General features: G+C 70.1%; 154 protein-coding genes, 5 tRNA genes and 4 pseudogenes (1 of these 163 only partly in view). 41 read left to right on the top strand and 122 right to left on the bottom strand.

Translation table 11 applies throughout. The annotated features are described in order from the left end of the window. Positions 1 to 763: 763 nt before the first annotated feature. A pseudogene (locus IE325_RS29350) lies at positions 764 to 1,614 on the bottom strand (helix-turn-helix domain-containing protein). Positions 1,615 to 1,775: 161 nt separating this feature from the next. Between IE325_RS29350 and IE325_RS29345 the strand changes: the two are divergent. Beyond that, positions 1,776 to 2,182, top strand: a pseudogene (locus tag IE325_RS29345) (ATP-binding protein). Between the two features lie 524 nt (positions 2,183 to 2,706). Here the strand turns inward: IE325_RS29345 and IE325_RS29340 are convergent. The 11 genes from IE325_RS29340 to eccB all read right to left on the bottom strand — a co-directional run bounded on the left by IE325_RS29340 (position 2,707) and on the right by eccB (position 14,691). Further along, positions 2,707 to 3,336 carry a hypothetical protein gene (locus IE325_RS29340; protein WP_190073100.1) on the bottom strand — a complete coding sequence of 210 codons (630 nt, stop codon included), beginning with the start codon at positions 3,334 to 3,336 and terminating at the stop codon, positions 2,707 to 2,709. A gap of 377 nt (positions 3,337 to 3,713) precedes the next feature. Further along, positions 3,714 to 4,931 (bottom strand): hypothetical protein, encoded by a 1,218-nt coding sequence (locus IE325_RS29335; protein WP_190073099.1) that lies wholly within the window; start codon positions 4,929 to 4,931, stop codon positions 3,714 to 3,716. 125 nt (positions 4,932 to 5,056) lie between these two features. Beyond that, positions 5,057 to 6,220 (bottom strand): WXG100 family type VII secretion target, encoded by a 1,164-nt coding sequence (locus IE325_RS29330; protein WP_190073098.1) that lies wholly within the window; start codon positions 6,218 to 6,220, stop codon positions 5,057 to 5,059. Continuing rightward, positions 6,217 to 6,552 (bottom strand): hypothetical protein, encoded by a 336-nt coding sequence (locus tag IE325_RS29325; protein WP_190073097.1) that lies wholly within the window; start codon positions 6,550 to 6,552, stop codon positions 6,217 to 6,219. Before IE325_RS29325 ends, IE325_RS29330 begins: the two co-directional genes overlap by 4 nt. Before the next feature lie 781 nt (positions 6,553 to 7,333). Next, complete coding sequence (mycP, locus tag IE325_RS29320; protein WP_190073096.1) at positions 7,334 to 8,674, bottom strand: type VII secretion-associated serine protease mycosin; 1,341 nt, start codon at positions 8,672 to 8,674, stop codon at positions 7,334 to 7,336. Between the two features lie 88 nt (positions 8,675 to 8,762). Beyond that, positions 8,763 to 10,211: a hypothetical protein gene (locus IE325_RS29315; protein WP_190073095.1), complete on the bottom strand. Its 1,449-nt coding sequence runs from the start codon at positions 10,209 to 10,211 to the stop codon at positions 8,763 to 8,765. Between the two features lie 40 nt (positions 10,212 to 10,251). Further along, positions 10,252 to 10,584, bottom strand: a complete 333-nt coding sequence (locus IE325_RS29310) for a DUF2563 family protein (RefSeq protein WP_190073094.1) — start codon at positions 10,582 to 10,584, stop codon at positions 10,252 to 10,254. Between the two features lie 70 nt (positions 10,585 to 10,654). Then, positions 10,655 to 11,881, bottom strand: coding sequence for a type VII secretion-associated serine protease mycosin (gene mycP / locus IE325_RS29305; RefSeq protein WP_373315237.1), 1,227 nt, complete (start codon positions 11,879 to 11,881; stop codon positions 10,655 to 10,657). A gap of 318 nt (positions 11,882 to 12,199) precedes the next feature. Next, a complete protein-coding gene (locus IE325_RS29300) occupies positions 12,200 to 12,484 on the bottom strand; it encodes a WXG100 family type VII secretion target (RefSeq protein ID WP_190073093.1) in 285 nt (94 codons plus the stop codon). Between the two features lie 116 nt (positions 12,485 to 12,600). Continuing rightward, entirely contained in the window at positions 12,601 to 12,912 is a 312-nt protein-coding gene (locus IE325_RS29295; RefSeq protein WP_128435259.1) for a WXG100 family type VII secretion target, read from the bottom strand. 216 nt (positions 12,913 to 13,128) lie between these two features. Beyond that, the gene (gene eccB, locus IE325_RS29290; RefSeq protein WP_190073092.1) at positions 13,129 to 14,691 is read right to left on the bottom strand and encodes a type VII secretion protein EccB; all 1,563 of its coding nucleotides are present in this window, start codon (positions 14,689 to 14,691) and stop codon (positions 13,129 to 13,131) included. Between the two features lie 397 nt (positions 14,692 to 15,088). Between eccB and eccE the strand changes: the two genes are divergently transcribed. The 3 genes from eccE (at position 15,089) to IE325_RS29275 (ending at position 20,661) form a co-directional block, all read left to right on the top strand. Next, positions 15,089 to 16,408: a type VII secretion protein EccE gene (eccE, locus tag IE325_RS29285; RefSeq protein ID WP_190073091.1), complete on the top strand. Its 1,320-nt coding sequence runs from the start codon at positions 15,089 to 15,091 to the stop codon at positions 16,406 to 16,408. Beyond that, the gene (locus tag IE325_RS29280; RefSeq protein WP_190073090.1) at positions 16,408 to 17,250 is read left to right on the top strand and encodes a hypothetical protein; all 843 of its coding nucleotides are present in this window, start codon (positions 16,408 to 16,410) and stop codon (positions 17,248 to 17,250) included. Before eccE ends, IE325_RS29280 begins: the two co-directional genes overlap by 1 nt. 255 nt (positions 17,251 to 17,505) lie before the next feature. Beyond that, positions 17,506 to 20,661: an SCO5717 family growth-regulating ATPase gene (locus IE325_RS29275; protein ID WP_229912097.1), complete on the top strand. Its 3,156-nt coding sequence runs from the start codon at positions 17,506 to 17,508 to the stop codon at positions 20,659 to 20,661. 88 nt (positions 20,662 to 20,749) lie between these two features. Here IE325_RS29275 and IE325_RS29270 read toward each other — a convergent pair whose 3' ends face one another. The 9 genes from IE325_RS29270 to rimP form a co-directional block, all read right to left on the bottom strand. Next, on the bottom strand, positions 20,750 to 21,697 hold the full coding sequence (locus tag IE325_RS29270) for a bifunctional riboflavin kinase/FAD synthetase (protein ID WP_190073089.1): 948 nt from the start codon (positions 21,695 to 21,697) through the stop codon (positions 20,750 to 20,752). A gap of 126 nt (positions 21,698 to 21,823) precedes the next feature. Continuing rightward, a complete protein-coding gene (locus IE325_RS29265; protein ID WP_190073088.1) occupies positions 21,824 to 25,351 on the bottom strand; it encodes a trypsin-like peptidase domain-containing protein in 3,528 nt (1,175 codons plus the stop codon). 272 nt (positions 25,352 to 25,623) lie between these two features. Then, a complete protein-coding gene (truB, locus tag IE325_RS29260; protein ID WP_190073087.1) occupies positions 25,624 to 26,529 on the bottom strand; it encodes a tRNA pseudouridine(55) synthase TruB in 906 nt (301 codons plus the stop codon). After that, positions 26,526 to 26,972: a 30S ribosome-binding factor RbfA gene (gene rbfA / locus IE325_RS29255; protein ID WP_190073086.1), complete on the bottom strand. Its 447-nt coding sequence runs from the start codon at positions 26,970 to 26,972 to the stop codon at positions 26,526 to 26,528. The genes truB and rbfA overlap by 4 nt, the downstream gene beginning before the upstream one ends. A gap of 37 nt (positions 26,973 to 27,009) precedes the next feature. Beyond that, on the bottom strand, positions 27,010 to 27,303 hold the full coding sequence (locus IE325_RS29250; RefSeq protein WP_190073085.1) for a DUF503 domain-containing protein: 294 nt from the start codon (positions 27,301 to 27,303) through the stop codon (positions 27,010 to 27,012). A 137-nt stretch (positions 27,304 to 27,440) separates the two neighbouring features. Next, positions 27,441 to 30,551 (bottom strand): translation initiation factor IF-2, encoded by a 3,111-nt coding sequence (infB, locus tag IE325_RS29245; protein WP_190073084.1) that lies wholly within the window; start codon positions 30,549 to 30,551, stop codon positions 27,441 to 27,443. Between the two features lie 147 nt (positions 30,552 to 30,698). Next, complete coding sequence (locus tag IE325_RS29240; RefSeq protein ID WP_190073083.1) at positions 30,699 to 30,995, bottom strand: YlxR family protein; 297 nt, start codon at positions 30,993 to 30,995, stop codon at positions 30,699 to 30,701. A 102-nt stretch (positions 30,996 to 31,097) separates the two neighbouring features. Beyond that, complete coding sequence (nusA, locus tag IE325_RS29235; protein WP_030958814.1) at positions 31,098 to 32,084, bottom strand: transcription termination factor NusA; 987 nt, start codon at positions 32,082 to 32,084, stop codon at positions 31,098 to 31,100. 2 nt (positions 32,085 to 32,086) lie between these two features. Further along, positions 32,087 to 32,593: a ribosome maturation factor RimP gene (rimP, locus tag IE325_RS29230; protein WP_190073082.1), complete on the bottom strand. Its 507-nt coding sequence runs from the start codon at positions 32,591 to 32,593 to the stop codon at positions 32,087 to 32,089. Between the two features lie 268 nt (positions 32,594 to 32,861). Here rimP and IE325_RS29225 point away from each other — a divergent pair, with 268 nt between their 5' ends. Genes IE325_RS29225 through IE325_RS29215 form a run of 3 tightly spaced genes read left to right on the top strand, consistent with a single transcriptional unit; the run spans position 32,862 to position 34,771 of the window. Then, positions 32,862 to 33,386, top strand: a complete 525-nt coding sequence (locus IE325_RS29225) for a hypothetical protein (RefSeq protein WP_190073081.1) — start codon at positions 32,862 to 32,864, stop codon at positions 33,384 to 33,386. Then, entirely contained in the window at positions 33,383 to 33,850 is a 468-nt protein-coding gene (locus IE325_RS29220; protein ID WP_190073080.1) for a ferritin-like domain-containing protein, read from the top strand. Before IE325_RS29225 ends, IE325_RS29220 begins: the two co-directional genes overlap by 4 nt. 27 nt (positions 33,851 to 33,877) lie before the next feature. Then, positions 33,878 to 34,771: an aminoglycoside phosphotransferase family protein gene (locus tag IE325_RS29215; protein WP_190073079.1), complete on the top strand. Its 894-nt coding sequence runs from the start codon at positions 33,878 to 33,880 to the stop codon at positions 34,769 to 34,771. Between the two features lie 182 nt (positions 34,772 to 34,953). On the opposite strand, the gene IE325_RS29210 is transcribed toward IE325_RS29215, so the two are convergent. The 8 genes from IE325_RS29210 to IE325_RS29175 form a co-directional block, all read right to left on the bottom strand. After that, positions 34,954 to 36,657, bottom strand: a complete 1,704-nt coding sequence (locus IE325_RS29210) for a proline--tRNA ligase (protein WP_190073078.1) — start codon at positions 36,655 to 36,657, stop codon at positions 34,954 to 34,956. A gap of 72 nt (positions 36,658 to 36,729) precedes the next feature. Then, positions 36,730 to 37,296 (bottom strand): GNAT family N-acetyltransferase, encoded by a 567-nt coding sequence (locus tag IE325_RS29205; RefSeq protein ID WP_190073077.1) that lies wholly within the window; start codon positions 37,294 to 37,296, stop codon positions 36,730 to 36,732. A 94-nt stretch (positions 37,297 to 37,390) separates the two neighbouring features. Then, positions 37,391 to 38,239: a GNAT family N-acetyltransferase gene (locus IE325_RS29200; protein WP_190073076.1), complete on the bottom strand. Its 849-nt coding sequence runs from the start codon at positions 38,237 to 38,239 to the stop codon at positions 37,391 to 37,393. A gap of 226 nt (positions 38,240 to 38,465) precedes the next feature. Next, a complete protein-coding gene (gene ispG / locus IE325_RS29195) occupies positions 38,466 to 39,623 on the bottom strand; it encodes a flavodoxin-dependent (E)-4-hydroxy-3-methylbut-2-enyl-diphosphate synthase (RefSeq protein WP_190073075.1) in 1,158 nt (385 codons plus the stop codon). Positions 39,624 to 39,825: 202 nt separating this feature from the next. Next, positions 39,826 to 41,130, bottom strand: a complete 1,305-nt coding sequence (locus IE325_RS29190; protein ID WP_506005359.1) for a M50 family metallopeptidase — start codon at positions 41,128 to 41,130, stop codon at positions 39,826 to 39,828. Continuing rightward, positions 41,127 to 42,383 (bottom strand): 1-deoxy-D-xylulose-5-phosphate reductoisomerase, encoded by a 1,257-nt coding sequence (gene dxr, locus IE325_RS29185; RefSeq protein ID WP_190073074.1) that lies wholly within the window; start codon positions 42,381 to 42,383, stop codon positions 41,127 to 41,129. Before dxr ends, IE325_RS29190 begins: the two co-directional genes overlap by 4 nt. 110 nt (positions 42,384 to 42,493) lie before the next feature. Next, positions 42,494 to 44,428, bottom strand: coding sequence for an acyl-CoA dehydrogenase family protein (locus IE325_RS29180; protein ID WP_190073073.1), 1,935 nt, complete (start codon positions 44,426 to 44,428; stop codon positions 42,494 to 42,496). Between the two features lie 129 nt (positions 44,429 to 44,557). Then, a complete protein-coding gene (locus IE325_RS29175; protein WP_190073072.1) occupies positions 44,558 to 45,367 on the bottom strand; it encodes a GH12 family glycosyl hydrolase domain-containing protein in 810 nt (269 codons plus the stop codon). A gap of 216 nt (positions 45,368 to 45,583) precedes the next feature. Between IE325_RS29175 and IE325_RS29170 the strand changes: the two genes are divergently transcribed. The 3 genes from IE325_RS29170 to IE325_RS29160 all read left to right on the top strand — a co-directional run bounded on the left by IE325_RS29170 (position 45,584) and on the right by IE325_RS29160 (position 49,979). Further along, positions 45,584 to 46,591 carry a LacI family DNA-binding transcriptional regulator gene (locus tag IE325_RS29170; RefSeq protein ID WP_190073071.1) on the top strand — a complete coding sequence of 336 codons (1,008 nt, stop codon included), beginning with the start codon at positions 45,584 to 45,586 and terminating at the stop codon, positions 46,589 to 46,591. Positions 46,592 to 46,660: 69 nt separating this feature from the next. After that, positions 46,661 to 48,703 (top strand): glycoside hydrolase family 31 protein, encoded by a 2,043-nt coding sequence (locus tag IE325_RS29165; protein WP_190073070.1) that lies wholly within the window; start codon positions 46,661 to 46,663, stop codon positions 48,701 to 48,703. A gap of 88 nt (positions 48,704 to 48,791) precedes the next feature. Next, positions 48,792 to 49,979: a sulfotransferase family protein gene (locus IE325_RS29160; protein ID WP_190073069.1), complete on the top strand. Its 1,188-nt coding sequence runs from the start codon at positions 48,792 to 48,794 to the stop codon at positions 49,977 to 49,979. Between the two features lie 26 nt (positions 49,980 to 50,005). Here the strand turns inward: IE325_RS29160 and IE325_RS29155 are convergent, their stop codons facing one another. The 7 genes from IE325_RS29155 to IE325_RS29125 are packed head-to-tail and all read right to left on the bottom strand — an operon-like array spanning position 50,006 to position 60,886. Continuing rightward, positions 50,006 to 50,719, bottom strand: coding sequence for a glycoside hydrolase family 12 protein (locus IE325_RS29155; RefSeq protein WP_190073068.1), 714 nt, complete (start codon positions 50,717 to 50,719; stop codon positions 50,006 to 50,008). Between the two features lie 49 nt (positions 50,720 to 50,768). Continuing rightward, positions 50,769 to 52,976, bottom strand: coding sequence for a glycosyl hydrolase family 95 catalytic domain-containing protein (locus tag IE325_RS29150; RefSeq protein WP_190073067.1), 2,208 nt, complete (start codon positions 52,974 to 52,976; stop codon positions 50,769 to 50,771). Beyond that, positions 52,973 to 54,967: a beta-galactosidase gene (locus IE325_RS29145; protein WP_190073066.1), complete on the bottom strand. Its 1,995-nt coding sequence runs from the start codon at positions 54,965 to 54,967 to the stop codon at positions 52,973 to 52,975. The genes IE325_RS29150 and IE325_RS29145 overlap by 4 nt, the downstream gene beginning before the upstream one ends. After that, entirely contained in the window at positions 54,967 to 57,147 is a 2,181-nt protein-coding gene (locus IE325_RS29140; RefSeq protein WP_190073065.1) for a sialidase family protein, read from the bottom strand. The genes IE325_RS29145 and IE325_RS29140 overlap by 1 nt, the downstream gene beginning before the upstream one ends. Positions 57,148 to 57,206: 59 nt before the next feature. After that, positions 57,207 to 58,136, bottom strand: coding sequence for a carbohydrate ABC transporter permease (locus IE325_RS29135; RefSeq protein WP_190073064.1), 930 nt, complete (start codon positions 58,134 to 58,136; stop codon positions 57,207 to 57,209). Beyond that, positions 58,133 to 59,167 (bottom strand): ABC transporter permease, encoded by a 1,035-nt coding sequence (locus IE325_RS29130; RefSeq protein ID WP_190073063.1) that lies wholly within the window; start codon positions 59,165 to 59,167, stop codon positions 58,133 to 58,135. Before IE325_RS29130 ends, IE325_RS29135 begins: the two co-directional genes overlap by 4 nt. A 27-nt stretch (positions 59,168 to 59,194) precedes the next feature. Next, a complete protein-coding gene (locus IE325_RS29125; protein WP_190073062.1) occupies positions 59,195 to 60,886 on the bottom strand; it encodes an extracellular solute-binding protein in 1,692 nt (563 codons plus the stop codon). A gap of 268 nt (positions 60,887 to 61,154) precedes the next feature. Between IE325_RS29125 and IE325_RS29120 the strand changes: the two genes are divergently transcribed. Continuing rightward, complete coding sequence (locus tag IE325_RS29120; RefSeq protein ID WP_190073061.1) at positions 61,155 to 63,992, top strand: glycoside hydrolase family 3 C-terminal domain-containing protein; 2,838 nt, start codon at positions 61,155 to 61,157, stop codon at positions 63,990 to 63,992. Positions 63,993 to 64,089: 97 nt separating this feature from the next. On the opposite strand, the gene IE325_RS29115 is transcribed toward IE325_RS29120, so the two are convergent. From IE325_RS29115 to gabT, 3 genes are all read right to left on the bottom strand, one after another. Then, entirely contained in the window at positions 64,090 to 65,535 is a 1,446-nt protein-coding gene (locus tag IE325_RS29115) for an aldehyde dehydrogenase family protein (RefSeq protein WP_190073060.1), read from the bottom strand. 146 nt (positions 65,536 to 65,681) lie between these two features. Beyond that, the gene (locus tag IE325_RS29110; protein WP_229912101.1) at positions 65,682 to 66,488 is read right to left on the bottom strand and encodes a phosphatase PAP2 family protein; all 807 of its coding nucleotides are present in this window, start codon (positions 66,486 to 66,488) and stop codon (positions 65,682 to 65,684) included. 282 nt (positions 66,489 to 66,770) lie between these two features. Beyond that, positions 66,771 to 68,105, bottom strand: a complete 1,335-nt coding sequence (gabT, locus tag IE325_RS29105) for a 4-aminobutyrate--2-oxoglutarate transaminase (RefSeq protein ID WP_190073058.1) — start codon at positions 68,103 to 68,105, stop codon at positions 66,771 to 66,773. A 230-nt stretch (positions 68,106 to 68,335) separates the two neighbouring features. Between gabT and IE325_RS29100 the strand changes: the two genes are divergently transcribed. Further along, positions 68,336 to 70,435, top strand: coding sequence for an ATP-binding protein (locus tag IE325_RS29100; protein WP_190073057.1), 2,100 nt, complete (start codon positions 68,336 to 68,338; stop codon positions 70,433 to 70,435). Positions 70,436 to 70,531: 96 nt separating this feature from the next. Next, entirely contained in the window at positions 70,532 to 72,199 is a 1,668-nt protein-coding gene (locus IE325_RS29095) for a PucR family transcriptional regulator (RefSeq protein ID WP_190073056.1), read from the top strand. 4 nt (positions 72,200 to 72,203) lie between these two features. Here IE325_RS29095 and IE325_RS29090 read toward each other — a convergent pair whose 3' ends face one another. The 8 genes from IE325_RS29090 to IE325_RS29055 form a co-directional block, all read right to left on the bottom strand. Next, positions 72,204 to 73,994 (bottom strand): chitinase, encoded by a 1,791-nt coding sequence (locus IE325_RS29090; RefSeq protein ID WP_190073055.1) that lies wholly within the window; start codon positions 73,992 to 73,994, stop codon positions 72,204 to 72,206. A gap of 86 nt (positions 73,995 to 74,080) precedes the next feature. After that, a complete protein-coding gene (locus tag IE325_RS29085) occupies positions 74,081 to 74,533 on the bottom strand; it encodes a hypothetical protein (RefSeq protein WP_190073054.1) in 453 nt (150 codons plus the stop codon). Positions 74,534 to 74,648: 115 nt separating this feature from the next. Next, positions 74,649 to 76,076, bottom strand: coding sequence for an NAD(P)/FAD-dependent oxidoreductase (locus tag IE325_RS29080; RefSeq protein WP_190073053.1), 1,428 nt, complete (start codon positions 76,074 to 76,076; stop codon positions 74,649 to 74,651). A gap of 22 nt (positions 76,077 to 76,098) precedes the next feature. Continuing rightward, positions 76,099 to 76,899 (bottom strand): ABC transporter permease, encoded by an 801-nt coding sequence (locus tag IE325_RS29075; RefSeq protein ID WP_190073052.1) that lies wholly within the window; start codon positions 76,897 to 76,899, stop codon positions 76,099 to 76,101. Continuing rightward, positions 76,900 to 77,820 (bottom strand): ABC transporter permease, encoded by a 921-nt coding sequence (locus IE325_RS29070; RefSeq protein ID WP_190073051.1) that lies wholly within the window; start codon positions 77,818 to 77,820, stop codon positions 76,900 to 76,902. Next, a complete protein-coding gene (locus tag IE325_RS29065; protein WP_190073050.1) occupies positions 77,820 to 78,965 on the bottom strand; it encodes an ABC transporter ATP-binding protein in 1,146 nt (381 codons plus the stop codon). The genes IE325_RS29070 and IE325_RS29065 overlap by 1 nt, the downstream gene beginning before the upstream one ends. 7 nt (positions 78,966 to 78,972) lie before the next feature. Further along, positions 78,973 to 80,220: an ABC transporter substrate-binding protein gene (locus tag IE325_RS29060; protein ID WP_190073049.1), complete on the bottom strand. Its 1,248-nt coding sequence runs from the start codon at positions 80,218 to 80,220 to the stop codon at positions 78,973 to 78,975. Positions 80,221 to 80,292: 72 nt separating this feature from the next. After that, on the bottom strand, positions 80,293 to 81,828 hold the full coding sequence (locus IE325_RS29055; RefSeq protein WP_190073048.1) for a gamma-aminobutyraldehyde dehydrogenase: 1,536 nt from the start codon (positions 81,826 to 81,828) through the stop codon (positions 80,293 to 80,295). Positions 81,829 to 82,025: 197 nt separating this feature from the next. On the opposite strand from IE325_RS29055, the gene ybiA reads away from it, so the two are divergent. Continuing rightward, entirely contained in the window at positions 82,026 to 82,580 is a 555-nt protein-coding gene (ybiA, locus tag IE325_RS29050; RefSeq protein ID WP_190073047.1) for a riboflavin biosynthesis intermediates N-glycosidase, read from the top strand. Between the two features lie 52 nt (positions 82,581 to 82,632). Here the strand turns inward: ybiA and IE325_RS29045 are convergent, their stop codons facing one another. Then, entirely contained in the window at positions 82,633 to 83,079 is a 447-nt protein-coding gene (locus IE325_RS29045; RefSeq protein ID WP_190073046.1) for a DUF4190 domain-containing protein, read from the bottom strand. Between the two features lie 60 nt (positions 83,080 to 83,139). Further along, positions 83,140 to 83,805, bottom strand: coding sequence for a DUF4190 domain-containing protein (locus IE325_RS29040; protein ID WP_190073045.1), 666 nt, complete (start codon positions 83,803 to 83,805; stop codon positions 83,140 to 83,142). A 193-nt stretch (positions 83,806 to 83,998) separates the two neighbouring features. On the opposite strand from IE325_RS29040, the gene IE325_RS29035 reads away from it, so the two are divergent. Together IE325_RS29035 and IE325_RS29030 are read left to right on the top strand one after the other, a co-directional pair. Next, positions 83,999 to 85,060 carry an adenosine deaminase gene (locus tag IE325_RS29035; protein ID WP_190073044.1) on the top strand — a complete coding sequence of 354 codons (1,062 nt, stop codon included), beginning with the start codon at positions 83,999 to 84,001 and terminating at the stop codon, positions 85,058 to 85,060. 17 nt (positions 85,061 to 85,077) lie between these two features. Then, the gene (locus IE325_RS29030) at positions 85,078 to 85,800 is read left to right on the top strand and encodes a glycerophosphodiester phosphodiesterase (protein WP_190073043.1); all 723 of its coding nucleotides are present in this window, start codon (positions 85,078 to 85,080) and stop codon (positions 85,798 to 85,800) included. Here IE325_RS29030 and IE325_RS29025 read toward each other — a convergent pair. Next, entirely contained in the window at positions 85,745 to 87,415 is a 1,671-nt protein-coding gene (locus IE325_RS29025) for an RNA polymerase sigma factor (protein ID WP_190073042.1), read from the bottom strand. The genes IE325_RS29030 and IE325_RS29025 overlap by 56 nt on opposite strands. Positions 87,416 to 87,746: 331 nt before the next feature. Here IE325_RS29025 and IE325_RS29020 point away from each other — a divergent pair, with 331 nt between their 5' ends. After that, positions 87,747 to 88,898 (top strand): serine hydrolase domain-containing protein, encoded by a 1,152-nt coding sequence (locus tag IE325_RS29020; protein WP_190073041.1) that lies wholly within the window; start codon positions 87,747 to 87,749, stop codon positions 88,896 to 88,898. Here IE325_RS29020 and IE325_RS29015 read toward each other — a convergent pair. Next, entirely contained in the window at positions 88,888 to 89,415 is a 528-nt protein-coding gene (locus tag IE325_RS29015; protein ID WP_190073040.1) for a hypothetical protein, read from the bottom strand. The two genes, IE325_RS29020 and IE325_RS29015, sit on opposite strands and share 11 nt — an antisense overlap. A gap of 104 nt (positions 89,416 to 89,519) precedes the next feature. Here IE325_RS29015 and IE325_RS29010 point away from each other — a divergent pair, with 104 nt between their 5' ends. After that, on the top strand, positions 89,520 to 90,872 hold the full coding sequence (locus IE325_RS29010) for a diacylglycerol/lipid kinase family protein (RefSeq protein WP_190073039.1): 1,353 nt from the start codon (positions 89,520 to 89,522) through the stop codon (positions 90,870 to 90,872). 179 nt (positions 90,873 to 91,051) lie between these two features. Here the strand turns inward: IE325_RS29010 and IE325_RS29005 are convergent, their stop codons facing one another. Beyond that, a complete protein-coding gene (locus tag IE325_RS29005) occupies positions 91,052 to 92,242 on the bottom strand; it encodes a polyamine ABC transporter substrate-binding protein (protein WP_190073038.1) in 1,191 nt (396 codons plus the stop codon). A gap of 147 nt (positions 92,243 to 92,389) precedes the next feature. Next, on the bottom strand, positions 92,390 to 93,829 hold the full coding sequence (locus IE325_RS29000) for a gamma-aminobutyraldehyde dehydrogenase (RefSeq protein WP_190073037.1): 1,440 nt from the start codon (positions 93,827 to 93,829) through the stop codon (positions 92,390 to 92,392). Positions 93,830 to 94,009: 180 nt separating this feature from the next. Here IE325_RS29000 and IE325_RS28995 point away from each other — a divergent pair, with 180 nt between their 5' ends. From IE325_RS28995 to IE325_RS28965, 7 genes are all read left to right on the top strand, one after another. Beyond that, on the top strand, positions 94,010 to 94,528 hold the full coding sequence (locus tag IE325_RS28995) for an Lrp/AsnC family transcriptional regulator (protein ID WP_190073036.1): 519 nt from the start codon (positions 94,010 to 94,012) through the stop codon (positions 94,526 to 94,528). Positions 94,529 to 94,547: 19 nt separating this feature from the next. Beyond that, positions 94,548 to 95,921, top strand: a complete 1,374-nt coding sequence (locus IE325_RS28990) for an aspartate aminotransferase family protein (RefSeq protein ID WP_190073035.1) — start codon at positions 94,548 to 94,550, stop codon at positions 95,919 to 95,921. A gap of 189 nt (positions 95,922 to 96,110) precedes the next feature. Next, positions 96,111 to 96,851, top strand: coding sequence for an ABC transporter ATP-binding protein (locus IE325_RS28985; protein WP_190073034.1), 741 nt, complete (start codon positions 96,111 to 96,113; stop codon positions 96,849 to 96,851). Further along, positions 96,833 to 98,170, top strand: coding sequence for a hypothetical protein (locus tag IE325_RS28980; protein ID WP_190073033.1), 1,338 nt, complete (start codon positions 96,833 to 96,835; stop codon positions 98,168 to 98,170). Before IE325_RS28985 ends, IE325_RS28980 begins: the two co-directional genes overlap by 19 nt. 126 nt (positions 98,171 to 98,296) lie before the next feature. Next, positions 98,297 to 98,716, top strand: a complete 420-nt coding sequence (locus IE325_RS28975) for a VOC family protein (RefSeq protein ID WP_190073032.1) — start codon at positions 98,297 to 98,299, stop codon at positions 98,714 to 98,716. A 37-nt stretch (positions 98,717 to 98,753) separates the two neighbouring features. After that, complete coding sequence (locus IE325_RS28970) at positions 98,754 to 99,875, top strand: LOG family protein (protein ID WP_190073031.1); 1,122 nt, start codon at positions 98,754 to 98,756, stop codon at positions 99,873 to 99,875. Between the two features lie 188 nt (positions 99,876 to 100,063). Beyond that, positions 100,064 to 100,717, top strand: a complete 654-nt coding sequence (locus IE325_RS28965) for an LAETG motif-containing sortase-dependent surface protein (RefSeq protein WP_229912096.1) — start codon at positions 100,064 to 100,066, stop codon at positions 100,715 to 100,717. 139 nt (positions 100,718 to 100,856) lie between these two features. Here IE325_RS28965 and IE325_RS28960 read toward each other — a convergent pair whose 3' ends face one another. The 13 genes and pseudogenes from IE325_RS28960 to rpsB all read right to left on the bottom strand — a co-directional run bounded on the left by IE325_RS28960 (position 100,857) and on the right by rpsB (position 114,442). After that, positions 100,857 to 102,617, bottom strand: coding sequence for a DEAD/DEAH box helicase (locus tag IE325_RS28960; RefSeq protein ID WP_190073029.1), 1,761 nt, complete (start codon positions 102,615 to 102,617; stop codon positions 100,857 to 100,859). Positions 102,618 to 102,704: 87 nt separating this feature from the next. After that, positions 102,705 to 102,908 (bottom strand): cold-shock protein, encoded by a 204-nt coding sequence (locus IE325_RS28955; protein WP_007502648.1) that lies wholly within the window; start codon positions 102,906 to 102,908, stop codon positions 102,705 to 102,707. 153 nt (positions 102,909 to 103,061) lie between these two features. Then, positions 103,062 to 103,892, bottom strand: a pseudogene (locus IE325_RS28950) (maleylpyruvate isomerase family mycothiol-dependent enzyme). A 25-nt stretch (positions 103,893 to 103,917) separates the two neighbouring features. After that, complete coding sequence (locus IE325_RS28945; protein ID WP_190073028.1) at positions 103,918 to 104,955, bottom strand: ABC transporter ATP-binding protein; 1,038 nt, start codon at positions 104,953 to 104,955, stop codon at positions 103,918 to 103,920. Continuing rightward, positions 104,956 to 106,629, bottom strand: a complete 1,674-nt coding sequence (locus IE325_RS28940) for an ABC transporter permease (RefSeq protein WP_190073027.1) — start codon at positions 106,627 to 106,629, stop codon at positions 104,956 to 104,958. Then, positions 106,605 to 107,684 (bottom strand): thiamine ABC transporter substrate-binding protein, encoded by a 1,080-nt coding sequence (locus IE325_RS28935; protein ID WP_190073026.1) that lies wholly within the window; start codon positions 107,682 to 107,684, stop codon positions 106,605 to 106,607. Before IE325_RS28935 ends, IE325_RS28940 begins: the two co-directional genes overlap by 25 nt. Before the next feature lie 214 nt (positions 107,685 to 107,898). After that, positions 107,899 to 109,005, bottom strand: a complete 1,107-nt coding sequence (rlmN, locus tag IE325_RS28930; protein ID WP_190073025.1) for a dual-specificity RNA methyltransferase RlmN — start codon at positions 109,003 to 109,005, stop codon at positions 107,899 to 107,901. 137 nt (positions 109,006 to 109,142) lie between these two features. Then, entirely contained in the window at positions 109,143 to 109,592 is a 450-nt protein-coding gene (locus IE325_RS28925) for an SRPBCC family protein (RefSeq protein WP_190073024.1), read from the bottom strand. Positions 109,593 to 109,697: 105 nt separating this feature from the next. After that, on the bottom strand, positions 109,698 to 110,855 hold the full coding sequence (locus IE325_RS28920) for a phosphatidate cytidylyltransferase (RefSeq protein WP_190073023.1): 1,158 nt from the start codon (positions 110,853 to 110,855) through the stop codon (positions 109,698 to 109,700). Then, positions 110,855 to 111,412 (bottom strand): ribosome recycling factor, encoded by a 558-nt coding sequence (frr, locus tag IE325_RS28915; protein ID WP_062666818.1) that lies wholly within the window; start codon positions 111,410 to 111,412, stop codon positions 110,855 to 110,857. Before frr ends, IE325_RS28920 begins: the two co-directional genes overlap by 1 nt. A gap of 177 nt (positions 111,413 to 111,589) precedes the next feature. Next, positions 111,590 to 112,348: a UMP kinase gene (pyrH, locus tag IE325_RS28910; RefSeq protein WP_190073022.1), complete on the bottom strand. Its 759-nt coding sequence runs from the start codon at positions 112,346 to 112,348 to the stop codon at positions 111,590 to 111,592. Between the two features lie 165 nt (positions 112,349 to 112,513). Beyond that, entirely contained in the window at positions 112,514 to 113,350 is an 837-nt protein-coding gene (gene tsf, locus IE325_RS28905; protein ID WP_190073021.1) for a translation elongation factor Ts, read from the bottom strand. A 159-nt stretch (positions 113,351 to 113,509) separates the two neighbouring features. Further along, entirely contained in the window at positions 113,510 to 114,442 is a 933-nt protein-coding gene (rpsB, locus tag IE325_RS28900; protein WP_190073020.1) for a 30S ribosomal protein S2, read from the bottom strand. Positions 114,443 to 114,771: 329 nt separating this feature from the next. On the opposite strand from rpsB, the gene IE325_RS28895 reads away from it, so the two are divergent. After that, positions 114,772 to 115,386: a murein hydrolase activator EnvC family protein gene (locus IE325_RS28895; protein ID WP_373315235.1), complete on the top strand. Its 615-nt coding sequence runs from the start codon at positions 114,772 to 114,774 to the stop codon at positions 115,384 to 115,386. Between the two features lie 187 nt (positions 115,387 to 115,573). On the opposite strand, the gene IE325_RS28890 is transcribed toward IE325_RS28895, so the two are convergent. The 18 genes and pseudogenes from IE325_RS28890 to IE325_RS28805 form a co-directional block, all read right to left on the bottom strand. Further along, positions 115,574 to 116,131 (bottom strand): TetR/AcrR family transcriptional regulator, encoded by a 558-nt coding sequence (locus IE325_RS28890; RefSeq protein ID WP_190073105.1) that lies wholly within the window; start codon positions 116,129 to 116,131, stop codon positions 115,574 to 115,576. Between the two features lie 94 nt (positions 116,132 to 116,225). After that, positions 116,226 to 117,068, bottom strand: coding sequence for an RNA polymerase sigma factor WhiG (gene whiG, locus IE325_RS28885; protein ID WP_190073019.1), 843 nt, complete (start codon positions 117,066 to 117,068; stop codon positions 116,226 to 116,228). A gap of 307 nt (positions 117,069 to 117,375) precedes the next feature. Next, a complete protein-coding gene (gene dprA / locus IE325_RS28880; RefSeq protein ID WP_190073018.1) occupies positions 117,376 to 118,539 on the bottom strand; it encodes a DNA-processing protein DprA in 1,164 nt (387 codons plus the stop codon). After that, positions 118,536 to 120,161 (bottom strand): YifB family Mg chelatase-like AAA ATPase, encoded by a 1,626-nt coding sequence (locus IE325_RS28875; protein WP_190073017.1) that lies wholly within the window; start codon positions 120,159 to 120,161, stop codon positions 118,536 to 118,538. The genes dprA and IE325_RS28875 overlap by 4 nt, the downstream gene beginning before the upstream one ends. Further along, complete coding sequence (locus IE325_RS28870) at positions 120,162 to 120,524, bottom strand: YraN family protein (RefSeq protein WP_190073016.1); 363 nt, start codon at positions 120,522 to 120,524, stop codon at positions 120,162 to 120,164. Between the two features lie 123 nt (positions 120,525 to 120,647). Then, positions 120,648 to 120,956: a DUF2469 domain-containing protein gene (locus IE325_RS28865; RefSeq protein WP_003993268.1), complete on the bottom strand. Its 309-nt coding sequence runs from the start codon at positions 120,954 to 120,956 to the stop codon at positions 120,648 to 120,650. 56 nt (positions 120,957 to 121,012) lie between these two features. After that, a complete protein-coding gene (locus IE325_RS28860; protein ID WP_190073015.1) occupies positions 121,013 to 121,525 on the bottom strand; it encodes an NUDIX hydrolase in 513 nt (170 codons plus the stop codon). Then, the gene (gene lepB, locus IE325_RS28855; protein WP_190073014.1) at positions 121,515 to 122,288 is read right to left on the bottom strand and encodes a signal peptidase I; all 774 of its coding nucleotides are present in this window, start codon (positions 122,286 to 122,288) and stop codon (positions 121,515 to 121,517) included. Before lepB (IE325_RS28855) ends, IE325_RS28860 begins: the two co-directional genes overlap by 11 nt. A 96-nt stretch (positions 122,289 to 122,384) precedes the next feature. Beyond that, on the bottom strand, positions 122,385 to 123,347 hold the full coding sequence (gene lepB / locus IE325_RS28850; RefSeq protein WP_190073013.1) for a signal peptidase I: 963 nt from the start codon (positions 123,345 to 123,347) through the stop codon (positions 122,385 to 122,387). After that, positions 123,235 to 124,326, bottom strand: coding sequence for a signal peptidase I (gene lepB, locus IE325_RS28845; protein WP_190073012.1), 1,092 nt, complete (start codon positions 124,324 to 124,326; stop codon positions 123,235 to 123,237). The genes lepB (IE325_RS28850) and lepB (IE325_RS28845) overlap by 113 nt, the downstream gene beginning before the upstream one ends. Next, positions 124,319 to 125,020, bottom strand: coding sequence for a signal peptidase I (gene lepB, locus IE325_RS28840; RefSeq protein ID WP_190073011.1), 702 nt, complete (start codon positions 125,018 to 125,020; stop codon positions 124,319 to 124,321). Before lepB (IE325_RS28840) ends, lepB (IE325_RS28845) begins: the two co-directional genes overlap by 8 nt. A 62-nt stretch (positions 125,021 to 125,082) precedes the next feature. After that, positions 125,083 to 125,433, bottom strand: coding sequence for a 50S ribosomal protein L19 (rplS, locus tag IE325_RS28835; RefSeq protein WP_190073010.1), 351 nt, complete (start codon positions 125,431 to 125,433; stop codon positions 125,083 to 125,085). 134 nt (positions 125,434 to 125,567) lie between these two features. Continuing rightward, on the bottom strand, positions 125,568 to 126,401 hold the full coding sequence (gene trmD, locus IE325_RS28830) for a tRNA (guanosine(37)-N1)-methyltransferase TrmD (protein ID WP_190073009.1): 834 nt from the start codon (positions 126,399 to 126,401) through the stop codon (positions 125,568 to 125,570). Continuing rightward, on the bottom strand, positions 126,401 to 126,943 hold the full coding sequence (gene rimM / locus IE325_RS28825) for a ribosome maturation factor RimM (RefSeq protein WP_190073008.1): 543 nt from the start codon (positions 126,941 to 126,943) through the stop codon (positions 126,401 to 126,403). Before rimM ends, trmD begins: the two co-directional genes overlap by 1 nt. Positions 126,944 to 127,028: 85 nt before the next feature. Continuing rightward, positions 127,029 to 127,268 (bottom strand): RNA-binding protein, encoded by a 240-nt coding sequence (locus IE325_RS28820; RefSeq protein WP_014176063.1) that lies wholly within the window; start codon positions 127,266 to 127,268, stop codon positions 127,029 to 127,031. 2 nt (positions 127,269 to 127,270) lie between these two features. Next, complete coding sequence (gene rpsP, locus IE325_RS28815) at positions 127,271 to 127,690, bottom strand: 30S ribosomal protein S16 (protein WP_190073007.1); 420 nt, start codon at positions 127,688 to 127,690, stop codon at positions 127,271 to 127,273. A gap of 305 nt (positions 127,691 to 127,995) precedes the next feature. Then, complete coding sequence (locus IE325_RS28810; protein ID WP_190073006.1) at positions 127,996 to 128,595, bottom strand: hypothetical protein; 600 nt, start codon at positions 128,593 to 128,595, stop codon at positions 127,996 to 127,998. Positions 128,596 to 128,856: 261 nt separating this feature from the next. Then, positions 128,857 to 129,605, bottom strand: a pseudogene (locus tag IE325_RS28805) (His/Gly/Thr/Pro-type tRNA ligase C-terminal domain-containing protein). Between the two features lie 202 nt (positions 129,606 to 129,807). On the opposite strand from IE325_RS28805, the gene IE325_RS28800 reads away from it, so the two are divergent. After that, positions 129,808 to 130,653: a class I SAM-dependent methyltransferase gene (locus tag IE325_RS28800; RefSeq protein ID WP_190073005.1), complete on the top strand. Its 846-nt coding sequence runs from the start codon at positions 129,808 to 129,810 to the stop codon at positions 130,651 to 130,653. 9 nt (positions 130,654 to 130,662) lie between these two features. Here the strand turns inward: IE325_RS28800 and ftsH are convergent, their stop codons facing one another. From ftsH to nsdA, 6 genes are all read right to left on the bottom strand, one after another. Next, entirely contained in the window at positions 130,663 to 132,600 is a 1,938-nt protein-coding gene (gene ftsH / locus IE325_RS28795) for an ATP-dependent zinc metalloprotease FtsH (RefSeq protein WP_190073004.1), read from the bottom strand. A 90-nt stretch (positions 132,601 to 132,690) separates the two neighbouring features. After that, entirely contained in the window at positions 132,691 to 134,244 is a 1,554-nt protein-coding gene (gene ffh, locus IE325_RS28790) for a signal recognition particle protein (RefSeq protein ID WP_190073003.1), read from the bottom strand. A 106-nt stretch (positions 134,245 to 134,350) separates the two neighbouring features. Next, a complete protein-coding gene (locus IE325_RS28785; RefSeq protein ID WP_190073002.1) occupies positions 134,351 to 136,801 on the bottom strand; it encodes a [protein-PII] uridylyltransferase in 2,451 nt (816 codons plus the stop codon). 24 nt (positions 136,802 to 136,825) lie between these two features. Beyond that, positions 136,826 to 137,164 (bottom strand): P-II family nitrogen regulator, encoded by a 339-nt coding sequence (locus IE325_RS28780; protein ID WP_003997576.1) that lies wholly within the window; start codon positions 137,162 to 137,164, stop codon positions 136,826 to 136,828. Next, positions 137,161 to 138,504 carry an ammonium transporter gene (locus tag IE325_RS28775; protein ID WP_190073001.1) on the bottom strand — a complete coding sequence of 448 codons (1,344 nt, stop codon included), beginning with the start codon at positions 138,502 to 138,504 and terminating at the stop codon, positions 137,161 to 137,163. Before IE325_RS28775 ends, IE325_RS28780 begins: the two co-directional genes overlap by 4 nt. A 334-nt stretch (positions 138,505 to 138,838) precedes the next feature. Beyond that, positions 138,839 to 140,332 carry a transcriptional repressor NsdA gene (nsdA, locus tag IE325_RS28770; protein ID WP_190073000.1) on the bottom strand — a complete coding sequence of 498 codons (1,494 nt, stop codon included), beginning with the start codon at positions 140,330 to 140,332 and terminating at the stop codon, positions 138,839 to 138,841. 458 nt (positions 140,333 to 140,790) lie between these two features. Between nsdA and IE325_RS28765 the strand changes: the two genes are divergently transcribed. Further along, positions 140,791 to 141,447, top strand: coding sequence for a bifunctional DNA primase/polymerase (locus IE325_RS28765; protein ID WP_190072999.1), 657 nt, complete (start codon positions 140,791 to 140,793; stop codon positions 141,445 to 141,447). An 84-nt stretch (positions 141,448 to 141,531) separates the two neighbouring features. Here the strand turns inward: IE325_RS28765 and ftsY are convergent, their stop codons facing one another. Further along, positions 141,532 to 142,743 carry a signal recognition particle-docking protein FtsY gene (gene ftsY, locus IE325_RS28760; protein WP_190072998.1) on the bottom strand — a complete coding sequence of 404 codons (1,212 nt, stop codon included), beginning with the start codon at positions 142,741 to 142,743 and terminating at the stop codon, positions 141,532 to 141,534. Between the two features lie 105 nt (positions 142,744 to 142,848). Between ftsY and IE325_RS28755 the strand changes: the two genes are divergently transcribed. Together IE325_RS28755 and IE325_RS28750 are read left to right on the top strand one after the other, a co-directional pair. Further along, the gene (locus IE325_RS28755) at positions 142,849 to 143,820 is read left to right on the top strand and encodes an LLM class flavin-dependent oxidoreductase (protein ID WP_190072997.1); all 972 of its coding nucleotides are present in this window, start codon (positions 142,849 to 142,851) and stop codon (positions 143,818 to 143,820) included. Between the two features lie 53 nt (positions 143,821 to 143,873). Further along, a complete protein-coding gene (locus IE325_RS28750; protein WP_190072996.1) occupies positions 143,874 to 144,251 on the top strand; it encodes a hypothetical protein in 378 nt (125 codons plus the stop codon). Between the two features lie 117 nt (positions 144,252 to 144,368). Here IE325_RS28750 and IE325_RS28745 read toward each other — a convergent pair whose 3' ends face one another. The 4 genes from IE325_RS28745 to IE325_RS28730 all read right to left on the bottom strand — a co-directional run bounded on the left by IE325_RS28745 (position 144,369) and on the right by IE325_RS28730 (position 150,740). Then, positions 144,369 to 145,784 carry a sugar porter family MFS transporter gene (locus IE325_RS28745; protein ID WP_190072995.1) on the bottom strand — a complete coding sequence of 472 codons (1,416 nt, stop codon included), beginning with the start codon at positions 145,782 to 145,784 and terminating at the stop codon, positions 144,369 to 144,371. 183 nt (positions 145,785 to 145,967) lie between these two features. After that, positions 145,968 to 149,606: a chromosome segregation protein SMC gene (smc, locus tag IE325_RS28740; RefSeq protein ID WP_190072994.1), complete on the bottom strand. Its 3,639-nt coding sequence runs from the start codon at positions 149,604 to 149,606 to the stop codon at positions 145,968 to 145,970. A 266-nt stretch (positions 149,607 to 149,872) separates the two neighbouring features. Further along, positions 149,873 to 150,076 (bottom strand): hypothetical protein, encoded by a 204-nt coding sequence (locus tag IE325_RS28735; RefSeq protein WP_030048901.1) that lies wholly within the window; start codon positions 150,074 to 150,076, stop codon positions 149,873 to 149,875. 382 nt (positions 150,077 to 150,458) lie between these two features. Beyond that, a complete protein-coding gene (locus IE325_RS28730; RefSeq protein ID WP_190072993.1) occupies positions 150,459 to 150,740 on the bottom strand; it encodes an acylphosphatase in 282 nt (93 codons plus the stop codon). Positions 150,741 to 150,968: 228 nt separating this feature from the next. Here IE325_RS28730 and IE325_RS28725 point away from each other — a divergent pair, with 228 nt between their 5' ends. Continuing rightward, positions 150,969 to 152,111 carry a CAP domain-containing protein gene (locus IE325_RS28725; protein ID WP_190072992.1) on the top strand — a complete coding sequence of 381 codons (1,143 nt, stop codon included), beginning with the start codon at positions 150,969 to 150,971 and terminating at the stop codon, positions 152,109 to 152,111. Between the two features lie 64 nt (positions 152,112 to 152,175). Here the strand turns inward: IE325_RS28725 and IE325_RS28720 are convergent, their stop codons facing one another. After that, complete coding sequence (locus IE325_RS28720; RefSeq protein ID WP_190072991.1) at positions 152,176 to 152,766, bottom strand: flavodoxin family protein; 591 nt, start codon at positions 152,764 to 152,766, stop codon at positions 152,176 to 152,178. A 108-nt stretch (positions 152,767 to 152,874) separates the two neighbouring features. On the opposite strand from IE325_RS28720, the gene IE325_RS28715 reads away from it, so the two are divergent. Continuing rightward, entirely contained in the window at positions 152,875 to 153,276 is a 402-nt protein-coding gene (locus IE325_RS28715; protein ID WP_190072990.1) for a winged helix-turn-helix transcriptional regulator, read from the top strand. Here IE325_RS28715 and mutM read toward each other — a convergent pair. The 8 genes from mutM to IE325_RS28675 form a co-directional block, all read right to left on the bottom strand. Beyond that, positions 153,249 to 154,109, bottom strand: a complete 861-nt coding sequence (gene mutM, locus IE325_RS28710) for a bifunctional DNA-formamidopyrimidine glycosylase/DNA-(apurinic or apyrimidinic site) lyase (protein WP_190072989.1) — start codon at positions 154,107 to 154,109, stop codon at positions 153,249 to 153,251. The two genes, IE325_RS28715 and mutM, sit on opposite strands and share 28 nt — an antisense overlap. A 79-nt stretch (positions 154,110 to 154,188) precedes the next feature. Then, on the bottom strand, positions 154,189 to 154,977 hold the full coding sequence (gene rnc, locus IE325_RS28705) for a ribonuclease III (protein ID WP_190073104.1): 789 nt from the start codon (positions 154,975 to 154,977) through the stop codon (positions 154,189 to 154,191). A 19-nt stretch (positions 154,978 to 154,996) separates the two neighbouring features. Next, the gene (gene rpmF / locus IE325_RS28700) at positions 154,997 to 155,170 is read right to left on the bottom strand and encodes a 50S ribosomal protein L32 (protein ID WP_007493396.1); all 174 of its coding nucleotides are present in this window, start codon (positions 155,168 to 155,170) and stop codon (positions 154,997 to 154,999) included. A gap of 2 nt (positions 155,171 to 155,172) precedes the next feature. After that, the gene (locus IE325_RS28695; RefSeq protein ID WP_190072988.1) at positions 155,173 to 155,811 is read right to left on the bottom strand and encodes a YceD family protein; all 639 of its coding nucleotides are present in this window, start codon (positions 155,809 to 155,811) and stop codon (positions 155,173 to 155,175) included. Positions 155,812 to 155,948: 137 nt separating this feature from the next. Continuing rightward, positions 155,949 to 157,019, bottom strand: coding sequence for a F0F1 ATP synthase subunit B (locus tag IE325_RS28690; RefSeq protein WP_190072987.1), 1,071 nt, complete (start codon positions 157,017 to 157,019; stop codon positions 155,949 to 155,951). Positions 157,020 to 157,080: 61 nt separating this feature from the next. Then, the gene (gene coaD, locus IE325_RS28685; RefSeq protein WP_190072986.1) at positions 157,081 to 157,560 is read right to left on the bottom strand and encodes a pantetheine-phosphate adenylyltransferase; all 480 of its coding nucleotides are present in this window, start codon (positions 157,558 to 157,560) and stop codon (positions 157,081 to 157,083) included. A 26-nt stretch (positions 157,561 to 157,586) separates the two neighbouring features. Then, positions 157,587 to 158,192, bottom strand: a complete 606-nt coding sequence (gene rsmD, locus IE325_RS28680; RefSeq protein ID WP_190072985.1) for a 16S rRNA (guanine(966)-N(2))-methyltransferase RsmD — start codon at positions 158,190 to 158,192, stop codon at positions 157,587 to 157,589. A 108-nt stretch (positions 158,193 to 158,300) separates the two neighbouring features. Next, the gene (locus IE325_RS28675; protein WP_190072984.1) at positions 158,301 to 161,522 is read right to left on the bottom strand and encodes a helicase-related protein; all 3,222 of its coding nucleotides are present in this window, start codon (positions 161,520 to 161,522) and stop codon (positions 158,301 to 158,303) included. Positions 161,523 to 161,712: 190 nt separating this feature from the next. On the opposite strand from IE325_RS28675, the gene IE325_RS28670 reads away from it, so the two are divergent. After that, positions 161,713 to 163,551, top strand: coding sequence for an HSP90 family protein (locus IE325_RS28670; RefSeq protein ID WP_190072983.1), 1,839 nt, complete (start codon positions 161,713 to 161,715; stop codon positions 163,549 to 163,551). Then, positions 163,548 to 166,475 carry a methyl-accepting chemotaxis protein gene (locus tag IE325_RS28665; RefSeq protein WP_190072982.1) on the top strand — a complete coding sequence of 976 codons (2,928 nt, stop codon included), beginning with the start codon at positions 163,548 to 163,550 and terminating at the stop codon, positions 166,473 to 166,475. The genes IE325_RS28670 and IE325_RS28665 overlap by 4 nt, the downstream gene beginning before the upstream one ends. A gap of 8 nt (positions 166,476 to 166,483) precedes the next feature. On the opposite strand, the gene fakA is transcribed toward IE325_RS28665, so the two are convergent. Further along, complete coding sequence (gene fakA / locus IE325_RS28660; protein ID WP_190072981.1) at positions 166,484 to 168,130, bottom strand: DAK2 domain-containing protein; 1,647 nt, start codon at positions 168,128 to 168,130, stop codon at positions 166,484 to 166,486. Positions 168,131 to 168,385: 255 nt separating this feature from the next. On the opposite strand from fakA, the gene rpmB reads away from it, so the two are divergent. After that, positions 168,386 to 168,571 carry a 50S ribosomal protein L28 gene (gene rpmB, locus IE325_RS28655; protein WP_003993230.1) on the top strand — a complete coding sequence of 62 codons (186 nt, stop codon included), beginning with the start codon at positions 168,386 to 168,388 and terminating at the stop codon, positions 168,569 to 168,571. Between the two features lie 94 nt (positions 168,572 to 168,665). Here rpmB and thiD read toward each other — a convergent pair whose 3' ends face one another. Further along, positions 168,666 to 169,454, bottom strand: coding sequence for a bifunctional hydroxymethylpyrimidine kinase/phosphomethylpyrimidine kinase (thiD, locus tag IE325_RS28650; RefSeq protein WP_190072980.1), 789 nt, complete (start codon positions 169,452 to 169,454; stop codon positions 168,666 to 168,668). After that, positions 169,451 to 170,419, bottom strand: a complete 969-nt coding sequence (locus IE325_RS28645; RefSeq protein ID WP_093910064.1) for a thiamine-phosphate kinase — start codon at positions 170,417 to 170,419, stop codon at positions 169,451 to 169,453. Before IE325_RS28645 ends, thiD begins: the two co-directional genes overlap by 4 nt. A gap of 206 nt (positions 170,420 to 170,625) precedes the next feature. Between IE325_RS28645 and IE325_RS28640 the strand changes: the two genes are divergently transcribed. Continuing rightward, positions 170,626 to 170,859: an Lrp/AsnC family transcriptional regulator gene (locus tag IE325_RS28640; protein ID WP_190072979.1), complete on the top strand. Its 234-nt coding sequence runs from the start codon at positions 170,626 to 170,628 to the stop codon at positions 170,857 to 170,859. 20 nt (positions 170,860 to 170,879) lie between these two features. Next, complete coding sequence (locus IE325_RS28635) at positions 170,880 to 171,389, top strand: DUF3515 domain-containing protein (RefSeq protein WP_190072978.1); 510 nt, start codon at positions 170,880 to 170,882, stop codon at positions 171,387 to 171,389. A 7-nt stretch (positions 171,390 to 171,396) separates the two neighbouring features. Here IE325_RS28635 and IE325_RS28630 read toward each other — a convergent pair whose 3' ends face one another. The 3 genes from IE325_RS28630 to IE325_RS28620 all read right to left on the bottom strand — a co-directional run bounded on the left by IE325_RS28630 (position 171,397) and on the right by IE325_RS28620 (position 174,413). After that, complete coding sequence (locus IE325_RS28630; RefSeq protein ID WP_190072977.1) at positions 171,397 to 172,554, bottom strand: D-alanine--D-alanine ligase family protein; 1,158 nt, start codon at positions 172,552 to 172,554, stop codon at positions 171,397 to 171,399. A gap of 69 nt (positions 172,555 to 172,623) precedes the next feature. Then, positions 172,624 to 173,634 (bottom strand): NAD(P)H-dependent glycerol-3-phosphate dehydrogenase, encoded by a 1,011-nt coding sequence (locus tag IE325_RS28625; RefSeq protein WP_190072976.1) that lies wholly within the window; start codon positions 173,632 to 173,634, stop codon positions 172,624 to 172,626. Further along, positions 173,631 to 174,413: a lysophospholipid acyltransferase family protein gene (locus tag IE325_RS28620; protein WP_190072975.1), complete on the bottom strand. Its 783-nt coding sequence runs from the start codon at positions 174,411 to 174,413 to the stop codon at positions 173,631 to 173,633. Before IE325_RS28620 ends, IE325_RS28625 begins: the two co-directional genes overlap by 4 nt. A gap of 213 nt (positions 174,414 to 174,626) precedes the next feature. Here IE325_RS28620 and cofC point away from each other — a divergent pair, with 213 nt between their 5' ends. Both cofC and IE325_RS28610 read left to right on the top strand, forming a co-directional pair. After that, positions 174,627 to 175,265 (top strand): 2-phospho-L-lactate guanylyltransferase, encoded by a 639-nt coding sequence (gene cofC / locus IE325_RS28615; protein ID WP_190072974.1) that lies wholly within the window; start codon positions 174,627 to 174,629, stop codon positions 175,263 to 175,265. Between the two features lie 112 nt (positions 175,266 to 175,377). After that, complete coding sequence (locus IE325_RS28610) at positions 175,378 to 175,581, top strand: hypothetical protein (protein WP_190072973.1); 204 nt, start codon at positions 175,378 to 175,380, stop codon at positions 175,579 to 175,581. A gap of 67 nt (positions 175,582 to 175,648) precedes the next feature. Here the strand turns inward: IE325_RS28610 and IE325_RS28605 are convergent, their stop codons facing one another. The 4 genes from IE325_RS28605 to leuC all read right to left on the bottom strand — a co-directional run bounded on the left by IE325_RS28605 (position 175,649) and on the right by leuC (position 178,949). Further along, complete coding sequence (locus IE325_RS28605; RefSeq protein WP_190072972.1) at positions 175,649 to 176,290, bottom strand: HU family DNA-binding protein; 642 nt, start codon at positions 176,288 to 176,290, stop codon at positions 175,649 to 175,651. 139 nt (positions 176,291 to 176,429) lie between these two features. Then, positions 176,430 to 176,660, bottom strand: a complete 231-nt coding sequence (locus IE325_RS28600) for an SCO5555 family protein (RefSeq protein WP_093910159.1) — start codon at positions 176,658 to 176,660, stop codon at positions 176,430 to 176,432. A gap of 265 nt (positions 176,661 to 176,925) precedes the next feature. Continuing rightward, entirely contained in the window at positions 176,926 to 177,519 is a 594-nt protein-coding gene (leuD, locus tag IE325_RS28595) for a 3-isopropylmalate dehydratase small subunit (protein ID WP_190072971.1), read from the bottom strand. A gap of 5 nt (positions 177,520 to 177,524) precedes the next feature. Next, positions 177,525 to 178,949 carry a 3-isopropylmalate dehydratase large subunit gene (gene leuC, locus IE325_RS28590; RefSeq protein WP_190072970.1) on the bottom strand — a complete coding sequence of 475 codons (1,425 nt, stop codon included), beginning with the start codon at positions 178,947 to 178,949 and terminating at the stop codon, positions 177,525 to 177,527. A 201-nt stretch (positions 178,950 to 179,150) separates the two neighbouring features. Here leuC and ndgR point away from each other — a divergent pair, with 201 nt between their 5' ends. Next, positions 179,151 to 179,867 (top strand): IclR family transcriptional regulator NdgR, encoded by a 717-nt coding sequence (gene ndgR / locus IE325_RS28585; protein WP_031485194.1) that lies wholly within the window; start codon positions 179,151 to 179,153, stop codon positions 179,865 to 179,867. 55 nt (positions 179,868 to 179,922) lie between these two features. Here the strand turns inward: ndgR and IE325_RS28580 are convergent, their stop codons facing one another. Further along, on the bottom strand, positions 179,923 to 180,435 hold the full coding sequence (locus IE325_RS28580; protein WP_190072969.1) for a DUF4188 domain-containing protein: 513 nt from the start codon (positions 180,433 to 180,435) through the stop codon (positions 179,923 to 179,925). Between the two features lie 87 nt (positions 180,436 to 180,522). Between IE325_RS28580 and IE325_RS28575 the strand changes: the two genes are divergently transcribed. Continuing rightward, a complete protein-coding gene (locus IE325_RS28575) occupies positions 180,523 to 181,167 on the top strand; it encodes a MerR family transcriptional regulator (RefSeq protein ID WP_190072968.1) in 645 nt (214 codons plus the stop codon). Positions 181,168 to 181,217: 50 nt separating this feature from the next. Here IE325_RS28575 and IE325_RS28570 read toward each other — a convergent pair. From IE325_RS28570 to gltX, 7 genes are all read right to left on the bottom strand, one after another. Next, a tRNA-Glu gene (locus tag IE325_RS28570) sits at positions 181,218 to 181,290 on the bottom strand. Between the two features lie 28 nt (positions 181,291 to 181,318). Continuing rightward, positions 181,319 to 181,390, bottom strand: a tRNA-Gln gene (locus IE325_RS28565). 21 nt (positions 181,391 to 181,411) lie between these two features. Beyond that, positions 181,412 to 181,484 (bottom strand) — tRNA-Glu (locus tag IE325_RS28560). Positions 181,485 to 181,513: 29 nt separating this feature from the next. Further along, positions 181,514 to 181,586 (bottom strand) — tRNA-Glu (locus IE325_RS28555). Between the two features lie 21 nt (positions 181,587 to 181,607). After that, positions 181,608 to 181,679: transfer RNA gene (locus tag IE325_RS28550), tRNA-Gln, on the bottom strand. 91 nt (positions 181,680 to 181,770) lie between these two features. Further along, the gene (locus IE325_RS28545; RefSeq protein WP_190072967.1) at positions 181,771 to 182,502 is read right to left on the bottom strand and encodes an HAD family hydrolase; all 732 of its coding nucleotides are present in this window, start codon (positions 182,500 to 182,502) and stop codon (positions 181,771 to 181,773) included. A 38-nt stretch (positions 182,503 to 182,540) separates the two neighbouring features. Further along, on the bottom strand, positions 182,541 to 183,735 hold the 3' portion of the coding sequence (gene gltX, locus IE325_RS28540) for a glutamate--tRNA ligase (RefSeq protein ID WP_190072966.1). It continues 290 nt past the right edge of the window; only the last 1,195 of its 1,485 coding nucleotides appear in the window; the start codon falls outside the window, past its right edge — the gene reads right to left on this strand; its stop codon occupies positions 182,541 to 182,543.

Here is a 183,735-nt window from a genome sequence, read left to right as displayed (position 1 = left end):
GCTCTGACTCATGGCCACCGAGCCTATCGTTCCCCAACACTCATTTTGTTAGGAGTTTTTACAGCCACTCGCGTACCTTTCGGCGCCCCCGCGAATCTCACGACAGCTTATGGCCTTCGCAGACGCAAGGCGTATCCCGCCCCATGTAGCCCGCATAACGATCTCGTTGAAGACTCATGCCCCGGTGGAGCGGCACCTCCTCGGCACGAACTCCGGCATCCACCCGGCAAGAAGTCGTGAAAGTTCCGCGAAGGAGAAATCCCGGACAGGGCGTCTTGAGCCTGTTGAACCCCGTGTGGCGAGGGCAGACGGCGTGTGCTTACGGGAGACAGGGGGATACCGGCGCTGAACTCGCCCTGGCTACTCTCCTCAGACCGTCGACCGTTGCGACCGCCCATGCCACCAGCCATTCTGCGGGCCACGACACCACGCTGCGTTCCACTCTGCTGCTGGTCCGGTCGGGCGCACCGACGACGCGTGGGACTTCCGCGCCGACTGCGGGGGCCGACTGCCTCGGCGACGCCAGTGAGCATGGCCATCGACAACTACGAGCCTGCGACGTCGCAACCGGTGTCTGCTTTGAGATTGCCGATGAAGGCCGTGAACGGGCCGGTCGGGAGACAAATCAGGCCCTGAGCCGGGGCTTTCGAGTCGCGTATCGCGATTCGAGTGTCGAGGTTCGCTACCTCTACACAGTTGTTGCCGTCGCCGCTGCCTGAGTAGGACAACTTCCGCCAGTTGTCGGGGGCGGTCACGGCGTGCCTCACAGTTCCTTCGCCAGTCCGTGAATGAAGTCACGCGATCGCTCAGGATCGAGAGACACAGCCTCCACTTACGGAAGAGCGTTCGAAACGCACCGAGTTGGGCTTCGGAGTCGATGAAGCCGGCGCCCTGAGGCGCGTCACGTACCGCTGCATCCAGCTTCGGCACGACACCGCCCACGTACATCATCGCGTTTGTGGCTCCTGCGAAGCCGTCCAGGTCGAAGGGGATGACACGAACCGTGATGTGGTCCGCTTCGGACAATTCGAGGATGCGGACGAGTTGAGCCCGCGTGGCGGCACGGTCCCCGACCCGGATGCGTAGTGCCGCTTCGTGGATAACCGCTTCGTACGGGACCGGGGCTGGGCGCTCGATGATCACCTTGCGTGCCATCCGGTGGCGGACCCTCCACTCGAGGTCGTCATCGGGCAGTTCGGGCACTCGATACGTAAAGACGGCGCGGGCGTGATCCTCTGTCTGGAAAAGGCCGGGGACATGCAAGAACTCCACATCCAGCCGGTACGTGCAGTGATGCTCCAACTCGGCTAGGTCCAAAAAAGAGTTGGGGAGCTTGCCTCGGTACTCCTCCCACCAGCCTCGACTCCGATCGGTTGCCATGGCCACCAGGGCGCCAATCAACTCGACGTCGGTGCAGGAGTAGTTGGCCGCAAGCCGACGCACCGTGTCTTCACTCACGCCCCCGACACCGGACTCGATCTGACTCAGCCGGGCGGCGCCAGTGCAGAGCAAGGCAGCGGCCTCACGCCCATTGAGTCCCGCCGCCTCGCGCACTTTCAGGAGCTCGGCGCCCAGTCGCGCCTGCCGCGCGGTGGGTTGCCGTCTCTGCGGCATGAGTGCCTCCTTGGCGCCGACGACCCTGGTTCGGTGACCCGTTCGGAAGTCAGATGCCCGGAAGTGCACCGCTCCGTCCTGCCATGACGGCTGCGGCACCGCCACCGCCCACGCTTCCGGCGAATTCGCCAACTCCCCTGCTCTCGACGAGGAGTTCCGTCATGCCTCAAAACGAGCCTTGGGGGTACTCCCTCTACATCCCGAACGACCCACGCGCCGTCACGTCTGTCGCCGTACTGTCCGCCTGATCCTCACCATGCACGGCTTGATCGGCCTTGTGGACACGACAGAACTCCTCGCGGCAGAGCTGGCCTCCAACGCCGTGCGCCACACCAAGGGACCCGCCACCCTGCGCCTACGGTGGCGCGGTGACGCGCTGCGTATCGACGCCTGGGACACCGACCCCGAACCGCCGGAACCACCATCGCAGCTGACCAACTTGGTCGAGGTGGAGGATGGTCGCGGTCTTGCACTGGTCCGCGCCTGTGCCGACGTATGGGGCTGGCAGCCGGTGACCCGGAACGGCAGCCGAGGCAAATGCGTATGGTGTGAGCTCGTCGTCGCGTAGGTAGGACGGTCAGGTCAGCGGGCGTCAACTACCGACCCGTAGGCACTCGCAGAGGCAGACCGCGCGATGTCAGCTCGCCCCGACGGAAGTCATACCGCATCACTGACGGTTGTCCGTGGGCGTACCCATACACAAGTCCTGCGTCGCTGGGGGCTGCCAAACCAGCCCCCAGGTAAATGGGCCGTGGGCAGAACGCGGAGGCAGTCCGCATCTGGCAGGAAGACGTGATCATTAAGCCGCTCGAGCGGCGGAGGACGAGAGCGCTGCCTCTTCTCCGACCTGGTAGATACCCGCTCCGGCCATTTCGCCGCCCGTACTTGGGCGCCAAAGCCCACACCGCGATCGTGCACCGTGTACCGACAACGGGCTTGCACTGAAGACGATGTCACGGAGCAAGTCGGTCTCGGGCGGATTCACTGCGCCAGCTCACGGCCGGCTGCAACTTGTTCAGCGTGATAGCCGTGCGCCAGGCCACGAAAATCGTCATAAACAACACGAAGTGATACGAACAGCGGTACGAGACACTAGTAGAAGTACGTAATATTCGGTTCCTTCTCCACCAACTCGATGAGCCCGGCCTGCTGTGCCAACGCACTCCGTGAGGCATCAGCTTGCTCGCGTTCGTCGGCGAATTTCGCCCAGTCCGCCGGCTGCATGAACAACATGTCATTGGTACCGGGAACGATCATGACGCCGCCGAAGGGAAGATCACCGGCGACCCAGGCACCGCCGTCCTCTGCGCCCTTGGGCCAGCGACGGACCGTTGAAGCGTCGAGCGCGCGCATCAGCGGTGCGCCGTGTTGACCGCGCGTGGAGACCTTGACAGTGAACACTGTGCCTTGCAACAGCCACTGTTGGCCCTTCTTGGCCACTCGCGTGCGGTACTCGAGGGGATAGGTGCGCAGCACTCTCTCGCAGGCAGCAAGCCGTCGACCGCGGCTGGCCCGAAGGAGCAGGAACAGCAGGACAAAGAACGCGGCAAGGATGGGGAGGGGCGTGAAGAAGGCGTCCGGGACGCCCACTGCATGCAGCACGACAGGCACCGCGATCAGTCCCAGACTGACAGCGATGCGCTCCCTGACATGCCTTTTCCATTTGCTCCTGTTGTGCTTCAGCACCTGCTCGATATCGGGCGTCGCAGTTGGGCTCGTCATGTGACCTCTCCATCAGCCGGACCCGGTACAGCTTCACGATCAGGTTCCCCACTCCAGCGCGCGTCCACAGCTGCCCAGCCAGACCCAGGTCACAGGGACGGTGATCCAGCACGGCCTGCCGGATCGCCTGTTGCTCGACCGCATCGAGAACTTGATGCTCGCCGACCCGAACACCCGCGCGGCTGGGCCACAAGCGCTGCGCCCCCGCCGACTAGCCACTTCGCCCACCAGTTGTCCACCGCCTTGAGCGAACACCGCCGCGACATCCTCGCGAGTCCGGCCCGACACCAACGCCGCCACCACCTGCACCCAAAGGCGTGCTTGCCGTTGTCGAGACCGTCGCTGTTTTCGTCAGCTTGCTGCTGGGCGGGAAGGACTCAAGCACCGCGGATCGTGCCCGTGCCCAAGTCTCTGCCAGACGCGAGGCTCTCCAGGTGCCGCTTCATCTGAAGTCCCGCACGTCTCCGCCCCATCAGAACTGCCAATACGGACGCGCCAGCGAGTGCAACCGTAGCGACTTCACCCACTCCAAAGGTGATCACGACCAGGGCGCCGATAGCGAGTAGGAGCGCCTTCAGGACGGTGGAATTGGCGCTCGCCTCCACGGGAGAAACGGGGTGAAGGGCACGGGGTTCGCCCACTGCTGGGAGTTCTCGGTCCGTTGGGACAAGTGCGCTCACCGGCAGGTCTACTGAAGCGTCCGAAGATTCAAGCCATCCGGCGACGTAACGCTGTCCGTCCAGAATCAGTACGGCATAGCCGACCGAGTCTGCATATGGGAGCTGCCGAGTGGGCCGCCGCCAGTACACGTGGCCACTAACACCCATGAGCGGCAGTGCCAACGGCAGGGGGTCGATGATGTCATCCAGATACAGATACAACTCACCGAACTCCACGCTCGTCAGACAAATGCGGGATTTATGCAGCTTGGTCGCCGATGGAGACACTGGTCGCTCATCGAGGGCAACTCCCACTCCTGTGATGGAGACAGGCAATGCGTAGAGTCTGCCTTGTTGTCGAGAGCGGTGGAGGCCGGCCACGGGATCCGAGCGCCAGCGGCCGAACAGATTCATGAACCAGCAGAAGGCAAAGCACCCCAAGGTCAAGAAGACGGTCCAGTAGTCTGCCCGCCCACCGATCTTCTCCTCAAGCGACTGCCGATCCCCGACAAATACCTCTAGGTCAGGTGACAACGGCGCAAAGAGGACCCAGACCTCTTCTCCTGCCTTCGGCTTATCGCTCGAGGTCATTTCCACTTCAGCGGTTTGGGATCCTTGGTCGAAAGGCACTGATACCAGCACGGTGGAGGTGTAATGCCCGGCGCGCTGACTGCTTACGTACTTCGAGGAGACGACCTTCTCGATCTCGGTCGTACGCATCGCGGAACCTGCGTCAACGATCTCCCACGCTGCAGGGGTTGGAGTCAGCGCCGCATAGGCCACCAGAAACGTGGGCACCGCCCAGGACCAGGCTGCGAATCCGACCCAACCGTTACGTTGCTCCACCCACCAGTGTTTGCCTCCCGCGCCCAAATCATCGGCGGCTCGACGGCGGAGGAAGAGGACTCCGCCGGCCACAGCTGCTGCTGCCACCACGAGGCAAGCGAAAAGGTCCCACCTGGGTGGCCTAGTGGAGGGTTGGATCAGAACAGCGGCGACAGTAGCCGCAATGCTGAGGCCCAGCAGAGCCAAGCAGCGGGCCAGGGTGCTGGACCTTGTCATCATCCGAAATCTTCCTCAAGACTGCGCTGCTTGCGGCCGAACGACGTCTTCGGCTCGTCCGCGCCCTTCTGCTTACCGTCCTCGTCGTCGCTCGCGGCTAGCTCTCCGCCTGCGCCTGCCGCTCCGGCACCTACACCGCCAGCGGGCACTTCAATGGCGAAGTCAGGGTTCTGGCCGCGCTGCCCGTATCGTGACGCATCCCAGCCTTCCGCAACGGGGATGTTATCCCTGTAGTGTCCGGCGCCGCCGACTGTTGCTCCGCCGAGTGCCCCACCGGCCGCGTTGATTAGGGCGTTCTTACCCCACTCTGGGTCTTCGTCTGTCGTGAGAGCGGTATGGCCATCCACGGCAAGCCCACCGGCCACATTGCCGACAACCCCACCGGTGATGTTCTCCGTGAGACTCTTGGCAAGATCACTTGGCGCGCTGGCCATGTCATCCATGATCTTGCCGGCCTTGCCTGCTGCTGCCGCACCCGCTGGGGTGCCGACAGCGGCAGCAAGTCCTCCCTGCCAGGTCGCTTCCCAGACCTTGGCACCGTCGACGTCCTGGCCGGAGAGTCCTGCACCGAGCAACGTTCCACCAGTATTGCCAGCCCAGTTGACGAAGAAGCTGGCAGCCAGCTTGGTCATCTTCCCGGCTTGTTGGTATGCACGGATTGCCGCCGCGATGCGACGGAGCAACGTACCAAGGCGGGCTGAAATGCGGACCGCCTGAGCGGCGAGCCGAGTAACATTCGCCGCGGCGGCACCACCCGCGACGCCGAAGCTCACAAAAGACAAAGCCACGCCAACGCCGATCGAGACACCGATTTCGGCGTAGATTGCGTGAATCTCATCGTTGACTGTCTCGATCTCATCGGCCACTTCATCGAGTTGCTTGGCGATGTCGTCGTACTCTTCGACGCCTTGCTCAACTGCAGCCTTGACCTTACGCCAGTGCTCCCTGAAGGCTTCCGCAGCTTCACCGCGCCAAGCGTGGCCGACTGTTTCTTCGACGTCCCTGTCGAGCGCTTTGAGTAGTCCCTCCGGGCCCGCCACATCGGCCTTGAGTTGTCGCCAGGCCTTGGCCGCCTGCCTCAACTCATCTGGCCGACCACCGGGGTTAACGATCTCGAGTCCGAGTTCGACGAGCTCCTCTGCGCCTGACTCCTTGCCGCTCACTTGCCACCCCCGGAGCCCTTACCGAAGAGGACAGCAGTCTCGTCATCATTCACTTCGGTGTTTTTGTTGACCTTCCTCAGGGCGTCAGCGATGGCATCCAGATGTTCGTGAACTGCCTTCATCGCAGAAGCTGCGGTCGTTGAGTATTCGACGTAGGCGTTTCTGACCTCATCTGATTCCGTGAGAAGCCCAAAACCGTCAGAGATTGCCTCTTCGCCGGTCTCGTTCTCGAACTTCTTCAGATAGGCGCGCAGATCGTATGCCTGGAGCTCAAACTTCTTGGCGAGACCTCTGCCTGCCCCGTCCGCGTAGTACGCCTCATCGTCAGTCATTTATTTCCCCCTTCATTAACGACTCCTCAAAATCGGTGGCGTGAGATGCCTATTACTACGGTGACCATCTCGAGGAACTCGGAACCATTCACCCGCTCATCTACTCTCGCCTCTCATCCACGTGCCCGCCTCACGGATGTGGCGAACTCTTACTGCCCTTGGTATGGAGGCGGCTGTTGCGCGTAGGGGTTGGGGTGCTGTGGAGGGTTTCCTGGAAGCGTGGTGTAGCCCTGATTCGGAGTTTCCAGATACGGCTGCTGAGGCAGGTAACCCATGTTCTGGGGATGAGCTCCGACGCCAGAGCTAATCGGGCCGGTGCCGAAGTTGCGGCGGCTGCGTACTACAGCGAATACAACAACAGCGCCGATTACCGCACCAAGGCCGACAATGCCCACCACAGCGACAACAAAGCCCACTTAGCAGGCTCCCTTCTCATTTTTCGGTTTCTATGTCACTGCAGAATCGCGGGTACGACGAGACAGCGCAGCAGAGTCGTGGCATGAGTCCCCGCCTCCCACCTTTTCAGAGCTCGATTGCCATCGCGGTACCCACGGAGCATGGCCAAGAGACCCGCATATGTGCCGATCAAATTGAGCACTGTCAGCCACAAAGCGTGCCTGACATGACCGACCCAACGAGGAGTAACCAAGGGGCAACGACTGCAAATCCCGAGCAGGGTGCTAGTGAAGTGGCTCCGTGCGCGACGTCATCTCATCAGCAGCGGTTGGGAACTCAGGTCCGGCAGTTCCGGGTTCACAGCCTCTCCGAGAGGGAGTTGTCCCTACTGGCCCTGGTGCGGGGGCTGTTGGGCGTAGGGGTTCTGGTGCTGCGGGGACTGTCCGGGAGGCGCGGGGTACCCCTGGTTCGGAGCCGTGTTGGGGTACTGCTGGTAGCCCGTGCCGTGAGGAGGGGTTCCACCGCCGGAGCCGGGGCCGCCGTTGCTGCGGTTACCTCGGCTGCGCATCACGGCGAAGATGATGCCGCCGATCACGAGTACCGCTGCAATGCCGCCGATGATGAGGGCGATTGGCAGGCGGCTTGAAGAGTCCTGCTCTTTGGCCTGAGTTGAGCCGTCTTCGTTGCCATCGGTGGCACTGCCGGCCTTCGACTCCGTGCTGGACGGGAGTTGCCCCAAGGGGCCTTCCTTGGAGCCCTTGGGGATGTCCATCGTGAGGGCCTTGTTGGGGCGGATGACGCCGTATCCGTATTCGCGATCAGGGGCCTTCAATCCCTTGTGATGAAGGAATGAAGCTGACTTGATGAGGCGGTTGATTACCTGGCCTGCAGTGAGGTCAGGGTACTTGGCCCGGACAAGGGCTGCCGCGGCGGAAACATAAGCCGTGGCGTCCGAAGTTCCGCTGTCCAAGCTATATCCGTCGGACCGATTGGTGTTCGCAGAGACGATCTCAACGCCTGGAGCAACGAGGGTCAGTCCATCCCCAACATTGGATTTGTCCCAGAGGTTTCCCTTGTCATCTACGGCGCCGACAGAGACCACACCCCGCAGAGCTGCCGGCTCATTAACGGTGAACCCTCCATCGTTACCCGCAGCCGCAACGACTACGACGTCGTGTGCTTGGGCATACGCGATTGCCTCGCGGCCACTAGTGGCAGTCCTACTGCCTGTTCCTCCGCTGAGAGAAAGATTGATGACCTTCGCACCGTTGTCCACGGCATATCGCACAGCCTCGGCCCACGTGTCGTCCTCGAAATCATCATCCTCTTTCTGAAGAACGCGCAGCGGAAGAATCTTTGCTTTTGGCGCGAGCCCCACCATGCCCGCGTTGTTTCCCGCGCCATGGCCATGGCCGGCAATCAAGCTCGCCATGCCCGTGCCGTGTCCGGCCACATCCTCCTGAGCATCTCCCCCTCCGGTGAAGTCTTTCCCTTGGAGGACTTGACCAGTCAGATCGGGGTGACTGCCGTCGACACCTGAATCGACGACGGCAACAGTGACTCCCTCACCCTGAGTCAACGCCCAAGTTGCGTCCATCTTGTAGGCATCCAGGACCCACTGCTGGTCCCGAACGTAATCGGCTGAGGCAGTCGGTGCTGAAGTGAGGAGCAAGGCTCCTGTCAACGCCACAACACCTGTCGTGGACCAGACTCGCTTGGCACCCATGTTCCTTGCTCCTCACTCAGCAACGGCTGGTTCCGCCAGCCTTCATACGGGCGAGCCGCACGCTCTCCGTGCGGCTCGCTTCGTCTATCTACTCGATGGTCCGCGGTACGTTGCGGTTGCGGTCTTCTTCCGAGATCCAGGTTTCTTCGTCCTCGACCAGGTAGTCGGGACGGTCGCCGCGACTGTTCTCGTCTTCAGACCGTCGGCCGTTGCGACCGGCCATACCGCCGGCCCCTCCGGCCATAGCACCGCGCTGGGTTCCTCCACGGCTGCCGTGGAGCCCTGCGCCGCCACCGGCGCCCTTGCCAGTAACTCCCTTTGCTGCGCCAACCACGCCGCCACGGGCCTTCGCAAGGGCTCCCCGGCCGCCGGCACCAGCACCGCCTCGGCCAGCCGCACCAGCTCCGGCGCCGCCCATACCGCCCATACCGGATCGACCTCCGGCACCGCGGCCCGCAGCCGCGCCGCCGCCAGCCATGCCTCCGCGACCGCCGGCAATTCCGATACCACCGCGTCCAGCAGTGCCGCCCCTGACTCCGGACGCCCCACCGGGCGCCACGATGCCCGGGCCCTGAGCTCCGCCGGTGCCGATACCGCCGCCACCACCGCTGGATCCACCGATTCCGGTGCTGGGACCGCTTCCGGTCAGGCCGGGGGAGATACCGTCCACCTTGGTCCCAGCCGTCGGAAGCTGTGCACCTCCCGTGATACCCGGGTCCCGGGGCACTGAGGGGGCCGGCTTGATGCTGGTGGTTTGGCCTGCACTCCACGGCTTATTACCCGATACCGAACCGCTTGGACGGGACGCACCTACACCGGGTGAGACGACAGGTGGCGGGTACTCCACTTCACGGTTCGGGTCTTTGATGTGGCCATCTTCGCCTTTTTCGACCTTATTGTTCCTCAGGTTCCGAGTGACCCGCATATAGTTGGCCCCGAGGGTCTCCATTGCCCCGACGGCCTTGAGTTGCACATACCTGCTGGATCCGATATCGCTCTCATATTCGTCGGCGATTTGCTCGGCGCTCTTGTCGCGTCTCGCAAGCGCCGCGTTGGCGTTGGATCCGTCGGTTGTAATCTCGCTCAGGTTATCAAGGCCCTTTTCCAAAGCGCCGGGTTCCTGAAGGTCATCCACGAGATTCTTGGCGATCCGCAACTGCACACTCGCGTCAGCCATCTGGGATCTGTTGAGGTCGGCATACCAAGCCGCATTCCGGATGCTGGTCGAGATCTTGGCGGCCTCCTTCGAAAAGGCCGTTGCTGCATCCCCTCCCCAGTGCTCCAGGACCTCCTTGACCGCCTTGTCGAGCGCACCGGCGATCCCAAGGCTGTCGGTCTTACCGCCGACGAGGATGTCGTGGACCGTTCCCCAGTGCTTACCCGTGGTCTCGACCGTGTCCGGATCGGCGTCAGCGAGCATCGCCTTGAGCTGCACCAGCGAACACTCAATGAAATCCGACTTCGTCTCAGGGCGCCCTGAATAGCACATTCCCTGATCAAGCACCGGCGGCTTCTGCGTCTTGTTGCCATCAGCCATGGCGAACCCTCCCTCAGTCAATGATTCTCGTTCGGGCTACTTACTCGAATGATTCAGTTCCCGAGCCGCCGCCCATCTGCTGCTTGTTCGCGTATTCCTGCTCGGTGTACTTGTCCTTGACCTTGGAGGTGCTCGTGCCGAACCTAGTGATCAGTCCGTGCAGCGCCGCAATGGTGCCTTCGAGGTCGTCTTTCGTTTGCTTGTAAGCAACGAAAAGTTCAGACGCCTCCTGGAAGGGACCAAACGCCTTCATCGGGATATCCGTGCGATACCTCGATGTCTTCCCCGCCTCATCCATGTCGTCCAGCAGCGTCCAAAGGCGCCTGATGACCTCATCAAGCGCGCTCAGATCCACCCGCATGCCGTCACTCATACCCCGTTGTCCTCTCCCCTGTTTCTCAAGTTGTCAGCACCCACTCGGTGCCCGCGCCACGTCATCGCCGTCATCGCCCAGCCCCGCTGACCGGCCGTCGAGCCCGACCGAGCTCACCGGATCGCCGACTACGCCAGTCCCGCACAGCCACCCCACTCCCCGCAACCACAAGAGCGAGCGCAAGTCCCGTACCCAGAACATAGATCGCTACCCGGCGTTCCCGCTCCGCCTCGCTCTCCCCCATCGTCACTGCCATGGGGATGACCCCACCCGCGCCGGCCGCAACCGGCGGATCGGGCTCGGGGGACTCACCCGGCGTGGACTCCTCCGACAATGCGGCGACCGGGTCCACAACACCCCACCCGATGAAGGGGTTGGGCTCGCGTCCCGGGCGCTGGGCGGTCTCTTCAATGCGGGTGGCGATCTGGTTGGCGTCCCAGTCCGGGTATTTGTCCATCAAGAGTGCCGCGACACCGGCGATGTACGGCGCCGCGAAGCTCGTGCCGTCTGCCGTGCACTGGCCGTCGATAGGGACCGTGGACACCATGCTGACGCCCGGTGCCGCGACGTCCACGAACTTGCCCGACTGCGAGAAGGGGGCGCGTTCGTCGTTGCGATCCGATGCAGCCACCGCCAGGACGCCGTCGTAGGACGCGGGGTAGGTGTTGGCCTGCTTGCCGTCCGCCCCCTCGTTGCCGGCCGCCGCGATGATGAGGGCGCCCGAGTTCACGGCCGCCTTGATCGCGTCCCGCAGCTCGTCGTTGTCTTCCCTGTTCGTGGTGTCCGACGAGATGTTGATGATGTCCGCGTTGTCGGCGACGGCCGCGGCGATCGCCTGGGACATCGTCCGGGAGTTGCCCTGCTTCTCGTCGCCGCCCGTGTAGCGGTACGAGAGGATTTCGGCTTCCGGCGCTATGCCCACGAAGCCCGTGCCCTTCAACGGGCGGGCCGCGATGATGCCTGCTACGCGGGTGCCGTGGCCCTCTATGTCCTTGGTCGCGGGGCCGTCGACGAATGTCTTGCCCCCCACGACAGCGCCACTCAACTGCTTGTTCGACTTGTCCACGCCCGTGTCGATCACCGCGACCTTGACGTCCTTGCCCTTCGCCTGGGCCCACAGCTGATCCAGGAGGATCCGCTGGAGCGACCAGGGCGTGGACTTGATCACGTCGCCGCCGAAGACGCATTCCGTGGAGGCCGACAGGCCGAAGTCCACCGCGGGAGGCTTGTGAGATGTGGTGTCCGCCGCCGATGCGGGTGGCGTCAGTGCGAGGCAGACCCCGGTTACCGCGAGCACGCCGAAAGCCCGCTGCAGTGCGCGGGTTCCACGGCCTCGGCCGGTGCGGCTGCGCGAACGGGCTGTCCGGTCCTTCACGTTCAGGCCCTTCACGTCCAGGCCTCTCATGCTCAGGCCCCCAGGGTTTCCTTGCTTCCTTCGAAGCTGGGTCATGTAGATGTCACGCGTGTAGCTGTGAGTGTGAATGTTTGCGGGATTTGCTGTGCGCCATCCCACGCAAGTTGTGTACGGCCCCGAAGCAGAGGTCGGCCCAGCGGTCGCCTTGGCGTCCGCTGGGCCGAATCCCTTCATCTCATGTCCCTCGGGTCGCCGACGGGCTTAGCCCCAGGTCGTGGAGTTGCTCTTCTCAGTGGCCTGGTAGTTCTCGGCCGCGTTCTGCAGCGCGGTGGAGATCTTCAGCAGGGTCGCGTGCAGGTCGGCCGCGGTCTTGTCCCACTCGGCCTGCTTGCGCTGGTAACCCTCCTGCGCCTCACCCTCCCAGGACTGGGCGACGCGCTTGACGGCGGCCTCGAGGTCGTCCAGCTGCTGCTTGATGCGGCCGGCGGTCGACTTCACGTCCGTGGACGCGTTCGTGATCGTTGCGTAATTGACGAGGATCGACATCGTCGTTCCCTTTCAGGAAGTTTTGTAGGAAGTCAGTGGAGATCAGCTGGTGAGCGGCTGGAGCTCGACCAGCCATGGCGAAGCAGCCCGAATCGGCCCGCTCCCACCCGGCTCGATCAGCCGAAGTCCGACATGATCTTGCTGATCTCGGAGTTCTGCTGCTCTTCCGACGCGGAGTAGTTGCTCCGCGTGGAGTCCACGGCTTCCTTGATGTCGTTGAGGATGTCGCTCATCCGCTTCGCGTCCGCGTTCCAGCGGTCCTGGAGCTGACGGTAGGACTGGGCCGCCTGGCCCTTCCAGCCGCCGGCGATCTGGTCGATCACTCCATTGAGGCGGCGGATCTCGCCCTGGAGCTGACCGTTCGCGGTATTGATGTCACCGGAGAGCTTGGTGAGTTCGTCCTCTGTTACCCGGAACTGGCCGGCCATGTTGAACCTTCCCCCATGTCGTCGTTGTCCGGGAAACCTGTTCCGGTGCCCGGAGGTGCTTCGCACGTTTGAGCGCTGCAAACACTCTATCGTCAGCCTGCCACTCAGCCACAGGCAAGGCCAATCAGTTACACGCCTCACACACTTGGGCGATCATCCTGTGACTCTCACGCCGTCTTACTCTCAAGTGCGCCTGCACGTACGCCGGTTACCCGGTCACTGACTCTGTTCCTGCGACGCGCTGCCCGTGTCCAGAGTGGGTCCCTTCGGGATGAACGCCGCCCATGTCTGGGGCACGATCGCGGGGCTGGACACGTCCTCGTACCCCAGCCGCGTGCGCGCTTTGTCGGTCTCGCTCGCCCCGCCGTTGGAGGCGTCGCTGCCGCTGCCCTTCGCCGCGCTGTCGTCGCTCTTCGGCAGCGAGTACCGCAGGCCGGTGTCCGTCAGCAGGTACTGCGCGCCGCCGCCTTCCGCCGTACCGGTGACCTCCGTGAAGAGCAGGCCCGAACCGGAGGAGACGTAGGCGCTCAGCGAGTCGGCGACGATCCGCTTCGGGTACGCCGTCCCGGCCCAGGCTCCGAGCTGCGGCTTGTTGCCCTCGCCGATGGTGCCGTCGTAGACGCTGCAGGACGTGTTGCGGGCCTCGGCGGTCGCGGAGGCCGGCGAGTTGGCCTGCTTCGGGACGGTCTCGAACCAGCCCTTGTCCTCGTAGAAGGGGCGCGCCTGCCCCCCGTTCACATCGATGATCTGCGACGTCGAAAGCTTGATGTCGGCGTCCTCGTCCATGCCCCACGCCGCCCTGAGCAAGCTGGCGACGAAGGGCGTGATGGCGGCGACCCGGTCCTGGAGGACGACGTAGTACTGGGCGATCTGCGCGTCCTGTGCCTTGATCACTCGGGCCACCTTGGTGTCGGCGGGGAGCCCCTCGAGCTGGGTCGGCGAGCCGGCTCCGTCGATCTGCGGGAAGGTGATCACCCCGCCGTCGTTGAGGGTGCTCAGCCACTCCGAACTCACCAACTGCGGTTCGGACCCCGCGGCCGTGGTGCCGATGGCGGCGGCGCGCAGCTTCTCCATCGTGGTGGGCTCGAGCGACGGGGTGCCCAGCTGGAACTTGTTGCCCTTACTGTCCACCAGGTAGTCCACCTTGGTGGTGGTGTTGCGGACGTACAGGGCTTCGCGGGGGTCCACCTTCCCCGCCTTGTCGAGTGTCTCGGCGTCCTTGGCGTTCAGCACGAACACCGCCCGGTCGATCGCGCGCGTCGACCCCTCGACCGGCCGCTCGCACACCGCCCAGGTCTTCGCCTTCTCCGCGTCGTCCTTGGCGGGCAGCCGGTCGGGGGCGTACGGGATGCCGAGGGTCGCGCCGTGCGGGATACCGCTCTTGTCGATCTCCTTGCCGGGGACCTCGAGGACGGTGCCCTTGCCCTTGTCGAGGAGGAGCTTGGCGGAGGCGTAGTTCAGGACCGGGTGCAGCGTCTTGTTCTTCTTGCCGCTCGACGTCTTGTCGTTGAGTACGACGTACCGCGTCGTGGAATCGCTGTCCACGATGATGTACTCGCCCGGCGTGTCCCAGCCCTTGGGGGCCGTGGGCTTGATCACGCCCCACGCGATGAAGCCGATCACCAGCACGATGCCCACCGCCAGGCTGGGCATCACCGTACGGACCGGACGCGGCGCGCCTTCCTCCGAGCCCCCGGGCGACGGCGCGAGGAACGCCGCGACGGTGCGCTTGCGAGCGAAGGTGTAGGCGGCGAGCTCATCCCGACGCTGCTTTGCCATGGTCCCCGTTTCTCCCGTTTGTGATGCTCAATCGCGTTTGCTGCGTTACGGCCGAGGTCGATACGAATCCATTCGCTACGACTGCAGTCGATACGGCCGCATGCGATACGACCGTGCTCCAAGGGCCACTTCGGCCGCGCAGGCACCTACTATGCCCTGCGCCACGCGAGGACGATTCATCAGGTGCGCGGCCGCCCCCGCATCTTCACAGAGCTTCACGACAGCGCTCCACCATGCGGGCCCCGCACGTGATTGGCTGGCCACCTGGGGTTTCGGTGTCCCCTGTGTCGCCTCGCGTTCCGCAGCGGGTACCGTGAGCCACTCGCATTGACGATGGATGATTCACGATGTGGGCCCGGCGAACGGCCACTACTTCGCGAAAGGGATGTCCCGGGGGATGACCAGCGCTACGAGCACCCGGCGCGGACGCCGCGCACCGCAGCAACAGGGAGGGCCGGGCGGCAGACGTACGTCGGCCACTCCCACCGCCCCCGCCGCCGCATCGCCCCGCACGCTGCCCCGTCCGGGCGGTCTGGGTCCGGTACGGCTGCAGCAGCTCATCCTGGTGGAGCTCGCGGCCGCCGTGATGCTGGTCGCCTGGGCCGCCGACGCCTCCTGGCTGCTGGCCCCGGCCGGCGCCGTGGCGGCGCTGCTGCTCCTCATGGCCGTGCTGCGCCGTGGTCGGCGGCCGCTGCCCGAGTGGTACGAGACGACGCGGGCGCTGCGGCAGCGCAAGCGTGACGCCAAGACACCCGTGCCGCCCGGCACCGACGCGATGCTGGCGCCGGTCGTGGAGTGCGACCCCGCGCTGCGGACGTACTCCTTCGTCTCCCGTGACGACCGCTCCATCGGCATGATCGGTGACGGCACCTTCCTCACGGCCGTCCTGTTCGTCCAGCCCGGTGACCAGCCGCTGCGTCCCGGGACCGCCGGACGGCAGCTGCCGTTGCGGCTGATCCAGGACGCGCTCGAGGTCGACGGGATCCGGCTGGCCTCCGCGCAGGTCGTGCAGCACACCCAGCCGGCGCCCGCGCCGCACCTGCCCCAGCAGTCACTGGCCGCGCGGTCGTACGGCCCTCTGCAGGCGCAGGCCGGCTCCCCCGCGCTGCGGCTCACCTGGGTCGCCCTCAAGCTCGACCCGGAGCTGTGCTCGGAAGCCGTGCAGGCGCGCGGCGACGGCGTTCCCGGTGCGCAGCGCGCACTGCTGCGGGTGGCCGACCAGTTGGCGAGCCGACTGGCCGGCGCCGGGTTCAACGCGACGATCCTGGACGAGACCGAGCTGGTGCAGGCCCTGGCGACGTCCAGTTGCCTGAACCCGCGCGCCAACGCGCAGCACGGGCAGGACGGGCGCACCCAGCGTCGTACGGTCGAGGCGGTGCGTACTTGGCGGGTCGACGACCGGTGGCACACCACGTACTGGGTCTCCCGCTGGCCGCAGTTGGGCAGTGGCGGGGCGGCGCTGCCGGAGCTGGTGACGCGGTTCACCTCGCTGCCGGTGCTGGCCACGACGTTCAGCATGACCCTGAGCAAGGCCGGGAACCGGGGTGTCTCGCTCACCGGGCACATCCGGGTCACCGCCCGCGGTGACAGTGAACTCGGCCAGGTGGGGCGCGAGTTGGAGCGGGCCGCGAGTGCCTCGAAGGTCGGCCTGGTCCGCCTCGACCGGGAGCAGGTCCCCGGTGCTCTCGCCACTCTGCCGCTCGGAGGTACGTACTGATGTCCCACCCCGCCCAGACGATGCCCCCGGGACAGCCGGGCCGTAACCCCGCGCGTACGCCCGCGCACGTGGCCTCGCCCACCGACACCGGCATGATCCCGATCATCCGGCAGCCGGAGCCGCAGCAGCAGCAACGCCGCATCTTCAGCCCCGGGTTCGGGCTGCGCGGCCCGCGCCGCAACCGTCATGTCGTCACCGCCGACGAACTCGCCGCGATCAATATGCCGCTCGGTGACGACGGCGTGATCATCGGCACCGACCCGGAGTCACATCCGGCGGTGCTCGGGCTGTCCCGTCCGACCCCTTTCGATGTCGTGCTCGTGGGCGGCCTGTGGCTGGCCCAGGTGCTGGCGCTGCGTGCCGCCGCCACGGGAGCGCGCGTGGGTGTCGAGACCGGACGTCCGCAGGCCTGGCAGCAGTTGGCCCAGGCGGCGGGCGGCGGCCAGCAGTGTGTGACCGTGTATCCCGTGGGTCGCGTGCCCGCGCAGGGTCCGTCCGTGTCGAGTCCGGTCGTGCTGTTCCGTGACTGCGGCATCCGCCCGCCTCGCGGCCGTGTGACGTCCGTGCCGTGGCAGTCCGTGGTGACGGTGCTGCCCTTCGTCAGTGAGCACGCGCCGCGCTTGCTGGCGCAGGCCCATCTGGTGGGAATCCAGCGCATTTCGCCCTACGAGACCGAGGCCGTACGGGACACGCTGGGCGTCCCCGAGGATCAGCTCCAGCACCTGCCGACCCTGCACGACGGGGTCGCCCTGTGGTGCACCCGCAAGCACCAGAAGTTCGTGATGACCGAGCCGACCGATGCGGAGACGGGCCTGCTCGGCGTGGCCCGCCGCATGGACTGACGCGTCGTCGTCGCCGGGCGCGGACCTGAACGGGCCCGCGCCCAGGGGGCTTTCCACCGCAGGCCCACGAAGCTCTTCCGTCACCGCATCCCGCGCTATAGCGTCCGCGCCCATGGGGGCTTTTACGGCCCGCCATGCGAGTGATTAGGCTTCTGGTGGTGCGGTGACGATCGCAGTCGCGTGGGACTAGCCACTCGGTCCGCCCGGCCGCGACGACGACCAGCTCAGCAGCAGTGGCTGACCAGGAGGCAAGCAGTGAACAGGGATCGGTCCGAGTACAACGGCGGGAGCCCTTCCTCGGACGGGGACGATCACGAGGTGGATCTCACCGGCGAGTTCGAAATCGTCTACACACCTCCCGCCTGGTACGCCCAAAGCACACAGGGTGGCTCCTCCGGGGACGGACAGCAGGACGCCGCCGGCCAGAACTCGCCACCACCGCCGAGCGGACCACCGATCGGGTCGCCCATGGGGCCGCCCGGCGTTCCCGCGTCCCAGGCGCCCGCGCAGCAGCCGCCCGCACCGGCGCAGCCGCAGGTTCCCGGCGTACCGCAGCAGCAGGCCCCTGGTGTGCCTGCGCAGCAGCCGGGGCAGCCGCCCCAGCACACCCCGGCCCAGGGCACGCCCGCCAACCAGCAGGGCCCGGCCGCGGGTGGCTACGGCTTCCCGCAGCAGCAGCCCGCGCAGCCGCAGGGCGGCACCCCCGTGGCCGGCGGGTACGGCTATCCGCAGCAGGCACCGACCGGCGCACCTCAGCCCGGCCAGGACACCTCGGGTGGCTTCGGCGTGCCTCAGCCGGGCCACGACACGTCCGGCGGCTTCGGCGCTCCCCAGCCGAACCAGGACACTTCGGGTGGTTACGGCTATCCGCAGCAGGGCCAGGACACCTCGGGCGGCTTCGGCGCGCCCCAGCCAGGTCATGACACGTCCGGCGGCTACGGCTATCCCCAGCAGCAGACGCCCGCCCAGCCGCCGACCGCCCCCACACCGCCGCCCGCCGCCCCTGTCGCACCCGTCCAGCAGTCGTCGGCCGCCCCCGCTGCGCCCGGCTTTCCCGTACTGCGCCCGGTCGACGACGACGCCCAGGCCGCGTCCGCCCCTCCTGCCCCGACCGCCACCCCGGCGGCCGGTGTCCCGGTGGCGCCCGCCCCGGCGCAGCCCGAGATCGAGCTCAACCACGCCGCCGCCGACGCGGAAGCGGCACTGCTCTTCGGGGGCGGCGCCGACGACGAGCCGGAGGAGCAGCCGGGCGACGAGCCGGAGCCGGGTGATTCCACCGGGTCCGTATCCGTCCCGGAGAGCAACGAGCCGACCCCGGCCGACGCGGACTCCCCCGCGCAGCCCGGCGCCGAGGCCGCACCCGCGACGCCGGAAGCGGAGCCGGGGGCACCGGCAGCCCCGGTGCCCGCGACCCCGCCGACGGCCCAGGTCCAGGAGCCGCAGCAGCAGCCACAGGCCCAGCCCACCGGCCAGGCTCCCGAGCAGCCCCAGCCGCAGCAGCCTCAGGCACAGCCGCAGGCCCAGCAGCCCGCAGCCCAGGCCCCCCCACCGCCCCAGCAGGGCCAGCCCCTCCCCCCGCTCCCCCAGGGCTTCGCCCCCGCGCAGCAGGCAGGCCACCCGGACCCGCAGGCCGCTGCGGCAGCTGCCGCAGCAGGCCAGGCCCCCGGCTACGGCTACCCCCAGGGACAGCCCCCGGCCCAGCCGCACCCCGACCAGACCGGTCAGCCGGCTCACCAGCCCCCGCCGCAGGGCGCGTTCGGTCCGGCCCAGCCCCAGACCCAGCCCGGGTACCCCTCGCAGACCGCACAGCCCGCGCCGGTCGACCCGCGCCAGGCGGCTCAGCCGCAGCCGCCCGCCCAGCCTCAGGCCGCCGGCTACGGCTATCCCCAGCAGCCGGCCCAGCAGCACCCCGGCCAGCCGCAGCCCCAGCAGGTTCAGCCGCCGCACCAGGCCCAGCAGCCCCATCCCGACGGCTACGGCTACCCCCAACAGCAGCCTCAGCAGCCGCAACCGCAGCCCGGCTACGGCTACCCACCCCAGCAGCAGGGCGGTTACGGCTACCCCCAGCAGCCCGAGCAGCAGGCACCACAGCAACAGCCCCCGGCCCAGCAGCAACCGCAACAGCCCCACCCCCAGCAGCAGGCACCGCAGCAGCCCCCCGCCCAGCAGAACCCCGCTGCCTACGGCAACCAGGGCTGGAGCGCACCGCCCGGCCCGCAGGCGGGACCCGGTGCGCCCCAGCAGCAGCAAGCGGCGCCGGGCACCCCGCTCGGCTACAACGCCGCGGTGGAGCTGTCCTCGGACCGGCTGCTTCGCAACCAGCCCAAGGCACGCAAGAACAACCAGGGCCCGTCACGCTTCAAGCTCGGCGCCAAGAAGGAGCAGGCGGAGCGCGAGCGGAAGCTGGGGCTGATCCGTACGCCGGTGATGTCCTGCTACCGGATCGCGGTCATCAGCCTCAAGGGCGGCGTCGGCAAGACCACGACGACCATGTCACTGGGCGCGACTCTCGCCACTGAGCGGCAGGACAAGATCCTGGCTATCGACGCCAACCCGGACGCCGGCACCCTCGGCCGACGTGTGCGGCGTGAGACGGGCGCGACGATCCGTGACCTGGTGCAGGCGATCCCGCAGCTCAACAGCTACATGGACATCCGCCGCTTCACCTCGCAGGCGCCCTCCGGCCTGGAGATCATCGCCAACGATGTGGACCCCGCGGTGTCCACCACCTTCAACGACCAGGACTACCGCAGTGCGCTGGACGTGCTGGGCCGCCAGTACCCGATCATCCTCACGGACTCCGGTACCGGTCTGCTCTACAGCGCGATGCGCGGTGTGCTGGACCTCGCGGACCAGCTGATCATCATCTCCACCCCGTCGGTGGACGGTGCGAGCAGCGCCTCGACGACGCTCGACTGGCTGTCCGCGAACGGTTTCGCGGATCTCGTCCAGCGGTCGATCACCGTGATCTCCGGGGTTCGTGAGACCGGCAAGATGATCAAGGTCGAGGACATCGTCGCGCACTTCGAGACCCGGTGCCGCGGTGTCGTCGTGATCCCCTTCGACGAGCACCTCTCGGCGGGCGCCGAGGTCGACCTCGACATGATGCGTCCCAAGACGCGCGAGGCCTACTTCGACCTCGCCGCCGTCATCGCCGAGGACATCGCCCGTACTCAGCAGGGCTTCGGCAACCCGAACATGCAGTACCCGCAGCAGGGCTACCCGGCCCAACAGCCGCCGCAGCAGCCCTACGCCCAGCCGCAGCCGGGCGAAGGCTGGGGTCAGCAGGCCCCGCAGCAGCCAGCGCCCGGCCAGGGCTGGCAGCAGCAGGCGCCGCAACAGGATCCCCAGCAGGGCCAGCAGCCCGGTCAGCCACCGGGCTCGGTGCCGCCCGGCTGGACCCAGCAATAGGGGGCGTACGGGCAGACGAAAGGGCCGGCACCCTCAAGGTGCCGGCCCTTCGCCGTCGTAAGTCTCAGTAAGTCCCAGCCCGCAAGCCTCAGCCCGCGTCCCCGATCAGCTCCCGACACCGCTGCACATCCCGCCCCATCGCCTCCAACAGCGCGTCCAGCGACTCGAACTTCTGCTGCCCGCGGACGTAGGCGAGGAAGTCCACCGCCACATGCAGGCCGTAGAGGTCGAGTCCGACGCGGTCGATGGCGTACGCCTCCACCGTGCGCTCCGTGCCGTCGAACTGGGGGTTGGTGCCGACGGAGATCGCGGCCGGCATGGCCTCGCCCTGGGCGTGGAGCCAGCCGGCGTAGACGCCGTCGGCGGGGATGGCGGTGTGGGGCAGGGTCTCGACGTTGGCGGTCGGGAAGCCGAGTTCGCGGCCCCGCTGGGCGCCTCGCACCACGACGCCCTCGACGCGGTGCGGGCGGCCCAGGATCTCGGCGGCGCCCTCGACATCGCCCTCGGCGACCAGGCGCCGGGTGAGGGTGGAGGAGAACGGTTCGCCGCCGCCCGCCTCGCCGGTCACGTACAGGTCGACGACCTCGACCTCGAAGTCGTAGACCTTGCCCTGCTCGGCGAGGAATTCGACGTTGCCCGCCGCGCGGTGTCCGAAGCGGAAGTTCGGGCCCTCGACGACCGCCTTGGCGTGCAGCTTGTCGACCAGGACCTTGACCACGAACTCGGCCGGCGACAGCTTCGAGAACTCGGTGGTGAAGGGGAGGATCAGCACCGCGTCCACGCCGAGCCCGGCCATCAGGTCGGCGCGGCTGTGGTGCGGGGCGAGCAGGGGCGGATGGCTGCCGGGGCGCACGACCTCGCTGGGGTGGGGGTCGAAGGTCACGACGACCGCCGGGACGCCCAGCTCGCGCGCGCGGTCCACGGCGTGCCGGATGATCAGCTGGTGCCCGCGGTGGACTCCGTCATAGGAACCGATGGTGACGACGCTGCGCCCCCAGTCCTGGGGGATGTCCTCCAAGCCACGCCAGCGCTGCACTGTGCCTGCTCCCTGTCGCCCGTCCGCTTGTCACGCTTCTTACGCAGGTCTAAGGGTGCCATGCCGTACGCCCCCGGCCCGCATCGGTGTCTGCCCTGTGACCGGGTGCACGTGACGAGGCCCTGGTCAGGCGGGAACTCGTACGCCGGCCAGGTTCTCGATCATCCGGCGGGTGCTGGGGCCCACCACGGCCGACCACTCCTGCGGGGTGTCGGTCAGCCAGCCGGCGACGCGGGTGGCGAAGCCGGGTACATGGCGGCCCAGGTCGACCAGGCCGCGGTCGAACCGGGCCGCGCCGTCCGGGGTGCGGACGAGCAGCAGTCCGGTGTGGTGGACGAGGCCGCGCAGATCGTCGTCCGCACGGTCACCGGCCCGCTGGACGGTGGCGTGCAGGAAGGCGTCCAGAACGGCGGGGGCGTGTTCATGGCCGAGGAAGAACGCGCGCAGTTCGCGGCGCAGGGGCCGGGAGGCGGCGGTGCCGGAGGTCGCGAGCACGGCGGCCAGGGCGGCCCGCACCGGTTCCGTGCCGCTGTGGAGGAGGTCGGTGACCAGGGGGAGGAGTACGGCGCGGGCGCTCGGGCCGTGGTCGAGGCGCCGGTCGATGTACGCGGCCAGGTCGGCGGCCGTCTCCGGTTGCCGCTCCGCCGCGTCCCGTACGAGGGCGGCGACCCTCCCCGCGAGGGCGGGCGTGGTGACGTCGGCGAGGGTGCGCAGCGCCTCCGCGGCGCCCGGTCGGCTCAGGCGGGTGCGGAAGGCGTCGAGAACCGGTTCGGTGTGGGTGGCCAGGGCGGGGACCAGGGCGTCGGCGGGGAGCTGCGGGTCGGCGGCCGCGAAGTGCGCCAGGGCCTGGGCGAGATGACGGGTACGCGTGCGTGGATCGCGGACGAGGAGGGCGAGCGCGCCGCCGTGCAGGGTGCAGTCGTCGGGGCGGGCGAGCAGGGCGAGGGCGGCGTGGCGCAGCGGTTCGCGATCGGCCTCGGTGCGGGCGTGGGGTGCGACGCGCAGCCCGTACGCCACCGCGGCGACCCGGCGCGCGGGTCGTTCGTCGTGCGCCCAGCGGTCGACGGCCCGGCACAGGACGGACGTCTCCTCCTCGGCCAGCACGGCGAGGAGTTCGTCGGCCTTGCGGTGCGCGCTGTCGACGAGTGTCTCGGTGAGGCTGTCGAGGGCGCGTTGGCGATGGGTGTGCAGCAGGGCCTGTGCGGCGTGGGCGACGGTCGCGTGCGGGGTGGCGGGCAGGGGGCGGTCGTCGTCGAACCAGCGGGTGAGGTGGCGCTGTACGGCCGTGGGGTCGTCGGCGAGCAGCCGGGCGACCGCGTCCAGGTACCGGGTGGGGCTCGGCTCGTCGGTGTCGGCCGGCGGGCCGTCGGCGAGGACGAGGCGGCGCAGCAGGTCGAGGCGCTCGGCGTCCGGGAGCGGCAGCGCGGTCCAGAAGCCGGGGCCGAACTCCCGGGGCACGGACCGCTGGTGCCGGCGCCAGGCCACGATCCGGTCGGTGAGGAGGTGCAGCACGTCCTGGTACGGCATCGCGTCGGGGACTCTCAGCAGGGTCTCGGCGAGCAGCCGGCCGGCCCACCAGGAGTGCCGGTCGGTGTCCAGGGCGTGGATCAACTCCTGTAGGCGTGCTGCCAGTTGACAACCGGACGGGAGCTGCAGGAGGGCCTCGACGACGGGGCCGATGCGGTGGTGCGGCACGGGCAGGGGGTGCGCGGCGTCGGGGTCGGTGCGTCGGCGGTGGACCAGGGCGTGCAGGGCCTCGTCGAGGTCGAGGTGCATGCCCTGGATCCAGTCGGCGAGCTCTTCGTGGGCGAAGCGGTAGCCGTTGCCCGCCGGGACCAGGAGGCCTTCGGTGAGGACGGCGGACGCCCAGCCGGTGCCGCCGCCGAGGGTGGCCGGGGCGGGGCCCCAGGGGAACACGGCCTCGAAGGAGGCGCGGTCCAGCTCGCCCTGGCCCGGTCCGAGACTGCGCCGGGCGGCCTCGTGGACCTGTCCGGAGACCTTCGCGGCGAGGCGGCGTACGGCGGTGCCGCGCAGACCGTTCTCGGCGGCGAGGCGGACGGCGATGCGCAGGCACATCAGGTCGAGGTGGGCGGAGAGGACGTCATCGCGGTCGACGCGGCCCGGGGTGGGCGAGCCGGGCAGGGCGGCGCGCACCTCGGCGAGGAGGCGCAGGGTGAGCGGGTGCCGGGCGTCGGGTTCGGCGAGGGCGCCGTCCGGGATGCCGTAGCGGGCGCGGGCCTGGTGGGCCTCGTCGGGGGCGAGGTCGTGGAGCCGTACGCAGGGCGGGAGGCTCGCAGCGGCCGTCTCCGGTTCAGCGGCGCCGTACAGCACCCCCTCCGGGAACTCCGCCCCCGCGCCCTCCCAGTACTCGGCCCGGCACGCCACCACCAATCGCGCCCCCGTCTCCCGCAGCCACTGCGCGGTGCCGTCGGTCCATTCCGTGAGGCGGTGAGACAGCAACGGAGGCATTTCCTCCGGGCCGTCCAGGAGGAGCAGGAGGGGGCGGCCGGTGCGGTGGGCGAGGTGGGCCAGTCGCTCCGGGGTCGTGTCCCCGAGGGTGGTGAGGCCGGACGAGGCCGCCACGATCCGGGCGGCCCGGGCCAGCGCCCTGCGCGCCGCGTCCGCCACCGAGGCGTCGCCGTCCTTCAGATCGGCCCCGCGCAGCCACAGCGTGGGCGCCTTGCGCCGGGCGGCGAGGGCCGCGAGTTCCGTCGTACGGCCGCTGCCCGGCGCCCCGACCAGGGCGAGCACCGCGGCCCCGCTCGCGGCGAAGGCGTCGAACTCCCTTGCCGTGGCGGCCCGTTCGACCGGGGTGACCGCGCCCGCTCCCCCGGCGTCCGGGCCGTCCTGCCCGATCGAGGTGGCCGTAAGCTCCAGTACGCCCGCGAGGTTCAGGTCGGTGCCGTACGCGGGCACCGTGGCCGCGTTCTCGGCGAGCAGCTCGGCCAGCGGGCCGTGCGGCGGCGGGCGCAGCGGCACCGCGAACCCGGCGTCGCCCCTGCCGCTGCGCAGGGCGGTACCGAGCACGCCTACGACGGTGCCGGTCCCGGCATCGAGCACGGGCCCTCCGGCGGCCCCTCCGCCGAGCCGCAGCGCGTCCCGGCCCGCCGTGCCGATGGCGAGTTCCAGGGCGTCATCGAGGCGATGGACGCGGTCGGTCGCCGTGTACGTCACGGACGCCTCGCCCAGCACCCGCGCCTCACGCCAGCCACCGGCGGGGATCCGCACATAGGCACCGGTCTCGATCCGCTCCCGCGCGCTCACCGGCAGGGGCGCCACCCCCAGTCCCTCGGTGCGCACGAGGGCCAGGTCCAGCGCGGGCAGGGGGGTCACCGCGCTCGCGGGCACCACACAGCTGCGGTCGTCCGCGGCGGCGAGCAACACCAGCCAGGGCAGGCCGTCGACGACCTCATGGCTGGTGACGAGGGTGCCGCGGTGATCGGCGAGGAAGCCGAGGCCACGGGGGCGTCCGGCCAGGTCGTGAATGCGCACCAGGGCCGCGTCTGCGGGCTCGGAGCGGCGCGCGTCCTGCGGGCCGCCCACGCTCCATTCAGCCCCGGCTCCATCGACGAACGCCTCGGACCGGTCCCCGTCGTACCGCGTCCCCTCCGGCGTCCTGCGGGCGCCGCCCGCCCGCGGGCCCCGTCCCGCCATCGTCGAACCTCCCCGCCCCGCGCCCGAACGCTCATCCGCCCGTGTCCTTTTTCCGACGTTAGGCGTGATGTGATCAGCGGGACAGATCGCTTGGCGAACGCGCCCCCTTCCGCTCCCTCGGTTCACTCCGAGCGCCTGCCCGGACGGGTGAACAGGCGAGGGTCGTTGGATACACCCTAGAGGTGGGGGAACCGAGGGGGGACCGTGGAGCGGCGGGCAGAGGACGACCCCGTGACCGCCGCTCCACGGGCAGGCACCCGGATCGGGCCCTGTCAGCCGAAGACGGCGAGGCTCTTGGCCTTGCCCTTGTGCTGCTCCACGAGCGCCAGGAAGCGGCCCTCGGCGTCGAAGACGGCGACGGGACCCGAGCCCGCGTACTCGTCGGGCATGTCGAGGCGGACCCCGTTGCCGAGCAGCCGGGCCCGCCTGGCGTCGATGTCCCAGCGCGGGAAGGCGGCCGCGGCGGCCTCCGCGATCGGCATGACGGTCAGCTCCTGCTGGAGCTGGTCCAGCGTCTTCGCCGAGTCCAGCTTGTACGGCCCGACGCGGGTGCGGCGCAGCGCGGTGAGGTGGCCGCCGACGCCGAGGTCGGCGCCGAGGTCCCGGGCGAGGGCCCTGATGTACGTACCGGAGGAGCAGACCACCGACACGACCAGGTCGAGGACGGCGGTGCCGTCGTCGGCGACGGCGTCCCGGACGTCGTACACGGTGAAGGAGGAGACGGTGACGGGCCGGGCCGGGATCTCGAACTCCTCGCCCTCCCTCGCCCGCTTGTAGGACCGCACCCCGTCGATCTTGATGGCGCTGACCTTGGACGGCACCTGCATGATGTCGCCGCTCAGCTTGGCGATCCCGGCGTCGACGGCGTCCCGGGTGACCTTCGAGGCGTCGGTGGACGCCGTGATCTCGCCCTCGGCATCGTCGGTGAGGGTGGTCTGGCCCAGGCGGATCGTGCCCAGGTACTCCTTCTCGGTCAGGGCCAGATGACCGAGCAGCTTGGTCGCCTTCTCGACGCCGAGGACGAGGACGCCCGTCGCCATCGGGTCGAGCGTGCCGGCATGGCCGACGCGGCGGGTGCGCGCGATGCCGCGCATCTTGGCGACGACGTCGTGCGAGGTGAAGCCCGACGGCTTGTCGACGATGACAAGCCCGTCGGGCGTCTGGTTCTTCTGGGTCATTCGGCGGCGTCGTCCTCGTCCTCGCCCGGCTTCTTGTACGGGTCCGCCTCACCGGCGTAGGCCGCACCTGCCGAGACCTCACGCACCTTCGCGTCGGACTGGCGGGCCTTGTCGAGGAGGTCCTCGATGGTCCGCGCGTTGTCCGGCAGGGCGTCGGCCACGAAGGCCAGCGTCGGCGTGAACTTCACACCGGCCGCGGCACCGACGGCCGAGCGGAGCACGCCCTTGGCGCTCTCCAGGCCGGCCGCCGCGGCGGCCCGCTCCTCTTCGTCCCCGTACACCGTGTAGAAGACGGTCGCCTCCCGCAGGTCACCCGTGACCCGGGTGTCCGTGATGGTGACGTGCGAGCCGAGCCGCGGGTCCTTGATCCCGCGCTGCAGCTTCTGGGCCACCACCTCCCGGATGAGGTCCGCCAGCCTTTTCGCCCGCGCGTTGTCGGCCACTGGTCCGTCTCCTTCATACGTCTCTTGCTGCTTGCTTCTACTCTTCGTCGCTGTGGAGTCTGCGTCGAACCGAGAGCAGTTCCACCTCCGGCCGCCCGGCGACCAGCCGCTCACAGCGGTCCAGTACGTCGGTGAGGTGGCCCGTGTCCCCGGAGACCACCGCGAGCCCTATCTCGGCCCTGCGGTGGAGGTTCTGATTGCCCGTCTCCGCCGCACTCACCGCATACTTGCGCTGGAGTTCGGCCACGATCGGACGGACGATGGAGCGCTTCTCCTTCAGCGAGTGGACGTCGCCGAGGAGCAGGTCGAAGGACAGAGTCCCCACATACATGTGTGTATCCGGATGTCCCGCCGGTTCGGGGTATGGGCGCCACGCGACGCCGATACGGGAACCGTACACGCAACGGCCGGGGCCGATCGACGGAAATTCTGCTCCCGCCGATCGGCCCCGATCGCGTGCTGCACAGGTCAGACGCGCGGCTTCTCGCGCATCTCGTACGTCGCGATGACGTCGTCGACCTTGATGTCGTTGAAGTTGCCGAGGTTGATACCGCCCTCGAACCCTTCGCGGATCTCGGTGACGTCGTCCTTGAAGCGACGCAGACCCTCGATGTTGAGGTTCTCCGCGATGACCTTGCCGTCGCGGACGAGGCGCGCCTTGGTGTTGCGCTTGACCTCGCCGGAGCGGATGAGGACACCCGCGATGTTACCCAGCTTGGACGACTTGAAGACCTCGCGGATCTCCGCCGTACCGAGCTCGACCTCTTCGTACTCCGGCTTGAGCATGCCCTTGAGGGCCGCCTCGATCTCCTCGATCGCCTGGTAGATGACCGAGTAGTACCGGACGTCCACGCCCTCGCGCTCGGCCATCTGCTGCGCACGCCCGGCGGCGCGCACATTGAAGCCGATCACGATGGCGTCGGAGCCCATCGCCAGGTCGATGTCGGACTCCGTGACCGCACCGACGCCGCGGTGCAGGACGCGGATGTCGACCTCTTCGCCGACGTCCAGCTGGAGCAGGGAGGACTCGAGAGCCTCGACGGAACCAGAAGCGTCACCCTTGATGATGAGGTTGAGCTGCTGGACCTCGCCGGCCTTGAGCACCTTGTCCAGGTCCTCGAGCGAGACGCGGCGCGTGCGCTTGGCGAACGCGGCGTTGCGCTCACGGGCGGCGCGCTTCTCGGCGATCTGACGGGCCGTACGGTCCTCGTCGACCACCAGGAAGTTGTCGCCCGCACCCGGGACGTTGGTCAGACCCAGGACCTGAACCGGCGTGGAGGGGCCGGCCTCGGCGACGTTGTTGCCGTTGTCGTCGAGCATGGCGCGGACGCGACCGTAGGCGTCGCCCACGACCATCGTGTCGCCGACCCGCAGGGTGCCTCGCTGAACGAGGACCGTCGCCACGGCACCACGGCCGCGGTCGAGACGGGACTCGATCGAGATGCCCTGCGCGTCCTGGTTCGGGTTGGCCCGCAGGTCGAGCGAGGCGTCCGCGGTGAGGACCACGGCCTCCAGCAGGGAGTCGATGTGCAGACCCTGCTTGGCGGAGATGTCGACGAACATGGTCTCGCCGCCGTACTCCTCGGCCACCAGCCCGTACTCGGTGAGCTGACCGCGCACCTTGGTCGGGTCGGCGCCCTCGACGTCGATCTTGTTGACCGCGACGACGATCGGGACGTCGGCCGCCTTGGCGTGGTTGAGCGCCTCGACCGTCTGCGGCATGACGCCGTCGTTGGCCGCGACGACCAGGATCGCGATGTCCGTCGACCGGGCACCACGGGCACGCATGGCGGTGAACGCCTCGTGACCCGGGGTGTCGATGAAGGTGATCGCGCGGTCCTCGTCGTTGACCTGGGTCGAGACCTGGTAGGCACCGATGTGCTGGGTGATGCCGCCGGCCTCGCCCGCGATGACGTTCGTCTTGCGGATGGCGTCGAGGAGTCGGGTCTTACCGTGGTCGACGTGACCCATGACGGTGACGACCGGCGGGCGGACCACCAGGTCCTCCTCGTCGCCCTCGTCCTCGCCGAACTCGATGTCGAAGGACTCGAGAAGCTCGCGGTCCTCCTCCTCGGGGCTGACGATCTGAACCGTGTAGTTCATCTCGCCGGCCAGGAGCTCCAGCGTCTCGTCGGAGACGGACTGGGTCGCGGTGACCATCTCGCCGAGGTTCATCATGACCGCGACGAGCGACGCCGGGTTGGCGTTGATCTTCTCCGCGAAGTCGGTGAGCGACGCACCGCGCGACAGGCGAATGGACTCGCCGTTGCCGCGAGGCAGCATCACACCGCCGACCGACGGGGCCTGCATGGCCTCGTACTCCTGGCGCCTCTGCCGCTTCGACTTGCGGCCACGACGCGCGGGACCACCGGGACGACCGAAGGCGCCCTGCGTGCCACCACGGCCACCGGGACCACCGGGACGGCCGCCGAAGCCGGGACGGCCACCGCCGCCACCGCCGGGACCACCCGGACGGCCGGCGAAACCGCCGCCACCGCCACCGGGACCACCGGGACGACCGGCGAAGCCGCCACCGCCACCGCCGCCGGGACGACCGGCGAAGCCGCCGCCGCCACCCGGACGACCGCCGCCGCCACCGGGACCGCGACCGCCGCCACCGGGACCACGACCGCCGGGACCGCCGCCACCGGGGCGGGGACCGGCAGCGGGACGCTGCGGCATCATGCCGGGGTTCGGACGGGGGCCGCCGCCGGGACGGGGACCGCCGCCCTGCGGGCGGGGCATGCCGCCCGGGGTGGGACGGGCGCCGCCCGGAGCCTGCGGACGGGGACCGCCCGAGGCGCCCTGGGGACGGGGACCGCCCTGGCCCTGCGGACGCGGGGCGCCGCCGGGACGCTCACCGGGGCCACCAGGGCCGCCGGGGCGCGGGGCACCGCCGGGACGGGGCGCCTGCGGGCGCGCCATGCCGGTGGAGCCACCGGAGGTGAAGGGGTTGTTGCCCGGACGGGGACCGGCCGGACGGGCACCGGGACGCGCGGCGCCGCCACCCGGACGCTGAGCGCCGGGACGGTCACCGCGCTCACCACGGCCCTGGCCACCCTGGCCACCGGGACGCGGAGCGCCGGGACGCGGGGCCTGGCCGGCCGGACGCGGGGCGCCCGGACGCGGGCCGGAGCCCTGGCCCTGAGAGGCGGCCGGGGCGGCGGGAGCCGCCGGCGGTGCCGTGAACTCGGGCGCGGTCGGAGCCGGGGACGCCGGGGCGGGCCGCGGCGCGGGCTTCGGGCCCGGGGTGGGACGGGGGCCGGGAGCGGCCGGCGCGGCCGGCGCCGCGGGCTTCTCGGCGGCCGGCTTGGGGGCCGCGGGGCGCGGCGGAGCCGGACGGGCTCCCTGCGCCGGGGAGGGGGCTGCCGGCCTGGACGGGGCAGCCTTGCGGGCGGGGGCGGACTTGCCGCCTCCGCTGCCCTGCTGGAGGGCGTCCGTGAGTTTACGGACGACGGGCGCTTCGATGGTCGAAGACGCCGAACGGACGAATTCACCGAGTTCTTGGAGCTTGGCCATGACGACCTTGCTCTCAACCCCGAACTCCTTGGCGAGTTCGTATACCCGGACCTTAGCCACTTCGCTCCTTTTAGGTCCGGGTTGCGTCCGGACCGTCGCTACTTCATGGGCGTACTCATCGCGTGCTCATCGAGTGCTCATCGCAATCTCGACCTACTTCCAACTCGCGGGGTACCAGGGCCGCGCGGGGGTTCCGCGCGACGCTTCTTACGGTGTTGCCTGCTCAGCAACTGTTCTCTGCTCGACGTACCGGCGCAACGCCTTTGTGTCGAGCGCTCCCGGGGCGCGCAACGCCCGCGTGAACGCCCGTCGGCGCACCGCCTGGTCGAGACAGACCAGGGCGGGGTGTACATACGCACCCCGGCCGGGCAGCGTACCGCTTGGATCAGGGACGCACTCGTCCTTGATCGCCACGATCCGCAGCAGATCAGCCTTGGCCGCTCGCTCCCGGCACCCCACACAGGTACGTTCAGGGCAGGCGCGGGCGCGTGTCCGGCCAGACACCTTTAAGTCTACCTCCCCGTACCGACCTCACCCCTTTGGGGGAGGATTCGAACAGTTGCCGCTCGGTAACCTGACGTGATCTGAGCGCCCGGCGGTCTGGATCTATTCCCCGGCCTGCTCGGTGTCGGGGCGGATGTCGATCCGCCAGCCGGTGAGCCGGGCGGCAAGCCGGGCATTCTGCCCTTCCTTGCCGATCGCCAGTGACAGCTGGTAATCGGGCACGGTCACGCGCGCGGAGCGGGCCGCCATGTCCACGACCTCCACCTTGGAGACCCGGGCCGGCGAGAGCGCGTTCGCCACCATCTCGGCCGGGTCGTCCGACCAGTCGACGATGTCGATCTTCTCGCCGTTCAGCTCGCCCATGACATTGCGCACCCGGCCGCCCATGGGGCCGATGCAGGCGCCCTTGGCGTTGAGACCGGAGCGGGTGGACCGTACGGCGATCTTCGTGCGGTGCCCGGCCTCGCGGGCGATGGCGGCGATCTCCACCGAACCGTCAGCGATCTCCGGCACCTCCAGGGCGAAGAGCTTCTTCACCAGATTGGGGTGCGTACGGGAGAGGGTCACGGACGGGCCGCGCACGCCCTTCGCCACTCGTACGACGTACGACCGCAGCCGCATCCCGTGCGGATACGTCTCGCCCGGGACCTGCTCCTGCACCGGCAGGATGGCCTCCAGCTTGCCGATGTCCACGAGCACGTTCTTCGGGTCGCGGCCCTGCTGCACGACACCGGTGACGATGTCGCCCTCGCGGCCCGCGTACTCGCCGAGCGTCGCGTCGTCCTCGGCGTCACGCAGGCGCTGCAGGATGACCTGCTTGGCGGTGGTGGCGGCGATCCGGCCGAAGCCGGACGGGGTGTCGTCGAACTCGCGGGCCTCCTGGCCCTCCTCCAGATCCTCGGGATCCTCCTTCGCCCACACGGTCACATGGCCGGTCTCCCGGTTCAGCTCCACGCGCGCGTGGCGGCGGCTTCCCTCGGTGCGGTGGTAGGCGATGAGGAGGGCCGACTCGATCGCCTCGACCAGCAGATCGAAGGAGATCTCCTTCTCCCGAACCAAGCCCCGCAGGGCACTCATGTCGATGTCCACGGCTACGCCTCCTCTTCCTTCTCGTCCTTGCTGTCCTTACGGCTGAACTCGACCTGCACGCGCGCCTTGACGATGTCGGGGAAGGCGAGTCTGCGACTGGTGGGCTTTCTGCCCTTGACGCCGGGCACTTCGAGGTCGAGGCCCTCGTCGTCGGCGTTCAGGATCCGGGCCGTCAGTTCCCCGCCCTCGGCCAGCTGGAACTTGACCAGCCGGTCGACGGCGCGCACATAGTGCCGGTGCTCCGTGAGGGCGCGCTCCGCGCCCGGGGTGCCGACTTCGAGGGTGTACTCCCCCGCGCCCATCGCGTCGGTCTCGTCGAGCTTCGCCGAGAGCGCTCGGCTCACATCGGCGATCCGGTCCAGGTCCGCCCCGGTGTCGGAGTCGACGACGACGCGCAGCACACGCTTGCGTCCGACGGAGTCCACTGCGATCTCTTCGAGATCGAGGCCCTGTGAGCTGACGAGCGGTTCCAGAAGTTCTCGCAGCCTCTCGCTCTGGGTGGTGCTCATCCGGGTGACTCCTCGGCCGCGTGTGCTGTTGTGGGATGGGTCGCGTGTCTGGTCAAAGGGTATCGGGTCGCGGGGAGTGTTGCCGTCCACCTGCGCGTGAGCGGTGCCGGTGAGTGGTACGGGCCGGGTGCGCGGGTACGGTGATCACGGGTCTGCGATCCGTCGATCCCACACCCGCCTTCCGCAAGTGTTTTCGTACCTCCCTCCGCACCACGTTCCGCAACTCCTTCCGCAACTGCTTTCGTACGAGCCCCCGAGGACGTCTGCCGTGCCGTTCCCCTCGCCGCCGCGCACCCCCTCGGGGCCGCGCAGAAGAACCCTGCTCGCCTCGGCCGCCGGGGCCGCCCTGCTGGTGGGCTGCACCGCCAGCTCAGAAGACTCCGACGGCGGCACGAGCGGCAGCCCGTCGCTCGCCGAGCGGGCACGCGCGCGTGCGGCCCGGGACAGCGAGGGGCTGGTGGAGCGGTACGACGCCGTACTCGCCGCCCATCCGGTGCTGGCGGATCTGGTCGGGCCGTTGCGGTCGGAGGCGGCACGGCACGCGGAGGCGTTCGGTGGCGGGGCTGCCTCTCGTACGGCGTCTGCGGCACCGAGCGCCGGCCAGGCGTCGCCCACACCTGCCCCGGGGAGCGAGGGGGATGCCCTCGCCGAGCTCGCCGCCGCCGAGCGGGCGCTCGCGGACCGGCGGGCCAAGGCGCTGCTCGACCTGCCCGGTGAACTGGCACGGCTGCTGGCCTCCGTGGCGGCGGCCGGGGCCGTACACGCGTATCTGCTGACGGAGGGGGCCAAATGAGCGGCGAGTCGAAGAAGGCGACGGTGGCGGCGCTTCAGGCGGCGCTGTCCGCCGAGCACGCGGCGGTGTACGGATACGGCGTGGTCGGGGGCCGGATCGAGGAGGCACGGCGTTCGGAGGCCCGCGCGGGGTACGAAGCACACCGGGCGCGGCGGGACGCGCTGGCGCGTGAGGTGCGCGACCTGGGCGCGAAGCCGGTCGCCGCGAGCGCCGGGTACGCGCTGCCGTTCCCGGTGCCGGACTCCGCCGCGGCCGTGCTGCTCGCCGCCGAGTTGGAGGACCGGGTGGCCGGGGTGTACTCCGACCTGGTGCGGGCAGCCGAGGGTGAGCTGCGGGCCACGGCCGCCGAGGCGCTGCGGGAGGCCGCGGTGCGGGCGGTGCGCTGGCGGGGCGGGAGCGTAGCCTTCCCTGGGCTCGCCGAGCGTGCGGGCACGACGTCCGCCTCGCCGATGCCCTCGGCCTGATCCGCGTCTGAAGGGAATTACTCGCGCATGGCTTTCGAACCGCCGCAGCGTCTGGTCAGGGCGCTCGGTGAGACGGCACCGGACGGTGACGACTGGTTGGAGAAGCTGCCGGAGGCGGCCCACCAGGCCGTCGCGCTACGCGAGTTGACCGTGGAGCGGGTGCAGGTGCCGGGCGGGCGCAGCAGCCTGGTCATGCTGGTGCGGCGCGCCGACGGGACCCCCGCCGTGCTGAAGCTGGCGCCGCCCCGGGCCCGCCCCGAGAGCGAACGGGCGGCGCTGGCGCACTGGGCCGGAACGGGCGCCGTACAGCTCCTCTCCGAGCCGCCCGTCGAGGGTGTGCTCCTTCTCGAACGGCTTCACCCGGATGTGTCGGTGCGGTCGTTGCCGGAGGCGAAGGCGCTGTTGGAGGCGGCGGGGACGCTGCGGCGGCTGTGGGTGGAGCCGCCGGACGAGCATCCCTTCGAGACGGTCGCCGCGCGGACGGAGCGGCAAGCCACGGCAATGCGGGCATCCGGCTTCACCGAGGTGGCCGCGCTGGTCGAGGCCGCGCTCGCCGCCCGTGAGGAGCTGCTGGCCGCGCCACCTGAGCGGCGGTTGCTGCATGGCACGTTCCGGCAGAGCAAGGTGCTGGCCGGGGAGCGGATGCCGTGGCTTGCGGTGGGGCCGGATCCGGTCGTGGGTGAGTGCGCCTTCGATCTGGCGCGGCTGGTGCGGGACCGGGTGGAGGATCTCATCGCCTCGCCGTCGGGGGCGGCGACGACTCGGCGCCGGGTGAAGCGGCTGGCGGAGTCGTTGGATGTGGATCAGGAGCGGTTGCGGGGGTGGACGTTGTTCCGGGCCGTCGAATCCGGGGTGCGGGCGCTTCGGGTGGGGCGGCCGAAGGATGCGGAGCTGTTGTTGGAATTCGCCGGGTGGCTTTAGGGGCGCCTGGTCGATGGGGTGCCTAGGGCTGTTGGGCGACTGCGGGATCGTTGTGGCTGGTCGCGCCCACGCGGCGGAGCCGCACATCGATACAGCCCCGCGCCCCTAAAGGGGCGCTTCACACCGCGTTGGCTTGAAAGTGCGCGCCGGGCAGGCTCACGCCGCCCGGCGCACCTCGCCTTCTACGCCGTCAGGCGGGCGATCGCCTCGTCCACCGTCAGTTCCTCGCGCTCGCCGGTCCTGCGGTCCTTGAGCTCTACGACGCCCTCGGCCGCGCGGCGCCCGGCCACCAGGATCTGCGGTACGCCGATCAGCTCCGAGTCGGTGAACTTGACGCCCGGCGAGACGCCGGCGCGGTCGTCGCACAGGACGCGCAGGCCGGCGGCGGACAGCTTCTCGGAGACGTCGAGGGCGAGTTCGGTCTGCAGGGCCTTGCCCGCGGCGACCACGTGGACGTCGGCCGGGGCGATCTCGGCCGGCCAGCACAGGCCCTTGTCGTCGGCGGTCTGCTCGGCGAGGGCGGCGACGGCGCGGGAGACGCCGATGCCGTAGGAGCCCATGGTGACGCGGACCGGCTTGCCGTTCTGGCCGAGGACGTCCAGCTTCAGCGCGTCCGCGTACTTGCGGCCGAGCTGGAAGATGTGGCCGATCTCGATGGCGCGGTCGAGCTTGAGGCCGGTGCCGCACTTCGGGCAGGGGTCGCCCTCCTGGACGACGACGACGTCGACGTACGCGTCGGCCTCGAAGTCACGGCCCGCGACGACGTTCTTGGCGTGCGTGCCCTCCTTGTTGGCGCCGGTGATCCAGGCCGTGCCGGGGGCCACGCGCGGGTCGGCGATGTACTTGACCTTCTCGCCCAGCCCCTGCGGGCCGACGTAACCGCGGACCAGGTCCGGGCGGCCCGCGAAGTCCGCCTCGGTGACCATCTCCACGACCGCCGGGGCGAAGTGCGCCTCGACCTTGTCCATGTCGACCTCGCGGTCACCGGGGACACCGACGGCGACGATCTCGCCGTCGACCTTCACGAGGAGGTTCTTCAGGGTGTCGGAGGCCTGGACGCCGAGGTGGGCGGCGAGGGTCTCGATGGTGGGGGTGTCCGGGGTCGGGATCTCTTCGAGGGCGGGCACCTCGGTGGCGTCCACCGGCTTCAACTCGTACGTGATCGCTTCGGTGTTGGCCGCGAAGTCGCAGTTGGGACAGTCCGCGAAGGTGTCCTCGCCCGCCTCCGCCGGTGCCAGGAACTCCTCCGACTTCGAGCCGCCCATCGCGCCGGCCGTGGCGGCGCAGATGCGGTAGTCGAGGCCGAGGCGCGCGAAGATCCGCTGGTAGGCCTGGCGGTGCAGGGCGTAGGACTGGGCGAGGCCCTCGTCCTCGGTGTCGAAGGAGTAGGAGTCCTTCATCAGGAACTCACGGCCGCGCAGGATGCCGGCCCGCGGGCGGGCCTCGTCACGGTACTTGTGCTGGATCTGGTAGAGGATGACCGGCAGGTCCTTGTAGGAGGACGCCTGGTCCTTCACCAGCTGGGTGAAGATCTCCTCGTGGGTCGGGCCGAGCAGGTAGTCGCCGCCCCTGCGGTCCTTGAGGCGGAACAGCTCCTGGCCGTACTCGTCCCAGCGGCCCGTCGCGTCGTACGGCTCACGCGGCAGCAGCGCGGGGAGCAGCACCTCCTGGGCGCCGATCGCGTCCATCTCCTCACGGACGACGCGCTCCACATTGGCGAGGACCCGCTTGCCGAGGGGCAGCCAGGACCAGATACCGGCCGCCGTGCGGCGGACGTACCCGGCGCGGACGAGCAGCTTGTGGCTGAGGACCTCGGCGTCAGCCGGGTCGTCGCGCAGCGTCTTCGCCATCAACTGGGACATGCGCTGGACCGGTGCTTTCGCCATGGTTCTTCTGCTCCTGCTGGATGTCGGTTATGGCAGGAGGTTAGCCGGGGGGTGCGGGGCGGTGGAAATCGGTTAACGGCGGCGCAGCGGCAAGGGGGCGCCCATCACGGCGTACGGCTTCGGGGCGCTGGGGAAGAGGACCTGGCGGGCGAGGTCCTGGTAGCCGAGGGAGCGGTACAGGCCGCGGGCCGGGCTTTCGACGTCGATCGCCGAGAGGATCGAGCGGGGTTCGAGGGCGCTGTCGGTGATCGTGGTGATCAGGGAGCGGCCCACGCCGCGGTTCTGGTAGCCGGGGTGGACGTGGAGCTCGGTGATGACGAAGGAGCCGTCGAGCCAGTCGTCGTGGCCCTGGGCCCGGAGGTAGGGCTCCACGACGGTGGACCACCAGTGGCCGCGGTCGTTGGGCATGCCGTAGATGAATCCGACGAGGAGGCCCGCGGCGGTGGCGCCGAGGGCGCGGGCGCCGGGGTAGGTCATGTGGCGCAGGACGATCTGCCGGCGTACGGCGACCTCGTCGGGGCCCAGTCCGAAGGCCACCGCCTGGACGGCCAGCGCCTCGTCGACGTGGGCCGAGAGGTCCAGGGGGCCGATCACGATGTCGTCGGGGTGGCGGCGGTGTGCGTGACCGGGAAGGCGCATGTGGGGAGCGTACAGGGACTGCCGGTAGTCGTTCGGGTGCGGGTTGTTCGTGGCTGATCGCGCAGATCCGCAGGTCCCTCGGAGGGCGAGGTGATCAGAACAGGACGCTCATGAAGGCGCCGACCTCCTGGAAGCCCACCCTCGTGTACGCCCGCCTCGCCGCCGTGTTGAAGTCGTTGACGTAGAGGCTGACGACCGGGGCGATGTCCGCCAGGGCGTAGCGCAGTACTGCCGCCATTCCGGGGGCCGCGAAGCCCCGGCCGCGGTATTCGGGGGCCACCCAGACGCCCTGGATCTGGCAGGCGCGGTCCGTCGCCGCGCCGATCTCCGCCTTGAAGACGACCTTGCCGTCGTGGTCGAGGCGGGCGAAGGAGCGGCCGGAGCCGACGAGTTCGGCGACCCGGGCCTGGTAGAGCAGGCCGCCGTCGCCCGCGAGGGGCGATACGCCGACCTCCTCGGTGAACATCGCCACGCACGCCGGCATGATCGTCTCCATCTCGTCCTTGCGGATGCGGCGGACGTACGGATCCGGGGCGATGTCGGCGGGCATGTGGTCGGTGACCATGAGCGGCTGATGGGAGCGGACCTCGCGGGCCGGGCCCCAGTTGGGCTCCAGCAGCCGCCACAGCTGGGCGGTGGCGTCGGCGGGGCCGACGATGGAGGAGCAGCGACGGCCCGCGCGCCGGGCGCGGTCGGCGAAGGCGCGGATCGCTCGGGGGGTGGCGCAGATCGGGACGAGGTTGGCGCCCGCGTAGCACAGGGACGTCAGCATGCCGTCCTCGTACCAGCCCCACATCTCGCCGCCGAGGCGCCAGGGGTCGAGGCCGGCGATCTGGACGCGGGACGTCACGAAGGCGTTCGCGACCGGCTCGCGGTCGAGGACGGCGAGCGCGGCGTCCAGGTCACTCGGTTCGAGGACCCGTGAGGTGGTCTGGGTCAACACGGTGCGGGGGCCTCACGCTGGGGTTCTGCTGGTCCCCGCACTGTACCTGCGGTTGCTGAGCGGTGCCGCCCCGGTGAAGTTGCCGCCAGTTTTAAGGTGACCGTCGGCTGCCGTACCGTCCCTGGGGGCTGCCACCCCCAGACCCCCGCATCGGCCTGAACGGCCTCGTCCTCAAACGCCGGACGGGCTGAAAAACACGGACCGGCGTCCAAACCGCACCGCGCCGTCAGCCCGCCACCGAGACCGAAGGCTCCCCGCCCTCGACCCCGTCCGCCTCCATCTGCTCGGCGATCTTCATCGCCTCTTCGATCAGCGTCTCCACGATCTTGGACTCGGGGACCGTCTTGATGACCTCGCCCTTGACGAAGATCTGGCCCTTGCCGTTGCCGGAGGCGACGCCGAGGTCGGCCTCGCGGGCCTCGCCGGGGCCGTTGACGACGCAGCCCATGACGGCGACGCGCAGCGGGACCTCCATGCCGGTCAGGCCCGCCGTGACCTCCTCGGCCAGCTTGTAGACGTCGACCTGGGCGCGGCCGCAGGACGGGCAGGAGACGATCTCCAGGCCGCGCTGCCTGAGGTTCAGGGACTCCAGGATCTGGTTGCCGACCTTGACCTCCTCGACCGGCGGGGCCGAGAGGGAGACGCGGATCGTGTCGCCGATGCCCTGGCTCAGCAGCGCTCCGAAGGCCACCGCCGACTTGATCGTGCCCTGGAAGGCGGGACCGGCCTCCGTCACGCCCAGGTGGAGCGGGTAGTCGCAGCTCTCGGCCAGCAGCTGATACGCCCTGACCATCACGACCGGGTCGTTGTGCTTCACCGAGATCTTGATGTCCCGGAAGTCGTGCTCCTCGAAGAGGGAGGCTTCCCAGAGCGCGCTCTCGACCAGCGCCTCGGGCGTCGCCTTGCCGTACTTCTGGAGCAGGCGCCGGTCCAGCGAACCGGCGTTGACACCGATGCGGATCGGGGTGCCGTGGTCCTTGGCGGCCCGCGCGATCTCCTTGACCTTGTCGTCGAACTGCTTGATGTTGCCGGGGTTGACCCGCACCGCGGCGCAGCCGGCCTCGATGGCCGCGAAGACGTACTTGGGCTGGAAGTGGATGTCCGCGATCACCGGGATCTGGGACTTGCGGGCGATCGTGGCCAGGGCGTCCGCGTCGTCCTGTGTGGGGCACGCCACGCGCACGATCTGGCAGCCGGACGCCGTGAGCTCGGCGATCTGCTGGAGGGTCGCGCCGATGTCGGACGTACGCGTCGTCGTCATCGACTGCACCGAGACCGGGGCGTCACCGCCCACTGCCACCGAGCCGACGTGGATCTGCCGCGACACCCGGCGCTCGGCGAGCTTGGTCGGTACGGACGGCATGCCGAGAGAAATCGCAGTCATCTGCTGTGCAACCCCAAGTCGTGGATCAAGGTCCGGTCCCGTCAGCAGCGGGCTCCAGGCTTCGAGATTACGGCACCGTTCCTCACCCCAGCACTCCCCCACCTCGAACCCACTCGGCGGGGGGACCCCCATGGCCCGTAAACCCACTCAATGGAAGGCGGCCCGGGACAGATGATCCCGGGCCGCCTCGAACTCCATGTGACTAGGAGATTCTGACCGGGTTAACGACGTCCGCGACCAGCACCAGCAGCGTGAAGCAGATGAAGATCCCGGCGACCACGTACGCCACCGGCATCAGCTTCGCCACATCGAACGGGCCAGGGTCCGGCCGGCGCAGCACCTTCGCCACGTTGCGGCGCAGCGCCTCCCACAGGGCGCCCGCGATATGGCCGCCGTCGAGCGGCAGCAGCGGGAGCATGTTGAAGAGGAACAGGGAGAGGTTGAAGCCGGCCAGGAGGAACACGAACGTCGCCAGTTGCTGTGACGCCGGGATGTCCAGGGTCGCGATCTCGCCGCTCACCCTCGCCGCGCCGACGATGCCCATCGGGGAGTCCTGCTCGCGCGGGCCGTCGCCGAAGGCCGCGTCCCACAGGGCGGGGATCTTGGCGGGCAGGGCGATGAGGGAGTCGACGGCGTCGCCGACCCGGTCGGTCATCCAGACCATCGAGTCGCCGAAGTCCTGTTTGACCACGCCGGTGGCCGAGCTGAAGCCGAGGAAGCCGGCCCGGACGTAGTCGTCCTGGACATACCCCCCGCTGGCGTCCTTCTTCAGGACCCAGTTGGTGGCGATCTTCGCCTCCAGGGTCACCTGCTCGCCCTTGCGGTCGACGACGATCGGCACTTCCTTGCCGGCGCTGTCGCGGATCAGGTCGGAGAGGGTGTTCCAGTCGTCGGTCCTGACCCCGGCGAAGGAGACGATCTTGTCGCCGGCCTTCATGCCCGCGGCCTCGGCCGGGGACTTGGGGTCGGACGCCTTGCACTCGTCACGCTTCTCGGTCTGGGCGATGACGCACTGGGAGACCGAGCTCACGGTGGTGGTCTGCTGCTGGATGCCGAAGCCCATCAGCACGGTGAGAAACAGGCCGAAGGCGAGGACCAGGTTCATGAACGGGCCCGCGAACATCACGATGACCCGCTTCCACGGCTTGCGCGTGTAGAAGAGGCGGGACTCGTCGCCGGGCTTGAGCTCCTCGAAGGCGGCCGAGCGGGCGTCCTCGATCATGCCGCGCCACGGCGACGTCGAGCGGGCCTCCAGGCGGCCGTCGGCGCCCGGCGGGAACATGCCGATCATGCGGATGTAGCCGCCGAACGGGATCGCCTTGACGCCGTACTCGGTGTCGCCCTTCTTCCGCGACCAGATGGTCGGCCCGAAGCCGACCATGTACTGCGGCACACGGATGCCGAACAGCTTGGCCGTGGACAGATGGCCCAGCTCGTGCCAGGCGATCGAGGCGAGCAGCCCGACCGCGAACAGCACTATGCCGAGGATGAACATCAGGGTCGTCATGCACGGGCCTCCGCCGTGTGTGCCGCCAGTTCCCGGGCCCGGCTGCGGGCCCAGCTCTCCGCTTCGAGGACGTCCGCGACGGTGAGCGAAGTTCCCGTGTCCGGGGTGCCGTGCTCCTCCACCACCCGGGTCACGGTCTCGATGATCCCGTTGAACGGCAGCGCGCCGGCCCGGAAGGCCTCGACGCACTCCTCGTTCGCCGCATTGAACACCGCGGGCGCCGTGCCCGCGAGCTGCCCGACGTGCCGCGCCAGGCCGACCGAGGGGAACGCCTCGTTGTCCAGGGGGAAGAACTCCCAGGTCGAGGCCTTGCTCCAGTCGAAGGTGGGCGCTGCGTCGGGGATGCGCTCGGGCCAGCCGAGGCCGATGGCGATCGGCCCGCGCATATCGGGGGGCGTCGCCTGGGCGATCGTGGATCCGTCGGTGAACTCAACCATCGAGTGAACATACGACTGGGGATGCACGACGACCTCAATGCGGTCGAAGGAAATGTCGTAGAGCAGGTGCGCCTCGATGACCTCCAGGCCCTTGTTGACGAGGGTCGCGGAGTTGATCGTGATCACCGGGCCCATGGCCCAGGTGGGGTGCGCGAGGGCGTCCTCGACGGTCACCCGGGCCAGGTCGGCCTTCGTACGGCCGCGGAAGGGGCCGCCGGAGGCGGTGACGACGAGCTTCCGTACGTCCGCCCTGGTCCCGGACGCGAGCGCCTGGAACAGGGCGGCGTGCTCGGAGTCGACCGGGATGATCTGCCCGGGTTTGGCGAGCGCCTTGACCAGCGGGCCGCCGACGATCAGGGACTCCTTGTTGGCGAGCGCCAGGGTGCGGCCCGCCTCCAGGGCGGCGAGGGTCGGCGCGAGGCCGATGGAGCCGGTGATGCCGTTGAGGACGGTGTGGCAGTCGGAGGCGGCGACCTGGGTGGCCGCGTCCGGTCCGGCGAGGATCTCGGGGAGCGGCTCCCCCGTGCCGTACTGGGCCTGGAGTGCTTCGCGCAGCGCCGGTACGACGTCCTCGCGGGCGACCGCGACGGTCCGCGCCTTCAGCCGGTACGCCTGCTCGGCGAGAAGGGCGACCCGGCCGCCGTTGGCGGACAGCGCGGTGGCCCGGAACCGGTCGGGGTTGCGCAGCACGAGGTCGATGGCCTGGGTGCCGATGGAGCCGGTCGAGCCGAGGATCACCACGTCCTTGGGGCCGTCGCCCGCTACGGGGTCGTAGACGAGGTGGGGGTCGGCGAGGGGGGCTGGGCTGTCGCTCATCCCCCCATTGTGGCCGTAAGGACTGACGGGGAGGACAGGGCGTCCCCATCCGGTGGGTAACAGGATGGTGAGGGGTCGCCGCAGGCGGGCAGTGGCCCCTCACGCATCGCTCACCTGATCGGACGGTGCACGTTCTCCCGCTCGCTCGGGCCCGGTGTCGCGTCCGCGATCCACACCCCGCCGTCGTCGGACGGGTCGACGATGCCCGACTCCAGCCACTCGTAGGTGCCCGACATCACGCCCTTGGCCACCTTGCGGTCGAGGTCGTCGGTGTTGGACCAGAGGCGGCCGAAGAGTTCCTCGACGCGCAGTCGGGACTGGCGGCAGAAGGCGTCGGCGAGCTGGTAGGCCTCGCGGCCGTGGTCGCCGTGTGCGCGCAGGTGCTCGGCGCGTACGCAGGCCGCGCTCATGGCGAAGAGCTCGGCGCCGATGTCGACGACCCGGCCGAGGAAGCCCTGCTTGGTCTCCATGCGGCCCTGCCAGCGGGACATGCCGTAGAAGGTGGAGCGGGCGAGCTTGCGGGAGGTGCGTTCGACGTAGCGGAGATGCGGGGAGAGGTCGATGCCGTGCTTGAACTCGCCGTACGAGTACGGCAGTTGCCCTTGCCCCGCGACCAGTTTGGGCAGCCACTTGGCGTAGAAGGCGCCGGCGTTCGCGCCCGCCTTCGCCTTGTCCTGGAGGGACTTGTCGGGGTCGATGAGGTCGCCGGCGACCGAGAGGTGGGCGTCGACGGCCTCGCGGGCGATCAGCAGGTGCATGATCTCCGTCGAGCCCTCGAAGATGCGGTTGATGCGCAGGTCGCGCAGGACCTGTTCGGCGGGGACGCCGCGCTCGCCGCGGGCCCGGAGCGAGTCGGCCGTCTCGAAACCGCGGCCGCCGCGGATCTGGACGAGTTCGTCGGCGATCGTCCAGGCCATCTCGGAGGCGTACAGCTTGGCGAGGGCGCCTTCGATGCGGATGTCGTTGCGGTCCTCGTCGGCCATCTGGGAGGCGAGGTCGGTGACGGCCTCCAGGGCGAAGGTGGTGGCCGCGATGAAGGAGATCTTGGAGCCGACGGCCTCGTGCTGGGCGAGCGGCTTGCCCCACTGCTCACGCGCCGCCGACCATTCGCGGGCGATCTTCAGGCACCACTTGCCGGCCGCGACACAGGAGGCGGGGAGGGACAGACGTCCGGTGTTGAGCGTGGTCAGGGCGATCTTCAGGCCCGCGCCCTCCGGGCCGATGCGGTTCGCCGCCGGGACCCTGACCTGGTGGAAGCGGGTGACGCCGTTCTCGATGCCGCGCAGACCCATGAAGGAGTTGCGGTTCTCGACGGTGATGCCGGGCGAGTTCGTCTCCACGACGAAGGCGGTGATGCCGCCCTTGTGGCCCTCTGACTTCGGCACCCGTGCCATGACGACGAGGAGGTCGGCGACCACGCCGTTGGTCGTCCAGAGCTTGACCCCGTCGAGGACGTAGTCGTCGCCGTCGGGCACGGCGGAGGTGGCGAGGCGGGCCGGGTCGGAGCCGACGTCGGGTTCGGTGAGGAGGAAGGCGCTGATGTCGGTGCGGGCGCAGCGCGGCAGGAAGGCGTCCTTCTGCTCCTGGGTGCCGAACAACTTCAGCGGCTGCGGTACGCCGATCGACTGATGGGCGGAGAGCAGGACGCCGATCGCCGGGCTGGCCGAGCCGGCCAGGGTGAGGGCCTTGTTGTAGTAGACCTGGGTGAGGCCGAGGCCGCCGTACTTGGTGTCGATCTTCATGCCGAAGGCGCCGAGTTCCTTGAGGCCGTCGATCACGGCGTCGGGGATGCGGGCCTCGCGCTCGATGAGGGCGCCGTCGACCTTCGTCTCGATGAAGTCGCGCAGCTTGGCGAGGAACTCCTCGCCGCGCTGGGTGGCCTCGTCGGTGGGCATCGGGTGGGGGTGGATGAGGTCGAGGCGGAAGCGGCCGAGGAACAGTTCCTTGGCGAAGCTGGGCTTGCGCCAGTCCTGCTGCCGGGCCTCCTCCGCCACTTGGCGGGCCTCACGCTCAGTGACAGTGGGCTTCGTGGGTGCTGCGGACATGAGGCTCACCTCGCCGCGAATCGGGATCATGGACCGTTTCGGCTACCGGCGACCGTTTGGTTACCGACGGGTGCTACCCGATCGTATGTACCCGATTACGGGCGACCCCACCACCCCGCACGCAGCCGTTCAGCCGATCTCGACCGAGTACGCCTTGGTGTCCAGTCGGCCCGTGCCCTTGAAGACCTCGGTGCCGGACTCGATGCCGGAGACGTATTTGTCGTTGCTCAGCAGGCCCCGCCGAACGAGTGCCTGGGTGAAGTCGTCGAGGTCGAGCGTGGCCTTGGTGGTGTTGGCACGGCGGACGAAGGAGTGGACCTTCCAGCCGATGTCGCCCTCGTAGATGTCCCACATCGCGCCGCCGAGGCTGACGCTGCCGTACTTGGTGCCCAGCGGTCCTGCGCCGCCCTGCCGGTTGAGCCAGATCATGATCTCGTCGGTGGGCTGGTCCTGCCAGTCCGCGGTGTTCTTGGTGTGCAGCCAGAGGTCGTAGGCGACGTTCATGGTGCCCGGGTCGGAGCTGACCGAGAAGTCCCAGGTGGTCCGGACCGGCCTGCGGTCGCCTACGCGGATCGGCAGCCCTGTTGTCGCCTTGTCGACCTTCCAGCCCCAGTGCCAGCCGAGGACGGTCGAGGCGTACGACTTCACGTCCTCGCCCTTGCCCGTGGCGCTGTTGGCCAGGCTGTAGCCGGTGCCCCAGGAGATCGTCGAGCCCGAGCGGGAGTTGTCCCAGACGCACTGGGTGCCGGTGTACTTGCCCTCGTTCCACAGGTTGTTGTTGACGTAGTACTTGCCGAGCGTGATCGTGTCGAACGCCGCGCACTTCTTGCTCGACTCGTCCGCCTGGGCGACGGTGACACCGGCGGCGGCCGCGAGGGCGACCGCGGCGGAGGTGAGGGTCTTCGCCTTCTTGGAGAGGCGGGGGCGGCGGTGCCGCATGGGGGACGGTCCTTCCGGGGGCGGATCGTTCACGGCCTTCAGTCGCCGCCGGCCCGGCGGAGGTTGCCGCTCCCACCGTCGCGTGAGAAAAACTGTCGAAGCGCTTCGATAACCTATGGACACCCACGCGCGCCAGAGTTAGTGTCGAACCACCCTCACACCCGCCCATGTTCGCACCGCGCATTGTCGAAGCGCTTCACATAGCTTGGAGAGCGGATGGTCACCCTTGCCGAGGTCGCCCAGCACGCCGGAGTCTCGGCGAGCACGGTGAGCTATGTCCTCAGCGGCAAGCGGTCGATCTCCACCACCACCCGGCAGCGGGTCGAGCAGAGCATCCGCGAGCTCGGCTACCACCCGAACGCGGGCGCGCGCGCCCTGGCCAGCAGCAGGTCGAACATCATCGCGCTGATGATCCCGCTTCGCACCGACATGTATGTGCCGGTGATGATGGAGATAGCCATCGCGGTGGCCACCACGGCCCGGACCCACGGATACGACGTGCTGCTGCTGACGGGTGAGGAGGGGCCGGACGCCGTCCGGCGCGTCACCGGCAGCGGGCTGGCCGACGCGATGATCCTGATGGACGTCGAGCTGGACGACGAGCGGCTGCCGCTGCTGCGCGACTCCCAGCAGCCGTCCGTGCTGATCGGGCTGCCCGCCGAGACCGCCGGGCTGACCTGTGTCGACCTCGACTTCAAGGCGACCGGGGCGCTGTGTGTGGAGCATCTGGCGACGCTGGGGCACCGCGACATCGCTGTCATAGGAGAGGCCCCCGCCGTCTATGAGCGGCACACCGGGTTCGCGGAGCGCACGCTCGACGGACTCCGGCTGCGTTCCCAGGAGTTGGGGATCCGGCTGCTGCACCGGCCGTGCGAGGGCGGGTACGACGCGATGGCCGTCACTCTCGCCCGCATCCTCGACGAACGCCCGGGCACCACGGGGTTCGTCGTGCAGAACGAGTCGGCGGTGGAGCCCCTGCTCGCCCTGCTGCGCCAGCAGGGCCGTGCCGTGCCCGAGGACGTGTCGGTGCTCGCCATCTGCCCCGACCAGGTCGCCACCCAGGCCTCGGTGCGGCTGACGTCGGTCTCCATCCCCGCGCAGGAGATGGGCCGGCATGCCGTGGAGCAGCTCGTCGCCAAGCTGGACGGCCGTGGCAGCGACGAAGTCGTCCTGATCGCCCCTGAGTTGACGGTCCGGGCGAGCACGGGCCCGGCCTCGTCCTGACGCGTCCCTCCCCCACGTGTCGCCCCGCCGGGGCACCCCCTTGCCCGAACTCCTCCAGGAGCACGCCACGTGAATCAGCCTGCTGAAGCCCAGCCCCAGGTGAGCCTGGAGCAGTCCTCCCCCACTGTCGGCACGTTCCGTGAGCGGGACGGCGCCCTGGAGTGGAGCGGCCGCCAGGAGACCGTCCGCGTCGAGCCCTGGGGTCCGGACGCGGTCCGGGTGCGCGCCCGGCTCGGCGGACCGGTCCTCGAAGGGCTGCCGGGTGCCCTTCTCGACGAACCTCCGGCCACGGAGAGCACGGTCAAGATCGGCGACGGTGAAGCGCAGCTGACCGTGGGCGCCCTGACCGTCCATGTCAGCGCCGAGGGCCTGATCCGCTTCCTGCGCACCGAGGACTCCGCCGAGCTCCTCGCCGAGGCCCGCGCCCACTTCTGGTGGCCGGGCCCGCGCCTCTACACCGCCGTCGGCAACGGCCACCACCGCCTGGAGCAGCGCTTCGCCGCCTACGACGACGAGAAGCTGTACGGCCTCGGCCAGCACCAGCACGGCCGGTTCGACCAGAAGGGCCTGGTCCTGGACCTGGTCCAGCGCAATGCCGAGGTCGGCATCCCGGTCCTCGCCTCCAGCCGCGGCTACACCCTGCTGTGGAACAATCCGGCGATCGGCCGCGTGGAGCTGGCGCACAACGGCACGCGCTGGGTCGCCGACTCGGCCCGCCAGCTCGACTACTGGATCACCGCGGGCACCCCGGCCGACGGCCAGCGCCGCTACAGCGCGGTGACGGGCCGTACGCCGATGCTGCCCGAGTGGGCGGCGGGCTTCTGGCAGTGCAAGCTGCGCTATCGCACCCAGGACGAACTCCTCGCCGTGGCCCGGGAGTACAAGCGCCGGGGCCTGCCCGTCTCCGCCATCGTCTGCGACTTCTTCCACTGGACGCACCTCGGCGACTGGAAGTTCGACCCGGCCGAGTGGCCGGACCCGGCGGCGATGGTGCGCGAGCTGGAGGAGCTGGGCATCAAGCTGGTGGTGAGCGTATGGCCGTCGGTGTCCCCGCTGAGCGAGAACCACTCCCTGATGGAGCAGCGCGGCCATTTCATCGGCACCCAGTACGGCCCGATGGCGCATGCCGACTGGCCGGACAAGGAGGTGGCGTCGACGGTCCAGGTGGCCTTCTACGACGCCACCAACCCGGACGCCCGTGACTTCCTCTGGTCGAGGATCAAGCAGAACTACCTCGACCCGTACGGCATCACCGCCTTCTGGCTGGACGCCTGCGAGCCGGAGCTGAAGCCGGGCTTCCAGGAGAACCTGCGCTACTGGACGGGCCCCGGCCTGGAGGTCGGCAACAGCTACCCGGCCGAGAACTCCCGCACCTTCTACGAGGGCCTGCACGCCTCCGGCGAGACCGAGATCGTGACACTCAACCGCTCGGCCTGGGCGGGCAGCCAGCGCTACGGCGCCGCCCTGTGGTCCGGCGACATCGGCACCGACTTCCCGACCCTGCGCCGCCAGATCGCGGCCGGCCTCAACACCGCGCTCTCCGGCATCCCCTGGTGGAACACCGACATCGGCGGCTTCCACGGCGGCGACCCGGACGACCCGGCCTATCGCGAGGTCATGGTCCGCTGGTTCCAGTTCGGCGCGCTGTCCCCGCTGATGCGCCTGCACGGCTTCCGCGACCCGGGCATGCCGCTCGGCCCGGACATGACCGGCGGCCCCAACGAGGTGTGGTCGTACGGCGAGGAGGCCGGCGCGATCCTGGAGAAGTATCTGCGGCTGCGTGAGCGCCTGAAGCCGTATGTGCTCCAGGTCATGCGCGAGGCGCACGAGGACGGGCTCCCGGTGATGCGGCCGCTGTTCCTGGAGTTCCCCGACGACCAGACGGCCTGGTCGGTCGACGACGCCTATCTCTTCGGCCGCGATCTGCTGGTCGTGCCGGTGCTGACGGCGGGCGCGACGGCCCGGACGACGTACCTTCCGGCGGGCGCGGGCTGGACGGACGCGTGGACGGGTGAGACGTACGAGGGCGGTACGACCGTGACGGTCGACGCCCCGCTGGACCGCATCCCGCTGTTTCTGCGGGACGGGGCGCGGCTGCCTGTAGCGGAGTAGCCGTGTCGGGGAGGGGCGGCCGGGGGGTGGAGGTCTTCCGGTCGCCCCAACTCCCCTGTGTCTGAAGCGATTTCGATAGGGTTCTGTCGTGTCCACATCTCCTCTCGCCCTCACCCTCGCCAACCAGCTGCTGCGGCCGGCCTTCGGATCGCGGCGCAACCCCGGGCGGGTCTTCGACCGGATCGTCGGGGAGACGGGAGTGGCGGACGGGGACCGGCAGTTCGTGGACGACTTCCGCGCGCTGCTGGGGTGGTGGGCCGAGGCCGGGAACCTCACGCCGGTCGGCTGGCAGTCCGCGCAGGTCTTCGTGCGGCGGCATCTCGCCAACCGGGCCCGGGTGCGGGGGCTGATCGCCGAGCACCCGGAGATCGAGCGGGAGCCCATCGAGCGGCCCGTGTTCGTGGTGGGCCTGCCGCGCACCGCGACGACGGTGACGCACGCCGTGCTGTCGCTGGCGGAGCAACACCGCGGCCCGCTGCTGTGGGAGCTGCTCACGCCCGGCCTGGAGCCCACGCCCCGCGACCGCCGCAAGGCCGTCACCGCAGGCCGCCGTATGGTCCAGGGCACCAACCTCTTCACGCCCCGCTTCCGCGACATCCACGCGATGGCCGCCGAGGGCCCGGAGGAGTGCACCTTCGCCCTGCCGCACGCGCTGATGCCGCTGTCGCAGGCCAGGATCCCCGAGTACGAGACGTGGTACCGCGAGCGGGACTTCGTCGATGACTACCGGTATCTGAAGCAGGTCTTCCAGGTGCTCCAGTACGGCCGTCCGCGGCGCCGCTGGATTCTCAAGTCACCGCTGCACCTGGGCAATCTGGACGCCCTGCACACCGTGTTCCCGGACGCCACGCTCGTGTGGTGCCACCGCGACCCGATCACGGCAGTGGCGTCGTTCTGCAGCCTGATCGAGCACGGCATGTCCGTCAGTACTCGGCCCCTCGACCTGCACGGCATCGGGGCGACCTGGTTCGGTCTGCTGAGCCGGGCCATGCGGCGCGGACTCGCCGCCCGTGCGGCCATCCCCGGTGAGGCGGTGGTCGACGCCCCGTACTCCTTGCTCGCCGACGATCCCGCCAAGGGCGCGCCCCGGCTCTACGACGCCGTCGGCGCCCGCTGGACCGACGCCGAGGCCGCCCGGCTCGCCGGTGCCGTCGCCCGCCCGAAGGGCACCCGACCGCACCGCTACGACCTGGCCCGCTACGGCCTGACCCACGCCGAGGTCGAGTCGGCGTTCGCGGACTACAACGCGCTGCGGGCCGAGGTCGACCCCGGCTGAGGGGACGGCCTCGGCCCAAAGCGACGTCAGCTGCTGCTGACCGTCAGGTTGTTGGTGTTGAAGTCAAGGCCGCCGGACGACGAGGTGATCTCGTAGCCGAACTGGACGTCACCGATGGTCTCGCTGGTCGACATCCAGCCCTTGGACGCGATCCAGTTGAGGATCGGCTTCATGTCCACGCTGCCGGAGCTGGAATCGGAGGTCCGCAGGAACGAGTACACGTTGTTGGCGCCGTTGCTGCCCCGGTAGACGTTCCAGGTGTGGCCGCCGAGGCTGACGGTGCCCTGCGAGGTGCCGATCGGGCCGACGGCTCCGTTGTAGTTGACCCAGAGCATGATCTCGTGGTCGTAGTCGGTGTCCCAGATGTCGTACGACGTGTTGTACGCGCCGGACGACGGGACGGTGACGTTGTAGTTGCTGGTCAGCGAGCCGAGAGAGGCGATCGTCTTGTTGATCACCTTCTTGGAGTTGGGGTAGGACTTGATGCCGCCGGTGTTGGGGTGGTTGGCCCAGACTCCCCAGTTGGTGCCGGAGTTGGCCCATATGCACTGGCTGCCGGCGCCGGAGCCCCAGATGTTGTTGTAGAGCGTGTAGCCGTTCAGGCCGGTGTTGCCCCACTGGTCGCAGGAGTTCCAGACCGCGGCCGAGGCGGGGGCGGAGGCGAGGCCGACGGTGGCGCCGAGGGCCATCGCCGGGGCCAGCACGGCCATGGTGATCTTGCGTATTGCGGTCTTTGCCATGGTGTCCCTTTCCATGGGTGGGGGGGGGAGGTGGGGGGACTTGCGGGGGTTACCACGCCCCGAGGGTGAGGACATGGTCTTCTCCGGCGACGAGGTCGAGCGGTTGCGCGTCGGCGGCGCCGGGGGAAGTCCGGAGTTCGATGCGGACGGTGCGGGAGGGCTTGAGGACGGCCGTCGCTCCGTCGCGCGTCCAGGTCAGGTCGAGCTCCGCGCCGAACCGGGTGCGGATCCCGCGCAGGCGGCCCTGCGGGAGGCCGGGCGGCAGCGCGGGGAGCAGGACCAGGCGGTCCGGGGTCGACTGCACGAGCATCTCGATCAGTACGGCGGGCAGGGTGTGCGCGGCGTCCGCGTTGTAGACGTCGCGCTTCGGGTAGTGGGCGCTCATCAGGGAGGCGTGGAAGAAGTCACCGCCGAGGACCTGGTCGAGGGCGTGGGCGACGCGCTCGGCGTCCCTGAGACGGGCCGCGATCAGGGCGTGGTGGAGATGGCCGTGCGCGGAGTCGTTCTCGGCGCCGCGCAGTTCGAGGGCGCGGTGGGCGGCCGCCGCGAGGTCGGGAGTGTCGTACGGGGTGATCTCGTCGAGCGGCCAGACGCCGTAGAGGTGGCTGAGGTGGCGGTGGTCGTAGGTGTCGGCCAGGCCGGGCCGGGCCCATTCGGCGAGGGCGCCGTCGCCGTTGACGCGGTGTGGGGGGAGGCGGTCGGCGAGAGCGCGCCAGCGGTCGGCGCTCTCCGGGTGGTACTCGGCGGCCGTGAGCAGCGCGTGCCGGGCGGCCGAGAGGTCCATGGCCGCGTTGACGGTCCCCCAGCTCGCGTTGGCGGGACGGTTCTCGGGCGAGTAGGAGGGGACGATGACGAGATGGCCGTCGTCGTCGGTGCGGGTGAGGAAGTCCTCGTAGAAGGTGGCCACTTCGGCGAGTGCGGCGGCGGTGCGCGGATCGTGTGCGCCCCGGGTCTCGTCGTGGTCGACGAGGGGCTTGAGCAGCCAGTCGGCGCCGGCCGTCCACAGGTGCAGGGGGTACTCGCGGCTGAAGTGGTAGATGTGCCCGGACTCGCCGTCGGTGTGGGCGGGGGCCACGACGCCGCGGGTGCCGAAGATCGCCCGGGCGTTGTCCCGCCAGTGGCCCAACTGGCCCTGGACGAGGGCGGCGTGGGCCTCGGTCACCTCCGGAAGCGCCGCCGCCGCGGCGGAGGCGGTCTGGAGGTTGAGGTTGGCGTCGGTGGTGAAGGCACCGGACCAGGCGGTGTTCCAGTCGCCGGTCCACAGGCCGGTCAGACGGGGCGGCAGCATGCCGGAGGCGGAGAGCAGGTGGTAGCGGCCGGCGGCGAAGAGGCGCTCCAGGAGGGCGGGACTCTTGGGGCGACGGATCAACTCCGAGCCGGGCAGGGCTCGTTCGTCGGGGGCGGCGGCGAGGTCGAGGGTGGCGCGGAGGTAGGCGGGGCGGTGGAGGGTGGTGTGGCGGGTGAGGAGGTGGTCGTACGGGTCCTCGGGGCTCTCGGGGAGCAGGGCGCGCAGGGCTTCCGCCTCCGCCAGGACGTCCAGTTCCCCCGTGTGGCGGCGGACGCGGGTGAGGAGCAGCAGGGTGTGGGCGCCCTCGATGCGGATGCCGGGGAGGGAGGTGTGGGTGCGGCCGCCGGCGACGAGGGCGAGGGTGACGCCCGTGTAGGCGCGGTCACTGCCCGGGTAGCGGACGCGGAGGGTGAGGAGGGCGCCCTCGGGGGTGCGGAGGGCTCCTTCGCCGACCGCCAAGTCGTAAGGCGCGCCTGGCAGTTGGTGGTCCAGGGTCACCTCGGTGGTGAGGCCGGGCCCGGTGACGCGGTGGACGATGACGTCGTCGGCGCGGGAGACGAAGGACTCGCTGAGCCGGTCGCCGCGTCGGGCGGTGATGACGCCGGTGGTGAAGTCGACTTGGCGACGGTAGTCGTCTTCGCCCGTGCCGGGACCTCGTAGCCGAATCTCGAAGGCGGGATGGAACGGCTGCACCCACTGAAGCCCGCGCCCGTCGGTGAAGCTCTCGGCGGCGGTGACATCCCCGGCCAGCAACCGGTCTTGGAGTGAGGCGAGTTCGGTCGCGAGGGCGGGCGGCCGGGCGTGCTCGGCGCCATTCGGACGGACCAGGGTGTGATGGTTGACGATGATCCGGTCGGTGTTCGGATCGCCGAACATCATGATGCCGTGCCGGCCGTTGCCGCTCAGGAAGGCGTCCTCCCAGCGGGCGGCCGGGGCGGCCTCCCAGGTGCCGTGCACGGGTCCGCTCATGCGGCGACCTCCAGGACGGCGACCCCGTACCGGCCGAGCTCGACCGTGTCGATGACCTCGGCGCCGGTCAGCAGGTCACGGTGGCGGCCGGGCACCGGCACGGTGACCCGGTCGCGCCCGTGGTGGAGCAGGAACAGCAGCCCGCCGCGCCGTACGGCCTCCACGCCCGCCGGAAGCCCGGCGAGGGTCGGTCGTACGCCCGCCCCGGCGGCGATGTCGGCGAGCAGCGTGCGCAGGGCGTGCGGCTCGGGGAGCGTGGAGACGTACCAGGCGCGGCCCTTGCGCAGCACGGCCGGCAGCCCGTCCAGCTCGCCGCCCTTGTACGGGGTGACGGCGTCGACGTCGTCGGCGGCCTCGATCTCCTCGGACCACAGGGTGCCGTGGAATCCCTCGGCGTCGACCGTCTCGCCGGCGTCCAGCGGCCACCACTCGTGCAGCGTGCGGATGCCGAACAGTTCGCGCAGCCGCCGGTCCATGCCGCCTTCCCGCACCCGGTCGTCCTCGTCGGCGATGCCGGTCTGGAAGCCGGCGACGAGGGTGCCGCCCTGGTGGACGTAGGCGAGGAGGTTGTCGATCGCCGCGTCCGTCATGAGGTAGAGGTGCGGGACGACGACCAGTTTGTAGGCGGACAGGTCGTGCTCGGGATGCGCGAAGTCGGCGACGGTGTGCGCCTCCCACAGGGCGCGGTGCCAGGCGCGGACGATCTCGGGGCAGTCGGCCTCGGAGGACAGCCGTCCGTCCTGCGCGCTCGCCCACCAGGCGTTCCAGTCGAGGAGTACGGCGATCTCGGGGGCCTCGACCCGGGTGTCCGCCACCTTGTCGCCGAGCAGGGCGAGTTCGGCGCCGAGGCGCTTGGCCTCCTGGAAGGTGCGGCCGTGCTCCCCCGCGTGGCCGACCATCCCGGAGTGGAACTTCTCCGAGCCCTGCCTCGACTGCCGCCACTGGAAGTAGCAGACGGCGTCGGCGCCCCGGGCCACGGCCTGCAAGGACCACAACCGGTTGAGCCCGGCGGGCTTGGGGTGGTTCACACCCCGCCAGTTGACCGGCCCTGCGGCCTGCTCCATGACCATCCAGGGGCCGCCGTGCGCCTGCGAACGGGTCATGTCATGGACCAGCGCCCCGTACTGCGCGCCGAACGGATCCCGTGGATCCGGATAGACGTCGATCGAGACGACGTCCTCCTGCGCGGCCCACTGCCAGGCGTCCAGCCCCTGCCACACCGCCATGAAGTTGGTGGTCACCGGGATGTGCGGGCTGTGCCGGGCGACGATGTCCCGCTCGGCGAGATAGCACTCCAGCAGCGCGTCGGAGGTGAACCGCTTGAAGTCGAGAACCTGGGCCGGGTTCTTCATGTAGTGCGCCCGGCGCGGCGGCAGGACCTCGTACCAGTCGCCGTAGCCCTGGCTCCAGAAGGCGGTGCCCCAGGCCTCGTTGAGGGCGTCGAGCGTGCCGTACTTCGCCTGGAGCCAGCCGCGGAAGGCGTCCTCGGCCTCGTCGCCCCAGTCGTAGGTGCAGTACTCGTTGTTGATGTGCCACATCCGCAGGGCGGGGTGGCCCGAGTAGCGGACGGCGAGGTCCTCGGTGATGGCGGCGGCGTAGCGGCGGTAGACCGCGCTGGAGTGGGAGAAGTGCTGGCGGGAGCCCCACCATTCGGTACGGCCGTCCTCGTCGCGGGGCAGCGTCTCGGGGTGCAGGCGGCCCATCCAGGGCGGCGGTGAGGAGGTGGGCGTGGCGAGGACGACCCCGATGCCGTTGCCGTGCATGAGGTCCATGAGCCGGTCCAGCCAGCCGAACTCCCGCACCCCCGGCTGCGGTTCGAGCCGGGCCCAGGAGAAGACGCCGAGGGTGACGGAGTTGACCCCGGCGTCCCTCATCAGCCGGACGTCGTCGTGCCAGGTCTCCTCGGGCCACTGCTCGGGGTTGTAGTCGCCGCCGAAGAGGATGCGGCCGCGGGTGGCGTCGCCCAGGGAGGGGCTGTGCGGCTCCGGCATCAGACGGGCTCCCCGTACTGCACGCCCCGCCCGTTGGTGGCGAGGTAGACACGGCCGTGGATGCGGGGGTCACCGGTGACCGCGGCGCCGATCCAGCCCCACTGGTGCTGGTCGTCGTTGATCCGCACCCAGGTCTCCGCCTCGTCGTCGGAGCGGTACACGGCGGTGCCGCTGTCGGTGGAGCCGACCAGGTAGACAGCCGGGTAGGAGGCGCCCGGGGCGGCCTTGCCGAAGCCGAGCGTGTACGAGGCCCGGCAGCTGGGGACCTTGGTGAAGGTCGCGCCGCCGTCCGTGGACCGGTACAGCCCGTTCCCCTTGAGGCTCAGCCACAGGTCGCCGGAGCGTCCCGGAGCCACGGCCAGCTGGAACTCCTTGTCCCCCGAGTTCAGCCCGCCGGCCCGCGCGTCGAAGGTCAGACCGCCGTCGGTGCTGGCGTGGAGGGTGCCGGTGGCGGTGTCGAAGGCGTAGAAGGTGGCCGGCTCGACGGGGTCCGCGACCGGGGTGGCCCCCTTCGGGAAGGAGGTGACCTCGGACCAGGTGGCGCCGTTGTCGGCGGAGCGCTGGGCCGGATAGGGGGTGCCGTCCCAGTGCACGAAGGACCAAAGCAGCACGCTGCCGTCCGCGTTGACGGCGATCGGCCCCGGCGCGTCCTTGGCGATGGCGGGCTGCGCGGGGAACGGCGCCCAGGTCTGCCCGCCGTCGTTCGAGTAGGCGCCGTTGCCGTGATCACCCCACCCCGCGCGGACGACGTAGGACGACCTGGCCGCTGCCTGGGCGAGCCCCGTGGCCGTCCCGAACACGGGGTTGGCGGCCATGCCTCGCACCGGGGACGCGGTGAGCGAGTCGTGGTACATCACGCCGATGTCCCCGTTGCCGCTGATCAGATGCGCCTTCCCGGCCGGCGGCGAGATCAGCTGCCGCACGGACGTCTCCTCCAGGCCACGGATCTGCGGGGCCCAGTGCCTGAGGTCGCGGGTGCCGTAGAGGGTGGCCCCGGTGCCGTAGACCAGGTGCCGGGAGTCGTACGGGTCGACGGCGACCGCCTGGATCCACCAGCCGAACTTGGGCTCGTCCTCACCCCACTTGAGGTAGGGCGTCTCGGAGACGTCGAGGACGGCCGTGTCCTTGAGGGACGTCCAGGTGCGGCCGCCGTCGGTGGTCCGGTACAGGGTGTCTATCGCGCTCCACCGGTTGTTGGTCGAGACGACGGCGGTGCCGGGGCGGCGGGCGTCGACGGCGACGCCGCCGTACCCGAAGGTGTCGGTGCCGCCGGGCCGCACCGGCGTGACGTCCGTCCAGGCGCCGGTCGTGGTGCGCAGCTTGTGCACGCTCCCGTCCGACTGGCCGTTGGGCCCCGGCGCGTTCGCGTACGTCACATACAGCTCACGGGTGAGGCAGTCGTACGCGGCGCGGATCGGCACCTTGGCGGCGGTGCCGGTCGGCCGGCCCGGGACGGGCTCCCACGTCGTACCGTCGGCGGTGCGGTAGAGGTTGGGCCGTTCGGCGGTGCCGTCCGAGTCGCCCCAGCCGGCGTAGACGCTGCGGCCTGCGGCGACCAGAAAAGTGATGCCCTGGCCGGTGGCCACGGGGTCGGCCGGGAAATCCGCGGTCCGCCAAGTGGCGCCCCGGTCGGTCGACTTGAGCAGCCCGTCGTGCCGGGTGCCGAGCCACAGGGTGTCACTGTCGCGCGGATCGACGAGCAGCCGCTCACCACATCCACGCCCGTCCTCGTTGGCCCCGAGCTTCACGGTGAGATCGGCCCGCCGCCAGGTGGCACCCCGGTCGTCGGAGCGCAGCACGGCTCCGTTGCCGGCCCAGGACTGGGCGTAGGTGCCGAGGGCGAGATAGACCCGGTTCGGGTGGGCGGGGTCGACGGCGACGGCTTCGACCCCGAGCAGATTCCAGTCGTCCCAGCCGAGGTGGTCGGTGAGCGGGGTCCAGCGGCCGGTCCGGTCGTCCCAGCGGTAGGCGCCGCCGATGTCGGTTCGGGCGTAGGCGAGGCCGCGGACGGAGGGGTGGAAGAGGACGCCGGTGACGAATCCGGTACCGCCCATGACGGCGGTGCGCCAGCGGTACGTCCGGCCGGTGGCGGCGGCCGCGAGGGGCGGGAGGGCGGTGAGCGCGGCGACGGCCGCGGTCCCGGCGAGAACGGCACGTCTGCTGGGTCCGGACGTACGCATGGAGATACCTCGTTCTTGCAAAAGGGGTGCGAACACCTATCTGCGGACAGAAACCGCCGTCAGCCCTTGACGGCGCCCGTGAGCATGCCCTTCTTGAAATGCTTCTGGACGAAGGGGGAAAGCACCGCGACGGGCAGCAGAGCCATCACCATCACGGCCATCTGAACGGCCAGCCCGGAAAGCTGCCCCGTCTTGATGGCCTGCCCGAGGCCGACCGGCGCCTCCTGCTTCTGCACCAGCTGGATCATGACGTTCTGCAGCGGCATCATGTCCTGGTCGTTCAGGTACAGGGAGGCGTTGAACCAGGCACTCCAGTACCCGACCGCGTAGAACAGCGTGATCACCGCGAGCACGGCCCGGGACAACGGCATGACGATCTGCCAGAGAATCCGGAATTCCCCGGCACCGTCGATACGGGCGCTGTCGATGAGTTCCTGCGATATTCCCTGGAAGAACCCGCGCAGGACAAGGATGTTGAACACACTCACCGCACTCGGCAGGATCAGCGCGAGATAGGAATCCGTCAGCCCCAGGGTCTGCACCAGCAGATACGTCGGGATGAGACCGGCGCTGAAGAACATGGTCGCCAGCAGCAGCATCAGGATCCAGCGATGGCCCAGCGAGCCGGTGCGGGACAGCCCGTAGGCGCACAGCACGGACACGGCCATCGAGAACAACGTGCCGACGAGGGTGACGAGGAGGCTGATGATCGTGGCGCGGGTGACCTGGCCGCCGCTGAGGAGTTCCTTGTAGGCGATGAAGGTGATGCCCTTGGGCACCATCACCAGTCCGCCGGCCTCGTCGATGGTCTTGCGCGACGACAGGCTGGTCACTACGACGATCCAGAGGGGGAAGAGGATCGCGAAGCAGGCAAGACCGAGTACGAGCCCCTTGCCCGCCAGCCCCACCTTCGTGGGCTGCTCGTCCCACACCGGCCGAGGCGGCGCGGCCCACCGCTTGCGTACAGGCTTGTCGATCACGGCGGTCACTTCTTGTACACCCCCTGCTCGCCCATCAGGTGGGCCACCTTGTTCGCCGCAAGGACGAGACCGATGCTGATGACGCCCTTGACGAGTCCGGCGGCTGCCGCGTAGCCAAAGTCCTGATTGCGGACGCCGTTCCACCACACGAAGGTGTCGAGCACTTCCGCCGCGCCCGGTCCGACGGCATCGCGTTGAAGCAGGATCTGCTCGAAGCCGACCGTCAGTGCGTCGCCCACCCGCAGGACCAGCAGCAGCGCGATCACCGGCCGCAGCGCGGGCAGGGTGACGTGCCACATGCGGCGCCAGCGGCTCGCGCCGTCCATCGCGGCGGCCTCGTACAGGTCGGGGCTGACCGAGGACAGCGCGGCGAGGAAGACGATGATCCCCCAGCCGGCGTCCTTCCACACGGTCTCGGCGGTGACCAGGAACTTGAAGGTGTTCGGGTCGGTCATGAGGTCGAGCCCGTCGTACCCGTGGCTGCGCAGGAGCTGCGAGAGCAGCCCGGCGCCGCCGAGGATCTGCTGGAACACCGAGATGACCAGCACCCACGAGAAGAAGTGCGGCAGGTAGAGAACAGCCTGCGCGATCGCCCGCACGCGCGGCCTGACCACACTGTTGATGAGCAGTGCGAGCAGGATCGGGATCGGGAAGAACAGCACGAGCTGGAGGAAGAACAGCACCAGCGTGTTCTGCACGGCCTGCCAGAAAGCGGAGTCCTCGAAGATGCGCTGGAAGTTCTCCAACCCCACCCAGGGGCTGTTCAGCATGGACACGACGCCGTTGTCGCTGATGTAGGGGTCGTAGTCCTGGAAGGCCACCACATTGCCGAGGATCGGCACGTAGTTGAAGAGCAGGACCAGGACGATCGCCGGCAGTGTCATCAGGAGCAGGACGCGGTCGCGCCTGAATCTGAGCCACAGGCTCAGCTTCCACGACCGCCGCTTCTCACCGGATCCGGTGGCGCCGCCGGACGCCACCGGGGTCTTCGCCGTCGTGTCGGCCTCGGTTCTGCTCCGAGGCACCGTGCTGTGGGACACGGCCGTTCTCCTTGCCTCGATGCCCGGTCAGTTGGCCGCGGAGCCGTTCTCGTCGAGGATCTGCTTGTACCAGTCGCGCAGCTTGTCGCCGCCCTTGCTCTTCCAGTCGGAGACGGCCTGCTGCATGTCGCTGATCTTCTTGCGGCCGCGGACGATGTCGTCCTCCAGCTGCTCGAAGTCGTTGGACAGGTTGGTGTAGCGGTTCGGCTCGGTGATCTGCATGCCCCAGAAGGAGGACTTCTTGGCGAAGGCGCCCATCCTCTGCTCCCACTCGACCTGGCCCTTGGCGACCTCGGGGAAGTCGGGGTGCGCGATGGTCGCGGCGGGGCTCGCGACCATGGGGTAGGCGTTCATCACGTCGATGTTGCCCTGGTCGGTCTTGGTGGGGACGCCGTCCTTGACGGTGTAGTGGGTTCCTTCGACGCCGTAGTTGGTCATCATGTACTCCTTGGTGCCGTACGGCGCCGCGGTGACGTTGGCGACGGCGAGCACGTCGCGGATGACCGACTCGGAGGCCTTCTTGCTGACGAAGGCGAAGATGCCGGCGGGCTGATCGGCCCACAGGATGGGCTCGCCGCCGTCGTGGCCCCAGATGTCCATGCCCCAGATCTTGAAGTCCGGGTTCTGGACGGCCTGTTCAGTGGTGCGGCTCCACCACTGGGAGATGTTGTTGGGGTAGATCAGGAACTCGCCCGCCGCGAACTTGGGGCCCGGGTCGGGCGCGTTCTTGCCCAGCCCGGAGTCGGGGTGGACGACACCGGCGGCGAAGAGCTTGCGGGACCATTCCAGCGCCTCAAGGAATTCCTCGGTCTCGATGCGGTAGATGAGCTTGCCGTCGACCATGTTCCAGCCGAGCGGCTTCTCGCTGCCGGAGAGCACACCGAAGGCTTGGAAGGCGGTCCACTTCATGTCCAGGCAGGCCCACCGCCTGGCCTTGGCGTTGGTGATCTCCTTGGCCAGGGCCATGAACTCGTCGCAGGACTTCGGGACTTCGTAGCCCTCCTTCTCGAAGATGTCCTGCCGGTACAGGGGCACCATGGAGGGGGCGGACGGCGCCGGCATCGGCAGGCCGCGCAGCTTGCCGCCGAAGATGGAGCGCCGCCAGGCGTCGGTCGGGACCGCCGCGAGGTTCGGGTACTCCTTGACCTTGTCTCCGGACAGGTAGGGACCGAGGTCGGCGAACTTGCTGAGGATGGCGCTGGGTATCTTGCCGCCCATGTTCCACCCGGGGATGACCACCACGTCCGGCACGTCGCTGGAGGCGAGGACCGCGCCGAGCTTCTGGTCGTAGGTGTTGCCGTCCTGGTTCTGCCAGACGACGTCGACGCCGATCAGCTCGTTCATCGCCGTGTAGTAGGCGTTGTTCCCCTTCGGCGGCGAGCCCCAGAACGGCGACATGATGGAGACCTTGCCGCCCTTGCCGAGCTTCTCGGGCACCGAGGTCTTCAGGTCCGCCAGGTCCAGCTTGCCGGTGAAGCCGATCGCCGAGCCGTTCTTGGCCGGGATGTCCGGCGTCACCACATTGCTGGCCACATACGCCGGCAGGATCTTCTTCGCGTCCTTGTCCGAGGTCGTACCGTCACGCGACCCGCTGTCCGAACCGCCGCACGCGGCGAGCAGCGGCATCCCTCCGGCCACCGCTGCGGTGGCGACCGCCGTGGAGGCGAGGAAGCTTCTCCGGCTGGGTCCGGAGGAGGCGGAGGCGGCGTTCGGCGTCATTGCGTCAACCCTTCGCTGAGCTGAAGCGGTCCTCCGACCACTGCAACGGGATCTACAGTCGAAGCGCTTCGATGTTGCAGTGAGGTTAAGTGAACACCCATGGGCGCACAAGGGTCGCTTCCAAGATTCCTCCGAGGTGTAGTAAGGGACCCTTCCTTATGCACTGCTTGAAGTAACGGCGTTGGTCTCTTGACACCCACCCCCGCGTCGAATGAGCATCGAAGCGCTTCGAAAGCGCCGAGCCGCTCCACCGCAAGGGGATCCCCACGTGACCGAACAAACGCCGCCTACGCCGCCTTTCCGCGATCAGCGACTGCCGTTCGCGAAGCGCATCGACGACCTGCTGTCGCGGCTCACCCTCGACGAGAAGATCGGGTTCCTGCACCAGTTCACGCCGGCGGTCGAACGTCTCGGCGTCGACGCGTTCCGCACCGGTCAGGAGGCACTGCACGGGGTGGCGTGGATGGGCCCGGCGACCGTCTTCCCGCAGGCGGTCGGTCTCGGCGCCACCTGGAACACGGATCTCGTCCGCCGGGTCGGGGAGGCCGTGTCCAAGGAGACCCGCGCGATGCGCGCCCGCGACGACCGCGTCGGCCTGAACGTCTGGTCGCCGACGGTGAACCTCCTGCGCCACCCCCTGTGGGGCCGTAACGAAGAGGGCTACTCCGAGGACCCCAAGCTCACCTCGGCCATCGCCACCGCCTACACCCGGGGCCTGCGCGGCGACCACCCCACGTACTGGCGCACCGCGCCCGTGCTGAAGCACTGGCTGGCGCACAACAACGAGACGGGCCGCGACGTCACTTCCTCGTCCGTCCGCCCGCGGGTCCTGCACGAGTACGATCTGCGCGCCTTCCGCGAGACCGTCGAGGCGGGCGCCACGGCCGGGGTGATGCCGGCGTACAACCTGGTCAACGGCCGCCCGAATCATGTCTCGCCGTATCTGCGCGAGCATCTGCGCACCTGGACCGACGACGATCTGCTGGTCTGCTCGGACGCGGGGGCGCCGTCCAACCTGGTCGACTCCGAGCACTACTTCGACACCCACGAGGAGGCGACGGCCGCCGCGCTGCTGGCCGGCGTCGACAGCTTCACCGACCACGGCACGGACAGCTCGAAGATCACCGCGAGGGTACGGGGCGCCCTCGACAAGGGCCTGTTGTCGGAGTCGGACATCGACACGGCCGTACGCCGCCAGCTCTCGGTCCGCTTCCGGCTCGGAGAGTTCGACCCGGAGTACGACCCGCACGCGCCCACCAGGGACTTCGACACCCCGGCCCATCGCGCCCTCGCCCAGGAGGCCGCCGAGCAGGCGGTGGTCCTGCTGAAGAACAGCGCGGGTCTGCTGCCGCTCGCGCCGGACACCCGGATCGCCGTGGTCGGTCTGCTCGCCGACGAGTGCAAGCTCGACTGGTACAGCGGCTCGCTGATCCACCGCTCGACCCCGCTGGAGGGCCTGTACGAGCGGTTCGGCGCGGAGCGCGTGGAGTTCGCGGAGGGCGTGGACCGAGTCCTGCTGAGGACGGGAACCGGCGCCTTCCTGTACGTCCCCGAGGCGGACGCCGCCGACGAGGTGCGCGGCGCCGAGGGCGCCCTGGACCCGGCGCTGCTGGCCGGCCGTACGGACCTTCCCCCGCTCACGACCGACGCCACCGGGACCGAGTTCGCGTTGGTCGACTGGGGCGCGGGCGTTCTCACGCTCCGCGCCCCCGACGGCCGCTACCTCTCCGTGGCCGAGGACGGTCGTGTCCGCGCCTCCGCAGACCAGCCCGGAGGCTGGATCGTCCAGGAGACATTCCACCTGGAACCACATGAGAACGGACACCTCCTTCGGCACATCGGTACGGGTCGCCACGTCTCAGTCGCCGCCGACGACGTCAGGGTTGCCGAAGAGAACCCGGAGATCTTCGAAATCGTCCTCGTGGAGCGCGGCGAGGACGCGGTGGCCCGGGTCGCCGCACAGGCGGACGTGGTCCTGGTCGTCGCGGGCAACGACCCGCACATCAACGGCCGGGAGACCGAGGACCGTACGACACTCGCCCTCCCCGCCCACCAGGAGCGCCTGCTGCGTGCCGCGTCCGCCGCGAACCCGCACACCGTGCTGGCCCTGATCTCGGCGTACCCGTACGCCGTCGATCACGCGTCCCTCCCGGCGATGCTCTGGACGTCCCACGGCGGCCAGTCGGCCGGCACCGCCCTGGCCCGCGTCCTGGCCGGCGACGTCTCCCCCGCGGGCCGCCTCCCGCAGACCTGGTACGCCGACGACGCCGACCTGCCCGACCTCCTCGACTACGACGTGATCGGCAGCCGTCAGACGTACCTGTACTTCGAGGGCACCCCGCTGTTCCCGTTCGGCCACGGCCTGTCCTACGCGTCCTTCTCCTACGCCGGCCTCAAAACCCGTACGGCGGAAGGCGCACTGCACGTCTCCTTCACGGTCACCAACACCGGCGACATGGCGGCCGACGAGGTCGCCCAGCTCTACGCCCGCGCCGTGGACCCGGCGGTGCCGCGCCCGCGCCGCGAGCTGCTGGCGCACCGCCGGGTGCGACTGGCCCCCGGCGAGCGCGCCGAGCTGTCCTTCGAAGTCCCCTTGTCCGCCTTCGGCTTCTGGGACGTGGCACGCTCCGGCTGGCGCCGCGAACCCGGCCCGTACGAGCTGCTGGCCGGCGCCTCCAGCCAGGACGTCCGCCTGCGTACGACGGTGCTCCTGGACGGCGAGGGGTCGGCGCCGCGTCCCGTTCTGCAACGCGGCCTGAGCGCCCCCGACTTCGATGAGCAGAGCGGCATCGCGATCGTCGACCGCACGAGGACGTCGGGTGACGCGGTGACGCCCGCACAGGGCCGGTCGGGCGAACTGGTCTACCGGGACTGCGACTTGGGGGCGGGAGTGACGCGCGTGACGGCGACCGTCTCCGGCGACGGCGCGGTCGAAGTGTCCCTGGACGGGGGCCCGCCGCTGGCCGTGCTCACCGCCGAGGCCCCGGACGGAGACCCGTACGACTACTCGACGCGGTCCGCCGGGATCATCGCCGAGGGCGTCCGCGACGTCCACCTCAGACTGCGCGGCCCGCTGCGGCTCGCGCATGTCGGCTTCTCCGGTTGAGGGTCCGGAACAGGCCGACGCGAAGAAGGGGCCCGGCACCGGAAGGCATCGGTGCCGGACCCCTTCGGGGACTCTATATGAAAACGGTTCCCATGAGCTAGAGCGCGAGCCCGGTGAGGACCATCACCCGCTCGTAGGTGTAGTCGTCCATCGCGAACTTCACGCCCTCCCGGCCGACACCGGACTGCTTGGCGCCGCCGTACGGCATCTGGTCGGCACGGTAGGAAGGAACGTCGCCGATGACGACACCGCCGACCTCCAGGGCCCGGTGGGCGCGGAAGGCGGTCTGCAGGTCATGGGTGAACACACCCGCCTGGAGGCCGTACTTGGACTCGTTGACGGCGGCGAAGGCGGCGGCCTCCCCGTCGACCTTCTGCACGGTGAGGACGGGTCCGAAGACCTCCTCGCAGGCGATCGTGACATCGGCGGGCACATCGGTGAGGACGGTCGGCGCGTAGGAGGCGCCGTCGCGCTTGCCACCGGCGAGGAGGCTGGCACCGGCGGCCACGGCCTCGTCGACCCAGGTCTCGACGCGCTTGGCGGCGTCCTCGCTGACGAGCGGACCGACGTCGGTGGCGTCATCGCTCGGGTCGCCGGTGACCTGGGCCTCGACGGCGGCGACGATGCGCGGCAGGAGGCGGTCGTACACGGAGGCGTCCGCGATCACCCGCTGCACGGAGATGCAGGACTGGCCGCCCTGGTAGTTGGAGAAGGTCGCGATGCGGGACGCGGCCCGGTCGAGGTCCTCGTCGGAGGCGAAGTCGGCGAGCACGACCGCCGCGCCGTTGCCGCCAAGCTCCAGCGTGCAGTGCTTGCGCGGCACCGAGTCCATGATCGCGTAGCCGACCTTCTCGGAGCCGGTGAAGGAGATGACCGGCAGACGCTCGTCCTGGACCAGCGCGGACATCTTGTCGTTCGGCACCGGCAGGATGCTCCACGACCCGGCGGGCAGCTCGGTCTCGGCGAGCAGGTCGCCGATGATCAGCCCGGAGAGCGGGGTGGCCGGGGCGGGCTTCAGGACGATCGGGACGCCGGCCGCGATGGCCGGGGCGATCTTGTGGGCGCACAGGTTGAGCGGGAAGTTGAAGGGCGCGATGCCGAGGACGACACCCTTGGGGAAGCGCCGGGTGAAGGCGAGCCGCCCCTGGCCGCCGAGGTCGGTGTCGAGCCGCTGGGCCTCGCCGCCGTTGAACCGCCGGGCCTCCTCGGCCGCGAACCGGAACACGGACACGGCACGGCCGACCTCGCCGCGGGCCCACTTCATGGGCTTGCCGTTCTCGGCGGAGATCAGCCGGGCGATCTCCTCGGTGCGCTCGGCGAGGCGCCGGCTGACATGGTCCAGAGCGGCGGCACGCACATGGGACGGCGTCGCGGCGAACTCGTCGCGGACGGCGTACGCGGCGGCCACGGCCTCCTCGGTCTGCCCGTCGGTCGGCACGCTGACCTTGCCGACGACCCGCCCGTCCCACGGGGAGGTCACATCAAAGCTGTCCTCGCCGCTGACCTGGCGGCCGGCGAGCCAGAAGGCGTGGGTGGAAGTCATAGTGATCCCGGCCCTTCCGCGTTGGGGGTGTCCTGTGTGTCGTGGTCCACGGTAGGGGCGCGGGGGCGGAGGCGTGTTTGTCCGAGGTGTAGTGATGAAGGCAGGGGGCGCGCCGGATTGGCGGATTCCAGCGCGGGCCGCCCGGACTACGGCGAACGGCGCTGTCGCGTGTCCCGCCCCAGGAACAGCCACAGCCCGACGAGCAGCACCGCGCACAGACACCAGCTGGCGGCGACGTCCAGCGGCCAGTGATAGCCGCGCCGGACGAGTCCGAAACCGACGCCGAGGTTGAGGACGCCGCAGACCGCGAGGAGTGCGCGGCGGGCGGGCGCGGAGCGCAGCCAGGGCAGCAGGAGCAGGGTCGCGGCACCGTAGGCGATGGCCGCCGTGGCGGTGTGGCCGGACGGGTAGTAGCCGGTGGCGGGCGGTACGGCCGGGGTGCCCGGGCGGTCGGTGAGTTCCTTGAGGGGCACGATCAGGGCCGGGACCAGCGCCATGAGGACGGCGGCCGCGGTGGCCGGCAACCACCAGTGGTGTGTACCAATACGGCGATGCCGCCAGGTGACGTATGCCAGGGCGACGGCGAGCACGGGGAGCGCGACCGGCACATTGCCCAGGTGGGCGAGGAGCTCGGAGAGGCGGTCGGGATGGATGAGGGCCCGGCTGGCCGCCTCGTCGAGGTCGACCAGCGGGCCATCGGCCACGACTTGCCAGGTGATGAGGGTGAAGAGAAGGGCCGGAAGCCCGAGAAAGAGGAAGAAGGAGGTCGGCCGCCCCGGAACAGGGGGGGTGGTTCCGGGGCGGCCGTCCGGATCGGATGGTCGCGCGCCCCGGGGGGTTTGGGGCGAGCGACTGTCCGATCGGTGAGGAGATCCGGAGCCGGAAGCTCCGGGTGTGTGCGCGAGGGCACGACCAGGTCGAAGCTGGGGAGGCCTCGGCCTGAAATCGCCCAGAGTCCCCTCTGGGCGGGGTGTATCTCTCATCTGGTTAGAACCTACGACAGGGCGATGGCGTTCGACAGACGGATTCGCGTCCTGCCATCCACCTCGCACACCTTCTTCACACGCTCTGACGGTAGCCGCCCCAGCCCCGGAATCACGGATGACACCAGGGCTGGGGCGGAAGTGGTTCCCGGGACCGGGATCCGGTCGCTCACCAGTGGTTTTGCTGTGGTCCCAGGTGGCCTCAAGTTGCCTCAGGGAGCCTCAAGGGACCTCAAGGGGCCCCAGACGGCCTCAGATACGCGCGAACGCCTGCTCGATGATGTCGAGGCCCTCGTTCAGCAGGTCCTCGCCGATGACCAGCGGCGGCAGGAAGCGGAGCACATTGCCGTAAGTGCCACAGGTCAGGACCAGCAGGCCCTCGGCGTGGCAGGCCTTGGCGAGCGCGGCGGTCGCCTCCGGGTTCGGCTCCTTGGTGGCGCGGTCCTTGACCAGCTCGATGGCGATCATGGCGCCACGGCCGCGGACGTCGCCGACGATGTCGAACTTCTCGGCCATGGCGTTGAGGCGCGCCTTCATGACCGCCTCGATGTTCTTCGCCTTGGCGTTGAGGTCGAGCTCCTTCATGGTCTCGATGGACCCGAGCGCACCGGCACACGCCACCGGGTTGCCGCCGTACGTCCCGCCCAGGCCGCCCGCGTGCGCGGCGTCCATGATCTCGGCGCGGCCGGTCACTGCGGCGAGCGGGAGGCCACCGGCGATGCCCTTGGCGGTGGTGATCAGATCCGGGACGATGCCCTCGTCCTCACACGCGAACCACTGCCCCGTACGGCAGAAGCCGGACTGGATCTCGTCGGCGACGAAGACGATGCCGTTGTCGGAGGCGAACTTGCTGATGGCCGGCAGGAAGCCCTTGGCGGGCTCGATGAAGCCGCCCTCGCCGAGCACCGGCTCGATGATGATCGCGGCGACGTTCTCCGCGCCGACCTGCTTGCTGATCTGGTCGATGGCCTGCGCGGCGGCCTCGGGCCCGGCGTTCTCCGCACCGGTCGGCCACCGGTAGCCGTAGGCGACGGGGACGCGGTACACCTCGGGCGCGAAGGGCCCGAAGCCGTGCTTGTACGGCATGTTCTTCGCCGTCAGCGCCATCGTGAGGTTGGTCCGGCCGTGGTAGCCGTGGTCGAAGACGACGACGGCCTGGCGCTTGGTGTACGACCGCGCGATCTTGACGGCGTTCTCGACGGCCTCGGCACCGGAGTTGAACAGCGCCGACTTCTTGGCGTGGTCACCGGGGGTGAGCTCGGCGAGGGCCTCGGCGACGGCGACGTACCCCTCGTACGGCGTCACCATGAAACAGGTGTGGGTGAAGTCGGCGAGCTGAGCGGCCGCCCGGCGTACGACGGCCTCGGCGGAGGCGCCGACGGAGGTCACGGCGATGCCGGAACCGAAGTCGATGAGCCGGTTGCCGTCGACGTCCTCGATGATGCCGCCGCCCGCACGCGCGGTGAAGACGGGCAGTACGGAGCCCACGCCCTGCGCGACCGCGGCGGTACGGCGGGCCTGCAGCTCCTGCGACTTCGGACCGGGGATGGCGGTGACGACGCGGCGCTCCTGAGGAAGGTCGCTCATGAGGGGCTCCTGGGGGTTTTGCGGATGCTTGTCTTCTCTTTTCTCGCAGGCTAGGGGCGGGAGCGGGGGGTGGGCATGCTCCATGTGGGCGTTGTCGGCGGCGCCGGTTGTCCGTGGTGGACATGGCGTTCACGAAGACACCCGGCCGTGTGAGCGGTGAACTCCCTGTCGGAGGGCACTAGATTGGCTCGCTGACGGTGAACGGAACGGCTGGTCAGGGGGCAAGGACGATGGACAGCGACGGGACGCAGGACGCGCGGGCGACGCACGCGACGCCTGTGCCGCGAACACGCTCCGCCGTGCCGCCGATGCCTTCTTCGCCGCCCGGCGTCGACGGGTCGGCGTTTCTGGCCTGGCTGAGGGCGCCTCGGCCCCAGGCACAGCCCGGGGTGTGGCGGTTCGGGCATGTGCCCAGGCCGGACGAGGAGCCGGAGCGGATTCCGGCGCGGCAGTTGCTGAGCGGGGCGCTGATCGCGTTCCTGGTCGGGTGGCTGATCTGGTCGCTGCTGTGGAACGGCTATCTGGGCGGCTGGTGGGTGCTCCCGCTGGAGCTGTTCACCCCGGACTCCTGGCGCGAGAACAACGACCGCGTCGGCAACGCCGTCCTCTGGTACACCTACTACACCCTCATCGCCCTCGTGATCATGCTCGCCGTGGGCCGGCTGGGCCGCTGGGGCGAGGTCTGGCGCCGCTTCGGCCCGCCCGCCTGGAACCGCGCCACCCCCACCAGCGAGCGTCCGCCCACCCCCGAGCAGGACCCCGCGACCTGGCCGGGCATGCGCGCCGCCGGGGCCGCCGACGCCGCCGAGCGGCTCGCGCGTGACGCCCGGTCCGGGCAGATGCGGGACGTCGACTACGCCCGTATCACCCGTGCCTGGCAGGGCGTGCACAGTGGCCGGCACGACCTGGCCACCTTCAGCGGAGCCGTGCTCAAGGACGGCGCCGCGGCCTGTCTGCACCCCTCGGGCGAGCGCGATCTGCCCTCCCGCTCCGCCCGGCACGACCTCGTCAGCGGTCAGGTGCGGCTGGGCACAACCGCCGACGACCCGCGCAATCCGTACGCCTATCGCGGCACCGGCCTGGGCCTCGGACCCGATCTGCTCGCCACCTCCCTGCTCGCGGTCGGCCCGGCCGGGTCGGGCAAGACCGGCACCGTGGTGCGGCCGCTCGCCGAGTCGCTGTGTCTGCACGCGCTGGCCGGGCGGGCGGCCGTGGTCGTGGTCGGCGCGGCGGGCGCGGGGCTCGGACCGGCGGACGGGTACGACGTCGTCGTACGGATCGGGAACCCCGACTCGGTCTACGACCTGGACCTGTACGGCGGCACCGGCGACCCCGACGAGGCGGCCGCCGTGCTCGCGGAGGCGCTGGTGGGAGACCTCGCCGATCCGCATCCGGGCAGCGACAGCCGCCGCTCCACGACCGTGCTGGCCCAGCTCCTCGGGCCGTTCCGGGCGGTCCACGACCGCTTCCCGTCCGTGCCGGAGCTACGGCAGCTGCTGGACGGTTCGCCCGGCGCGCTCGATGCGCTGCGCACGGGACTCGAAGGCACGGGGCAGGAGTCGCTCATCCGTGAACTGGACGCCCGGGAACGGCAGTCGGGGCATCCGGGTGATGTGGCGGCGGTGCTCGCGGACCGGGTTGCGCTGCTCGACCGTCCCGCCTTCGCCGGGTTCTTCGACACCTCGGGGCAGTCACGGCCGTTCTCGCTGAAGGCCCTCGACCACCCCGTCCGGGTCCGTATCGATCTGCCCGCGCGCGGGCACGCCGAGGCCTCGCGGATGCTGGCGCGGCTCGTGCTGGCGCAGTTCACGGCGAGTGTGGCGGTACGGGAGGACCGGTCGCTGTTCGCCTGTCTGGTGCTGGACGACGCGACGGGGGTCGTGACGCCGGAGGCCGTACGCGGCATCCAGCGGCTGCGGTCGGGCAACGCGGGCGCGGTGCTGACGCTGCGCACCCTGGACGACGTGCCGAGGCCGCTGCGCGGGCCGCTGCTGGGGTCCGCCGGGTGCCGGATGGCGCTGGCCGGGGTCACGCCCTGGGACGGGCAGGACTTCGCCGAGGTGTGGGGCAAGGAGTGGACCGAGGCGCGGGACGTCACCGACCGGCAGATCATCGCCGAGACCCCGGCCGGGAAGGCGCTGCACGCGGTGCGGCGGGTGATCACCGGCAAGGCGCCGACCGCGCGGGCGGTGACCGTGCGCCAGGTCGAGCGGGAGCGCTGGTCGGCGTCCGAGCTGGCGCACGGGGTGCCGGCCGGGCACGCGGTGCTGTCGCTGACCAGTGTGCAGGGGGAGCACGCGCCGCCGCTGCTGGTGGATCTGCGCGGATGAAGTGACCGGATGACCGTACGGTGAGGCAGAATCGACACAGGTCGTTCATACGCGGCGGCCAAAAGATCACGAAGATCACCTCCCTGTGAAGGCCTCATGCCACCGACGCTCGCCTCGCTCGTCCATCACTCCGCGCTCAAGCTGACCGTGCGGGCCGGCGAGGACCGTCTGGATGTGCCGGTGCGCTGGGCGCATGCCAGCGAGCTGACCGATCCCGTCCCCTATATGGAGGGCGGCGAGCTGCTGCTGATCACGGCGCTGAAGCTGGACGCGGAGAACCCCGAGGCGATGCGGCGTTATGTGCGGCGGCTGGTGGGCGCGGGCGTGGTGGGGCTCGGTTTCGCGGTCGGCGTCCATTACGAGGACATCCCCGAGGCCCTGGTCGACGCGGCGGCCGAGGAGGACCTGCCGCTGCTGGAGGTCCCGCGCCGCACCCCCTTCCTCGCCATCAGCAAGGCCGTGTCGGCGGCCATCGCGGCGGATCAGTACCGGGCGGTGACGGCCGGGTTCGCGGCCCAGCGCGAGCTGACCAAGCAGGCGCTGACCGACGGGCCCGAGGGGCTGCTGACGGCGCTGGCCTCGCAGGTGAACGGCTGGGCGGCGCTGTACGACGCGTCCGGTGCCGTCGTCGCGACCGCGCCGGAGTGGGCGGGGCGGCGGGCGGCGCGGCTCACGGCGGACGTGGAGCGGCTGCGCGAGCGGCCCGCGCCGGCGTCGTCCGTGGTGGGCGGGCCGGAGAACGAGGACCGGGTCGAACTGCACACCCTGGGCACGGGCCGCCGGCCCCGGGCGGCCCTGGCGGTCGGCACGGCGGCCACGCTGGGCACGGCCGAGCGGTACGCCGTCCACTCGGCGATCGCCCTGCTGACGCTGACGACGGAGCGCTCCCGCTCCCTGCAGGCGGCCGAGCAGCGGGTCGGGGCGGCGGTGCTGCGCATGCTGCTGGCCGGACAGCCGGACCATGCGCGGGCCGTGGCCGGGGATCTGTACGGCGGGCTGCTGGACGCGCCCTTCCGGGTGATCGTCGCCGACTCGGCGTCGGTGACGGCGGCGCGGGTCGTGGATTCGGGGACGCACGTGGCGCCCGGCAAGTCGTCCGCCGCGGTCCTGGTCGCCTCCGAGACGAACGGCGACCCCTTGGGCGCCCTCACCGAGATCGTCGAGTCCGCCGCGGCCCGCGCCGGTGAGGCGGTGCTGGTGGTGCCGCAGGGCGAGGGCGGGACGGCACGATTGGTCGTGCTCGCGGCGGACGAGGGCGCGGCGGTGTCGGCGTGCACGGAGTACGCGGCGGCGGTGGAGGCGACGCGGGCGGGCACCGTGGCGGACCGGCCCGCCGAGGACGAACTGGTCGTCGGCCTCTCGGCACCGGCCGGCCCGATCGCCGCGGCGGCGGCCTACAAGCAGGCCGAGCAGGCACTGTCCGTGGCCCGGCGCCGGGGACGGGTGTTCGTGGAGCACGAACAGCTCGCGGCGGGCTCCGTGCTGCCCCTCCTCGCCGACGACGCGGTGAAGGCCTTCGCCGACGGCCTGCTGCGCGCCCTCCACGAACACGACGCGACCGGCCGCGGCGACCTCGTGGCCTCCCTGCGGGCCTGGCTGTCCCGCCACGGCCAGTGGGACGCGGCGGCCGCGGACCTCGGCGTACACCGGCACACCCTCCGGTACCGGATGCGCCGCGTCGAGGAGATCCTTGGCCGCTCGCTGGACGACGCGGATGTGCGGATGGAGCTCTGGCTGGCGTTGAAGGCGACGTCGACGGAGTAGGCCGTCAGCCGAAGTAGCCGTCGAACGTCCGCTGGAACTCCCAGTTCGAGTAGCGGTCCCAGTTGATCGACCACGTCATCAGGCCGCGCAGGGCCGGCCAGGTGCCGTGGGTCGCGTACGAGCCGCAATTGGTCTTCTTCGTCAGGCAGTCGAGGGTCTTGGTGACCTCGGCCGGGGGGACGTGGCCGTTGCCCGCGTTGGTCGACGCCGGCATGCCGATGGCGATCTGGTCGGGGCGCAGGGGTGGGAAGACGTTGCTCGCGTTGCCGGCGACCGGGAAGCCGGTGAGGAGCATGTCGGTCATGGCGATGTGGAAGTCGGCGCCGCCCATGGAGTGGTACTGGTTGTCGAGGCCCATGATCGGGCCCGAGTTGTAGTCCTGGACGTGCAGGAGGGTGAGGTCGTCGCGCAGGGCGTGGATGACCGGGAGGTACGCCCCTGCCCTCGGGTCCTGGCCGCCCCATTGGCCGGTGCCGTAGTACTGGTAGCCGAGCTGGACGAAGAAGGTCTCCGGGGCCATCGTCAGGACGAAGTCGTCGCCGTACTTGGCCTTCAGGGTCTTCAGGGCCGAGATCAGGTTGACGATCACCGGGGTCTTCGGGTTCTTGAAGTCGGTGTCGTCGGCGTTCAGGGAGAGGGAGTGGCCCTCGAAGTCGATGTCCAGGCCGTCGAGGCCGTACTCGTCGATGATCTTCGATACGGAGGACACGAAGGTGTCCCGGGCGGCCGTCGTCGTCAGCTGGACCTGGCCGTTCTGGCCGCCGATGGAGATCAGCACCTTCTTGCCCGCCGCCTGCTTGGCCTTGATCGCCGCCTTGAAGTCGGCGTCGCTCTCGACGTTCGGGCACTCCGTCACCGGGCAGCGGTCGAAGCGGATGTCGCCCGAGGTGACCGAGGTGGGTTCACCGAAGGCCAGGTCGATGACGTCCCAGCTGTCGGGGACGTCGGCCATACGGGTGTAGCCGGAGCCGTTGGCGAAGCTGGCGTGGAGGTAGCCGACCAGGGCGTGGGCAGGGAGGTCCACGGGACCGGTGGGGCTCGCGGTCGTCGTGGCGGTCACCGTGGCCGACCTCGCCGACTCCCCGGCCTCGTTCAGCGCGGTGACCTGGAAGCCGTACGCCGTCGAGGGTGACAGGCCGCCGACGGTGGCTGAAGTGCCGCTCGCCGTCTGGACCTTGGCGCCGTCGCGGTAGACCGCGTAGCCCGTCGCGCCCGCCACCGGCGACCAGGACAGGGCGACGGAGGAGGAAGTGACGGATCCGGTCCTCACACCTGTCGGTGCCGCGGGGGGCTGGCCGGCGTCCACTCCCGGGCCGGTCAGGGAGATGTCGTCGGCGTTGTAGGCGCCCGTGCCGTACCAGCCGTGGGTGTAGACGGTGACGCTGGTCGTGGTCGGGCCCGTGCGGAAGGTCGTCGTGAGCTGTTGCCAGGTGGGGGCCGACTGGGTCCAGGTGGAGACGTCGGTGGTGCCGGTGCCGCTCGCGCCGAGGTAGACGTAGGAGCCCCGGACGTAGCCGGTGAGCGTGTACTGGGAGTCGGGCTTGACGGTCACCGTCTGCGCGCAGCGGGCGTTGTCGGCTCCGGCCGGGGTCGCCTGGAGAGCGGAACTTCCGCTGCGCACGGGCGAGTTGACCGTGGTGCCCGCCGTGCAGCTCCAGCCGTCCAGGCCGGACTCGAAGCCGCCGTTGCGGGCGAGGTCCGCGTCGGCCGCACGGGCGGCCGACGAGAGCGCGGTGAGGCCGGGCAGGGTCAGTGCGGCGGCGAACAGGAAGGCGAGCGGTCTGGTGCGATCCACAAGGGCCTCCGGGCACGGGGGAATTGGAGGGTGGGGCCGCCCATAACTTGGTCCAGACCAATTCTCCTGTCAAGGGTTCCCGCAGGCTACGGCTCCCCCTCCGACGCCAGGCCCGCCGCCGCCTCGTGCATGGCCAGTTCGAGCAGAGCCGGGTCCGTGAGCGTGCCCGTGCCGTCCGGTGGGACCAGCCAGCGGATGCCGCCGGTGGCACGGCCCGGGTACGGCACGACGATCCAGGTGCCGGCCCCGGCCGTGCGGATGCCGGTGCCGAGCCAGCGGGCCGCCGTGCCGGGCGGCACGAGGAAGCCCATGCGTGAGTCGCCGAAGTCGACCAGGACCGGGCCGGGTTGGTCGATGATGCGGGTGAGGACATCAAGGGTCGGATAGCCGAGTTCGGCCGGCAGGATGAGCACGTCCCAGGCCTTGCCGGCGGGCAGCAGCGCGACCCCGAGGGGGTTGCGCTCCCACTCCCAGCGACAGGCCTCGGGATTCGGCGCAACGGATGCCAGCCACTCGACCGCCGTCTTCGCCCCTGTCATGACGGTGACCTCCCTTTTCTGTCGTGAACGCCGATCGCGTCACGAGGGAGAGGGAGGTCACCCGGCGGGCATTACGCGGGTTACCCCGACCAATATCGAGTGACCTGAGTCACATTCAGCTGTCGAAGCCGAGGCCCAGCCGGTCCATCGCCCTGAGCCACAGATTGCGCCGCCCGCCGTGCGCGTCCGCGCGGGCCAGCGACCACTTGGTGAGCGCGATACCGGTCCAGGCGAACGGCTCGGGAGGGAAGGGCAGCGGCTTCTTGCGGACCATTTCGAGCCGGGTGCGCTCGGTCTCCTCCCCCGCCAGCAGGTCCAGCATCACATCCGCGCCGAAGCGGGTCGCGCCGACCCCCAGTCCCGTGAAGCCCGCCGCGTACGCGACCTTGCCCTGATGGGCCGTGCCGAAGAACGCCGAGAAACGCGAGCAGGTGTCGATGGCGCCGCCCCACGCATGTGTGAAGCGCATGCCCTCCAGCTGCGGGAAGCAGGTGAAGAAGTGCCCGGCGAGCTTGGCGTACGTCTCCGGCCGGTCGTCGTACTCGGCCCGTACCCGGCCGCCGTACGGATAGATCGCGTCGTAGCCGCCCCACAGGATGCGGTTGTCGGCGGAGAGCCGGAAGTAGTGGAACTGGTTCGCCGAGTCGCCGAGGCCCTGTCTGTTCTTCCAGCCGATGGAGGACAGTTGCCCGTCGCTCAGCGGCTCGGTCATCAGGGCGTAGTCGTAGACCGGGACGGTGTACGACCGTACGCGCTTGACCAGGTTCGGGAAGATGTTGGTGCCCAGCGCGACCTTGCGGGCGCGGACCGAGCCGTACGGGGTGCGTACGGCCATGCCGGCGCCGTACGGCTTCAGGGTGAGGGCGGGGGTGTGCTCGTAGACGCGGACGCCCAGGTCCAGGCAGGCCCGCTTGAGGCCCCACACCAGCTTGGCGGGGTTGAGCATGGCGACGCCCCGGCGGTCGTAGAGACCGGCCTGGAATGTCGGTGAGTCGACTTGTGACCGCACGGCTTCCCCGTCGAGGAACTCCATGCCGTCGGCGAGGCCCTTGTCCCGCAACTCCTCGTACCATGCGCGCAGTTCCGCGGCCTGGTACGGCTCGGTGGCGACGTCGATCTCGCCGGTGCGCTCGAAGTCGCAGTCCAGGGAGTAGCGGGCGACGGCCTTCTCGATCTCGTCGAGATTGCGGGTGCCCAGCTCTTCCAGTCGCTGGATCTCGTCGGGCCAGCGGGCGAGGCCGTTGGGCAGGCCATGGGTGAGGGAGGCGGCGCAGAAGCCGCCGTTGCGGCCGGAGGCGGCCCAGCCCACCTCACGGCCTTCGACCAGTACGACGTCCCGCTGCGGGTCGCGCTCCTTGGCGATGAGCGCGGTCCACAGTCCGCTGTATCCACCGCCGACGACCAGCAGATCGCAGGTCTCGGCGGTGGTGAGGGCGGGCTCGGGGCGGGGGCGGCCGGGGTCGTCCAGCCAGTACGGGACCGGCTGGGCGTCGGAGAGTGATTTCGTCGCGTGATTGCCAGAACTCATGGCGCTTGGGGCCATGATTTCAACTCCCTACAGGGGCTTATGCCTTTTGCTTGTTTCGGCGGTTGCTGATGACCATGGAGGCCAGGACGAACAGTACGGCGATGACGAACATGGCCGTGCCGATGACATTGATCTGAACGGGCGTTCCGCGCTGGGCCGAGCCCCAGACGAACATCGGGAAGGTGACGGTGGAGCCCGCGTTGAAATTGGTGATGATGAAATCGTCGAAGGAGAGCGCGAAGGCGAGCAGCGCGCCCGCCGCGATTCCGGGGGCGGCGATCGGCAGGGTGACCCGGATGAACGTCTGGACCGGTCCGGCGTACAGATCCTGGGCTGCCTGCTCCAGCCTCGGGTCCATCGACATCACGCGCGCCTTGACGGCGGTGACGACGAAGCTGAGGCAGAACATGATGTGGGCGATGAGGATCGTCCAGAAGCCGAGCTGGGCACCCAGGTTGAGGAAGAGAGTGAGCAGCGAGGCGGCCATGACGACCTCGGGCATCGCCATCGGCAGGAAGATCAGCGAGTTCACGGCGCCGCGTGCGCGGAAGCGGTAGCGGACCAGCGCGAAGGCGATCATCGTGCCGAGGAGCGTGGCGCCGATGGTGGCCCAGAAGGCGAGCTGGAGGCTGACCGACAGCGAGCCGCACATGTCGGAGACTCCGCACGGGTCCTTCCAGGCGGCCGTGGAGAACTCCTGCCATTCGTAGTTGAAACGCCCCTTCGGATTGTTGAAGGAGAAGATCGTCACGATGACATTGGGCAGGAGGAGATACGAAAGCGTCAGCAGTCCCGCGATGACGACGAGATTGCGCTTGAGCCAGTTCACGACGGTCATTTAAACCAGATCCTCCGTGCCGGACCTGCGAATGTAGACCGTCACCATGACGAGGATGGCGGCCATGAGAATGAAGGACAGCGCCGCGGCCGTCGGATAGTCCAGGATGCGCAGGAACTGGGTCTGGATCACGTTTCCGACCATGCGGGTGTCGGTGGAGCCGAGCAGATCCGCGTTGACGTAGTCACCGGCCGCCGGGATGAAGGTCAGCAGCGTGCCGGAGACGACGCCGGGCATCGACAGCGGGAAGGTGACCCGGCGGAAGACGGTGGTCGGCTTGGCGTAGAGGTCGTTCGCCGCCTCGTGCAGCCGTGGGTCGATGCGCTCCAGCGAGGTGTACAGCGGCAGCACCATGAACGGCAGGAAGTTGTACGTCAGACCGCAGACCACCGCGAGCGGCGTGGCCAGCACCCGGTCGCCCTCGGTCATCCCGAGCCAGGTGGTGACGTCCAGGACATGCAGCGTGTTCAGGGCGCCCACGACCGGGCCGCCGTCCGCGAGGATCGTCTTCCAGGCGAGGGTGCGGATCAGGAAGCTGGTGAAGAACGGCGCGATCACCAGGATCATGATCAGGTTCCGCCAGCGTCCCGCGCGGAAGGCGATCAGATACGCCAGCGGATAGCCGAGCAGCAGACACAGGATGGTCGCCGAGCCGGCGTAGAGCACCGAGCGCAGGAACTGCGGGTAGTACTCGGACAGGGCGTCCCAGTAGGTCGCGAAGTGCCAGGTGACCTTGTAGCCCTCCTCCAGGGAGCCCGTCTGCACGGACGTGGAGGCCTGGTAGATCATCGGCATCGCGAAGAAGATCAGCAGCCAGAGGATGCCGGGGAGCAGCAGCCAGTACGGCGTCCAGCGGCCCCTTTTGCGCGGCGGTTTCGGCTGCTCGGGCGCCAGGGGTGGCGCCTCGGTGACCGTCGCCATCAGACCACCGCCTCTTCCTCGGTGCCCGCGTCGATGTCCTGGCTGGCGTCGAGCCCGAAGGTGTGCGCCGGGTTCCAGTGCAGGACGACCTCGGCGCCGGGCACGAGCCGGGTGTCGCGGTCGATGTTCTGGGCGTAGACCTCGAAGTCGGGGCAGACGGGACTGTCGACGACGTACTGCGTGGAGACGCCGATGAACGAGGAGTCGGCGATCCTGCCGGTGATGCGGTTGCGGCCCTCGGGTATCTCCCCGGCTTCCTCGGCGGGGACCAGGGAGATCTTCTCCGGGCGTACGCCGACCAGGACCTTGCCGCCGGTCGTGGTCGGTGCGCTGCAACGCGCCCCGGGCAGCAGCAGCTTGCCGCCGCCCGCCTTCAGTACGACGTCGTCGCCGCTCTTGGAGTCGACCTCGGCCTCGATGAAGTTGGAGGTGCCGAGGAAGTTGGCGACGAACGTGGTGCGCGGGTTCTCGTAGAGGTCGGTCGGGGAGCCGAGCTGCTCGACCCGGCCCGCGTTCATGACGGCGACCGTGTCGGCCATCGTCATGGCCTCCTCCTGGTCGTGCGTGACATGGACGAAGGTGATGCCGACCTCGGTCTGGATGCGCTTGAGTTCGAGCTGCATCTGGCGGCGCAGCTTGAGGTCGAGGGCGCCGAGGGGCTCGTCGAGGAGGAGCACCTTGGGGTGGTTGATGAGCGCGCGTGCCACGGCGACGCGCTGCTGCTGGCCGCCGGAGAGCTGGTGCGGCTTCTTGCGCGCCTGCTCGCCGAGCTGGACGAGGTCCAGCATGTCCCCGACCTGCTTCTTCACACTCTTGATGCCGCGCCGGCGCAGCCCGAAGGCGACGTTCTCGAAGATGTCGAGGTGCGGGAAGAGGGCGTAGGACTGGAAGACGGTATTGACCGGCCGCTTGTAGGGCGGGAGCGCGGTCACGTCCTGGTCGCCGAGGTGGACGGTGCCGGCGGAAGGTTCCTCCAGGCCCGCGATCATGCGCAGGGTGGTGGTCTTGCCGCAGCCGGAGGCGCCGAGCAGGGCGAAGAAGGAGCCCTGCGGGACGGTCAGGTCGAGCGGGTGCACGGCGGTGAAGGAGCCGTAGGTCTTGGCTATGCCGGAGAGGCGGACGTCGCCGCTGGTGTCGTTGGTCATGGTGTCATCACGCCCCTGTGAGCTTCGCGAACTTCTCTTCGTAGGCCGTCTCTTCCTTCGAGCTCAGTGAGCGGAAGGCGCGAGAGGCGGCCTGCATGGCCTTGTCGGGGAGGATCAGCGGGTTGTTCGCCGCGTCCTCGTCGATCTTCGCGAGCTCTTCCTTCACGCCGTCCACGGGACAGACGTAGTTGATGTAGACGGCGAGCTCCGCGGCGGCTTTCGGCTCGTAGTAGAAGTCGATGAGCCGCTCGGCGTTCGTCTTGTGACGGGCCTTGTTGGGGACGAGCATGTTGTCGCTCGACGTCATGTAGCCGCTGTCCGGGATCAGGAAGTCGATGTCCGGGCTGTCGGCCTTGAGCTGTACGACGTCACCGGCCCAGGCGAGACAGGCCGCGAAGTCGCCGCTGCTGAGGTCGGAGGTGTAGTCGTTGCCGGTGAACCGGCGGATCTGCTTGTTGTCGACGGCCTTCTGGAGCCGGGCGACCGCCGCGTCGTAGTCGTCGTCGGTGAACTTCGCCGGGTCCTTGTCCATGTCGAGCAGCGTCATGCCGATGGTGTCGCGCATCTCGGTGAGCAGCCCGACCCGGCCCTTGAGCTTGGGGTTGTCGAGCAGGTCGGAGAGCGACTTCACCTCGACGCCGTCGAGCGCCTTCTTGTTGTAGGCGATGACCGTCGAAATGCCCTGCCAGGGGTACGAGTACGCCCGTCCCGGGTCCCAGTCGGGATCGCGGAACTGCTGGGACAGATTGGCGAAGGCGTGCGGCAGATTGGAGGGGTCCAGTTTCTGGACCCACCCGAGGCGTATCAAGCGGGCGGCCAGCCAGTCGGTGAGGACGATGATGTCCCGGCCGGTGTCCTGGCCCGCGGCGAGCTGCGGCTTGACCTTGCCGAAGAACTCGTTGTTGTCGTTGATGTCCTCGGTGTACTTGACCTTGATGCCGGTCCGCTTCGCGAACTCCTCCAGCGTCGGATGCCGCTTGCCGCTGTCGTCCACGTCGATGTACTCGGTCCAGTTGGAGAAGTTGACCTGCTTCTCCTTGGCCGAGTGGTCCTCGGAGGACGTGCCGCCCTCGGTCTTGCCGGCCGCGGGGATGCCGCAGGCACTGAGCGTCCCCAGCCCGCCCACGGCGAGCGCGCCGCCCGCGGAAGCGCGCAGCAGGGAACGGCGGGTCATCGCGGCCCTGCCGTTACGGAGGCTGCGCCGCATGGCGGCCACCTGGGCCGGGGAGAGGCGGTCGGGCTCGTACTGCTCCATGCGCTTGGTGCCCTTTCGGGAGAGGGGACGGCCGGGCGCGGGTCGGGCGCCCGGCCGTTCCTGCTGATCTGGCTATCGGTCCCCGAAGACGGTGCGGTGCCAGTCCTTCGCGGCGACCGCGGTGTTGTCGAACATGACGTGCTTGAGCTGGGTGTACTCCTCGAAGGAGTACGCGGACATGTCCTTGCCGAAGCCGGACGCCTTGTAGCCGCCGTGCGGCATCTCGCTGATGATCGGGATGTGGTCGTTGACCCACACGCATCCGGCCTTGATCTCGCGCGTGGCCCGGTTCGCCCGGTAGACGTCCCGGCTCCACGCGGAGGCGGCCAGTCCGTACGGGGTGTCGTTGGCCAGCCGGATCCCGTCATCGTCGCTGTCGAACGGCAGCACGACCAGTACCGGGCCGAAGATCTCGGACTGGACGATCTCGGTGTCCTGGGCGGCGTCGGCGATCAGGGTGGGGCGGTAGAAGGCGCCCTTCTCCAGATCGCCCCCGGGCGCCTCGCCGCCGGTCACCACGCGCGCGTAGGAACGCGCACGCTCGACGAACCCGGCGACCCGCTCACGCTGGACGTGCGAGATCAGCGGCCCGAGGTCGGTGCCCGGAGCGAACGGGTCACCGAGCCGGACGCTCTCCATCAGCTCGGCGGTCCGCTCCACGAACGCCTCATAGAGCGGTCGCTGTACGTACGCGCGCGTGGCGGCCGTGCAGTCCTGCCCGGTGTTGATCAGCGAGCCCGCGACGGCGCCGTGGGCGGCGGCTTCGAGATCGGCGTCGTCGAAGACGACGAAGGGGGCCTTGCCGCCGAGTTCGAGATGGATGCGCTTCACGGTGGCAGTGGCGATCTCGGCCACGCGCTTGCCCACGGCGGTGGAGCCCGTGAAGGAGGTCATGGCGACGTCGGGATGCCCGACGAGACGCTCACCGGCCTCCTTGCCCGTCCCGGTGACGATGTTGACGACCCCGTCCGGGATCCCGGCGTCGGTGGCGGCCTGGGCGAAGAGGAGCGAGGTGAGCGGGGTCAGCTCGGCGGGCTTGAGCACGATCGTGTTGCCCGCGGCGATGGCCGGGAGGATCTTCCAGGCGGCCATCTGGAGGGGATAGTTCCAGGGCGCGATCGACCCGACGACACCGATGGGCTCCCGGCGCACGTACGAGGTGTGGTCCCCGGAGTACTCCCCCGCGGACTGCCCCTGGAGATGGCGGGCGGCACCGGCGAAGAAGGCGATGTTGTCGATGGTCCCCGGGACGTCGAACTCACGCGTCAGCTTCAGCGGCTTGCCGCACTGGAGGGACTCCGCACGGGCGAAATCCTCGGCACGCTCGGCGAGGACGGCGGCGAAGCGGTGCAGGGCGTCGGAGCGCTCACCCGGCGTGGCGGCGGCCCAGGCCGGGAAGGCCTCGCGCGCCGCGCCGACCGCGGCATCCACATCATCGGCACCGGCCAGGTCGTACGTGTACACCTCCTCGCCTGTGGCAGGGTCGACGACGGCGTGTGTACGTCCCGAGGTCCCCTTCACCGACCGGCCCGCGATGAACTGCGCGCCGTCCGCGAAGCGGTCCTGGGCCGGGAATCGTGCCGGGGTGGCGGTGCCCGGGTTGTGCATGTCGCTCCCTCCGTGCCCCTTACGGGGTCGGCGTGGCTCAGGCTCGATTTGAGTGCCGATCCTGGCAGAGCAGATGGACTCCAACAAGTGATTCCGTTGTTGCCTTTTGGTTACGCGACGAAATCTGTCGACCAGGTGTCGAGTCGGCATAGAAAACCAAGGACGGAGTGTCGGTGGCGCCTGCAAGACTCGGCCACATGACGAAGATCGATTCTTGGGATGTCCTGATCCAGGAGGTCCGCGCGGGGGCGAGGGTCAAGTACCTCCACTTCTGGGGACACCGTCCGCTGCCCGACGGCAGGGTGGGCGCGAGCTGTCTGAGCCAGTGGTGGCAGGCGCCGTTCGAGGTCGACGGGATCTCCTACGCGACCGCCGAGCACTGGATGATGGCCGAGAAGGCACGGCTGTTCGGGGACGCGGAGGCGGAGCGGCAGGTGCTCGACGCCGGGCATCCCTCGCAGGCCAAGAAGGCCGGGCGGCTGGTGCGTGGCTTCGACGACGCGATGTGGGAGCGGGAGCGCTTCCGGATCGTCGTGGAGGGGTCGGTGCACAAGTTCTCCGCGCATCCGGAGCTGCGGGAGTTTCTGCTGGGCACCGGGGAGCGGGTGCTGGTGGAGGCGAGCCCCGTGGACCGGGTGTGGGGGATCGGGCTGGCGGCCGGGGATCCGGAGCGGTGGCGGGGGCCGAATCTGCTGGGGTTCGCGTTGATGGTGGCTCGGGGGCGGTTGCGGGGCGGGTCGGGCGGGGTCTGAGGGGCCGACCGGCCTGTCGGCCGACCCCCTCGACGTCACCGAGCGCGGAGCCTCACAGCCCGCCCATCACGCTCGCGAAGATGGCGAAGCCCAGCACCGGCAGGATCACGGTGGCCACGATCCCGCAGACCAGGCCCGCGGTCGCCGCCCCCTTGTTGGTGGCCTCGCCCCGGTTGGCCTTGCCCCGGCCGATCGCGCCGAAGATGATCCCCAGGATCCCGAGGATGACGCCGAAGAACCACAGGAAGAAGGTCAGGCTGCACACCAGGCCGATGATCCCCAGGACCAGTCCGGTGGTGCCCATCCCGTTGCTCGGCTGCATCGGCATGCCGTAGCCGGGCCCCGGAGGGTAGGCCCCCGGGTAGGGCGGGCCGGCGGGCGGATAGCCGTACCCCGGGCCGGGCTGCGGGCCCGACGACGGGTAGCCGTACCCCGGGCCCGGCTGCTGCGGTGGCTGCGGCGGCCCGAATCCACCGGCTCCGGGATTGGCGTCGGACATGAACTGCTCTCCCCTCGTTGACAGTCAGGGCATCGTAAGCGCCCTGTACATGCCAGGGATTCAGCGGACCGCCGCGACGGACACCGGGGCCGCCGGGAAGGCGCCGTAGTAGTCCTCGTCGTACTCGTCCGAGTTGATCGCGGCCGTGATGCCGATGGCGATCAGGACGATCACCAGGACGCCGAGGACGAGGCCGATGATGCCCGTGACCAGCCCGGCCTGGGCCTGGCCGTGGTTGTTGGCCTCGCCGCGCTCCGCCTTGCGGCGGCCCTTGATGCCGAAGACCACGGCGAGGATGCCGAGCACGACGGAGACCACGCCGTACAGACAGAAGAGACAGCAGGACAGGATGCCGAGCACCAGCGCAGCGACGCCCATGCCGTTCTGCGGCTGCATCGGCATACCGGGCCAGCCGTAGCCCGGGTAGCCGGGGTAGCCATAGCCGCCCGGGGCGCCGGGGCCGGTGGGGGCGATGGGCGGGGGCGGCACTGCGGCGCCGGGCGGCGGGTAGCCGTAGCCCGGGCCGGGGCCCGCCGGGGGCGTGTCGCCGGGAGCGGCGAAACCGTCGGACGGCATCGAGGCGACCGTGGCCTGGTCGTGGACGGACGGCGGCTGCGGCGTGTCACCGGGCGCCGGGTTCTTGTCCAGCGACGGCCTGTCCTCGGGCGGCGCCCACGGGTCGTGGCCTCCCCCGGCCTCCCCGCCGGGCTGCGCGGTGTCCGTCATGTCATGTCCCCCCTGGGTCGTTCGTGCCGCCATGCTAAGGCCTGGCCACCGGCGCTCCGGCGGCCGGTGTCCCCACCGTCCGCGCCCGCCCTCGCCCCCGCTGCATACGATGGCCCCACATGCGATCAGCCGATCACCCGCGTCCCGCCGAGCCGTCCCACCAGGCCGCGGACGCCGTTCCCGGGGAGGGACCTTGACCGACCGTCTCGTCGACGCACGCGCCCCGCGCGATCTGCACTCCTTCATCGCCGGACTGCCCAAGGCCGAACTGCATGTCCATCACGTCGGCTCCGCCTCCCCCCGTATCGTCGCGGAACTCGCCGCCCGCCACCCCGACTCCAAGGTCCCCACCGACCCCGAGGCCCTGGTCGACTACTTCACGTTCACGGACTTCGCGCACTTCATCGACGTCTATCTGTCGGTCGTGGATCTCATCCGCACCCCGGAGGACGTCCGGCTGCTGACCTACGAGGTGGCCCGCGACCTGGCCCGCCAGCAGGTGCGCTACGCCGAGCTGACCATCACCCCGTTCTCCTCCACCCGCCGCGGTATCGACGAACTCGGCTTCATGGCGGCGATCGAGGACGCCCGCAAGGCGGCCGAGGCCGAGTTCGGGACGGTGCTGCGCTGGTGCTTCGACATCCCCGGCGAGGCCGGGCTCGAATCCGCCGAGGAGACCGTGCGGCTCGCCACCGAGGACCGGGTGCGACCGGAGGGGCTGGTGTCGTTCGGGCTCGGCGGGCCCGAGATCGGCGTACCGAGGCCGCAGTTCAAGCCGTACTTCGACCGCGCGATCGCCGCGGGGCTGCACTCCGTGCCGCACGCCGGTGAGACGACCGGACCGGAGACGGTGTGGGACGCGCTCACCCACCTGCGTGCCGAGCGCATCGGGCACGGCACCAGCTCGGCGCAGGACCCGAAGCTGCTCGCGCACCTCGCCGAGCACCGCATCCCGCTGGAGGTGTGCCCGACCTCCAACATCGCCACCCGCGCGGTCCGCACCATCGACGAGCACCCGATAAAGGAGTTCGTGCGGGCCGGGATCGTCGTCACCATCAACTCCGACGACCCGCCGATGTTCGGCACCGACCTCAACAACGAGTACGCCGTCGCCGCCCGCCTCCTCGACCTCGACGAGCGCGGACTGGCCGGCCTCGCGAAGAACGCCGTCGACGCGTCCTTCCTGGACGACGCGGGCAAGGCCCGGATCAGCGCCGAGATCGACACGTACACCGCCGCCTGGCTCGCGCCCTGACCCACCACAATGTCCCCATGCTGAACGTGACCGCCGTGGCCCACCGCGGCGACCCCTACCGTGTCCGCGAGAACACGCTCGACTCCCTGCGCTCCGCGCTCGCCCTGGGCGCGGACGCCGTGGAGATCGACGTACGGCTCACCAAGGACGGTGTGCCGGTGCTGTTGCACGACGAGACGCTGAAACGGCTATGGGAGCAGGAACGGCCGCTGGCCGCGCTGTCGGCGGCCGAGGTGCGGGGGCTGACGGGCGGCGGGGTGCCGACGCTGGAGGAGGCCCTGGCGGTGTGCGACGGGACCCGGGTGATGCTCGATCTGCCGGGCACGTCGGAGGTGCGCGCGGCGCGTCGGATCGTGGACGTGGTGCGGGCGTGCGGGGCCGAGGACGGCGTGTACTACTGCGCGGACGCCTCCGCCATGCTCGCGGTGCGCGCCGCCGACCCGGCCGCGGAGATCGCCCTGACCTGGACGACGCTGGCGCCGCCGCGCCCCGCGCTGCTCGACGTGGTGCGCCCGCGCTGGCTCAACTACCGCTTCGGCCTGGTCGACCACGCCCTCGCCGAGCGCGTCCACCGGGGCGGCCATCTGCTGTCCGTCTGGACCCCGGACACCCGGCGCTCGATGCGCCGCCTGCTGGACCTCGGCGTCGACTCGATCACCACCAACCGCCTCGAAGTCCTGCTCGCTACACGCGGGACCGCTGAGCCACGGTCGCCGCGTCCGCGGGGGTCTCGCGCGTGACGTACTGCGGTACCGGTGTGTCGTCCTTGCCGGTGTCGCGCACGAGGCCGTAGCGGACCGCGCCGTCGGGCGGGCCCTGGTTGATGTCCTTGTCCGCCTCGTCCCAGTCCGAGGGGAAGACGCTGAGGCCGTAGTCGGCGCCGCGTTCGTTCTGGACGAGGGTGACGCTGCCGTCGAGGTAGAAGTACTCGTTCTGCCACATCTGCTGGGTGCCGGGCGGCGGGACGGCGTAGCCGGTGGTCGAGTTGCCCATGCCGGTGGCGGAGGCGTCGGTGTCGCTGGTCCGGTCGTCCATACGGCGGCCGCCGCCGGAGGCGACGTGGAACAGCTCGCCCTTCAGACCGGTCCAGGCCGGCATGACCAGGCTGCCCGCCCGGTACTGCGGCGAGATCTGCCAGCGGACGAGGACATAGCCCTGGCCGGTGAGGGTCACGCTGTCACCGCGGTGGTTCATCACGGCGTGGTGGCCGCCGGTGCTGGTGATGCCGGACTCGGGGCGGTGCGGCAGGGCGGCGGGCTCGGCGTTCGGGTCGGGGGCCCGGTCGACGGCGTCGACGACGGTGCCGTACAGCTCGACCTTCCGGGTCGGCGAGGGTGACGGTGTCGCCGACGGAGAGACCGTGGGCGAGGGCGGCCGGGCGGTGCTCGCCGCCGTGGGAGTGGTGGCCGCGCGCGGGGGCGGGGCGTCCGGGGTGTCGGTGACGACATAGGCGCCGCCCGCGACGAGGGTCGCGCCGGCCGTGACCGCCACGGCGGGCTGGGTGAGGGCCGCGAGCATCTTGGCGGACCAGCCGACAGAAGTCGCCGCGACCGCCGTCTTGCCGCCGAGGGCCAGGGAGAGGGTGAAGCCGACCGGGATCGGCACCAGCGCGAGGCCGACCAGGAGACGCTCCGCCGGTACGACGGCCTCGCGGGTGTCGCCGCAGTAGCCGCAGCCCCTGATGTGCCGGGCCAGCCGCTTGCGCCAGACCGAGTCGGGGCGGCCGTCGAAGCGGGCGGTCAGCTCGCGCAGATCGGGACAGGCGCCGTCGAGGGCACGCACGATGCCGCGCGCGGTCTCCAGCCGCTCCTTCACCCGCTGGACGCGCACCGCGGCGTGCTGCCGGCTGATCCCGGCCGCGGCGGCCAGCTCGCGCCGGCTCAGCTCACCGGCGACCTCCAGCCACCACAGCGACAGCAACTGCCGGTCCTCGTCGTCCAGCCAGCGCACCGCCTCCGCGACCTCGCGCCGCTGCCCCTCCAACTGGAGCCGGAGCACGGTGAGTTCGGCGAAGTCGGCGGCCTCGTGCGCGGCCGACTCATCCAGGCGCGCGGGCTGCCGGCGCCGCGCCCGGTCCCGTATCTGCCGCATGGCGATGGCGACGAGCCAGGAGCGGAAGCTGTCCGGATCCCGCAGCGAGCCGAGGTTGTCGACGGCGCGCAGCATCGTCTCCTGGACGACGTCGTCGACATCGGCGTGGCCGTTCAGGGCCCGCCCGACCACGTTGTAGACCAGCGGCAGCCAGCCCTCGACCAATTCGTCCAGCGCCTGCCGGTCACCGGCCTGGGCCGCCGCGATGGTGGAACGCCACTGCCGGCCGGCTCGCTCGTCCACGTACGTCCTCTCCCGGCTCATGCGCTGCCCGCACGCACACTCTCGGCCCGACCTGCACAGTTGGCTATGTCGGAGGTCACATTCCGCTTCCGGTACGGGCGGGACATGGGCGCGGCTCCGGGTGTGGGGGATGGGGGGATACGAGTGGAGACGCGGTGAAGGGGGCGGCGATAACACTTTTTTCGACCGCGGCTCCCGTAGGGGCGATCCCTCACAACTCCCTTGTTCCGTATGCCATTTGCTCCGGGCTTCTCCAGGGTCGGGGGCCCTCCTCACTGACGATCCGGTCGGACCCGTCCCACCCCGAGGCTGATCACGGACGAACCTTCCACCCACATCTCCGGAGCAGCTGATGCCCGTACGCCCCCTGCCCGCCCTCCTCACTTCCGCCCTCGCCCTGGCCCTCACCGCACTGCCGCTGGCCGGAACGGCCTCCGCGCGGCCCGCCTCCTCCTGTTCCGCCGAGGCGATCGAGGCCGCCTCGCCCGACGGCCCCGACGTCGAGGCCCTGTGCGCCGCGCTCGCGGGCCTGCCGGACCATGACGCCACGGCCGCGCTGATCCGCGTGGGCGGCAAGGGGAGCTGGCACGGGGCGGCCGGGGTGCGGGACATGAGAACGGGGGCTCGGGCGCTGGAGGACGCCCGCTTCCGGGCCGGTTCGACCACGAAGGTCGTGACGGCGGCGATCGCGCTGCAACTGGCCGCCGAGGGGCGGATATCGCTCGACGGGACCGTGCAGCGGTACCTGCCCGGCCTGCTGACCGACGCCTTCGAGCCCATCACCGTACAGCAGTTGCTGAACTTCACCAGCGGGCTTCAGCCGGGGGCGTCCCTCGGCGACACCACCGCGGAGATGTACCCGCACCGCTTCGAGACCCTGACGCCGGAGGAGGTCGTCGCCGCGTCGGTCGCCAAGGGCCCCGCGTCCCGGCCCGGCGAGCGGCAGGACTACGGCAACATCCACTACACGGTGCTGGCCATGCTGATCGAGAAGGTCACCGGCGACTCCTACGCCCACCAGGCGGCCGTACGGATCTTCCGGCCGCTCGGCATGCGGCACACGTCGTTCCCCGACGGCCCCGACCCCCGGGTCCACGGTCCGCACAACCGCGGTTACGAGTGGCTCGACGGCAAGCTGGTCGACGTGACCGACTGGAACATGTCCGACCGGTGGGCGGCGGGAGACATGATCTCGACGACCGCGGACCTCGAACGGCTGCTGACCGGCGTGTTCCGGGGGCGTGTCGTGCCCGAGCCGCAGCTGACGGAGATGTTCGCGGTGCCGGACGTGCCCGGTGCCACGATGGGCGCACCCTTCTCGCCGTTCAAGCTGAACGGCCGGACGGTCTGGGCCAAGACGGGTTCCCGGCCCGGCTACCACACCGTCCTCGCGGCCACCCGCGATCTGTCGCGCACCGTGGTCTACTCGGTCAACTCGACCGACGCCCGCGGCGACGGCGAGGCCATCGCCCGACGCTTCGCCTTCCCCGCCTTCAACCGCTGACGGGAGCGGGAGCCGCGAGCCCCTCCAGCCGCTTGATCTTCTTCCGCACGACATACAGCGGGATCACCCCGAAGACGCCGAACGACATGTCGATCACCGTCCACCAGAAGGGGATGCCACGGATCGGCCCGCAGATCAGGGCGAGCGGGATGATGCCGACGCAGGCGATCATCCCGAACTCGACGACCCAGATGTTGCGGACGGGGTCGCGGTACGGGCCGTAGAAGGCGACCGCGATGACGAGGTGGGCGAAGGCCAGCCAGTCGGTGCCGTAGAGGAGGAAGGGGTGGTCGGCGTCGGCGGTGTCGAGTCCGTGCCGGACGCGCGCGATCCACTCCATCAGGGCGGGGAGGTGGTCCGGCACGGACAGGGCGCGCAACAGGTCCTCGGTCCAGCGCAGTTCATGGACGAGGGGGAAGGCCGTGGCGCCGCTGAGCACCAGGCAGACGACGAAGAGGGCCAGCCATGTGCGGATGCCCTTGAGCAGGGCGGCTCTGTCACTCGTTGGGTCGCTCATGGGGGCAGCGTACGCCGCGAGTTGAACGCGTTCAAAAGTGGGTGCCCTCGAAGGAGCCCTCATGGCCGACGTGGGCCTACGATGTCGCCGACGAGGGAGGACACATGGGCCTGGACCTGAGCGAGCGGGCCTACCGGGGGCAGCGGTGGGCGGCGCGTACGGCGCTGGTGGCGGCGGGGCTCGCGGTGCTCGCGCCGCTCGCCTACGGCGGGGTCTACGGCGTGCTGCTGCTGGTGGCCGGCGTGGCGGGCCTGGGACTCAGCGCGGTCGCCGTGTGGTGGACGCTGACTTTGCGCGGACCGCTGCGCTGGGCGGCGGGCGTCGTGGCCGTGGCCGTACCGGCCGCCGTCCTGGCGCTGTTCGCGGCCACCCTGTTCTGGGCGCTGCTCGCGTCCGTGGCGCTGTGGACGGTGGCCGTGTGGAGCGGCCGGTACGCGCTGCGGGGCACGGGCCATCCGCGGGTGCGGGTGATGCGGGGCCGGAAGGCGGCGCCGCCCCGGCGGCCGTACCTGATCATGAATCCCCGCTCGGGCGGCGGGAAGGTGGGCCGCTTCACCCTCAAGGAGAAGGCCGAGCGGCTCGGCGCCCAGGTCATCCTCCTCGACCCCGAGCAGCACGAGGACGTCACCGCCCTGGCCCGCAAGGCCGTGGCCGACGGCGCCGACCTGCTGGGCGTCGCGGGCGGTGACGGTACGCAGGCGCTGGTCGCGGCCATCGCGGTGGCGTACGACATCCCGTTCCTGGTGATCAGCGCGGGCACCCGCAACCACTTCGCCATGGACCTCGGCCTCGACCGCGACGACCCGTCCACCTGCCTCGACGCACTGACCGACGGCGTCGAGCTGCGCGTCGACCTCGGCTACGCGGGCGACCGGCCCTTCGTCAACAACGCGTCCTTCGGGGCGTACGCGGCCATCGTGCAGAGCCCCTCCTACCGCGACGACAAGATCGGCACCAGCCTGGAACTGCTGCCCGACCTGCTCACCCGCCAGCAGGGCGCGCGACTGACGGCGCGGGCGGCGGGGCGGACGCTGGACGCCCCACACGCCGTGCTGGTCAGCAACAACCCCTATCGCACGGGCGACCCCTTCGGGATGGGCCGCCGCGACCGCCTCGACGCGGCCGTGCTCGGGGTCCTCGCCATCAGGGTCGACAGCGCGGCGGAGGCCGCGGCCCTGCTCCTCGATCCGGCGCCGAGCGGCCTCACCATCCTCACCGCACCCGACGTCGTCATCGACGCCGACCGCCCGGAGATCGAGGCCGGCATCGACGGCGAGGCCCACGTCCTACCGGCCCCGGTCCACTGCCGCATCCTCCCCGGCGCCCTACGCGTCCGAGTCCCCCGCAAACGCCCCGGCGTCCCGCAGCGCGGACCCCGACTGGACTGGCGGCGACTGCGGAAACTGGCGGCGATGGTGGGGCGGACGGCTGTGCATCGTCGGGGGGTTGGGGCGTGAGGGAGCGGTGGTGGGGGGCGGGCTCAGCGAGGGCTGGGCTCTGACGGCGCTACGACCGGCCGATGATCCGGCGCTCGGGGCGGGGGACGACGTCGCCCGGGCGGTCGGTACCGAACCCGCCGACGACACCCACCGCAGCCACACCTCCGCCATCCGACCGCGGCCCGCCGCCGACGCCCTTACAACCCCGCGATCGCGTTCCACCGCTTCGCGAACCCCACCCGCTCCTCCGACGTGATGTCCCGCGCGATGACGAGCCGTTCGCGCATCGCCGTGTCCGGGAAGATCAGGGGGTCCTCGGCGAGGGCGGCCGTCTCCTTGTCCTTGGCGGCGGCCAGGACGTCGCGGGCGGCGGGGACGGGGCAGACGTAGTTGACCCAGGCCGCCAGCTCCGCGGCGACCTCGGGCTCGTAGTAGTAGTCGATCAGCCGCTCGGCGTTGGTCTTGTGGCGGGCGAGGTTGGGGACCATCAGGGACTCCGACCAGAGCTCGGCGCCCTCCTCGGGGACGACGAAGCGGATGTCGGGGTCGTCCGCCTGGAGCTGGATGACATCGCCGGAGTACGCCTGGCAGGCCAGGACGTCGCCGCTGGAGAGGTCCTTGATGTAGTCGTTGCCGGTGAAGCGACGGATCTGGCCCCGGCCGACCTGTTTCTCCACCTGGTCGCAGACGGTGTGGAAGTCGTCCGCCGTCCAGCGGGTGATGTCGACGCCGTTGCCCTGCATGAGGAGGGCGAAGGCCTCGTCGAGACCGGAGAGCAGGGTCACCCGGCCCTTCAGGTCGCTCGCCCACAGGTCGGAGACACGGCGGATCTCCCGGCCCAGCCGACGGCGGTTGTAGGCGATGCCGGTGATGCCGGACTGCCACGGCACGGTGAACTTCCGGCCGGGGTCGAAAGCCGGTGAACGCAGCAGCGGGTCCAGGTACTTCGTCACGTTCGGCTGGCGCGAGCGGTTGAGTTCCTGCACCCAGCCCAGCCGTACGAACCGGGCGCACATCCAGTCGCTGATGACGATGAGATCGCGCCCGGTGCGCTGATGGTTCATCAGGGAGGGGCTGATCTTGCCGAAGAACTCGTCGTTGTCGTTGATCTCCTCGACATAGTCGACGGAGATCCCCGTACGCTCCTCGAACCCCTCCAGCGTCGGCCGCCGGCTCTCGTCCTCGTCGTCCGTGTCGATATACAGCGGCCAGTTGGCCCAGGTCAGCCGTTTGTCGGTGCTGGAGACATCGGTGGCGGCCCGGTCGGCGGGCGACACGTACGCGGGCCGCACACCGCATCCGGCGACCCCGCCGGCCAACGCGCCCCCACCGAGGGCGCGCAGCAGATTCCGGCGGGTGAGCGGGGAGTTCATCGCGGGGAGGGCCATTGCCGCAGCATGCCGTCGCGACCAACAGCCGGGCAATGGACGCCCCGTCGAGCAGAAGGGCCCCGACCGGACACCCTGTCGATCACGCCGGGTACAGGTGCGCGGGGCACTGCGCGACCAGCCCCCACGCACCCGCGGGCAAAAGAACTACGCGTCCAGCGAAGTCATCACATGCTTGATCCGCGTGTAGTCATCGAACCCGTACGCCGACAGATCCTTGCCGTACCCGGACTTCTTGAACCCGCCGTGCGGCATCTCAGCCACCAACGGAATGTGCGTGTTGATCCACACGCACCCGAAGTCCAGCGCCTTCGACATCCGCATCGCCCGCCCGTGGTCCTTGGTCCACACGGACGACGCCAGCGCGTACTCCACGCCGTTCGCCCACGCGACGGCCTGGGACTCGTCCGAGAAGGACTGCACGGTGATGACCGGCCCGAAGACCTCCTTCTGGATGATCTCGTCGTCCTGCTTCAGCCCGGACACGACGGTCGGCGCGAAGAAGTACCCCTTCTCACCGACCCGCTTGCCACCGGCCTCCACGCGCGCGTGCGCCGGCAGCCGCTCGATGAAGCCCTCGACCTGCTTGAGCTGGTTGGGGTTGTTCAGCGGGCCGAAGAGCACGTCCTCGTCGTCCGGCTGCCCGGTCTTGGTGTCGGCGGCGGCCTTGGCGAGCGCGGCGACGAACTCGTCGTGGATCGCCTCGTGGACGAGGACGCGGCAGGCGGCCGTACAGTCCTGACCGGCGTTGAAGAAGCCCGCGACGGAGATGTCCTCGACGGCCTTGGCGATGTCGGTGTCCTCGAAGACGACGACCGGCGCCTTGCCGCCCAGCTCCAGGTGGACCCGCTTGAGATCCTTGGACGCCGACTCGGCGACCGACATGCCGGCCCGCACGGAGCCGGTGATGGAGGCCATCGCCGGAGTCGGGTGCTCGACCATCAGCCGGCCGGTGTCACGGTCGCCGGTGACGACGTTGAAGACGCCCTTGGGCACGATCGAGCCGATGATCTCGGCCATCAGGACGGTGGAGGCCGGGGTGGTGTCCGACGGCTTCAGGACGACCGTGTTGCCCGCAGCGAGCGCCGGGGCGAACTTCCATACGGCCATCATCATCGGGTAGTTCCACGGCGCGACCTGCGCGCAGACGCCGACCGGCTCACGGCGCACGATGGAGGTCAGGCCCTCCATGTACTCACCGGCCGAGCGGCCCTCCAGCATCCGCGCGGCGCCCGCGAAGAAGCGGATCTGGTCGACCATCGGCGGGATCTCCTCGGAGCGGGTCAGCCCGATCGGCTTGCCCGTGTTCTCCACCTCGGCCGCGATGAGCTCCTCGGCCCGCTCCTCGAACGCGTCCGCGATCTTCAGCAGGGCCTTCTGGCGCTCGGCGGGGGTCGTGTCACGCCAGGCGGGGAAGGCGCGTGCGGCGGCCTCCATCGCGGCGTCGATGTCCGCCTGCCCGGACAGCGGCGCGGTCGCGTACGCCTCGCCCGTCGCGGGGTTGACCACCTCGGTGGTCCGTCCGTCGGCGGCGTCCCGGAACTCACCGTCGATGTAGTTGCGCAGACGACGCAGCTCGGTGCTCACTGCCGGCCTCCTGTCAGGTGTTCTGAGGGTTCTGGCTGTCCACTCTCTGAGACACCCACCCTAATCGGCAGGCCCACGTTTTCAACACCCCCACTCCCCCCACTTCTGCGAAATCCGCAGCCCTCAGTCACGTAAACAACGAATTTCATCGCCCCGGCCTTGCGGAACTGTCGAGACGTCGTGCACAGTGACGTCGTGGCCAGTCGAAGCGCAGAGCACAGGGACTCCCGCGAGTCCAGGAACGGCGGCGGCCCCACGCTGGACGCCGTCTCCCTCGCCATCATCGAACAACTTCAGGAGGACGGCCGCCGGCCGTACGCCGCCATCGGCAAGGCCGTCGGCCTGTCCGAGGCGGCCGTGCGCCAGCGCGTCCAGAAGCTGCTCGACCAGGGCGTCATGCAGATCGTCGCCGTCACGGACCCGCTCACCGTGGGCTTCCGCCGGCAGGCGATGGTCGGCGTGAACGTGGAGGGCGACGTGGAGTCCGTGGCGGACGCGCTGGCCGCCATGTCCGAATGCGAGTACGTGGTGATGACCGCCGGGTCCTTCGACCTGATGGTGGAGATCGTCTGCGAGGACGACGACCACCTCCTGGACGTCATCAACAAACGCATCCGGGCCGTCCCGGGAGTGCGCTCGACCGAGAGTTTCGTCTACCTCAAGCTCAAGAAGCAGACCTACATGTGGGGAACCCGATAACCGTGAGGACCCGATAACCGTGAGCACCAACACCCCTCAGGACCTCAGCAGGACCGCGTACGACCACCTGTGGATGCACTTCACGCGCATGTCCTCGTACGAGAAGGCGCCCGTCCCGACCATCGTCCGGGGCGAGGGCACCTACATCTACGACGACAAGGGCAAGCGTTACCTCGACGGACTCGCCGGCCTGTTCGTGGTGCAGGCCGGCCACGGCCGTGTCGAGCTGGCCGAGACCGCCTTCAAGCAGGCCCAGGAGCTGGCGTTCTTCCCGGTGTGGTCCTACGCCCACCCGAAGGCGGTCGAGCTGGCGGAGCGGCTGGCCGACGAGGCGCCGGGCGACCTCAACAAGGTCTTCTTCACCACCGGCGGCGGTGAGGCGGTGGAGACCGCCTGGAAGCTCGCCAAGCAGTACTTCAAGCTGGTCGGCAAGCCCACCAAGCACAAGGTGATCTCGCGTGCGGTGGCCTACCACGGCACCCCGCAGGGCGCCCTGTCCATCACCGGCCTGCCGGGCCTGAAGGCCCCCTTCGAGCCGCTGGTCCCGGGCGCGCACAAGGTCCCGAACACCAACATCTACCGCGCCCCGCTCTTCGGCGACGACCCGGAGGCCTTCGGCCGCTGGGCCGCCGACCAGATCGAGCAGCAGATCCTCTTCGAGGGCCCGGACACCGTCGCCGCGGTCTTCCTGGAGCCGGTGCAGAACGCGGGCGGCTGCTTCCCGCCCCCGCCCGGCTACTTCCAGCGGGTCCGCGAGATCTGCGACCAGTACGACGTGCTGCTGGTGTCGGACGAGGTCATCTGCGCCTTCGGCCGCCTGGGCACCACCTTCGCCTGCGACAAGTTCGGCTACGTCCCGGACATGATCACCTGCGCCAAGGGCATGACCTCGGGCTACTCCCCGATCGGCGCCTGCATCATCTCCGACCGTCTGGCCGAGCCGTTCTACAAGGGCGACAACACCTTCCTGCACGGCTACACCTTCGGCGGCCACCCGGTCTCCGCGGCCGTCGGCATCGCCAACCTCGACCTGTTCGAGCGCGAGGGCCTCAACCAGCACGTCCTCGACAACGAGGCCGCGTTCCGCGGGACCCTGGAGAAGCTGTACGACCTTCCGATCGTCGGCGACGTCCGCGGCAACGGCTTCTTCTACGGCATCGAGCTGGTGAAGGACAAGCACACGAAGGAGTCCTTCAACGACGAGGAGACCGAGCGCGTTCTGTACGGCTTCCTCTCCAAGAAGCTGTACGAGAACGGCCTGTACTGCCGTGCCGATGACCGTGGAGACCCGGTCGTCCAGCTCGCACCGCCGCTGATCTCCAACCAGGAGACCTTCGACGAGATCGAGCAGATCCTGCGCGGAACGCTCGCGGAGGCGTGGACCAAGCTGTAGCCCACGGCCCCGAATGTCCCCGGCCCGGGTGCACCCGTACGAGTGAGAACGGTGCACCCGGGCCGCGTGCTGTCCGGCGATCCGCCCCCGGCTCCTTAGCGTGCCCCTGTAACCGATCGGTCCTGCCTTCGTTCCCCCGCAAGGGGGATTGGCAAGAAGAAATGACGATCAGAACCGAGGTGTACGCCCATGGTGGCCCCGCCGGACAACGACGTGCTCTGGGCACGCGCCCTGCACTTCTCGTACGACGACGGTTCGCCCGCGCTCAGCGGGGTCTCGCTCGGTGTCCAGGAGGGCGAGGTCCTCGCCGTCATCGGTCCGCGCGGCAGCGGCAAGACCGCCCTGCTGCGCTGTCTGTCCGGCCTGTCGAAGGCGCGGCGGGGTGAGGTCTGGTTCAACAGCGTGCCGGTGCACACGATGGGTCCGGTGGCCCGCGAACGGCTCCGCCGCGACCGCTTCGCCTGGGTCGACCCCACCCCGGCGCTCGTCCCGGAGCTGAACGTCTGGGAGAACACCGCCCTCCCCCTGATGCTGCGCGGCACCAGCCGCCGCCGGGCCAGGACGGCCGCCCTGGAGTGGCTGGAGCGCCTCGACGTCGGCGAGGCGGCCCGCAAGCGCCCGCACCAGCTCGTCCAGGCCGAACGTCAGCGCGTCTGCATCGCCCGTGCTCTGGCCCCCTCGCCGATGGTCCTGTTCGCCGACGAGCCGACGGCTCCCCTGCACCGCTCCGACCGCACCCAGGTGCTGCGCACCCTGACGACGGCGGCGCGTTCGCACGGCGTCACCGTCGTCCTGGCCAGCCATGACGCGGACACGGCAGTCCTGGCCGACCGCACCGTCGCGCTCCTCGACGGACGCCGAGTGAACACGGTGCACCTGCCCCCCGTCCCCGAGGCGGAAGGCCGGGCCGCGTGCTCGCTCTCCGCCTGACCCGCGGCGGCCGGCCCGCCGTACAGCTGCGCCGCCTGCTCGTGGCCGCGGGGTCGGCCGGCACGGGTTTCCTGCTGCTGTCCGCCCTGGGCTACGCCATGTCCCACCCGGACTCCCCCGCCGCGTCCTCGCTCCGCCTGGCCTGGTGCGTGCCGCCGCTGGCCGCGACGATCCACCTCGCGGTGGCGGTGGCCCGCACGGACCCCGGCACCAAGCCCCGCCCCGGACTGGCGGCGATCGGCCTCGGCCCGGCCCGCCTGATGCTGGTCTCGGCCACCACCACGGCCCTGTCGTGCACCCTCGGCTCGATGCTGGCCCTGCTCGTCTTCCTCCACCTCCGGGGCGACCTCACCGGCATGCCCTTCGACGGCGCGGCCGCCCAGTTCCTGGCAGCGGACAGCCCCCTGCCCCTGCCGGCCGCCCTGACCCTGCTGGCGCTGACGCCGGGGGTGGCATCAGGGGTGGTGGCGGTGACGCTGCGCCCGAAGGGGATCGGGACGTCCGGACCGTACGGCCGCTTCGGGGTCCGGTCGAGTCAGGCGCGGCCCGCGGGCGGTCGTGCCGCTGTGGCGGCGCCCGTCCCGCAGAGAGGCGGCACCCCGCAAGCGCGGGCGGCCGAACCAATCCCCGCTCCAGCCGAAACCGACGGCACCCCGTCCACGCCGGGCCACACAACGGACGGCATGCCCGACCCCCTCACCCCCCGCCCCGCCCCCAGAGCCCTCCCCTGGGGCATCACCCTCCTCACGGCGGGCCTGGCCGTGGAGACCTACGCCAGCCGCGCAGGCGCCGCCCACACCACCCTCACCCTCCCCTCCGCCCTCCCCACCGGTCCCGCCGGAGTCCTCCTCGGCTGGATCCTCACCGCCCTCGGCCTGGCCCTGGCCGCCCCCGGCCTGGTCCACCTCTGCGGCCGCCTCCTCCAGTCCGTACGCCCCGGCCCGCTCCGCCTGCTCGCCGGCCGCGGCCTCATGGCGGAAGCCACCCGCATCGGCCGCCCGCTCGGCGTCGTCTGCGCCGTGGCCTCCGCCGCGTACGCCATGGCCCCGCTCTCCGCCGACCGGGCCTCGGCGACCGTGGGCCCCCTCTCCACCCTCGCCGCCATCGTGATCACCGGCTGCACCGTGGCCACCCTGGTCATCTCCGCGGTGGAGGCCAGACAGGCCCGCGCCGACACCACGGCCGCGCTGCTCCGCCTGGGCGCCCCCACCTCGATGCTGCGCCGGGCGGCGGCCCTGCGCGTCGGCGCCCTGCTGGCCGTCTTCGGCCCGCTGACCCTGATCGTGGCCGAACTGGCCGCGCTGCCCCTGGCGAACTGAGCATCGAGCCCGAGCCCCGAGCGCTGAAGACCCGTACGAAAAAAAATCTCGGTCCCGGCGATGAGTTCCGCCCGACCCCCCGGTCTACCCCACCGAACAGCAACCACCCCGATGGGAGAGACCACGATGAGCGCCCCCGCCTACCAGCAGATGATCTTCGTCAACCTGCCCGTGAACGACCTCGACGCCTCGAAGAAGTTCTTCACGGAGCTGGGCTACTCGATCAACGCCCAGTTCAGCGACGAGAACGCGGCGTCCGTCGTCATCAGCGACACCATCGTCGCGATGCTGCTCAAGCACCCGTTCTACGCGACCTTCACCGACAAGGAGATCGCGGACGCCACGAAGACCAGCGAGGTGCTGATCTGTCTGAGTGCCGAGAGCCGCGCGAAGGTGGACGAGCTGGTCGAGAAGGCCGTCGCCGCCGGCGGCACCGCCTCGCCCAAGACCCAGGACATGGGGTTCATGTACGGCCGCGCCTTCGACGACCTCGACGGCCACACCTGGGAGGTCGTGTGGATGGACCCGTCGGCCATCGAGGGCTGACAACCGCCGCGCGGGACACGGTGCCTAGCATGGGCGGGTGCAGACGATGCCCGCCCATGCGGCCCACCACGACGACCGTGAGATAGAGACCCTGGAGGAGTTCGACGCGACCGTCTCGGCGCGCGGCTCCCTCGCCGGATTCCGTATCCAGGCAGTCGACCTGACGGACCGTACGCGCGAACTGCTCACCGCGGACACGGCCGGCGCCGTCTTCCTCGGCTGTCCGATGCGCGAGGAGGCGGCCGCCAAGATACGCACCGGCGGCGCCCTGGTCTTCCCACCGGTCCCCGACCTCCCCTTCGAGCCGTACCGCGGCCTGGTCTACTCCCCCGACGAACTCTTCGCCTCCCTCGCGGACGGCTACGAGAACACCCCCGACGCCCACGCCTACGCCTGGTTCCAGCGGACCAAGGCCGACCGCGACGTCTACGCCTCCATGCTCCGTGCGATCCACGACGACTCCATCTCGGACGCCCTCGACGAACTCCTCTCCGGCGCCCGGGTGGTGGGCGTCATGGGCGGCCACGCGATGCGGCGCGGCACGCAGGCGTACGAGGGTGCCGCGCGGCTCGGCCGGGAGCTGGCCCGCGCCGGACTCACGGTCGCCACCGGCGGCGGCCCCGGCGCGATGGAGGCGGCCAACCTCGGCGCGTACGCCGCCCCGCTCGACGACGACATGCTCACCGACGCCCTCCGACTCCTCGCCAAGGCACCGGGGTTCACGCCCTCGATCACCGACTGGGCCTCGGCCGCCTTCGAGGTGCGCGCCCGCTGGCCCAAGGGCGGCAGCTCCGTCGGCATCCCCACCTGGTTCTACGGCCATGAGCCGCCGAACCCCTTCGCCTCGCACATCGCCAAGTACTTCGCCAACGCCACCCGCGAGGACGGCCTGCTGGCCCGCTCCAACGCGGGTGTCGTCTTCCTGCCGGGCGCCGCCGGGACCGTACAGGAGATCTTCGACAACGCGACGCCGAACTACTACGAGTCGCGCGGTGAGCCCACCCCCATGGTCCTGGTCGACCGCACGCACTGGACGGAGCGGCTGCCGGCCTGGCCGCTGCTCAAGTCCCTCGCACGGGAGCGGTCGATGGAGGCGCGGATCGCCTTGGTCGACCGGATCGAGGAGGCCCCGGAGGCGCTGAAACGTCTGGGCGGTTAATAAGACGGCAAAGCCAACGCGGGGGTGCTGCATACGCGTTGACAGTGCTTATGCCACGCTTATAAACCTGTGAGTCTCCTGGGGGCGGTGATGCGACATGTCACCGGCTCCTCCGAACCCCCCTCAGTGGTGCAACTCCCGTAAGGACAAACGTGTCCATAAACCGCCGCCGTACCATCGCGCGTTCCGTGCGCGCTCTGGGTGTCGCCTCCGCGTCCGTCGCGCTCGCGCTCTCCGTCTCGGGCACCGCGCTCGCGTGCGACATCAGTGAATTCTCCGCCGAAGCCAAGTGCGACGGCGACAAGGGCATCATCACCGTCACCGACGTGGACCCCAGCGGTGTCCCGGCGACCGTGAGCGTCTTCCTGCAGAACAACGGCGCCGACCTCAAGAAGGTCGGCGAGCAGGAGGTCAAGGGCTCGCGCGAGGGTGTCACCATCACCTTCGCCGAGAACTGGAAGCCGAACGCCGAGTACCGGATCCACGTCAAGGCCGCCGGCTATGTCGACGCGGACATCAAGCCGAACCTGACGACGTCGTCCACGGCCTGCAAGAAGGAGGAGGAGACGCCGCCTCCGGCCTCCGACACCCCGACCCCGTCGGCCCCCGCCTCGACCCCGGCCGAGGAGACCGACTCGCCGACCCCGACCCCGTCGGAGAGCGACAGCACTCCCCCCGTGAGCAGCGTCCCGTCCCCGGCGGCCGGTGACTCCAACCTCGCCGAGACCGGTGCGAACTCCAACACCGGCCTCATCGCCGGCATCGCCGTCGGCCTGGTCGCCCTCGGCGGCGGCGCGGTCTTCTTCGGCCTGCGCCGACGCGGGGCGAGCAGCGACCGCTGACCAACCCCACCCAGCGACACCGACACGGCCCGTCCCCGTCTCCGGGGGCGGGCCTGCGTCGTCCACACCTGGCCGGTCACGCCCCCGGTATCAGCGGCACCACATGGCAGGCGCCCGGCCCGAACCGCGGACGTACGCCCTAGGTGGCAGAAGTACGACGGCCACCCCGACGCTCGGAGCCCCGACCGCCGCCCCGACGCTCGGAGTTACGGCCACCCGCCCCACCGGCGTCGCCCGTGCCTCCCCCGCTCTTCGCCCGTCGACCGGAGCCGCCACGGACGGTCTTGCCGGAGCCGGAGCCGGAAGCGACGCCCGAACGTGAGCCGGAGCCGACGCCGGAACCGGTCGTCGCACCGCCCGCCGATCCGCCGGAAACCGGCCGCCGAGCAGCCCCACGCACACCGTCCGCAGAGGATCCACCCGACCCGGCCGCCCCACCCGCGGCCCGCCGTCCCGAGCCGCGGCCTCCCGCCCTGCTGGAAGAACCAACCGCGGCGGCAGCCTCGCCCCCGCCCCCGTTCCGGCGTCGGCCGCCGGACCGTCGGCCGGACCTGGAGGCGGTCTTCCCCTCCGCGCCGGACGCCGCCGAAGTCACCGGCTGTGGGACCTCGATCGTGACGGCCACGCCGGAAGGCTCGCGCGCGCCGGTGATGGCGGCGAGTTCCGGGTCGCTGGAGGTGATGCGGGAGGTCCGGGGGCGGATGCCCGCGTCCGACATGAGCCGGGTGACGTCCCGCTTCTGGTCGGGCAGGACCAGGGTGGCCACGCTGCCGGTGCCGCCGGCGCGGGCCGTGCGGCCGCCGCGGTGGACGTAGTCCTTGTGGTCCGTGGGGGGATCGACGTTCACGACGAGGTCGAGGTCGTCGATGTGTATGCCCCGGGCCGCGACGTTCGTCGCCACCAGGGCGGTGACATGACCGCTCTTGAACTGTTCCAGGGTGCGATTGCGCTGCGGCTGCGAGCGGCCTCCGTGCAGCGCCGCCGCGCGGACGCCGACGGCCAGCAGCCGCTTGGTCAGCCGGTCGGCGGCACGCTTGGTGTCGATGAAGAGGATGACCCGCCCGTCACGGGCCGCGATGCGCGTGGTGACGGCCTTCTTGTCGGTCTCGTCCTGGACATGGAGGACGTAGTGCTCCATGGTCGTCACCGCTCCCGCCGACGGGTCCACGGAGTGCACCACGGGGTCGGTCAGGAACCGCTGCACGAGCCGGTCGATATTGCGGTCCAGCGTGGCCGAGAACAGCATGCGCTGCCCATCGGGCCGTACCTGCTGGATCAGCTTGGTGATCTGCGGCAGGAAGCCCATGTCGGTCATCTGGTCGGCTTCGTCCAGCACCGTGATGCGCACATCACCGAGCACGCAGTCGCCGCGCTCCAGGAGATCGTTGAGCCGGCCGGGTGTCGCCACGAGCACCTCGGCGCCGCGCCGCAGCGTCGCCGCCTGCTTGGTGATCGACAGCCCGCCGACCACGGTGGCCAGCCGGAGGTTCACGGCCGTCGCGTACGGGGTCAGCGCGTCCGTCACCTGCTGGGCGAGCTCACGGGTGGGCACCAGCACCAGAGCGAGGGGCGCCTTGGGCTGCGCCCGCAGTCCGGCGGTGCGCGCCAGCAGCGCCAGACCGAAGGCGAGCGTCTTGCCGGAGCCGGTACGCCCACGCCCGAGCAGGTCACGGCCCGCGATCGAGTTGGGCAGGGTGGCGCCCTGGATGGGGAAGGGGGTCGTCACGCCCTGCGCGGCGAGCGTCTTCAGCAGCCCCGCCGGCATGTCCAGAGCGGCGAAGTCATCGACGGCGGGAAGTGCGGGTGTCGTGCTTTCCGGCAGCCGGAATTCCCTCGGCGGCGACACGGACGGTGCGGGCGACGAGGCGCGCCGGTTCGACTTCTGGGGCCTGCGGGGCATGCGGCTTTTCTGCCTTCCTGAAACAGCACAAACCGGGGTCCGCACCATGGCGGTGCGGACCCCGGTGAGCGGATACGCGTCCGGCTATCAGGCGGGGACGATGTTCTCCGCCTGCGGGCCCTTCTGGCCCTGCGTGACGTCGAAGGAGACCCGCTGGCCTTCCTGGAGCTCACGGAAGCCCTGGGTCGCGATGTTCGAGTAGTGGGCGAAGACGTCGGGGCCGCCGCCGTCCTGCTCGATGAAGCCGAAGCCCTTTTCAGAGTTGAACCACTTCACGGTTCCCTGTGCCATGACATTCTCCTTGGTGTAGGCAGAGGCCCCATCCGGAGATGCCGGAAAACTAATAATGCGCCCGATGGAAAGCATTCCCGTCAGGCGCACATAGGTTCATGGGTACCACAACTGCAACGCCGAAACCTTAGCATAGCGCCGCCGCCCGCCGCGCTAGAAACTGGCCCGCGCCAGCCAGAACTCCAGCAGCTCCCGCTCGCCGAGCACCTCCACGTCCGGGCTGTCCAGCGGCAGCCGGCGGTAGAAGGCGAGCAGTACGGCGGTGAGCGGCCCCCTCAGCGCGACGGTCGCCTTCTCGTGCCCGCGCCGCCAGACGATGACGTCTCCGGAGACATCGATCAGCCTCCCCCACCCTTCGGGCGGGGGTGCCCCCATCTCGCTTCACTCGGCGTCGAGCACGGCGCTGCCGTCCGTGGCGTGCAGGTGAATGCTCCCCGGCCTGCGCAGATCCCTCGCCGGATCGTACGGCAGCGTCCGCTGGGCCCATTCGATGATCTGGAGCCACTCGTCGATCGCGTCGGCGGCGATGTCGGGCGCGACCTCGTACGGCTGCCCGGCCGTGAGGGCGGCGTCCGCTCGGTGGATGGTGATCTCGTGCGTCATACGGCGGGCCCAGAACCCGGCGGTGTGGCCCCCCGCCCAGCCCCACACCTTGGCATCGGGCCCGGCCTCGCGCAGTGCGGCCACGACCAGCTCACCGGTCTCCGCGAGCCAGGCGTCCAGGGCGGCCGGGTCACCCTGCTCGTCCGGGCCGCCGTGCAGCGGGACCGTCTTCTCCGGGATCTCCTCCTGGGACCGGGTCCGCACCATCAGCTCCACCCAGCGCAGGGCCCCGCCCATGTGCCGGACGAGCTGCTCCAGCGACCAGTCCGGGCAGGTCGGCACGGTGGCCGACAGATCGGCGCCGGAGGTCACCAGGGACCTCAGCAGGCCGACCTGGTGGACGATCTCGTCGCAGTAGCGTTCATGTGCGAGCAGCGTCATGCCCGGCACCCTATGCGCGGGGTGATCAGCCCATCACGACAATTTCGGCCGCGTCGAACTCGACCCCGACCACGTCCCCGACCTCGGGCGCGTCCCGCAGCGCACACGCCGCCTCCAGGCGCGGGGCGCCCTCCGGCTGAAGGTGCACGGCGACATGGGTCCCCTTGAACGTCCGCGCGGCGACCGTGCAGCGCAGGCCCGCGTCGGGGGCCACGAGCCGCACCCCGGCCGGCCGGACCAGCAGCGGCCGCGTGCCCTGCGCGGCGCCCTCGCCGACCGGCAGCTTGCCCCAGGGCGTGTCCGCGGCCTCCCCGGCGACGGTGCCCTCGACCACGTTGTCGAAGCCGAGGAAGCGGGCCACGAACTCGTCCACCGGCCGCTGCCACACCTCCAGCGGCGTCCCGCTCTGGGCGATCCGCCCGTCCCGCATCACCACGACCCGATCGGCGAGCGCGAAGGCCTCGCCCTGGTCGTGCGTCACGGCCAGCACGGTGGTGCCCAACCGCCCGAACAGCTCCCGGAGTTCGACGACGAGCCGCTCCCGCAGCGAGCGGTCGAGCTGCCCGAGCGGCTCGTCCAGCATCAGCAGCCGCGGCCGGGGCGCGAGGGCACGGGCCAGCGCGACCCGCTGCTGCTCACCCCCGGACAGCGAGGCCACGGCACGCCCGGCCGCCCCCGGCAGTCCGACCAGGTCGAGCAACTCCCGTACCCGCTCGCCCTGTTCGGCCCTCGACGCGCCATGCATCCGGGCACCGAAGGCCACATTGCCGCCGACGTCCCGCTGCGGGAACAGCTGATGGTCCTGGAACATCAGCCCGACACCCCGCTTGTGCGCGGGCACCCCGGCCTGGTCATGCCCGTCGAGTGACACCCGCCCGGCATCGAGGGGCTGCAACCCCGCCACGGCCCGCAGCAGCGTCGACTTGCCGCTGCCGCTCGGCCCGAGCACGCACACGATCTCGTGCTCGGCGACATCGAGGTCGACGGCGTCGAGCACGGGCCGCCCGCCGAAACGTACGGTCGCACCCGCCAGGCTCAAAAGACTCTGCGGAGTCTTGGGCATCTAGAACTCCCCCGTCCGATCCGTGCGGAGCCGCTCCAGGACCAGCAGCGCCACCGCGCACACCACCATCAACACCGTCGAAAGGGCCATCGCCTGGCCGTAGTTGAGCTCGCCGGCCCGCCCCAGCAGGCGCGCCACGGCGACGGGCAGCGTCGGGTTGTCGGGCCGCGCGATGAACACGGTCGCCCCGAACTCGCCCAGCGACACGGCGAAGGCGAACCCTGCCGCGATCAGCAGCGCCCGCCGCACCATCGGCAGATCGACCTCGCGCCAGACCCGCCAGGGCGAGGCGCCCAGCACCGACGCCGCCTCGCGCAGCCGCTGGTCCACGGCCCGCAGCACGGGCAGCATGGTCCGTACGACGAAGGGCACCCCGACCAGCGCCTGGGCCAGCGGCACGAGGATCCACGTACTTCTGAGGTCCAGCGGCGGCTCGTCCAGCGCGATCAGGAACCCGAACCCGACCGTCACCGCCGACACCCCGAGCGGCAGCATCAGCAGCGCGTCGAAACCCCGCACGAACCGCCCCGCGTCCCGCCGCGTCAGCGCGGCGGCAGCCAGACCGCCGATCACCACGGCGATCAGGGTGGCGACGACGGCGTACTGGAGCGAATTGCCGATCGCCTCGATCGGCGCGACCAGGAAGACCCCGCCGTCGGCGCTGGTCAGCGCCCGGTAGTAGCCGAAGTCGGGGGCATCGAGCGACCGCTGCACCAGCACGGCGAGCGGCAGCAGCAGGAGTACGGCGATGACGGCAAGGACACCGGCCAGCAGCGCCCACTGACCGGCCCCGCGCGGCCGCCGAGCCGTTACCGCCGCGTCGACCAGCTGCAGGGCGCTCTCCCGCCGCCGTACCGTCCAGGCGTGCACGGCGAGGATCGCGGCCACCGCGAGGAACTGGATGATCGTGAGGACGGCGGCGGTGGACAGGTCGAAGATCTCGGAGGTCTGGCGGTAGATCTCCACTTCGAGGGTGGAGAAGGTCGGTCCGCCGAGGATCTGCACCACACCGAAGGAGGTGAAGGTGAACAGGAAGACCATGAGCGCGGCGGCGGCCACGGCGGGCCCGAGCGCCGGGAGGGTGACGGTTCGCCAGGCCCTGAAGCGGGACGCTCCCAGCATCCGCGCGGCCTCCTCCTGCCGCGGGTCGAGCTGGGACCACAGCCCGCCCACCGTCCGTACGACGACGGCGTAGTTGAAGAAGACATGCGCCAGCAGGATGGCCCACACGGTGGTGTCGAGCCGTACGCCCCACAGCTCGTCGAGCAGCCCGCCCCGGCCGACGAGCGCGAGGAACGCCGTACCGACGACGACCGTCGGCAGCACGAAGGGGACGGTCACCACGGCCCGCAGGACGTTCTTGCCGGGGAAGTCGAAGCGGGCGAAGACATAGGCGCCCGGCAGCGCGATCAGCAGGGTGAGCGCGGTGGAGGCGAGCGCCTGCCAGGTGGTGAACCACAGGACGTGCCGGATGTCGGACTCCCCGAGCACATCCGTGAGGCGCCCGAACTGCCACACCCCGTCGACCTTCAGACCGCGCGCGACGATCGCGGCGACGGGGTAGGCGAAGAAGACCGCGAAGAACGCGACGGGCACGGCGATGAGGCCGAGCCGCACCGCCGCGCGCTTCGTGGCCGCCTTCCGGGGGGCTACTTCAGTACGAGCGAGGTCCACGACTTGACCCAGTCGTCACGGTTGTCGGCGATCTTCGCCGGGTCCATGGTCTCGGGGTTCTTGGCCTGCGGGCCGTACTTCGTGAACTCCGGCGGCACCTGGGCGGCCTCCCGCACCGGGTAGACGAACATGTTCAGCGGCATGTCGTCCTGGAATTCCTTGGTCAGCAGGAAGTCGAGGAGCGCCTTGCCTCCCTCGGCGTTCTTGGCGTTGCTGAGCAGGCCCGCGTACTCGAACTGCCGGAAGCAGGTACCCATCGCGACACCCGTCGGCGCCGTCTTCGGCTTCGGGTCGGCGTAGATCACCTCGGCGGGCGGGGAGGAGGCGTACGACACGACGAGCGGCCGGTCGCCCTTGGCCTTCTTGCCGCCGGCCGAGCCGGAGAACTCCTCGTTGTAGGCCTGCTCCCAGCCGTCGACGACCTTGACGCCGTTGGCCTTCAGCTTCTTCCAGTAGCCCTCCCAGCCCCCGTCGCCGTACTTGGCGGCGGTGCCGAGCAGGAAGCCGAGGCCGGGCGAGGAGGTGGAGGCGTTCTCGGTGACGAGGAGGTTCTTGTACTCGGGCTTGATCAGGTCGTCGTACGTCGCCGGCGGGGTCAGCTTGTGCTCGCTGAAGTAGGCCTTGTCGTAGTTGACGCAGATGTCGCCGGTGTCGATGGGAGTGACCCGGTGCTTGTCCTGGTCGACCCGGTACTCGGGCAGGATCAGGTCGGAGCCCTTGGGGTCGTACGACTGGAACAGCCCGTTGTCGAGCGCCCGGGACAGCAGGGTGTTGTCGACGCCGAAGAAGACGTCGCCCTGCGGGTTGTCCTTGGTCAGGATCGCCTTGTTGACGGCCTGCCCGGCATCGCCGTCCTCCAGGACCTTGACCTTGTACCCGGACTGCTTCTCGAACGCGGCGAGGACGCCCTTGGAGACGGCCCACGAGTTGTGGCTGACGAGCGTGACGGTCTTGGATCCGCCATTGTCGCTGCCCGAGTCGGCGGACCCGCACGCGGACAGCGTGACGAGGCCGAGCCCGACGACGAAGACCGTGGCCTTCCTGGTGATGCTCACTTGATTCCTCCTGGGGTTGACCAGGAAGAGACGCGGCCCTGCCCGGGAGCCCTCTCATCGGCTCCCGGGCAGGGCGCAACAGCTTGAGTGATGACCGAACTTCCTACCCAGAATGACCTGGGCGAGGTTCAGAGGGTCTGCGGCCCGATTGCCGCACTCTCAGCGCTGTGGCGCTCCCCTGTCGGAATATGAAGATGTACCTACGGCGCTCAGACTACCGCTCGGTCGCCGCGAGCTGCCCACACGCCCCGTCGATCTCCTGCCCACGGGTGTCCCGGATGGTCACCGGCACACCGTGCGCGGCGATGGCCTCGACGAACGCCTTCTCGTCCTCGGGCCGGGAGGCCGTCCACTTCGACCCGGGCGTCGGGTTCAGCGGAATCAGGTTCACATGCACGGGCTTGCCCTTGAGCAGCCGCCCGAGCCGGTCACCACGCCAGGCCTGGTCGTTGATGTCGCGGATGAGGGCGTACTCGATGGACAGCCGACGGCCGCTCTTCTCGACGTAGTCGAATCCGGCGTCCAGCACCTCGCGCACCTTCCACCGTGTGTTCACGGGCACGAGGGTGTCGCGCAGCTCGTCGTCGGGGGCGTGCAGCGAGATCGCGAGCCGGCACTTGAAGCCCTCGTCGGCGAACCGGTTGATGGCCGGCACGAGCCCGACGGTCGAGACGGTGATCCCACGCTGCGACAGCCCCAGCCCGTCCGGCTCGGGATCGGTGAGCCGCCGTATCGCACCGACGACCCGGTTGTAGTTGGCGAGCGGCTCGCCCATCCCCATGAAGACGATGTTGGAGAGCCGAGCGGGCCCACCGGGCACGTCCCCGTCCCGCAGCGCACGCATCCCGTCCACGATCTGATGGACGATCTCGGCAGTGGACAGATTCCGGTCAAGACCCGCCTGCCCGGTGGCGCAGAAGGGACAGTTCATCCCGCACCCGGCCTGCGAGCTGATGCACATGGTCACCCGGTCCGGATACCGCATCAGCACCGACTCGACCAGCGTCCCGTCGAACAGCCGCCACAACGTCTTACGGGTGTCGCCCTGGTCGGTCGACAGATGCCGTACGACGGTCATGAGCTCGGGAAACAGCTCCTGGCGCAGCTTGTCCCGCGAACCGGCCGGGATGTCGGTCCACTGCTCGGGGTCGTGCGTGTACCGCGCGAAGTAGTGCTGCGAGAGCTGCTTGGCACGAAACGGCTTCTCCCCGACAGCCGCGACGACGTCCTTACGCTCGGCGGGCGTGAGATCGGCAAGGTGCCGCGGCGGCTTCTTGGCTCCGCGCGGGGCGACGAAAGTGAGTTCTCCGGGTGCAGGCATAACCCGTCCAGTGTCGCAGATCCACTGATGTGGCCCGCTCCACTGTGGACAAGGGTGCTCTCGCCCTCACCGCCGGGCTCCTCACCGGCTGCGACCCGGACGAGACAAAGGACGTCTGTACGTCGTAGCCAGGGCCGCTAGTCGGTCCTGTGCTCCAGGCGGTCCTTGAGGAGTTGCCCGTCGCGCGGGAGCTCCTTGCGGACCTGGGGGCGGACCACGAGCGGCACCAGGAGCTTGCCCAGGCCGTGCCCCTCGAAGTCGATGTCGATCGTCACGCGGGAACGCCGCCCGTCGTCCAGCGGCTCGATCTCACCGTGGGTACGGGGGCGGACGGGGCCGTCGATGCCGTGCAGATCCCAGTTGTGCGGAGGGTCGAGTTCATCGAACTGCACGGTCATCGGAACCTCACGGTTCCCGACCCGCCGGGTGACCCGGACTCGGGAGCCGGGGTGCAGCGGACCCTCGTCCAGTGGTTCGGCCGAGACCGCGCTGAGCTGCCATTCCGGCAGGTGAGCGGGGTCCGTCAGATACGCGTAGACATCGGCCGGGGTTCGATCGACGTCGACGCTCTCTCGGATGATGGCCATGATGACCCCCTTTGGGTGCCTTTGAGGCCGTACACCGAAATCGTCCCACACATCAAGAAGCCCCCGCTCTACAAGAACGGGGGCTCCCAGACAGTGACCGTGCGCTCAGCCCGATCCCACGAACAGCACCAGCAGCAGCCACACCACCGGAGCCGTCGGCAGCAACGAGTCCAGCCGGTCCATGATCCCACCGTGCCCCGGCAGCAGCGTGCCCATGTCCTTGATGCCCAGGTCCCGCTTGATCATCGACTCGCCGAGGTCGCCCAGCGTGGCGCTGCCGGCGACCGCGAGGCCCAGGAGCAGGCCCTGCCACCAGGTGCCGTCGTCGATCAGGAACTCCATGCACAGCGCGCCCGCCACCATCGCGAAGCTCACCGCGCCGAGCAGGCCCTCGCGGGTCTTGCCGGGGCTGATGCGCGGGGCGAGCTTGTGCGTGCCGAAGCGCCAGCCGACGGCGTAGGCACCGGTGTCGCTGACGACCGTGAGCAGCAGGAACGTCAGGACGCGCCAAGGGCCGTCGTCGGCCGTCAGCATCATCGCGACGAACGTGGCCAGGAACGGTACGTAGAACGCGGCGAAGACACCGGCGGTGACGTCCCTGAGGTAGCCCTCCGGCGGTTCGGTCATCCGCCAGACCAGTACCGCCAGCGCGGTCAGCGCCATCGCCACCCAGGCGCCCTCGGCCCCCCGGACGTATCCGGCGACGACCATGGCGGCACCGCCGAGGGCGAGCGGGACGAGCGGCGCCTTGATGCTCTTGCGTTCCTCCAGCCGCTTGGTCAGCTCCCACAGGCCCACGACGACGGCGACCGCAACGACGCCGACGAACACGGCCTTGACGACGAACAGGGAGGCGACGATGACCACGCCCAGCCCGACGCCGACCCCTATGGCCGCACCCAGGTCGCGCCCCGCGCTCTTCTTCTGCGGCGGGGGCGCCGGCTGCGGGGCGTCGTGCATGGGCTCCGGATTCTGCGGCGCCGCTTCTGAGGGCCGCGCCTGCGGCATGTCATGAGGCCGCGACTGCGGCGACCGACCGTGGAACAAGGGGCCACTCAGCCGAGCGGCCCCCCGGTCGTCATCCTGGTCTCCGCCATACGCGGGTACGTCGGGCACGATGGGCATGGGGCGAGTGTGCTGCGCCTGAGGCGCATCGTACGCGGGACCCGCCGGGGCAGCCCCCTGGACAGGTCCACGCTCGGAGGTCCCCCAGTACCCGGCCTGCCCGGCCCCGGGCGGCGCCCCCCAGGAAGAGTCGTTCATCAGACCTCGAGCAGCTCGGCTTCCTTGTGCTTGAGGAGCTCGTCCACCTGAGCGACGTACTTGTGCGTGGTGTCGTCGAGCTCCTTCTCCGCGCGGCGGCCCTCGTCCTCGCCGATCTCGCCGTCCTTGATCAGCTTGTCGATGGCGTCCTTGGCCTTGCGGCGGACGGAGCGGATGGACACCTTGGCGTCCTCGCCCTTGCCCTTGGCGACCTTGATGTAGTCGCGGCGGCGCTCCTCGGTGAGTTCGGGGAACACCACTCGGATGATGTTGCCGTCGTTGCTCGGGTTGACGCCGAGGTCGGAGTCGCGGATCGCCTGCTCGATGTTGCGCAGCGCGCTCTTGTCGAACGGGGTCACGACCGCCATGCGCGGCTCCGGCACGGAGAACGAAGCCAGCTGGTTGATCGGCGTCGGCGCACCGTAGTAGTCGGCCACGATCTTGTTGAACATCGCCGGGTGCGCACGACCGGTGCGGATCGCGGCGAAGTCCTCCTTGGCGACCACGACGGCCTTCTCCATCTTCTCCTCGGCCTCGAGGAGGGTCTCTTCGATCACCACTTGCTCCTGCGTGTCTTGAGTAAGGCCCGGCTGCGGTTCCTCGGTGGGGCGGCGGCCGGCTGCGTCGCGTCTTCTTCCTGCACGGTTCCCGACCGGCAGGACATTGTCCATCCCCCGGTCAGGGTCCGCCCCGTCCGTCCCCCGGACGGGTTCGTTCGTGGAGTTGTCGAAGCGTCAGCTCCGACCGCCCTGCTCACCCACAAGCGTGCCGATCTTCTCACCCTTGACGGCGCGGGCGATATTGCCCTCCGCCAGAAGCTCGAAGACGAGGATCGGCAGCTTGTTGTCGCGGCACAGCGTGACCGCCGTGGCGTCGGCGACCTTCAGATCGCGCGTGATGACCTCGCCGTAGCCGAGGGAGTCGAACTTGACGGCGTCCGGGTTGGTCTTGGGGTCGGAGTCGTAGACCCCGTCGACACCGTTCTTGCCCATGAGCAGCGCCTCGGCGTCGATCTCCAGGGCGCGCTGGGCGGCGGTGGTGTCGGTGGAGAAGTACGGCATGCCCATACCGGCGCCGAAGATGACCACGCGGCCCTTCTCCAGATGCCGTACGGCACGCAGCGGGATGTAGGGCTCGGCGACCTGCCCCATGGTGATGGCGGTCTGCACCCGGGAGTCGATGCCCTCCTTCTCCAGGAAGTCCTGGAGGGCGAGGCAGTTCATGACGGTGCCGAGCATGCCCATGTAGTCGGAGCGGGCCCGGTCCATGCCGCGCTGCTGGAGTTCGGCGCCGCGGAAGAAGTTGCCGCCGCCGATGACGACGGCGACCTGCGCGCCGTCGCGCACGACGGCTGCGATCTCGCGGGCGATCTTGTGCACCACGTCCGGGTCGACGCCGAGGCCCCCGCCACCGGAGAAGGCCTCTCCGGACAGCTTCAGCAGAAACCGGCCGCGTACTTTGCCGTCGTCGCTCTTCTGGGCCTTGGTGGTCATCGAGATCCCGCCTTTGTTACGTGGTGCACATACGAAGAAGGCCACTGCCGGCTCGGGTGAGTTTCACATCCCATGCGCGGCAATGGCCTCCTCGTCAGATCTGCTGTCGTCCGTCGACGACTGCCCCTGACCCTATCGGGACGGGGCGTCGATCGCGGTACGGACTCAGATGCCGACCTTGATGCGCGCGAAGCGCTTCAGGGTGACACCGGCCTCGTCCAGGATCTTCTGGACGGACTTCTTGTTGTCGAGCGCGTACGGCTGGCCGAGCAGCGTGGCGTCCTTGAAGAAGCCGTTGAGGCGACCCTCGACGATCTTCGGCAGGGCGGCCTCGGGCTTGCCCTCGGCGCGGGTGGTCTCCTCGGCGACGCGGCGCTCGGACTCGACGACCTCGGCCGGCACGTCCTCCTTGGAGAGGTACTTCGGCGCGAAGGCGGCGATGTGCTGGGCGATGCCCTTGGCGACCTCGGCGTTGGGCTTGTCGAGCTCGACGAGGACACCGATCTGCGGGGGCAGGTCGGGCATCGTGCGGTGCATGTACGCGAGGACGAAACCGTCGGCGTACTGCGCGAAGCGGTCCAGGACGATCTTCTCGCCGAGGTTGGCGTTGGCCTCGTCCACGAACGCCTGGACGGTCTTGCCGGCCTCGATCTCGGAGGCGAGCAGGGCGTCGAGGTCGGCCGGGGAGGTCGCGGCGACGTGCTGCGCGATCTGGTTGGCGACGGCCTGGAACTTCTCGCCCTTGGCGACGAAGTCCGTCTCGCACTTCAGCTCGACGATGACGCCGGAGGAGTTGTCGTCGGCGATGACGGAGACCACGGCGCCGTTCTCGGCGGAGCGGCCCTCGCGCTTGGCGACGCCCTTCTGGCCCTTGATACGGAGCGCCTCGACGGCCTTCTCGACGTTGCCCTCGGCCTCGTCCAGCGCCTTCTTGCAGTCCATCATGCCGGCGCCGGTGAGCTCGCGGAGCTTCTTGACGTCAGCGGCGGTGTAGTTCGCCATGAGTCTGTGAATCTTTCTCGAAGTCTGGAAGATCGAAGATCTACGGGGTCTACGGACCCTGGAGTAGCCGGGGCCGCCGACCTTCCGTCGACCTACGGGTGAACGGCGGGGGCGGAGTTCATGTCACCGCCCCCGCCGTCAACACTGACGCTGACGGTGTCAGGCCTGCTCGCCCTCGGCGGCGGGGGCCTCAGCGGCAGGAGCCTCGGCAGCCGGGGCCTCGGCAGCGGGGGCCTCAGCAACCGGGGCCTCGGCCTCGGCGGCGGGAGCCTCGGCGGCAGGGGCCTCAGCCGGCTTCTCGGCTGCCTCGTCGGCCTTCTTCTCGCCCTCGAGCAGGTCGCGCTCCCACTCGGCGAGCGGCTCGCCCGCGGCCTTCTCGCCCTTGCCCTCCGTCGCCACGCCGGAACGGGCGATGAGGCCCTCGGCGACGGCGTCGGCGATCACACGGGTGAGCAGGGTGACGGAGCGGATCGCGTCGTCGTTGCCCGGGATCTTGTAGTCGACCTCGTCAGGGTCACAGTTGGTGTCGAGGATGGCGACGACCGGAATGTTGAGCTTCCGGGCCTCGCCGACCGCGATGTGCTCCTTCTTGGTGTCCACGATCCAGACGGCGCTGGGCACCTTCTGCATCTCGCGGATACCACCGAGGGTCTTCTCCAGCTTGGCCTTCTCGCGCGAGAGCACGAGAAGCTCCTTCTTGGTCAGACCCGAGGCCGCGACGTCCTCGAAGTCGATCTGCTCAAGCTCCTTGAGGCGCTGCAGACGCTTGTAGACGGTCGAGAAGTTGGTGAGCATGCCGCCCAGCCAGCGCTGGTTGACGTAGGGCATGCCGACGCGGGTGGCCTGCTCGGCGATGGCCTCCTGCGCCTGCTTCTTCGTGCCGACGAACATGACCGTGCCACCGTGGGCGACGGTCTCCTTGACGAACTCGTAGGCGCGGTCGATGTACGACAGCGACTGGAGCAGGTCGATGATGTAGATGCCGTTGCGCTCGGTGAAGATGAAGCGCTTCATCTTCGGGTTCCAGCGACGGGTCTGGTGACCGAAGTGGACGCCGCTTTCCAGCAGCTCCCGCATCGTGACGACGGCCATGGCCGTATCTCCTTGAATTTCTCGGTTGTGCCGCGGGGACCGGACGGCTCCCGCGCCTGACGCCCACATGCGCCGTGCCACTAGGGACCGAGGGGCGCTGACACGGACCGTTTCCGGTGGTCGTGTCGGGGCGTGCGAAGTCGACCCGGTGACCCGGATCGCCAGAAGAAGTGTACGGGACCCGAGGAGCACCGGGTGACGCCGCTGTCCACAACCTGGGAGTTATCCACAGATACCGGCCATGATCGGCGGGGGTGGGGGACGGTTCTCGCATGCGAGCGAAATGGTGTGTGAGGGCGAGTGGGGTGGCGAGGGCCTTGTGGAGGACAGTGGCGGCATGGCCCGCGGGGCCAGGCGGGCGGTTGTTGGGGCGGCTGGTGTTGCTGCTGCTTCTGACCGCGGCCGCCTTGCTGGCACCGGTCCCGCGACTGATCCCGACCGCCACGAGCGTCCCCGCCGCGCCGGCCCCGGACCCCACCGTCCCCGCGGTCGGCCGGGCATGGCCCGTGGGGGTACGTCCCTCGGTACTGCGCGGCTGGGAGCCCCCGGCGACGACGTACGGCCGCGGCCACCGCGGCGTGGACCTGTCCGCCCCCGCCGGCACACCGGTACGGGCGGTTGCCGCGGGACGGGTCTCCTTCGCGGGCCGGGTGGCGGGGAAGGGGGTCGTGTCGGTGGAGCTGACGGGGACGGGGAATCCGCCGCTGCGGACGACGTACGAGCCGGTGCGGGCGGCCGTGCGGAAGGGGGACGAGGTGGAGGCAGGCGAGGTCGTGGGCACGGTGGAGGCGACCGGGTCCCACTGCGGCACGGGAACATGCGTGCACTGGGGTCTGAGGCGAGGCGAGACCTACCTCGACCCGCTGTCCCTCCTGCCACCGTGGCTACTGCACAGGGGCCCGTCGAGACTGCTGCCGGTACTGGGGGTGCCGCTGCCGTCGTAGCGGGCGCGTCTGTGGCACCGGGGGTCGTCGGAGCTGCCGCATCCGTACCACCCGGCATCGTCCCAGCTGCGGGCAGTCGTGGCGCTGGGGCGGCACGGGTGGGCGCAGCGGCACCCCGCAGCGCCGGGCTGCGCGACCCCCCGGCCTCAGCGTGAACGCCGGGAACCCACCAGCACCGGGTGGCCCGTCAGCCCCGAACGCCCCGCAACGCCATGGCGACCGCCGCCTCCGTGATCGACGAAGGCTCCTCCGCCGCCCCCAGCTCGATCCGCCGCACCGCCGCGTCCACGACGCCCTGCAGCAGCATCGCCGCCAGCCGGGGCTCCGCGTGCCCCATCTCCCCCAGCGCCTCGACGATCATCGCGACGAGCCCACCATGGGCCGCCCGGATCTTCTCCCGGGCACCGGAGTCCAGCTCGCTCGCGGAGATCGCCACCACAGCCCGGTGCCGCCGGTCCCCGACCAGCGCGAGCTGCTGCCGCACATACGCCTCGACCTTGCCGTCGGCCGTGGCCTCCCGCTCCATCGCGGCCGAGACCTCCGCGGCCCACACCGGGAAGTCGACCTCGCACAGCTCCTCGACCACGGCGGCCCGTGACCGGAAGTACTCGTAGACGGACGACCGCGCGAGCCCCGTCCGCTCGGCGAGAGCGGGGAAGGTCAGCGCCTCCGTCCCGCCCTCGGACAACAGGGATCGCGCCGCGTCCAGCAGGGCGGCTCGCTGCATCGACCGGTGCTCGGCCACGGAGGCCGCTCGAATCCTTGGCACATCAACCACTTTACGGAGGCACCCTCGCGAACGGGAGTGTCTCCGCGGAACCCCACACCGTCCGGCCAGGTCAACGACCGAAGCCGGCCAGTTTCGCCCGCAACTGCAGCACCGACTTGGTGTGGATCTGGCTGACCCGGCTCTCGGTCACACCGAGCACGTTCCCGATCTCGGCGAGCGTGAGCCCCTCGTAGTAGTACAAGGTCACCACGGTCTTCTCCCGCTCGGGCAGCGTGTTGATCGCCCGCGCCAGGAACCTCCGCAGCTCCCGGTCCTCGGCCACCTCCACGGGATTGTCCGCGGCGGTGTCCTCCAGCGTGTCCATGACGCTCAGCCCGTCGCCGCCCTCGCCCCCGACGTGCAGCAGCTCCTCCAGCGCCACCACGTTCGCCAGCGACAACTGGCTGAAGACCGAGTGGAGTTCATCCACCGCGATCCCCATCTCGACGGCCACCTCGGCCTCCGTCGGCGTCCGCCGCAGCCGCGCCTCCAGGGTGGCGTACGCCCGCTCGACGTTCCGCGCCTTCTGCCGCACCGAGCGCGGGATCCAGTCCAGCGCTCTGAGCTCGTCGATCATCGCGCCCCGGATCCGCGTGATCGCGTACGTCTCGAACTTGATCTCCCGGTCGATGTCGAACTTCTCGATCGCGTCGATCAGCCCGAACACCCCCGACGACACGAAGTCCGCCTGCTCCACATTGGGTGGCAGACCGACGCTCACCCGGCCCGCCACGTACTTGACGAGCGGCGAGTAGTGCAGGATCAACTGCTCGCGCAGGCGCTCGTCCCCCGTTGTCTTGTACGACCGCCACAGCTCGTCGAGCGTCGAGGGAGCGGGCGGTCGCACGCTGCCACCATCACGGGCGGCTGGGGGGACCGCCGCCCGGTCGGACCCGGAGGTGTGCTGGGGCATTCGTTGCCTTGTGCCGTTCTGCCGTGAAATTGCGGGGTGCTTTGGGGGAGCTGTCGGTCTGATGTCGTGCTGGTGCCGATCTGGGGACCTTCCGGTGTCGAGGGGCCGGTCTGAGCCGGAATCCTCGTGAGCGTAGCGTGACTGAAGTGTCGCGGTGCGCGAAGGGCGGAGCGCAAGCCGTACGCAGATACGTTCCGCTGGACGCCCTGCCAGGTCATGACGATCGCTCTACGTGATCACCCGAACACCCCAACTGGGGGAATTCACAAGGGTGTCCGTGTTCCCCCGTACGGCCGAACACGCTCGGTCAGCATCGCTCGGGACTGGCCCGAACGGAGATCATCGCCTGGCGTGTCAACTTCCAGCTGTCGCCGTGTCGTTCGACGTAGCCAAGTGAGCGGAGTTCGTACAGTCTCGCGATCGCGTCGTCCTCGGTGGTCTGCGCACCGCGCGCGATCTCGTCCGTCCGCGCCGCTCGTCCGCCGGGCAGTGCGGCCAGCACTCGGCGGGCCGCCGGTTCCAGCAGGTCCCGCGGCAGGACGGGCCCGCGCCGCTCGGGTGCCAGCTCTCCCATGTCGCCGACCAGTTCGACGACCTCGGCGGCGTCCGTGACGAGGGTGGCGTCACCGCGCAGCAGTTCGTGGACACCGGCGGATAGGCCGCTGGTGGCCGGGCCGGGGACCCCTATCGTGTGACGGCCCAAGCGCTGTGCCGCGCGGGCGGTGACCAGGGAGCCGCTGCGGTGGGCGGCCTCGACGACGACGGTTCCCCGGGTCAGCGCCGCGATCACGCGGTTGCGCACGATGAATCTGCTGGGTGTGGGATGGTCGCCCGGTGGCAGTTCCCCGATCACGAGTCCCTGTTCCGCGATCCTGTTGATCAGCTGGGTGTGCCCGCGCGGGTAGGGCCAGTCGACGCCGCAGGCGAGCACGGCGACGGTGGCGCCGCCGGCTCCCAGGGCACCGCGATGAGCGGCACCGTCGACGCCGTAGGCGCCCCCGGACACGACCACCCATCCCCGCTCGGCGAGCCCGCCGGCGAGGGTGGCCGCCATATGCGCGCCGTACTCGGTGCAGGCACGGGCGCCGACGACGGCCACGGACCGCAGGGCCCACATCCGCAGACTGGCCCGCCCGCGCACCCACAGCCCCAGGGGCCGGGCGTCCCCCAGATCATCGAGCTGCGCGGGCCACTCCACGTCCCCCGGACACAGAAACCGCACGCCCGCGTCCCGCGCCACGGCAAGATCCCGACCGGGCTCGGCCCGCATACCCCGGGCCCTCAGCCCCTCCCACCGCTTGTGACTCACCCTGGGCAGAGGCTCGGCGCCCTCCCGCAACCGCCGCACCACTTCCCCGACCCCGAACTCCCGCACCCACCGCCCGACAACCTCGTCCCCGGGCTCGACGACCCGGCTGAGGAAGACCCGGCCGAGCAGCAGTTCGCCGGCCGGGTCCCCGCTCTCGGTCACGTCAGCGCCCCGATGGCCATGGGCACGCCGCGCGGCACGCCGGTGCGCAGTTGCAGCGCCAGGGCGACGTCCGTCGCGTCGGGCCGGTCGTGACCGAGGAGGTCGGCGACGGTCCAGGCAACGCGCAGGACCCGGTCGAGTCCGCGGGCGGTCAGTACACCGCGTTCCAGGTTCCGCTCCGCCTCGTCCATGGCGCCGATCGCGGCGTACCAACGGCTGCGCAGTTCCCGTCCGGGGATCTCGCTGTTGGTCCGCCACGGTGTGCCGGCGAGCCGGGCCGAGGCCCGCTCACGAGCCGCGTGCACCCGGTCGGCGACCGTCGCGGTGGACTCGCCCCGGGCCCCGCGCTCGGTCAGTTGGGCGCGGGTGATCCGATCCACCTCCACGCGGAGGTCGACCCGGTCGAGCAGCGGCCCGGAGAGCCGCGCCTGATAGCGCCGGATCGCCGCGGGCGGGCACTCGCAGAAGTCGTCCGCCTGGGAGAAGCGGCCACAGGGGCAGGGGTTGGCCGCCAGGACCATCTGGAACTTCGCCGGGAAACGCACCACGCCCGCGCTGCGCGCGATCACGACATGTCCGGCCTCCAGGGGCTGCCGCAGGGCGTCGAGGGCCTGGCCGCTGAACTCGGGAGTCTCGTCCAGGAAGAGGATGCCCCGATGGGAGAGCGACACCGCGCCGGGCCTGGCGATGCCGGGGCCGCCGCCGACGAGCGACTGCATCGTGGCCGAGTGGTGCGGGGCGCAATAGGGGGCGACGTCGATCAAGGGCTTACCCGGGGGCAGCAGTCCCGCCACCGAGTGCACAGCCGTGACCTCCAGCGAATCCTCCCTGGTCAGTCGCGGCAGGATGGCCGGGAGCCGCTCCGCGAGCATGGTCTTGCCCGCACCGGGAGGCCCTTCCAGGAACAGATGATGTCCGCCCGCCGCGGCGACCTCCACGGCTGTACGCGCAGAAATCTGGCCCACCACGTCGGCGAGATCGTGCCCTTGGTCGTGCTGGGCGGCACCCATGCTGTGCATGCCCGTGGCCGCACCCGTGCCGGGTACCCGCAGTCCCGCGAGCAGCGGGTCCGGGCGACCGTGCTCCTGGGGTTCCTCGTCGGGGACCGGTTCGTCGGCGAGGATGGCGATCAGCTGGCGCAGGCTGCGCACGCCCAGCACGGACACGCCGGGCACCAGCGATGCCTCGGCCGCGGCGCACTCCGGGACGACGACCTGTTCGTACCCGGCCTCCGCCGCGGCCAGCACAGCGGGAAGGATGCCCCGGACGGGGCGCACACGTCCGTCCAGACCGAGTTCGCCGATCATCACGATGTCGGCGAGGACGCGTGGGTCGATCCGTTCGGCGGCGCCGAGGACCGCGCATGCGACGGCCAGGTCGAAGCCGCTGCCCGCCTTGGGCACCGAGGCGGGGCTGAGCCCCACCGTCAGCTTCTTCTGGGGCCACTCGGCCCCCGAGTTCACCACCGCGGCGCGAACCCGCTCCCGGCTCTCGGAGAGGCTCTTGTCCGGCAACCCCACCAAGGTGAACGCCGCCACCCCGGGCTCCAGATCCGCCTGGACCTCCACCACGACGCCCTCGACCCCGACCAGGGCCACCGAGCACGTACGAGCGAACCCCATTCAGGCCACCCCCCGCGCATGCTCCACGACGGGCGCGCCGCGCTCCGGAAGGAGGACGCCGATGAGGTCGATGCGGACGCCTCCCGGTGGGGCGCCTCCGTGGGTGTGGAGCCAGCTTTCCGCGAGGCTCCGCAGGCGGGCCGCCTTCTCGGGGGTCACCGCGGCCATCGGGTGCTCGAAGGCACCCCTCCTGCGTGTCTTGACCTCGCAGACGACCAGGACGTCGCCGTCCCGCGCCACGATGTCGATCTCGCCGTTCCTGCCACAGCGCCAGTTGCGCTCCAGGACCGTCATCCCGGCCTCGCCCAGCCGCCTCGCGGCCAGGGTCTCGCCGTACTTGCCGAGTGCACTCCGTGCGTTCATGTCGGCACCACCTCCGGCGCCAACGATCACGCAATCCGCCCCACCGAGTTGATCTTGGTGGATTACTCAGCGGTTGTGGATATCTCCGTCACCCGGCATGCGGCACTCGTCCCCCGGCACCGGTCACCCGCTCGGCAACTCCAGATCGCTCTTGTTCAGCTCCTCAATGTTCACGTCCTTGAACGTCAACACCCGGACCTGCTTCACGAAGCGAGCCGGCCGATACATGTCCCACACCCACGCATCCGCCATGGACACCTCGAAGAACACCTCACCCTGGACCGAGTGCACCTGCATCTCATAGTCGTTGGTCAGGTAGAAGCGCCGCTCGGTCTCGATCACATACTTGAACAGACCGACGACATCGCGGTACTCCCGATAGAGCTTGAGCTCCATCTCGGTCTCGTACTTTTCGAGGTCCTCGGCGCTCATGGCATGTTCCCCTTCAGCCGTGCGATCCCACCATTGTGCGCCAGTCCCGTCAGCACCTAGACGATTTCGGCGTCTAGGGTCACGGGCCCGGCGGGGGGACCGTCGTCGAGCAGCCTGCGCAGCAGCTCGGCGAGTCTGGTCGGATACACCGTCTCATGCGCTCGGGCAAGTTCCTCACACGTCCACCAGCGTGCACCGGCGACGCTGCGCCGCTCCAGCTCGGTCAGGGCGACAGCCCGTATCGCCGTCTGTGTCGTACGCGCCAGGAAGTACCACTCGTCCTGGTCCCAGCGGAGTCCCGCGAACGGGAAGGAGCACATCCGCCGCCACAGCACGGGCCCGAGTTCGACATCCGTGATGCCGGTCTCCTCGGCGAGCTCCCGCAGCGCGGCCTCCTCGCGCGTCTCGTCGCCCTCCAGTCCCCCGCCGGGCGTGAACCACCAGTCGTCGGCCGGGTCCTCGGGCTCATGGCCGTGCAGGAGCAGGATGCGGTCCTCGGGGTCGAGCAGCACGACCCGGGCGACCTTGCGCAGCCCGCCCTCGTATCGCTCCGCCGCCTCAGCGGACACCCGCGGGCTCCGTCCGCGCCCGGGAGCGGCCGAGCCGCCCGGCGATCGGGCCGTACGCCCCGCCGCCCATGACCAGCACGGCGCCCCCGACGATCATCGCGACGAGGATCCGCAGCGGCCCCTGCTCCGACAGTGCGCCGAGCTGCTGGAACCCCGTGGGGCGCTCCAGCATGCCGTTCATGGGCCATACGACGGCGTCCACGCGGGCCGACACGGCACTGCGCGCCACGGTGCCCTGGGCGGCGTCCGTGAGGTGGGCGGTGGAGTCCAGGGAACCGCTGCGCTCGTCACCGAGCAGGAAGAGCCGGTCCTTGGGGACCGTCACGTTCGGGAAGCTCTTGATCTCGGCCAGGCTGCCCTTGGCCAGATACGGCTCGTCGATCTGCTTGCCGTTGACGGTCAGCTTGCCGTCCGTGCAGCAGGCCACCGTGTCGCCGCCGACGGCGACCACACGCTTGACGACGGGGGCGTTGGTCACCCAGGCCTTGTCGGTGAAGACGACGACGTCACCGCGGTGGATGTCCCCGCCGTCGACGCGCTGGGCCAGCACCCGGTCACCGGCGGCGATCGTCGGCTCCATCGAAGGGGTGGGCACGGTGTACGGCCGGTAGATCACCGCTCCCCAGGCGAATCCGCCCAGGAACAGCACCAGGCCCAGCGCCACGGCCAGCCCGGACAACCGCTGTCCGGTCCGGCTGCCCGCCGGGCCCCTGCTCGCGCCGCTCTCACGCGGCACCGTACGCGTCGTGCTCTCGCCACCCATGGATCCGCACCCTACCCGGCGGTACCGACACCGGGCAGCCCCTCCCGGGGACCCTGGGTCAGCGGCTCGGCAAAGCTTTCCCCACCCGCCGGTCGCTCAGCGCGTCTCCGCCACCTGCATCCGGCGCCGGCGCCACAGCACCAGCGGCACCGCACCCGCCAGGGCGAGCCCCTGCGGGGCCACCGTCAGAGCGGCGGAACCGGCGCTCAGGTTCTGGTCGAAGGTGTCAGGAACCGGCAGGGTGTCCCAGCGGTTGATCGGCCAGGCGATCACGATGGCGCGGCCGACGACCTCGTCGACGGGGACCATGCCGTGGTTCTTGTCGGACTGGTTGTAGCGCGAGTCCCGGGAGTTCTGCCGGTGGTCGCCCATGACCCAGATCTTGCCCTCGGGGACCGTCACCTTGAACTGGCCGCCCTGGTCGTCCACGGTGCACGGCGTGTTGCCGGGGTAGACGTACGGCTCGTTCAGCGCCTTGCCGTTGACCAGCAGCGGGCCGGTCTTCTTGCACTCGATCGTGTCGCCGCCGACGCCGATGACGCGCTTGATGAGGTCCTTCTCCTCCGCGGACGGCATCAGGCCGATCCAGCTGAGGACGGTCTGCAGGGCGTTCGGGTCCGGGGTGGGCTCGCCCGCCAGCCAGTTGTCGGGGTCGTGGAAGACGACGACCTCGCCGCGCTCGGGCTCGGAGCCGAACCACGGGGTGAGCTTGTCGACCAGGACGCGGTCACCCTGCTGGAGGGTGTTCTGCATCGAGTCGGAGGGGATCGAGAACGCCTGCACCAGGAACGTCTTGATCAGCAGCGCGAGAACGAGCGCGATGCCGATCAGAATGGGCAGCTCCTTCCAGAAGGAGCGTTGCTTCTTGGGGCCCGGGGCCGCCCCGGACCCCGGGTCATCGGTCGGCGGCTGCCCGCCCGACCCTCCGTCTTCGGTCGCCCCGGGGTCATTCCCGGAGGTCACGGCGCCGTCCGCGGCCGGGTCGGCTGCTCCCACGGGGTGTCCGCGGTGCTCCTCGCCGTCGTGCCCGGATCGTGCGCCAACCGCCACATCCCCCACGCCAACTCCTTACTCTGTGCCGCTGCCTGCCCCATAGCCGACGCAGGCCCACCACTCCCATAACGAGCGGGAGTTCCGCAGGGGTCGGGAGCTGGATAGTTCCGGTCGAATCGTTGGAAGCAACCCTATGCGACAGCGGAGCAGCCGCGTTCGACCCCGTCGTCCAGTCGGACACGGACGCGTACGTGTTCGGCTCCTCCAGAGCGGTCCAGTGGCCGAGCGGCCAGGCGATCCACATCGCCCGTCCGACCACCTCGTCCTCGGAGACGGTGCCGCCGTAGTCCTGGTCCTGGTGCGCGCGGGAGTCCGCGGAGTTGGCGCGGTGGTCACCCATCACCCACAGCCGGCCCTGCGGGACGGTGATGTCGAACTTCGCCTCGGACGGGGCATTGCCGGGATACAGATAGTCCTCGTTCAGGGGAATCCCGTTGACGGTGACCCGCCCCTGCCCGTCACAGCACTTGACGCGGTCGCCGCCGACACCGACGACCCGCTTGATGAGGTCCTTCTCGTCGTCGGAGGGCAGCAGACCGATGAAGGTCAATGCCTCTTTGACCTGCTTGATGACGACGGGATCCTCCTTCTTCACCGTCGTCTGCTCGTCCTGGAGCCAGCCGCCGGGGTCCTTGAAGACGACGACGTCGCCGCGCTGCGGCTTGGAGCCGAACCAGGGGGTGAGCTTGTCGACCAGGACGCGGTCGCCGATCTGGATCGTCTGCTCCATGGAGCCGGACGGGATCACGAAGGCCTGGACGAGGAATGTCTTCAGGACGAGGGCTATGAGGACGGCGACGCCGACGAGGAGGGGTATCTCCTTGATCGCGGAATGCCTGCGCCGTCGCTTGACCTTGCGCTGCAGTTTGCGCCGCTCCGCGCGCGTGCGGCCACCGGCGGGGCTGGAGGCGCGGCGGGCACCGGTGGGCAGAAGGTTGTCGGCGGGGCTGCTCGGGACGCCGCGCGGTTTGCCACGGTTACCCATGGACCCCCTCCGCTGCGGGCACGCGCGCGTAGGCGTCGGGACGGTGCAGACGGGTCCAGTGCGCGGTCGGCCAGACGATCCAGTCGGCGCGGCCGACCACGTCGTCGACCGGGATCATGCCGCCGCCGGGCGAGCCCAGATGGTCACGGGAGTCGCTGGAGGAACTGCGATGGTCGCCGAGGACGAACAGGGTGCCGTCGGGCACGACGACGTCGAAGCGCACCGTGGACGGGCTGTCGCCGGCGTACAGGAACGTCGACTCGTCGACCGAGCGGCCGTTCACCTGGATCCTCCCCTCCTTGTCACAGCAGACCACGTGGTCTCCCCCCACACCCACAACGCGTTTGATGTAGTCGGCATCCCCGAAATACCCGGTTCCGTCGAACACCACAACATCCCCGCGCCGCGGATCGGCACCGAAACGGTACGCCAACTTATTTACGAGAACGCGGTCCCCGATCCTCAATCCGGACTCCATGGATCCGCTGGGAATCTCGAACGGCCGTACCACGAACGTGTTGAGCAACAGCAGGAACACCAGCAGGACCAGCAGCGTCAGGCTGATCCGCCCGCCCGGCAGCCACTCGGTGATGCGCGCCACCAACGCGAAACGCGACCGTCCCTCCTGGCCCCCCTCGAAGTCGGAAGGGCGGGAGGAGCAGTCGCGCTCCGTCGGCTGTGCTTCGGTGTCCATCGAGGCCAGATGCTATCCGGCCCCGATGTGGACGCCGCATGGGGCGAGCCCCCTCAAAGCGCTCAGTTCTCGCGCTTCTCCTTGATCTTCGCCGCCTTGCCGCGCAGCTCGCGCAGGTAGTACAGCTTGGCGCGGCGGACGTCGCCCTTGGTGACGAGCTCGATCTTCTCGACGATCGGGGTGTGCACCGGGAAGGTGCGCTCGACGCCTACGGAGAAGGAGACCTTGCGGACCGTGAAGGTCTCGCGGACACCGGCGCCCTGGCGGCGGATCACAACGCCCTTGAACTGCTGCACACGGGAGCGGTTGCCCTCGATGACGCGGACGTGGACGTTGACGGTGTCGCCCGGGCGGAAGGCCGGGATGTCGCTGCGCAGCGACGCGGCGTCGACGGTGTCGAGCAGGTGAGCCATTTTGACTGCTTTCTTCGCCCATGCCACAGGTCATGGACGGGAGCTAGGTGTTTCGTGAGGATGCTGTCCGGGTCGGGGCGGGCGTCGTGTCCCCCCGTGGCAGGGGCGCACGCCGGACGACGCACAACAGCTGGCTATTCTTCCACGCCCTCGGTCCTGCGCCAAAATCGGCCGAACCGCTCCCCCTCCGGGTCGGGCATCCAGCCCAGGATGGAGAGCATCTCGCGGTCCTTCTTGTCGAAGGCCTTGGGGTCGCAGCGCTCGATGAGGTCGGGCCGGTTGGCGGTCGTACGCCGCAGGGCCTCGTCCCGTCGCCAGCGGGCGATCTTGCCGTGGTGGCCGCTGAGCAGCACGTCGGGGATGTCCCGGCCGCGCCACTCGGGGGGCTTGGTGTAGACGGGGCCCTCCAGGAGGCTCGCCATCGCGCCGGGCGCGAAGGAGTCGTCCCGGTGGGACTCGGCGTTGCCCAGCACGCCGGGCAGCAGACGGGCCACGGCCTCGGTGATGACCAGGACGGCCGCCTCGCCGCCGGCGAGGACGTAGTCGCCGATGGATACCTCGTGGACGGGCATCCGGGTGGCGTACTCGTCGATGACCCGGCGGTCGATGCCCTCGTAGCGGGCCGGCGTGAAGATCAGCCAGGGCCGCTCGGAGAGCTCGACGGCGAGTTCCTGGGTGAAGGGGCGCCCGCTGGGCGTGGGGACGATCAGGGTGGGCGCGCCCGAGCCGCTCTCGTAGCCCTCCGCCAGGACGGTGTCCAGCGCGTCGCCCCAGGGGTCGGTCTTCATGACCATGCCGGGGCCGCCGCCGTACGGTGTGTCGTCGACCGTGTTGTGGCGGTCGTACGTCCAGCCGCGCAGGTCGTGCACCTGGACGTTCAGCTGTCCACGCGCGCGTGCCTTGCCGACCAGGGAGACGTTCAGGGGCTCCAGGTACTCGGGGAAGATCGTGACGACGTCGAGGCGCATCACGACTCGTCCTTGGTGGACGCGATCTCCGCCTGGTCGTCGATCAGGCCCGGCGGCGGTGTGATGACCGCGCGCTGCTCCTCCAGGTCGATCTCGGCGACGATGTTCTCCACGAAGGGGATCATCACCTCGCTGCCGTCGGGCCGCTCGACGATGAACAGGTCCTGCGAGGGAAGGTGCGAGATCTCGGTGATCCGGCCGACCTCGACGCCGTCGGCGGTCACGACGTCCAGGTCCATGAGCTGGTGGTCGTAGTACTCGTCCTCCTCCTCGGGCAGCTCGTCGGGGTCGACGTCGGCGATGAGGAGGGTGTTGCGCAGCGCCTCGGCGCCGGTGCGGTCGCGTACGCCCTCGAACCGCAGGAGGAGACGGCCGCTGTGGACGCGGCCGGTCTCGATGGTGAGCGGGCCCGTGGAGGCGGGATCGGTGGTGAGTACGGCGCCGGGGGCGAGCCTGAGTTCCGGCTCGTCGGTGCGTACCTCCACGGTGACCTCGCCCTTGATGCCGTGGGCACGGCCGATCCGTGCGACTACCAGCTGCACTGTGCTTGCTCTCCTGTCGGACGACTACGGGCCGGGGACGGCCCAGTGGCCCTCCCCGGCCCGAGCCGGTGCTGTGTGTTCGGCGTCAGCGGACCTGGTCCACGTCGACGAGGTCGACACGGACACCGCGGCCGCCGATGGCGCCCACGACGGTGCGCAGAGCGCGCGCGGTGCGACCGTTACGGCCGATCACCTTGCCGAGGTCGTCGGGGTGGACCCGGACCTCCAGCACGCGCCCGCGGCGCAGGTTGCGGGACGCGACCTGCACATCGTCAGGGTTGTCGACGATGCCCTTCACGAGGTGCTCGAGAGCCTCCTCGAGCATGCTCAGGCCTCGGCCGACTCGGACTCGGCGGCAGCCTCGTCCTTCTTCTCCGCCTTCTTCTTCTGGGTGATCGCCTCACCCTTGCCCTCGTCCTCGCCACTGAGGGCCTCGAACGACGGGCGCGCCTTCTTCGGCTCGGCGACGAGCAGCGGAGCCGGGGCGGGCTCGCCCTTGAACTTCTGCCAGTCGCCGGTCTTCTTCAGAATGGCGAGGACGGGCTCGGTCGGCTGCGCGCCGACACCCAGCCAGTACGCCACACGGTCGGCGTCCACCTCGATGACCGACGGGTGGTAGGTCGGGTGGTACTTGCCGATCTCCTCGATCGCACGGCCGTCACGGCGGGTGCGGGAGTCGGCGACGACGATGCGGTAGTGAGGCGAACGGATCTTGCCCAGACGCTTCAGCTTGATCTTGACTGCCACGGGAGTGGGTTCTCCTGGTTTTGACGTGGTTGGGCACGGCGAGATTTGCCGCGTGGGGTTGCGGTACCCGAGTGCCCGATGGACGCGTCAGCCGGAGGAGAGAGGGGTCCTGTGCGGCTGTCGAGTACAGCTAGCCATTGTGCCATACCCTGCGGGTCGCTCGGACCGACGGCCCCTGGTGCGGGGCATGCCTGGGAGGCGCCGGGCCTTGCGGCCGCCGTAATGGCGTCGCGCGGCCCGGCGCCGCGGGGTGGCGGCTGATACCGGCAGCCACGAGATGCCGGTCTTCAGGGCCCCCCGCGCCGCTACGCCGCTCCCATGACCTCCGGGATCCGGAACGGCTTCCCGCAGCCGCCGCACACGATCGGGGCCTGGGCCAGGACCGACGGGACGACCCGGACGTTGCGACCGCAGTCGCAGACAGCCTTGACGCGGACGCCGCCGCCGGAGGAGCCGTGGCGGGCGGCCGGACCGCGGAAGGTCCTGCTGGTGTTGTCGGCGGAGGTCGCCGCGGTGTGTGCCTTCAGGGCACGCTGGAGGCGTTCGATGGTCGGGCGGTAGCGCCGCTTGGCCTCGGGGTTGAGCGTGACCAGGGAGAAACCGCTGCTCGGGTGCGGTTCCTCGGGGTGGTCCAGGCCCAGCTCCTCGGCGATGGCGAGGAATCTGCGGTTGTGGTACCGGCCGGCGCGGGAGGTGTCGCGGACGCCTCGGGAGGCGGCGATGCCATGGACTGCCTCATGAAGCAGTCGCTCGAAGGAGAGCTCGTGACCGCACGCGGACGACGACTCCCCGATCAGGGACTCTGGCGCGGCGAGATCCGGCAGCTCGGGGTGGTACCGCTGAATGTCGGCCCACGCCTGTGCCAGCTCTGCGGCGAGAACAGGTGGTGTCTGTGTCGTGCTCACGTAATGACAACGAGCCGGAGTGCCGCTGTGTTCCGATTCCAGGGCATCCCAAATAATTTGCACGTACCCGTCAGTTGTGAATGATGCGCCCTGAGGAGGGCGGGTGCGCCGATCTGCGGAGAAGCCTCACAGCTCGTACCAAGCTGGTGCGTAGCCTGACGTACGCCCCGGCGCGTATGCGGCGTCCACACCTCGGGACCCCTGGGGTTCGCGGATGCGCAAGAGGCGTTTCGGTCGCTCTCTTTCCCCACGGGCGTCGTCTCAGTAAGCGCGCGCCACGACGGCGACGTTACCGGGTGCGTCGTCCGAGTCCGGCACCGACCCGTCCTCGGCGACCAGACACCGTACGGTCACCGCCCGCTCGGCCAGTCTGGCCTCGCCTTCTTCGCCGAGCGTGGCCCAGGGGACGCGCGCCCAGCCGCCGGAAGTGGCGGCCTCGGCGGCCTGCTCGATCGTCGAGACGTCCGTCGTACGGCACTCGCGGTGCTCGCGGGACTGCCGCAGCAGCAGCGCCTGGTCCTCCTCCAGGATCGCCGGGAGCAGCGCGGGCAGGGCGTCGAGCGGGACCGGCTCCTTGCCGCCGGGGATCCGCCGCGCCAGCATCACGGTGCCGTTCTCCAGGTCACGGGGCCCGATCTCGATCCGTACCGGCACGCCCTTGAGTTCCCAGTCGACCGCGCGGCGCCCGAAGGGGGTGTCGGTGCGGTCGTCGACATGGACGCGGACACCCGCCGCGGCCAGCCGGTCACCGGTCTCGCGGACCTTGGCCATCTCCCAACGCACCACGTTGGCCCACTGGTTGATCAGCAGCGGCAGGTCGCGGTAGCCCTGCACCCGATGCGGGCGTCCATCTCGGCCTGCATCCGCTCCCACAGCCCGTATCCGTACGGCCGGATGACCATCGTGCCGCGCACCGGGCCGTTGTCGGCGAGCTCGGCCTTGCCGACGACGTCCTGGTACCGGCGCGGGAAGTCATGTGCCCGTGGCGTAAGAACGGGTGCCTTTGCCATGGCCAGATGGTAGGGGCCCATGTTGCCGGAATGTGAATTCCGGCCAGGGACACGACGAACGCGCAAGCCGGGCCCCGCGACCCCTGGACGCGACGCATGGCGCGGAGTTTCCTGGCATACGGGGGAGCGTGAGCGCTTCGTCACGGGGCGCTACGGAATCGGGTACACCGGCAACAACTCTCGTCGGATTGGGGCGCTTTACATGACACCTACGCTCGTGCGGCAGCACCTCCCTCACGCGGGTCCCGCACCCCGCGTGGACCTGTGTGCACGCGCGCGTGACTGGTCCGAGATCCAGGAGCGGATGCTGGCGCCGCTCTACGAGGCCGTCTACGAGCGACTGGAAGTGGGCCCGGGCACCCGGCTGCTGGGCCTCGGCTGCGGCAGCGGACTCGCCCTGGTGATGGCGGCGTCCAGAGGCGCGGCGGTCACCGGTGTCGAGTCCTCCTCCCCCGAACGGCTGGCGCTCGCCCGGCGGCGGCTGCTGCCCGAGGCGTGGGACACGCACGCGCGTGCCGACGTCACACTCATCGACGACTCGCCCCGGGACGCGGACCCCGCGTACACCTTGGTGACCGCGTTCGAGCCCATCGGGTGCCTCGCCGGCGACTCGGAGGGGCTCGGTGAGACGCTCGCGGCCGTGACACCGCTCGCCGGGCGGGGGACGCCGGTGGTGCTCGCCGGCTGGGGTCCGCCGGAGCGCTGCGCCACGTCGTCGGTGCTGCGCGTCGCCACGAAGCTGGCCGATCCGCTGCGCGGCACGGGCAGTTGGCGCCCCGCCCTGCGGGACGACCTGGAGGAGGTCGCCCAGCGCGCGGGGCTCAGGCCCGACGGGTCCGGGCGGGTGGCGTGTCCCTTCGGGTACGCGGACATCGACAGTGCCGTACGGGGGCTGCTGTCGACCGGGCTGTTCGATGCGGCGATCTCCGCGACCGACCAGGTCCAGGTGGACAAGGAGTTGACGGAGGCCCTGCATCCGCATCTGCGGCGGGACGGCACGGTGTGGATGCCGAACGTCTTCCGGTATCTGATCGCGCGGGTCCCCTAGAGAAACCGCCTAGACCTCCGGCTCCTTCTTCAGGCGCGTGATCCCCGCGATCCGGTACGCGTCCGCCTCCTCCAGCGTCTCCTGCTCAAGGAGCGCCTCCGCGAGCGCGTCCAGCTTGCCCCGGTGGTCGCGGAGTTTGCGGCAGGCCTCCTCGTAGCAGGCGTCCACGATCCGGCGCATCTCGGCGTCGATGACGTCCAGGGTCTGCGGGGCGGCGGAGAGGCCGTACGCCTGCTGGGCGTCGCTCGGCAGGGCGGACAGCCGGCCGACGCGTTCGCTCATGCCCCAGCGGGCGACCATGCCGCGCGCGATGTTGGTGACCTGTTCGAGGTCGTTCTCGGCGCCGGTGGTGACGACGCCGTAGACCACGTCCTCGGCGGCCATGCCGCCCAGGGCGCCGATGATCCGGCCGCGCAGATATTCCTCCGAGTGCGCGTACCGCTCCACCTCGGGCGTCGACATCGTCACGCCGAGCGCCCGCCCGCGCGGGACGATGGTGATCTTGCGAACCGGGTCGGCGCCGGGCTGGAGCATGCCGAGCAGGGCGTGTCCGCTCTCGTGGAAGGCGGTGCGGCGGCGGTCCTCCTCGGGCATCACCAGGGTGCGTTCGGCGCCCAGCTGCACCTTCTCCAGGGCCTCGGAGAGGTCCGCGGCGGTCACCTGTTCCTGGTCCCGTTTGACGGCGAGCAGGGCGCCCTCGTTGGCGAGGTTGGCCAGATCCGCACCTGTCATGCCGGGGGTCTTGCGGGCCAGCTGGACCAGGTCCACGTCCTCGGCGAGCGGGATGTCGCGGGTGTGGATCGCCAGGATCGCCTCGCGGCCGCGGCGGTCCGGGGGAGAGACATTGACCACGCGGTCGAATCGTCCTGGCCTGGTCAGCGCCGGGTCCAGGATGTCGGCGCGGTTGGTGGCCGCGATGACGATCACGCCCTCCGAGCCGGAGAAGCCGTCCATCTCGGTGAGGATCTGGTTCAGGGTCTGCTCGCGCTCGTCATGGCCGCTGACCGAGGCGCCGCCGCCGCGCATCCGGCCGATGGTGTCGATCTCGTCGATGAAGATGATCGACGGCGCCACCTTGCGGGCCTCCGCGAACAGTTCACGCACACGTGAGGCGCCGACACCGACGATCATCTCGATGAACTCGGACGCGGAGGCCGAGAAGAACGGCACCCCCGCCTCCCCCGCCACCGCCCGCGCCAGCAGCGTCTTGCCAGTGCCCGGCGAGCCCGCGAGCAGCACGCCGCGCGGCATCTTCGCGCCCATCCTGCGGTAGGCGTCGGGATGTTCCAGGAAGTCGACGACGTCGTCCAGCTCGCCCTTGACCTCGTCGATGCCGGCCACGTCGGCGAACGTCGTACGGTGCTTGCCCGGCAGCAGCTCGACCGGCTTGGGCGGCGCCTTGCGCCCGAACATGCCGCCCGCGCCGCCGCGGCCCCCGGCGAACCGGCGCGCGATGAACAGCCACAGCGCGACGATGATCACGAGCGGCGCCAGCGAGATCAGCAGGTTGACCAGTACGCCGCGCTGTTTCACGACCGGCTGCGCGGTCACCGTCACGTCGTGGCTGCTCAGGTCCTGCCAGAGCTCGTCGTCGGCGAAGGCCGGGCGCTGCGTCTTGAACTTGGTGTACTTGCCGTCGCCCTCGGGATTGTCCCTGGAACTCTTCAGCTCGCCCTGGATGGCGTCGCCCTTGGAGTAGATCTTGGAGACGTTGCCTTCGTCGACCTGCCGGCTGAACTCCGTGTAGGAGATCGTCGGCTCGTTGCCCTGGTCGAGGTACGTCAGTCCGACCCAGGCCAGCAGGAACACGATCACCGCGGTGGCGAGCAGGCTCCACCAGCGGCCGCGCGGTCGCCGGCCGCCCGGCTTCCTGGGCGGCTCGTCAGGGGTGCCCTCGGTGCGCCACGGCTGGTCAGGGGCCTTGCGTGGTGGCGCCGCATTGCTCATATCTGGACGTTACGGCAGACAGCGGGCCCTGGCACGCGCAAAGGGCGCCCCTCCGCGGGAGGGGCGCCCTCTCTGGCGTACGGGACGGGCTCAGCCCATGAACTTCTTGAACTCGTCCGGCAGCTCGAAGTCCTGCCCGGCCTGCTGGCCCGGCAGCCCGAGGGCGCCCCCGGCCTGCGCGGCGGCGGCCCTGCGGGCGGCCTCCTCCTGCTCCTGCTGCTTGCGCTTCATGGGGTTGCCGGAGCGCTGCTTGCCCTTGGCTTTCTTCGGCTGCTTCTTCGAACGGCCCGGGCCGCCGCCCATGCCCGGCATCCCCGGCATCCCCGGCATGCCGCCGCCCTGGGCCATGCGGGACATCATCTTGCGGGCCTCGAAGAACCGCTCGACGAGGTTCTTGACCGCGCTGACCTCGACGCCGGAGCCCTTGGCGATACGGGCGCGCCGCGAGCCGTTGATGATCGTCGGTTCCTGGCGCTCGCCCGGCGTCATCGACTTGATGATCGCGGCGGTGCGGTCGACGTCCCGCTCGTCCAGGTTGTTGATCTGGTCCTTGATCTGACCCATGCCGGGCAGCATGCCGAGCAGCTTGGAGATGGAGCCCATCTTCCTGACCTGCTCCATCTGGGCCAGGAAGTCGTCGAGGGTGAAGTCCTGGCCCTTCTTGGAGGCCAGCTTCTCGGCCATCTTCTGGGCTTCGGCCTGGTCGAAGGTCTTCTCCGCCTGCTCGATCAGGGTGAGCAGGTCACCCATGTCGAGGATGCGGGAGGCCATCCGGTCCGGGTGGAAGGCGTCGAAGTCGTCGAGCTTCTCGCCGTTCGACGCGAACATGATCGGCTTGCCGGTGATCTGCCGGATCGACAGGGCGGCACCACCGCGGGCGTCACCGTCGAGCTTGGAGAGCACCACGCCGTCGAAGCCGACGCCGTCGCGGAAGGCCTCGGCGGTGTTGACCGCGTCCTGACCGATCATCGCGTCGACGACGAACAGGATCTCGTCCGGCGAGACCGCGTCACGGATGTCCGCGGCCTGCTGCATCATCTCCTGGTCGATGCCCAGGCGGCCGGCGGTGTCCACGATCACGATGTCGTGGACCTTGGCCTTGGCGTGCTCGATGGAGTCCTTGGCGACCTTGACCGGGTCACCGACGCCGTTGCCCGGCTCCGGCGCGTACACGGCGACACCGGCGCGCTCGGCGACGACGCTCAGCTGGTTCACGGCGTTCGGGCGCTGGAGGTCACAGGCGACCAGCAGCGGCGAGTGGCCCTGCTCCTTCAGCCAGCGGCCGAGCTTGCCCGCGAGGGTGGTCTTACCGGCACCCTGCAGACCCGCCAGCATGATCACGGTGGGCGACGTCTTGGCGAACCGCAGCCGCCGGGTCTCACCGCCGAGGATCGTGACGAGTTCGTCGTTGACGATCTTCAGGACCTGCTGGGCCGGGTTCAGCGCCTTGGAGACCTCGACGCCCATCGCACGTTCCTTGACGTTCTTGATGAACGTCCGGACGACAGGGAGAGCCACATCCGCTTCGAGGAGCGCGATGCGGATCTCGCGCGCGGTGGCGTCGATGTCCGCCTCGGAGAGCCGTCCCTTGCCGCGCAGGTTCTTGAAAGTCGCTGAGAGGCGATCGGAGAGAGTATCGAACACGGCGCTCGCGGTCCTCGGGGTCGGTGGCAGCTGGGAATCGCCCTCCAGGGTATCCCGGCGGCACAGGTTGCCGGGATCCCTGGGTTCAGAGCCTTTGAACAGGCTCTCAGCCCCGCAAGGTCTCCTCCAGCTTTCGCGCCACGGCGGCCGCCTCCTCACCGGGCAGCGGGGCGCCCTCGGGCCCTGTGACATAGAACGCGTCGACGGCGTTGGCGCCCAGCGTGCTGACATGCGCACTGCGCACCCGCACGCTCGCGTCCTCCAGCGCCCGGCCGATCCGGAACAGCAGCCCCGGGGCGTCCTGCGCCCGCACCTCGATGACCGTGGCCAGCCGGGAGGCGGCCGGATGGACCGACACCCGCGCCGCGGGGGCCACCACGCCCCGGCGCCTCGGGTACGCCGCGTCCCGCTCGGCGAGACGGCCCGCGATGTCCAGGGAGCCGTCCAGGGCGCGTACGAGGTCGGCGCGCAGCCGGGTGGCCTGCGGCAGCGAGCCGTACTCGGCGGCGACCCGCCAGTTCAGCAGCAGCACGGAGCCCTCGACGCCGTCGGGCAGGTCCAGGGCGCTCAGCTCGGCCGTGCGCACGGTCAGACGGTGCATCGCGAGGACACCGGCCACGGCGGGCAGCACACCCGGCTGGTCGGGTACGGCGATGACCAGCTCCACGCCGAGCGGCTCGGGGTCACCCGGGGGCTGGTCCTCGGTCGGCGGCTCGGTCTGGGCGCGCAGGGCCAGTACGGGGCTGCCGGTGGCGACCGCCTCGATGGCGAGCCGCTCCTGTTCGGCGGTGGGCGCGGCGGCCTCGGGCTCGTCCGGGTCGTCCCCGGCGAGCACGGCCGCGACCCGTTTCACCAGGTCGGCAACCAGTGAGCCCCGCCAGGACGACCACGCCGCCGGGCCGGTGGCCAGGGCGTCCGCCTCGGTCAGGGCGTGCAGCAGCTCCAGCGTGCCCTGCGAGCCGACGGCCTCCGCGACCGCGCGCACGGTGGCCGGGTCCTCCAGGTCGCGCCGGGTGGCCGTCTCGACGAGCAGCAGGTGATGACGTACGAGAGTGGAGAGCACGAGGACGTCGTCGCGGTCGAAGCCGATGCGCGCGGCCACGTCCTTGGCGATGATCTCGCCGGCCACGGAGTGGTCACCGGGCCAGCCCTTGCCGATGTCGTGCAGCAGCGCGGCGACAAGGAGCAGGTCGGGGCGGTGGACGCGGCGGGTGAACTCGGAGGCGCGCACGGCCGTCTCGATGAGGTGCCGGTCGACGGTCCAGATGTGCACGGCGTTGCGCTGTGGGCGGCAGCGCACCCGCTCCCAGTCGGGCAGGAAGTGTGTGATCAGCCCCTCGGCCTCCAGCGCCTCCCACACCTCGACGGTCGGCTGCCCGGAACCCAGCAGGGTCACCAGTTGCTCACGGGCCTCGGCGGGCCAGGGCGTGGGCAGCGGGCGCACGTTCGCCGCCATGCGCCGGACGGCGTGCAGGGAGAGCGGGAGTCCGGCCTGAGCGGCGGCGGCAGCGGCGCGCAAGGGAAGTACGGGGTCGCGGTCGGGGCGCGCGGCGCGGGCGAGCACCACCTCGCCGTCCTGCTCCACGACGCCCTCGGCCAGCGGCGACCGCTCCGCCACCGGCTTCCCGCCGCCGCCCAGCATGGCGCGCAGCCGCGGCCGTACGGCGCGCGCCCGCAGTACGCGCCCCACTTCGCGCCAAGTGACGTCACTGGCATAGGAGATGACGCGGGCCGCCTCGTACACCTGCCGCAGCAGCGTGTCCGCGTCGAGCAGGCCGAGCTCGGCGGCGACCTGGTCCTGCTCCTGGAGCGAGAGCCGGTCGGTGGCCCGCCCGGTGGTCAGATGCAGGGCGTCGCGTACGTCGAGCAGTCGGCGCCGGGCGTCGTCGAGGCCCTCGCGCGGGGCGTCGGCCAGCCAGGACGCGGCGACTGCGCGCAGGATCGTGGCGTCCCGCAGACCGCCGCGCGCCTCCTTCAGATCGGGCTCCAGGAGGTACTGCAACTCGCCCTGGCGCTCGGCGCGTTCGGCGGACAGCTCCTGGAGCTCGGGCAGCCGCTTGGGCGCCTGGTTGCGCCAGTCGGCGAGGACCGACGTGCGCAGTCCGGCCGTGAGGCCCAGGTCGCCGGCGATGTGGCGGGCGTCCAGGAGACCGAGTTGGACTTTCAGATCCTCGCCGGCCGTCTTGCGGGCCTCGGCCGGCGTGCGCACGGAGTGGTCGAGGGCGAGGCCGAGGTCCCAGACGGGGTACCAGATGCGGTCGGCGAGCGCGGCGACCGCCTTGCTGTCGCCGCCGTCGTGCAGCAGGAGCAGATCCAGGTCGCTGCGCGGGGACAGCTCACCGCGCCCGTACCCGCCGACGGCGACCAGGGAGACGCCGCGCATCCCCTCGGCGCCGGCCGCGAACAGGCCGGTCAGCCATTCGTCGGTGAGTTCCGCGAGGGCGGAACGGCGCGGCGGCCCGGACCGCGCCCCCTCGGTGAGGAGACGCAGCCGGGCCGCCGCGTAGCCGCTGGGTCCCGAGTCCTCTGTTTCGTTGTGCACGTCCGTACTCGACACCCAGCAGCTCCTGTTCTTCTTCTGTCAGAGCGCGTCGGGTCCGCGCTCGCCGGTCCGGACCCGTACGGCCGTCTCGACCGGCAGGGACCAGACCTTGCCGTCACCGATCTTGCCGGTGCGGGCGGCCTTGACGATGACGTCGATCAGCTGCTCGGCGTCGTCGTCCTCGGCCAGGACCTCGATGCGGATCTTCGGGACCAGGTCGACGGTGTACTCGGCACCGCGGTAGACCTCGGTGTGGCCCCGCTGACGACCGTAGCCGCTCGCCTCGGTGACCGTCAGGCCGTGGACTCCGAAGGCCTGGAGGGCTTCCTTGATCTCGTCGAGCCGGTGCGGCTTGACGACGGCGGTGATGAGCTTCATGCGTCCACCTTCTTGCTCGCGGCTGCCGCGACCGGGGCCGGGGCTGCGGCGGTCCGGGCGGCACCGCCACCGGCGCCGCTGAAGTCGTATGCGGTCTCGGCATGCTCGGCCTGGTCGATGCCGGCGACCTCGTCGTCCTCGGTGACCCGCATGCCGATGGTCTTGTCGAGGATGAAGGCGAGGAGCGCGGAGACGACCAGCGAGTAGGCCAGGACGGCGAAGACACCGGCGCACTGCTTCCAGAACTGGGTCAGGCCGCCGCCGTAGAAGAGGCCCTCGACGTCGGACTGGCCCTTGCCGCTGGCGAAGAAGCCGATCAGCAGGGAGCCGACGACACCGCCGACCAGGTGGACGCCGACGACGTCGAGCGAGTCGTCGTAGCCGAACCTGTACTTCAGGCCGACGGCCATGGCGCACAGCAGACCGGCGATGGCACCGACGGCGATGGCACCGAGCGGGGAGACCGCGCCGCCGGACGGGGTGATGGCGACCAGACCGGCGACCGCGCCGGAGGCGGCACCCAGCGTGGTGAACGCGCCGTGGCGGATCTTCTCGTAGATCAGCCAGGCCAGCATGGCGGCGGCGGTGGCGACCTGCGTGTTGACGAACATCAGCGCGCCGACGCCGTCGTCGTTGCCGAGCCACGAGCCGGCGTTGAAGCCGAACCAGCCGAACCACAGCAGACCGGCGCCGAGCATGACCAGCGGGAGGCTGTGCGGGCGCATCGGGTCCTTCTTGAAGCCGACGCGCTTGCCGATGACGAGGATCACGCCGAGCGCCGCGGCACCGGCGTTGATGTGCACCGCCGTACCACCGGCGAAGTCGATCACACCGAACTCGAAGGCCCAGCCGCCGGCGCCCCACACCCAGTGCGCGACCGGGAAGTAGACGACCGTGGCCCACAGGGCGATGAACAGGGCCCACGCGGAGAACTTCACGCGGTCCGCGAGAGCACCGCTGATCAGGGCGGGCGTGATGATCGCGAACATCAGCTGGAAGACCAGGAAGACGAAGATCGGGATCGTGTAGCCGTCCCAGAGCTGCGTCAGGCCGATGTTGCTGAGGCCGACCCAGTCGGAGTTCCAGCCGATGATGCTGCCGGAGTCGGTGCCGAACGCCATGGAGAAGCCGTACAGCACCCACAGGATGGTGACGATCCCCAGGCTGATGAAGCTCATCATCAGCATGTTCAGGGTGCTCTTGACGCGGACCATGCCTCCGTAGAAGAAGGCCAGTCCCGGGGTCATGAGCATCACCAGGGCGGAACAGATGAGCATGAAACCTGTGTTGGCGGCGGACAGCTCGGGGGCGTCTGCCGCAAGCGTGATGGCTGGTGCCATCGGCGTCTCCTCGTCATGTGTACGGCCCCGTGCGGGCGAAGCCTGAGCGGAATGAGGGGTGGGCCGGTTATGCGCCAAGAGATTGGCGCAGCGCCGTTTCGGTGGAAGCCCCTCGTTGTTTCGCCGCCGTGACGAAGGCGCCCTGTGTGTTACGCGTCGATGAACTGCCGGATGCCGGCCGCGTCGATCGTTATCGTGGCGCAACCTTCAGTGGGGGCGCATGGGCCGGCCGCGGTCGGCCCTCCGATGACCTGGCATGGGGGAGCCGAGTCGGGCAGTTCGGGAGGGCCGGCCGCGGCCGGGGTACTGGGGTGCCGGGGATCGCCCCGGCCTTTCAGACCGCCTCCGCGGTCTCCGGCAGCTCCACCGCGAGCTTGTCCGTCAGGTCCACGACCTCGGCGAGATCACCGAAGTCCCGCACGGCCGTGTCGACCGTCTTTCGGATACGAGTGTTGACGCGCTCGGAGCGCACCTTCTTGGCGACCGCCATGGCCTGCTCGGCATAGACCGCGCTCTGCTCGGGCTCGCCCCGCAGCAGATGGACGGTGGCCACCCCGATGAGGTTCAGCGCGTACGACCGCTGGTGCTCGCCGTCCTTCGCGAACAGGTCCACGGCCTGCCGCATCAGGGGCTCGGCCAGCGAGGCGTACGTCGGGCTGCGGCCGGCGACATAGGCCAGGTCACGGTAGGAGTGGGAGTTCTCGCCGTACAGCTCGGCCTCGGAGAAGAAGCGGATCCAGTCGGGGTCGGGCTCGTCCCAGTCGTCAGCCTCGGCGAAGGTGTCCTCGGCCATCCGGACGGCCCGCTTGCACTTGCCGGGCTGGCCCATGTTGGCGTACGCGCGGGCCTCCATCGCATACAGCATCGACTGGGTGCGCGGACTGGCGCAGTCCCGGCTGCCGTACTGCGCGAGATGGATCAGCTCCAGGGCGTCATCGGGCCGGCCTAGGTGGATCATCTGGCGGCTCATGCTGGACAGGACGTACGAGCCGAGCGGCCGGTCGCCGGCCTCCTTGGCGGCGTGCAGCGCCAAGACGAAGTACTTCTGGGCGCTGGGCTGGAGCCCGACGTCGTACGACATCCAGCCGGCCAGCTCGGCCAGCTCGGCGGCGACCTTGAACAGTCTGCGGGTGGTGGCCTCGGGCTGGGGTTCCTGGAGGAGGTCGGTCACCTCGTGCAGCTGGCCCACGACCGCCTTGCGGCGCAGACCGCCGCCGCACTGGGCGTCCCACTGCCGGAACATCACGGTGGTGGACTCCAGCAGGTCCAGCTCCGGCCTGGAGAGCCGGCCACGCGCGCGGGAGGACGGCACGGGCCGGGAGTCCTGGCGCGGGGCGGGCGGGGCGGGGACCAGCCAGCGCTGCATCGGCTCGATGAGCGCCGGGCCCGCGGACAGGGCGAGCGAGCTCCCCAGGAAGCCGCGCCGCGCCAGCATCAGGTCGCTGCGCGAGAACTCGCTGAGCAGGGCCACCGTCTGCGGGGCGGTCCAGGGCAGGTCGATGCCGGACACGGAGGGTGACTGCCGTGCGGCGCGCAGGCCGAGGTCCTCGACGGAGACGACACAGCCGAACCGCTCCGAGAACAGCTCCGACAGGATGCGCGGGATCGGCTCGCGGGGGTTCTCGCCGTCCAGCCAGCGGCGTACGCGGGAGGTGTCGGTGGAGATGTGGTTGGCGCCCAACTGGCGGGCGCGGCGGTTCACTTGGCGGGCCAGTTCGCCCTTCGACCAGCCGCTGCGCACGAACCAGGAGGCGAGCAGCTCGTTCGGGCGCTTGTCAGCGTGCGATGCGCCACCGGCACTCGTACCGCTTCCGCTGTTGCCGCTCACTGGAACGCCCCCATCCCTTGGACCACTTGTCACCGAGTGCGCCAAGCCCTATCAGAATGCCGGTAAATACGGTTGCCCGTCCGGTAGTTCTCACCCTTCGAACGGAAAGCCGAGTTGCCTCCGGCATACCCACAAGTGCATGTGCCCCGTAGCTCCGTGCACACACGGTAATCCTACGATCACGCCCCCAGCCATGGCGATCCCTGAATCGCCACCATTCGCCACCCCTTCGAATGAACTAACGGTGGCCTCTACGCGATTCACTTGACATAGGACGGCCGGAAGTGGGCGGAGCGAAGCACTCAGGGGCGCGTGTTGCCCGGCCCGCAACCCGGGGCACCTCCAAGCGCCGCGTGCACCGAGCGGGGTGACGGGGTAACCGGTCGCCCAGGAACACAGAGGGTCACATTGCGAATCCGCGTCGTAACCACCGGCGCGCTGGACCCGTTGGAGGGGGCATGGGCTTCACGATCGGCGGCATCCGGGAGATCCGGTCCGGCTCGCGGCGACGCGGCCGTTCCTCGGAGTGCACGACCGTGGCCGAGTTCACCGGGCTGTGGGGCTGGGACACCGTACCCGGCGCGCGCGCCGCGGCGGGCGCCTGTTCGTGCGGCCGCTCGGACTGTGCCGCGCCCGGCGCACACCCCCTCGACTTCGCGCCCCAGGTCCAGGCCGGGGCCACGCTGGACGAGGTCACCAAGACGTGGTCGGAGTTTCCCGGCGCCTCGGTGATGCTGCCGGTCGGGCGGGCGTTCGATGTGATCGAGGTGGCCGAACCCGCCGGAACCCGCGCACTGACCAGGCTCGAACGCATGGGCCTGCCCCTCGGCCCGGTCACCGCCACCCCCGAAGGCCGCACCCACTTCTTCGTCGCCCCCGGCGCTGCCGCCGAGCTCCCTGAGCTGCTCTACCGCATGGGCTGGGACGACCCGACCCACCTCGACCTGCGCGGCCTCGGCCCCGGCGAGCACATCACGGCACCGCCGTCGGACCGGGGCGGGCTCGGGCCGGTGCGCTGGCTGCGGCCGCCCGCATTGGACACGGCCACGAAGCCGCCGGCGGCTCGGTTGCTGCTGGGGACGTTGGCTTACGTGGCGCACCGGTCGCGCGCATAGGGGTCACAGACGTACACAGCGAAGCGCCCGTCCCCCAACTGCACCTTGGGAGGCGGGCGCTTCTTGAGACAGGTACCTGGGTGATCACTCGCCGATAAGGGCGTCAACGAACGCCTCCGGCTCGAACGGCGCCAGGTCGTCGGCGCCCTCCCCCAGCCCGACCAGCTTCACCGGCACGCCCAGCTCGCGCTGCACCGCGACGACGATGCCGCCCTTGGCGGTGCCGTCGAGCTTGGTGAGCACGATGCCGGTGATGTCGACGACCTCGGCGAAGACACGGGCCTGGACCAGGCCGTTCTGCCCGGTCGTGGCGTCCAGCACCAGCAGCACCTCGTCCAGCGGCGCGTGCTTCTCGACGACCCGCTTGACCTTGCCGAGCTCGTCCATGAGGCCGGTCTTGGTGTGCAGCCGCCCGGCGGTGTCGATGAGCACCACGTCGGAGCCCATCTCCTTGCCCTCCTTCACCGCGTCGAAGGCGACGGAGGCGGGGTCGCCGCCCTCCGGACCGCGCACGGTGTAGGCGCCGACGCGCTCGCCCCAGGTCTGGAGCTGGTCGGCGGCGGCGGCACGGAAGGTGTCGGCGGCGCCCAGCACGACGCTGCGGCCGTCGGCCACGAGGACGCGGGCGAGCTTGCCGGTGGTGGTGGTCTTGCCGGTGCCGTTGACGCCGACGACCATCACGATGCCGGGTTTGCTGGTCTCGGGCTCGGTCTTGACCACGCGGTCCATGTCGGTGCCGACCAGCTTGAGGAGCTCCTCGCGCAGCAGGCCGCGCAGCTCGGCGGGGGTGCGGGTGCCGAGGACCTTCACGCGCTCACGCAGGCCCTCGACCAGTTCCTGGGTGGGGGCCACGCCGACGTCGGCGGTGAGCAGGGTGTCCTCGATCTCCTCCCAGGTGTCCTCGTCGAGATGCTCGCGCGACAGGAGCGTGAGCAGCCCCTTGCCTAGGGCGTTCTGGGAGCGGGAGAGCCGGGCGCGCAGCCGGATCAGGCGGCCGGCGGTGGGCTCCGGCACCTCGATCTCGGTCGGCGGGAGCTCTTCGACTACGGGCGGTTCCTCGACGGCGATACCGGTCGAGCCGTCGGGAAGGTCCACCTCCTCTATGGTCCGGCGCTCTTCGTCGCGCGGTGTCTCGGCCTCGTCGCCGACGTGCGGCTCGGCCGGTGGGGCGGTGATGTCGGGCGTGGCGGGCGGCGGCGGGGGCAGCTGCTTCTTGCGACGGCTGCCGACGATGAGCCCGCCGAGCGCGCCGAGCACGACCACGGCGATGACTACAGCAAGGATGACGATGTCCATAACCCGTCCAGTATCGGCCATGGAGTCCGGCGACACCCCTCTGGATGTCTGACACACCGTCAGCTAACGTCCGCCTTCACACCCGCCCGGTGAAGGGAGACCCCCATGCCCGTCACGGTCGTACGCTTCAACCTCGTCGAGCCCGACGCGACCCCCGCCTCGCTCGCCGCCCGCTACCGGGCGGCCCTGGAGATGGCCGCTTACGCCGATGAGCACGGCATCACCACGGTGCAGACGGAGGAGCATCACGGCGCGGACAACAACTGGCTCCCCTCCCCCTTCGCCTTCGCGGCGGCGGTCTTCGGAGCGACGAAGCGCCTGGCGGTCACCGTCTCGGCGATCATCGGCCCGCTGCACGATCCGCTGCGGCTCGCCGAGGAGATCGCGGTCCTGGACCTGCTGAGCGGCGGCCGGCTGGTCACGGTCGCCGGGATCGGATACCGGCCCGAGGAATACGCCCAGTTCGACGTCGAGTGGAAGCGGCGCGGCCGGCTCCAGGACGAGCTGCTGGAGACGCTGCTGAAGGCATGGACCGGCGAGCCCTTCGAGTACCGGGGCCGTACGGTACGGATCACCCCGCGCCCGTTCACCGACCCGCACCCCCTGCTGCTGGTCGGCGGCTCCTCGAAGGCCGCCGCGCGCCGGGCCGCCCGCCTCGGACTGCCGTTCTTCCCCAGCGCGCATCTGCCGGAGCTGGAGGCGTACTACAAGGAGCGGCTGATGGAGTACGGCACCGAGGGCTGGACCATGATGCCGGCCGCCGAGACGCCGCTGCTGCATATCGCCGAGGACCCCGACCGGACCTGGGCCGAGCACGGCCGGCACTTTCTGCACGAGGCCCGCACCTACGCCTCCTGGCAGTCCGGCGAGATCCGCTCGGCGGTGAAGTCGGGGGCGACGACGGTGGAGGAGCTGCGGGCCGAGGGCGTGTACCGGATCGTGACGCCCGAGGAGTGTGTGGCGCTGGGGTTCGACAACTACGTACTGCACCCCCTGTCGGGCGGGATGCCGGTGGAGGAGGGGTGGCGGAGTCTGCGCCTGTTCGCGGAGGAGGTGCTTCCGGCGCTGGGCGGCTGACCGGCCCGGATATTCGATGGCCCGGCCGGGCCGACCGCTGATCCACTGGGAGCATGAGTCTGCTGGTGGAAGTGTTCGTCCGGGAACCGGACGGGAAGAGACGGATACTCGACGTGCCGGACGACGTCTATCACTCCGGCGGTTTCGAGTCCTGGCGTACGACCGTGTGGGGATCGGAGTTGGTGCGCTCGCTGGGTGCCCGCTTCCTCCCCGTGCTGGCCGAGCGGGATCTGGAGGTGGAGCCCGGGCAGGTGCCGGAGTTCCTGCGCGAGGTCGCCCTGCTGCGCGCCCACCTCGACGCGCTCGCTCATGGCACCGAGCATCCACGGACGGTCGAGGAACACCGGGACGGGCTCGACGTGCGCTTGCGGATCATGGAGGAGAGCGCGCTCAAGGCCGTGGAGATCGGCGGTGGCGTCATCGTCTGGTGACCGGTGCGAACGCGCCGCCGCCCCCGGTCCGGGCAGTGGCCGGACCGGGGGCGGCGGCGGGGATACGGGAGGAGGGGCAGCGGGGACTTGGCCCTTCCCCCCGGGTTCGGGGGCCGGTCAGCCCATCTCCTCCAGCGTCTTGCCCTTGGTCTCGGGCACGAACTTGAGGATGAAGGGGATGGAGAGGAAGGCGAACACCGCGTACATGACGTAGGTGAGCGACAGGTTCCAGTCCGACAGGTCCGGGAAGGTGATCGTGATGACCCAGTTGGCGATCCACTGGGCCGAGGCGGCGACGCCCAGCGCGGCGGCGCGGATCTTGTTCGGGAAGACCTCACCGAGCATGACCCAGACGACCACGCCCCAGGACAGGGCGAAGAAGAGCACGAAGGCGTTGGCGGCGATCAGCGCCACGTAACCCTGGGCGGTCGGCAGCGGGTCGCTGCCGTGCTGGAAGGAGAAGGCCCAGGCGGCAGCCGCGAGCGAGATGCCCATGCCGACGGAGCCGATGAGGGCGAGCGGCTTGCGGCCGATGCGGTCCACGAAGATCATCGCGATCACGGTGCCGATGATGTTGATGATCGAGGTCTCGAACGAGTAGAAGAACGAGCTCGACGGGTCGACGCCGACGGACTGCCACAGCAGGTTCGAGTAGTAGAAGATGACGTTGATGCCGACCAGCTGCTGGAAGACGGAGAGGCCGATGCCGATCCAGACGATCGGCAGCAGACCGAACTTGCCGCCCAGCAGGTCCTTGAACGTCGACTTGTGGTCGCTGCGCATGGCCTGGTCGATCTCGGCGACCCGGGCGTCCAGGTCCACGTCACCCTCGACGTCGGCGAGCACCTTCTTCGCGTCCTCGACACGGCCGACGCTGATCAGGAAGCGCGGGGACTCGGGGATGGCGAAGGACAGCAGGCCGTAGACCAGGGCGGGTACGAGCATCACGCCGAGCATCCATTGCCAGGCCTCCAGGCCCGCGATGGTGCCGCGCTCCTCGCCGTCGGCCATGTTCAGCAGGGCCCAGTTGACCAGCTGCGAGATGGCGATGCCGATGACGATGGCGGCCTGCTGGAAGGAGGCCAGGCGGCCTCGGTAGGCGGGCGGGGCGACCTCGGCGATGTAGGCCGGGCCGATGACCGAGGCCATGCCGATGGCGATACCGCCGAGGACACGCCAGGCGGCGAGGTCCCACGCGGCGAACGGCAGTCCGGAACCGACGGCACTCACAGCGAACAGCACCGCCGCGATCTGCATGACGCGGATCCGGCCGATGCGGTCGGCTATGCGGCCGGCGATCGCGGCACCGAGGGCGCTGCCGAGCAGGGCGCTGGCGGCGACGGTACCGGTGACACCGGAACTGAGATCGAACCGGTCCTGGATACCGCCGTTGGCTCCGTTGATGACAGAGCTGTCATAACCGAAGAGGAAGCCGCCCATGGCGGCCGCCGCGGTGATGAAGACGACGTGCCCGAGATGTTCGGGCGGGGCCGTCCTGGCTCCGGACGTGGATGCCTGCGCTGTGCTGGTCACGTGTACTCCTCGGGCGCCGGCAACGCTGCCGGGTGAAGGCAAAAGCAACGTCGATGACCCTATGTCTTCAGATTCCGAAGTCAAGGGGTCGTGGATGTGACATAGAAGCACCCAAGTGAAGGGAATGTGTTCAACTCTTGAACGAAGACAGGTGGAGCGACGTGACGTCAGCGCAGGGCGATGTCAGCGCAGCTTCTGGCTGATGACCTTTGACACACCGTCGCCCTGCATGGAGACGCCGTACAACGCGTCGGCGACCTCCATCGTGCGCTTCTGGTGTGTGATCACGATCAGCTGCGACGCCTCTTGGAGCTCCTGCATGATGCGGATCAGCCGCTGGAGGTTGGTGTCGTCGAGGGCGGCCTCGACCTCGTCCATGACGTAGAACGGGCTCGGGCGGGCCTTGAAGATCGACACCAGCATCGCGACGGCGGTGAGTGAACGCTCACCACCCGAGAGCAGCGACAGCCGCTTGACCTTCTTGCCCGGCGGACGCGCCTCGACATCGACGCCTGTAGTGAGCATGTTGTCGGGATCGGTCAGGATCAGCCGCCCCTCACCACCCGGGAACAGCCGGCTGAAGACACCCTCGAACTGCAGGGCCGTGTCCCGGTAGGCCTCGGTGAAGACCTGCTCGACGCGTTCGTCGACCTCCTTGACGACCTGAAGCAGATCGGCACGCGTCTTCTTCAGGTCTTCGAGCTGCTCGCTGAGGAACTTGTGCCGTTCCTCCAGCGCCGCGAACTCCTCCAGCGCGAGCGGGTTGACCTTGCCGAGCTGCTGGTAGGCCCGCTCGGCGGCCTTGAGCCGCTTCTCCTGCTCGGCCCGCACGAACGGCTTGGGCTGATTCCGCGGGTGCTCGGGGTCCTCGGGAAGCTGCTCGCCCTCGGCGGCCAGGGACGGCGGTACGAGCTGGTGGGGGCCGTACTCGGAGACGAGCCCGGCGGGCTCCACGCCCAGCTCCTCCAGCGCCTTGGTCTCCAGCTGCTCGATCCGCATCCGCTTCTCGGCGCCGAGGACCTCACCTCGGTGCACCGAGTCGGTCAGCTTGTCGAGTTCGGCCTTGAGGTCGCGGCCCTGATTGCGGGCGACGGTCAGTTCCTGCTCGCGACGCGCCTTGGCGGCCTCGGCGGCGGTGCGCTCCTCGTCGGCGCGGGCGACGGAGACCTCGATGTGCAACAGCAGCTGCCGCGCCCCGGAGGCGACGGCTTCCGCGACGGCCGCCTCGTGGCGCAGCCGGGCCCGTCGCTGTTCGGCACGCGCGCGTGCGTCGCGCTCCGCTCGGGCGGCGCGGTCGAGGGAGTCGGCGCGGCCGGCGAGTCCTTTGACGCGTTCTTCGTGCGTACGGACCTGGAGGCGGGCCTCCATCTCGGTCTGGCGGGCGTTGGCCCCGTCGGCCGCGAGCCGGTCCCTTACCGAAGTGTCGGGCTCCTCCTCGACCGGCATCTCCTCTGCCACGGCAAGCCGCTCGGCCAGCTCCTCGACATCTTGGAGGGCCTTCTCGTACGACTCCTGGGCCCGCGCGACGGCGGCAACGGAACGCTCCGCCTCGCCTGCCGCACCCCGTGCCTGGCCTGCGAGGCGGCCGAGCTGCTGGGCCACGGCTGACTTCTCACGGTCCGCTGCCCTGCGGCGCTCGCCCAGCTCCTCTACGTGTGCGGCGGCTTCCTTGCGCTGTTCGGTTGCCGCGTGCTGGGCCTCGGTGAGTTCCTCGCAGCGGACGGCGAGCTCTTCGAGTTCGGCGGCGGCCTCGTCTACGGAGGCCTGGACTTCGAGGAGGCTGGGTGCGCCTGCGGAGCCGCCGTGGGCGAAGTGGGCGCCTAGGAGGTCGCCTTCGGCGGTTACTGCGGTGAGGTGGGGGTGGGTGTAGATGAGGTCTTCGGCGTCTTCGAGGGTGTCGACGATGACGATGTTGTGGAGGAGGCGGCGGATGGCGGGCCGGAGGTCGGAGGGGGCGCGGACGAAATCTGCCGCGAAACGCTCCGCGGGTTGTGGCGCGATCGGGGGTGCCGCGTCATGCCGTCGGGCGTCTGCGGGTTCGTGGGGGCTGGTCGCGCAGTTCCCCGCGCCCCTGAGGGGCGTTGTCGCCCCGGCGTCTTCCGGTGCTCCCGCCAGCAGCAGCGACGCCCGCCCCCCGTCCTGCTTCCGCAGCAACCGGATCGCCTCCGCCGCCGCCGACGGCGACGTCACCGCGATCGCGTCCGCCGCAGCTCCGAAAGCCGCCGCCAGCGGGACCTCGTAGCCCGGCGTCACCGTCAGCAGTTCCGCGGCCGGGCCCAGTAGTCCTGTGCGGCGGTCCTTCGCGCCGAGCAGTGCGCCGGTGCCGTCCTTGCGGCGGAGCCCCAGGGCCAGCGCCTCGTGGCGGGCCCGGGTCGCGGCGCGGCTGCGTTCCGCCGCGGTGGCCGCCTCGCGGGCCGCCGTAAGGGCCGCCTCCGCTTCCCTCAGTCGCTCCTTCGCCGCGTCGTGCTGCTCGCCGAGTTCCGTGTCGCCGGCGTCGAGTTCGTCGACCTCGGCCTTGAGTGCCTCGTACTCCTCCTGCGCGGCGAAGGCCCGCTCCTGGGCCTCGTCCCGGGCGGCGGCCAGTCGCTCTATCTCCGACTGTGCGGCGGCGGCACGCGAACGGGCCGCGTTGACCTGGCCGTTCAGCCGGGCGAGCCCCTCGCGGCGGTCGGCGATGGCGCGGGCGACATCCTTCAGGCGCCGCTCCTCCTGCACCAGCTCCCGCTCCAGTTCGGCGCGGTGGGCGACGGTGTCCTCCAGGGCACGCTCGGCCGCCTCCAGGGCCGCTTCCAGCTCGGCCTCCTGCTCGCGGATGCGGGCGGCCTCGCGCTCCATGTCCTCGGGGTCGCGGCCACGGCGCTCCTCCGGCGGCGCGGTCGTGGCGCTCTTCACGCGGGCGTCGGCCAGCGAGACCGTGCCGCGCACCCGCTCGGCGAGCTGGGACAGTTCGTACCAGGTCTGCTGGGCCCGTTGGAGGCGCGGGGTGAGCCGACGTACCTCGTCCTCAAGGAGTGCCTCGCGCTGGAGCGCCTTCCTCAGCTCCTGCTCGGCGGCCTCCTTGCGCTCCTTCAGCGCGGCCTCGTCGGCGACCTCGGCCTGCAGCGCCTCCCGCATCCGTACGAGATCGTCGGCGAGGAGACGGAGCCGGGCGTCGCGCAGGTCGGCCTGGATGACGGCGGCCCTGCGCGCGACGGCGGCCTGGCGGCCGAGCGGCTTGAGCTGCCGGCGGAGTTCGTCGGTGAGGTCCTGCACGCGCGCGAGGTTGGCCTGCATCGCGTCCAGTTTGCGGAGCGCCTTCTCCTTGCGCTTGCGGTGCTTGAGGACTCCGGCGGCCTCCTCGATGAAGGCGCGACGGCCCATGGGGTCGGCGTGCAGTACGGAGTCGAGCTGGCCCTGGCCGACGATGACGTGCATCTCGCGGCCGATGCCGGAGTCGGAGAGCAGTTCCTGGATGTCGAGGAGACGGCAGGTGTCGCCGTTGATCTGGTACTCGCTGCCGCCGTTGCGGAACATGATCCGCGTGATGGTGACCTCGGCGTACTCGATGGGCAGCGCCCCGTCGGAGTTGTCGATGGTCAGCGACACCTCGGCGCGGCCCAGGGGCGGGCGGCCGGTGGTGCCGGCGAAGATGACGTCCTCCATCTTGCCGCCGCGCAGCGACTTGGCGCCCTGCTCACCCATGACCCAGCTGAGCGCGTCCACGACGTTGGACTTGCCCGAGCCGTTCGGTCCGACGACACATGTGATGCCCGGCTCGAACCGGAGCGTGGTCGCCGACGCGAACGACTTGAACCCTCGGAGGGTCAGGGCCTTGAGGTGCACGCCGGTGGACTCTACCTTCCGGGGAAGTGTCACTCCATGAACGCACGGTTTCACCGATGAACGTGCAGGGCACACCAGACGTTAAAGAGGGTGAAAGGATGCGCGGGGCATTAAGTCGGGGGAAAGAAAGAAGGGACGCCGAAGCGTCCCTTGCAGGGCCTGACGACTGACTGGCCAGTCGTCCGACAACTACATATGACAACTGCTTAGCGGTTGGATACGGGCCGCCCAACCACTGCTGATGCTGTCGTGGAGCGATGCAGTGATCAGGTGAGCGCAGGCTCCGCCTGGTGTGCGTCGATGCTCTCCATGATCCTGTCGTGAGAAGCGGCAGCCGTCAGCGCGTCGTTCTCCGCCTGGATCCGTCCGAGCTCGGATTCCAGGTCCTGGACACGCTGCTGGAGCCGTCGCATCTCGGCGAGGAGTCGAGGGTCGGAGCCGCCGACGTAACCGAGAAGCGCCTTTGCCATGATGGATGGTCCTCCACACTGAGTGACCGACCGATGCGGTGTGGGTCGTGAGGGAATCGCACCCGCGGTTGCTTGGCAGGCCTGGAGTTGTGCTGCCGTTCAGCCACGCCAAACAGCTAAGGTGCGCGGGGCTTTCAGCGTCTCACCAAAAAGTTTGACGGTCAACACGATCACGCCCCGTATTGGCGGGCGAACCCGGGGGCACACGGCCGAGAACGGCGGCGCTGCGACTCCTGCGGGCCCCTGGGGGCGTGACGATCATCCTTCAGTGCGGAGCCTGCCACCGCAATCAGTTATTGGCAACCACCTGCTCATTTCTGCTCGGGGCAGTTGCCGGTGGCAGGTCCCTCCGGTTGCGCCAGGGCCGCTTTACAGAATCGGCTCAGCGGATGGCGAAGCCGTCGTAACCCCCGCGAGGTGTGTCCCAGATCTCGGTGACACCGTCCACACGCCCGGGCGTGTCGTCACCCTGGAGCCAGTCGAGCAGTCCCTCACAGCCATTCCGGGACCCCTCGGCGACCACCTGGACCCGTCCATCGTCCAAATTGAGAGCAAAACCACTCAGGCCGCCGATCTCGAGGGCCTTGGCCCGCGTGAACCAGCGAAAACCCACACCTTGGACGCGTCCACGCACCCAGGCGACCAACCGCACATCCTCGCTCATGAGTGCAACCTAACGGGCCAATGTCTCTCCGGGCACTTCCTCCTCTGGCGCCATGCGGTACCGTCCCCACCCAATGAATCTCATATGAAACTCACTCGATCGTGTGAGTTCTGTGAGGACGTTGAGCCCGCAAGGGCGACAACGGTCCACAAGGACGACGTCGGGTCCGCAGGGACCACGTCAGGTCCGCGGGGACTGTCAGACCGCAGGGACGAGGAAGGCCAGGACATGGGACGCCACCGACGCTCCGCCGCCGGACGCGCCGCCACGGGCCGCGCCACGGGGGTCACACATACGGACGGCTCTTATACGGAGGGCCACGACCCACGGGACTCGTACGCTAGTGACCGGCCTGTGAGAGGCATCGCGCCCTATCTGAACCCGGAGGCGTACGCCGAGGCGTATGCCCGCAGCGACGCGTACCTCTTCGCGACGGACGACGACTTCGACCGGGTCACCGCCACCACGACCTTCCCGGGCGACGAGACGGCCGCCTTCCGCAGTGAGGGCTTCACTCCGGACGCCGGCTCCCGGCGGCCGGGGGGAGGGCACCGCCGCCGCAAGAAGAAGGCCGCGGCACCGGTGAAGACCGGTCTGCTCGGTGTCTCCGCCGCGGTGGCCCTCGGCACGGTCGCGGTCGCCACGGGTGTGGTGCCCGGCATCGACAACTACCAGCTCGGCGGCGGCAACGGCTCGGACCGGGTACAGGCCGCCGACACCCCGACCAACACCCCCGCCGAGCAGGGCGGCACCTCCGGCAGCGCCGACCGCGAGGACAGCGGCGACGCGACCAGCCGCGATGTCGACCGGCCCACGTCACCGGCCCCGTCGACCTCGGCCGCGCCGACGAAGACCCCGTCGAAGAAGCCTTCGGCGACGCCGAGCGAGAAGCCGAAGGAGACGCCTTCCCGCGAGGCCACGAAGGCGCCGGCTCCGCAGAAGACCAAGGAACCGCAGAAGGAGCGGACCAGCGCCCCGGTGCAGGTCTCCGCGGAGGCGTCCGCCGCGGCCGAGGTGCTGCAACTCGTCAACCAGGAGCGCGCCCAGGTCGGCTGCAGTCCGGTCGCCGCCAACAGCTCGCTCACCGGTCTCGCCCAGGCCTTCAGCGAGGACATGGCCGAGCGCGGCTTCTTCGACCACACCTCCCCCGACGGTGCCTCCCCGTGGGACCGCGCCGCGAAGACCGGCATCACCGACCTCGGCGGCGAGAACATAGCCCGCGGCCAGTCCGACGCGGCCGCCGTCATGGAGGCCTGGATGAACAGCCCCGGCCACAAGGCCAACATCCTGAACTGCGACTTCAAGACCCTGGGCGTCGGCGTGCACTTCGGCGCGGGCGGGCCGTGGTGGACGCAGGACTTCGGTTACTAGCAGCGCAAACGTACGGCAAGGGGCTCCCGTCCGGCGGCGGGAGCCCCTTGCCGTACGTCAACGGCTACGCGGCGACCGCAGCACGCCCCCGCGAGAACACCTTCGCCGTCTCCGCCACCCGCCGCCCCAGGTGCTCCGCCGTCGCCACGTCCGCCTTGTGGACGGCGTCCGGGCCCTGGTCGGCGTTGGTCTGGGCGGCGGCTCCGGTGAAGAAGCCGAGGCGGTTGATGTCGTTCTCGGAGCCGGCGGTGTTGTTCCAGCCGGGGAGCAGGCCGAGGTTGACCCAGTGCATGCCGAGCTGGGCGGCGAGGATCTGGAAGAACTGCAGGGTGTGCAGCTTGTCGCCGCTCTTGGAGGCGGAGTTGGTGAAGCCGGCGGCCAGCTTGTCCGTCCAGGCCTGCTCGGCCCAGCGCTTCGAGGTGGCCTCGGCGAAGACGTGGAAGGCGCCGGAGGCCGTGCCCATGTAGGTCGGGGAGCCGAACACGATCGCGTCCGAGCCGTCGAGGACGGTCCACTGCTCGTCCGTGATCTCGTCCACCTTGATCAGGTGCACCTCGGCACCCGCCTCGACGGCACCGGCACGGACGGCCTCGGCGATGACGGTGGTGTGGCCGAAGCCGGAGTGGTAGGCGATGGAAACGACAGGGGTGGTCACGGGACGTACTCCTGAGATAGGCAGCTCACTGGCGATGACGAAAGGAAAGCACTAACCATGAGTTAGTGCAACCTACCGGTTAGCGCTGCGTTCGAGTACGCTTCAGATATGGACACCACCCAGGAGCGCACGGAGGCACAGAGCCTCCCGTTCAACGTGTTCGCCAAGGCCTGCCCCTCGCGCGGCACGCTGGAGCACGTCACGGGCCGCTGGGGCGGGCTCACGCTCAGCGCGCTGTACGAGGGCTCGCTGCGCTTCAACGAGCTGCGCCGCCGGGTCGACGGCGTCAGCGAGAAGATGCTGTCCCAGACGCTGCACGCCCTGGAGCGGGACGGCCTGGTGTACCGGGATGCCCAGCCGACCAATCCCCCACGGGTCGACTACGAGCTGACCCCGCTCGGACGCGGCGTCGCCGAGCGGCTGCTGAGCCTCATCCACTTCGTGGAGGGGCAGATGGACGACGTGCTCACGGCACGCCGGACCTACGACGAGACGCGCGGCGCCCTCTGACACTTCGGGCAGAAGTAGCTGGACCGGTTCATCCAGGGCCGCCTGCGCATCGGCGTACCGCACCGCTTGCACGGCAGCCCTTCACGGCCGTACGCGTCGAGTGAGCGGTCGAAGTAGCCCGACTCTCCATTGACGTTGACGTAGAGGCTGTCGAAGCTGGTGCCGCCGACCGCGAGGGCCGCGTTCATCACGTCCCGCACATGGCCCAGGAGTTCCTGGCTGCGCGGGCGGGTCAGGGTCGCGGTCGGGCGTTCGTAGTGCAGGCGGGCTCGCCAAAGGGCCTCGTCCGCATAGATGTTGCCGACGCCGCTGATCAACGACTGGTCGAGCAGGGCCCGTTTGATGGTCGTCCGCTTGCGGCGCAGGGCCTGGTGGAAGGCCTCGTCGTCGAAGAGCGGGTCGAGCGGGTCGCGGGCGATGTGCGCGATGACGTCGGGCAGACCGTCGGGGGTGTTGTCGTGCAACGACAGGCCGCCGAAGGTGCGTTGGTCGACGAAGCGCAGTTCGGTGTCGAGTGCGTCCGCGAACCGTACGCGGATCCTGAGGTGCTTCTCGTCGGGCGCGGTGTGTGGCTGGACCAGCAACTGACCGCTCATCCCGAGGTGCGCGAGCACCGACTGGTCCGTGTCCTCCAGGGGCAGCCACAGATACTTGCCGCGGCGGCTCGGCATGCCGACGCGGTGGCCCTTGAGGCGGTGCGCGAAGTCGTCCGCGCCGGCGAGATGACGGCGTACGGCACGCGGGTGCAGCACCTCGGTGTCGGCGACGGTGCGATGGGCTACCCAGCGCTCCAGTCCGCGCCGGACCACCTCGACCTCGGGCAACTCGGGCATGACATCCCCCGTACACACTGCGGGTATGGGCCGAGCGCCCGCCCCATGGCGGGACGGGCGCTCGGATCGCGCTGTTCGGTCAGACGGAGGCGGACGACGCGTCGGCGTCGCCCCCGGCGGCGTTCGCGGCCGCCTTCTTGGCGCGCTCGTCCGCGGCGGCCTTGATGGCCCGCCACGCGGATTCCGCCGCCTGCTGCTCCGCCTCCTTCTTGCTGCGGCCGGTGCCGGTGCCGTACGAGACGCCTCCGACGCGGGCGGCAGCAGTGAAGGTCTTCTCGTGGTCGGGGCCGGTCTCCGTGACCAGGTACTCGGGCACGCCGAGCCCCTCGGTCGCGGTGAGCTCCTGGAGACTGGTCTTCCAGTCCAGGCCGGCTCCGAGGTTCGAGGACTTCTCGATCAGGGGGTCGAACAGCCGGTGGACGAGTTCGCCCGCCGCGTCCAGACCCTGGTCGAGATAGACCGCGCCGATCACCGCTTCGAGGGTGTCGGCGAGGATGGACGCCTTGTCCCGGCCGCCCGTGCCCTCTTCACCACGGCCGAGCCGGATGAAGGAGCCCAGGTCGAGCCCACGGCCGACCTCCGCCAGCGCACGAGAGTTGACCACCGCGGCCCGCAGCTTGGCCAGCTGGCCTTCGGGCAGGTCGGGGTGGGTGCGGTACAGCGTGTCCGTGACCACGAGGCCCAGCACGGAGTCCCCGAGGAACTCCAGACGCTCATTGGTCGGCAGACCGCCGTTCTCGTACGCGTAGGAACGGTGGGTCAGCGCACGCACCAGAAGGGCGGACTCGAGCTTGTACCCGAGCCGCCCTTCCAACAGCGTGTGGGACGAGGCCTGGTTGTCCGATGCGTTCTTCTTCGGCGTGGACACAGTGCCTCTCACCAGCCGCTCAGACCTCGAGGACCTGGCGCTTGTTGTAAGTGCCGCAAGACGGGCACGCGATGTGCTGCAGCTTGGGCTCGTGGCAGCGCTCGCACGCAACCAGGGTGGGGACCGCAGCCTTCCACTGCGACCGGCGGTGGCGCGTGTTGCTGCGCGACATCTTCCGCTTCGGAACAGCCACGGCTACTTCTCCTGCTTCTCGTCGACGCCCGCTTCGGCGCCGTTCACCTTGTCGTTCTCGCCGTCTCCGAGTGAACCGGCGAGTCCCTTCAGTGCCGCCCAACGGATGTCGACGGCGGCATGCTGGTGGTCCGGGTCGTCCGCCAGGCGGGCTCCGCATTCGGAGCACAGGCCGGGGCAGTCTTCCTGGCACACCGGCTGCATCGGCAGTGCGAGCACCACCGCATCACGCAGCACGGATTCGAGGTCGAACAAGCCGTCCTCGAGGAAGAGCCTGTCCTCGTCGTCCTCGGCGTCGTCGCCCGGTTCCGCGCGGACGCGGCCCCGGTCATCGGCGTCAGGGTACGAGAACATCTCCTGGAATTCCGCTTCGACGTCGAGCTGAAGCGGCTCCAGACACCTTACGCACTCCCCCTCGGCCTGTGCACGGGCGGTGCCTGTGACAAGCACCCCTTCCATGACCGACTCAAGGCGGAGTTCGAGCTCGACCGGGGCGCCTTCCGGCACCCCCACGACGTCCTGGATACCGAGATCCTTGGGGGCGTCGATCGTGCGGGTCAGGCGCTGCAGCGCACCGGGCCGCCGACCCAGCTCGTGCGTGTCGAACACGAGAGGGTTGCGGTGGTCGAGGCGGGCTGTCACGCCATTCCTGCTTTCGATCTGCTGAGCTCAGAGGGTCACTGCCCCTCGGTGTTCCTGGGCAGCGTAGATCGCGGACGTACACGCGACCGAAGAGCCAGGATACTGGACCTTTCGCTCACGGCCCAATCGGCGGTCCCTTACTGGCCGCGCCCCTGCTCGTACGCCCTCAGCTGCTCCGGGGTGATCATGCCGGTGTCGAAGAGGCTGGTCTCGTCGAGGGCATACGACTGCTGGGCGGGCTGCTGCGGCTGCTGCTGGCCGTAGGCCTGCTGCTGGGCGTCGTAGCCCTGGTAGGCGTAGGGGTCGGCCTGCTGGTAGCCGTACGGGTCCTGCTGGGCGTAGGCCTGCTGCTGCGGATAGCCGCCGTAGGTGTCGTCCTGCTGGTAGCCGTAGGCCGGCTGCACGGTCTGTGGGTCGTACTGCGGCTGTGCCGGTACGGCCGCCGCGGGCTGCTCGGCCGGGGCCGCCGGGGTCGCCGGGCTCTCCCGCTCCGCGAGCGCCGCGAGGTCGGCGAGGTAGTCGGCGTCGCTGGAGTGCTGGACGGTGCTGAGGTCGTCGCCGAGGGCACCGAGGTCGTCGCTGGCGATACGGCCGTGCAGCTTCTGCCGGCCGCGGCCGACGGCCTCCAGGGTCTTGGCGAGGACGGCCTCGAAGGCGCCGAGCTTGATGTCGACGTACTGGTCGGCGTTGCGCCGCAGGGTCTCCGGGTCGCGGCTGCGCTCGGGGGCGTCCTCGTCCTCGTAGCCCTGCTCGTCGAGGCCCGGGCCGGTGCCGAGGAGCTTCTCGCGGCCGCGGCCGACGGAGCCGAGGGTCTTGGTGAGGACCACCTCGAAGTTGGCGAGCTTGGAGTCGACGTAGTCGTCGGCCTCCGCGCGGATGTCCTCGGCCTCCTTGCGGGCCTCGGCGAGGATGCGGTCGCCCTCGGCCTGGGAGCGGCGGGCGACCTCGGTGTCGGAGATCAGCGAGCCGCGCTCGGCGTGCGCCTGCCCGATGATGCGCTCGGCCTCCTGGCGGGCCTGCTCGACCATCTGCTCGCGGCCGCCGATCAGTTCCTGGGCCTGGGCGAGGGAGCCGGGCAGGGCCGCGCGGACCTCTTCGAGCAACGAGAGCAGTTCGGCACGGTTGACCACGCACGAGGCCGACATGGGCATCGAACGGGCACCCGAGACCGATGCGACGATCTCGTCGAGCTTCTTCTGTACGTCCACCGTGTGCTCGCCACTCTCTACAGCTGTGATGGAGACGGACGAGACGACTGTAGCCGCCCGTTCAACCTTGGCGCAGACGCTTGTCGAGTGCCTGGAGGACCAGCGGTGGCACCAGATGCGAGACGTCGCCGCCCCAGGTGGCCACCTCCTTCACCAGGGAGGAGGACAGGAAGCTGTAGGTGGGGTTGGTCGGCACGAAGAGCGTCTCCACGCCGGACAGACCGTTGTTCATCTGCGCCATCTGCAGCTCGTAGTCGAAGTCGCTGACCGCGCGCAGGCCCTTCACGATGGCCGGGATGTCGCGCTGCTTGCAGAAGTCGACGAGGAGGCCGTGGAAGGCCTCGACCCGGACGTTGCCGTACTCGGCGGTGACCTCGCGGATCAACTCGAGCCGCTCGTCCACCTCGAACAGGCCCTTCTTGGCCTTGTTGATCATGACGGCGACATAGACCTCGTCGTACAGCCTGGAGGCGCGGGCAATGATGTCGAGGTGTCCGTTGGTGATCGGGTCGAACGACCCGGGACAGACGGCACGGCGCACTTGTGATCCCTCGCTCTCCGGTCCGGTCATCGTGCGTCTTCGCACGTAGAGGCGTTGCCGCCGAGGGCGGCGGCGCGACCGTACCAAAACGTTCCCTCGCCGTAACGACGGGCCCGGATCGCCTCGAACCCGTCCGGCCACCGGAATTCTCCGCCTCTGGTGCTGCGCTCCACGGTGACGAGGGCCTCCGGCGCTAGCCAGCCCTCCGAGCGGAGTGTGAGCAGAATCTCGCGAAGATCGTGATCTGTGACTCGGTACGGCGGGTCGAGGAAGACGATGTCGTACGGCTCGGTCGGCGCCGGAGTCTGGACGATCTGTTCCGCTTTGCCCGCCCGGACCTCGGCGCCGGGGAGGCCGAGGTTCTTGACGTTCTCGCGGACGACGCGGGCGGCTCTGGCATCGGCCTCGACCAGGAGGGTGTGGCTCGCGCCCCGGGACAGGGCTTCGAGGCCGACCGCGCCCGAGCCGGCGTAGAGGTCGAGGACTCGTTCGCCTCCCAGGGGGCCGCCCAGGAGGGACTGCCAGGTGGAGAAGAGACCTTCGCGTGCGCGGTCCGATGTGGGGCGGGTGCCATTCCCTGGCGGGACAGCCAGGCGACGTCCGCCGGCTGCGCCGGCGATCACGCGGGTCATCTTTGGTCCTTGGTTGTGGGCGGGCTTCGGTATCAGTGTGGCTGGTCGCGCCCGCGCGGCGGTAGCCGCATAGTCCAAACAGCCCCGCGCCCCTTAGGTGGGTCTGCATCACCCCTTTTCCAGGTACTGCTCCCTGTCCTCGTCCAAGAGGGCGTCCAGGGCCGTGCGTAGGCCGGGAAGCCCCGTCAGCTCCGGGTCCGCCGCCACCAACCCCGCCGCCTCCTCCCTCGCCTCCGCGATGATCTCCTCGTCCTCGATCACCGCCAGGACCCTCAGGCTGGACCGGGCGCCCGACTGGGCCTGGCCGAGGACGTCGCCCTCGCGGCGCTGCTCCAGGTCGATGCGGGAGAGCTCGAAGCCGTCGAGGGTGGCGGCGACCGCGTTCAGGCGCTGGCGGGCCGCGCTGGCCTCCGGCATCTCGGTGACGAGGAGGCAGAGGCCCGGCGCCGAGCCACGGCCGACTCGGCCGCGCAGCTGGTGGAGCTGGGAGACACCGAAGCGGTCGGCGTCCATGATCACCATGGCGGTGGCGTTGGGGACGTTCACGCCGACTTCGATGACCGTCGTGGCGACCAGCACGTCCGTCTCCCCGGCGGCGAAGCGGCGCATGACCGCGTCCTTGTCGTCGGGGTGCATCCGGCCGTGCAGGACCTCGACCTTCAGCCCCTGCAGCGGCCCCTTGGCGAGCTGGTCCGCCACATCGAGAACGGCGAGCGGCGGGCGCTTCTCGGCCTCGTCCTCGGGGGACTTCTTCTTGCCGGACTTCTTGGGGTCGTCCTCCTCGTCGCCGATGCGGGGGCAGACGACGTACGCCTGATGGCCGTTGCCCACCTCCTCGCGCACCCGCTCCCAGGCGCGGGCGAGGAAGTGGGGCTTGTCGGCGGCCGGGACGACATGGGAGGCGATGGGTGAGCGGCCGGCGGGGAGCTGGTCGAGGACCGAGGTCTCCAGGTCGCCGAAGACGGTCATCGCGACCGTGCGCGGGATGGGCGTCGCCGTCATGACGAGCAGATGGGGCGGCTGCTTGCCCTTGCCGCGCAACGCGTCGCGCTGTTCCACCCCGAACCGGTGCTGCTCGTCCACCACGACCAGACCTAGGTCGTGGAACTGCACCTTGTCCTCGATCAACGCATGCGTACCGATGACGATCCCGGCCTCACCGGTGACCAGGTCGAGCAGGGCCTGACGACGGGCCGCCGCGCCCATGGAACCGGTGAGCAGCACGACCTTGGTGGCCTGCTCGGCACCGCCCAGCATCCCGCCCTCGGCAAGCTCGCCCATCATCTCCACGATGGAGCGGTGGTGCTGTTGGGCAAGCACTTCGGTGGGCGCGAGCATGGCAGCCTGACCGCCGGCGTCGACCGTGGCGAGCATGGCGCGGAGCGCCACCATCGTGTTGTGGGTGACCGTGAAGTTGTCCGTGACGTATGCGTGGCTCGGATGCGCCACGCTGATGCACTGGACCGGCTTTCGCCCCACGTGCTCGACGGCGCGGATTCCCCGCCGGAAGGTGTTGTATTTCGGCCGTGGCCGGACACGGTCGGCCTTACGGGTCAGCCTGAACGGTGTGTACTCGTCGGGCAACGCGACCGAGACGTTGAAAGCCGCTCGCTTCGGCAGGACGCGGGCAACGCCGCCGAGCGAGCGCACCAGCCAGGCGACATCGTCCGCAAGCCTGCGCGAGGCCGAGCAGAGCGACATGTCCATGCCGTCCGTATTGATCGTGCCATCGGTGTCCAGGAGCCCTTGCAACAGAGCGAGACGGTTCTTGACCGACGTGTTCTTGAACTCGTCCGGAACGAACTTGCCGTGCGACGTCTCGCCCCAGAGGTTCAGATCCCGCAGGGTCTGGATCACCGGGTTGCGTACTCCGCCGGCACGCTGGGAGGGCTGGATCGTGTAGTCGCAGCGAGAGCCCTTCACCGGTACGAGACGGCAGTCCGGCGCCACGGCGGCGGCCACGGCATCGCGGATCTCATCGTCGATCGTGGACAGCCGCAGGTTGTTCCGGAATGAGCCGTCCCCGAGGAGAACACCGAACAGATAGGGGTCCAGTGGCAGCCCCGAGTCGCCTCCGAGGTCGACGGGTGCTGCGGCCGGGATGTACCACTTCGAGGACCCGTTCGCCTTGAACGCATCGAGACGGATCTCCCGCGTCGTCATGACCTTGGGCGCTTGGCCCCGGTGCCACCCACAACTCGTTCCGACGATCCAGAGATGCTCGTCGTCGCACTCCACGGAGCTTCCGTCGGAAAGGACCAGGCGCCACACATCGCGCTCTCCTTGCGGGAAGACGCCGTCGATCAGCGCGATCTCCCCGTTCGGTACGACGACTTCGTCACCGACCCGCATCTCCCCCATCCGACGGAAACCGGCGGGTGTGAGCACGAGCGCGTCGAGGGGTTGGGCCTTCCCCGATCCGACCTCCCCCTGGAGCAGCCGGTGCATCGGATGCTCGGTGGCGAGGTCGTCGAAGATCTCCTTCGAGACCTTCTGCTGGCCCTCGGTGAGGGTGAAGGGGAGGCGGGCGTCGAAGGCGGTGAGGAGGCCGTCGGGGCTGGGGCGGCGGGCTACGGCGGGGAGTTGGGCGTCGGCGAAGCGGCGGCGGGCGAGGGCCACCTGGAGGACGAAGGCCTCGTCCCACTTGAGGCGGGAGCGGGCGTCGTCGATGTCGGCCTTGGTGTGCGGGCGGTGGATCTTGAGGAGGGCCTCGGGGAGGGTGACCAGGCCGCGGCCCTCGCGGAGGGAGTCCGGGAGGGGGTCGATCGCTTCCTGGGCACTGGGCAGGACCGTCTGGATGGCCTTGCCGATCTTCCAGGACTCCAGCTTGGCGGTGGCGGGGTAGAGGGGGATCAGGGCTCCGGCCCAGGTTTCCACGGTCTCGTCCGAGTCGCCTCGCAGCAACTCGTACGCCGGGTGTGCCAGTTGCAGGCGGCGGTTGAAGACCGACACCTTGCCCGCGAACATCGCGCGTGTGCCCGGCAGCAGCTCTTTGTGGGGCTTGTGAACGCCGTTGCCGAAGAAGACCAGTTGGAGTCGGCCACTGCCGTCGGTGATCGTGACTTCGAGGCGCTGGCCCTTGCCCCGGGGTGCCCTGCTGGAGGCGAAGGTGTGCAGACGGGCGTCGGCGACCATGGCGACCACCGTGACGTGTTCGTCCATGGGGAGGTCGGCGAGGTGGGTGAGCTGGCCGCGCTCCTCGTATCTGCGGGGGTAGTGGTGCAGGAGGTCGCCGACCGTGTGCAGGCCGAGATGCTCGGCCATCACCTTCGCGGTGGGAGGGCCGAGCACTTTCTTCAGTGGTTCTTCCAGTGCGGGCACGAGATCCATTCCACACCACGGCACTGACATTGCCGTAGAGGCCGTGGCGGCCGTCCCGGTAAACGTCCCGGAAACCCCTGGTCAGACGGCTCGCTTCGGCCCTAGGATGACGCGCTCCGGCCATCCTTTCGCGGTCACCGCCTCACCGGGACCGCCCGACCCCGCGCCGTCGCCAAGTCCCCCCAACGGCGCCGTGACGATGGACTCCCAGACCTCACAGTCATCCCAGGCACCTCAGCCATCCCAGTCACCTCATACGTTCCAGGTCGACCTGCGCGGTCTGGTGGACCTGCTCTCCCACCATCTCTACTCCAGTCCGAAGGTCTACCTGCGCGAGCTGCTGCAGAACGCCGTCGACGCCATCACCGCCAGACGTGCCGAGGACCCGGACGCGCCCGCGATCGTGCGGCTGTACGCCGTCGAAGGCACCCTGCGGGTCGAGGACTCCGGGGTCGGGCTGACCGAGGCGGATGTGCACGACCTCCTCGCGACCATCGGGCGCAGCTCCAAGCGGGCCGAGGGGCTGCAGGAGGCCCGGTCCGACTTCCTGGGGCAGTTCGGCATCGGTCTGCTGGCCTGTTTCGTGGTCGCCGAGCGGATCCGGGTGGTGAGCCGCAGCGCCCGTACGCCGGACGCGGCACCCGTGGAGTGGACGGCCACGGACGACGGTTCGTACACCGTGCGCACGCTGCCGCACGACGCCAGGACCGAACCCGGGACCACCGTGCACCTGGTGGCGCGGGCCGGTGCCGGCGAGTGGCTGGCCGAGGACCGGGTGCTGGCGCTGGCGCGGGACTTCGGCTCGCTGCTGCCGTACGACGTCCGGGTCGGCGGCGAGGCGGTCACCGACCTTCCGGCGCCCTGGGACCGCTCGTACCCCTCCCCCGCCACCCGGAGGGTGGCCCTGGCCCGGCACTGTCACGAGCTGTTCGGCTTCACACCGCTGGACTCGATCGAGCTGGACGTGCCGCTCGCGGGGATCCGGGGTGTGGCGTACGTCCTTCCGGCCTCGGTCAGTCCGGCCCAGCGGGCGTCCCACCGCGTCCACCTCAAGGGCATGCTGCTGACCGAGCGGGCCGAACAGCTGCTGCCCGACTGGGCGTTCTTCGTGCGGTGCGTGCTGGACACGGACAGCCTGAGGCCCACGGCGTCGCGCGAGTCGCTGTACGAGGACGAGACGCTGGCGGCCGTAAGGGAGGCGCTCGGCGAAAGGATTCGGTCGTGGCTGACCGGGCTCGCCGCCGGTGATCCGGAGCGGCTGGCCGCCTTCCTGTCCGTGCATCACCTGGGTGTGAAGTCCCTGGCGCGGCACGACAAGGAGATGCTGCGCACGATGCTGCCGTGGCTGCCGTTCGAGACGTCGGACGGGCGGCTGTCCTTGGAGGAGTTCGCGCAGCGGCACGCGGTGGTGCACTTCACGCGGACCGTGGAGGAGTACCGGCAGGTCGCGCCGATCGCGTCCGCGCAGGGCGTCGGGGTGATCAACGGCGGTTACACGTACGACAGCGAGCTGGTCGAGGCGCTGCCGTCGGTGCGGCCCGGGACGGTCGTCGCCGAGCTGGACGCGGACACCGTGACCGCGCACCTGGACGCCGTGGACGCGGCCGAGGAGCTGGCCCTGTCGGGCTTCCTGGCGGCCGCGCGGGCGAAGCTCGACCCGCTGGGCTGCGATGTCGTCCTGCGGGCCTTCCATCCGCTGTCGGTGCCCGCGCTGCACCTGGACGACCGGGCGGCCCGGCACGAGCAGGCCCGCGCGGACGCCGAGGAGCAGGCCGACGATCTGTGGGCGGGCATCCTGGGCTCGCTGCGCGGCAGCGCCCCACGCGCGCGACTCGTCCTCAACCACCTCAACCCGCTGATCCGGCGGATCGGTTCGCTGGGCGATCCGGAGCTGATCGGCACCGCCGTCGAGTCCCTCTACGGCCAGGCCCTGCTGATGGCGCAGCGCCCGCTCAGGCCCGCCGACTCGGCGCTGCTGAACCGGTCCTTCATCGGCTTGCTGGAGTGGGCCACGAACGGCGAGGGAGGCCTCCGATGAGCGAGATCACCGACTTCGACGCGCTGCGCCGGGCGATGGCGGAGAACGGCGAGGAGCCGGAGGGTCCCGCCCGCAACGCGCGCGCGGAGCAGCTGCTCGCCGAGGCCGAGAAGCTGAACATCCCGCTGGCCGTGATCGAGGCGCTCGGGCACCAGCTGAAGGTCTACAACTACAGCTCCGAGAAGGCCAAGATGTTCGTCCCCTTCGCGCGTCTGCTGCGCATGTGGGACGAGCGGCCCGAGGACTTCGACGAGTACGAGGTGCACTCGCTGCACTGGGTCTTCAAGTGGATGTCGTCCGGCATGCTCGACCAGCCGCACGTCTCGCTGGCCTCGATCGAGAAGTGGCTCGGCGAGATGGAGCACCGCTACCGGCTCGCCGGGCACTCCGAACGGGCGGTGCGCAGCGCCGAGTTCAGTGTGGCCGCGCATGTCGGGGACGTGGCGCGGGCGGAGCGGGCGTACGGCGCCTGGCTGGCGGCCGACCGGGACACGATGGCCGACTGCCACGCGTGCGAGCTGCACGGGCAGGGCTGGTGGCAGGCGGAGCGCGGCGAGGATGCCGAGGCGCTGCGGCTGTGGGGGCCGGTCCTGGCGGGCGAGTTCACCTGCGCCCACGAGCCGCACACGGTCCTGGCGTCGTCCCTGGCGCCGCTGCTGCGCCTGGGCCGCGTGGACGAGGCCCGCGCCAACCATCTGCGCGGTTTCCGGCTCGTACGGCCGATGGAGAGCATGCGGGGCGCCTACGCGGACCATGTGGAGTTCTGCGTGCTGACCGGCAACGAGGCGCGCGGCCTGGAGCTGCTCGCGGAACGCCCCGCCTACTTCACGGACGACGGGCATCCGCGCAGCAAGCTGGAGTTCATGACGGTGGTGGCCCTGCTGATGGACCGCCTGGACGCGCTGGGGATGGGCGATCAGCAGGTGCCGGGACCCGCCGACCGCACCTGGGCCGCGCGCGAACTCGCCCTCCACGCGCGCGAGGAGGCCCTCGCCATGGCCGCACGCTTCGACGAGCGCAACGGCACGGGGCACATCAGCGAGCGGGCACGCGCGCGTATGGCGCAGGAGCCGTTGGTGGAGCGGCTGCCCCTGGGTGTGCGTACGGCATCGCGGCCCGCGCGGGCCGTGCCGAACCCCCCGGAGGCCGCCCAGCCCGAGCTCCCCGCCCTGATCGCCCGGGCCCGGCGTCTGTCGGACGCCCTCCAGCCCAACGCCGTGGAGGCCTGGGCGGCCGTGTCCCGCGCCGCCGAGGGCGTGGAGCTGGACGCCCTCGACCGCGCGGAGATCGCCGACCACCGGGCGATGGACCTGGGCCCCGAGGGCATCCCCCTGTTCGAGGAGGCCGCTGGGCTGTACGCGGAGGCGGGCGACCCCGGGGAGGCGCTGGCGGCACGCGCGCGTGGAGCGTACGTACGGGCACTGAGCGGCGAGGTCTCCGAGGCCCTGGCGACGATCGCCGGCCTGTACGACCGGGTGCTCGCGCTGTACGCCGACGACGGCACGGGCGTGCGGCAGACGGCGGCCGTGCTGATGAGCCGGGCGCGGATCCTGATGCGGCGGGTGCACGAGGCGACGGCCGCCGTGCCGGAGAACTCTGCTCCGCAGGCCGTCGTGACCGATGCCGAGTCCGCCGCCCGTGAGGTGCTCGCGCTCGTCGACGGACAGGCCGGGGACGACGTACGGCTGGCCTCGCGGATCGCGGAGGCGCAGGCCATGCTCGCGGAGCTGGCGGCGCTCTCGGGGAACGTGGAGGGGGCGGCGGAGCTGTTCGCGCGGGCCTCGGCGGCGTTCGTCGGGGCGGGGCTGCCGTGGTTCGCGGTGGAGTACGAGGCCCGCCTCGCCGGGCTCGCGCACCATCTCGGCGACACCGCGGAGGCCGAGCGGGCGCTGCGGGCGGCCCTGGAGCACGGCGGACCGCACCTGGAGGCCACCGGTCGGGCCCAGCTGCACCTTCAGCTGGCCGAGGTGGTCGGCGGCCGGGGACTGTCCGAGGAGGCCGCCGAGCACGCCCTGGAGGCGGCGCACTGGGCCGACGAGGCGGGCGAGAGCCGCACGCTGGGCGCCTGGGCGCGGCAGCAGCTGGGCGGGTTCCTGCTGCGGCAGGGGCGGTTCGCCGAGGCCGCGGAGGTGCTGGAGTCGGCGCTGCCCGACCTGAGCGCCGAGACGCACGGGGACGGGGCGGTCGTACAGACGCAGTGGTGGCTCGGCGACTGTCTGAGCGAGCTGGGCGAGCACCGCGCGGCGGCCGAACGCCGGTTGCAGGCGGCCGAGATCGCCCGCCACTGGCCCGAGCAGCACGACCACGCCACGCTCGCCCACCTCGCCGCCGAGTCCCTCGGCCAGGCGGGGCTGCACGCCGAGGCCGATCAGGCGTACGCGCGCGCGGGCACGCTGTGGCGCTCCGTCGGCAATGTGCACGGTCTGGTCCGCTCGCTGCGGGCACGCGCGTGGCTGGCGCTGCGCGAGGACGACCCGGAGTTCGGGGCGTCCGAACTGATGGAGAGCGCTGTCGCGGAGTGCCGGGCGGCGCTGCACGCGGCCGACGACGAGGAGGCACGCGTGCGGATCGTCGCCGAACTCGCCCACACCCACCGGCAGTTCAGCGACCTCCTCGCGCGGTCCGCCGCGGAGGACGCCGAGGACGACTCGATCCGGGGCGTGCTGGAGGAGGCCCTGTCCCAGGTGACGCAGGCCGTCGCGGTGTTCGCCGGCCTCGGCGACGACGCCCTGCACGGCCGCACCGGCGCCGAACTCGCCGCGGGCTGGCTGGAGGCCGACCTGAGCCGCCCGGCCGAGGCTGCGGCACGCGCGCGTGCGGTGCTGGCGGCGTACGAGGGTGCCGAGGACGACGACGAGACGGCACTGGAGCGGCGGGCGGAGGCGGAGCAGATGCTTCAGGTGGTGGAGGAGGCCGGGGACTGAAAGCCCGCTCACTCCACGCCGATGAGCAGCAAGGCCCCTTGCCGTCCGCCCCGGTACACCACGGTGTCGACGGCGAGATAGGCCTCACGCACGCGTGCTTCGAGGTGCTCGGCGATCGTCTCGGGTGCCTCGTCGCCGAGGACGAGGGTGACGAGTTCACCGCCGGCCGAGAGCATGCGGTCGAGGACGGTCGCGGCGGTGACGGTGACATCGGTGCCGATCACGGCCACATCGCCGTCGATGAGGCCGAGGACGTCGCCGGCCTGGCAGATGCCTGCCATGGTCCAGGACTGGCGTTCGGCGACGGCGACCTCGGCGTAGCGGGTGGCGCCTGCCGCCGAGGTCATCGAGACGACGTCCTCGTCGAAGCGCCGCTCCGGCTCGTGCACGGCGAGCGCCGCGATGCCCTGGACGGCGGAGCGGGTGGGGATCAGCGCGACGCGGATGCCCTCGGTGCGGGCCTGCTCGGCCGCCGCGGCGGCGGTGTGGCGCAGTTCGGCGTCGTTGGGCAGCAGCACGACCTCGCGCGCGTGGGCCCGCCGTACGGCCTCCACCAGCTCCCCGCTGGCGGGCGGCTCCCCGGGGCGGGCGAGGACGGTGGTCGCGCCGGCCTCGCCGTACAGCCCGGCCAGACCCTCGCCGGGCACGACGGCGACGACGGCCCGCTGGACCCGCTCCCGGGGCAGCCGCTCGCCGGTGGTGTGCGCGTCGCCGGCCCCGAAGTGGGTGATCCGGATCCGGTACGGCCGCCCGGCCTCGACGCCGGCCTCCACGGCGGCCCCGGCGTCGTCGACGTGCACATGGACGTTCCACAGTCCGTCGCCGCCGACGATCACGAGCGAGTCCCCGAGGCCGTCGAGCCGCTCCCGCAGCCGGGCCACGGCCGCGTCGTCGGCCTCCAGGAGGTAGATCACCTCGAAGGCGGGGCCGCCCGTCTCCAGGACGTCGGCGCATTCCTCGGCCTCGGTCTCCACGCGCGCGTACGCCCCGGAGACCACCGGCACCGCCTCTCCCGTGAACGTCTCCACCAGCGCCCCCAGCACCGCCAGCAGCCCCCGCCCCCCGGCGTCGACCACCCCGGCCCGCTCCAGGACCGCCAGCTGCCCCGGGGTCGCGGCGAGCGCCGCACGCGCCCCCTCGTAGGCCGCTCTCGCGACCGCCCCGCAGTCGTCGTCCCCAGCGTCGTGGGCCGCGTCGGCCGCGGCCGAGGCGACCGTGAGGACCGTGCCCTCGACGGGGTGGGCCACGGCCAGCCGGGCGGAATCGGCGGCCCGGCGCAGGGCGAGGCGAAGACCGGGACCGTCGGTGTGAGCCGTCTCACCATCGGCGGCGAGCACCTGGGCCATGCCCCGCAGCAGCTGGGCGAGGATGGTCCCGGAGTTCCCCCGCGCGCCTATGAGAGCGCCGTGCGCCATGGCGCGGGCGGCGTCCGCGAGGGTGGGCTTGCCCACGTCGTACGCGGTGAAGACGGCCTCGACCGCCGCGACCGCCGATTCCACGGTCAGATACAGGTTCGTGCCGGTGTCGCCGTCGGCCACGGGGTAGACGTTGATCGCGTCGATCTCCTCGCGCGCGCGGCCGAGCGACTCCAGCGCGAGGCCGCACCAGGTGCGCACCGCGAGAGCATCGAAGAATGTCTGCGGCACCTGCGCCACCTGCGCCTCCTTGAACGGCCGAACGTGGCACGCAGCGTAGACCCAGGGCCGGTGGGCACCGGAAGAGGGCCGGGAGCGGGCCCCTGATCAGCCATGGTAGTTTCGTTTCACTGGCGCGGTCGTTGTATGCTGCTCCGGTTGCCCGATGAAAATCGGGCCGTCCCCTGGCAACGCCACTCAGATCTCTGATCGTAGATCTCGATCCCGGCCTGCCGGGATTATCCGTAAGAGCATCTGAAGTCTTTGGAGTGACCCGTGGCTGCCAACTGCGACGTCTGCGGCAAGGGGCCGGGCTTCGGCAACAACATCTCGCACTCGCACCGCCGTACGTCCCGTCGCTGGAACCCGAACATCCAGCGCGTCCGTACCGTGGTCGGCGGGACGCCGAAGCGCGTGAACGCCTGCACCTCGTGCATCAAGGCCGGCAAGGTCTCGCGCTGACGCCCACAGCTGAGCGCGCGGCCACTGCTGGTTCGCTGCATCAGCCGGTCCACCTCAGGGTGGGCCGGCTTTTTGCTGTGCTCCCGGGGCGCTCTCAGGGCGTCCTGAAGCGCCATCCATGATCCACCGGGCCGATCCCCGCACCGAGCGCGAATCCGGCCCTGATCGCCCCGGTGACGTACTCCTTGGCGGCCGTCACCGCCTCCGGCACCGGCAGTCCCTTCGCGAGCCCTGAGGCGATCGCGGAGGCGAGCGTGCACCCGGTGCCGTGCGTGTGCCGGTTGTCGTACCGGGGCGCCCGCAGCCAGTGCTCGACCGAGCCGTCCGTCAGCAGATCCACGGCGTCGCCGGGCAGATGACCGCCCTTGATCAGCACCCAGCGCGGCCCGTACGCCAGCACCGCCGCCGCGGCCCGCGCGAGGTCGCCCTCGGTCTCGACCTGGACGCCGGTGAGCTGGGCCACCTCGTCGAGGTTCGGCGTGGCCACGGTCGCCACCGGCAGCAGCTTCGTACGCACCGAGTCCAGCGCGGAGGCGGCGAGCAGTGCGTCGCCGTGCTTGGAGACGCCCACCGGGTCGACGACCGCCGGGGCGTCGGTGCCGCCGATCAACTCGGCCACCGTCTCGACGAGTTCCGCCGACGCCAGCATGCCCGTCTTGACCGCCTGGACGCCGATGTCGTCGACGACGCTGCGGTACTGCGCCCGCACCGCCTCCACCGGCAGCTCCCAGGCGCCTTGGACGCCAAGGGAGTTCTGGGCAGTGACGGCGGTGATCACACTCATGCCGTGCACGCCGAGCGCCAGCATGGTCTTCAGGTCGGCCTGGATGCCCGCGCCGCCGCCGGAGTCGGAGCCGGCCACTGTGAGGACGCGCGGGATCATGACTCGATGTCCCCGCCGAAGTGGTCCCAGCCGCCCTTCTTGGTCCACGGCGCCCCGTCCACCGTGACCTGGGGCAGCGCCGAGGGGTTGAGGACCTCGCCGATGACCTTCCAGCGGGCCGGAAGCTTCACGTCGGGCGGGAAGGTCGCCACGATCGCGTGGTCCTCTCCCCCGGTCAGCACCCACTGCATGGGGTCGACGCCGACGGCCTGACCGATGTCGTTCATCTGTGTCGGGATGTCGATCGCGCCCGAGCGGATGTCGATACGGACCTTGCTGGCCTCGGCGATGTGCCCGAGGTCGGCGATCAGTCCGTCGCTCACGTCGCACATCGCGGTCGCGCCCAGCCCGGCCGCGGCCGGTCCCGCGTGATACGGCGGCTCCGGGCGCCGATGGGCCTCCACGAAGGCGCGCGGTGAGCGGAATCCCCGGGCGAGCACGGCGTATCCGGCGGCGGACCAGCCGAGCCAGCCGGTCACCGCGACGAGGTCGCCGGGCTGTGCGCCGGCCCGTGTCACGGGTTCCTGGTTGCGCAGATCGCCGAGTGCGGTGATCGACACCATGATGGTGTCGCCCCGTACGACATCCCCGCCGACCACGGAGGCACCCGCGACCTGGCACTCGTCGCGCAGCCCGTCCATCAGCTCGCTGGGCCAGGTGACGGGGAGTTCGGCCGGCACGACCAGGCCGAGCAGCAGCGCGGTCGGCACGGCCCCCATGGCGGCGATGTCCGCGAGGTTCTGCGCGGCGGCCTTGCGGCCGACGTCGTAGGCCGTGGACCAGTCGCGGCGGAAGTGCCGTCCCTCCAGCAGGATGTCGGTGCTGGCGACCACCCTGCGGTCGGGCGCGGCCACCACCGCGGCGTCGTCGCCCGGACCGACCCGGACCGCCGGGGTGGTGGTGAGACGGGAGGTGAGCTCCCTGATGAGCCCGAACTCCCCGAGCTCACCAACAGTGCCCTTCATTGCCCTTACGCCCCTTCTGTCCCTGTCCGCACCCGGTCGCGCGTCCCTGCGGTGCTCGCTACGGTCGAGATGTACGTCAACCTCTGTCCCGCGTACGCCGCGGCGCGGGCACCTCGGCCACCGGGGGTCTCCCCGTGACGTGCGGCGACGCGATACCGTGGCGTTCCTTTTCCCCACATGATCCTCGTGGCCGCCCTGGAGGTTCCGTGGTACAGGCGTACATCCTGATCCAGACGGACGTCGGCAAGGCGTCGACCGTCGCCGAGACGATCAGCAAACTCCCTGGAGTGATCCAGGCCGAGGACGTCACCGGACCGTACGACGTCATCGTGCGCGCCCAGGCCGACACAGTCGATGACCTGGGTCGCATGGTGGTCGCGAAAGTCCAGCAAGTGGACGGCATCACCCGCACCCTGACCTGCCCGGTCGTTCATCTGTAGCCCCCGTCTACCCTTGGCCGGTGAACTCTTTCCGTCACCGGCGCATTTCTGTTCTCGGGTTGCCCGCGCTCGTCCTGCTGATCACCGCGGCGGGCTGCTCATCAGCAGACGGCAGTGCGTCGGCGGCGGTTCCCAGCCCGGGTGCGAAGACCGCGAAGCTGTGCCAGAACCTCGACAAAGTACTGCCGGCCAAGGTGGACGGTGCCGACCGTGAGGATCCCTCGCCCGCGTCCACACTGACCGCGGGCTGGGGAGACCCGGCGATCATACTGCGGTGCGGTGTCGTACGGCCGACCAAGATGAGCGACCCCAAGGTGGCCGAGGGCAGGGACGACGACGCGGTGGCCGGTGGCGTGAACGGCGTCAGATGGCTGATGGAGCAGCAGTCGGACGGGAGCTACCGGTTCACCACCGCGCTCCGCCGCGCGTACGTCGAGGTCAGGGTGCCGGAGGGCCGGGACACCTCGAGTGTGCTGATCGATCTGGCGTCGGCCGTCAAGAAGGCGATCCCCGAGGGGATCGCCGACTGAACGGCTCCTACCTGAGGCCGGTGGAGCGCCTGAGCGCCGCCTGGATCAGCCGGTCCACCAGGTCCGGGTAGCTGATCCCGCTGGCCTGCCACATCTGCGGGTACATCGAGATCGGCGTGAAGCCGGGCATGGTGTTGATCTCGTTGATCACGAACTCCCCGTCCTCGGTGAGGAAGAAGTCCGCGCGCACCAGTCCCTCGCAGGAGGCCGCCTCGAAGGCGTCCACGGCCAGGCGCCGCACCTCGGCCGTCTCTTCGGGCGTCAGCGGCGCCGGGACGATGCCGGGCGTGGAGTCGATGTACTTGGCCTCGAAGTCGTAGTACGCGTGCGTGTCCGGCGGCGGGATCTCCGCCGGTACGGAGGCCCGCGGGCCGTCCTCGAACTCCAGCACCCCGCACTCGATCTCCCGGCCGCGCAGGGCCGCCTCGACGAGGATCTTCGGGTCGTGCCGCTGGGCCTCGGCGATGGCGTCGTCCAGCCCTGACAGGTCCTCGACCTTGGTGATGCCGATCGACGAACCCGCGCGCGCGGGCTTCACGAAGAGCGGCCAGCCGTGGTCGCCGGCGAGGTCGATGATCTTCTTACGGGCGGCGGACTCGTCCTGCTCCCACTCGCGCGGCCGGATCACCACGTACGGGCCCACCTTGAGCCCGAAGGAGGTGAACACCCGCTTCATGTACTCCTTGTCCTGGCCGACGGCCGAGGCGAGCACGCCCGAGCCGACGTAGGGCACCCCGGAGAGCTCCAGCAGGCCCTGGAGGGTGCCGTCCTCGCCGTACGGCCCGTGCAGCACCGGGAAGACCACGTCGATCTCGCCGAGCGCCTTGGGCACCGATCCGGGCTCGGCGTAGACGACTTCGCGGTTCGCGGGGTCGACGGGGAGCACCACGCCGCCCTCGCTGGAGTCGGCCAGCTGCTCGACGTTGGGCGTACGGCGCTCGGTGATCGCCATGCGTTCCGGATCGTCGGCGGTGAGCACCCAGCGGCCGCTCTGCGTGATGCCGATCGGCAGGACGTCGTACTTCGTCCGGTCGATCGCGCGCAGTACGGCGCCGGCGGTGACCATGGAGATCCCGTGCTCGGAACTGCGGCCGCCGAACACGACGGCCACACGCGGCTTGCGCTGCGGCTGGTCTGGGCTCTGGGGGAGGTTCTCGGTGCTCATATCGCGTTGAGCGTACCCGCCCGTAGGGTCCGAGTCAGCGTCCGGAGGGTGGCGTTCCCGGGGCGTCGCTCACCGTCGCTCGGGCTTGGCGCTGCGCGACATCAACTCCTTGAGGGCGACGACCGGCGGCTTGCCCTCGTGCACGATGTCGACGACCGTCTCGGTGATCGGCATCTCGACGCCGTGCCGACGGGCCAGATCCGCCACCGACTCGCAGGACTTGACGCCCTCGGCGGTCTGCTTGGTGACCGCGATGGTCTCCTGGAGGGTCATGCCCTTGCCGAGGTTGGTGCCGAAGGTGTGGTTCCGGGACAGCGGCGAGGAGCAGGTGGCCACCAGGTCGCCGAGGCCGGCCAGGCCGGAGAAGGTCAGTGGGTCGGCGCCCAGCGCGACCCCGAGGCGGGTCGTCTCGGCGAGGCCGCGGGTGATGAGCGAGCCCTTGGCATTGTCGCCGAGACCCATGCCGTCCGCGATGCCGACGGCGAGGCCGATGACGTTCTTCACGGCGCCGCCCAGTTCGCAGCCCACCACGTCGGTGTTGGTGTAGGGCCGGAAGTACGGTGTGTGGCAGGCGGCCTGGAGGCGCTGGGCCACGGACTCGTCGGTGCAGGCCACCACGGCCGCGGCGGGCATGCGGGAGGCGATCTCACGGGCCAGGTTGGGGCCGGTGACGACGGCGATGCGGTCGTGGCCGACCTTGGCCACGTCCTCGATGACCTCGCTCATGCGCATGGTGGTGCCGAGTTCGACGCCCTTCATCAGGGACACCAGGACGGTGCCCGGCGCCAGCATCGGGGTCCACTCGGCGAGGTTGGCGCGCAGCGTCTGGGAGGGGACGGACAGCACCGTGAAGTCGGCGCCCGCCATGGCCTCGGCGGGGTCGGTGGTGGCCCGCATGCCCTGCGGGAGCTCGACGCCGGGGAAGTAGTCGGGGTTCGTGCGGGTCGAGTTGATGGCGTCGGCGACCTCGGGGCGGCGCGCCCACAGGGTGACCTCGCAACCGGCGTCGGCCAGCACGATGCCGAAGGCCGTGCCCCACGAACCGGCACTCAGGACTGCCGCCTTGACCGGCTTGCTCACGTGCCCTGCCCCTCTTCCTGCTCGGCCTTCGCCTGCCCGTTGTTCTGCGCGGCCGTCCTGCGGCGCTGCTCGATGCGCTCCTGGCGCGGGTCGTACGTCGTCCCGGGCGCCTTCTCGCCGCGGATCTCCTCCAGCAGGCGGGTGATGGCGGCCATGATGACCTCGGTCGCCTCCTTGAGGAGGTCCGGGGTCATCTCCTTGTCGTAGAAGCCCGCCAGGTCCACGGGCGGTCCCGCGAGCACGTGGTGCGTCTTGCGCGGAAGGAGGTTGAGCTTCTTGGCGTAGGGCGGCAGCAGTTCGTTGGCGCCCCACTGCGCCACGGGGATCACCGGGCACTTGGTCTGCAGGGCCACGCGTGCGGCACCGGTCTTGCCGGTCATGGGCCACTGGTCGGGGTCCCGGGTGATGGTGCCCTCCGGGTAGAAGGCGACGCATTCGCCGCGTTCCACGGCGTCGATCGCGGCGCGGAAGGCGCTCAGCGCGTCCGTGGTCTCCCGGTAGACGGGGATCTGCCCGGTGCCGCGCATCGCGGCGCCGACGAATCCCTTCTTGAAAAGGCCGCTCTTCGCGAGGAATCGCGGAACCCGGCCGGTGTTGTACTGAAAGTGCGCGTAAGCGAAGGGATCGATGTGCGAATTGTGGTTCACCGCGGTGATAAATCCGCCCTCGGCCGGAATGTGCTCCATTCCACGCCAGTCCCGCTTGATCAGAACCACCAGCGGTGGTTTGCAGATCACCGCGGCGAAGCGGTACCAGAAGCCGATTCTGCGGCGGGGCACGCGTGCACCTTCCTCTAGGGAGCAAACGACGTCGGGCCTGGGGGCCGCACAAGTGTCGCCCCAGGCCGCCGGTCTGTCGAGAACACCGTACGCCCGCCCGTCTCCCACCCCCACCCTTGTACGAGCTTCGCACCCCTCCCCGGCCGCGACCGCCAGATGGCCCTGGTGACGGCTGAGTGACAATGACCGCGACTAGAGAGGGACGGAACACCGGTGCAGTGGACCTTGGTCGTACCCCTGAAGCCCTTGGCTCAGGCGAAGAGCAGGCTTTCGGACACCGCGGCGGACGCATTGCGTCCGGGCCTGGCGCTCGCCTTCGCCCTGGACACCGTGGCCGCGGCGCTGGCCTGTCCCGCGGTGAAGGATGTGGCAGTCGTCACGGACGACGCCCTGGCCGGCCTCGAGCTGGGCGCACTTGGCGCGCACATCGTCCCCGACGAGCCTGGCGGCGGCCTCAACGCCGCGCTGGCGCACGCGGCGGCGGTCGTACGCATGTCCCGACCCGAAACCCCGGTCGCCGCCCTCAACGCCGATCTTCCGGCGCTGCGCCCGCTGGAATTGGCCCGGGTCCTGGATGCTGCGGCGGAATTCCCGCGTGCATTTCTTCCCGATGCGGCGGAGATCGGCACGACTCTGCTGGCCGCTTCCCCCGGATATGAATTGCTGCCCGCATTCGGCGAGGATTCCCGGGCCCGGCACCGTGCCTCGGGTGCGGTGGAACTCGGCCTCGACGACGTGGACTCCGTACGCCAGGACGTGGACACCGGCGACGATCTACGGGCCGCGCTGGCTCTGGGCGTGGGCCCGCGTACAGCGGCGGCAGCGGCACGCCTGCTGATCGAGGAACCGTAGCGGCCACGCCCTTCAGGGGCGCGGGACTGTGTCGATATACGGCTCCGCCGCGTGGGCGCGAACGGCCCCACGGCGCCGCACCCGGCACACAACCCGTCGTAGGCTGACGACCATGCAGGCCACCTCGTACACCTACGACGCCGAAACCCGCACCGGCAGCGTCCTCCTGGACGACGGCACCCCCGTCCCCTTCGACGCCGCCGCGTTCGACGCGGGCGCGCTGCGGCTGCTGCGCCCCGGGCAGCGGGTCCGTATCGAGACGGAGGGCGAGGGCGAGAGCCTGCGCATCACCCTGGTGACCTTGCAGACCCTCTGAGAACACGCCGCGGGCCGGACTCCCCGAGGAGTCCGGCCCGGCGCGTGAGTGCCCCTGTGCGGTTGGCCTACCTGCTGCGCGCGGTCCTCTTGGTGGCAGCCTTGCGAGCCGTCGACTTCTTGGCGGGCGCCTTCTTGGCGGTCGCCTTCTTCGCGGGGGCCTTCTTGGCCGTCGCCTTCTTGGCGGTGGTCTTCTTCGCCGCGGTCGTCTTCTTGGCGGCGGCCGTGGTCTTCTTGGCCGTCGTCTTCTTCGCCGTGGTCTTCTTGGCGGCGGCCGTGGTCTTCTTGGCCGTCGTCTTCTTCGCGGTCGTCTTCTTCGCGGCCGCCTTGGTGGCCTTCTTCGCGGCGGCCTTCTTCACCGTCGCCGCGGCACCACCGGTCAGGCTGCCCTTGGGCGCCTTCTTGACGGCGACCTCGCCGCCCCGCGGGAGCTTCTTCGAGCCGCTCACCAGGTCCTTGAAGCCCTGACCCGCGCGGAAGCGCGGAACGGAGGTCTTCTTGACCCGAACCCGCTCGCCGGTCTGAGGGTTACGGGCGTACCGCGCGGGGCGGTCGACCTTCTCGAACGAACCGAAGCCGGTGACGGAGACCCGCTCACCCGAGACGACCGCGCGGACGATCGCGTCCAGTACGTGGTCGACAGCGTCGGCGGCCTGCTGGCGGCCGCCCATCTTGTCGGCAATCGCTTCTACGAGCTGCGCCTTGTTCACGTCTTCCCCTTCGGAGACATCGCCAGAACGAAAGTGTTCAAGCTTTTTCGCACGTTAGGCAGATATATACCGCAAATCAAACACGAAACGGGCTAATCACCCTTGTGCCGCAACAGACTCGACTGTCTCGAAGGTGTTCTCAGCGTTCCTCTTCGGGGAATCGCCCCGCGTCGAGGTCCGCGATGAACCGCTCCAGACGCCTTGTCGCTTCGGCGACGTCGTGTTTGGCCGCGGCCGTAATGACCAGCAGCTTCCGGGTCAGCGCCATCCGTACGCCCTCCGGGACTTGCAGTGCGCGCACCCTTGTGTGCGCTTCCTTCAGTTGGTCCGCGACTGCCGCATAGAGCTCGAGTTGGCCGTCGTGTTCCATGCACAGATTGTGCCATCTGGGGCGAGTTGTCGCCTGCCAGGGGTGCAACTCCGGCCTCAAATGGCCTTCCGGGCACTTGCGGAAGTCACGGTGACACCACTCGCGTACCCCGGCAACAGCCTTCGTAACGTGGGAAGTTGAGCGCGGCGCGACGGCGGGGCAGGGCCGTTCGGGTGCAGACATGGCAGTACCCCCGATCGGGCTGATCGGGGGTACTGAGGGGGTGTTGCGGTGTCCGAAAGTCGCCTTGCGCGCGGGCCCGGGGTCAGACCTGGATCGTGCGCGGCTTGAACGACGGCCGCTTCGCCTCGTAGGCGGCGATGTCATCCTCGTTCTGGAGGGTGATCGAGATGTCGTCGAGGCCGTTCAGCAGCCGCCAGCGGGAGTTCTCGTCCAGCTCGAAGGAGGCGGTGATGCCCTCGGCGCGCACCTCGCGGGCCTCCAGGTCGACGGTGATCTCGGCCTGCGGGTCGTTCTCGGTGAGCTCCTGCAGCGCGTCCACGATCTTCTGCTCCAGAACCACCGTGAGCAGGCCGTTCTTGAGCGAGTTACCGCGGAAGATGTCCGCGAAGCGCGAGGAGATGACGGTCTTGAAACCGTAGTTCTGCAGCGCCCACACGGCGTGCTCACGGGAGGAGCCGGTGCCGAAGTCGGGGCCGGCGACCAGCACCGTGGCGCCCTGCCGCTCGGGCTGGTTGAGGATGAACGTCTCGTCCTTGCGCCAGGCCTCGAACAGCCCGTCCTCGAATCCGTCCCGCGTGACCTTCTTGAGCCAGTGAGCAGGGATGATCTGGTCGGTGTCGACGTTGCTGCGACGCAGCGGGACGGCCCGACCGGTGTGCTTGGTGAATGCTTCCATGACTCTCAGACTCCAGCGGGCACAGGGGCATCGGACAGGTCGGCGGGCGAGGCCAGGTGGCCCAGCACGGCCGTGGCGGCCGCGACCTGCGGCGACACCAGGTGCGTACGACCGCCCTTGCCCTGCCGGCCCTCGAAGTTGCGGTTGGAGGTGGACGCGGAGCGCTCGCCCGGGGCCAGCTGGTCCGGGTTCATGCCGAGGCACATCGAGCAGCCCGCGTGCCGCCACTCGGCGCCGGCGTCCTTGAAGACGACGTCCAGGCCCTCGGAGACGGCCTGCAGACCGACCCGTGCGGAGCCGGGGACGACCAGCATCCGTACGCCGTCGGCGACTTTGCGGCCCTTCACGAGCTCGGCGGCGGCGCGCAGGTCCTCGATGCGGCCGTTGGTGCAGGAGCCTACGAAGACGGTGTCCACCTTGATGGAGCGCAGCGCCTGACCGGCCTCCAACCCCATGTATTCCAGGGCCTTTTCGGCGGCGAGGCGCTCCGAAGCGTCTTCGTACGAAGCCGGATCGGGGACGGACGCCGAAAGCGGTGCGCCCTGGCCGGGGTTGGTGCCCCAGGTGACGAACGGCGACAGTTCGGCGGCCTCGATGACGACCTCGGCGTCGAACTCGGCGTCCGCGTCCGTCTTCAGCGTCTTCCAGTAGGCGACGGCCGCGTCCCAGTCCTCACCGGCGGGCGCGTGCGGGCGGCCCTTGAGGTACTCGAAGGTGGTCTCGTCCGGGGCGATCATGCCCGCGCGGGCGCCGGCCTCGATCGACATGTTGCAGATGGTCATCCGGGCCTCCATCGAGAGCTTCTCGATGGCGGAGCCGCGGTACTCCAGGACATAGCCCTGGCCGCCGCCCGTGCCGATCCGGGCGATGATCGCCAGGATCAGGTCCTTGGCGGTGACGCCGTCCGGCAGCTCGCCGTTGACCGTGATGGCCATGGTCTTCGGGCGGACCAGGGGCAGCGTCTGGGTGGCCAGCACATGCTCCACCTGGGAGGTGCCGATGCCGAACGCCAGACCGCCGAAGGCGCCGTGCGTGGAGGTGTGGGAGTCACCGCAGACCACGGTCATGCCGGGCTGGGTCAGACCCAGCTGCGGGCCCACGACATGGACGACGCCCTGCTCGACGTCGCCCAGCGGGTGCAGACGGACCCCGAAGTCGGCGGCGTTCTTGCGCAGCGTCTCCAGCTGGACCCGGGAGACCGGGTCGGCGATGGGCTTGTCGATGTCGAGGGTGGGGGTGTTGTGGTCCTCGGTGGCGATGGTGAGGTCGAGGCGGCGCACCTTCCGCCCGCTCTTCCGCAGCCCGTCGAAGGCCTGCGGGCTGGTCACCTCGTGCAGCAGATGCAGATCGATGAAGAGGAGGTCGGGCTCGCCCTCGGCGCGCCGGACGACATGGTCGTCCCAGACCTTCTCCGCGAGTGTCCTACCCATCGCTTTCCCTCCGGCCGGCATACGGTCCACCGGCCCAACTAGAGATCTTGAGGAGGCGGCCTCCGCCCGCGCCCCTGGTCACGGGCGCCCGCCGCCAGGCCCGTTTCGTTCGCGGGCCGCGCTGCCTTCGTTCTTCCAGAGTGGCGTGTTCCACGGAAAATTGAACTTGCGTTTCACAGAGTGAGACGCGAGTATCGTTTCATGGACAACAGTAGCGGCGTCGGCGTTCTGGACAAGGCAGCCCTTGTCCTGAGCGCCCTGGAGTCCGGTCCGGCCACCCTCGCAGGGCTCGTCTCGGCCACCGGATTGGCACGACCCACGGCCCATCGGCTGGCCGTGGCCCTTGAACACCACCGCATGGTGGCGCGTGACATGCAGGGCCGTTTCATTCTCGGCCCTCGCCTGGCGGAACTGGCCGCGGCGGCGGGTGAGGACCGTCTCCTCGCCACCGCAGGACCGGTTCTCACCCACCTCCGCGATGTGACCGGCGAGAGCGCACAGCTCTACCGCCGCCAGGGCGACATGCGCATCTGCGTCGCCGCGGCGGAGCGCCTGTCCGGCCTTCGGGACACGGTCCCGGTCGGCTCGACGCTCACCATGAAGGCGGGCTCCTCCGCCCAGATCCTCATGGCCTGGGAGGAGCCGGAGCGCCTGCACCGGGGCCTGCAGGGCGCCCGCTTCACGGCGACGGCCCTGTCGGGCGTACGACGCCGGGGCTGGGCCCAGTCGATCGGCGAGCGCGAGCCGGGCGTCGCGTCCGTCTCGGCGCCGGTACGCGGCCCGTCGAACCGCGTGGTGGCCGCCGTATCCGTCTCCGGCCCCATCGAGCGCCTCACCCGCCACCCCGGCCGCATGCACGCACAGGCGGTCATCGACGCGGCGGCCCGCCTCTCCGAGGCACTGCGCCGCACGGGCTGAGCCGCACACCGGGAAAGGGCGGCCTCAACGCCGCGGCGGCCCTTCTTCCCGCACCCTAGGGAGTCGTCGCGCTCCCCGACCTGTGAGCGAATCGATCCTTCGCATACCGCCCGCGCGCAGCGACCGGCACCTGTCCATGCGCCGCGGCCAGCCCGGTCGCCGGCATGTCCGCGTAGATCGACTCGTACGCCCCCTCGGGCACCACGTACGCCTCGTGCCAGATCCCCACATGCCCGCGCGCCTTCCCGGCCCGCTCCTTGCGGTTGATGATCCCCCACACCTTGTGATGGAACATGTCCGGCGAGGTCGCGTACGCGTAGAGCTTCTCCTTGGACTCCCAGTACTGCACGACGTAGTACGTCCGCGGCGACGCCGTCAGCAGTACCCGCCCCAGCAGCCCCCGGTCGCCGTCCCGCGCAAGCTCCCCCAGCATGCGGAACATCGACAGCATGACCGGGAGCCACTGGTGCACCGCCCAGAAGTGATTGATCCGCATCCCGATGAGCAGCACCACCACATCGCCCTCGGCATCCGCGGTCGTCCGACCCAGCACCGGCTTCGCGAACATGGCGCCCCCGTCTCCCCCATCGGATAGCGGCGCTATCCTCCTGATCGGTGCTTGGATAGTGGCACTCCCCAATGAGAGGCGCAAGACATGCGGCTGGCCGAACTCAGCGAGCGCAGCGGGGTGCCGATCGCGACGATCAAGTACTACCTGCGCGAAGGCCTGTTGGCGCCGGGCCGGCAGCTCAACGCCCGCACCGCCGAGTACGACGAGGACCATCTGCGCCGGCTGCGCCTGGTCCGCGCGATGATCCAGGTCGGCCGGATACCGGTGGCCACGGTCCGGGACGTCCTCGGGCATGTCGACGACGACTCCCTCCCCCGCACGATCCGCATGGGCGCGGCCCTGTGGGCCCTGCCACAGGTGCCCGAGCCGGACGAGGAGGACGAGTACGTCGGGGCCGCGCACCAGGTGGCCGATCAACTGCTGGAGTCCCTGGGCTGGTCGAACGCCCAGGCGCTGGTCACCATCTCGCCGTCGTACCGCTCACTGGTCGTGGCGCTGGCGGCGCTGCGCCGCCTCGGCTACGACTGGGACCCTCAACTGCTGCTGGCGTACGCACGCTTGATGCACGGGGCGGCGGTCCTCGACCTGGACTTCGTGGAGACCCATGGCTCGGAGGCCGAGCGGGTCGAGACGGCGGTCCTGGGGACGGTCCTCGTCCAGCCGATGCTCCAGGCCCTGCACCGGCTGGCGCAGGAGGAGGAGTCGGCACGGCGGTACGGCTTCGAGTAGACCCCGCATACAGCGAAGGCCCTCCGCCAAAGCGGAGGGCCTTCGTCTCGTACCCCCGACCGGATTCGAACCGGCGCTACCGCCTTGAGAGGGCGGCGTGCTAGGCCGCTACACAACGGGGGCGTGGACACTGCGTTTCCGCAGGTCCGAGCTGGTCTACCTGGACTCGAACCAAGACTAACTGAACCAGAATCAGTCGTGCTGCCAATTACACCATAGACCAATGTGGTTTAGACCAGTTCAGTACCCCCGACCGGATTCGAACCGGCGCTACCGCCTTGAGAGGGCGGCGTGCTAGGCCGCTACACAACGGGGGCCCTGGCGATCCCGAATGAACCGAGATCAGTACCCCCGACCGGATTCGAACCGGCGCTACTGCCTTGAGAGGGCAGCGTGCTAGGCCGCTACACAACGGGGGCGATGCAGATGAGCTCTGCGAGCTGGCCTACCTGGACTCGAACCAAGACTAACTGAACCAGAATCAGTCGTGCTGCCAATTACACCATAGGCCACTGGAACGCAAGCCCCGGTGGGGATCTTGTTCTAGTTTTGCTCCGTCGGTTCCGGCCTTTCGGCCCGCTCCCCGGCGGCGCAGGAAGAACATTACCCGAAGGTGGACGGGGCTCCAAAACGGGTATCCGCGCCGAGCAGCGCGGGGAGTTCGGCGAGGGAGGCGATCCGGTGCGGCCGACCGGGGTCGTCGTCGCTGGTGTACGCCCCGTCGCGGTCGATCCACACCGACAGCAGCCCGGCGTCCGCGGCACCCCGCCCGTCGATCTCGGGGTGATCCCCGACATACGCCACCTGGTGCGGGGCGAGCCCGAGGGCGGCGCAGGCGGCGTGGAAGGCGCCGGCCTCCGGCTTGGAGACGCCGAGCTCGGCGGCGCACAGGATCGCCTCGAAGCGGTCATGGACGCCGAGCACCCGCAGCTTGCGGTCCTGGACGGTGAGGCTGGAGTTCGACAGCACCGCGTGCCGGTGGCTGGCGGCGAGGGCGTCCAGGACGGGCAGGACGTCCGGGAAGAGGGCCCAGGCGGCCTCGTAGTGCCCGATGTAGCGCCGGAACCACCGGTCGGCCTCGGCGTCGGTCAGCTCCGCGCCCAGGAAGACCCGTACGCGATCACGCCGCTGCCCCTCGAAGGTCGCCTGCCCCGCGGCGAACCGCGCCCATTGGGCGTCCGTGACCTGGCGCCAACGGTCGAGGGCCTGCTCGACGGTGTCGTACCCGTCGAGCAGGCCCTCGGCCCGCAAGTGCTCCCGCATTCCCGCGCGGTCGGCGGTGGTGTAGTCGAAAATCGTGTCGTCCACGTCCCAGACCACGGCCCGAATCCCCATGATCCGAAGGTAACCCGGACGACCGGGGTCTGTCCGCGCTATGCGGCCAGCTTCGCCAGCGCCGCGTCGATCCGGGCCAGCGTCGTGTCCTTGCCCAGGACCTCCAGGGACTCGAACAGGGGCAGGCCGACGGTGCGGCCGGTGACGGCGACGCGGACCGGGGCCTGGGCCTTGCCGAGCTTGAGGCCGTGCGCCTCACCGGCGGCCAGGACGGCCTCCTTCAGGGACTCCGGGGACGCCCAGTCGGCCGCCTCCAGCTTCTCGCGGGCCGTGCGCAGCAGGGCGTCGGAGCCCTCCTTCATGGCCTTCGTCCAGGACTGCTCGTCGAGGACCGGTTCCGCGAGGAACAGGAAGTCGACGTTGTCCGTGATCTCCGACAGGACCTTCAGGCGGGTCTGCGCGTGCGGGGCGATCGCCTGCCACTTGACCTCGTCGAAGGCCTCGGGGGCCCAGGGGGCGAACGGGGCCTGGAGCCACGGACGGCAGCGCTCGGTGAAGTCCTTCACATCGAGCAGCCGGATGTGGTCGCCGTTGATCGACTCGCACTTCTTGAGGTCGAAGCGGGCCGGGTTGGGCTGGACGTCCGTGACGTCGAAGGCCGCGACCATCTCGTCCATCGTGAAGATGTCCTGGTCGGCCGAGAGCGACCAGCCGAGGAGGGAGAGGTAGTTGAGCAGACCCTCGGGGAGGAAGCCGCGCTCGCGGTAGAGGTTGAGGGACGACTCGGGGTCGCGCTTCGACAGCTTCTTGTTGCCCTCGCCCATCACGTACGGCAGGTGACCGAAGGCGGGGATGCCCTTGGCGATGCCGAGCTCCATCAGCGCCTTGTACAGGGCGATCTGACGGGGCGTCGAGGAGAGCAGGTCCTCGCCGCGCAGGACGTGGGTGATCTCCATCAGGGCGTCGTCGACCGGGTTGACGAGCGTGTAGAGCGGGGCGCCGTTGGCGCGGACGATGCCGTAGTCGGGGACGTTCTCCGGGGTGAACGTCAGCTCGCCGCGGACCAGGTCCGTGAAGGTGATCGTCTCGTCGGGCATCCGGAAGCGGACGATGGGCTCACGGCCCTGCGCCTTGTACTCCTCGACCTGCGCCGCGGTCAGGTCGCGGCAGTGGCCGTCGTAGCCGGAGGGCCTGCCGGCGGCGCGGGCGGCCTCGCGGCGGGCGTCCAGCTCGTCCTGGGAGCAGTAGCAGTGGTAGGCGTGGCCGCCGTCCAGGAGCTGCTGGGCGATCTCC

It is taken from the genome of Streptomyces lanatus, assembly GCF_014655715.1.
Lineage (GTDB): Bacteria > Actinomycetota > Actinomycetes > Streptomycetales > Streptomycetaceae > Streptomyces > Streptomyces lanatus.
This window is presented reverse-complemented; position numbering and strand designations above follow the sequence as displayed.

Bases quoted from the DNA above. Each gene is read 5' to 3' on its own strand.
- IE325_RS29340 (WP_190073100.1), bottom strand. From the start codon at position 3,336: ATGACGAGCCCAACTGCGACGCCCGATATCGAGCAGGTGCTGAAGCAC.
- IE325_RS29325 (WP_190073097.1), bottom strand. From the start codon at position 6,552: ATGACTGACGATGAGGCGTACTACGCGGACGGGGCAGGCAGAGGTCTC.
- mycP (WP_190073096.1), bottom strand. From the start codon at position 8,674: ATGGGTGCCAAGCGAGTCTGGTCCACGACAGGTGTTGTGGCGTTGACA.
- IE325_RS29315 (WP_190073095.1), bottom strand. From the start codon at position 10,211: ATGGCTGATGGCAACAAGACGCAGAAGCCGCCGGTGCTTGATCAGGGA.
- IE325_RS29310 (WP_190073094.1), bottom strand. From the start codon at position 10,584: ATGAGTGACGGCATGCGGGTGGATCTGAGCGCGCTTGATGAGGTCATC.
- IE325_RS29300 (WP_190073093.1), bottom strand. From the start codon at position 12,484: ATGTCGATCCTCGTCAATTACGCAACGATCACGAACGCGTCCACGGAC.
- IE325_RS29295 (WP_128435259.1), bottom strand. From the start codon at position 12,912: ATGGCCGGCCAGTTCCGGGTAACAGAGGACGAACTCACCAAGCTCTCC.
- eccB (WP_190073092.1), bottom strand. From the start codon at position 14,691: ATGGCAAAGCAGCGTCGGGATGAGCTCGCCGCCTACACCTTCGCTCGC.
- eccE (WP_190073091.1), top strand. From the start codon at position 15,089: ATGACCAGCGCTACGAGCACCCGGCGCGGACGCCGCGCACCGCAGCAA.
- IE325_RS29280 (WP_190073090.1), top strand. From the start codon at position 16,408: ATGTCCCACCCCGCCCAGACGATGCCCCCGGGACAGCCGGGCCGTAAC.
- IE325_RS29265 (WP_190073088.1), bottom strand. From the start codon at position 25,351: ATGGCGGGACGGGGCCCGCGGGCGGGCGGCGCCCGCAGGACGCCGGAG.
- truB (WP_190073087.1), bottom strand. From the start codon at position 26,529: ATGACCCAGAAGAACCAGACGCCCGACGGGCTTGTCATCGTCGACAAG.
- IE325_RS29250 (WP_190073085.1), bottom strand. From the start codon at position 27,303: ATGTATGTGGGGACTCTGTCCTTCGACCTGCTCCTCGGCGACGTCCAC.
- rimP (WP_190073082.1), bottom strand. From the start codon at position 32,593: ATGAGCACCACCCAGAGCGAGAGGCTGCGAGAACTTCTGGAACCGCTC.
- IE325_RS29220 (WP_190073080.1), top strand. From the start codon at position 33,383: ATGAGCGGCGAGTCGAAGAAGGCGACGGTGGCGGCGCTTCAGGCGGCG.
- IE325_RS29215 (WP_190073079.1), top strand. From the start codon at position 33,878: ATGGCTTTCGAACCGCCGCAGCGTCTGGTCAGGGCGCTCGGTGAGACG.
- IE325_RS29210 (WP_190073078.1), bottom strand. From the start codon at position 36,657: ATGGCGAAAGCACCGGTCCAGCGCATGTCCCAGTTGATGGCGAAGACG.
- IE325_RS29205 (WP_190073077.1), bottom strand. From the start codon at position 37,296: ATGCGCCTTCCCGGTCACGCACACCGCCGCCACCCCGACGACATCGTG.
- ispG (WP_190073075.1), bottom strand. From the start codon at position 39,623: ATGACTGCGATTTCTCTCGGCATGCCGTCCGTACCGACCAAGCTCGCC.
- IE325_RS29190 (WP_506005359.1), bottom strand. From the start codon at position 41,130: ATGACGACCCTGATGTTCATCCTCGGCATAGTGCTGTTCGCGGTCGGG.
- dxr (WP_190073074.1), bottom strand. From the start codon at position 42,383: ATGAGCGACAGCCCAGCCCCCCTCGCCGACCCCCACCTCGTCTACGAC.
- IE325_RS29180 (WP_190073073.1), bottom strand. From the start codon at position 44,428: ATGTCCGCAGCACCCACGAAGCCCACTGTCACTGAGCGTGAGGCCCGC.
- IE325_RS29175 (WP_190073072.1), bottom strand. From the start codon at position 45,367: ATGCGGCACCGCCGCCCCCGCCTCTCCAAGAAGGCGAAGACCCTCACC.
- IE325_RS29170 (WP_190073071.1), top strand. From the start codon at position 45,584: ATGGTCACCCTTGCCGAGGTCGCCCAGCACGCCGGAGTCTCGGCGAGC.
- IE325_RS29155 (WP_190073068.1), bottom strand. From the start codon at position 50,719: ATGGCAAAGACCGCAATACGCAAGATCACCATGGCCGTGCTGGCCCCG.
- IE325_RS29150 (WP_190073067.1), bottom strand. From the start codon at position 52,976: ATGAGCGGACCCGTGCACGGCACCTGGGAGGCCGCCCCGGCCGCCCGC.
- IE325_RS29145 (WP_190073066.1), bottom strand. From the start codon at position 54,967: ATGCCGGAGCCGCACAGCCCCTCCCTGGGCGACGCCACCCGCGGCCGC.
- IE325_RS29140 (WP_190073065.1), bottom strand. From the start codon at position 57,147: ATGCGTACGTCCGGACCCAGCAGACGTGCCGTTCTCGCCGGGACCGCG.
- IE325_RS29125 (WP_190073062.1), bottom strand. From the start codon at position 60,886: ATGACGCCGAACGCCGCCTCCGCCTCCTCCGGACCCAGCCGGAGAAGC.
- IE325_RS29115 (WP_190073060.1), bottom strand. From the start codon at position 65,535: ATGACTTCCACCCACGCCTTCTGGCTCGCCGGCCGCCAGGTCAGCGGC.
- gabT (WP_190073058.1), bottom strand. From the start codon at position 68,105: ATGAGCGACCTTCCTCAGGAGCGCCGCGTCGTCACCGCCATCCCCGGT.
- IE325_RS29100 (WP_190073057.1), top strand. From the start codon at position 68,336: ATGGACAGCGACGGGACGCAGGACGCGCGGGCGACGCACGCGACGCCT.
- IE325_RS29095 (WP_190073056.1), top strand. From the start codon at position 70,532: ATGCCACCGACGCTCGCCTCGCTCGTCCATCACTCCGCGCTCAAGCTG.
- IE325_RS29085 (WP_190073054.1), bottom strand. From the start codon at position 74,533: ATGACAGGGGCGAAGACGGCGGTCGAGTGGCTGGCATCCGTTGCGCCG.
- IE325_RS29080 (WP_190073053.1), bottom strand. From the start codon at position 76,076: ATGGCCCCAAGCGCCATGAGTTCTGGCAATCACGCGACGAAATCACTC.
- IE325_RS29075 (WP_190073052.1), bottom strand. From the start codon at position 76,899: ATGACCGTCGTGAACTGGCTCAAGCGCAATCTCGTCGTCATCGCGGGA.
- IE325_RS29070 (WP_190073051.1), bottom strand. From the start codon at position 77,820: ATGGCGACGGTCACCGAGGCGCCACCCCTGGCGCCCGAGCAGCCGAAA.
- IE325_RS29065 (WP_190073050.1), bottom strand. From the start codon at position 78,965: ATGACCAACGACACCAGCGGCGACGTCCGCCTCTCCGGCATAGCCAAG.
- IE325_RS29060 (WP_190073049.1), bottom strand. From the start codon at position 80,220: ATGGAGCAGTACGAGCCCGACCGCCTCTCCCCGGCCCAGGTGGCCGCC.
- IE325_RS29055 (WP_190073048.1), bottom strand. From the start codon at position 81,828: ATGCACAACCCGGGCACCGCCACCCCGGCACGATTCCCGGCCCAGGAC.
- ybiA (WP_190073047.1), top strand. From the start codon at position 82,026: ATGACGAAGATCGATTCTTGGGATGTCCTGATCCAGGAGGTCCGCGCG.
- IE325_RS29045 (WP_190073046.1), bottom strand. From the start codon at position 83,079: ATGTCCGACGCCAATCCCGGAGCCGGTGGATTCGGGCCGCCGCAGCCA.
- IE325_RS29040 (WP_190073045.1), bottom strand. From the start codon at position 83,805: ATGACGGACACCGCGCAGCCCGGCGGGGAGGCCGGGGGAGGCCACGAC.
- IE325_RS29030 (WP_190073043.1), top strand. From the start codon at position 85,078: ATGCTGAACGTGACCGCCGTGGCCCACCGCGGCGACCCCTACCGTGTC.
- IE325_RS29025 (WP_190073042.1), bottom strand. From the start codon at position 87,415: ATGAGCCGGGAGAGGACGTACGTGGACGAGCGAGCCGGCCGGCAGTGG.
- IE325_RS29020 (WP_190073041.1), top strand. From the start codon at position 87,747: ATGCCCGTACGCCCCCTGCCCGCCCTCCTCACTTCCGCCCTCGCCCTG.
- IE325_RS29015 (WP_190073040.1), bottom strand. From the start codon at position 89,415: ATGAGCGACCCAACGAGTGACAGAGCCGCCCTGCTCAAGGGCATCCGC.
- IE325_RS29010 (WP_190073039.1), top strand. From the start codon at position 89,520: ATGGGCCTGGACCTGAGCGAGCGGGCCTACCGGGGGCAGCGGTGGGCG.
- IE325_RS29005 (WP_190073038.1), bottom strand. From the start codon at position 92,242: ATGGCCCTCCCCGCGATGAACTCCCCGCTCACCCGCCGGAATCTGCTG.
- IE325_RS28985 (WP_190073034.1), top strand. From the start codon at position 96,111: ATGGTGGCCCCGCCGGACAACGACGTGCTCTGGGCACGCGCCCTGCAC.
- IE325_RS28975 (WP_190073032.1), top strand. From the start codon at position 98,297: ATGAGCGCCCCCGCCTACCAGCAGATGATCTTCGTCAACCTGCCCGTG.
- IE325_RS28960 (WP_190073029.1), bottom strand. From the start codon at position 102,617: ATGCCCCGCAGGCCCCAGAAGTCGAACCGGCGCGCCTCGTCGCCCGCA.
- IE325_RS28955 (WP_007502648.1), bottom strand. From the start codon at position 102,908: ATGGCACAGGGAACCGTGAAGTGGTTCAACTCTGAAAAGGGCTTCGGC.
- IE325_RS28945 (WP_190073028.1), bottom strand. From the start codon at position 104,955: ATGCCCAAGACTCCGCAGAGTCTTTTGAGCCTGGCGGGTGCGACCGTA.
- rlmN (WP_190073025.1), bottom strand. From the start codon at position 109,005: ATGCCTGCACCCGGAGAACTCACTTTCGTCGCCCCGCGCGGAGCCAAG.
- IE325_RS28925 (WP_190073024.1), bottom strand. From the start codon at position 109,592: ATGGCCATCATCCGAGAGAGCGTCGACGTCGATCGAACCCCGGCCGAT.
- IE325_RS28920 (WP_190073023.1), bottom strand. From the start codon at position 110,855: ATGAACGACTCTTCCTGGGGGGCGCCGCCCGGGGCCGGGCAGGCCGGG.
- pyrH (WP_190073022.1), bottom strand. From the start codon at position 112,348: ATGACCACCAAGGCCCAGAAGAGCGACGACGGCAAAGTACGCGGCCGG.
- tsf (WP_190073021.1), bottom strand. From the start codon at position 113,350: ATGGCGAACTACACCGCCGCTGACGTCAAGAAGCTCCGCGAGCTCACC.
- rpsB (WP_190073020.1), bottom strand. From the start codon at position 114,442: ATGGCCGTCGTCACGATGCGGGAGCTGCTGGAAAGCGGCGTCCACTTC.
- whiG (WP_190073019.1), bottom strand. From the start codon at position 117,068: ATGCCCCAGCACACCTCCGGGTCCGACCGGGCGGCGGTCCCCCCAGCC.
- IE325_RS28875 (WP_190073017.1), bottom strand. From the start codon at position 120,161: ATGGGGTTCGCTCGTACGTGCTCGGTGGCCCTGGTCGGGGTCGAGGGC.
- IE325_RS28870 (WP_190073016.1), bottom strand. From the start codon at position 120,524: ATGAACGCACGGAGTGCACTCGGCAAGTACGGCGAGACCCTGGCCGCG.
- IE325_RS28865 (WP_003993268.1), bottom strand. From the start codon at position 120,956: ATGAGCGCCGAGGACCTCGAAAAGTACGAGACCGAGATGGAGCTCAAG.
- lepB (WP_190073014.1), bottom strand. From the start codon at position 122,288: ATGGGTGGCGAGAGCACGACGCGTACGGTGCCGCGTGAGAGCGGCGCG.
- lepB (WP_190073012.1), bottom strand. From the start codon at position 124,326: ATGGGTAACCGTGGCAAACCGCGCGGCGTCCCGAGCAGCCCCGCCGAC.
- lepB (WP_190073011.1), bottom strand. From the start codon at position 125,020: ATGGACACCGAAGCACAGCCGACGGAGCGCGACTGCTCCTCCCGCCCT.
- rplS (WP_190073010.1), bottom strand. From the start codon at position 125,433: ATGGCTCACCTGCTCGACACCGTCGACGCCGCGTCGCTGCGCAGCGAC.
- trmD (WP_190073009.1), bottom strand. From the start codon at position 126,401: ATGCGCCTCGACGTCGTCACGATCTTCCCCGAGTACCTGGAGCCCCTG.
- IE325_RS28820 (WP_014176063.1), bottom strand. From the start codon at position 127,268: ATGCTCGAGGAGGCTCTCGAGCACCTCGTGAAGGGCATCGTCGACAAC.
- IE325_RS28800 (WP_190073005.1), top strand. From the start codon at position 129,808: ATGACACCTACGCTCGTGCGGCAGCACCTCCCTCACGCGGGTCCCGCA.
- ftsH (WP_190073004.1), bottom strand. From the start codon at position 132,600: ATGAGCAATGCGGCGCCACCACGCAAGGCCCCTGACCAGCCGTGGCGC.
- IE325_RS28780 (WP_003997576.1), bottom strand. From the start codon at position 137,164: ATGAAGCTCATCACCGCCGTCGTCAAGCCGCACCGGCTCGACGAGATC.
- IE325_RS28775 (WP_190073001.1), bottom strand. From the start codon at position 138,504: ATGGCACCAGCCATCACGCTTGCGGCAGACGCCCCCGAGCTGTCCGCC.
- IE325_RS28765 (WP_190072999.1), top strand. From the start codon at position 140,791: ATGGGCTTCACGATCGGCGGCATCCGGGAGATCCGGTCCGGCTCGCGG.
- ftsY (WP_190072998.1), bottom strand. From the start codon at position 142,743: ATGGACATCGTCATCCTTGCTGTAGTCATCGCCGTGGTCGTGCTCGGC.
- IE325_RS28755 (WP_190072997.1), top strand. From the start codon at position 142,849: ATGCCCGTCACGGTCGTACGCTTCAACCTCGTCGAGCCCGACGCGACC.
- IE325_RS28750 (WP_190072996.1), top strand. From the start codon at position 143,874: ATGAGTCTGCTGGTGGAAGTGTTCGTCCGGGAACCGGACGGGAAGAGA.
- IE325_RS28735 (WP_030048901.1), bottom strand. From the start codon at position 150,076: ATGGCAAAGGCGCTTCTCGGTTACGTCGGCGGCTCCGACCCTCGACTC.
- IE325_RS28730 (WP_190072993.1), bottom strand. From the start codon at position 150,740: ATGAGCGAGGATGTGCGGTTGGTCGCCTGGGTGCGTGGACGCGTCCAA.
- IE325_RS28725 (WP_190072992.1), top strand. From the start codon at position 150,969: ATGGGACGCCACCGACGCTCCGCCGCCGGACGCGCCGCCACGGGCCGC.
- IE325_RS28715 (WP_190072990.1), top strand. From the start codon at position 152,875: ATGGACACCACCCAGGAGCGCACGGAGGCACAGAGCCTCCCGTTCAAC.
- mutM (WP_190072989.1), bottom strand. From the start codon at position 154,109: ATGCCCGAGTTGCCCGAGGTCGAGGTGGTCCGGCGCGGACTGGAGCGC.
- rsmD (WP_190072985.1), bottom strand. From the start codon at position 158,192: ATGACCCGCGTGATCGCCGGCGCAGCCGGCGGACGTCGCCTGGCTGTC.
- IE325_RS28675 (WP_190072984.1), bottom strand. From the start codon at position 161,522: ATGGATCTCGTGCCCGCACTGGAAGAACCACTGAAGAAAGTGCTCGGC.
- IE325_RS28670 (WP_190072983.1), top strand. From the start codon at position 161,713: ATGGACTCCCAGACCTCACAGTCATCCCAGGCACCTCAGCCATCCCAG.
- IE325_RS28665 (WP_190072982.1), top strand. From the start codon at position 163,548: ATGAGCGAGATCACCGACTTCGACGCGCTGCGCCGGGCGATGGCGGAG.
- thiD (WP_190072980.1), bottom strand. From the start codon at position 169,454: ATGATCCCGCGCGTCCTCACAGTGGCCGGCTCCGACTCCGGCGGCGGC.
- IE325_RS28645 (WP_093910064.1), bottom strand. From the start codon at position 170,419: ATGAAGGGCACTGTTGGTGAGCTCGGGGAGTTCGGGCTCATCAGGGAG.
- IE325_RS28630 (WP_190072977.1), bottom strand. From the start codon at position 172,554: ATGAGCACCGAGAACCTCCCCCAGAGCCCAGACCAGCCGCAGCGCAAG.
- IE325_RS28610 (WP_190072973.1), top strand. From the start codon at position 175,378: ATGCAGGCCACCTCGTACACCTACGACGCCGAAACCCGCACCGGCAGC.
- IE325_RS28600 (WP_093910159.1), bottom strand. From the start codon at position 176,660: ATGGAACACGACGGCCAACTCGAGCTCTATGCGGCAGTCGCGGACCAA.
- leuD (WP_190072971.1), bottom strand. From the start codon at position 177,519: ATGGAAGCATTCACCAAGCACACCGGTCGGGCCGTCCCGCTGCGTCGC.
- leuC (WP_190072970.1), bottom strand. From the start codon at position 178,949: ATGGGTAGGACACTCGCGGAGAAGGTCTGGGACGACCATGTCGTCCGG.
- ndgR (WP_031485194.1), top strand. From the start codon at position 179,151: ATGGACAACAGTAGCGGCGTCGGCGTTCTGGACAAGGCAGCCCTTGTC.
- IE325_RS28580 (WP_190072969.1), bottom strand. From the start codon at position 180,435: ATGTTCGCGAAGCCGGTGCTGGGTCGGACGACCGCGGATGCCGAGGGC.
- IE325_RS28575 (WP_190072968.1), top strand. From the start codon at position 180,523: ATGCGGCTGGCCGAACTCAGCGAGCGCAGCGGGGTGCCGATCGCGACG.
- IE325_RS28545 (WP_190072967.1), bottom strand. From the start codon at position 182,502: ATGGGGATTCGGGCCGTGGTCTGGGACGTGGACGACACGATTTTCGAC.